Here is a 221,024-nt window from a genome sequence, read left to right on the forward strand (position 1 = left end):
CTCCAGTTCCGGCATGATCGCCGGGAGGCTGGACGTGTCGGCGACGATCCGGGCGTCGTCCGGGTCGTCGGCGTGCTCGATCTCGAACTCGGTCGCCGTCATGATGAGCCCCCACTCCTGACTGGAGAAACGGGAGGCCACCACGCGGTCGTTGAACTGGTTGTCGACGGTCATCCGCTCGCCGACGATCGCGTCGGTCCACTCGCTCATACGCGTCCGTTCGGCGGTGACTGATAAAAGCCGTTCCCACCGCCGTGGGATTCGCGAGGGGATTTATACCGCCCGTCACCTCCGTCCGGTATGAGCGACCGAACGCGCCGGGACGTACTCGCGTCCGTCGGCGCCGCGACCGCCGTCGCGCTCGCCGGGTGCGCAAGCGCCGGACTGCCGGGCGGCGATTCCGACGGGGAACGCGTCGATAGAACCGACGAAGAGACCGTTGACGTCGCCGTCGGCGCCGACGGCGGGTTCGCGTTCGAGCCCGCGCACGTCACGGTCGATGTCGGAACGACCGTCGTCTGGGAGTGGACCGGCGAGGGCGGCGGCCACAACGTCTACGAAGTCAACGAGCGGTTCGAGTCCGAGCTCACCGACGAGGCGGGGTTCACCTTCGAGCACACGTTCGACGAGCCGGGCACCTTCGAGTACGTCTGCACGCCGCACCAGACGCAGGGAATGGCCGGCAGCGTCGAGGTCGTCGAGTAGCGGAGCGGTCACCGCGGCAGCGAGTCGAACGCCTCGCCGGCGAGCCCGTCGGCCGTCGGGACCGCTATCGAGCCCGCGTCGACCGGACAGGGGTCGGCGACGAGGTCCCCGGCGAGCAGCGACCCGGTCGCGAGTCCACACGGCGCGATATCCGGTATCGCGGCCGCGACGTGGACCGCGGCGGTCCGCGCGACGACCGCGTCGATCGTCGTCGTGACGACGGGGTCGACGCCGGCCTCTCGGGCTCGCACCGCGGCCGCCAGCGCGCGGTCGGGCCCGCCGAGCGCCATCGGTTTCAACACCACGGCGTCGGCCGCGTCGGCCGCGAGGACCGACTCGAGACCGTGCTCTCCGAGCGACTCGTCCAACGCGATCGGAACCTCGTCGCCAGCGCGCTCTCGCAGCGCCGCGGCGCCGGCCAGATCCGCCGCGGGGAGCGGCTGTTCGAGGTACGCGAGATCCAGCGTCGCCAGTCGATCGACCGCGCTCTCGGCGGTCCGGCGGTCCCACGCACCGTTCGCGTCCGCCCGGATCGCGACGGCCGGACCGACGGCTCGGCGAACGGCGCGCAGTCGGTCGACGTCCTCGTCGAGGTCGCGGACGCCGACTTTCACCTTTACACAGTCGAACCCCGCCGCGGCGGCTCGCTCCGCCTCACTCGCGGTCGCCGCCGGAGGGCTGTCACCGATAGTCGCGTTGACCGGGACGGAGTCGGCAGGCGGGGGCAGGTCGTGCTCGGCGGCGAGCCACGTCGCGAGCGGTCGCTCGGCGTCGCGGGCCACGGCGTCCCCGAGCGCGAGCGCGAGGCCGTGCCGCGCCGCGGGGACCTCAGTCGGATCGAGGGTTCCGAGGGCGTCGAGGGCAGCGGTCGCTTCGGTGGCTCCGGCCGCTCCTGTCGCTCCGGTCTCCTCGTCGATCCTCGATCGAACCGTCTGCAGCGCCGATTCGCAGGCCGACAGCGACTCGGTCCAGCCGGGAAGCGGCGTCGCCTCGCCGACGCCCGGTGCGGGAACGCCGTCACCGTCACCGTCGTCAGCTGTCGGATCGACGGCGACGACAAACCCCTCTCGCCGATCGATCTCGCCGTTGGCTGTGCCGAGCGGAGCGCGCAGATCGAGCGCGAACGGGCGGACCCGCATCGGGATCAGAGCGCGAGTCCGACGGCGAACGCGACCGCGTACGCCGCGAGGAGCTTCCCGGTCGATTCGAGCGCCGGGTTGAGGGCGTCACCGGCCGTCTCGGTGAGGACGGTCCGGGCGACCGCGGCCGCGAGCGGGAGCGTGACGAGCGGGAGGAGGGCGGCGAGCCCGTAGCCGCGGGCGACGAACCAGAACGGGGTCAGGTACGCGAGCGCGAGCAGCCCGAGGTACTGCGCGCGCGAGAACCGGTACCCGAATCGGACCGCCAGGGTGCGCTTGCCCGTCTGAGCGTCCTCCTTCAGGTCTCGGACGTTGTTGACGACGAGGATGTTCGTCGAGAGCGCGGCGATCGGGAGGCTGGCGACGACGGCCGCCGGGGTGACCGTCCCGGGCGGGAGCCAGAGCGGGAAGACGCCGTCGACGAGCGCGGCCGCCTGCACGTAGTACGTGCCGGTGACGGCGATGACGCCGAAGAAAATGAACACGAATAGGTCGCCCAGTCCGTGGTAGCCGAGCGGGTAGGGGCCGCCGGTGTAGGCGATGCCCGCGGCGACGCTCGCGAGCCCGATCACGAGGATCGGCACCCCGCCGACGGCGACGAGGTAGGTGCCGACGAGGATCGCGGTCGCGAACGTGAGCCACATCGCCCGTTTGACCTCCGCGGGCTCGATGAGCCCGCTGGCGACGACGCGGGTGAATCCCTCGCGGTCGTCGGTGTCGGCCCCCTGGATGGCGTCGTAGTAGTCGTTCGCGAAGTTCGTCCCGATCTGGATCAGCGCCGCGCCCACGAGCGCCGCGAGGGCGGGTAGCGGGGCGAACGCACCGGCCTCGACGGCGAGGCCGACGCCGACGATCACTGGGGCGGCCGCCGCGGGCAGCGTTTGGGGTCGCGCGGCGATCACCCACGCCCGGCGCCGCGACACCTCGATACTCATTATCCGTGGTAGGACCGTGCCGTCCCTTAACCTTACCATCCGGATCGTCGCGCACGCCTCCGGGCGAGCGAGGTTCCTCGGCGAGCGCCGCTCCCGGTGAACGCTACCGAGGCACACAGACCTAACCGGTCGGAGAGAGATCGCCCGTCATGGCTCGCGTACCCTACGTCGAGGCGTCGGACGTACCGGACGAGTACGAGGATCTGCTGGAGTCGTCGCTGCAGGGGAAGCCTCTGCACGTCTATCAGTCCATCGGCAACAACCCCGCGGTGCTCGCGGGGATTCGCTCGTTCCTCGGATCGCTGTGGACCGACAGCGGGCTCTCGGACCGCGAGCGCGAACTCGTGATTCTCGCGATCGCTCGCGAAACGGGGAACCGCTACGAGTGGCACCAGCACGTCAACATCGCCCGCGGCGTCGGGATCGGCGACGACGTCATCGCCGCGATCGGAACCGACGACATCGGGGCGCTCGACGGCGACGAGACGGCCCTCATCGAGTACGCGCACGCGGTCGTCCGCGGGGAGGTCGACGCGATCGTCCACGACGAGATCGCCGCGAGATACGACGACGAGGCGATCGTCGGGATCGCCGCGGCCGCGCAGGGGTACGACGCGCTCGGCGGGCTGATCGCGGCGTTCGACCTCGAACTGGAGCCCGGGACCGAGTTCCACGGCTGGGACCCGCGGTGAGGGTGGGTCGGGGATGGTGGGTCCGCTGTCCCGCTGGCTCGCTGCCCCGCTGGCTCGCTGCCCCGCTGGCTCGCCGCCTCTCTGGTCCCGACCGCTAGAACCGATAGATACGACAGGGTCCGGTCCGTGCGATCGGTATGGGCGACACGACGGCGGAGGCGAACGGAATCGCCGCGCGCTACGAGGAGACGGCCGGCGAGCGGCGGCTCACGTTCTCGATGGAGGGCCGCGAGGCGACGGTCGCACAGAACGTCGACGGCTACGCCATGCTGAAGGTGCGAACCGGCCCGTCGGGCGACGAACTCGAGCGGTACTACGGCTTCGACATGGCGCTCGATCACGCCGCGGAGCTGCTCGGAGTCGGCGTCGGCGACCTCCCCGTGCCCGACGCCGCCGCCGACATGGGGATGTGAGCGGGGCAGCGGCCGCCGACCGTCCCGGCCGTGCCATGGGACGTTCCCCCGGTCGCCGAGCGCGCGCGAGCCGCGCGAGAAAGAAAACGTACGTCGATCCCCCTTATTAATCGGGTTCCGAAACCACATAACCGGTGGTGCGCCGGTGTGTATATAAGGAATATAAACACAACCCCACACGTTGCGGTCATGCGGTTTTCCCGACTCGCGTCGCATCGTCTCCGGAATTGGGCCGAGTCGTTTTTGCGAACGGCACAAGGGTTAAGTTCCCAACCGTATTGTCGTCAGTCGATGACAGACATCACGGAGGCTTCGTCGGACACCCCGGCGGATCGAGTTCTTCCAGGGCACGATAGCTTCTAACATCGAAATCGGTCCTGTACGGATCTTCGACACGACGTTACGAGACGGCGAACAGTCACCACGGACGTCGTTCAGCTACGACGAGAAACGCCGCATAGCGGCGACGCTGGACGACATGAACACCCACGTCATCGAGGCGGGGTTCCCGGTGAACTCCGACGCGGAGTTCGAGGCCGTGAGCGATATCGCCGCCGCGACGGACACCACCGTCTGCGGGCTCGCCCGGGTCGTCGAGGGCGACATCGACGCCGCCATCGACTCCGGCGTCGAGATGGTCCACGTGTTCGTCTCCACCAGCGACGTACAGCTGGAGGACTCGATGCACGCGACCCGCGAGGAGGCGAAAGAACGCGCCGTCGCCGCCGTCGAGCAGGTGAAAGACGCCGGCGTCGAGTGCATGTTCTCGCCGATGGACGCCACCCGGACCGACCCCGACTACCTGATCGACATCGTCGAGGCGGTCTCGGACGCCGGCACCGACTGGATCAACATCCCCGACACCTGCGGCGTCGGGATGCCGAGCAGCTTCGGCCAGACGGTGAAGGCCGTCGTCGACGCCACCGACGCGCGCGTCGACGTCCACACCCACGACGACTTCGGCATGGCCGCCGCGAACGCCATCATGGGGTTCGAGAACGGCGCCCACCAGGCGCAGGTGTCGGTCAACGGGATCGGCGAGCGCGCCGGCAACGCCGCCTACGAGGAGGTCGTGATGGCCGTCGAGTCGGTGTACGGCGTCGACACCGGCATCGACACGACCCAGATCACCAAGCTGGCCCGGATCGTCGAGGAGGCCTCGGACATCCCGGTACCGGCGAACAAACCCATCACGGGACGGAACGCCTTCGCCCACGAGTCGGGTATTCACGCGGCCGGCGTCATCGAAAACGCCGACACGTTCGAGACCGGCGTGATGACCCCGGAGATGGTCGGGGCCGAGCGCGAGTTCGTCCTCGGCAAACACACCGGCACCCACAGCGTGCGCAAGCACCTGGTGGAGGCCGGCTTCGACCCCACGGACAGCGAGGTCCGACGCATCACCAAGCGGGTCAAGGAGTACGGCGCCGGCAAGCGGCAGGTGACCGCCGGCGACGTCGAGCGCTTCGCGGAGGAGGCCGACATCGACCGCGAGGAGGAGGAGGTCCGGATCTGATGGCCGCCTCCCTGGACGGGGAGTCCGCCGAGCGACCGCTGCCGACGGCGACCGTCGGGGTCGCTCCGCGGCGACCGTCGACTCGGTCGCGCCGTCGCCCCGCGACGCCGCGAGCCGACGGCGCGTACTGCCCCCACCGGCGGGGGATCCGCACCTCCCGACAGGGATTTATACCGTGCCCGCATTGGTCCGAGCGAGATGCGACGGCACACCACGGACCCGACGACAGCCGACGTCGCCGGAGCCGTCGCGCCGATTATTGTAGGGGTATAACCCCCTACATCACCCCTTCCTCACCGATACGACGCATCGACGAATGCCAGCGGGCGAGCCGTGTCTCGTCCGACGCGTCGGCGTTCCGAGCGACCGAGTCTCACACCCGCGAGATGCCACACCGAACACCACCACGACAATGAGCGACACAGCAGCACAGCCACGAGAAGAAGAGGCAGACGGGGCGGACGATCCCGAACAGCCGGCGGACGACGCCGTCGACACCCCCGCCGCGGGACCGGTGTCCACCGGCGCGGAGTCGGTCGTCGCCGCGCTGGAAGCGGCCGGCGCCGAGACCGCCTTCGGCGTGCAGGGCGGCGCGATCATGCCCGTCTACGACGCGTTGTACAGTTCGTCCATCAACCACATCACCATGGCCCACGAGCAGGGCGCCGCCCACGCGGCCGACGCGTACGGCGTCGTCGCCGGCGAGCCCGGACTCTGTCTGGCGACCTCCGGCCCCGGGGCGACGAACCTCGTCACGGGGATCGCGGACGCCGACATGGACTCCGACGCGATGCTCGCGTTGACCGGGCAGGTCCCGACCGAGTTCGTCGGTAACGACGCGTTCCAGGAGACGGACACCGTCGGCGTCACTCGGCCGATCACGAAGCACAACTACTTCGCCGACGGCGCCGACACTGTGGGCGACACCGTCGGCGAGGCGTTCGAGCTGGCGCGGGCCGGTCGCCCCGGCCCGACGCTCGTCGATCTGCCGAAGGACGTGACCCAAGACGTGACGGACCGGACGCCCGGTCCCGCGTCCCCGCCGGCCGGGACGGACCCCGACCCGAACGCCGACACGGACGCGGTCGAGGAGGCGGCCCGCGCGATCGAACGGGCGGAACGGCCGCTGTGTCTGTTCGGCGGCGGCGTGATCAAGGCCGAGGCGAGCGACGCGGCGCGGACGTTCGCCCGGACGTACGAGATCCCGGTGACGACGACGATGCCGGGGATCGGATCGTTCCCCGAGGACGACGACCTGTGTCTCTCGTGGGCGGGAATGCACGGGACCGGCTACGCGAACATGGCGATCACGCACACCGACTGCCTGATCGCGGTCGGCACGCGGTTCGACGACCGGCTCACCGGCGGGATCGACACCTTCGCGCCCGAGGCGGAGGTCGTTCACGTCGACATCGACCCCGCGGAGATCTCGAAGAACGTCTACGCGGACTACCCGCTGATCGGTGACGCGAAGCGCGTCCTCGAACAGCTGACCGCGGCGGTCAACGAGGCGCCCGACGCCGAGGCGTGGCGCGACCAGTGCGGGGAGTGGAAAGAGACGTATCCGCTCACGTACGCGACTCCCGACGACGAGCCGCTGAAGCCGCAGTTCGTCGTCGAGGCGTTCGACGAGGCGACGGACGACGACACCATCGTGACGACCGGCGTCGGCCAACACCAGATGTGGGCCTCCCAGTTCTGGACGTACACCGAGCCCCGAACGTGGGTCTCCTCGCACGGGCTGGGCACGATGGGGTACGGCGTCCCCGCCGCGGTCGGCGCGCGCGTCGCGGCGAACGCGATGGGCGAGGCCGACCGCGACGTGATCTGTTTCGACGGCGACGGCTCGTTCTTGATGACGATGCAGGAGCTGTCGGTGGCCGTTCGCGAGGACCTCGATATCACGATCGCGGTGCTCAACAACGAGTACATCGGGATGGTGCGACAGTGGCAGGACGCCTTCTACGAGGGGCGCCACATGGCCTCCGACTACACGTGGATGCCGGAGTTCGACAAGCTCGCCGAGGCGTTCGGCGCCTTGGGACTCCGCGTCGACGACTACGACGAGGTCGCGCCAGCGATCGAGGAGGCGCTCGACTACGAGGGCCCGGCCGTGATCGACTTCCACGTCGATCCGGAAGAGAACGTGCTGCCGATGGTGCCGAGCGGCGGTGCGAACGGCCAGTTCGCCACCGCGGAGGACCAGCTATGAGCGGGGAGTCGTCGGCGTCCGCCCCCAACGCGGACGCAGCGGCAGACGATCGGCCCATGCCCAGCGAGCAGCCGGCCCCCGAGGAGCGTCCGCATCCCGAGGGGCGCCGTAACCTCGAAGGGATCCGGATCGACCCCGTCGTCGAGGCCGAACACGAGTCCCGACGCGCGGTCATCTCGGCGCTGGTCGAGGACGAGCCGGGCGTGCTCGCGCGCGTCTCCGGGCTCGTCTCTCGGCGCCAGTTCAACATCGAGAGTCTCACCGTCGGGCCGACGACGGTCGACGGCCACTCGCGGATCACGATGGTCGTCGAGGAGACCGACCCGGGGATCGACCAGATCGAAAAGCAGATGGCGAAGCTGAAGCCGGTGATCTCCGTCGGCGAGGTCGCCGGCGACGCGGTCACTTCGGAGCTCGTGCTCCTCAAGGTGCGCGGCGACGACCCGGCCGCGGTGCAGGCGGTCACGGAGATGTACGACGGGCGGACGGTCGACGCCGGCCCCGAGACGGTCACCGTCGAACTCACCGGCCACAAGTCCGCGATCGACAACGCGATCGGCGCCTTCGAGCGGTTCGGAATCGTCGAGATCGCGCGGACGGGACCGACCGCGCTCGCACGCGGGAACACCCCGACCGCGCCAGGAGAGAAACCCGGAACGGCCGGCGAACCGACCACACACGACAGCAGCTAATTTCACTACACATGACCGAAGACGACACTCAGACGTTCGATTCGACCGTATACTACGACGACGACGCCGACCGCGAGGCCATCACTCACAAGACCGTGGCCGTGCTCGGCTACGGCTCGCAGGGGCACGCGCACGCCCAGAACCTCCACGACAGCGGGGTCGACGTGGTCGTCGGCCTCCGCGAGGACAGTTCCTCGTGGGACGCCGCCGAGAGCGACGGGCTCCGCGTGGCGACCCCCGCCGACGCCGTCGCCGACGCCGACATCGTGAGCGTCCTCGTCCCCGACACCGTCCAGCCGGACGTCTACGAGAACGCCATCGAGCCGAACCTGGAGGCGGGCGACACGCTGCAGTTCGCGCACGGGTTCAACATCCACTACAACCAGATCCAGCCGCCCGAGGACGTCGACGTGACGATGGTCGCGCCGAAGTCGCCGGGCCACCTCGTCCGCCGGAACTACGAGAACGACGAGGGGACGCCGGGACTGCTAGCGATCTACCAGGACGCGACCGGCGACGCTCACGACGAGGGGCTCGCGTACGCGGCCGCGATCGGCTGTACCCGCGCCGGCGTCGTCGAGACGTCGTTCCGCGAGGAGACCGAGACCGACCTGTTCGGCGAGCAGGCCGTCCTCTGTGGCGGCGTCACCTCGCTGGTCAAGCAGGGCTACGAGACGCTCGTCGACGCCGGCTACTCGCCGGAGATGGCGTACTTCGAGTGTCTCAACGAGCTCAAGCNGAGATGTGTATAAGAGACAGGGTCAAGCAGGGCTACGAGACGCTCGTCGACGCCGGCTACTCGCCGGAGATGGCGTACTTCGAGTGTCTCAACGAGCTCAAGCTCATCGTCGACCTGATGTACGAAGACGGGCTCGGCGGCATGTGGGACTCCGTCTCCGACACCGCCGAGTACGGCGGACTCACGCAGGGCGACGTCGTCGTCGACGAGCACGCCCGCGAGAACATGGAGGAGGTCTTAGAGAAGGTCCAGAACGGGCAGTTCGCCCGCGAGTGGATCGCCGAGAATCAGGCCGGACGGCCCTCCTACACGCAGCTCCGGGCCGCCGAGAAGAACCACGAGATCGAGGCCGTCGGCGAGGAGCTGCGCGGGCTGTTCGCGTGGCAGGAGGAGGAAGACGACGAGGAGGAGTCGGCCGAGGTGACCGCCTGATGGGCGTAGACGGCGGCGGGGACGGATCACGAGCGACCGCACGGATCGCGGGTGACCCGCGATGAGCGAGGGGACCCTGTACGACAAGGTGTGGGACCGCCACACGGTGACGCGGCTCCCGACCGGACAGGACCAGCTGTTCGTCGGGCTCCACCTCGTCCACGAGGTCACCAGCCCGCAGGCGTTCGGGATGCTGAAAGAGCGCGATCAGGAGGTCGCGTTCCCCGAGCGCACGCACGCGACGGTCGACCACATCGTGCCGACCGGCAACCGCGACCGGCCCTACCGCGACGAGGCCGCAGAGGACATGATGGCGGAGCTCGAAGCGAACGTCCGCGGGTCCGGTATCGACTTCTCGGACCCCGACTCCGGCAATCAGGGGATCGTCCACGTCATCGGGCCGGAGCAGGGGCTCACCCAGCCCGGCATGACGATCGTCTGTGGCGACTCGCACACGTCGACGCACGGCGCGTTCGGCGCGCTGGCGTTCGGCATCGGCACCTCGCAGATCCGAGACGTGCTGGCGACGGGCTGTGTCGCCATGGAGAAACAGAACGTCCGCAAGATCGAGGTCACCGGCGAGCTCGGCGAGGGCGTCACCGCGAAAGACGTGATCTTGACGATCATCGGCGAGCTCGGCACCGACGGCGGCGTCGGCTACGTGTACGAGTACGCCGGCGAAGCCGTCGAGAAGCTGGGCATGGAGGGTCGGATGTCTATCTGTAACATGTCCATCGAGGGCGGCGCCCGTGCGGGCTACGTCAACCCCGACGAGACCACCTACGAGTGGCTGAAAGAGACGGACGCGTTCGAGGACGACCCCGAGGAGTTCGAGCGGCTGAAACCCTACTGGGAGTCGATCCGGACCGACGACGACGCCGAGTACGACGACGTCGTCACCATCGACGGCTCGGCGATCGAGCCGACGGTAACGTGGGGCACCACGCCCGGACAGACCGCGGGTATCACCGAACCGATCCCGGATCCCGAGGACCTCCCTCCGGAGGACCGAGACACCGCCCGCCGCGCCCAGAAACACATGCGCGTCGAGCCGGGCGACACGATGGAGGGGTACGAGATCGACGTGGCGTTCCTCGGTTCTTGTACGAACGCGCGCCTGAAAGACCTCCGCGAGGCCGCCGCGTTCGTCGAGGGCCGCGAGGTCGCGGACGGCGTGCGCGCGATGGTCGTTCCCGGCAGTCAGCGCGTCGAGCGCGCCGCCGAAGCGGAAGGGCTCGACGAGATATTCACCGAGGCGGGCTTCGACTGGCGCGAGCCCGGCTGTTCGATGTGTCTGGGGATGAACGACGATCAGCTGGAGGGCGACGAGGCGAGCGCGTCCTCCTCGAACCGGAACTTCGTGGGCCGGCAGGGATCGAAGGACGGCCGGACCGTGCTGATGAGTCCGATCATGGTCGCGGCCGCGGCGGTGACCGGCGAGGTCACTGACGTCCGCGAGCTCGAGGAGGTGGCGACCGTATGAGCGCACCCGAGTTCAGCGCCGGCGAGGCGCCGGCGGAGAAGGTCACCGAGGTCTCCGGAACGGGGATTCCGGTCCGGGGCAACGACATCGACACCGACCAGATCATCCCCGCCCGCTTCATGAAGGTCGTCACCTTCGACGGGCTGGGGCAGTTCGCCTTCTTCGACCAGCGGTTCGACGACGCGGACAACGAGAAGGACCACCCGTTCAACGAGGAGCGGTATCAGGGCGCGAACGTGCTCGTCGTCAACGCCAACTTCGGCTGCGGCTCCTCGCGCGAACACGCCCCGCAGGCGCTGATGCGCTGGGGGATCGACGCCGTCGTCGGCGAGTCGTTCGCGGAGATCTTCGCGGGCAACTGCCTCGCGCTCGGGGTTCCGACGGTCACCGCCGATCAGGAATCGATCGAGGCGCTCCAGGACTACGTCGAGGCCAACCCCGACGCCGACGTCGACATCGACGTGGCCGAGGAGACGATCACCTACGGCGACACCGTGATCGACGCGGAGGTTCACGACGCACAGCGGAAGGCGCTCGTCGAGGGCGTCTGGGACACCACGGCGCTGATGGGCGCGAACGCCGGCGCGGTCCGCGAGACCGCTCGGTCGCTGCCCTACGTCCCCGAGGAACACATCTCGGAGGACGAGGCGTGACCTACGAAGTCGTCGTCATCGAGGGCGACGGGATCGGTCAGGAAGTCGTTCCGGCCGCCGTTGCGGTGCTCGAATCGCTCGACATCGACTTCGAGTTCGCCACGGCTGACGCGGGCGACGCGACGAAGGAGGCGACCGGCGAGGCGCTCCCCGCAGCGACGTACGAGGCGGCCGCAAACGCCGACGCCACCCTGTTCGGTGCGGCCGGCGAGACGGCCGCCGACGTCATCCTCCCGCTTCGGGAGGCCGTCGGCTCGTTCGTCAACATCCGGCCCGCGAAGGCGTATCCCGGCGTGGACGCGGTCCGCCCCGAGACGGACGTCGTCTTCCTCCGCGAGAACACCGAGGGCGTCTACGCCGGCCACGAGGACCGGCTCAGCGAGGACCTCTCGACGCTGACGCGCGTGGTCACGTCCTCGGCGTCCCGCGAGCTCGCGGAGTACGCCTGCGAGTTCGTCGCGGACGGTCGCGGACCGGACCACCGCGACGGGTTTACCGTCGCGCACAAGGCCAACGTGATGCGCGAGACGGACGGTCGCTTCCGGAACGAGGTCCTCTCGGTCGCGGACGAACACGGCGTCGACGCCGACGAGGAACTGATGGACGCGTTCGCGACGAAGCTCCCGCTCGACCCGAGCCAGTACGGGGTCGTCGTCTGTCCGAACCTCGCGGGCGACGTGCTCTCAGATCTCGCCGCCGGACTCGTCGGCGGGCTCGGGCTGCTCCCGTCGGCGAACATTGGCCACGACAACGCGCTGTTCGAGCCGGTTCACGGTACCGCGCCCGACATCGCCGGTGAGGGGATCGCGAACCCGACGGCGGCCATCCTCTCGGCCGCGATGCTGGTGGAGTACCTCGGCCACGTCGAGGCGGGTCGGCGAGTGCGGGACGCCGTCGAGAGCGTGCTCTCGGACGGCCCCCGGACCGGCGACCTCGGCGGGAGCGCGACGACAGACGAGGTCACCGCAGCGGTCGTCGATCGCCTCTAGCGGGCCTCCCTCGCCGAATTTGACCGGCCGCGGCGGTCGCGGCCGAACCACAAGAAAGGAAACCCTGCGGCTCCTCGACTCGCGTATGAGCAACTACTCAGTCGCGATGGAAGCTGCCTGGTTGGTCCGTGACGTCGAGGAGACCGACGACGCTATCGGCGTCGCGGTCAGCGAAGCCGGCAAGCGACTCAACGAGACGGACAAGCAGTACGTCGAGGTCGAACCCGGCGTCACCGGCTGTCCCGCCTGCGGCGAGCCGTTCGACGCCGCGTTCCTCGCCGCGAACACGGCCTTGGTCGGCCTCCTCTTGGAGATCGACATCTTCAACGCCGACAGCGAGGAGCACGCAGAGCGGATCGCGAAAAGCGAGGTCGGCGGTGCGCTGCGTGACGTCCCGCTCGAAGTCATCGAGATCATCGAGACCGAGAGCGACGAGGACGACGACGAGTAACTCCCCGCCGCGCACACGGCGACGGCGCCCGCGCGATATCGGTCGACGCCGAAACCTTTTCTAATAACCTCGGGTTATTCCACGGTATGGAACTCCCGACGCCACAGGACCTCCGCGAGCGGCGGACGACGCTCGAACTCACCCAAAGCGAACTCGCGGACGCCGCGGACGTCTCGCAGCCGCTCATCGCGCGGATCGAAGGCGGCGACGTCGACCCGCGGCTCTCGACGCTGCGCCGGATCGTCAACGCCTTACAGGAGGCGGAAGGCGAGGTCGTTCGCGCGGCCGACCTGATGAACGAGACGGTGATCAGCGTCGCGCCCGACGACGCGGTTCGCGAGGCCGTCGCCCTGATGGAAGAGGAAGCGTACTCACAGCTCCCCGTCCTGCAAAACGGCGTCCCGGTCGGATCGATCAGCCAGGGCGACGTGATCCACGCCGGCGAGAACGTCGGCGATCACCCCGTGAGCGAGGTCATGAGCGAGTCGTTCCCGACGGTGGCCCCGAGCGCGACCGTCGACGAGGTGCGGAACCTGCTGGACCACTACAAGGCGGTGATGGTCACCGACGGCGGCGAGACGGTCGGAATCCTCACCGAAGCGGACATCGCCGCGCACCTGTCGTAGCGACGGAACCGCTGCGGCCGATCTCGACGCGGACGGACGGTGCGATCAGTCGTCGCGATTCTCCGAGAGGTGCTCCCAAATCTCCGTACATCCGGCTCCGTCTTGGATCTCGTCGAGGTGGCTTCCGCCGTCGCGCTCTTCGACCGGGCTCTCGCCGAGTTCGTCGGCGGGTGACTCCTCCGTGTCGTCCGCTGTTGCTTCCTCCGCCGGATCATCCTGAGCAGTCATCGGCCACTCAGCGGGTCTTCGAAGAGCTCGGGTGCGACGTCCGCGGACGCGTGCTGTCGGTTCGTCCCGTCGTCCGGGTCGGCGGCGCCACCGGCGGAACTGCCGGAATCGTCGAGCGTGTGATCGGTCATCGACGCTGAATACTCCCGTTTCGATCATAAGTGCGGCTACACGAGTAAATCGAACCACTACTCTCGAGTACCGGAATCAACGTCCGGTATCATTGACACCGTATTTCAGTTGAACCCGTTGCAGTCCGGCGGTTTACGTCTGTATCGGCGTTCCCAACCGCGTCGCCGTTTGCGAACACCGGCACCGTTTGATTCCCCGCGACCGAACGACGGGTGTGACCACTCGCTTGCGCGTCCTCGACGACGGGGCGTGGCTATCCATCGACGACACCCGCGAAGTGCGCGTCAGTGAACTGTGGCGTCTCGACGCGCCCGATTTCTGTGGCTGCGATCTCGCCGATCTGATCGTCGAGAACTTCCAGGCGGTCGGGATCGACGGCGCACGGATCGAGGCGCGCGTCCACGGGCAGTGCATCGCGTGCGGCACAACGGGAGTCACCGGATGGATCCCGGTCGGACGGGTACACGACGGTGAGTTCGCCGAATTCGACCGTTCGACGGTTCGGCGTTCTCGATAACGACTGAGTCAACAATATTTACCGATGAAATAAATCACCGGGGAAGGTTGACAGTACGCTGTCAGCTATGTTGGTGTCGGGTGTAGGACATCTCGATGCCAACGGACGTCGAAAACTGGAAATCGGAGGTGTACGGGCGCGAGATCCGCGAGCACCTGTTCGACTTCGCCGAACAGGGGTTCGATTCGATCCCGGACGACGAGCGGGACGCGTGGTTCGAGCGGTTCAAATGGTGGGGGTTGTATCATCAACGGAACGGCCAAGAGGGGTACTTCATGATGCGCATCGGGACGCCGAACGGCGTGCTCGAACCCGGCCAACTTCGCGTCGTCGGGGAGATCGCCGACGAGTATGCGCGGGGACCGGGGACGAACCCGATCTTCGGTGACGCGTACGCCGATTTCACCACCCGACAGTCGATACAGCTCCACTGGATCGAGCTCTCGGACGTGCCGGCGATCTTCGAGACGCTGGAGGCGAACGGCCTGTCCACCCAACAGGCCTGTGGCGACTCGTGGCGGAACATCGTCGGGAACCCGGTCGCCGGAAAAGACGGCCAGGAGGTCATCGACGCGTGGCCGGTCATCCGCGACCTCAACGAGACGTTCAAGGGGAACGATGACCACGCGAACCTCCCGCGGAAGTGGAAGGTGTCCGTGACTGGCTCCGCCGACGGCTCCGGGCAGGGTGACATCAACGACCTCGCCTTCGAGCCCGCGTACAAGGCTGTGGAGGGCGGCGACGGGAGCGAGGACGCCGTCGGCTTCAACGTCCGGGTCGGCGGTGGGCTCGCCCGCAACGAGCCGCGGTTCGCCCGCGACATCGACGTCTGGGTCCCGCCCGAACGGGTCTCCGACGTCGCCGGGGGGCTCTCCGCGCTGTTCCGTGATAACGGCGACCGCGAGGACCGCTACAACGCTCGGATCAAGTTCCTCGTCGACGAGTGGGGGGCGGAAGCCGTCCGCGAGACGCTCCAAGAGGAGTACGTCGACTTCGAGCTCAGGTCCGCCGGTCGCGACGTTCGCGAGGAGTACACCTACAACGCGGGCGGCGGCGAGCGAAACGACCTGATCGGCGTCCACGACCAGAAGGACGGGAGGAACTTCGTCGGCTTGAACGTGCTCGTCGGTCGGATGGGGGCCGAAGACGTCCTCGAACTCGCCGACCTCGCCGAGGAGTACGGCTCCGGTGAGGTGCGGCTCTCACAGCGGCAGAACGTCATCGTCACCGACGTGCCGGACGACGCCCTCGATTCGCTTCTCGGCGAGCCGCTGTTAGAACACTACTCCCCGGAGCCGTCGCCGTTCATGCGCGGCTCCGTCGCGTGTACCGGCACCGAGTACTGCTCGCTGTCCATCGTCGAGACGAAGAACCGACAGGTCCGCTTCGCGCGGTGGCTGAAGGCGAACGTCGACCTCCCGACCGACGTCGACGAGTTCCACATCCACCTCTCCGGCTGCACCGCGTCGTGCGCGCAGCCGCAGATCGCCGACGTGAGCCTCCGCGGGATGAAGACCCGCAAAGACGGCGAGCCGGTCGAGGCGCTCGACGTGGGGCTCGGCGGAGGTCTGGGCGAGAACCCGCAGTTCGCTCGGTGGGTCACTCAACGCGTCCCCGCCGACGAGGTGCCGGGAGCGATCGCGAACTTGGTCGAGAGCTTCGCCGCCGAGCGCCTCGAAGGCGAGTCGTTCCGGTCGTTCGTGGCCCGCCACGACGACGACGAACTCGACGCGTTCGTCGATCCGGAAGAGACCGACTACGACGATCCGATGCTGCACAACACGAAGCGCACGTGGTACCCGTACGCCGAGAACGACGGCTTAGACGAGGCGCCGCCGACGCCGGCGGACGACTGAGATGTCCGACCGACTGCTCCGCGTGAACGCCTACACGACGCTCGATCTGGTCGACGGGCGCGCTCGCGGCCACGAGTTCGAGGCCGACGCGCCCGGCGTGGTGAACGTCACCGCCCCTCGCGAAGACCCCGAGCACGTCACGCTGGCGGTCGAACTGGACGGGACGGCGATCGACCCGCTCCCCGCGCACGCCGACGAGATCGACCTCTCGCCCGCGCAGGCGCGGACCCTCGCCGACGCGTTGGCGTCGACGGCGGACCGCGTCGAGGCCGCGCAAAACAACGACGATGACGACGACTCCTTATAAACCTGTCTCTTATACACATCTCTGAGGGCGCGAGGGAGGCNGCGCCGGTCCGACGAGGCTGGGGAGGCGTGAGGCTGAGGCTTTGGGGGTGTGTGCACTGCGCCGTCAGTTACTCGTACCCGAGGAGCCCGGGCGTTCGCCGTATTCACCGCGCTGGCACCGATATCGATCCGAACGACGATCGCTTATAAATCCAGTCCGCGGATCGCGACGCTCCCACCGTCGTCGGCATCCTCTTCCACGCGGCCGATCACGCGCCCGCCAGTCTCGTCAGCCAGCGACTCGGCGGCGTCGGGGTCGACGGCGGCGACGAAGCCGGTTCCCATGTTGAACGTCCGGTGCATCTCCTCGTCGGAGACGTTCCCCTCGGCCTGCACGAACTCGAAGACCGGCTGGGGGTCGAAGGCGTCTTCGACCACGTACCGATTTGCACCGAGCCGCGTCAGGTTCGTCCAGCCGCCGCCGGTGACGTGGGCCGCACCCCAAACGCCGTGTTCGCGCATCGGGTCGAGCAGGTCCGTGTAGATCCGGGTCGGTTCGAGGAGCGCCTCGCCGACCGTGTCGTACCCGTCGAACGGGCAGTCGTCGGTGTACTCGTGGTTTCGCGTGGCCGCCTCGCGAGCGAGGGTGAGCCCGTTCGAGTGAACCCCCGAGGAGCGCCAGCCGACGAGCGCGTCGCCCGGCCGCGCCTTCCCGTCGAAGACGGCGTCCTTCGCGGCGAGCCCGGCGCAGGTGCCGGCCAGATCGAGCCCGCGGATGACGTCCGGCATCACCGCCGTCTCGCCGCCGACGAGTTCCATATCTGCCAGCTCCGCGCCGCGGGCGAGCCCGTCGCCGACCTGCTCTGCGAACCGCTCGTCCGGCTCGTCGACCGCGAGGTAGTCGACGAACGCGACGGGCCGAACGCCGGCGGCGACGAGGTCGTTGACGTTCATCGCGATGCAGTCGATGCCGACCGTCGAGTAGTCGCCGAGCGCCTCGGCGACGAGCAGTTTCGTCCCGACTCCGTCGGTCGCCAGCGCGAGGTATCGGTCGCCGATGTCGAGGAGCCCGGCGTAGTCGCCCTCGGTCTCCCCGACCGCCCCGATCAGCGCCGCGGTCGCCGCCTCGCTGGCGTCGATGTCGACGCCCGCGTCCGCGTACGTGAGTTCGTCTTCTTCGGCCGTCTCCCCGGTGTCGTCGTCCTCGCGGGTGGTGTCCGCGTCGTCGCCCTCGGTCATGTGTGTCGAGGGACGCCCGCGGAGCAAAAGCGCACCGTTCCCCGCGGGAGGCGCGCCGGAGTCAACGACGGGTCAGCGGTCAAAACGGCTCGGCGGTCAAAACGGCTCGGCGGTCAAAACGGCTCGGCGGTCAAACAAACCAACAATTAAACCGAACCCGCGTCAGCGACGGGCGCAGTCGGATTCAGCGGTCGACTCAGAACGGCCCGCCGAACCCGAGTCCGCCGACGATAACGAGGCCGACGGCGAGTAGCACGGAGGGAACGAATATCGCGGCCCACACCGGCTTGCTCCATCCGATAACGGTCTTCCCGTCGAGCGGCCCGTAGGGGATCAGGTTGAACGCCGCGAGGAAGACGTTGATCGCGATCCCTCGCGAGCCGATCAGCGTGATCACCTGGCTCCCGACGACGGGACCGACGAGAAGCGCCGGCAGGAAGACGAGCGTGAGAAGCAGGTTGACGACCGGCCCGGCGAGCGCGATGTGGCCGTGTTCTCGCTTCGTCAGCCGACCGCGGTGGTGAACCGCTCCGGGCGCGGCGAAGATGAACCCCAAGAGCGAGCTCATCACGGCGAGAAACAGCATGCTCGTGTCGGCGCGGAACTCGGCGACCTGGTCGTAGTGGACCGCGACGACCTTGTGTGCGATCTCGTGGAGGAGGAACGCGACGCCGGCGGTGAGCAGGCCGACGAGCAGCGGGAGGACGACGCCCGCGGCGAGCAGCCGATCGAAACCGGCGGTGCCGCCGACGAAGAAGAACGTGAACGCGACGCCGAGCGCGAGCCACGCGACGAGCAGGTCGCGGAGTTCGACGCCGCTGAAGTAGAGCCCGGCGATCCGTCGCCCGCGAGGGGTGGCGCCGCTCATGCCGCTCCCACCACCGCGTTTCGGATCAGCTCGGCGCCGGTGCGGGCGCCCTGGATCATCAGTCGACCCACTTCGTCGACGCCGCCCACGTCACCGAACATCGCGGGGATGACGTACACCGCGAAGAGGAAGCTCGCGACGATGCTGCCGACGTTCGTCATCGCGACGACGACGATGAGCTTGAACAGCGGCACGTCGAGCATCGCGGAGACGAGCTCCGAGGGCGACTGGGTCTCGTCGGACAGCAGGTCGTTGAGCATCCCGATGTCGCCGACGTTCACCGTGAGATGTCGGAGCTCCACGTAGCCGGTGAACCAGCCGGGCGCGAGCATCGGGTTGATCGACGTCATCCACGCGACCGCGCCCCCGACGCCCGCAGACGTCCACCGAGCGCCGGCGACCTTCGCGAACGCGAACGCGAAGACCCCGTTGATGAGGAACCACGCGCCGAACAGCCGGAACAGGAAGGCGTTCTCGACGCCCGCCAGCGCCAGCAGAACGAAGAACGCCACGAAGCCGACCGTGATCCCGTATCCGATCAGCTTCTTCCACGGGAGTCCGCGGCCCGACTCGCGTCCGACGAGCCCCTCCATCGGCGGGAGCGTCTCGGGGTTCGCGAGGTATCCCTCGATCCCCGCCCGGTGGCCGGCGCCGACGACCGCGACGACGTCGTGGCCGGCGTCCCGGAGCGCGACGAGTCGGTGGGCGATGAACGCGTCGCGCTCGTCGATGAGCGCCTCCGCACCGCCCGGCGAGAACTGGCGGAACTCCTCCATCATCATCGTCACCACGTCGGTGTCGGTCAGCTCCTCCATCCCCAGCTCTTCGATACCGCCGTGTTCGGGGTCGCCGCCGCGGCCGGCCAGTCCGAGGAGCAGCGCGACGACGACGCCGAACGTGAGGCCGAGCGAAATCCCGAGCCCGAGGCTCCCGATCGCCCGGATCGTGAACCCGCCGAGGTACGTCGAGACGAGCCCGTTAGCGGCGCCGAACGCCGCGACGACGATCCCGGCGCTCACGCCGAGCGTGGTCGCGGCGTAGAGCCGGGCGTCGGGAGACAGCCCGAGCTTCCCAGCTTGGTCGACGACCAGTGCGACCGCGATCGCCGAGAGCACGCCGCCGGTGACGCTCGTCAACAGCGCGGTGGTGACGCCGACGCTCCCGCCGAAGATACCGATCGCGGGGCCGGCGAGGATGCCGACGAACAGCCCGGCGACGATCCCGACGATACGGGAGTCGGTGACGCCGAACGCGAGGCCGCCGACCATCCGGAGCTTCTCGGTGATCGACATCCGCGCCCAGAACCGCTGGATCGTGGTCTGGATGTCCCGGTCGACGAGGGCGACGTCGATGCCGAGCCCCTCCGCCACGTCGATGGCGGCTTTCATGTCGGCGCCCGGCTCGATGTCGAACCGGTCGCCGAGCTGGGTCTGGACGTACGAGAGCATCCAGTACGCGAGAAACTGGAAGACGGTGTTTCCTTTCAGCAGGTCGCCGGCGTCGAGGTCGTCGGGCGTCTCGCCTTGCATCTGCCGGTACCGTCCCTCGTCGAGCTCGACGGCGACGACGTCGGGTCGTTCTCGCTCGATCGTCTCCTCGACCTCGTCGACCGAGTGCTCCGAGATGTGGGCGGTACCGACGACCGTGACCGAGCCGGGCTCGGCCGGCTCGGCGGCCGCGCCGGACGGACCGGACGTGCCGGGCCCGCCGGACGGAGCCGACGAAGCGGTGCCGTCATCGTCGGACGCCGCGGGATGATCGCTCGCCGTCGGGGGCGGGGACGCGCCATCCGCTCCCCCTGGCGTCTCTGTCATTGCCACGACGTACTTCGTCACCGCGTTTAGGGTTTGTGAGTCGGTATCGATGGCGGACGCGGGACCGAGAGCGCTCGATCCAACAAATTTGTATCCTCACGGGGTGGACGTGCTCGTATGTCCCGGCTGTTTCCCTCCCTGCCGGACGCGACGCCCGACGACCGGGAGCCGCGCGTCGTCGGCGTCGACGACGAAGACGCGGACGCGCTCATCGCGGCCCTCGGCTCCGAGACGGCCCGGCGGATCCTCACCGAGCTCCACGACGAGCCGGCGACGAAGTCCGAACTCGCGGCCGCCGTCGACACGTCGCTCCAGAACGTCCAGTATCACCTCTCGAGGCTCGACGACGCCGACCTCGTCGACGTCGTCGACACGGCCTATTCGGAGAAGGGCCGCGAGATGGACGTGTACGCCGCCGCCGACGAGCCGCTCGTGCTGTTCGCGGGAAGTTCGGAGGCGTCGCGCGGTATCAAATCGGCCCTGCTGCGCCTGCTCGGCGGGTACGGACTCATTGGACTGGCGGCCGTCGGCGCACAACGGCTCCTCTCGGTCGATCCGGTGACGACGTATCAGTCGGCCGGGGGCGGGGGCGACGCGGGTATCGCGAGCGACGATGCCGCCACTGAGGAGACGGCCGCGGACGGTTCCTCGGCCGACACGGCGGCCGACGCCGACGGCGGCGCCACCGGGGTCGACGGCGCGGTTGAGTTCGTCACCGATGTGCTCGCGGACCAGGCCGTCTCGCTGCTCGAACCCGGCGTCGTGTTCTTCCTCGGCGCCGCGCTCGTGTTCACGATCGCGTGGGCGTACTGGTACCGGGCCTCCAGCGGGCGGTAAGGCCGCGTCCCTGCCAAGCAGCGCGGTACCTCGCCGACTTCGGCACGCGATTTCGCTGCGGTTCCGGTGGGACAGCTATTCATGCCGCCGCCACGTCGAACGGGTATGGAACACGAAGCCGAGGTCGTCGGAGTCGGGGCGGGCTCTGCGCCCGGCGGCGACGTGCCGGCGGTCATCCTGTCCGTGCGCGACGAGTACGTCCCCATCTTCGTCAGCGCCGACCAGGCGCAGTCGATCGGGATGGCGCTGGAGGGCGAGCCGTTCGACCGCCCGCTCACGCACGACCTCCTCGTCGAGATACTCACCGAGTTCGGCGGCGCGATCGATCGGGTCCGAGTTGACGACCTCCGAGACGGGACGTTCTACGCGAAGGTCGACGCCGAGCGCTACGACGCCGGCGAGCCGGAGCGGTTCGTCTTCGACGCGCGACCGTCCGACGCGCTGGCGCTGGCCGTGCGGATCGACTGTCCGATCATCGTCTCCGACGCCGTGATCGACGAGGCGGGGCGCTCGCCGGACTCCGTCCGCTTCGACGACGGGACCCGAGACGACCCCTGACCGCTTCCGGTCTGGTTCCGTTGAAGTCCGCTTCTTCAAACGTAATACAGCACGAAACAGCCGTTCGCTGAAGGCTGCTTACTGAACGTGTGACCCGTCCACTCACTCACTTAATCAATAAAAATTAATTCTGGAAATAGAACGAGATTAACCGTCCTGATGGTCTATCGGTCGTATGGACACAACCAACTCTGAGATAGATCTGGACGAGATTCTTGTAGCTCTATGTGATAATCAACGGCGCAAACTACTCTCTTCACTTATCACTGATTCCCCGCCCAACGATGCCATGAACCCCGGTATACAGGTGGAGAACAGCATTATAATGCACCACACTCATCTCCCGAAATTAGCTGATTGCGGAGTCATCGATTGGAACAGAAAAAGAAACAGAGTCACGAAAGGCCCGAATTTTGAGGTGGCAGAAGAGGTTCTCAAGTTTCTTGCGAATAATGAGGAAATGGTCCAGCGGATAGAGGTCGAAGTATGACTGCGAAAGATGCTGACTCGGATGCTCCTAGGGGGATTACAGACGAAGATTTGGAACTGATTGAAGCATTTCTCAGGAAGTCACGATACGACCGCTCCGTCGACGATCTCTGCCCTTCGTCGAAGGAGTAAGCACACAGGCTGTACTGACCACACGGGTCGGAATCTCTCACTTACCGAGGATCTCGACGGAGCCTGCCTGATCGAACCCGACGTTCAAGTCATCGCGCCGCGGACCGGCGGTATGGACGAGACGGCGACGATCGCGGAGTCGTACACCGAGATGACCGAACTGCTGTTGCCGAACGACACGAACAACCTCGGGCGGGCGCTCGGGGGCGCGGTCCTCCACTGGATGGACATCTGCGGTGCGATCGCCGGGATGCGGTTTTCGAACCGGCAGGTAGTCACCGCCTCGATGGACCACGTCGATTTCATCGCCCCGATCGAGATGGGCGAAGTGGTCGTCGTCGAGGGCTACGTGTTCAACGTCGGGCGAACCAGCCTCGACGTGAAAGTCGACGTGCGCGCGGAGGACCCGAAGACCGACGAGCGGCGCCGCACGACGACCTCGTACTTCACGTTCGTCGCGCTCGACGACGACGGGACGCCGGCGTCGGTGCCGGAGCTCACCTGCCCGACCGCCGAGGAAGAAGCCATGCGCCGGGACGCGGTCGAGGGCCGCCGGGAACAGCTCCGCGAGGTCGTCGACCGGTACGATCTGTAGCGGAAATCGGTCTGTCGCGGGAGCCCGCCCTCATCGATCGCCGCGTTCCGATTTCGTGCCGGCGACGGTGTCGACGACCGGTCCGCCGTCGACATCGCCGTCGGCGAGGCCCCAGTCGGCCCCGTCGTCCGCGTCGGCCGCCGCCTCGTGTGCCTCCCGAACGCGGGCCGCGAACGCGTCGCGGGAATCGCCCGCGGCGAGGTGGCTCCGGCAGTCGCAGTCGGAGGCACCGAACCCGTCGATCGGCCCCGGTGGGAGCCGGTCGGCGACCGCGCACTCCACGTCGACGCCGACGCTTCGGACGACGCGGACGAGGTCGGTCTCGGGGTGACCCAACAGGTAGTCGATGTGCCAGTGGCGCACGTCGTGGTCGCCGCGGGCGACGCGCCGGTGTCTGTCCACGCGGGAGAAGCCGCCGGTGCCGAGCGCGCTCCCCGTGTACGCGTACGCACCCGCCGGCATCCGGCGCTCTCCGAGGGCACCGACCTCGATCGCGATCGGCGTCGGGACGTCGACGAGCAGCGTGTACGTTCCGCCCGCGGCCGACCGGTCGCGGGCGGCGGTCGCGTCCGCACCGGGGTTCTCACCGGGGCTCTCACCGAATTTCTCGCCGGGGTCCGAGTTCCGCACGATTACGCCGCCGGCTCGGGCGGTTCGCTGGCCGCCGGGCGGAGGCCGTCGAGGAGCGCCGCCGCCTCGTCGGTCAATTCGTACGTGTCGTGAAAGTCGGCCGGATCGCGGCCGCGGCCGGAGAGGGCGCCGACTGCGCTCGCGATCCGGTCGTAGTTGTCGCGAACGAGTCCGCCGACGATGCCGGGCGTCCCGGCCCGGTCGGCGAGCTCTTCGGCGGCGGATCGACCGGCGTACACCCGCCGCTCGTCGGGATCGACGAGCACCATCGCGAACGGTCGGGACCCGAACTGCGCGTCGAGGAACGGACCGACCGGGTCGGCCTCCCACGGCACCGCCTGCACCCCGTCGAGGCGACGGAGCGCGACCGCGGCCATCGAGCAGTACGGACAGTCGCCGTCGAAGATCAGCACCGGCGCGTCCGTCGAGGTATCCATGCAACCGGGTACGTCTCGGTGCGACTTAAGCGGCCGGCCGCGGCCGTGAAAAACGAGTGTCGTCGTCGATATCGCGGTCGGTTTTGCGGTCGGTTTCGCGATCGATGTTGCCCGCTCAGTGCGAGTGCCCGAGCGCGTCTTCGAGCGACTGCCCGAAGCGCTCTTCGAACAGCTCCGCGGCCGTGTCGTTCATCTCGGCGATGTCGTCGGGCACCTCGCCCTCGCTGTGGTGGGCGATGACGTGCGCCTGCTGGGCCATCGCCTGGACCACGACGTCGCTGATCACGCGGCTCGACGGCTCGCCCTGCTCGCTCAGGATGTCGACGAGGCCGGCGGGCAGTTCGAAGGACTCTTCGTCACCGTCGGGGCCGGTGACCGTGTAGGTTTCCGTGTCTCCCATATCGACACCCTCGCGGTCACGACATAAGGGTCTGTGGAAAGCGCGCGCCGCGCGCACACGAGCCCGTCGAACGGCGTTCGACGACCGCTACCCGTGCGCCGAAATCGCCTTCACCGAGAAGCCGGAGCCGACGATGGTCGCGAGGTAGATGGCGATCGCCGTGACGACGATGGAGCCGCCGGAGGGGAGCCCGAACCCGATCGAGACGGCGAAGCCGCCGATCACGGCGAGCTGTCCGAATATCACCGAGAGGTACGTCGTCTCGCGGAAGCTCCGGGCGATCTGCGAGGCCGCCGCGACGGGTACGACGAGCATCGCCGCGACGAGGATGACGCCGAGCACCTGCATAGCGCCGACGACGACCACGGCGGTCAACACGACGAGCAGCGTGTTGTAGCCCGTGACGTTCAACTGAGCGACCCGCGCGGCCTGCTCGTCGAAGGTGATAAACAGGAGCTGTTTATACGTGGCGAGGACGCCGACCACGACGATCATCGAGAGGACGCCCATCAGGCGCGCGCCCTCGGCGGTGACGACCGCGAGGTTCCCGAAGAGGTACCCCTCGATGTTGATCCCCGTGAGCCCGCGCCCGTAGCTGATGATCAGCGTACCGACCGCGAAGCTCCCGCTGAGCATGATCGCGATGGGCACGTCGCCGTAGGCGTCGGTGCGTTCGGTGAGCCACTGGACGACGAGCGCGCCGGCGATGCTGACGAGGAGCGCGACGAGCAGCAGCGACCCGTCCCAGCCGGTCGACGCGTTCACGAGGATGCCGATCGCGACGCCCGCGAACGCGGTGTGTGCGAGCGTCTCGCCGATCAGCGCCATCTCGCGATGGACGAGGAAGGACCCGACGAGCGGCGCGACGACGCCGACGAGTACGCCGGTCGCCATCGACTGCCACATGATCGGGTGTCGGAACACGTTCGTCCCGAACGCGGCGTCCATCCCGCGACCGACCGATCGGAACGCGGCGTACAGATCGCTCGCGATCGGGAGGTCCTGCGCCCAGTAGAGAAACACGAATCCGAGCATCACGGCCGCGACGACAGCTGTGACCGCGATCCCGGCGAGCTCGATCGTCCGACGAAGCCCTCGACTGGGGCGCGGTGCGCTCGCGACTGACGCCGGCGTCGTTCCGCCGTCCGCCGCGCCGCCGTCTGCGGCCGCCTCGCTTGCGTCGGCCCCGCCGTCGGCGTCCGTCCGACCGTCTCCCGCGGTGTCTCGGGTCATCAGTGGTGGTGGTGGAGGACTTGGCCGGTGGCGCCGTACGCCTCCGCGAGGGCGTCGCTCTCGACGAACGACTCGGTGTCCCCGTGGTGATACAGCTCCGTGTTGATACAGGCGATGCGACTCGCGCGGTCGGTGACGACACCGATGTCGTGCTCGATCAGGACGATCGTGATACCGTCGTCGTTCAGGTCGTCGAGGAGCGCGTAGAACGCGTCGCGCGACTCGGCGTCGACCCCGACGGTCGGCTCGTCGAGCGCGAGGAGGTCGGCGTCGCTCGCGAGCGCGCGGGCGATGTACGCCCGCTGTTTCTGCCCGCCCGACAGCTCGGTCACGAGGCGGTCGGCGAGGTCGCCGATCCCGACCGTCTCGATCGCGTCGGCGACGGTGGCGCGATCGGCGTCCGTGAGCCGACCGTGCCCGGCGTGGGCGAACCGCCCCATGGTGACGCACTCGCGGACGGTGACCGGCATCGCGCCGCCCCGGCTCGTCGCCTTCTGGGAGACGTAGCCGATCCGTCCGCCGTCGTCGAACGCCTCCACCGGTTGTCCGAACAGCTCGACCGTCCCCTCGTCGGGCGCGTGAAGGCCCAACATGAGGTGAAGCAGCGTGGTCTTCCCGGAGCCGTTCGGACCGACCAACCCGAGGAATTCGCCCGCTTCGACCGAGAGGGAGACGTCTCTCACGGCGACCGTGTCGCCGTAGGAGAACGTCACGTGGTCGAGATCGATTATCGAGGTCACGTCGCGTGCCGGATCTGCGTCGTCCGAACGTTTAGCTCTTTTAGTCCGGTCCCGGGTGACCGTCGTCTGTGCCGACCGCGTGAGTTGGGTCACTGCACGCCGAACGCCCGCTCGAACGCCGGGACGTTGATCTCGGTCATCTGTTCGAGGTAGCCGTACCCCGCGTCGTTCCACTCCTCGGTCGTTCCGCCCGCCGAGCTGACCGCTACCATCTCCGTGGCGTCGCTGTTCTCCACGATCGCCTCCGCGAGGGTCGACGACTCGAAGCGGTCATACAACACCACGTCGATCCCCTCCTCGTCGACGAGTTCGATCGTGTCCGCGATCTCGTTCTGACTGGGCTCGTTCTGCGGCGAGACGCCGACGGGCGAGTGGAGACGGAACCCGTACCGCTCCTCGAGGTACTGGAAGGAGTCGTGGCCGGCGATGACCGCCACGTCGCGATCGGCGCGCTCCGCGATCGACTCGAAGGCGGCGTCGACCGCATCGAGCTCTTCGGCGTACGCGGCGGCGTTGTCTGCGTAGTCGTCGGCGTTGTCGGGATCCGCGTCCGCGAGTCCGTCGGCGATGGTCTCGACGACCCCCGCCGCGAGCACCGGATCGACCCAGACGTGGGGATCGTACTGTCCCGTTTCGCCGTCGTCTTCGGCTTCGTCTTCGTGTCCGCCTTCGTCGTGCGTTTCCTCCTCCTCGTGCGTTTCCTCCTCCTCCTCGTGCGAGTGGTCCCAATCGAGGAGGTCGTCTTCGACGCCCGCGAGCCCGTCGATGACGGTCACGGAGTCGTAGTCGGCTTCCAGCGTCGCCGCGAGGTCTTGCGCCCACGCGAACTCCGGGCTATCGAGATAGACGAACGCGTCCGTCGACGCCACGTCGGCGGCGAGGGTTCCGTCGGGCTCCCAACCGTGCCCGAGTTGGCCGACCTCGACCGGGTCCCGGAACTCGGCGTGATCGCCCGCAACCTGGTTCGCCCAGTCGTTCAGGGTAAAAAACGCGGCGTAGCCGGAGTCGAACGACTCGGATCCGGCCCCGGCGTCGCCGGAGCACCCGGCGAGCGACGTCGCTGCGCCGACGGCCAACAGCCCTGCGCCCCGGGTCAGCACCGACCGGCGTGAGTGGCTCATACGAAGACAGTAGCCGGTTTAACAGAAAAAGGTTGTTATTTCATAACTCAGAATTAATAATACGGGGCGCCACAGCGGGGTACGGTTAACAATATTCGCCGATCGAAATCGGCTGAACCGACCGGCGTCGGTTCGATCCCGTCCTACTCGGTGAGATCGACGACGGTCGCGTCGGCGAGCGCCGCGAGCGTCTCGGGGTCGATCGCGAACACCGTACTCGGCGTCCCCGCGGCTCCGTACACCGTCTCGTACGCCGTCAGCGTCGGGTCGAAAACGGTCGGCAGCGCGGCATCGTGACAGAGCGGCGGAACCCCGCCGATGCTCCAGCCGACGGTGTCGCGTATCCGGCCGGGGTCGGCCATCGAGGCCGCCGACGCGTCGAAGTGGTCGGCGACGGCGTCGAGGTCCAGTCGGTTCGCCCCGCTCGTGATGGCGGCGACGAGCGTGTCACCGCTCCCAGAACTGTCGCCCGCGCCCGACAGAGAGACGACGATGGTCGACGCGATGGCCGCAGTCGCACAGCCGACGGCGTCGGCCGCCGCCGCGGCCGTCTCCGTCCCGGCGTCGAACTCCAACACGTCGATCTCGACATCGTATCGATCCCGCGCTCGTTCCGTGAACTCCGCCGCGCGCTCGTGCATGGGTGAGAGTACGGACGGGCGTGACGCACAATCAACCTCCCGAATGCGGTAGTATGCCGATCGGTCACAATCGGCTGCGCCCGCTCACCGCGTCCGCAACTCGTCTTTGTCTTTGATCACGCGGGCGTCGCCCTCGCCGGACGTGACCTCGTTGACGAGGTCGTACAGCTCGTTCTGGAGTCCCGCCGGGAAGGTGAGGACACCGACCCACGAGCCGTCGTTCTGCCACTCCTCGCGTTCGAGATCGCCGAACTCTCGCACCTGCGCCTGTCCGGATCCCGCGTAGTCCGCGGGGAGCTGGACGGCCATCGTGACCTCCTCGAAGCGGATAGGGATGACCGGACGGAGCGCCTCGAGCGCGTCGTCGACCTGGTTTTCGACCGGTTCCATCGGATCGAGTTGGAACCCCGCCTCCTCCAGCGCGCGTTCGATCCGCTCGGGCGGGTGCGGCGAGTCGTCCATCTGCGGGTTCACCGCGTTTCGGGTGATGGTGGTAACGAGCTGATTGTGTTTGCGCTCGAGCATCTCCTCGCGCTGCTCGGCGGTGATCTGGATCTCCCCGCGCTCGACGACTTCGGGGATGATCGCGAGCGGGTCGGTCGTCCCGAACACCGTCTCTAAGTCCTCTTCGGCCGGCCGATCGCCGCGCGACGCGTTCTCAAACACGTCCTCGGCGGCGATCACGTCCTCCAGCTCGCCGTCGAACTCGCCGCGTTTGATCGCGAGCGCGGCGTCCGGATCGATCAACACCTCGAACCGTTCGCCGTGCGACTCCAGTCGAGCGGTGACCGCTTCGTCGAGCGATATCATATCGCTTGCTACCACCCCCGCGGTGAAAAAGCCTCCCGCGCTCCGCCGCGCCGAGAAGCCCCGTCGGTCAGTCCCCGGCCGACGGGCGCTCGTCGGTCCAGTCGTCCCGGCAGTCCTGCGTGCAGAAGTGTCGGTGCCGGACCGCGTCGCCGTCGACCCAAGTGACCGTTCGGCGGCCGACACCCAGTGCCGGCCCCCCGCAGACCGCACAGCGCGGTGCGGACTCCTCGTCGACGTCCTCTTCGAGATCGGAAGTCGGATCTACCATACTCGTGGGTACGCCCGCGGATACTTGAACCCGCGAGGGTCGGCAGTTCTGGCCGGCGAGGCGCTTCTCGCGTCGGCCGAGCGGCTCCCTCCCGACGGCTACCACCCAGCGGTGGGATCGCTCTGCAGCGGCCGGGAGCGCGCCGGCGGTGCGTCCCGCCGGGACGGGTGGTCGATCTCGATCTCGGTCGACGCGCACACGTCCGCCAGCGTCCGTTCGCGCCCGTCCGGCCATCGAACGTCGACGCGGAGGGGATCCGCTTCGCCGAGCCCGAAGTGGGCCACCGGCTCGGTCTGACAGAGGCAGCCGCCGCCGGCGTCGATCGTCCGGCGCTGGACGCCCGCAGTCGTCTCGAGTCGCACGACCGCGCCGCGAGCGGGGGCGCCGTGTCGCGTCGTCGGCCGGATCCGGAGCCAGCCGGCGTCCGCCGCCGCGTCCGATTTATAAACGGTGACGGGTTGGGCGGCGACCTCGCCGTGGACGACGACGAGTTCGAGAACCCCGTCCTCGTCGAGATCGGCCGCGACTGCGCCGGTTCCGAACCCGTCCGGCTCGGCGGCGTCCCCCGGGTCGAAGCGGCGCCAGCGAGGGGCCGCGCCGACGGATGATCCGTCGGTGTCACCGGTGGCGGTGCCGGCGAGAGTGTTTCCGTCGGCACGCTCGGCGTCGCCGTCGACTCGCTTAAACAGCCGGTTCCGTTCGCCGAGCGCGTTGTAGAACAGCTCCTGCCGACCGTCGTTGTCGAAGTCGGCGGCGACCACGGTTCGGACGCGACCGGGCTCGCGCAGCGACCGGGGCGCGACGTCGGTGAACTCGCCGTCCGGCGCGCGTCGGAGCAGCCGGTTCGGCGCGTCCTCGTTGCCGACCGCGAGCGCGAAGGATCCGTCCTCGTCGACCAGCGCCGCGCCGCGGGTGTCCCCGGTCGGGTCGACGAGCTCCGGGGCACCGTCGGTCGGGTTGTAGTGGCCTCCCTCGTTGCGGAATAGCTGGTTCGGTCCCCGTTCGACGCCGGCGAACAGATCGACCTCGCCGGCGCAGGGCGGAACCGCGAGCAGCGACCGACAGCCGCCGGCCACTTCCAGTCCGACCGCGTCGGCCATGTCGGTGATCTCGCCGTCGTCGCCGAGTTCGTAGAAGGCGAGGGGAGCGGCGTAGCCCGAGACGGCGACCCCGTACCGGCCCGTACCGAGTCGGTCGAGCGCGGTGACCGAACGCCCGGCGCGGACGTCGAGCCGCCCGGCGTTCACGTCGAGCGCGAACACGTCGGTCCAGCGGTACCGGTCGGCTTCGAGCCGGTCCAACAGCAGGTCGGGGTCGCCGCCGCCGTCGACGCCGTTCGCGCAGTTGTGGACGTACACCTCCTCGCAGCCGTCGGCGTCGAGGTCGGCGGCGCAGACGCCCATGCCGTGCCGGGTGCCGTCCGCGACGATACCGCAGGCCGTGTCGACGAACCGGTCGCCGTCGCGGGCGTACAGCCGGTTCGGCTCGCCGTAGCCCGCGACGAACACGAGCGGCCCCTCCCGACCCGGCGTCACCGCGAGCCCGTACCCGCGAACCGGGTCGGCGTCGGCGAGGAGATCGGACCGCTCGGTAAACATAGCCGTCCGTCACCGCTCCGAGGATAAGAACGCACGGGTTGGGTTCAGTCCCGATCCGAGAAATGTAAACCCGACAACTGATCGTCGCCGTCGTTCGCAAGCGCTCCCGATTTATAAGTCCCCTCGCCGCTGCCGCGGGTTCCGCTGAGGCGCTTATAAAGGCCACCGCCGGTGGCGCAGCTCGCGCGTCATTAATACGTCTTCGCCGCCAACACGGAGGCATGTCCGAATCCCTCGAACTCGCGACGCTCGGCGGTGGGTGCTTCTGGTGTACCGAGGCGGCGCTCGAACAGCTCGTCGGCGTCGAATCGGTCACGTCCGGCTACGCCGGCGGCCACGTCGAGGACCCGACGTACAAAGCCGTTTGCTCCGGGGCCACCGGCCACGCCGAGGTCGTGCAGGTCGCGTTCGATCCCGACGTGATCGCCTACGACGAGGTGCTGGAGGCGTTCTTCGAGATCCACGACCCGACCCAACTGAACCGACAGGGACCCGACGTGGGCAGCCAGTACCGCTCGATCGTGTTGACCCACGACGACGCGCAGCGCGAGATCGCCGAGGCGTACGTCGAGGCGCTCGACGAGGAGTACGACGACGACGTCGTCACCGAGATCGAACCGCTGGAGACGTTCTACCGCGCCGAGGAGCACCACCAGGACTACTTCGCGAAGAACCCGGACGACGCCTACTGCAGCTTCCACGCGAAACCGAAGATGGAGAAGGTCCGCGAGAAGTTCGAGGCGAAGGTCGCGAAGTAGGGCGGGGACGACCGCGCAGGGTCGCTAGACCCTCGGTCTCGGTTCTCACGGATGGTGGCAGCGATGCGGTGAGCGCCGCCACCGCGCCTGCGGCTCATTGATACGCGGTCGTTGGCGGTGGAGCGAGGGCGAACCCCTCCAAAGCCTCACCCGACCGGACTTCCAGCCCCGCACCGCACAGCCTCACGCCTCCCCAGCCTCGTCGGCCGCCCTCCGCTCCGCTCCGGGCGACCGACTCCCTCGCGCTCTCGTCGCCGTCGCTTCGCGCCGGCGAGCGAGGAGCGCGCCACCGCAGTGTCTGTTTATAAGTAATATTCGCCCACCTTACCGCGGTTCTCGATCGCGTTCACCCGGCAACCCTGCGCTCGAACGGCAGACCTTTGACGCCGCCGGTGTGAGCGGGCGTATGGTCTCGCTGGGACTGGTGGTGGCGCGGTTCAACGACTCCGTCACGGAGCCGATGGCCGACGCCGCCCGTGAGGCGGCCGCCGACCGCGACGCCGTCATCGTCGACGAACTGTCAGTGCCGGGGGCGTACGACAGCCCGCTGGCCGCCGACCGGCTCGCGCGCCGGGACGAGGTCGACGCCGTCGCGGTCGTCGGCGCCATCGTCACCGGCGACACCGACCACGACCGCGTCATCGCGAGCGCGACCGCCGACAGGCTCACCGCGGTGAGCCTCGACCGCGACACCCCCGTCACGTTCGGCGTGAGCGGCCCGGGGATGTCCGGCGCGGAGGCGCGCGAGCGGATCGACAAGGGCGCGGAGGCGACCGACGCGGCGATCGACTTGGCGGAGGAACTCACATGACTGACGCATACGACTTTTCAGAGCGGATCGGACGCGTAGAGCCCAGCGCCACGCTGGCGATATCGAACCTCGCTGCGGAAAAGGAGGCGGAAGGGGCCGACATCGTCGACCTCTCCGTCGGCGAGCCCGACTTCGACACCCCCGAGAACGTCGTCGAGGCCGGCAAGGACGCGCTCGACGCGGGCCACACCGGCTACACCTCCTCGAACGGGATCCCCGAGCTCAAGGAGGCGATCGCGGCGAAGCTCCGCGGTACCGGCATCGACGCCGACGCCGACGAGGTCATCGTCACGCCCGGCGGCAAGCAGGCGCTGTACGAGACGTTCCAGACGCTGATCGACGACGGCGACGAGGTCGTCCTGCTGGACCCCGCGTGGGTCTCCTACGAGGCGATGGCGAAGCTCGCCGGCGGCGACCTCTCTCGCGTCGACTTGGCCCCGCACGGGTTCCAGCTCGAGCCCGCGCTCGACGAGCTCGCGGAGACGGTCTCCGACGACACGCAGCTGCTCGTCGTCAACTCCCCGTCGAACCCGACCGGCGCCGTCTTCTCCGAGGCGGCCTTGGAGGGCGTCCGCGACCTCGCCGTCGAACACGACATCGCCGTCATTTCCGACGAGATCTACGAGCAGATCGTCTACGACGCCGAGCACGTCTCGCTGGCGAGTCTCGACGGCATGGCCGACCGCACGATCACGATCAACGGCTTCTCGAAGGCGTACTCGATGACCGGCTGGCGGCTCGGCTACCTCCACGCGAAGGGCGACTTCGTCGGGCAGGCCGGCAAGCTCCACTCGCACTCCGTCTCCTGTGCGGTCAACTTCGTCCAGCGCGCGGGCGTCGAGGCCCTCGAGAACACCGACGAGTCGGTCGAGGAGATGCGGCAGGCGTTCGCGGCCCGCCGCGACCTCCTCGTCGATCTGTTCGACGAGCACGGCGTCGACGTCGACGTCGGCGACGGGGCCTTTTATATGATGATCCCCGTCGATGACGACGACCAGGCGTGGTGTGAGGCCGCGATCGAGGAGGCCTCGGTCGCCTGCGTGCCCGGTAGCGCGTTCAACGCGCCCGGCCACGCGCGCATCTCGTACGCCGCCAGCGAGGATCGACTCCGCGAGGCGGTCGACCGACTCGTCTCGAACGACCTTCTGTAAGTACGGCCGATCCCCCGACGTCCGCCGGCCGCACCCGTCCGACGAACGGATCCGCCGCGAGCGCGGACCTGCGGAGCGTTTTTACCGTTCCTTCCCGAAGTTTCAATTCGTTGGCAACATGTACGACACTATACTGTACCCGACGGACGGGAGCGCCGGGTCGGAGGCGGCGGCAACGCACGTTCGAGAGCTCGCGGCCGCGTTCGACGCGACCGTACACGTACTGCACGTCGTCGACACGCGCGAGGGCGGGCTGGGCGTGAGCGGGGCCTTCGTCGACGAGGAGCAGACGGGAATGAGCGGGGAGTCGGCCGAAGGGGGCTACCTCGGCGGACACGAGGAGCGGCCCGACGCCGACGACATCGACGACCGACTCACCGAGCACGTGGCGGAACTCATTGGGGCGTCGACCGAATCGTCCGACGGCATCGACGTGGTGACCGCCGTCGTGAGGGGGACGCCGCACTCGGAGATCCTCGAGTACGCCGACGAGCACGGCGTCGACCTGGTGGTGATGGGAACGCAGGGTCGGACCGGCGTCGAGCGCTACCTGCTCGGGAGCGTCGCGGAGAAGGTGGTACGGATGGCGGATGCGCCGGTGGTAACCGTCCGGGCCGACGAGGAGGAGTGACGCCGCGGGCCCTTTCACGCGGGTCCGTCGTGCCCGCCCCTGACGCTCGCCGGCCTGCGCCGGTGGGGTTTTATATATCCGTGTGAATAGTTGGCTCGACATCGACATGTACGACCACATTCTGTTTCCCACGGACGGAAGCGACGGTTCCGAGGCCGCGATAGCGCACGTACGAGAGATGGCCGAGGCGTTCGACGCGACTGTTCACGTGTTACACGTCGTCGACATGCGTCAGTTCACGCTCGGGATGGGCGGAAACTACATCTCTGGGCCCAAGGGCTACGCGAAAGACCGGCCGTCCGTGGACGACCGGAAGCGAGATCTCGAGGAGCGCGCCACGCCGTTCGTCGAGGAGCTCGCGGCCGATTTCGAGGGTATCAAAACGGTGTCGGCCGTCCGGGCGGGGAACCCGCACAAGGCCATCCTCGAGTACATCGACGAGAACGATATCGATCTCGTCGTGATGGGCACCGAGGGTCGCACCGGCGTGGAGCGCTACCTGCTCGGCAGCGTCTCCGAGAAGGTCGTGCGGCTCGCGAACCCACCGGTGGTGACCGTCCGAGCCGACGAGGACGAGTGACGTCGGGCGGCCGCCGCTCGGCGCCGGCCGGTCGGCGGTTCGATCCCGAACGGTCCGCCGTTCCGAAACCCTTACTCCCGGTCCGGAACACCTCGACGTATGAGCGATACGTCCGAGTCGACCGGTGACGCGGGGGCGGCGGAAGACGGCGGGGAGGGCGACTCCGCCGCGGCCGTCGATTCCGCCGCGGTCGCCGTCGACGCCGACGCGGTCCGACACGTCGCCGACCTGGCCCGAGTGCGCCTCGACGACGACGAGGTCGACGCGTTCACCGACCAGTTCGCGGAGATATTGGAGTACTTCGAGGCCCTCGACGAGGTGCCGGAGACGGAGCGCGACGAGGAACTCGTCAACGTGATGCGTCCCGACGAGGTCCGCGACGGGCTCTCACAGGAGGAGGCGCTGTCGAACGCGGCCGAGACGGAGGACGGCTTCTTCGTCGGACCCAAGGTGTCGTAGATGTCGACGGACTACAACGCGTTCATCACGGAGGCGACGATCGAGGGCGACGCCGACGCCGAGGGACCGCTCGCCGGCGCGCGGGTCGCGGTGAAAGACAACATCTCGACGGCGGGGGTTCGGACGACCTGCGGCTCCGAGATGCTCGCCGACTACGTTCCGCCGTACTCCGCGACGGTCGTTGACCGGCTGACGGAGGCCGGCGCGACGGTCGTCGGCAAAGCGAACATGGACGAGTTCGGGATGGGGACGACGACGGAGACCTCGGCGTTCGGCCCCACGAAGAACCCCGCGGACCCCGAGCGGGTCCCCGGCGGCTCCTCCGGCGGATCGGCGGCGGCGGTCGCCGCGGGCGAGGCCGACGTGGCGCTCGGCTCCGACACGGGCGGGTCCGTCCGCTGTCCGGCCGCCTTCTGCGGCGTCGTCGGGATCAAGCCGACCTACGGGCTCGTCTCGCGTTACGGGCTCGTCGCGTACGCGAACTCCCTCGAACAGATCGGTCCGATCGCCGGCACCGTCGAGGAGGCGGCCGCCGCGCTCGACGTGATCGCCGGACCGGACCCGCACGATGGCACGACGCGGGACCTCGCCGACGTGGAGGGCGCCGACTCCGACCCGAACTACGCCGCGGCCGCCGACGGCGACGTCGACGGGCTCGCGATCGGCGTTCCCACGGAGCTGTTCGAGGGCGCCGACGAGCGCGTGGTCGAGACGGTCGAGGCCGCGATCGCGGATCTTGAAGCCCGCGGCGCGGAGACGACCGAGATCTCGCTGCCGTCGGTCGAGCACGCGGTGCAGGCGTACTACGTGATCGCGATGGCGGAGGCGTCCTCGAACCTCGCGCGGTTCGACGGCGTCCGATACGGTGACCGCGCCGACTCCGACGGCAACTGGAACGAGTCGTTCGCGGAGACGCGCGAGCAGGGGTTCGGCGCGGAGGTCAAACGCCGGATCCTGCTTGGGACGTACGCGCTCTCGGCGGGATACCACGACAAGTACTACCAGAAGGCCCAGGACGCCCGCGCGTGGGTCCGTCAGGACTTCGAGGACGCCTTCGCGGACGTGGACGTGATCGCCTCGCCGACGATGCCGGTGCTCCCCTTCGAGCTGGGGGAAAGCCTCGACGACCCGCTGCGCATGTACCTCGCGGACGCGAACACGACGCCGGTCAACCTCGCGAACCTCCCCGCGATTTCGGTGCCCGCGGGCGAGGCCGACGGCCTCCCGGTCGGGCTCCAGTTCGTCGGACCGAAGTTCGGCGAGGAGACGGTGATCCGCGCGGCGAGCGCGGTCGAGGAGTGACTGTCGAGGCGTGGCGCGGCCGGCTCCGGCACCGACGAGCGTCTCACGCCAACTCCGCTTAATCCGGTCGAAAGGCGCGTTGAGCGTCTCGGTGACTTATTCTCTCGGCGCGGTTTCGCTCGGGTGCATCATGACCGAAGACGAATCCGCCGTATCGACGCGGTTCGATCACGAGACCGTTCGCTCCGCCAGCCGGGTCGCCATCGCGGCGCTCGCGCTGGTGGGCGTGTTGTACCTGTTCACGCTGTTGCCGGGGATGGACCGGCTGGTTCCGCGCACGCCGGTGACGTTCGCGGCCGTCGCCACCGCGGTTCTCTCGCTCGCCGTCGCTGCGCTGCTCGTCTACGCCGCGCCGCGGCTCGCCTCGCTGGCGCGGACGAGCCTGCACCGCGCCGAGGCGACCGACCACGTCGAGACGGTCGCGGAGAACGCCGGCGGCGTCGTCTATTGGCTCGTCGTGCTCCTCGCGGTGCTGGTCACGCACGCGGGGTCGAGCGCCGCGATCACGCCGGTTCTCGGCGGACTCGCGTGGACCTACGACGCCGCGTTCCTGCTCGCGTCGCTCGTTCCGCTCGTGTTCCTCGTCACCCGTCTGACCGTGACCGTCGACCCGCTGTCGACGATCGCCGCGGATCGGATCGCGGGGTCGCCGACGGACACCGACGCCCCGTCTGGGACGGACACCGATGCCCCGTCTGAGACGGACACCGATGCCCCGTCTGAGACGGACCGAGACCGGTAGCCGCGATCCGGAACGTCAATACGCCGGGGGCGGCACCGTCACGTATGGCGTTGACCGACGAGGAGCGGAGCCGGCTCGCCGACATCGTCCGGCTCCAGCCGACGAAGAACGGCGAGCTACAGGACGCGTGGGGGCTCGAAAGCGGCAGCGAGGTCCACCAGTACCTCGAGACCCACCTCAAGGAGTACTACTACCGCGACGACGACAGCCTGATCCGGTCGACGGCCGAGGCGAACGACCTCGTCGACGTCGAACCCGGGATCGAGGCCGACGCGGTCGCGAGGGGCGCCGCGCCGGAGACGATCCGCGTCCCGGAGCTGGAAGCGCAGGTGTTCGAGGTCGTGGCCGGGCCGGACGAGCGCTCGCAGTCGGTCGTCAGCGTGCTCAACGCGCTCCGCGAGGCGTACGACATCGACCCCGAGGTCGACGCGGTGCGGCGCGCGCTCCGGAGCCTCGAACGCAAGAACGTCGTCGAGGTCGTGTACCGAACCGTGCCGACGTTCAAACTCGCCGTCAAACGCGACTCGATCACGGTCGAAGTGACCGAGTGAGGCGGCGTCGACGGCGGACCGATCCGAGGTAGAACGTCCACCGCCGCGCTGCGGGCCGCCCGTGTTCTTATGCCGACCCTTCGCGTAGTGTTAGTCATGGAACACATCGACTACGCCTACACGCAGGGGATGGACGCCGCCGAGATCGAGGCGCGGCTCCAGTCGTCCGGCACCGGTGTGCTCTCGCTGTCGCGCGAGAACGACGCGTACGCGATCCCCCTGGCGCACTACTACGACGGCGACGAGCTCTACTTCCGATTCGGGAGCACGGAGGAGAGCACGAAGCGAGCGTTCTTCGAGACGACAGAGACGGCGTGTTACGTCGTCTACGGCACCGAGCCGACGGACGACCCGAACGAGATCGAGTCCTGGAGCGTGGTCGTCACCGGTCGGCTCACGGAACTCCCCGAAGACGAGTATAGCGCGTTCGACACCGCCGCGATCAACCGCCACTTCTCGCCGATCCGCGTGTTCGACGAGGCCATCGAGGACGTCGACGTCAAGATCGTCAGGTTCGAGATCGAGTCCATGACGGGGCGGTCAACGCCGATGGGCTGACCGACGTCGTCTCGCGGGGATCGGAGCGGTCTCCGCCTACATCGTGAACAGCTCCGTGTCGTCGGGGACGGCGAACAGCCCCATCCGAACGCCGGCGTCGAGCCATCCGTAGCCGTACGAGTACGACGCGAGCGCGTTGACGGGATCGTCGTCCTCGCGGAAGTGACGCCCGTCCGCGAGGTAGGACTCGGCCATCTCCGTCACGTCGGCCGCGGCCTCGCCGAGCGGGGTGTCGGCGGGCGGGCGCGGCTCCGCGACCGCCAGCGCGTCGGCGAGCATCCGCTCGTAGCGGTCCGTCTTCTCCTCCAGATCGGCGCTCATGCGCGTGTTTCCGCGGAGCGGCGCAAAAAGCCGTCGGGCTCGCGCCCGAGCCGCGGCCGTGATCGGCCACGTCGTCGAGGCGGCGACCGCACGGAACGGCGACCGCCCGAGAAGCGCAACGTCGATACCGGGGGAGCCGAAACGGGGTGACATGTACGAGGCCGTTCACGCACACCCCGACGGCGAGACGACCGTCGCCCGCCACGCGGCCACCGCGGCGCGCTACGGGTACGACGGGATCGTCGTCCGGACGCGGGACGCGCTCGACCCGGCCGGGAGGGTCGACGCGGCCGGCGGCGGCGCCGAGAGCGATGCCGGCGCGTCCCCCCGAGACGCGGCCGCGCTTCGCGAGGACTCCGGTATCGACGTCGTGGACGCCGTCGAGATCGACGTCGACGACGCCACGAGCGCCTCCGGATCGGTCGGCAACTACCGACCCGACCGCACCGTCGTCTGTCTGGTCGGCGGCGACGACGGACTCAACCGGTTCGCCGTCGAGGAGCCGCGGATCGACGTGCTCGCGCGGCCGATGCACGGGGGCGGCGATTTCAACCACGTCCTCGCGAAGGCCGCCCGCGACAACGGCGTGCACGTCGAGTTCGACTTCGGACCGCTCTTGCGCGCCACCGGCGGGAAGCGGGTTCGAGTCCTCGCCGATCTCCGGAAGCTCCGCGAGATCGTGACGTACTACGACGCCCCGCACGTCGTCAGCGCGAACGCGGACTCGCACCTCGAACTCCGGGCGCCCCGCGAGCTGGTCGCCGCGGGCGAGGCCGTCGGCTTCGACCCCGAGTGGGTCCGCGACGGGCTGCGCGCGTGGGGCGACATCGTCGCGCGGAACCGGGACCGACGCTCCGAGGCCTTCATAGAGCCGGGGGTCCGACGTGGACGGTATGAAACGGAGCGTTGAGGAGCACGCCGCGCGCTTCTCCGAGAAGGCGGACGCCTACGACGACTCGAAGAGCGACGCGTACCACGCGTGCGCCGACCTGGTGATCGGGCACGCCGATCCGCACCCCGACGACGTCGTTCTCGATCTGGGCGCCGGGACGGGCGCTATCGCCCTCGCGCTCGCGACCGACGCCGAACGCGTGCTCGCTCGCGACATCAGCGAGGGGATGATGGACGAGGGGCGTCGCAAGGCCGAGGCGGCCGGGATCGCGAACGTCGAGTTCGCGTACGGCGAGTTCCGGGCTCCCGAGGTCGACGCGGACCAGCGGGTCGACGTCGTCACCTCGAACTTCGCGCTCCACCACCTCGCGGACGACGAGAAGCGCGAGGCGATCGGCGTGATGGCGGACACCGGCGCCCGGCGGATCGTCCTCGGCGACGTGGCCTTCTTCGAGGAGCCGGACCCCGACGCGCCCTTCTACAGCCCCGCGGTCGACGACCCGGCGACCGTCGGCACCCTCGTCGAGGCGTTCACGGGCGAGGGGTTCGCGGTGACCGCAGTCGAGCGCGTCCACGACCAGGTGGCCGTGATCGTCGCCGAGCGGCTCGACGGAGAGGGGAGTCGATCGGACGCATGAAACACCTCCCCAAACACCTCCGGCCGCGGTGGCGGTACCTCGCGATCGGGATCGAGACGTGGCCCGATACCGACCTCGGGCGGCGGGCGTTCCAGCGCGCGCTGTGGTACGCCGCCGGCAACCTCGTCGGCGACGCCGGCAGCGCCGACGCCGACCTCACGCTGTTGCGATTCACTCACGGAGACGGAGTCGGTGAGGCCGTCGTCCGCGTCCGTCACGGCCACGTCGACGAGGCGAGAGCCGCCGTCGCGTGCGTGAGCGACGTCGACGGCGACCCGGTCGGAATCCGCGTTCGCGGGATTTCGGGGACGGTACGTGCCTGTGAGGAAAGATATATGGGTCGCGCGAGCGCTAATTCGACACAGCGAGACGTCGCGTTCGAAGGCGCCGAGCGACCCGCGGTTGTGCGCGAGGATGCGTACGACGTGCGAGTCGAGTCGGGGTACGTCGGCGCGGCGGCGTTCGACATCGAGTGATATCATGCAGGGCCAATCCCAACAACAGGCGTACGACCGAGGCATCACCATCTTCTCCCCCGACGGCCGGCTCTACCAGGTCGAGTACGCTCGGGAGGCAGTGAAACGCGGGACGGCGAGCGTCGGCGTGCGCGCCGAAGACGGCGTCGTCCTCGCGGCCGACAAGCGCGCCCGCTCCCGCCTGATGGAGCCGGCGAGCATCGAGAAGCTCCACAAGGCCGACGACCACGTCGGCGTCGCGAGCGCCGGCCACGTCGCCGACGCCCGCCAGCTCATCGACTTCGCCCGCCGACAGGCGCAGGTGAACCGCCTCCGCTACGGCGAGGCGATCGGCATCGAAACGCTGACGAAGACGATCACCGACCACATCCAGCAGTACACGCAGGTCGGCGGCGCGCGCCCCTTCGGGGTGGCGCTGATCGTCGGCGGCATCGAGAACGGCGAGCCGCGCCTGTTCGAGACCGACCCCTCCGGGACGCCCTACGAGTGGCAGGCGTTGTCGATCGGCTCCGACCGGAGCGACCTCCGCGATTACCTCGAAGCGGAGTACGAGGAGGGGCTCTCCACGGAGGCGGCGCTGGGCCTCGCGCTCGACACCCTCGCGCAGTCGAACGACGGCGAGCTCTCCCCCGAGGGCGTCGGCGTCGCCACGATCACCGTCGAGGACGGGTACACCGAGCGCTCGACCGACGAACTCGAAGCCATCCTCGACGACCGCGACCTGCTGGCGGTCGACGAGGACGAGGCGGCCGCAGAGGACGACGAGACGACGACGGACGACGACGCCGCGGACGCGGGCGACGAGGAGTAGCCGACCCGCCCACCGCACCGCTTTTTGTACGCCGCCGACGGTGACCGACCGCCGGCCGGGAGAGTTATGCCGACGGGGGCCGACCGACGACCCGTGCAGAAGACGGTACTCATCACCGGCTGTTCGTCGGGTATCGGTCGCGCCGCGGCGCACGCGTTCAACGACGAGGGATGGACGGTGTACGCGACCGCGAGGAACCCCGCCGACATCGAGACGCTCGGCGAGGCTGGCTGCGAGCTCGCGACGCTTGACGTGACGGACCAGGGCGACGTCGACCGCGTCGTCGACCGGATCCTCGACGAGGAGGGGGCTATCGACGCGCTGATCAACAACGCCGGCTACGGCCAGTTCGGTCCCGTGGAGGACGTGCCGACGGCGAAGGTCCACGAGCAGTTCGACGTGAACGTGTACGGCCCACACCGGCTCATCAAGGCCGTCCTGCCGGGGATGCGTCGCGAGCGCGACGGGACGATCGTCAACGTCTCGTCGGTCGCGGGGCGCGTCGCGTTCCCGGGCGGCGGAGTGTACAGCGGCTCGAAGTTCGCGATCGAGGCGATGTCCGACGCGCTCCGCAACGAGGTCGCGGAGCACGGCGTCGACGTGGTCGTCGTCGAGCCCGGGCCGGTGAAGACGAACTTCGCGACGCGCGCGGAACGGGAGGCCGCGCCGGCTCGGGGCGGCGACGGGGACGACGCCAGCGCGGCGGCCGACTCCGACGACGGACTCGACCGCTCCGGCGCCTACGAGCAGTTCTACGAGCTGTTCGAGGACACGCAGCTGATGGGAGGTGACGGCCCCGGGGCCGTCGAGCCAGAGGTCGTCGCCGGAGCGATCCTCAACGCGGCGAGCGCGACGCAGCCTCCGGCGCGGGTGCAACCCGGCACCGTCGCCCGCGTCGGCGTGCTCGCGCGGTTCCTCCCCGACGCGGTCCTCGACGCCGGATACGACCTCGTCCGGAAGTTCACGTCGTAGGCGCTGTCGGCGGTGTTCCTGTCGTCGCCCGTGTTACTCACCACCAGCCAGCGGTGGCGCTGTCGACAGTGACGTTGACGTTGACGGCGGTCAGACCGACCGTCGGCGATCGCCGCGACAAGACCGGTTCCGGCGATTGCCGCGATAAGACCGGTTCCGCCGGACGCCGGCGCCCTCGACGGCGTGGGCACTTTTTTTCATGATCTTCGCTTCTCTTTTTGTCACAGATTCATTATTCCTTATCTGATTCACCAAAGAAATAAGTAGTCTCTACTGTAGTAGAAAGTCATGTCAAATGATGGCATTCCGTTCAGCCGACGTGACGTACTGCTGACGACCGCCGGCGGATTGGGGGCGACCGGGTTCGCCGGCGGCGCCGCCGGGCGAGACCTCGTCGAGGTGAACGTCGGGGTCCGAAACGACGCGGGCCGAGACGCGGCGAACCGCGCGGCCGCGGAAGTGAAACGCGAGTTCTCGTTCGACGCGCTCACGATTCGGGTCGCGCCGGCGGCAGCGGACAACCTCGCGTCGAACCCGAACGTGCGGTACGTCGAAGAGAACGGGACGATGGTCGCGTTCGAGCAGACGACGCCGTACGGAATCGACCTCACTGACGCCGACGTGGCCATCGACGACGGCAACACGGGTGACGGCGTCGACGTCGCGGTGATCGACACCGGCATCGACGCGCAACACGAGACGCTCGAAGCGAACCTCGGTGACGGGTGGGCGGCCGTCGACGCCGCGTGTACGACGAACTGCGGCGGCGGCCCCAGCGGCGGCGGCAACGGTATCGAGGAGTGTCTGGCCGAGTGGGACGACGACAACGATCACGGCACCCACTGTGCGGGGACGGCGGCGGCCGCGGACGACGGGACCGGCGTGCTCGGTGTCGCTCCCGACGTGACCCTGCACGCGGTCAAGGTGCTCGCCTGCGACGGCTCGGGCACGTTCGACGACATCGCGGCGGGAATCGAGTGGTCCGCCGACCAGGGCCACGACGTCCAGAGCATGAGCCTCGGCGCCGACACGGACTCGTCGGTCGTCGCGGACGCGCTTCGGTACGCCGCCGACAGGGGCATCGTGATAGTCGCTGCCGCCGGTAACAGCGGCCCCTGTACCGACTGCGTCGGCTTCCCGGCGCGCGACGAACGCGTCATCGCGGTCTCCGCGACGGACCAGAGCGACGCCCTCGCCGACTTCTCTTCGACCGGTCCGGAGGTCGACCTGGCGGCGCCCGGCGTCGACACCCTCTCGACGGTTCCGCGCGACGGCTACGCAGAGTTCTCCGGCACGTCGATGGCGTGCCCGCACGTCGCCGGCGCGGCCGCGCAAGTGATCGCGAGCGGGGTCACCGGACGAGATGCGGTTCGGAACGCGCTGTTAGAGGCGGCTGACGACGTCGGACTCGCGGCGAACGAACAGGGGTCGGGACGGCTCAACGTCGCCGCCGCGCTCGACGGGGACGACGGTGGAGACAGCGAGAACGCCGCTCCGACCGTCGAGTCGCTCTCCGCGTCGCCGGCTTCGACGGACACCGCGGACGCGGCGTTCGACGTCGGCTGGACAGTGAGCGACGCGGACGGGAACCTCGACGCCGTCGAACTCTCCCTGACCGACGAGACGGACGGCGAACTGGAAGAGACGGTTTCAGCGGCCGTCGACGGCGAGCAAGCGGGCGACACGACGCGGCTCGTCGCCGCGGACGACGACGGCACCGGAAACGAGTACGCCGTCGAGCTGACGGTCACCGACGCCGACGGAGCGTCCGCGAGCGATTCGACGGTCGTTTCGGCCGAGGAGGACACAGCCGACGGCGGCGATACCGCCCCCGTGATCGACCGGTTCACCGTGACCGACGACAGCAATCCGAACTGGTCGCGTCACACCGTGGACTGGGCCGTCTCCGATGCGGATGGCGACCTCGCCGCGGTGACGAGCGAGCAGTCGGCGGGAGGCGACGTCGTCGACCGCGCGTCCACCACCGTTAGCGGGGACACCGCGTCCGGCGCTCACGACCTCGAAAGCCGCCGTACCTCGGTCACCGAGATCAGGCTCACAGTGGTCGACGGAGCCGGAAACGAGACCGTGGAGACGCGGTCGTTCTGAGCCGGTCAGAGCGCGCTCGCAGTTCGACACGCCGTCGACGGCGGACCGCTATCGGGGTTCGCGCCTCTCGACTGCGAACGGACTCTCTTCTTCCCGCCAGTCCCACCCGGGAAGCCGCGTCTGGAACCCCGCGGCGAGCGCCGCGTCGAGGTCGTCGGCGCCGGCGGTCCCCGCGCCTCGTTCCGTCCCCGCGGCGCCGTCCGCGCTCGCGTCCCCGTCCACGTGTACGTCGACGAAGTGGAACGTCGCCTGCGCGAGCAGCGAGAGCGGTCGGCCGCCGGCGATCGTCGCGGCGAGTTCGCGACCGAGCACCTCGTCGACGACGAACCCGGGGTAATCGCCCTCGACGTCGAGGTCCCGGAGCACGGCGACGTAACCGGCGACGTTGACGGCGACCTCCCCGTCCGCGAAGACGGCGTCGACCTCGCGCCGGTAGGCGTCAGGGGTCACCGGGTCGACCTCCGTCTCGAACAGCTCGCCGAGGCGGCGCCTGGCGTCGTTGATGATGGGAACGACGACCGGCGCTCGCTCGCGAACCCACGTGTGCTCCTCGCGGACCGAGTCGGGCGTAACGCGCATGCCCGTCGCTTGACCGGCAGGGGGTTTGCCCTTTGCGAAGGGTTTTATAACGGGCGGGGTATAGCATCAGCTAAGCGGGTTTTCGCTGGCTGTTCCCGCACGGAACCACCTACGGACAGTACTACCACTATGCCTATCCCGTCACGGTCGACCGCTCGGCAGCGGGCCGCGTCCCGACGCGCCGCGCGACTCGACGGCGACGGCGATTCCGACGATACGCGGTAAGATATGAGTCAAGTCGATAAGCAACTCGATACCCTGAAATCAGAGATCGAACAGGAGATTCCGAACGACATCACGGTCACCGACGTCAAGTACGAGGGACCGGAACTGGTCGTGTACACCCGCGACCCGAAGCGGTTCGCCGGCGACGGCGACCTCATCCGCCGGCTCGCCTCCAAGCTCCGGAAACGAATCACGGTTCGCCCCGACCCGAGCGCCCTCTCTCCGCCGGCACGCGCGGAGGAAGCCGTCCGCAAGGTCATTCCGGAAGAGGCCGGCGTCACGGACCTCGACTTCCACGAGGACACCGGTGAAGTCGTCATCGAGGCGCAGAAGCCGGGAATGGTGATCGGCCGTCGCGGCTCCACTCTCCGGGAGATCACCCAAGAAGTCGGCTGGACGCCCGAAGTCGTCCGCACGCCCCCGATCGAGTCTTCCACCGTCTCGAACGTGCGCGGCTTCCTGAAAAACGAACGCGAGGAGCGGCGCGACATCCTCGAACGCGTCGGCCGACAGATCCACCGCGAGGAGATGTCCGACGACGAGTGGGTCCGGATCACGACGCTCGGCTGCTGCCGCGAGGTCGGCCGCGCCGCCTTCATCCTCTCGACGCCGGAAACCCGCATCCTCATCGACTGCGGCGACAAGCCCGGCGCCGAAGGCGAGGTCCCCTACCTCCAAGTTCCCGAGGCGCTCGGCGCCGGCGCGGCGACGATAGACGCGGTCATCCTGACGCACGCCCACCTCGACCACTCGGCGCTGCTCCCGCTTCTATTTAAATACGGCTACGACGGCCCGATTTACACCACCGAGCCGACCCGCGACCTGATGGGGCTGCTCACGCTCGACTACCTCGACGTCGCCGCCAAAGACGGGCGAACGCCCCCGTACGAGTCGTCGCAGGTCCGCGAGGCGATCAAACACACCATCCCGCTGGAGTACGGCGACGTCACCGACATCGCTCCCGACGTGAAGCTCACCTTCCACAACGCGGGCCACATTCTCGGCAGCTCTGTCACCCACTTCCACATCGGCGACGGCCTCTACAACGTCGCGTTCTCCGGCGACATCCACTACGAGGACACTCGCCTGTTCAACGGCGCCGTCAACGACTTCCCGCGCGTCGAAACGCTCGTCTTGGAGTCGACGTACGGCGGCCGCGACGACTACCAGACCGACCAAGAGGACTCCGAGGAGGCGCTCAAGGAGGTCATCAACGAGACGTACGAGCAGGGCGGGAAGGTCCTCATCCCGGCGTTCGCCGTGGGTCGTTCCCAAGAGATCATGCTCGTCTTGGAGGAGGCGATGCGCGAAGGGGAGATCCCGCAGATGCCGGTCCACCTCGACGGGATGATCTGGGAGGCGACCGCGATTCACACGACGTACCCCGAGTACCTCCGCGACGACCTCCGCGATCGCATCTTCCACGACGACGAGAACCCGTTCCTCGCCGACCAGTTCAACCACATCGACGCCGGCGAGGACGAGCGGCAGGAGGTCGCCGACGGCGACCAGTGTATCATCATCTCCACCTCCGGGATGATCGAGGGCGGCCCGATCATGTCGTGGCTCCGCCACATCGGTCCCGACCCGGACTCGAACCTCGTGTTCGTCGGGTACCAGGCGCAGGGGACGCTCGGTCGCCGGATCCAGAACGGCTGGGACGAGATCCCGGTCGACGGCTGGGGCGGCGGCGGCCGCGGCGACACCCTCACTCTCCAGATGGGAACGGAAGTCGTGGACGGGTTCTCCGGGCACGCCGACCGACAGGGACTGGAGAACTTCGTGAAAACGATGAACCCGCGCCCCGAGAAGGTGCTGTGTGTCCACGGCGACGAGCGCTCCGTGCAGGACCTCTCGTCGGCGCTGTACCACGACTACAACATGCGGACGTTCGCGCCGAAGAACCTGGAGACGTTCCGGTTCAAGTAGTCGTCGGGAGCGACACTACTTCTGCCGTCTCGTCCCGTCATCGAATCGCCGTTGCGCCGACGCGAGTTTTTAAGCGGCGCCGCGGCAACGTCGCGACATGCGCCTCGCGCTCATCGCTCACGACGAGTTAAAAGACGAGATGGTCGAGTTCGTCACCGCTCACGCCGCCGCGTTCGCCGACTGCGAACTCGTCACGACGGGGACCACGGGAAAGCGGATCACTGACGAGACCGGACTCGCGGTGAACCGACAGGCCTCCGGCCCGTACGGCGGCGACCTCCAGATCGGAGGGATGATCGCCGACGACGCGATCGACGGCGTCGTCTTCCTCCGCGATCCCCTTACGGCGCAGGCTCACGAGCCGGACATCTCCGCGCTGTTGCGCGTGTGCGACGTGAAAGACGTGCCGCTCGCGACGAACGTCGCCTCCGCCGAGCTGCTCGTCGACGGACTCCTCGACGAGTCGTAGGCGGACCGAGCGACCGCGCGGCTATCAGATCGGATAGCGAGCACCGCGCCGTTTTATTACCCGCCCTCGTACCTCACGCCGATGGAACGCGCTCCGCGAACCCGAACGCTCGTCGCGACGATCGCGCTGCTGCTCGTCGCAGCGGCCGTTGTGACCGCCGCGACCGGCGCGGTCGCCGGTGGCGTCGCGGGCGTGACCGACTCCGTCGCCGATACTCCCGGATCGACCGACTCCGGCGAGTACGGGCCGGTCGCACAGACCGCGCCCGACGGTGACCGATCCGCCGCGGCGACGGGCTGTTTCGCCGGCGACGGGTACCCGATCTCGATCGGCGACGAGGGGGCGACGATCGACGCGCTCGTCCACCTCTCGGTGCTCACAGACCCCGCCGTCGGCAACGAGTTCGGGGTTGAGGCGGCTGGTGCGGTCGGCGACGATCGGATCGTCACGCTCGCCGCGGGCGTCCGGCTGACCGCCCGCGAGGCCATCGCCGACGGTCTCGACCCCTTCGAGGCGTTCGATATCCTGTACACCTACGAGCTCCGGCTGCCGATGTTCGACGGTACGATCGGCGATTCGGAGTACCGCGACGAGGGGTCACCGATCTCCTCGGCGGCGGGCGTCGATCCGTGCTAGCGCGGGCTCACTGGTCCGGCGAGCGGACCCCGCGGATCAGCCGGAGCAGTTCGCGACGGTCCGCGGCCGGCTCCTCCGAGAGGGGGTAGGCGCCGCCGCCGAGCAGGTACTCGCCTGCGTCCCACACCGCGAGCAGCGCCTCCACGGGGACGGTCCCGTCATCGGCGGCGGCGGTGTCGCCGTCTTCACCGGCGGAGCCGCAGTTTCCGGCGCCGCCGTCGGTCCGACACCGTCCCCGGAACGTCGAGAGCGTCGCCCGCGAGGCCGCCGGATCGTCGATCGCGATCGACCGGTCCTCGCGGTGGTCGATCGATCCGATACCGTGGTCCGCGAGTCGATCCCGAAAGCCCGCCGCCGCCTGTCGCTCGACGAGTCGCGTGAGCGCCGCGTTCGGCGCCGTCCGTGGGGTTATTCGGAGACGACTCGCGAAAAAGAAGGGCCGCGGCGGCGCCGTCGTCGTCCGCTCGTACCGAACCGTGCTCGCGTCGACGGAGACGGGCCCGACGGCGAACGGCCGGTCCGTCGTCTCCGCGACGCGCTGCCAGCCGTCGAGCCGGTCACGCGGGACGACGGGCGGGTCCATGGTCGCCGTTCACGGCCGAGCTAATTAAAAACGGGGCGCGGGATGCGCGGCGGGCGGCGCGAACTGGCGCGGAGTCAGTGGTCGTCTTCGCGCCACTTGTGCTCGCACTCGGTGCAGACGAAAAACCGAGTCTCGGACTCGTCGGCCGACCGGATCTGCTGCATGTACCAGTACGCCTGGTCGTTGCCACACTCCGGACAGTGGGCCGTCGTTTTGGGGAGTCCCTTGTCCTCGGCGTCGCTCACGTCGATAATCTCGGACTCGACCTGCGACTCGGTGGTCCACTCGGCGTCGTTCTCCTCGCGTCCGATCTCGTGGCCGCAGGAATCGCACACCCAGTGGTCTTCGCCCTCGCCGGATTTCATCATCGAACCGCACTCGTCGCAGAACTTCATGGCGGAACCAACCGCGGATCGTATATAAACGGCGGGATCGCCGGCGAACGGAGCGCGACGAGCGACGCCGACGGCGGGATCGTCGAGCGGCGCCGAGAGCGGGGTCAGTCTCCGCCGTCGTCGTCGACGTGCTCGGCGAGGACGAACCGAATCCGCTCCTCGTCGCTCCCCTTCGTCTCGCGACCGGTCACGACGATCTCGCCGATATCGGCGGTGTCGGCGACGTGAGTTCCGGCGCAGGCGGTTCGGTCGTACGGCGCGTCGGTCCGGGCGTCCGCGTCGGTCCGGGCGTCCGCGTCGACCGCGTCGTTCTCGTCGTTCGCGTCCCCGGCGGCGGCCCCGATCTCGACTATCCGCAGCTCCTCGATCGAATCGGGAAGGAGGTCGATCCGCGTTCGCTCGGTGTCGAGCGTCGCCTCCGCCTCGGCCCGGTCCATCGTGTAACTCGTCACCGGCCGGGCGTCCGCGACGAGTTCGTTCAGTCGCCGTTCGATCCGGGCGAGATCGTCTCCGTCGAATCGGTCGTACGCCGCGTCGAGGTGCGCGTGGTCGTGGTACAGCTGGTTCCCGGTCGTCTGCGCGTCGAACTCGTCGAGCAAGAAGGCCGACAGCAGGTGTTGGGCGGTGTGGTACCGAGAGTGCGCCGTGCGCCGGTCCGAGTCGATCTCGCAGGCAACGCGCGTCCCCGGCTCCGGCAACGGTCCCGCGTCCGAGTCGGGCTCCGTCGCTGGTTCGATCGTGTGATACACCGCATCCTTTCGTACCACGTCGACGACGCGCCACGTGGTCGCTGTCTCGTCGTCGACGACGCGGACCGTTCCCGTGTCGTGTGGCTGCCCGCCGCCGGTCGGGTAGAAATGCGTCCGGTCGAGAACGACCCGGTCGTCGAGCGTGCGTTCGACGGTCGCTTCGAAGGTCGTGACGGTGTCGTCCGCGAGATACAGTCGCTCAGTCATGCCGGAGAGAGTCGGCCGCGAGGAAATAAACGGTTCGAGCCGAACGTCGGGCGCTTCAGTACTCCTCGTACGCGAGGTTCATCATCCACTGCGAGAAGGCGTCGGCCTGCGCGTCGACTTCCTCCTCGCCGATGAACGGCGACAGCATGTCACCGGCCATCAGCAGCGAGAAATTGAGGTCGCGCGCCGCGGGCTCGAGGTAGTAGGTGTTGTGGCCGTTGTAGACGGTGTCGCTGCGCTGGATGAGTCCGGAGTCCTCTAACGCCTCCGCGATGCGGCTCCCCTTGCGCGAGGAAACGTCGAGTTCCTTCCAGAAGTCGCTCTGGTGGATGCCGCCGGTCTCGCGGATCAGTTCGAGGCCGGCGTGCTCGTCGTCCGACAGGTCGGCCTCGAGTTCGGAAACGCTCATGGGTTATCACCGCTCGCGACTCGCTTAAAACTGGCTTTCCGCGCCGTCGCCGGTGGAGGTGTCGTTATCGAGAGCCCCCGGATTCACCCGCTGTCGACGCCGCCGAGCCGAACTCCGGCGGGAGCGTCACCGGCTCCGCCGCGGTTTCACAGGGCGGCCCGTCGGCGTACGCGAACGCCGGCGTCTCGCCGGTGCGGATCCGCGTGAACGACCGCGTTCCGAACCCGTCGCCGTGGAGGCACGCGCCGTACTCGTGGTCCGCGAGCAGGCCGCTCGCCCGAGCGAGCCACGCGTCGCTCGTCTCGCCCGGCTCGGGAGCGATCGCGGCGGCGATCCGACGCGCGCTGTCCGCGCGCTCCGCGCCGAACTCCCGGCGTCGCTCCGGGATCGCGAACCGCTCCGTCCCGTTGACCACGCCGCCGACGTTGCCGACGACGTGGACACCGGGGTCGAGGCGGGTGATCGCGAGCCCGCCGTCGTACTCGAGGAGGAACGCCGCGGCCCCGTCGGCGAGCACGAGATTGAACCCGTCGTACGATCGGGCGTCGAGCTCGCGCTCGACCGATCGCACGGCCGCCTCGGCCGAGTCCGCCGTCAGACAGTCGCGGACGAGGAGCCCGCGCGAGCGGTCGCCGTCGCGGTCGGCGTCGAGCCAGCGGTTGGTGACGGCGACGACGAGCCCCGACGCGGAGAGGCCGATCCACGTGCCGCCGGCTGAGGCGTCGCGGGGTGCAACGTACGATCGCTCGCCGTCGTCGCGCGCTTCCCGGCCGCCGCGAACAGTCGGCGGCTCCGCCGCCCGATCGAGCGCCTCGTCGCGGTTCGCGGCGAGCGCGACCGGCGCGTCGCCGAACGTCCGCCACGCGAGCGTGAGGGTACACACGACTGCTGCTCCGGTCGGCCGGGAGGAAAATCCCGCGATCGGGCGGAGGGATTCTTTACTCACAATAAAAGAAATCTTTTGGTGACTGGCACCGATAGTCGATACATGAACGCGATTGCTGTGTACGAGGGTGCAGACGAGCCCGTCGTAACCGAAAAGCCGCGACCGGAGCCCGCGGCCGGGGAGGCGCTCGTCCGGACGCTGCGCGTGGGGGTCGACGGGACGGACCACGAGGTCATCGCCGGCGGCCACGGTGGCACGCCCGACGGCGAGGACCACCTCGTGTTAGGCCACGAGGCGGTCGGCGTGATCGAGGACCCGAACGACACGCCGTTCGACGTCGGCGACGTGGTCGTCCCGACGGTCAGACGGCCGCCAAACGGCGCCAACGAGTACTTCGCCCGCGGCGAGCCGGACATGGCCCCCGAAGGGAAGTACCACGAACGCGGTATCGTCGGCGCGCACGGGTTCATGGCGGAGTACTTCACGAGTCCCGCCGAGTTCCTCGTGGAGATTCCGCCCGAACTCGCCGAGTGGGGGTTCCTCGTCGAACCCCTGTCGATCGCGGAGAAGGCGATCGAACACGCCTACGCCAGTCGGTCCGCGTTCCACTGGGAGCCCGAATCCGCGCTGGTGCTCGGAAACGGCTCGCTCGGGCTGCTCACCGTCGCGATTCTCGACGCGTCGTTCGAGCGAGTCTATTGTCTGGGCCGGCGCGAGCGCCCCGACCCGACGATCGACATCATCGAGTCGCTCGGCGCGACCTACGTCAACTCGAACGAGACGCCCGTCTCGGGGGTGCCGGAGGCGCACGAGCCGATGGACTTCGTCTTCGAGGCGACCGGCTACGCCCCGCACGCCTTCGAGACGATCGATGCGCTCGCGCCCAACGGCGTCGGCGCGCTGCTCGGCGTCCCGGGCGACTGGGAGTTCGAAATCGACGGCGGGCGGCTCCACCGCGAGTTCGTCCTCCACAACAAGGCGCTCGTCGGCAGCGTCAACTCCGGCTACGAGCACTTCGAGGCCGCCGTCGACTCGCTGTCCGGCTTCTCGGAGACGTTCCTCGACGATCTCGTCACCGGCGTGTACGGGCTCGACGACTTCGAGGCCGCGTTCGCGGATGACGACACGACTATTAAAACGGCGGTCGAATTCGGCGCATATGAAGAACGTTGACGACCTGATAGACAGCGCGGCCGAGCTGGCAGAGCACGGCCTCTCGAAGGGAGAGATCGCTGACGAGCTGAACGTCTCGCGAGAGACGGCGAGCTGGCTCGTCGAGCGCGGCGGCGGGAACGACACCGTCGAGGCCGACATCTCGACGTCGACGGCCGACATCCACGTCGACTGGTCGGCGCTCGGCCGCGACTCGACGCGGCTCCAGTACGCGGCGAGCGCGATGGCCGACCTCCTGGCGAAGGAGGGCGAGGAAGTCGACCTGACGGTCGGCATCGAGAAGGCCGGCGCGCCGCTCGCGACCGCGGTCGCCAACCAGCTCGACACCGACCTCGGAACGTACGCGCCCGCGAAACACCAGTGGGAGGAAGGCGATATCGACGAGCAGGGCGGCGGGTTCTCGCGGAACTTCGCCGCGATCCGCAACCGCGACTGCTACGTGGTCGACGACATCATCACGTCGGGGACGACGATGCGCGAGTCGATAAACGCGATCCGCGAACAGGGCGGCGAACCGGTCGCCTGCGTCGTGCTCGTCGATAAGCGGGGCTACGACGAGATCGACGACGTGCCGGTGTACTCGCTCGTCGACGTGGTTCGCGTCGATCGCGAAGAGTAGGACTGCCTCGGTGGCTCCCTCGCGCCCCGGTGACCGCCCCGCGCCCCGGTGACCACCCCGCACGCCCCGCATGCCGCGAGCGGAGCGAGACCGGACGTGCGGAACCCATTTGCCTCGGCGGGGCGTACCCCCCGGCATGACGTTTCAACCCGGAGCCGACGTGGATCCCGACACGATCGAAACGCGAGTCGCGGAAGCGATCGCCGACAACGACGTGGTGCTGTTCATGAAGGGGAACCGCCTGATGCCGCAGTGCGGCTACTCCAAGCGCGCGATCGAACTCATCAGCCAGCACGTCGAGGAGTTCGAAACGGTCGACGTGCTGCCCGCGCTGCCGCACTACCGCGAGGCGCTCGAAGCCGAGAGCGGCTGGGAGACGATCCCGCAGACGTTCGTCGACGGCGAGTTTATCGGCGGAAGCGACGTGCTCGCCGAGCTCGACGAGCGCGGCGAACTGGCCGCCGAGCTCGGTGCCGAATAACGCGGGCTCGCCTGCGTCCGCTCGCCGATCCCGCCGCGCCACCGTGGGGCGCACGAACCGCCGACCCGGTCGACCTGATTCCGATCCTCGTGGGTCGAAGGGCAGGCCATATAAACCTACGGTGCCTACATCTGGTAGGTGCAGCCGTTCCGCTGCCGCCGTGCCGACCGGTTCGATCCCATCTCACCCAACCAACAATGACAGGCCGCGTGTTCAGACTTCATTCGACGCTCGAACTGCCCCTCGAAGACGTGGAAGCGTACTTCGAAGAAGACCCCGACCTCCCTCCGGAGATCGACGACATCGACATCACGCGTCGAAACAACACTCTCATTATCAAGGCCCTGTCCGACGACGAGAGCATCAGCAAGTACACTCCGACCGCCCAGCTGAAAGCCTCGGTCACGGAGACCCGCGTGTGGGAGGAAGAGCCCCCGCGAGCCGGCGGCCCGCAGTGGATGGACGACGAGGAAGAGGAGATCCCCTCCGAGTTGGTCGAGTTCGCCTGTTTCAAGGGCGACCGCGAAACCGTACTCCAGAACACCGCGCTCCAGTACCCGATGTTCCTCGTCCTCCGCGAGATCGCGATGCTCTCGGAGAAGGGGACGTTGACCGCGATCACCGAGGAGAACGACGAGCTGGAAGCCACTCGCATCGTCGAGGGCGAGTCGCGTCCCGCGAGCATCGAGGTCGTCGAGAGCCCGCAGGGGACCGGCGACGGCGACGGCGGTGTCAACTGGCGCGACAACGAATTCATTTCGGACTGAGCGCAACGGCGCTCCGACGCCGATCAGCGTTCGGTTGACGGCGGCTCCGCGCTGCGGGCCATCGCGTCGAAGCCGCGCTCCAGATCCGCGATCAGGTCGTCGATTCCTTCGATCCCCACCGAGACGCGGAGGAGCGTGTCCGAGATTCCGAGCGCCTCTCGTTCGGCCGGCGAGAGCGGCTCGTGGGTCATCGCCGCCGGCAGCTCGATCAGACTTTCGACGCCCCCGACGGAGACGGCGAGTGTGAACTCCGTCAGCGCCTCGACGAACCGCTTCGCGTCGTCGATATCCCCGTCGAGTTCGAACGAGAGGATCCCGCCGAACCCGGACATCTGCTCGCGTGCGAGCTCGTGGTCCGGGTGGTCCGGCAGCCCGGGATAGTACACGTCGGTCACCTCGGGCCGCGCGTCGAGGAACTCGGCGACGGCCGTCGCGTTCGCCTCGTGGCGGGCCATGCGAGCCGCGAGCGTCTTCGTGCCCCGAAGTACGAGATAGCTGTCGAACGGGCCGCTTACCGCGCCCACGCCGACCTGCTGCAGGAACCGGATCTCCTCGGCCAGCGCGTCGTCGTCGGTCACGACCGCGCCGGCGATGGCGTCGGAGTGCCCGTTGAGGTACTTCGTCGTGCTGTGGACGACGACGTCGGCACCTAACTCGAGGGGCCGCTGAAAGTACGGGCTCGCGAACGTGTTGTCGACGCCGAAGACCACCTCGCGGTCCGCGACGAGGTCGGCGATGCCGGCGATGTCACACAGCGCGAGCTTCGGGTTCGTCGGCGACTCCATCCACACGGCGGCGGTCTCCTCGCGAAGCGCGGCCGCCACGTTCGCCGTCTCCGTCGCGTCGACGTACGTGACGTCGACGCCGAGACGCGCCCGGAAGACGTCATCGAGCATACGGCGCGTGCCGGCGTACAGGTCCTCGAAGGCGACGATGTGGTCGCCGGGCCGCACGCTCGCGAGCAGCGTGGTGAAGATCGCCGCGGTGCCCGAGGCGAACGCCGCGCCGTGTGCACCGCCTTCGAGCGCGGCGAGCCGCGTCTCCAGCGCGTGGCGAGTCGGGTTCGACAGCCGGCCGTACACGAATTCGCCGGCGTCGGGGTCGACGTCTTCGAGTCGCATCTCGGCGTCGAGGCCGGGGAGCGCGAACGTCGACGAGAGGTGGACGGGCGAGACGACGTCGCCCGCTTCGCTCCCGCGCTCGAACGGGTCTTCTCCTTCGGTCACGGTGAGCGTGTCGAGCGTCGGAGCCGATTGGTCGTCCATACGCAATCTCCGACACACAGTCGCTAATATATTGTTATTTTTCATTAATGATTCGCTCGTTCCCGATAACTCACGGGGATATCGTCGTTCGCTTGACGAACCACGGTGTGCAGTTCGTATCTGTCGACGACCGTCGGTTCGGACCGCGGACGCTTTAGGCACCGCGCACCTCACCCCGCCAATGACTGGCGACTGGGTGAGCCTCTTTTCGGGCGGCAAAGACTCCTCGTGGGCGCTGTACCGGGCGCTGGAGGAGGGACTCGACGTCTCGCGGCTCCTGACCGTCCATCCCGCGGGCGACTCGTACATGTACCACACGCCGGCGACGGAGCTGGCCGGGCTCGCGGCCGAGAGCGTCGGAATCGATCTCGTGGAGGTCTCGCCGGACGACTTCGGCGCCGACGACGTCGACGACGCGGGCGCACAGGGCGACGCCGAACTGGTGCCGATGGAGGCGGCGCTTCGCGACATCGCCGCCGGCGACGACGTCGACCTCGCGGGCGTCACCGCCGGCGCGGTCGAGAGCGAGTTCCAGACGAGCCGGATTCAGGGGATGTGCGACCGACTGGGGATCGACCTGTTCGCGCCGCTGTGGCGGGAGGACCCGGTCGAACTGGCCGAGGCGATGTTCGACGCCGGCTTCGAAATTCGGATCGTGCAGGTCGCGGCGTACGGGCTCGACGAGTCGTGGCTCGGCCGTCGGTACGACGCCGACGCGCTGGCGGCGCTGCTCGACCTCCGCGAGGAGTACGGCGTCCACCCGCTCGGCGAGGGCGGAGAGTTCGAGACGTACGTCGTCGGCGGTCCACACATGGACCGGCGGATCGAGTTCGAGTACGACGCGGTGTGGGAGGGCGACCGCGGCCACGTCGCGGTCACGGACGCGTGGCTGGCGTAGGCGAACGTCGCTCCAGAAACGGTCGGTTCGGTCGGTTCGGTCGGTTCGATCGATACGACCGAATCAACCGCCAGATCGGTACGGCCGTTACGGCCAGTTCCCGGCTTGGTCGTAGGCATCGATGATCCGTTCGATGGCGACGACGTAGGCGGCGATCCGGAGGTTCCGGAGGTCGTGCGACTCGTAGGCGTCGACGATGTCCTCGAACGCCCCGGTGATGACGCGTTCGAGTTCCTCGTTGACGCGCGACTCTGTCCAGTGGAAGCGCTGTCGGTTCTGCACCCACTCGAAGTACGAGACGGTGACCCCGCCCGCGTTCGCGAAGATGTCGGGAACGACGTGGACGCCGCGGTCGGCGAGCACGTCGTCCGCGCCCGGCGTGAGCGGCCCGTTCGCCGCCTCGACGATCACGTCCGCCTCGACGGCGTCGGCGAGGTCGGCGTCGATCGCGTTCTCCAGCGCCGCCGGGACGAGCAGGTCGACGTCCAGCGTCAACAGCTCGTCGTTCGTGACGGCCGCCGCGTCGTCGTACTCGGTGACCGACCCGGTCTCGATCTTGTGGGCTTTCACCGCGCGGGGGTCGAATCCGTCGGGGTCGTGAACCCCGCCGGAGGAGTCGGAGACGGCGACGATATCGGCACCGAGGTCGTCGAGCAGCGCGGCGGCGACGGAGCCCGCGTTCCCGTACCCTTGTACCGCGACCGTCGCCCCCTCGATCTCCCGGCCGAGCCAGTCGAACGTCTCCCGGGCCGCGAGGGCGGTCGATCGCCCGGTCGCCTCCACGCGGCCCTCGCTCCCGCCCGAGTCGATCGCCTTCCCGGTGATGACGCCCGGCGCGGTCGTGTTCTCGAGGGTCTCGTAGGTGTCTTTGATCCAGTTCATCTCCCGCTGTCCGGTGTTGACGTCCGGCGCCGGGATGTCCCGGTCCTCGCCGATGAGCGGTCGGAGCTCCGTCGCGAACGCGCGGGTGAGCCGCTCCAGTTCGGTCTCCGAGTAGTCGTCGGGGTCGATCGCGATACCGCCTTTCCCGCCGCCGTACGGGATGTCGACGACGGCGCACTTGTACGCCATCCACCCCGACAGCGCCTTCACCTCGTCGCGGGTGACGCCGGGGTGATACCGGATCCCGCCCTTGTACGGGCCGCGGTCGCCATTGAACTGCGAGCGGTACGCGCGGACCGTCTCCAGCGACCCGTCGTCGAGTTCGAACGTCAGATTCGTTTCAAGAATACGCTCGGGATTCTTCAGTCGCGTGAGCACGCCCGCGTCGGCGTCGATCGACGCGGCGGCGTCGTCGACCTGTTCTTGTAAGCTCTCGAACGGGTTTGCCTGGTCAGCCATGCGTTGACCTCCCGCGGGGCCGAGGTTAATTGTGACGGACGGACCGGAATTTGTGACGAACGGTATCGCCGACCGCCGCTATCGATCGTCCGCAGCGGCGGCGCGGGCCGCGATGCGCTCCGCCTGCGCGATGAGCGGCGCGTCGATCATCTCGCCGTCGACCTGGAACACCGCCCGCCCCGCTTGCTCCGCCTCGTCGCGGGCGTCGAGGACGGCCTCGGCCCACTCGATCTCCTCCGGATCGGGCGTGAACGCCTCGTTTATCGGATCGACCTGTGCGGGGTGGATCGCGAGCTTCCCGTCGTAGCCGAGCGTGAGCGCGAACTCGGTGTCCTCGCGGAGCCCGTCGACGTCGGAAAAGTCCGTGTACACCGTGTCGATCGCGTCGACGTCGGCCGCGCTGGCCGCGAGCACGACGTGCTCGCGCGCGTAGAGGACTTCGGTCCCGGCCGCGGTCCGCGTCGCCCCGAGGTCGGCAGCGAGGTCTTCGGCGCCGAAGACGACCGCGTCGGTCGGGTCGGCACCGGCGATCGACCGCGCCGAGAGGACGCCGTCGGCGGTCTCGACTAGCGCGAACACGGCCGGATCGATCCCCCGCGCCGCACACAGGTCGGCGACGCGTTCGACGCGCTCCGCGGACGCCACCTTGGGGAGCATGATCGCGTCGAGACGGAGGTCGCGACCGCCGCTCGGTTCGTGGTTGCCGCTCGGTTCGTGCTCGCCGTCCGTCCCGGGTTCCCCGCCCGCGGCCGTCGGCCTCATCAGCGCGTCGAGGTCGACCGCCGCGGCCTCGGTCGTCAACCGAACGCACACCTCGGCGTCGGGGTCGAACGCCGGGTCCGAAAGCACCGCGCGGACGTGCTCGCGGGCCGCGGCCTTCCGATCGGGGGCGACGGCGTCCTCCAGATCGAAACAGATCACGTCGGCGCCCGCGTCGGGGGCCTTCCGCATGAGCTCCGGGCGATCGCCGGGCGAAAACAGGAGGCTTCGTCGGGCCATATCGGTCACTCCCGGCGCATCGATATTAAAAACGGCCGGACGCGGCGGAGCGATACCGCTTTGAAACGCCCGGGCGACGGTCGGACCATGTCAGGACGCTACTACGAGGAGTTCACGGTCGGCGAGACCATCGAGCACGCGACGCGGCGGACGATAAGCGAGGCCGACAACCAGCGCTTCTGTGACATGACGATGAATCAGCAGCCGCTCCACCTCGACGCCGACTTCGCCGCGGAGACGCAGTTCGGCGAGCGGCTCGTCAACGGGTTGTACACGATGTCGCTGGCGGTCGGGGTTTCGATCCCGGAGACGACGGACGGGACCATCGTCGCGAACCTCTCGTACGACGACGTCGATCACCCGAATCCGGTGTTCCACGGCGACACGATCCGAGCCCGATCGACGGTCACCGACAAGCGGGAGACGAGCGACGGCAACCGCGGCGTCGTCACGATGCACGTCGAGGCGTTCGCGGTCGGGGGGACGGACGGTGACGACCGTCTCGTCTGCGAGTTCGACCGGACCGTCCTCTCACGAAAGCGGCCGGACGAGCGCGACGGGCCCGAGGGGAGCGACGAGAGCGAGTAGTCTACGGAGACCGCTCCCCTTCGCTCTCGCCCTCGCCCGCTAACAGCAGCCCGAGGTACGACGTGCGGACCTGCGCGGACCCGTCGAGCCCGAGTCGATCGAGCGCGTCGAGCGCCTCGTCGCGGGTGGCCTCGATCGCGGCCGCCTCGGGGACTTCCCGCTCGATCTCGACGAACTCCCCGACGCCGTCGACGGCGTCGAGCGTGACGGTAAACCCGTCGTACGCCCAGAACTCCCGCCGCTTTTCGACGGTCGCGGCCGGCTCGAAGCCGAGTCCGGCGAACACCCCGGCGGCGGCGTCGCCGTCGGCCACGGCCGTCTCGTATTCGGTCCGGGTCTTCGACCCCTCGTCCAACAACGGTCCTTTATAGGTGATTTTCACCGTTTCGTCCTCGTCACGGTCGTCGTCGCCGTTTCCGTCATCCGTCCCGTCGACCGAGCCGATCCCGTCCGGGAGCGGAGCCTCGCGGCGCACTCGAAGGGCCTCATCGGTCTCGGCGAAGTCGCGGTGCGGGGCGTCGTAGTACACGTCTCGCTGGCGCCTGGCGTCGACGCGCTCGGCGCCGGCGGCCCGCAGCCGTTCGCGGACCGCGTCCACGTCGGCCGGGACCTTGATCTCGACCTCGTACATATCATCGCGTCCGGCGGGTGCGTTCTTAAAGAAGGCGGGACGTCGGCTCCGCGCTCGGCGGCGCGAGCGGCGGGTGCCCTCCCGCGCCGGGGCGAACCGTGCGCCTTAAGGGTATAACAGGTGACGTTCAGGGTATGAGCGATCAGGAGCAAGCGGACGCGGCCGAGGACGCCGAGACCGAAGCCGAGACCGAGAGCGCCGGACTGGAAGACGGCGACTTCGTTCGCGTCGCGTACACGATCCGAACCGCCGACGACGACCGCGTCATCGACACCACCGATGAAGCGGTCGCCGAAGAGGCCGAGATCGACACCGAGGAGCACGAGTTCGAGCCGCGCGTCATCGCGCTCGGCGCCGGGCACGTGTTCCCCTCGGTCGACGAGGCGTTCATCGGTGCGGAGGTCGGCGACGAGGGCGTCGTCGACGTCCCCGCCGAGGACGCGTTCGGCGCGTACGACGCCGACGAGGTCGAGACCGTCAAAGCCGACAAGATCCCCGAGGACAGCCGCTACCCCGGCGCGCAGATCCAGATCGACAACCGTCAGGGCTACCTCGAGACGATCATCGGCGGCCGCGCCCGCGTCGACTTCAACCACCCGCTCGCCGGTGAGGACCTCGAGTACGAGTACGAGATCCTCGAACTGATCGACGACCGCGAAGAGCAGGCCGCGGGCATGCTCGGGATGTACCTCCAGGACGCCCCCGAGGTCCGCATCGAAACGGTCACCGAGGAAGAAGAGACCGTCACCGAGGACGACGACGGCGAGGAGACCGTCGAGACCGAAGAAGTCGAGAAGGACGTCCTCTACGTCACGGCGACGCAGGCGATGCAGATGAACCAGCAGTGGATGTTCCAGAAACAGCAGATCGCGCAGGACCTCATGAGCCGGCTCGACCTCGACCGCGTGGTCGTCGAGGAGGTCATCGAGGGCGGCGGCATGGGCGGTCTCGGCGGCATGATGGGCGGCATGGGCGGCGCCGGCGACATCGAGGACGCGCTCGAAGACGTCGACGTCGACGCCGACGAGCTCGCCGACGAGCTCGACGGCGAACTCGACGAGGAGTAACCCCCGACCAACTCCGGCGGCGCCCGCGAGGGTGCGTCGGGGCACAACCGCGACGACGAATCGATCCTTTTTGTATCGCAGTCGATCACCACCAGTCATGGAAATCGAACGCGCACGCGAGGACGCGATCGTCGCCGCCAGCGCCGGTGGCACGACGATCGCGATCGCGCTGCTGTCGGGCGTGGTCGGCGTCGTCGACGTCGCCACGCTGCCGACGCTCGTCCCGCTCGCCGTCTACGCGGTGTACTTATTCTCGCGAAAAGGCGGTCCGTACGGCTCGTTTGACACCCCGCGGAACTGGGCGATCGCGGCGGTCATCGCCGGTGCGCTCGTGCTCGCTACCGCGACGCTGTCGTAGCGTCGCGGTCGGAACGGCGGCTCACGCGATGTCTCGACTCGTGTCGACCGACACGGTGTCGGTGAGCTTCAGCTTGAGCGGCTCTTCGAGGGCCGCACCGCCGCGGAACTTCGGCACGACGAGCCGGTTCACGATATCGGTTCCGGTCACCGTCGTTCGGAGGTCGAAGACGATGTCGGCGATCTGCTCGGTCACGAGTCGATTGGGCGCGTCGGCGTCGCCTTCGAGCGCGTGGAGCAGGACCATCGCGTCGGCAGCGGCCGCGTTCTGACGGAGTTCGTTGAGGAACCGCCGGTACCCCGCCCGGTCTCGATGCTCCAGCGGTTCGACGGAGTCGACGACGACGGTGCCGCGATCGGGGATGTCCGCGGCCAGATCGAGCACCTCGTCGAAGGAGTCGTCGTCGCCGACGCCGCGCACGTCCGTCCTGTCCGACTCGTCGGTGTCGAGCGTGAGCGTCTCTTCGACGGCGTCGGCCGGCCGGACGGTCGTCAGGTACAGGCAGTCGCGGACGCGAGAGAATCGGTCCAAAATGAGCTCCGACTGGCTCGCCGGGTCGGCCGTCAGCGCGACGACACTACCGCTCGGGAGCCCGCCGCCGAACTCCCTGTCCAGCACCGAAATCCCGGTCGGAAGCGTCTCCATACGATCGCTGCCGTCTCTGTGGTTTTGGCTCTGTCGGTGGGGGCCAATCCGCCGGGGCTCGCCGCTGCTCGGACTCGGTCTCATCGGGCGGCAGTGTCGTTACAAGCGGCGGTGCCGTCGATCACGAGACGCGCCACCGTTTCGAGCCGTATCGGGTGACGAGCGCGTCCGCGATCCCGTCGTACGCCGACCGGACCCCGGGATCGGACAGCGGTTCGGGCGCCGCGTCGGGGACGCGACCGAGCACCGGGCAGTCGAACAGCCCGGCAACCCCGTCCGGGACCGAGTCCGCGCGCGCGACGACGACGCCGAGCGGCGGGCAGTCGAGCCGTCTTGCGATCGCCGCCGTCTTCGCGGCGTCGCGGAGCGCGGCGCGGCGGAGCGGTGTCACGAGCAGACAGCGGTCGGCGACGCGGAGCGGCGCCGCGGCGTCCGGTGAGGCCCCCGCCGGACAGTCGAGTAGCGTCGGCGCGTCGGTCGGTACCGCGTCGTCGAGCGCCGCGAACGTCGGGCAGGCGTCGACGTCGCGAGGGGCCTTCGGCGCTCCGAGCACGGTCGGCGCCGAACGGGTCAACCGGATCTCCCCGCCAGCGTGAATCGCATCGACGAGGGTGGGATCGCTGTCCGGGGCGGTCATCGACGCGGCGCGGGTCTCGGCCGCGAGGCGGGCTAGGTTCGGGAGGTCCCAGTCGGCGTCCGCGGCAACCACCGGCGCGCCGCGCCGCGAGAGCGCGTCGGCGACCCCGAGGGTTGTGGTCGTCTTCCCGCTCCCGCCTTTTCCGCCGGCCACGGCTATCACGAGCGCGGGTGAGTCGGTATCGCATATAAATAACGGGACCGCCGCGGGGAAATAGCGTCGCGGGCGCGGTCAGTCCTGACAGCAGCCGCCGGCCTCGCCGCCGAAGTCGACGGCGAGCGGGTCCGAAATAGCCTGGTTGACGGCTTCGAGGGTGTCCGTCAGCTCGTCTTGCGCGTCGAGGAACTCGCTCATGACGGGCATCGCGTGAAGCTCGTCTTGTGCGTCCTGAACCGTGTGGAGGTCGGCGTTCGTCGCCTGTCCGCTCTGTCGGGCCTGCACGAACTCCGCGCGGAGCTGTTCGAACTCGTCGATCTTGGCTTGTACCGCCTCGTCGCGCTGGACGGCCTCTCGGGCGTCCTCGAAGCGCTCGTACTCCGGGGTTTCGGCGATCCGCTCGCCGAGTTCGCGACCGAGCTCCTCGATTGCGGGCCGTTCGTCGGGTGAGGCCTGTTCGACGCTCATACCGAATTCTTGGTCCGAACCCGTTTGAACCTGCCGGAGCCGGGCACGCGGGACGGCTCGGGCGGCGGCTCGCGCCCGCGGAGTGCCCGGCGTCAGACTCTCTGCGATTCGACGAAGGCGACAACGTCGGCCAGTTCCTCCTGGCCGATGCCGTGGCCGCCCGGGTAGCTCCCGCGGGTGACCGCCGCACCGATCTCGGCGAAGCGGTCCGCGGCGTCCAGCGACCGCGACTCCGGGATAACGCGATCGCCTGCTCCCGCGGCGACGAAGACCGGTTTTCCCTCGATCCCGTCCGGGTCGAGGTCGGCGTGTGAGTCGGCGAGGTACCCGTGGAGCGCGACGACCCACGCGTAGCGGTCCGGGTTCTCCAACACGAGCGAGAGACTCGTGATCGCCCCCTGACTGAAGCCGAGCAGCCCGATCCGGTCGGGGTCGAGCGAGTAGGCGTCGACCGCCGCGTCGACGCTCTCGGCGACGAGGTCGAGACTCCGTCGGAAGTCGGCCGCGTCCGGCTGGCTCGCTTCGAGCCCGCCCGCGGACAGGTCCAGATCGTACCACGTGTAGCCGCCGTGCAGCGGGTCCGGCGCGCGCAGACTGAACACGTGATGGTCGTCCGGGAGGTGTCGCGCGACGGGGAGCAGATCCTCCTCGTCGGCGCCGCGGCCGTGGAGGATGAACACGGCGGGGGCGGCCTCGGTGGCCTCCGCGGCGAGGTCGGTCTCGGATTCGGCGTCGGGCGCAACGTGGACGTGTTCGAGCGGAAGGTCGGCCATGTGCCCGCCGTTCGTCGGCTCGGCGGTTGTATCCGTCGGCCGCGGCAGGGTCAGCGGCCGAACTCGCGTCTGGGGACGCGCGTTGAGCGGGTACGCGCGCCGGACACGTGTGCGCCGTGCGCGCCGGGTGCGGGATGACCACGATCGATCGCCGACTGCGACCGTCGAACGCGCCGTTTAACCGTCCTGCCGCACAATTCGTTCGACATGAGCGGCTCCACGGAGGGTGACCTCACCAAGACGGGGATGGCCCTGAAACACGACCGCGAGTGGGACTACGAACTCGACCGGATCGTCGAGGCCATCGAGGAGCGCGACGCCTCGAAAGTCGGCCTCCAGTTCCCCGAGGGGCTCAAACGCCGCGGCCCGAAGGTCGCCGACGACCTCCGCGAGGCGGCGCCCGACGACGTGACGTTCATGCTGTCCGGACAGCCGTGTTACGGCGCCTGCGACCTCGACACCTACCTGATGCGCCGGACCGACGTGTTCGTCCACTTCGGCCACACGCCGATGAAGGAGTCCGACAGCATCGTCTACGTTCCCCTCTTCTCGAACGTCGACCCGTTCCCGATCATGGAGGACGCGCTGGAGGAGCTGGACGACCCGTCGGAGAACGCCGACGTCGGGCTCGTCACGACGGCTCAGCACATGAACCGGTTCGAAGAGATGACCGACTGGCTAGAGGAGCGCGACTACGAGGTCCACACCCGCCGCGGCGACGATCGCCTCACGAAGGAGGGACAGGTGCTCGGTTGCAACTACGCCTCCGCGGACATTCCGGCCGACCAGGTGCTGTACGTCGGCGGCGGGAAGTTCCACCCGGTCGGTCTCGCGATGGAACATCCCGAAAAGCGCGTCGTCATCGCCGATCCCGTCAACAACGCGGTCTCGATCGCCGAGCACGACCAGTTCCTCAAACAGCGCTACGCCTCGGTCCACAAGGCGATGGGCGCCGAGAAGTGGGGCGTCATCTTCTGTACGAAGATCGGGCAGGGCCGCTGGGAGAAGGCCCAAGAGATCGTCGACAACAACGAGAACGCCTACCTGATCACGATGGACGAAGTGACGCCGGACCGCCTGCGAAACTTCGACATGGACGCGTTCGTCAACACCGGCTGTCCCCGGATCACGACCGACGACGGCCCGCGCTTCCACAAGCCGATGCTGACGCCGGGCGAGTACGAGGCCGCGATCGGCGAGAAGCCGCTCGACTCGATCGAGTTCGACACGTTCCACGACACCTGGTGAGCGGCGCGGCGCGGAGCCGCTGACACCTCGGCCGCTGCGGACCCGGTCGGGTTCGCGCTCTTCGAATGGAGAAAGGGTTTCACTCGTGAGAGTGATCCACCCGCATGGTCCCGACACAGGTTGCGTCCCTCCTCTGGCGCGTCGTCGCCGCGACCGGTCCAACGCTCGATCGCCCGCCGCAGTGGACCGGCTTGGAAGTTCTCGGATCGGCGGCCGTCGAGTTCGTCGTGACCGCCGTTGGCGTCCTCCTCGTCAGCGTAGTCGTCTCGTCGGTTGCGCCCGATTTCACCGACGGCGGCGTTGAGTACCTCCGCGCGGAGCCCGGAGAGGCGTTTCTGTACGGCGTCGCGGCGTACGTGGCGATAGTCGTCGCGATGTTTCTGCTCGCGATAACCGTCATCGGTCTCCTCGTCGTCGTTCCCGCGGTGATCGCCATCGCGATCCTCAGCTTCGGCGGGACGGCAGTCTCCGTTATCGCCCTCGGAACGTGGATCCGATCGGCGCTCGGAGACGGCGCCGCGAACGGGCGCGAGACCGCGCTCGTCGTCGGCGCGGTAGCGTGGGCGGGGCTTGGACTCGTCCCCGTCCTCGGCGGGCTCGTGCGGTTCGTCGTCGGCGCGATGGGGTTCGGCTACCTCGCGCTCTGGCTCGCCAACGGACGGTTCGACCGCGATTACGGCTCCGTCGACGTCGGCGGGTACGGGGGATCCGGCGGGTCGACGCGCGGTCCGGCCGCTATCGACGAGGGTGCCCCTGACGAGAGCTCGGACGACGATCCCGACCGCTTCCGCAACATCGCGGCGGTGGACGCCGAACGGGAGGCGGAAGAGGACGCTCGGGACTCCGACGGGGGGACCGGGACGACCGATCGCGATCGGTAGTGCGAACGCCGGGAGACGGCCGACGGTCGTCAGCGGGCGCGAGCCGGGCTACGGTTCCCCGCCACAGACGGGCGAGCTCACCGCGTCGTCCCGACCTCCCGCTCGACGTAGTCGACGGCGTCCGCGGGCGAGGCTACCGTCTTCACGCCCTCGACGTCGTGCGTGTCGAGCCCGGCGACCGCCCGCCCGTGCGCCAAGGCCAGTCCGATCTCAGAGAGCGTTCCGTGCGATCCGGCGACCGCGATCGCGGCGTCGCCGTTCGACACGACGAGGGCGTTTCGCGCGTGGCCGAGCCCCGTGGCGATCGGCGTTTCGACCCACGGGTTCGCGTCCTCGCGGCGATCCGTGGGGAGGATACCGATCGTCTCGCCGCCGGCTTCGGCGGCGCCCCGACAGACGGCCTCCATCACGCCGCCGAGGCCCCCGCAGACGACCGTGTGTCCGCGAGTCGCGAGCGTTTCCCCGAGCGCTTCGGCGACCGCCGCCGTGTCGGGACCGATCGAACTGCCGCCGATGACGCTGACGCGCATGTCGCCCAGCGGGTGCCGGGAGTATATAAATAAGTCGCCGCAGACAGCACCCTGACGGCACTCTCGGGCGGATGTACTGTGGCGCTCACGAGTCACTCTGTCTGTCCTGTCGGTCTCTTGGTGAAACTCTTTTAAGTGCTGAGCGTCGACAGTCCCTATGACGTACGATACCGTCGTGTTCGACAACGACGGTGTCCTCGTGGGCCGCACGCGTTTCGACGTGCTCCGGGATGCAACCCGGGACGCGTTCGAAGAGTGCGGCGTCGAGGAGCCCGATCCGGACGACGTAGAGCGAATGACTATCGGTGCGACCCCCGGCAGCGTCGGGACCGTCTGCCAGACGTACGACCTCGATCCGGGGTCGTTCTGGCGGACTCGCGACGACGTGGTGTCGAAGGCGCAACAGCAAGAGGCTCGCGAGGGGCGAAAGACTCCGTACGACGACCTCGACGAGCTACAGGATCTCAACGTGGAGATGGGGATCGTCTCCTCGAACCAGCAGGCGACCGTCGACTTCCTCGTGAACCACTTCGACGGATTCGACCGATTCGGTGCGGCGTACGGCCGCGAGCCCACGATCCACTCGCTACAGCTTCGAAAGCCGAACCCGCACTACATCGAGCGCGCGCTCGGCGACCTCGACGCCGGCAACGCCCTGTTCGTCGGCGACAACGAGTCCGACGTGCGCGCGGCCGAGAACGCGGGCATCGACTCGGCGTTCATCCGGCGCCCGCACCGCCGCGACTGGGAGCTGAACGTCTGGCCGACCTGGGAGATCGACGAACTCAGCGATCTCCACGACATCGTCGGCTAGGATCGGACGATCGACCGCTTGCGGTGACAGCGGTGTACGCCGCGAGCGCTCCCTCTCAAGGTTTAACTCCGATCGGGAGCAACGCCGCCACAGTGACAGACGCCCCGCCGTGGACCGACATCTTCGGCCACCCCGAACCGTATCCGGAGCAGGCCGACGGCATCGACGCCGCCATCGACGCCGCCGAAGACGGCGGTTTCCTCGCGTTGGAGGGTGCGTGCGGGACCGGCAAGACGATGCTCGCGCTCACCGCCGGGCTCGACCGCGTCCGGGACCCCGACTCCGACTTCGAGCGCGTGTTCGTACTCACGAGCGTCAAACAGCAGCTGCGACAGTTCGAGACGGACCTGGAGAGTATCAACGGGAACCTCCCCGACGGGTACGACCCGGTCTCCGGACTCACCCTCGTCGGAAAGGCGGACGTCTGTCCGTACGCCCGGGAGAACAGCGGGGGAATCGACCGAGAGAACGTGTACGAGCGCTGCGAGGGACTCCGCGAGCGCACTCGCAACCTCGTCGGCGACGGCGGCGCGACGACGACTTCGAACCTCGTGAGCGAGGCGCGGAGCCAACAGGTCGGCCTCATGGACTCGGGGACCGCGGCCGGGGGCGCCGGTGGCGGACGCGCTGACGACCGGCGCACCTCCGGCGGCGCCGCCGACTACCTCTCCGTCGACGGAGAGCCCACCCCGTACCGGCCCGGCACCGAGGAGTTCGAAGGCACCGAGTTCTGCCCGTTCTACGCCGGCTTCCTCGACGATCTCCCGGAGGACGGCGACCCGGCCGAGGCCGTCCCGTTCGACGTCACGGAACTCGGCCACGTCGGCCCGACCGATCTGGTCCGGCTCGCCGCCGGGCACGGCACCTGCCCCCACTCGATCATGGGCGCGCTCGTGCCCGACGTCGAGGTCGTGATCGGGAACTACTACCACGCGTTCGATCCGGTGACGACCGGCACGTTCACCGGCGCGCTGTTAGACGACGCCACGTTCGTCGTCTGCGACGAGGCGCACATGCTCGAACCGCGCGTGCGCGACCTCGTGAGCGACGCCGTCGCCGACGCCAGCCTCCGCGACGCCGAAAACGAACTCACGCGGGTCGTCCAGCCGCTCGAGTTCGAGACGGCCGGCGCCGAGTCCGACGACGCCGCGCTCGTGCGCGGCGAACTGGAAGACGCCGACGTGACCACGGACGAGATCCAATCGGTCCGCGAGTTCTACGCGGACCTCCGCGGCGAGTTGGACCGGCGGGTGACCGCGCACCTCGACAGCGAGCACCCCGACTGGCGCGCGTCGATGCGGGCGCTCGACGACGCCGAACTGGCGCTTCGGGACCCGGAGGTGCCGGCCGAAGACGAGATCACGACGTGGGCGAACCAAGCGGGATACGACGGCCGCGTCTGGGCGCGGGCACAGCAGGTCGGCGCGGTCATCAAGCGCGTGCTCGACTCCCTCGAGGAGGAGGACAAACAGCGGGCCGCCCCCGGCGTGGGGCGGACCCTCAACGCGTGGTACCGCGAGGGCCACGAGGACTTCTTCCGCGCGATCGATCTGGAGCGGACGTGGGACGAGACCGCGCCCCCCGACTCGTGGCGGCGCGCGTACAACGCGAGCCTCGCGCTGTACAACTGCCTGCCGAGCGAGCCGATCGGCGAGCGGCTCGCGGAGTTCGGCGGCGGCGTGCTGATGAGCGCGACGCTGGAACCGATGGACGTGTTCCGCGAGGTGACCGGCCTCGATCACCTCGAAGAGCGGGGCCGACCGGTCGTCGAGCGGACCTACGGGCTCGGGTTTCCGCCCGAAAACCGCGCGAGCGTCGCCGTCGACGCGCCGAAGTTCACCCACCAGAACCGCGGCGCGCCCGGCGAGTCGAACCCGACCAGGCTCGCTCACCTCGACGCGACGGCGGCGGTCGCCGGTCGCGAAGGAAACGTGCTCGTCGGAATGCCGAGCTACGCGGAGGCGACTTGGATGGCCGAGTCGCTCGAAGGGCGACTCGACAAGCCGGTTCTACTCGACGAGTCCTCGGGCGACCGCGCCACCGAATCGCTGAAAGACGACTTCTTCGCCGGTGACGGGAAGGTGCTCGTGACGAGCCTCCGAGGCACGCTCACCGAGGGCGTCGACTATCGGGGCAACCGACTGACCGCCGCCGTCGTCTGCGGCGTCCCGATCATCAACACGGCGCGCCCCCGGACGCGCGCGGTGATCACGGCGTACGACCGTCGGTTCGAGTCCGGGTTCGAAACCGCGCTCACCGTCCCGGCGGTTCGGAAGGCGAGACAGGCCGTCGGGCGGGTGATCCGCGGGCCGGACGAGCGCGGTGTGCGAGTGCTGCTCGACGCCCGGTACGCCCGTGAGTCGTGGAACAGCGTTCGAGAGTACCTCCCCGAACACGAGCGCGCCGAGTACCAGCCCGTCAGCCCGGACATGCTGGGGCTCGCGCTGGACCGATTCGAGCGCGGTGCGAACGGAGAATGAGGTCGGCCGCCTCGACGACGGTGAACGGCCGGCGATCGCCGCTGATCGCCCGTGCCGCCATCCCCGGTCCACGGGTCTTACCAACCGTTTAACGACCCGTTTGACCGCGATAAGTGGCTCGTAACTAACCGGATGTGCGTCTCCCAGTAAGTATGGAATCTCCGAAGCTGGGGGGCCGGTACCACGTCGTCTGTCGGGAGTGCCCGGTCGAGCGCCTGGTCGACGCGGACGACGAGGCGGTCGAATTGGAACGGGAGCACGTCGCCGAAACCGGCCATCGAGTCGCTGTCGGCCGGATAGACTGATCCGACCGCCGTCGCGCGTCAGCCCGCCGCCCCGTCTCAGACCACGTTCGAGTCGATGTCTCGCGGGAAGTGCGTGAGCGTCTCCGTGCCCGACTCCGTGATAGCGACCGTATCGGAGTGGCGGTAGCCGTACTCGTCGGTGTACAGTCCCGGCTCGATGGTGTACACCTGTCCGGGAGCCATCTCGGCGTCGTCGCCGTCGTAGCGCTCGCCCCACCCGCGGTCGATGTAGGGCGGTTCGTGGGCGCCGAGTCCGATATTGTGACCGACGTGGTGTTGTGCCAGCTCCGTTACCCCCTGCTCTTCGAAGTACTGCCAGACGACCTCGTCGACCGCGGCGACGGGGACGCCCGGCCCCAGCGCGTCGATCGCGAGCGTCTGCGCTTCGAGCATGAGCTCGAAGTAGTGCTCCTGCTCGTCTGTGTAGTCGCCGACGAACATCGTTCGCTCTAGCTCGGAGCGGTAGCCGTCGACGTTCGCGGTCGCGCCCGTCACGAGCACGTCCCCCTCCGCGAGTCGTTCGTTCGGCGTGTGACCGTGCGGGAGCGCGGTCTCGTGTCCGGAAATGTAGCCGGCGTGGACGGGACCGTCGCCGCGGACGCGGACGCTGTAGGTGTCACCGAGCGTGTCGAGCATCGCACGGGAGGCCTCCGTCGACGCCCGCTGTGAGACGGTCGCCGGATGCGCGCCCGGCTCGGAGAAGTCGGCGAGGTAGCGGTGACCGAGATTCGCCCACTTCGCAGACTCGCGGATGAGATCGACTTCCGCCGGAGACTTCTCCCAGCGCATGCGGTCGACCCACGACTGCGTCTCGACGTCGACGAACTCCGACAGCGCGGGCCCCTCGTAGCCCATCACGCCCGGTGCGCCGTCGGCGTCGGTGGCGATCGCGTCGACGCCGAGCCCGTTCAGCACCTCGACGGCGACCGCGATCGGTTCGCCGCCGGGGTAATCGAAGTAGTGGTGGACCGCGTCGATCCGCGGGTTCGGTTCCACCCGTTCGACCTCCAGTCTGGGGACGACGATCTCGGTCCGATCGGCCGTCACCGCGAGGACGACGGGCCGCTCCGTCTGGATGTGGTGAAAGCCGGTGAGGTACTCGATCGCGGTCGCCCCGAACCACGTTGCGGCGTCGGCGTCGGTCGCCGCGAGTCGGTCGCGAACCGCCGCGAGTCGATCGTCGAAGGCGCTATCGGGGAGTCGTGTCGCCATGACGAACGATACGAGAACGCGCCGATAAACGGTCGGGTAGCGGAACGAGAGTATATAAAAGCGAGCGGACGCCGCGGTTCGCGTCTATTCAGTACAGGTCGGCTCCGTCCGGTTCAGTCGGGACCGGTCAGTGCCGTTTCGCTCTGTTCAGGTCGGGTCCGGTCAGTTCTCGCGGCGGGCGAACGCGAGGTTACCGGAGACGTTTTTGATGTACGCTTTGACGGTCTCGCCCTCCTGCGCGCCGGGAACGAAGACGGTGTACTCGCCGCGCTCGGCGACGCCGTCGCCCTTGCGGCCGGTGCCGACGATCTCGAGTTCGTACGTCTTGCCCGACTCGATGGCCTCCTCCTGGCGCTGGGTGTTCGAGGTGTTCTGCTTGGCGACCGGCCGGAACGCCCCGCAGGCCTCACAGCGGAGCATCGGTGTGCGGTTCTCGGTCTCCAGTCGGGTGTCGGGGAGGCCGCACTCCGAGCAGGTGACGTACGACTCGATGTACGAGTCGATGGCGGCCTGGAAGTCGCGCTCGCGGAAGTTCCCGTTGTAGCGGGCGCGGCCGGACTCGTACTGGCCCGCCGTCCCGAGCTCCTGTTGGATCTTCGAGTGAACGTGTTCGGGGTCGCGGCTCAGCGCGTCCGCGATCGCCGAGAGATTCGTCAATCGGGTGAACGCGCCGTCTTTCTGGGTCTCCGGCTCGGGGACCGACAGCCGCTCGTCGTCGCCGCCGAGGTCCGGAACCTCCTCCATCGCGCGGTCGAGGCTCGATTCGTAGTCCATACGCGTCAGAACGACAGGGCGACGGAAATCGCTTCCGGGTTCCGAAAGCGAGCGCTCGACTCGCCTGCGCTCGGAAAGCGGTCCGTCTGGGCCCGATCAGAGTCCGGCCCGGAGCGCGCCGGCGACGAGGAGGAGTCCAAGAACATACAACAACACGACGATCGCGTTTCGCTTCGGGGCGTGCAGCGCCATGCCGGGGAGCCACTCAGAAAGCGCTCGTCGCGCGTCGCCCGGAGGGTCGGAGGGCCCCGAAGGGTCGTTCGAGTCGGACATCGTATAGCGTCCGCTTCGCGGATCGAACAGTTAGGTATGCAGCGCGATACGGGCTTAAGACCAGCGTAACACACGCCGTCGGTGTCCGTTCGGCTCGCCGTGGACGGCTCTGAATCAGAACGTGCGGTGAGACCCGATCAGTCTCGACGGTCGGACCGCGATGAGACAGGACGGAACAGTCGATCGCTTAGACCGAATTGGAGTAACAGTAGCGGGAGGTAGATTTGAACTACCGATCTCCGGGTTATGAGCCCGGCGGAATCTCCTGGCTATCCCATCCCGCTATCATATCAAACTCGCGTGCGAGTGTTAAGGGTTCTGATCCCGTTGCCCGTGTGCGATCTGTCCACGTGTGGTTTATATATCGATTCCGGGCCAGACCACCGCGAGAGAACACCGATCGGCCGGTGGCTCACGCGTCGTCGCGGGCGGCGAGCGACCGCTGCCGAAGGCGGAGCGCAACGAGGCTCGCGACGGCGAATCCGACCGGCAACGCCGCGTCGGCGGGGTTCCCGGAGAGCGCGCGGCCGGCGGTCAGCCCCGCCATCAGCGCGAACAGGAGCGCTAGCAGTCCGGAGATGGGAACCACGTACCCCTCGGTGAACGTCGATCGGTCGGATCCGTCGCTCATGCGTTCACGGTCGGCTGGAAACGGGTAAAACCCCCACGTCGGCGACCGGCCGAACCGCGGTCGCGCCCCGTCGCCGTCGCCGATGCTCGCCTTGCGTCGGCCACAAACGCTTTTATCAACCATAAATAATGATGGATCGATGCGAAAACCGTTACTCACGACTGACTTTCTGGATCGGGCACGGCGTCATTACGGCGACGAGGAGGCCGTGCTCGCTACGGACGGCACTCGGTACACCTACGCCGAACTCGGCGACCGGGCGGACCGGTTCTCTGCGGCGCTGCAAGCGCGTGGGATCGAGAAGGGCGACCGCGTCGCGGTGCTGGACCCGAACACGCACTACCACCTCGAAGCCGCTTACGGGACGATGCAGATCGGTGCGGTTCACACCCCGCTGAACTACCGTCTCACGCCCGACAACTTCGCGTACATGCTCTCCGACGCCGGCGTCGACGCCATCTACGCCGACGCCGAGTACGCCGGGAACATCGAGGCGATTCGCGACGAGGTGCCGACCGAGACGTTCCTGACGAACGACACGGACGCGGTCGACGGCGACTGGGAGTCGTTCGACGAGGCGTTGGCGGACGCGGATCCGGACGCCTACGAGCGGCCGGAGATGGACGAAGACGAGGTGATCACGATCAACTACACCTCGGGGACGACGGGCGACCCGAAAGGCGTCTGCCGCACGCACCGCGCGGAGACGCTCCACGCGTACCTGATCACCATTCACCAAGAGATCACCGACGAGGACGTCTACCTGTGGACGCTACCGATGTTCCACGTCAACGGGTGGGGCCACATCTACGCGATCACGGGAATGGGCGCTCGGCACATCTGTACCCGCGGCGTCGACGTCGCCGAAGTGTTCGACCGCGTCCGGGGCGAGGGGGTCTCGTACTTCTGTGCCGCGCCGACCGTGCTCAACATGCTCGGTGACCACCACGCCGAACACGGCGGCGCGACGACCGGCGAGAACGACGTTCGGGTGGCCACCGCGGGGGCGGCGCCGCCGGAGGCGACGATCCGAACCGTCGAATCGGAGTTCGGCTGGGACCTCAAACACGTGTACGGCGCCACCGAGACCGGACCGCTCGTGACGACCTCCGACGCCAAGCGGCACTTCGAGGCCGACTCGGACGAGCGATTCGCGGTCAAAAAGACGCAGGGGATCGGCTACCTCGGCACCGACGTCCGCGTCGTCGACGAAAACGGCGAGGACGTCGCGGCCGACGGCGAGACCATCGGCGAGATCGTCGTCCGCGGGAACCAGGTGATGGACCGGTACTGGAACAAACCGGAGGCGACCGAGGAGGCGTTCTCCGAGCGACTCGACGGCTACTATCACATGGGCGACCTGGCCGTCGTCGACGAGGACGGGTTCGTTTCGATCCAAGACCGCAAAAAGGACATCATCATCTCCGGCGGCGAGAACATCTCCTCTATCGAGTTGGAAGACACGCTCTTCGAACACGACATCGTCTCCGACGTGGCCGTCATTCCCGCCCCCGACGAGCAGTGGGGCGAGACGCCGAAGGCCTTCGTCGTTCCCGAGAGCGGCGACCCCGACGACGCCGGTGCGACCTCGGAGGAGCTCCGTGCGTTCGTGCGCGAGCGCGTCGCGACGTACAAGACCCCCGGCGAGGTGGAGTTCGTCGCCGAACTCCCGACGACGGCGACCGGGAAGATCCAGAAGTACGAGCTCCGCAAGCGCGAGTGGGACGAGGAGGACCGGATGGTCGGCGAGGGATAGGGATCGCCCGTCGCAGTCGGTGACGGACCGAGACTCCCGTCGGTCAGTCCTCGCAGTCAACGTCTCCGACGAGTGAACCGACTCGATCACCGATCCGCTCGAGCGTCGCGTTCGAGAGCCCGTGTCCGTCGCCCGGATCGATCCGGAGATCGACCGCCGCGCCGGCCCGTCGGAACACCTCGGCGGTCGCGCGAACGCGGGAAGCCGGGACGTACGGGTCGTCCTCGCTGCTGTCGAGCGCGAGCGGCGTCCCCGCGAGCGGCTCGGCGCCGGCGGCGGCTACGCGTGCCGCCGGACCATCCAGGTCGTCGCCCGGGAGCGCCGCGGAGACGACGAACGCGCCGCCGTACCGCCGCGGGCGTCGGCGGAGGAACTCGCTCACGACGCAGCCGCCCTGCGAGACGCCGACCAGAACGGTCTCCGTCGGACCGACACCGACCTCCCGAGCGGCGTCGACGGTCGCCGCGACGCAGTCGACCGCCGACGTCAACGCCGGCTCGTTGGCGTCGATCGGCGCGTCGTGGCGGGCCGGAAACCACGTGGACCGAACGGCGCCCGGCGCAAGCAGCGCTGTCCCCTGCCGGTAGCACTCGTCGGCGAGGCGGAGCATCCCTTCGGGGGTCCCACCGCGGCCGTGAACGAGCACGAGCGCGACCCTGGCCGCCGCGGCGGGTGCGCCGCCGGTCTCAAGCGTCGCGTCCGCGTGTGGCCCCTCGACGTCCGCGAACGGCCGGCTCAACGGCCGTCACCGCGGTCGACGGATTCGTCGCCGATCCGGAACGCCGGGAGCTGGTCCTCGATCAACTCGCGGTCGTCCTCGAACCGCGGCGGCAGGTACAGTTCCGTCGCGTGTCCGTCGACGTCGGGCGGGGCGAGCCCGGGTCCGCGGGGTCCGATCGCCGCGTCGGGACCGTCGGGGGTCGTCGCCTCCGTCGCCAGCTCCACGAGGAGCCCACCGGGGCCGCGGACGTACAGCGAGTGGAAGAAGTGACGGTCCTTCACCCGGGAGACGTCGTAGCCGCGGTCGCGGAACAGCTCGTGCCAGTCGAGGAGAGCCTCTCGGTCGGCGACGCGCACCGCGGCGTGGTGGAGCGTTCCGGGACCCTCTCGGAGGTACGCGGCGTCCCGGTCGAGGATGTCGACGACGGTCGCGCGGTCGCCGGGCGCGCGGTACCGGATCCGGTCGTCGGTCTCCGCCTCGTACGCGAACCCCAGCGTGTCGAGCACGCTCGCCGTTCCGTACGGGTCCGCCGGGAGCGCGGTGACGCCGTCGAGTCCCCGGATCGCCGCCGATTTCGGGACCGCGTCGGCCGCGTTGCCGAGCCACGGATCGTCGTTCTCCGGGTCGGGCGGGCGCTCGACGAGTTCGACCCGCGTCCCGGACGGGTCCGCGAGGCGGAGCAGCCTGTCGCCGAAGCGTTCGACCGGTTCCGGTTCGATCCCCCGCTCCGCGAGCCGGCCACGCCAGTAGTCGAGTGAACCGGTCGGGACCGCGAAGGCGACCGCCTCGTAGCCGGGTTTTCCGGGGCGACCCGGATCGGCGGTGGGGTCCGGGAAGACCGTGAACACGGAGCCCGGTGAGCCGGTCGCGTCGCCGAAGTAGAGGTGGTACTGGAGGACGTCCTCGTAGTTCACCGTTCGCCGAAGCAGCCGGAGGCCGAGGACCTCCCCGTAGAACGCGGCGTGTGCCGCCGCGTCGCCGACGATCCCCGTCACGTGGTGGAGGCCGGGGGTGTCCGAGAGCATGGAGCGTACGTGAGACGCCCGGGCGCAAACCGGTGTCGGTCGGGGACGGGACAACGCGCTCCGGGACCGATCAGGATAGCCACAGCAGGCGGACGTTACTCGCCGTCAGATACGTCCCGACGAGCGTCAGCAGGACCGGCGGGAAGTAGTAGATCAGCGCGTCGCCGTCGCGAGCCCCCGTGACGCTGATCCAGAGCATCACGAGGTAGACGACGATCTTCAGGCCGACGAGTCCCCCGAGCCCGAACGTATCGAGCGCGAACACCACCACCGGGTTCGCCTCCTCGATCGTCGGGACGTACTGGAGGAACGCGATGGTGGAGACGATGTCGCCGACGCCGTAGGTGGCCGTCGCCGCGATCCACAGCCAGTAGAACTCCTGTGGACGGCGGCGATAGGCGGGGCGTCGACGGGTTCGGTCGCGGGAACGGACCACACGCAAAGGTGTCGAGACGGCGACGTGAATCTGCCGATTCGGGTCGGGGTGGGGTCGGGATGGGGTGGGGTGGGGTCGGGATGGGGTGGGGTGGAGTGGGATGGGATGGGGTGGGATGGGGTGTTCTCACGCTGGTGCCGGCCCCGACTCCCTCGACTCTCGCCGCCGGTTCCGGATCGTTCAATGTCGCCCGGGCGGACGGGCGCGTATGGGAACGCCACGCGATACGCGCGAAGCGCAGGTCGTCGAGGTCCTCGATCGGCTCTACGAGGAGTATCCCGACTCGACGATTTCGCTCAACTATTCGAACCGGCTGGAGCTGCTCATCGCGGTGATCCTCTCGGCGCAGTGTACGGACGAGCGGGTGAACAAGGTGTGTGCGGACCTCTTCGAGACGTACGAGACGCCCGAGGACTACGCGAACGCGCCCCAAGAGGAGCTCGCGGAGGCGATCAACTCGATCACCTACTACAACAACAAGGCGAAGTACATCCGCTCGGCGTGCGCGGACATCGCCGAGAAACACGACGGCGAAGTGCCGGACACGATGTCGGAGCTGACGGATCTCGCCGGCGTGGGCCGCAAGACCGCCAACGTCGTCCTCCAGCACGGCCACGACGTCGTCGAGGGGATCGTCGTCGACACCCACGTCCAGCGGCTCACTCGCCGGCTCGGAATCACCGAGGAGCAGAGTCCGAAGGCGATCGAACGGGATCTCCTCGACATCGTTCCCGAAGACGACTGGCAGCAGTTCACGCACTTGATGATCGACCACGGCCGCGCCACCTGCACCGCGATCAACCCGGACTGCGCCGACTGCGTGCTCGCGGACGTCTGTCCCTCTGAAAAGGGCGACGCCGAGGTCGACCTCGCGAGCGGCGAGGCGTGGTGAACGTCGTCCAGGTGCACGGGCGCGACCGGCGACGAGAGAACGGGCTGTAGCGGATCGCCGGCGTCGCGGCACCGCCAGTTCGTGGTATCGCGAAACCGATCGACCCGGGGCGCATGATCGTTCACGATGAACGTCCGAGGTGTTCACCCACCTATTTAAAGACCCAAACGAACGGGGGAATCGGCGAATTTGTTCTATGCGAAAGAGAACCTGCTTCCGGCTTTATGTGTACATCCAGTGTATCCGTAAGTGAGGAGAGACACAATGTCCACCAAAACGACAAACGAGTTCGGCGGAGAGTTCGGCGGCATCACCCTACTGGGGAAAGCGCACTCGCTGTCGGCGCTGTTCATCGTCCTGCTCCGAGCGAGCATCGGCGGGATGATCCTGTTCGCGGGCCTCGGGAAGATCTCGGAGTGGCCGTTCGACGCGGCCGGCTACCTCGCGAACGTCGGCTCGGCGAGTCCGGTCAGCGGTCTGTACGCCATGATGGCGTCGAGCCCGGCGCTGATGGAGTTCGTGAACGTGTTCGTCCCGGCCACGCAGGTGCTCATCGGCGTGGCGCTCATCGCCGGCGCGTTCGTGCGGCTGGCCGCCCTCGGCGGCGCGATGCAGATGATGCTGTTCTACCTCGGCGGGTGGAGCGGCGACGTGCTCGCGCTGTTCGACTCGACGCTCATCTACGCGGTCGTGTTCCTCACGGTCGCCGCGTTCGGTGCGGGTCGGATCCTCGGCCTCGACGCCTACATCGAGAAACTGGAGGTCGGCGGACAGGCGCTGACCGAGAAGTTCCCGGCGCTCCGCTACGTCCTCGGCTGAACGGGGACGTCCGCTTATAAACGGAACCGGGCGCGTACGCACGCGCCGCCGACTCGTTTTCGACGGCAGCGGCCGACGCGACTGCTTCGCTTTTCCGACCGATCGGTACGGGGTGAGCGACGGCGCCGCGACCGACTGCTCCGGACCGCTTCGATGAGGGGTGTGCCGGCGACGGCCCGATGGTCGCTGTTTATAAACCACCGACGCGGACGCCGCGTTCAGTTAAATACTCGTCCGCGACACCGGCGTTCCGTTTCGGGTTTCAATCGATATAAGAGCGCGCGGGCGGAACGGGGGGTAATGGATCTCGGTTCGCGGGACGCGTTCGCCCGAATGGGGACGCTCGGCATCGAAGAGGAGTTCTACATCGTGGATGCCGACGGCCGCCCGACCTCCGGGACCGACGAACTCGTGTACGGTCGCGGCCCGCCGGAAGCGATCCCCGAGGGCTTCGACCACGAGCTGTTCAAATGCACGATCGAGGCGCAGACGGAACTCATCGAGGACCCGGTCGACGCGGGCGACGCGCTCGCGACCGTCCGGGAGGCGCTCGTCGAACACGCCGCCGCCGACGGCTACCGGATCGCCGCCGCGGGGCTCCACCCGGCGGCGAAGTGGCGCGAACTGGACCACGTCGAGAAGCCGCGGTACCGGGCCCAACTCGACCGCATCCAGTACCCGCAACACCGAAACACGACGGCCGGGCTCCACGTGCACGTCGGCGTCGACGACGCGGACAAGGCCGTCTGGATCGCCAACCGCCTCCGGTGGCACTGTCCGGTGTTGCTCGCGCTGTCGGCGAATTCCCCGTTCTGGAACGGCTTCGACACCGGGCTCGCCTCGGCCCGCGCGAAGATATTCGAGAACCTGCCGAACACCGGGATTCCCTCGGCGTTCGACGACTTCGACGCCTTCCAGCGGTACGAGCGCCGGATGGTCGAACACGGCTCCATCGCGGACCGCGGCGAGCTCTGGTTCGACGTGCGCCCGCACACCGGCCACGGAACCGTCGAAGTACGAGCGCCGGACGCTCAGTGCGACCCCGCAGTCACCCTCGCGCTCGTCGAATACGTCCACGCGCTCGTCGTCGACTACGCCGAGCGCTACGACGACAACGAGATCCCGGATCGACTCCGCAGAGAGCTGTTAGACGAGAACAAGTGGCGGGCGATTCGCCACGGCCACGACGCCTCCTTCGTCACGCGCGACGGCGAAGGGACCGCCTCGCTCGGCGAAATTGTCGACGACGAGTGCGACCGGCTCGGAATCGGCGGGATTCGGGAGGTGTACGACGCCGAGAGCGGCAGCGATCGCCAGCGCCGGCTCCGCGAGGAATCGGGGCTCGACGCGCTGTGCGCGGACCTGTTCGTGTCGCCGTAGGCGGCGCGAGACGCGGGTGGTGCGGGCGGCGAAGGCGGCCCGGGTAGTCCGTCGCGACCACGACGCGCCGGGGGACCGAAGATTCCGAGCCGCCGAGCGTTTCGTCGGAACCAAAGCGACGAGAAACGCTTTTGGGCGCGCAGACCCCACTTTGCGGTATGACTACGGACGAACCCGTCGACAGGGACGCCGACGACGTCGACGCTGCCGAAGCCGGCTCAACGGACGAGTCACCGACCCAGCGGACTCGCGAGGAACTGCGCAAGACCAAAGAGCGACTCGGCGAGGGCGCCGACAAGGCCGTCAAGGGGTTCGACGACAACATCGTCGACCTGCTCTCGTGGCTGCTCGACACCGAGACCCGCGCGCGGATCTACGTCTACCTCCGGGACAACCCGCAGAGCACGAGCGACGAGGTCGCCGACGGGACCGGCCTCTACCCGAGCACGGTCCGCGAGGCGCTCGCGGAGCTCCACGACGAGGGAACCGTCGAGCGCGACAAGCGGGAGGCGAGCGGCGCCGGCAACAACCCCTACGAGTACGAGGCGATCGCACCGAGCGAACTGGTGCAGGGCGTCGTCGGCGACGTCCAGCGCGAGTTGAACGCCGTGTTCAACCTCGACCGCCGGCTGGGCGGCGAGTCGCCGGACGGCGACACCGAGCCCGTCCGCATCTCGGTCGGCGACGCGGACGAATCCAGCGCCGACGACGCGGACGCCGACGAGGGTGACGCGACCGCTGCTGACGACGATACCGACGGCGCCGCGTCCGACGACCGCTAGATCGTCGGCGATCGCGTCGCGTCCCGCGACCGTTCTCGGTTCGGGACACTTTAAGTTCCGCCCGCGCAACCGATACTCATGAACGTCGCGCTGGGTGGTACGTTCGATCCCGTTCACGACGGCCACCGGAAGCTGTTCGAACGGGCGTTCGAGCTGGGAGACGTGACGGTCGGGCTCACGTCCGACGAGCTCGCGCCGAAGACCCGACACGTCGAGCGGTACGTCCGCCCGTACGACCGCCGGAAGCGCGACCTCGAAGCCGAACTCGCCCCGCGCGCCGAGGCGCACGGCCGCGAGTTCGCGATCCGCGAGCTGACCGAGCCGACCGGCATCGCCGTCGAGCCCGAGTTCGACGCGCTCATCGTCTCCCCGGAGACGAGAGACGGCGGCGAACGCATCAACGAGATCCGGACCGCCCGGGGGCACGAACCGCTCGAAGTCGTCGTCGTCGAGCACGAGTCCGCCGAGGACGGTGAACGGATCTCCTCGACGCGGATCGTCGCCGGCGAGATAGACGAACACGGCAACCTCACGCCGGACCGCGAGGGTCGCGGCGCGACTCGCCCGGAATGAACGGGGAGACGTCTTCCCCCCGGCTCGCTCGAATCGCTATCGGCGAGACCGGTTTCGAGCGGGCGGCCGTCTGGAGCGCGGTCGGCTTCGCGTGCTCGTACGCCGCCTTCGACGCGGCCGGACTCGCCGGCCTCTCCCGGGCGTCGCCGGAACTCGCGGCGCCAGTCGCCGGCGCTCTCGCGGTCCTGACCGCGATTGGCGTCGTCGCGTTCGCCGCGACCGGTGCCGGCGTCCTCCCCGCTATCTTCCTCGCGTACGGGCCATTTGCGGCCATCCTACTCCGGACAACGGGCCCCGAGCCGTACGCGATCCCCTTCGGCGATCCGGTCCCGTTCGCGGTCGCGCTCGTTGAGCCGCTCGGCGTCGCGCTCGCCGGGGCCGCGGCGGTCGGGCTCGCCGGCTACGCGATCGGACGAGCCGTAAGCGACCGCGGTGCTGACGACGACTGATCCGGACCGTCCCGCCCTTCTCACTCCTCGAGCGTCCCGTTCAACACCTTCGCGGCGACGAGTACCGGGTCCCACACCGGGCTGAACGGCGGCGCGTACGCGAGATCCAGTCGCTCGACCTCAGGGACGGTCATGTCCGCCTCCAGCGCGGTCGCGAGCGTGTCGATCCGGATCGCGGCCCGATCGGGCCCGACGATGCTCCCGCCGATGAGGCGCCCGGAGTCGCGGTCGGCGACGAGCGTCACGTCCGTCGGCTCGGCGCCGGGGTAGTACCCCGATCGAGACCCGGCCGTCACCGTCTCGCGGACCGGATCGAAGCCGGCCGCGACTGCCGCCTCGTCCTCGACGAGCCCGACTCGGCCGGCCTCCATGTCGAACGCCTTCACGGCCGCGGTGCCGGCTATCTCGCCGACTGGCGAGCGGTCGCCCGCGACGGTGGCGCCGACGGCCCGTCCGGCGCGGTTGGCGGTGAGTCCCAGCGGCATCCACGCCTCCTCGCCGGTCACCGCGTGGATCGCGGTCGCGCAGTCGCCGGCGGCGTACACGTCCGGGAGGGTCGTCCGCCCGTACTCGTCGGTGCGGATCGCGCCGCCCTCGCCGAGGGCGACGTCGGTGCCCTCCAGTAGCTCCGTGTTCGGTCGGATTCCGACGCCGACGATCGCGAGGTCGACCGGGAGTCGGCCGCGGTCGTCACCGTTTGCGCCGAGATCGCCATCACCGCCTGTGCCGTCGGAGCCACCATCGACGTCGCCTGTGCCGCCGTCGCCGTCGGCGAACGCGACCGCCTCGATCCGATCGTCGCCGACGAGCGCCTCGACCGGCGTTCCCGTGTGAACCGTCACGCCCCGATCGGTGAGCTCCTCCGCGACGCGCTCGCCGACCGCCTCGCCGAACGGCGGCAGCAGACGATCGGACCGCTGGAAGAGGTGAACGTCGAGCCCGCGCCCGACGAGCGCCTCGGCCATCTCGACGCCGACGTACCCGCCGCCGACGATCGCGGCCGTCTCGGGGGCGGGGAGCGCGGCGTTGTAGTCGACGCGGTCTCGGTCGACCGCGTCGACGTCTGCGCGGGCCGGGTCGTACGCGGCCGGGTCGGCGATGTACGCGTCGATCGCGGCGGCGGCGTCCATGCTGTGGAGGGTGAACGCCCCGTCGAGCCCCCGAACGTCGAACGGACCGAGCGTCGCGCGGCCCCCGGTGGCGACGAGGAGGTCGCCGTACGGCTGCTCGAACGTCTCGCCGTCGGTGGTCTCGACGGTGACGCGCTTCGCGTCGGGGTCGACCGCGACGACCTTGTGACCCCGCCGAAGGTCGATCCCCCGCTCGTCGACGTCGCTCGGGGACAACGAGAGAAGGTTCGAGAGCCGCTCGATGCGTCCCTCGATGAAGTACGGCATCCCGCAGTACGCGTAGGAGATCCACCGTCCCATCTCGAAGACGATGACGTCGCGTTCGGGCGCCTCGCGGCGGAACTTGCTGGCCGCGCTCAGTCCGGCCGCGTCGGCGCCGACCACGACGAATGGGTCGCTCATACGAGACGAGTTGGCGGGCCGGAATAAAAATCCACGCCGGCGGTGCAGGTCTGGTGCGCCCCCGGTGCGGACCCGGTGTAGACCCGGTGTGAGGGCGGTACGAAGGTGGAGCCGCGTCGCCGAGTCGCCCGGCTTACGCGAGGTCGCGCCAGCTGCGGGTCGGCTCCCAGTCGAGCAGCGCCTTCGCCTTCGAGAGGTCGACGATCCCCTCGTGACCCTCGAAGGAGTCGCGGACGTCGGCGTCCGGGAAGAACGCCTCCACGACGGCGTCGGTGGGCGCGTCGGCGGTGGTGTCGCCGGCGACCGCCCAGAACGTCTCGTGGCCCTCGAAGTCGGCTTCGACGGCCTTGCGGGCGATACGGGCGCCGTCCTCGATCGCGAGGTACGAGAAGAGCACGTCCCGGCCGGTCGCGGGATGGACGTCCGCGAGCGCGGACAGCGAGCGGTCGGTCTCGACGAACGCCTCGCGCATCTCCTCGTCGGTCGTCACCCACGGGTACCGCAGGGAGGCGATCGTGAGGTCGGTGGAGGGGCGCCGCCCGAACCCGTCGGCGGTCACCTCCATGGCGTGTTTGGCGATCCCGTACGGGTCGTCGGGGGTTCGCGGGTGCGCCTCGTCGATCGGGAGGTAGTTCACCTCGGCCGGGCGCTCCTGGTGTTCGCTCCCCAGGGCGTTGATGCTGGAGGGGAGCACGACGGTCTCGAGCCCGAGCGAGTCGGCCGCTTCGAGCACGTGCGCCGCCGACATGACGTTGCTCTCGTAGGTCCGGAAGTCCGGTGTGCGGTACGGGTCCGGGATCGTCCCCATGTGGATCACGGCGTCGGCGTCGGTCTTCGCGAGGGCGCCGTACGTCTCGCCCGCGTCGAGCAGGTCGGTGGTGACGTAGCTGTCGGAGACCTCCTCGCGTCGCTTGCCGCGGGAGACGTTCGCCGTCTCGTAGCCGTGCTCGGAGAGGTGTTCGAGGATCGCTTCGCCGATCTTGCCGTTGCCGCCGGTGACGGCGATGGTGTCGAGCGTCATGCACGGACCCTCCGGGTCACTCCAGTAGCCCCTTGATGTAGCCGATCGCGAACAGCCGGCCCATGTCGGTGTAGCCCGCCATCGCGTCGTCGCGGTCCTGCTCGCCGACCATCCGCGGGACGTGGTCCGGGCGGATCGGCCCGTCGAAGCCGACCTCTTGGTACGCCTCGATGGCGGCTTTCATGTCCGTCGGGCCCTCGTCGTGCCACGTCTCAACGAAGTTGCGCTCGTCGCCTTCGACGTCCCGGAAGTGGACGAAGTGGATCCGGTCGCCGAACTCGCGGATCGCCTCGATCGTGTCGCCGGCCATCGCCGAGAAGTTACCCTGGCAGAACGTGACGCCGTGGCGCTCGCTGTCGTGCAGATCGAGAATCCGCCGGTAGTCGTCGTACGACTGGACGATCCGCGGCACGCCGCGAACGGGCGAGGTCGGCGGGTCGTCGGGGTGTAACGCGAGGTTGACGCCGTACTCCTCGGCGACCGGGACGACCTCGTCGAGGAAGTACTCGAGGTTTTCCCACAGCTCGTCCTCGGTGATGCCCGCGGCCTCGTGGTCCGGCGCGCGCTCCATCCACTCGTGGTCGTAGCCGATGCGCTGTGAGTCCCCGCGTCCGGGCAGTGAGTCGGAGGTGCGGATGACGCCGAGCGGGTTCTCGGTCCACACCCAGCAGTAGGTGTCGATACCGAGCCGACCCATGTTCTCGATCAGCGTTTTGACCGTCGCTATCTCCTCGTCGCGGCCGTCCTTCCCGAGGACGGTCTGCTCCATCGGCGGGCGGTCCTCGACGACGTCGAGCGAGAGGCCGTGGTCCGCGAAGCGAGTGACCGTCCGCTGGAGGGTGTCGTACTCCCACCAGTCGTCGACGCCCCAGAAGCGGACGACGGCGGTGTCCAAGCCGAGCTGTTTGGCGATCGTCCACCGGCGGTCCGGTCGCGGTGGCAGCATCACTGTCGGGTCCATCGTTGGCGGCGCTTGACCGTCGGGAGGTATCGGTGTTTCGGAGTGTCGACGGTTCTCAAAAAACGACGAACGGCGGCGACTACGGCCGGCGGCTACGAGTCGTCTGCCAGCCGGGAGAGCGTCTCTCTGGCGTTCTCGACCGCGGTCGATTTTTTGGCCGGGTACGCCTCCACCTTCGCGCGGACGGTGATCCCGGGGCCGAGCCGAACGTCCCCGCGGAACGCCGCCTGCTTGTCGATACGCATGAACAGGGCGCAGTTGTCGTCGACGCGCTGGTCGAGTTCGTCGATCACGCGGTCGACGTCGTCGAGGTCGGAGAGCGCGTCGAGGACGTGACGCATCCCGTCCGCGTTCTCGATCCGCGCGGAGAGCACGACGATGCGGTCGCCGTGGTGGCCGACGTTCTCGACGCGGTCGATCTCGGCGTCGTCCGGGAGGAACGTGCGGAGCGCGTCTTCGACTCGCTTCTCGTCTTCGGTCGCGTACGAGAACGCGCGGAGGTCGACGTAGTGAAAGGGGACTGTTGGCATGCGGGTCTGGGTGTCTGCGCTCGGAACGGGGAAGTTACTCGTCGCTGTCGTCGTCGTCGTTCTCGTCGCTGTCGTCGGCAGCGTCGAGAGAGTCCTCGGGAACGCCGGTCTCTTGGCCGTCGTCGAAGCTGACCGTGTAGGTCGCGTCGCCGAACATCGTCTCCATGACCTGCGTGATCGTTCCCGTCTCGCCGTCGTACTCGCTGTGTTTGTCGTGGAGGACGACTTCGTCTTCCTTCTCGAAGCTCATGCGCTCACGTTCCGCTGGGACGGTTAAAAGCGCGTGGATCCCGGGCGGCGACCTAGTCCGCCGGTCGCGTCGGTCGCGTCGGTCGCGTCGGTCGCATCAGTTCCGTCGGTCGCGCCGATCTGTCGATCGACGCCGTCGATCACCACACCGCCACCAGCGCGGCCGCCAGCGACACCACGAGCACGACCGCGACGGCGGCGGTGACGACGATGCTCTCGATCGCGACCGCGACGGCGATTCCAGCGGTGACGGCGACGAACGCCAATATCGCCGCCGGCAGCCCCCCTCGCTCGATCAGCCGCTCGACCGCGTTCGCGGCTTGCTGTCTGGGCGGGACCGGGGGCGGGCGTTCCGGGGGCTTCGAGAGCGTCTCGTCGACGGCGACCTCGTCGGCGGCGGCTTCCGGCGGGGGATCTATCTGCAGGTCGACGTACCGGGTGTTCGAGCCGTAACCGGTGACGATCTTCAGCTTCCCGCGGACGGGCTCCGTGATATCGCTGACGGAGACGTGGACCCGCCGCTTCGACTCGTCTTCGACGTAGTGGTTCGTTTCGCCGATCGAGACGGCCCGCCCCAGTTCGTCGTCGACGTTGAGGTGGACGTGCGTCGAACGGCCGAGGTTCTCGAACGCGATGGCGAACGGACCGGTGGTCGTGAACCGGTCAGGGGCTCGGATCGCGTGAACGGCGTCCCCGTTCAGTTCGACGGAGAGTGTCGGCACGTGTGAGCCGACGGTCTGACACTAAAAAAAGGTGTAGTACGGTTCGGGCTCGCCGTCGGCGGGTCGTCGCTCGGGCGGCGGCGCTTCTGCGGCTTCGACAGCGCCGGCGCTCGGGTTACGCCGCCGCCTCCTCGCGCATGTCCGGCGGGAGGAGGTTGGGGATCCCGTCTTCGATCGGGTACGTCTCGCCGCACTCCGTACAGGTGAGCGTCCCTTCGAGGATCTCGTTATCGTCGCGCTCGTCGACGTCCAACTCGAGGTCGGCCTTGTCGAGCGGGCAGCAGATCACGTCCATCAGGGATTCTTTCATACCGCGTCGTTCGCGTGGACCGTTAAAAAAGCGTGCGGGTTCGCGAGAGGGGACGCGTCGATCTCGGCTCGGTGCGGACGTTCGCCGTTGGCTCGATAGCAACGACTTTGCCGGTCGGACCCGCCGAACGAGACATGGGGATCCCGTCGGAACGCATCGATCGGCTGTCGACGCTCGCCCGAGAAGCGGTCGTCGACGACGAGTACGGCCGCGCCCGCGAGTACGTCGCGCTGGCGCGTCGGATCGCGGAGCGGAATCGCTGTGGCCTCCCGGGGACGTTCTCGCGGCGCACGTGCGACGACTGCGACGTGTACCTGCGACCGGGGCGGACGAGCCGGGTGCGGCTGCGGCCGGGCCGGGTCGTCGTGCGGTGTCTGGAGTGCGGGTCGACGGCGCGGTACCCGTTCGAGTCGTAACGTCTCGCCTCGAGAGCCGTCGAAGCCCGTCGGAGTCCTGACCGAAACGACGGCGAGCGACCGCTCATTCGTCGTCGCCGCGACGCGCTCGGAGATCGGCCAACACGCCGGCCGTCCCGTCCATGTACGACTCCGCGAGCACGACATCGGCAGCCTCGCGGGCGGCGGCGTCCGCGTTGGCGACCGCGTACGACTCGCCGGCGACGCCGAAGGTGGAGACGTCGTTCTCGCTGTCGCCGATCGCGACGAACGATCCGGGCTCGATCTCGAGGAGATCTGCGGCGCGCCGAAGCCCCCGACCCTTGCTCACGGCGGGCGATTTGACGTGGAAGGCGTAGCCGGTGTCGACGACCTCCACGTCGCCGCCCGCGGCCGCGGCCACCTCGCGCAACAGGGCTTCGTCGGCGTCGATCGACAGCGCGACCTCCGTCTCGCGCCAGCGGTTGACGGTGTCGCCGTCGCCCCACCCGATCTCGCCGCCGCGCTCGCGGAACGCCTCGACCACCGCCCACGCCGCGTCCGGGTCGCCGAGGATCGTCGTCTCCCCGGCGACGTGCGTGACGCCGCCGTTCTCGGCGATGACGTGCTCGTCGCGTCCGAGGAAGTGCGCCAGCGCGACGGGGTACGGGAACGCTTTGCCCGTCGCGAACACGATCGGCGCGTCCCACGCCGGCAACAGCTCGAAGACCCGCGGGTCGATCCGACCGGTCGACGTCGTCAGCGTCCCGTCGATGTCCAACGCGAGGGGCGGAACCATATCCGTGCCAGGAACGGCAAACGCAACTGTGTTCCGCTTGCCTGGGCGGTAAAAGTGAGACCGCGCAGCGTCAGGCCGACCACGCCGGTCGGTCGAACAGCTCTCGGAACACGAGCGTCGGGAACTTCGGGACCAGCCGGCTCGGCGGTCGGCCCTTCCCGTCGCTGCGCGCGACCGTGACGCGGTCCAACAGCCCGGCGTCGGCGAGCTCGTACAGCACCCGACGGACGGTGGACGCCGACAGGTCGACCGCCGGCCGCGAGGCGATCGTCTCCGTCGCGGCGCTCACGGACTCGCGTGCGGCCTCCGGGAGGCTCACCAGTTCGTACAGGAGCCGGCGGCGGCTCTCGGAGAGCGCGAGGACGCGCCCGAGAGCGACGCAGGGTTTCGGCACCGCGTCGATCCCCGCGTCGAGATCCGCCGGTCGAACCGTCGAGGCGCCGGCGCGCTCCGCGTTGATCGCCGCACCGGTGATCGCGGCGAGCGCGTCGTGGGCGTCGCCGTCGGCCCACTCGGCGAGTTCGCGGATCTGATCGTGGCTGAGCGCGTCCCGTCCGAGTCCCGTCGAACACCGGCTCGTCAGCAGTTCGACGAGGACGTGCCGCCGGTAGGGCTCGAACGCGACCGACGCGTCCGCGTCCCACTCGATCGCCTCCGGCGGGTCCCGACCGAGACAGACGGGAACGATGTGCCCGCTCACGTCGGTGAGCCACTCGACCACGGTCGCCGCGGCGGCCGTCTCCGGCTCGTTGGTGTGGTCGACCGCGACGACGATGTCGGGGCCGGTTCGCACCGCGGCGCGCAGGGCGGCCGCCAGTTCGTCGGTGCCGATGCCGTGTTCGGGAACGGGGTCGTCGCCGACCTCAGTGAGCGTCTCGTGGAAGAGGCGAAACCGCGTGGAGGCCCGCCGAGCGTCCACGTACACGAAGCCCGGGAGCGTCGGCTCGACGGCCCGCGTCGACGTCTGTATCGCGCGTCGCGGCCCGCTGTGCGCCGCGAGCCGGTCGAACAGCGCGGAGACGACGGCCGACTTGCCGCTGCCTTTCGGACCGTGGACGTAGACGCTCGGCGGGAGCGAGCCGGAAAAGGCGGGGCTGAACGCATCGAGAAGCCGCTCGAACGCCGGACCACGGCCGACCGGGGACTCAAGGTGTGACACCGGCGAAACGGCGTCCAGGTCGACGAGGACGCCGGCACCGGCGTCGTACCCGAGCCGTCGTTCGATCCGGTCGTCGATGTTCACGATCGACCCTCCGTGACAGGGCGATAAAACCGGCACGAAGCAGGAACAGTCCGGAGCTGACGTCCTCGGTTCCCCGTCGGACCGGTGTTCACCAGTAGTCGGGTTTGTATCGGTTGATCAGAACCGTCGAGACGACGAAGACGCCGGCGCTTATGATCCCGGCTATGCCGCCGGCGAGGATCCGTACGCCGACTGGACCCTCTGCGGTCGCCGCGATGATGACCGCGACGATAACCGCGACCACGAGCAGATTTCGTCCGTCGCGTCTCTCGAGACCCAGCGTGTTCATATCTCCCGATGGCCGTGGGGGTGGTTAAATCCACCTCAGCATGATCGGGCCGTCGTCGTCCGATCGCGTGGCCGAGTCTCTTTCGGGAGGCGCTCTCCGGGCCGCCCGCGGCGACCACACACTTAACCGACCCGACCGCTTCTCGGCGCGTATGCCGGAACAGCAGTTCCACGACTCGGTCGTTGCCGCCGACCGATGGAGCAAAGTCGCCGCGCTGGTCGTCGCGATCGCCGTCTTTCTGCTCGTCCGGGAGCCGGTCGGCGACGTGCAGTTCGCGTCGATCGTCGCGGCGATGACCGGAATCGGCACGCGGTTGTACATCCCCTTCCACGCGAGCGTTCGAGTCCCCGAAGCCGATCGGGTTCCCATCAGCAATCATCCGACTGCCGGGAGCTACAACCACGGCGCGGCGGGGCTCGGGCTGATAGTCGCCTCGATGGCCGCCCTTGGAACGTTTCTGGTTGGTCATGGCTTCCTCGCCGGAGTTGGAGTCGGGGGCATATCTGGAGTCGTCGGCTACGCAGTTTTTGTTAATATTCTTCCGTCAGAATAAAATTCAGTTTCCGTGGCCGATCAGACGGCGCCCGGAACCCAGACAGCGGATCCGAGGATACCGACGATCGACAGGAGCGCGATGAACGAGTGCGTGATCGCGATGGAAGCGGCCGGCGGGTCGACGTGCGTGTCGCCGTGCGCGTAGAACACGCGCTGGAACGCCTCGCCGACGACGGCACCGAGGACGCCGAACAGCCCGGCGATCAGTAGCGCGACGATCGGAGCGTAGCCCGTGCCCGCGGTGGCGAGGTACGCCGTCGCCGCCGGGAGCGTCATGTGATGGGTGACCGGGATCCGGTCCACGCCGAGGTTCAAGAACAGCAGCGTCGCCGCGCTGATACCGAACCCGAGGAACGGACTGCCGGTCTGGATCGCGGCGTAGGCCGCAGCGAGACCGGCGAACAGGCCGATCGCCACGACGTGTGACCACTGGTACATGTTCGGCAGCCACGGCTCGACCGCGAGCCGATCGGTCCCGTTCTTCTCGCCGTCACCGGGGACCTCACCGTCGTCACGCATCTCTCCGCGCTCGAACGGACCCATATCGAAGTAGCCGTTCGCTTTGGAGCTGACGACGCCGATGACCGAGTACCCGAACACCAGCCGGTGGACGAGTGCGCTCGCGACGACCGTGAAAGCGATCGGGTCCGTCGGGATCGCCAGGTTCCGGAGCGTCTGTTCGAGCACGATGCCGAAGACACCGAACGCCGCACCGACGGCCAGGATGTCCGGGCGGCTCCCGAGTGCGAACCCGATGTCCTTCGCGTTGTGGTAGTCGAATCCGGACTCCATGTCGCCGTTCTTGGCGGCGTACGCCGCCGCCGCCGCACCGCCGGCGAAGGAGATGTGGGGACCGAAGACCGGGCCGAAGCCGACGTCGACGCCGACGCCTTGAGCGGCCTCACCGCCCCAGACGCCGGCGATAACGAGGAATCCGGTGAAGATGAACGCCGGGAGGGCGCCGAGCGCGGCGCCGAACGCCCCGCCGGCCGCCGCACCGAGCCAGATCGTCGGATCGAGGAGAATTTCTAGGACCGCGTCGATGGAGCCGGCGCTCCACCCGCCCGCCTGTGCGATGACAGGGGCCGAAACGACGGAGTTCATCTATTCGTCCTCCTCGTCGTCCTGCGCCCAGTTCCGGGACCGCTCGACCGCGTCGTCCCAGCGGCTGTACAGCTTATCGACCTCCGCCTGTTCCTTCTCGGGCGTGAACTCGCGGTCGATCTGCCAGTTGTCGCGGAGTTCGTCGACGGTGTCCCAGTAGCCGACGGCGAGGCCGGCGGCGTACGCCGACCCGAGTGCCGTCGTCTCGTCGACTTCCGGCCGGGCGATCTCCGTCTGGAGGATGTCCGACTGGAGCTGACAGAGGAAGTTGTTCTTCACCGCGCCGCCGTCGACGCGGAGGCTCGTCGTCTCGACGCCGGAGTCCGCCTCCATCGCCTCGGCGACGTCGCGGGTCTGGTACGCGATGCTTTCGAGGGTCGCGCGGACGATGTGTTCCTTGCCGGTCCCGCGGGTCATCCCGACGATGGTCCCGCGAGCGCGACCGTCCCAGTGGGGCGCGCCGAGGCCCGTGAACGCCGGGACCATGTAGACGCCGTCGGTCGAATCGACGGATCGGGCCAGCTCGGCCGTCTGTGCGGCGTTGTTGATCAGGTCGACGTCTTCGAGCCACTCGATCGCGGCGCCGGTGATGAAGATGGACCCTTCGAGCGCGTACTGGACGGGCTCGCCGGACATCTGGAAGCCGATCGTCGTGAGGAGCCCGTGGTCGGACTTGACGGCGTCGGTCCCCGTGTTCATCAGGTAGAAGGAGCCGGTTCCGTACGTGTTCTTCGCGTCGCCCTCGTCGAAGCAGGTCTGCCCGAACAGGGCCGCCTGCTGGTCGCCGAGCGCGCCGGCGACGGGGACCTCCTCGCCGAGGAAGCCGTCCGCGTCGGTGTGTCCGTAGTAGTCCTCGTCGGAGGACGGTCGTACCTCGGGCACCATCTCCTTCGGCACGCCGAACTCGTCGAGGAGTTCGTCGTCCCACTCTAAGTCCCGGATGTTGTACAGCATCGTCCGGGACGCGTTGGTGACGTCCGTGATGTGGTTGCCCGTCAGGTTGTAGATGAGCCACGAGTCGATCGTCCCCATGACGAGTTCGCCTTCGCGGGCCCGGTCGCGGAGGTCGCCGCCGCGGGAGCTCTGCATCTTGAGGGGCTCCGCGTTATCGAGGATCCACTCGGTCTTCGTCGCGGAGAAGTACGCGTCGGCTTCGAGGCCGGTCTTGTCGCGGATCTCCTCGACCATGTCGGCCTCTTGGAGCTCCTCGACGCGGTCCGTCGTCCGCCGGTCCTGCCACACGAGCGCGTTGTGGACGGGGCGTCCCGAGTCCTTGTCCCACACGATCGTCGTCTCCCGCTGATTGGTGATGCCGATCGCGTCGAGCTGGCTCGCTTCCAGATCCGCGTCGGCGAGGCCGTCGAGGACGACCTGTTGCGTGTTCTCCCAGATCTCGATCGGGTCGTGTTCGACCCACCCCGGGTTGGGATAGATCTGTTCGTGCTGTTCGTAGGCGTTCGCGACGACCTGCCCCGCGTGGTCGAACACCATAAAGCGAGTTCCGGTCGTCCCCTGGTCTATCGCACCGACGTATTGTGTCATGTTTGGATCCCTCCTGTGGCGCTGGTCCGCCCGCGGCGACGCCACCGTCCGTGTCCCCCCGTTCCGCCGGGACCGGTTTCGTCAGCCACCATCGCTCCAGACGCCGTGTGCGGCTCGAATACCTGCACAGCGGTCCGGACGCGATCGGTGTCGTCGCCGTCGCCGCGGCATATCTTCACGGAAGCTACCACGCCATTCGTGAACATAATGTACTACCATAATAATCTTCCTGTTAAAATCCGCATTCAGCCGAGAGTGAAAAAGATAGCATATAAACAAATCGTCAGTGGCAACGCGTACACTATTTGAATGTCCCTGATAGTTATGATCGACTCGATAGAGGAGGTAAAGTAAAGTGGGCAGGGTCCCAGCGGATCGATATGGATCAACAGGTGGACGTCGTCGTCGTCGGCGGGGGGTCGACGGGTTGCGGCGTCGTCAGGGATCTGGCGCGACGGGGGCTCGATACGGTCCTCGTCGAGAAGGGAAACCTGACACACGGGACGACCGGACGCATGCACGGGCTGTTACACAGCGGGGGCCGATACGCCGTCTCCGACCAGAAGAGCGCCCGTGAGTGTATCGAAGAGAACCGCGTGCTCCGCGACATCGCGGGCCACTGCGTCGAGGAGACTGGCGGGATGTTCGTCAAGCGGCCGGAGGACTCCGAAGAGTACTTTCAAGAGAAACTCGAGGGGTGTCGCGCGTGCGACATCCCCGTTGAGGTGATCGACGGCGAGGAGGCTCGGCGGCGCGAACCGTACCTCGCGCGCGACATCGACAAAGCGATCGCGCTGCCCGACGGCGCGGTCGATCCGTTCCGACTCTGCGTGGCGAACGCGGCCGACGCGAGAGAACACGGCGCTCGGATCGAGACCCACGCGCCGGTCACCGACGTGCTCGTCGAGGACGGCGAGGTCGTCGGCGTCGAGGTCGAACACGCCTCCGGCCCCGGGAAACGGGTCCACCGCAAGCCCGGCACGACCGAGGAGATCCGCGCACGCCACGTCGTCAACGCGACCGGCGCGTGGGCCGGCCGCGTCGGTGAACTGGCCGGCGTCGACGTCGAGGTTCGCCCCTCGAAGGGCGTGATGACCGTGATGAACACCCGGCAGGTCGACACCGTTATCAACCGGTGCCGGCCGAAGGGCGACGCGGACATCGTCGTCCCCCACGAGACGGCCTGCATCCTCGGCACGACCGACGAAGAGGTCGACGACCCCGAGGACTACCCCGAGGAGGACTGGGAGGTCGACCTCATGATCGAGACGCTCTCGGAGCTGGTTCCCGCGCTGAAAGACGCCCGGACGCTGCGGTCGTTCTGGGGCGTTCGGCCGCTCTACGAGCCGCCGGGCACCGGCACCGAAGACCCGACGGACATCACCCGCGACTACTTCCTGTTGAACCACGACGAGCGCGACGACCTCCCCGGTATGACGACCATCGTCGGCGGGAAGCTCACCACCTACCGGATGATGGCCGAGTCGATCTCGGACCACGTCTGTGAGCTACTCGGCCACGAGGCGACCTGCGACACCGCCGACGCGCCGCTCCCCGGCTCCGAGAACCCCGCAAAACTCGATCAGTTGATGGACGAGTTCGGGCTCCGATCGCCGGTCGCCCGCCGATCGGGCCAGCGGCTCGGCTCGCGCGCGGAGGACGTGCTTTCCGGTGCCGATCCGAACCCGGTCGTCTGCGAGTGCGAGGGCGTCACCCGCGCGGAAGTGCGAGACGCGATCGGCGAGGCCGGCAGCGATCTCAACGCGGTCCGCCTGCGCACCCGCGCCTCGATGGGGAACTGCCAGGGCGGCTTCTGCACTCACCGGATCGCCGCCGAACTGGCTCAGGAGTACCCGGAGCCCGTCGTCCGCGACGCGGAAGACGAACTGTACCAGGAGCGCTGGAAGGGCCAACGGCACGCGCTGTGGGGTCGACAGCTCTCGCAGGCGATGTTGAACCACCTGCTGCACGCGACCACGATGAACCGCGACGGCGACCCCGCGTCGCTCGACGCCGAGGTCGACTTCGGAGCCTTCGACGCCGGAGCGGGCGCGGGCGGAACGGCCGGCCCCGGCGAAGGTGGCGATACCGGAACCGCGGCGACTGACGGCGGCCGCGCAGCTGACGACGCGGGTGTCGATGGCGGCCGCGCAGTTGACGACGCGGGCGTCGATGGGGGGATCGATGGCGATCGATAGCGAGGTCCTCGTCGTCGGCGGCGGGCTGGCGGCGATCACGGCGGCGATCTCGGCGTCCCGCGAGGGCGCCGACGTGCGGCTCGTCTCCCACAAGGCGAGCACGCTCCGGCAGGCGTCCGGGCTGATCGACGCGCTCGGCTACGTCCCCGCGACGGAGCCCGCGAAGCCGCTCCGCGAGGGGCCGCCGACCGCGGGTCGCGAACTCGACCGCGACGAGTGGCCGGATCCGGACGGACCGCTCTCGGACCCCTTCGAGGCGATCGATCGGCTCCCCGAGACGCACCCGTACCGGATCGTCGGCGCCGACGCGCTGCGGGAGGGGCTCGACCTGTTCGACGAGCTCGCGGGCGACGCGTACCGCGGCGGCCACACCGACCGCAACGCCCTCCTACCGACGTTCGGCGGGAGCGTGAAGCCGACCGCGCGGTATCCGGCGGCCGCGGAGGCGGGGCTCGCGAGCGACGACCGGCCGGCGCTCATCGTCGGCTTCCGGTCGCTCACCGACTACGACGCCCGGGCGTTCGCCGGGCGGTTGGAGGCGGCGGGCGTCCCGTTCGACGTCGCGGGCGCCGAGGTCGAGTTCGCGGAGGCGTTCCGCGCCGACGCGAAGATCACCCGGCTCGCGAAGGCGCTCGACCACGACGAGGAGATAGACGGGACGCCCGCGCGAGAGGCCCTCGCGAAGGCCGTCGCGCCGCACCTCCACGACGTCGTCGACGAGGAGGGCGGGGTCGACCGCGTCGAGCGCGTCGGGTTCCCGGCGTTCCTCGGCGATCAGGAGGGCGAGGCGGTTCGCGCCGAACTGGCCGACCGGCTCGGCGCCGACGTGTTCGAAATCCCGATGGGGCCGCCGAGCCTGCCGGGGCTCCGCTTAGAGGACCGGCTGTACGACGCGCTCGACGCCGAGGGCGTCCGATTCGAGACCGGCAATCCCGTCGTCGGGATCGACTCGGCGGCGGACGGAACGATCGAGGCGGTCTCGGTCGATCGAAAGGGCCGAGAGGTCCCGTACAGCGCCGACGCGTTCGTGCTGGCGACGGGTGGGCTCGTCGGGAAGGGGCTCGACTCCGACCGCGAGGGCGTCCGCGAGCCGGCGTTCGGCCTGCACGTCGAACAGCCCGCGGACCGCTACGAGTGGTTCGTCGACGACGCGTTCGGGGACCAGCCGTACGCGCGGTTCGGCGTGCGGCCCGACGAGCGCGGGCGACCGCTCGACGCGGACGGCGCGGTACAGTACGAGAACGTCTTCGCGGCCGGCGGGGTCGTCGGCGGCGCGGACGTGGCGAGAGAGAAATCCGCGAGCGGGGTGTCGCTCGCGACCGGCCTCGTGGCCGGACGACAGGCGGCGACGGAGGCGAACCAATGACACGACACACGGCGGACGACGACGAGCGCGGGGAGTCGAACGGCACGGGCGCGGCTGACCGGACGACGAGTGACGTCGACGGCAACGGGCCCGCCGAGCGCCCCGCCACGGACGGCGGCGTCGAGAGCGCGACCGGCGGGTCGGACTCGATGGAACTCGATCCGGACGCCTACGACCCGGTCGACGTGTTCCCCGGCGGCGACCTCGACCTGCGGGAGGGCGCCGACTCCTGTTACAAATGCACGAGCTGTGACACCTCGTGTCCGGTCGCCGAGGTCGACGACGAGTTCCCGGGCCCGAAGTTCCAGGGGCCCGAGCAGTGGCGGCTCAAGCGCAAGGACGACCACGACATCGACGAGTCGATCATGTCCTGTTCGAACTGCATGCGCTGTGACGACGCGTGCCCGTCGTCGGTCCCGCTCTCGCAGATGCACAACGAGGCGCGCGGGCAGTTCGTCGAAGAGCAGATGGAGAAGCTCTCCGTCGAGTACGTCCGCAACCGGATCTTAGCGAACTACCGCACCTCCGCGCGGCTGGCGAGCATGTTCCCGAAGACGGCCTCGTTCGCGATGAACTTCGGGCCGGTCCGCTGGGCGATGGAGAAGACGATGGGCATCCCCAAGGAGCGCGACTTCCCCGAGTTCGCGACCGAAACGTTCCGCGAGTGGTGGAAGGCCCGCGGCGGCGCGCAGGTCCAGAACCCCGACAAGCGCGTCGCGTACTTCCACGGCTGTTACTCCAACTACAACACGCCCGAGGTCGGCAAGGCGATGGTCCGCGTGTACGAGCACTTCGGCTACGAGGTGATGGTGCCGCCGCAGGGATGCTCCGGCACCCCGATGTTCGCGAACGGCATGCTGAAGGACGCGCGTCGGCACGCGGAGACGAACGTCGAGAACCTCGTCGAGGCCATCGGCGAGGGCGCAGACGTGATCGCTTCGTGTACGTCGTGTTCGATGTCGCTCCGGCAGGAGTACCCCGAGCTGTTCGACATCCACGGGATCGAGGACCTCTCGGAGCACACCTTCGAGGCGCTGGAGTACCTCCGGATCCACGAGGACCTCGACGGCGAACTGGCGGGGAGCAGCCTCGCCGACGAGCAGTCGTTCGCGTACCACGCGCCGTGTCACGCCCGCAACCAGGGCCTCGATCGGCAGGCCGTCGAGACGTTCCGGGACGTCGACGGTGTGAACATGGAGGACGTCGGCGACTCCTGTTCCGGCATCTCCGGGACCTACGGCTGGAAAGAAGAGAAGTACGAGAAATCGATGGCGATCGGCGAGGAGATGTTCGAACACATGGAGGCCGCCGAGGGCGACGTGGGGATGACCGAGTGTCCGACCTGCGCGATGCAGATGGAACACGGGACGGGCTACGAGATCAAACACCCGCTCCAGCTGCTCGAAGAGACGGTCGTCGCCTGAGGCACGACCCGCCGACCGGCGGACGGTATCGCGGGCCGGTGGCCGTTTTTCAAACCGGATAACCGCGAGCGAACGCTTATGCACGGAACCGGCCTGCGTCGGAGTACGTGACGCTCGAACAGCTCCTCGATCGCTTCGACGGTGTCGAACGGTCCATCGTCGTCGTCAACCGCACGGATCCCGAGCCCGTGTTGAACATGCTCGTCGATACGTTCGGGGACGACGCGGTGGACGTGATCGGCGAGAGCGTGACCGCCGCCGACCGAGGAGACGCGAACGGCCCCGTGATCGACGTCGACGCGCTTCGACGGAACGACGCCGTCCCGTTCGACGGCACCGATTCCGAAACCATCGAGAACCTCGTGTTGCTCGTCGAGGGCGACGAGGTGATCGCCGGGTCGACGCTCGGCGAACTGGGCGACGCGGTGCTGTTCGTCAACTCCGACCTGTACATCACCGGCACCCGGTCGCTCGACGACGTCGATCTGCCCGCGGTTATCACCGGTCTCGACGACACGGCGTTCACCCTGCGCGGCTACCCCGAATCGAACCGGCAGAAGCTCCTGCTCATCACCATCTCGCGGTTCATCGAGCGCGCCGCGTGGGTCGCCGGCGACGGGATCATCCGGTCGTCGTTCCAGCGGCTCTCGCGGATCGACGACGAGGTCGGCACCCGAGACGTGTACGAGCGGGTCGCCGCGGCGGGCGTTGACACGCACCTCTACGGAGAGCTGGACGATGTCCCGAGCGACCTCGACGCCGTGATCCACGGAGGCGATTCGCGGGACTTCACCGACAGCTGGTTCGTGGTGTATCGACCGCCCGGCGGGCCGCAGTCGGTCGGCACGAGCGCCCCGGACAACCTGAAACGCGGGCTCGAAGGCGGCGTCGGCCTCCTCGCCGTCGAAGCGAAGCCGCGAGTCTGGCGCGGGATCTGGACGTTCGACCCGGACCGCGTTCGGGCGATGAATCGGTACATCGAGCGGAATCTGTAGCGCGGTTGATCGTCCCCGGCTCCTCCCGTCTCATTTAATTCGCTGAGTCGCAGACACTCCCGTATGGACGAACTCGCGGACTTGACCGAGGAGCTGGTCGCGATCCCCTCCCACGAAGACGAGACCGCCGCCGGCGACGCCATCGAGGCGTGGCTTCGCGCGGAGACCGACGCCCGCGTCGAGCGGGACGCCGTCGGCAACGTGCTCGCTTATAAATACGACCCGACGGACGGTGCGGACGGTCCCGCCGACACCCTCGCGCTCGTCGGCCACCACGACGTGGTGCCGCCGGCCGACCGTCAGACGACGGGCGAAGGGATCACGGGCGAGTACGTCGTCGAGCGTCGTGACGGTCGGATATACGGACGCGGCGCGGCCGACATGAAGGGCGCTGTGGCGGCCTGCATGCTCGCCTTCCGGGACGCCGAGCCGCCGGCGGGTCGGGAGTTGGCGTTCGCCTCGTTCGTCGGCGAAGAGATCGGTGGGACCGGCGCGCGTCACGCGATCGACGAGGGGTTCGACCCGGACCGCGCGGTCGTCGCCGAGGGGTCGACCGGCTATTCGAAGCCGGGCGTCACCGACGTGGTCGTCGCGCACAAGGGCCGGCGCGCGTCGACGCTCGTCGCGCGCGGGGAGGCGGCACACGCCTCCGAGCCCGAACTGGGCGTGAACGCGATCTACCGCGCGAGCGACGCGATCGATATCGTCAGAGAACTCGACAAGCCGGAAGCGACCGTGTTCGGCGAGACCGTCTCGGGCTCGCTCGCCGTCACGATCGTCGAGGGCGGCGAGACGTGGAACGTGATCCCCGAGCGCTGCGAGGTGACGATCGACGAGCGGACGGTCCCGGGCGACCGAGCCGATCTCGGTCGCGTCGCCGAGGCGGTCGAGGGCGTCGAGTGGGAGGTCGAACAGGACCTCCCCCCGATGGGCTGTGAAGACGACGCGTTCGCGGAGGCCACCCTCACGGTCGCCCGCGCGGTCCACGACGAACTGGGGCTCGACGCGCCCGAGCACGTCATCAAGCCGCACGCGACCGACGCCGGGTGGCTCGCGGTGGCAGGCACGGAGTGTCTCGTCTGCGGTGCCTCCGAGTCCGGCGAGGCCCACACCGACACGGAGAGCGTCGGGATCGACGTGCTGGATCGGTGTTACCGGATTTATAAGGGCGTCGGCGAGCGCGCGTTCTGATCGCGCCGCGCCGCGCGTTAGCGGCGCCGCGAGCGACGCGGTATGGAAGGGGTTTTATGCGCCCCGCGGAAACTGTGGGCTACTATGGGAGACAAATCGAAGGCTCAAAAGAAGCGTCTGGCGAAGGCCGAGCGCCAGAACACCCGCGTCCCCGCGTGGGTCATGATGAAGACGGACATGAACGTGACGCGAAACCCCAAGCGGCGCAACTGGCGCCGGAACGACCTGGACGAATAAATGAGCACGAGTGATTTCGAGGAGCGCGTCGTCACCGTCCCGCTCCGCGACGCCAACGACAAGCCGGTACAGCAGCGCGCCGACTACGCGATGAAGATCGTTCGCGGTCACCTCGCGAAGCACTTCTCCGTCGACGAGGACGACGTCGTGCTCGACACCTCGGTCAACGAGGCCGTGTGGGCGAACGGTCGCCAGAACCCGCCGAGCAAGCTCCGCGTTCGGGCGGCCCGGTTCGTCGAGGACGGCGAGCCCGTCGTCGAAGCCGAGTACGCCGAATAACGTGTTACGGGCGACCTTCACCGGCTCGTCGTACGTGGGCGTGTTCGCCCGCGCGATCGACGACCTCGTGTTGGTGCGACCGGACGTCGACGAGGAGTTCGCCGAGGCGCTCGGCGAGGAGCTGGGCGCCGAGCCCCTCCTCACGACGATCGGTGGTTCCAACACCGTCGGCTCTCTCGCGACGGGCAACGAGAACGGCGTACTCGTCTCCGAGCGGGCGACCAAGCGGGAGAAATCGCGGATCGCCGAGGCCGCTGACTGCGAGGTCCGCGAACTTCCCGGCGAGATCAACGCGGCCGGGAACGTCGTCCTCGCGAACGATTACGGCGCGTACGTCCACCCGGACCTCCCGCGCGAGTCGATCGTGACGATCAGAGAGGCGCTGGGCGTGCCCGTGGTCCGCGGGGACCTCGGCAACGTCCGAACCGTCGGCACCGCCGCGGTCGCCAACAACACCGGCGTCCTCTGTCACCCCCAGTCGACCGAGTCGGAACTGCAGGACGTCGAGGAAGCGCTCGACGTCCGCGCCGACCTCGGGACGATCAACTACGGCGCGCCGCTGATCGGATCCGGGCTCGTCGCCACCGACGTGGGCTACGTCGTCGGTGAGGACACCACCGGCCCGGAGCTCGGGCGCATCGAGGAGACGCTCGGCTTCATCGACTGAGCCGGCCGCTCCTTCAGCGTCGCGTTCCCATTCTCGGCCGCCGCTCTCCCTCACACTCGTAGCGACAGTGGAGCTTCCGTGACGGCGCTCCGGACGCGGTCCACGAGCCTCGTTCTCACCCTTCGCCTCGATCGTTATCGGCACGATCCGACCGCGACGGCGGTGCTGCCGGCCGGATGGCCGATCGAGGATCGGCTCTACTTTTTAGGAAGATACTTCCCTGTCCCTACCGGATCGGTGAACATGAGTACCTACACAGTGAGTGGACAGTTCCAGAGTCGAGACGGCTTCCAGCCCTTCACGAAGGAGGTCGACGCGGAGAACGAGGACCTCGCCCGCGAGCGCATCTACACGACCGTCGGAAGCCAGCACAACCGGAAGCGCACCCAGATCGAGATCGAGGAGGTGACCGCGGCATGATGGGCGGCGGACAACAGCAGCTCCAGCAGCTCTCCCAGGAGCTGCAGGCGCTCGACGAGGAGATCGAGACGCTGGAGTCCGAGATCGACGGCCTCCGTGAGGAGCAGTCCGACATCGACGATGCGGTCGAGGCCATCGAGACGCTCGACACGGGCGCGACGGTGCAGGTCCCGCTCGGCGGTGGCGCCTACGTCCGCGCCGAGGTCCAGGACATCGACGAGATCATCGTCTCGCTCGGCGGCAACTACTCGGCCGAGCAGGAGCAGGACGACGCCATCGACGTGCTCCGCCGCAAGCAGGAGGCGCTCGACGAGCGCATCGAGGAGACGCAGGGCGAGATCGACGAGCTCGAGTCCGAGAGCCAAGAGCTCGAACAGCAGGCCCAGCAGATGCAACAGCAGATGCAGCAACAGCAGATGCAGCAGATGCAGCAGGCGCAGAGCGACGAGGAGTAACGACGAACCGTGTTCGACGGACTGAAAGACAAGCTCTCGGGGTTCCGCAAAGACGTCGAAGAGAGCACCGACGTCGAGGACGCCGAGGAGCCAGACGAGCCGGAGTCCGCGGGAACGACTGAGAGCGGCGCCGCCGAGCCGAACGCCGAGGCTCCGGCCGAGCCGAGCGAAACGGTCGACGCCGACACGCGCGACGAGGGTGACGGTACCGACGGCAGCGACGACAACGAGCCCAGCACCTTCCAGCGCGCGAAGGCGTTCGCGACCGGTCGGATCATCATCGAGGAGGAGGACTTAGAGGAGCCGCTGTGGAACCTCGAAATGGCCCTCCTCGAAAGCGACGTGGAGATGAGCGTCGCCGAGCGCATCCTCGACACCGTGCGCGAGAAGATGCTCGGGGAGTCGCGAAAGCAGGTCGAGACGACCGGGGAACTGGTCGAAGCGGCGCTCCACGACGCGCTCCTCGACGTCATCGCAGTCGGGCAGTTCGACTTCGAAGACCGGATCGCCGAGGCCGACAAGCCGGTCACCATCGTGTTCACCGGCGTCAACGGCGTCGGGAAGACGACGAGCATCGCGAAGCTCTCCGAGTGGCTCGCGGACCGCGGCTACTCGTCGGTGATGGCGAACGGCGACACCTACCGGGCGGGCGCGAACGAGCAGATCCGCGAGCACGCAGATCGGCTCGACCGTGAGCTGATCTCTCACGATCAAGGCGGCGACCCGGCGGCCGTCATCTACGACGGCGTGGAGTACGCGGAGGCCAACGACATCGACGTCGTCCTCGGCGACACGGCCGGGCGGCTCCACACGAGCGACGACCTGATGGCGCAGTTGGAGAAGATCGACCGCGTCGTCGACCCGGACATGACCCTGTTCGTCGACGAGGCCGTCGCGGGCCAGGACGCCGTGAACCGGGCGAAAGAGTTCAACGACGCCGCGGCGATCGACGGGGCCATTCTGACGAAGGCCGACGCCGATTCCTCCGGGGGCGCCGCGATCTCCGTGGCGTACGTCACCGGGAAGCCCATCCTCTTTCTGGGGACGGGACAGGGGTACGACGATCTCACCCTGTTCCAGCCCGAAGAGCTGGTGGCGAGCCTGCTCGGCGAAGACTGAGCCGACGCCGTCGGCCTCGCCGGTTCTCGCCGCGTTCTCACCGCTTTTTCGAACTCCGGACGGTCTCTGACGAACACGTTCGGGGAACGGCCCATCCGGACCGAGCCGCTACCGAACGGTGGAGATGTTCGACGACGTCGACACCGACCGGCGGCCGGTAGTGCTCATCTGGGAGGTGACCCAGGCGTGCGGACTCGCTTGCCGTCACTGCCGGGCCGACGCGAAGCCGGCGCGCCATCCCGACGAACTAACGACCGCGGCGGGGAAACGGCTCCTCGATGCCGCCGCCGAATTCGGCGACGGCCAACTCGTCGTGCTCTCCGGCGGCGACCCGCTCGCTCGAGGGGACCTGCCGGAGCTCGTCGCGTACGGCGACGAGTTGGGCCATCGAATGACGATCACGCCGAGCGGGACGGCGTCGCTCACCCCGGATCGGGTCGGCGAGCTCGTCGACGCCGGAATCGAGCGGATGGCGCTTAGTCTCGACGGCTCGACTCGCGACCGACACGATCGGTTCCGCGGCGAGGAGAGCTTCGAGAGCACGATGTCGGCGGCGGCGGCCGCCACCGAGGCCGGCGTGCCCGTCCAGATCAACACGACCGTTTGCGCCGAGACCGTCGATGATCTCCCGACGATCCGCGACCGCGTCCGGGAGCTCGGCGCCGTCCTCTGGAGCGTGTTCTTTCTCGTCCCGGTCGGCCGCGGGCGCGTCCTCGATCCGATCGCCCCGGACCGCGCCGAGGCGGTGATGGAGTGGCTCCACCGGGTTGCCGCCACGGAGTCATTCGGCGTGAAGACGACTGAGGCGCCGTTTTACCGGCGTGTGGGCCTCCAGTCGGACGCAGACGACCGAGCGGCCCGTCGGCGCGGCGGGATCACGGCGGGGCGCGGGTTCGCGTTCGTGAGCCACACGGGCGACACGTACCCGTCCGGGTTCCTCCCGCGCTCGGCCGGCAACGTCCGCGACCGATCGGTCGTCGATATCTACCGGAACGCCGATCTGTTCGCGTCGCTGCGCGATACTGACCGATTGAAGGGCAAATGCGGCGCCTGCGAGTTTCGACGGGTCTGCGGCGGAAGCCGATCCCGGGCGTACGCGGTGACGGGCGATCCGCTGGAGAGCGATCCGCTCTGTCCGTATATTCCAGACGGATACGAGGGCGAGCTACCGCCGGCGGTACGAGCGAACGAACGGCGCGGCGACGCCGCGGACTGACGCGGAAGGCGGTCGGGTGTCGTCGCCATCATCGGCGATGCGGGTGCCGAGACCGCCCACGAGACGGTGCTGGCTTGTGATCGCCTCCGTGACGCGATCGAGCGCTTCGCACACGGCATTGGATCGACGACCGAAGCCGCTCAACTGCAGCCGGTATTGCACAGAGTTCGACGCACGGCCGAACACGGGGGGAATATCGTCGAACTCGGCCACCAGCACGCGGTAATAGATTATTAGGCTAGGGCTGGACGTAGAACCGAACAATGAGTGAGCGAACTGAAACCGCGGAGGTCGTCGTCGTCGGCTGCGGCCCCGGTGGCGCGGTCCTCGCCTATCTCCTGGCCCGGAGCGGGGTTGACGTCGCACTCGTCGAGCGCGCCGCCACGTTCGATCGCGAGTACCGAGGGTTCGGCTGGAATCCCGGTGTGGTCCGTCTGTTCGACGAGATGGACCTCCTTGACGACGTTCTTGCACTGGCTCACGAAACCGTCACCACCGGCGCGCTCTCGCTGTACGGCGAGGAGATCACGGTTCTCGATTTCGACCTGCTCGATACCGACTATCCGTACGCGCTGATGATGGAGCAGCCGGCGCTGCTCGAACGCCTCGTGGACCGCGCCAGTTCTTACGACAACTTCACGTTTCACGCTGCGACCACCGTGAGGAACATCCGCACCAACACCGCAGATGGGAGTCGGGAGGTCGCAGCCCGCGACCGAGACGCCGACGAGGATGTCGCGTTCGAGACGCAGTGCGTTGTCGGCGCCGATGGTCGATACTCGACAGTTCGCACCAGCGTCGGCATCGATCCCGGACTGTTCGAATCGCCGATCGATCTCGTGTGGTTCAAACTCCCCCGTGGCACCATCGATGCACCCACACAGGGTCGAATCGACCGAGACGGTATCCTTCTGTACTTCGGTCTCGACGGCGGCGATATCCAAATTGGATACCTCGTCCGAAGCGGTGAGTGGCCCTCGATCAGGCACGCCGGGTTCGACGCATTCCGGAAGCGGATCGCCGAAGTAGACCCGCAAGTCGCCTCTGTCATGAACAGACAGTTAGACGGATTTCGTGGTACCAGTCTCCTTGACGTCGCCCCGGGTATCGCGGACACTTGGAGCACGGACGGAGTTCTTCTCATCGGTGACGCCGCACACACGGCAAGTCCCATCGGCGCACAGGGAAACCCGCTCGCCGTCGAAGACGCCGTCGTTGCTCACAGTCTCCTCGTCGAGGCACTCGCTGCCACGGACGGCGTTCTCGAACGCAAAGTCCTCCGTGAATTCGAGGCTCGACGACGTACACACGTCGAAGAGATCATTTCTCAGCAGCGACGCGCCGCGACCGCTCTCGCGTACTGGCTCGATTACGGCGGCGCCGTCCCCCCAAAGCTCGTTCGTGGGATGACGAAAACGGCCAGATCGCTACTCCCACGTTCGAGGTCGGCGCGGAGCGCGATCGAACGGTTCGCACTCGGGCATCGTTCGGTTTCGGTCGATCGGTCTCACTTCGTTGATTAATCTGCTGTCAAGTGACATCCTGCCCGCTGCAAACGGCGGGGTTCCCCTACGAGGGAATCCGGCTTGGAAGGTTTCAGCCCGACTGCGCCGAGAGCGTCATCCGTTCGAGTCTCGGACCCGACTCTCGGTTCGATCCCTCAGGAGAGGAGTTCATCGAACGGCCGTTCCGACCGCAAGGTCCGGTGAGAACTCTCAACAGTCAGCAGATTCCGGCATGGATCCGTAGGTACAGGTAAAACAGAGACCGGTCAGTGCGGACTCTGTAGAAATCGGCTCGAAATCTCGTTATCGATTCGGTCTGGCCGCTCCATTTTCGACGGACGTCAAGCGCATCCTGTAACGGCGCGTCCGCATCTTCGAGAAGGCCTGCCGCTGTGAGATTCAGAATCGCGCAGCCCCCGGTACATCGCGGGTCAGCGTGCGTGATCTGTAGTCATCTCAACCGAACCTAGAATCGGAATACAAATAGCCGAATGGTCGTAACGTAACATATCCAGATGGCAGAAAACAGCGGACCCAACCACCTGCCCAGTCAACCGGTTATTGTTCACGAGAACACGCATCAGAACGAGATTCCAGAGAATATCGACTCAGACCTGTACACGACCGATCGCCCGACTAACTCGTTCCACGAATTCAAAATCGAGCCTGACGATGAGCTCGTTGAAGCACTTCGCAACAACGGCTACACGGTAGAATTCAGAGAGCGATAACGAACGCGACCTGTCCTTTCAGCGACTAGCGATCGCGCTGAAGAATACCGGTTTTCCTGGGCGGACTACGAGCGCTCGCCGATTGATACGTACGACGCGTAGTTCCCGGTGAAGTCACCGGAGTCACGATCTTCGATTTGCTGGATACGTTACTCTCCCGGTTTCGTGGCTGTACGTAGATACTCTCGGTACTCAGCCCATGCTTGGTACATCTCCACCCGTTCCTCTTCCGTCATCGTATCGTGTTCGTCCGCATCGTAAAACGGGAGTTCCTCCTTTTCCGGCATCGTCATCACTTGCCCGAGCGGGTAGAGTTGCTCGTAGTAGTTCTCCAACACCCAGTCTTCGCCGTGTTCGTCGACGGCTTTCTGAATGTACGGGGCGGCTTCCGGGTACTCGTCAGCGAGTGACTCAATCATTGGATGGCAGGTGGTGGAAGGGATATGTCGGGTCCGCGCATCTACGGGTACTGGTCAGGCGTCGGCGAATTCAGCGAGCGAGTAGTTCCGGCTGTCACTGTTCCATTTCCCGACACCGATCACGCCTCCAGCGTGCGGTTGTCTGGGTCTACGCTTCTGTAGGCTGCGTATAGTAAAAGGCTCTCGTGGTGTCGCTCCCCCATGGCCGAACCACAGTACACTCGTCGTGGGACACTCCGAACGGTCGGGAGCGGGTTCGCGGTCGGCTCGCTCGCGACGCTCGGGACCGGGACGGGCGCGGCGACTCAAACTACCGCCGAAACCGTGATCGTCAACGTCGGATACGCCTCGGAGAGCGGCCGACGTGCCGCGCTCTCTCGCGCGTCAACGGTGGACCACGAGTTCGGCTTCGACGCGCTCACAGCCCGGATACCCGAGTCGGAGATCGACACGCTGGCGGCCCACCGCGACATCCGGTATGTCGAGGAGGACCGCACCCTCGGTGGCATCGTTACGCCGCAGATTCAGCCCCGCCAACAGGTCGGGGAACATCGAGTCCCGTACGGCGTCTCCGTGACGGGGGCCGACGCGGCCGCGGAACGCGGCTACACCGGTAGCGGAGCGGACGTCGCAGTGCTCGACACCGGCATCGACAGCACACACCCCGACCTCGCGACGAACCGGGGCAAGGGGACCGCGTTCGTTCCGGGCGTCAGCGATATCGAGGAGCTCGGCTTGCCCGCTGGCCAGGACGACGACGTCCGCGTCTCGCACGGCACGCACGTCGCCGGCGTGGTCGGCGCGAACGACAACGACACCGGCGTCGTCGGCGTCAGTCCCGCGGCGACGCTTCACGCCGTGAAAGTCCTCGTCGGCGTGCTCGGCGGCGGCTCGGCAGCAAGCATCGCGGCGGGCGTGGAGTTCGTGGCTGATCAGGGATGGGACGTCGCGAACCTCAGCTTAGGGAAGTCCGGACAGATCGACGTGCTTGCGGACGCGGTAACGGACGCTTACGAGCGCGGAGTCCTCTTGGTGGCGGCGGCGGGAAACGACGGTCTCCTCGAAAACGACCCGCCCGCGAGTGACGCGGAATCGACGGTCTCCTACCCGGCGGCCTTCGAGGAAGTTATCGCCGTTGGCGCGACCGACCGGAACGACGAACTCGCGGCGTTCTCCTCGGTTGGTCCGGAGGTCGAACTCGTCGCCCCCGGCACGGACGTGCTGTCCACGGCCCTGCCGATCAACATCTACTCGAACGCAGAGGAGCCGTTCAACCGCTACATCGAGCTATCCGGGACCTCTTTCGCGGCTCCACACGTCGCCGGCGCGGGCGCATTGCTGATGGGTGACGCCGACCTCTCGAACGTCGAAGCCCGCGAGCGCCTCCGAGAGACCGCGGCCGACGTGGGCCTGCGTGAGGTCCAACAGGGCCACGGCCGTCTCGATGTCGCGGCCGCGCTCGGCGTCGAGTAAGGTGAGCTTTCACAAGGAGGACGGGACGGCTCGTGCGTCGACACCGCCGTCGCCATCCACCGTAACACCGACTTGCAGTCCGTCCACCGGGAGCCGGCGACAACGGTCCCGGTGTGCTTCCGCGGAGGCAGTCGGTCGGCACGCAACTGCGCCCGCCACTTTTCGGGCGGATTCGCGATCTCGGCCGGACGACAGCCACAGTCGAGACGGTGGCCGTACCCGATCCGGCTGGTGGCGTTGGAGTAAACTCCAGTCAATAGACGGGACACCAGCACTCGCCGGGGGCATCTACAGCGAGATGACACTGCGCGTTTGAGCGATGGCCCATCTTCATCGCAGATCACCCCGAGTTGCGGGGTGAATCGCGCGACCGCGAGGGGAGGCCTTTCGGAGCGAATTGGTCGCCAGAAAATCGTGATTTTGAGACGCGCGAATCGGTCGAAGCCGGTCGGATCGATGGCGGCGTAGTCGGTGCGTTTCTCGGCGTGTTAGCCGAGAAATGCACGCCACGTCTTCGTCGGAATCCGCTCGAACCAGTTCCGTAATCACAACAGACCAAGGCGGATAGTTGCGAAACGCGTCTATCCGGTTCTGCTGGATACTTTCGGTGTTGATCGATAGCCGTCCTCAACGCTAGATACAGAGACACACTATTCCACGACCATCGAGTACTCCTCCGTTTCTGTCAGAGGTGCGTTGTGTATGTACGGGCGGTTTTCAATTCCAAAGGCTTTATCGGCCCTATATTGCTACTCGATAGCATGGTGTATAGTGGGAAGTCAATTTCTGTTTTATGTGTGGATGATGAACCCGGTCTCGCTGACCTGACGGCCACTTTTCTGGAACGCTTCGATGAGGACTTCTCCACGAGTACCGCCGAAAGCGCACAAGAGGGTCTGGACTACCTCGACGAGAATCACGTTGACTGCATTGTGAGTGATCACGATATGCCTCGGATAGATGGTCTTGAGTTTCTGCAAGCAGTCCGGGCAGCGAATCCCGAGCTTCCATTCATCTTGTTTACTGGCCGTGGATCCGAAGAAATCGCCAGTGACGCGATTTCGGCGGGAGTGAGCGATTACATGCAGAAAGAATCGGGAAACAACCAGTACGCCGTCCTTGGCAAGCGGATACGGAACGTCGTCAACAGATACCGGTCACGCCTTCAAAAGCAAGAAGTCGAAACGAGAGCCGAAACGATTCTGGAAGCCTCGCCCGACGCGATTCTGGTCAGCGTCAACAGCGAATTCGTCTATGCCAATACTGCTGCTGCTACCCTCTACGACGTTTCCGAGAGGTCTGACCTGCTTGGCCGGCAGGTTGGTGAATTCATCCATCCGGATTACCGCGACGATGTCGACCGACAATTGCAAGCGGTCGAATCCGGAGAACAGCCCACCGACCACATTCCACGGACACTGTTGACGCTCGAGGGCACAGAAATCCCCGTCCAAGTCACCGCTCGACACGTGATGTGGGACGGCGATCCCGGTGTCGTTGCAATCGTCCGCGACCTCTCACAGCAAGAGGAGTATATTCGCCAACAGGAAAGATACGAAGCGTCGTTCCACGGCGCCTTCGACGCGATGGTCGTTGCAGATGACGAGGGGCGGTATATCGAAGCGAATCAGGGTGCGTGTGAACTGTTCGGGTTGGAGAAAGAGGAACTTCTCGGCCGGTCGATAGACGAATTCATTCCCGAAGACTATGACTTCGCTGAAGCATGGCTGAATTTCGAAAAAAATGTCATAGATAGGGGGACGCTTGAGATAATCCGTGACGATGGCGAAACACGAATCATCGAATACGCCGCGACAGCGAATATCGTCACCGGGGAGCATCTCTCGGTGCTTCGTGACGTAACCGATCGGGACAATCGAGAGGACGTACTCAGAGAGATGTACAACATCATCTCGAACCGCAGCCAGCCGTTCGAGGAGCAGGTCGAGGCGCTGATCGAGTTAGGTCGACGGGAACTCGACGTCGCCTACGGTACGCTCTCAGAGATTCGAGGCGACGATTACATCTTCGAGATCGTGGCTGCTGACGACGATAGCATTCAGGCCGGCGATGTCGTTCCTGTGTCGGCGACGAACTGTGAGATCGCCGCGAATACCGAACGGACACTCGTCCTCGGTGACGTTGAACGAGACGCACCTGAGGAAACGGATCGCGCTGGGTACGCTGAATGGGGAATCTCCTGCTATCTGGGTGCGCCTGTCTTCACCGACGATGACGTGTACGGAACATTTTGTTTCTACGATACCGAACCACGTGGAGGACAGTTCTCCGAGTGGGAAGTGACGCTCGTCGATCTCATGAGTCGCTGGGTCAGCTATGAACTCCAACGCCAGCAAGCGAATGTTCGTCTCAAAGAGCAGAACGAAAAGCTAGAACAGTTCGCGTCGATCGTCTCGCATGACCTACGCAATCCCCTGAACGTGCTTGAGGGGTCACTCCAACTCGCCGAGGAAACCGGTGACAAAGAGAACTTCGAGCGGTGCTACCGTGCGAAGGAGCGGATGGAGACACTCATCGATGATCTCTTGTCGTTGGCTCGTGCGGGGGCGATGATCGACGAGAGGGAGTCAGTATCGCTCGCCTCACTCGTCGAAGAATGTTGGCAAGGAGTCGGGGTAGAGACTGGAACACTCCAGCTCGAATTCGATTCAGCAACAGAGGTTTATGCCGATAGAAGTCGACTTCAACAACTCTTTGAGAACCTCATTCGGAACGTGTTCGACCACGGAAGCGACGATAGCACTGTGATCGTGGGTGCGCTTGACGACGGGTTCTACGTCGAGGATGACGGCCCCGGGATCCCAGAGGACGACCGACCGAAGGTTTTCGAGGGTGGGTATTCGACGGCAGAGAACGGTACCGGGTTCGGTCTCGCGATTGTGAAAGAGATCGTCGATGCCCACGAGTGGGAAATTCACGTGACTGACTCGGAGACGGGTGGGGCTCGCTTCGAGATCACCGGCAGCGACATTAAGCGATGAATTCGCACGCTTCCACATCAACCAATCCGGCTACTCCACGGTACAACTGAAGAGCACCTATCGCAACCAAACTGTGTCTTGCTGACCGACGTTAGGAAGTGCGCTTGACAGTTTCGTCGGTAGGATCGACGAAAGACGGGTGTTCGAGGTCGTGTAGGAGCGCCCGAACGAAGATCTGACTTGTTCCTCTTTGGTGACAGTCTGATCGAGTTTTGTCCCATTAATCGCAAGAAGGAGGTGGGGTTAACCCGTCGCGGGTTGAAATCACCTCTCTAAAAACTGATCGTATTTATAAAGGCCCCCGCTCCGTACTGTGATTCTAAATCAACCCGAAGAAGGATGGGCGCTGCAGGCTTCTGTTCGACCGTCGAACGAGTCGACTTTCGAGGCGTGAGGCGGCTGAATTCGGACGACTCAGTATTTCCACTTCTGTCCGATATGCTGATACTACGGGAGTTTCAGTGCAAAATGCAGAGTGTGTTTCGGTATCAACCGTATCATTTCAGGCGTACGCTCCGCTATAACACGACGAGCGCAATTCCGACGCTCGCGCTACCGAGTAGTACCACAACAATCACTCGGGCAATCTGTTTCGCACCAGCTATCGACGTTACTGCAACGTATACAGATAGCTGTACCACCGTCGCTACCACGATTCCAATTCGGGTAGTGCTTGCTGAAAGAGATAGGTCAACGGAATTGACGAGGGCAAGAATGACCGCGACAAGGCCGCCGATCGCTAACGCTGATCGAATTCGAAACGGAGTATTCAATTCGCTCGTTGGTGGTTCACGATTTCGAGTACGAAACCAGAGACCCCCTGTTACGAGGAATCCTACCCCGGCCATCGCCACGAACGGAACCACGAGTGATTTGGCAAGTGCAGGGCTGACGATGGCCACGACGATGAAGTTACGTAAGAACAGCATCGTCGACGCGATTGCGGCTGCGACCGTGTAGGCAAGATCGAACTCCGGATGACGCCGATACTGTTCGGTGAGTGATGTGATCGTCATTCCGGGGGACACGGCGCCCCCCAGTGCTCCCGTGACGCCGATTGCAGTCCCCGGATCGACTACCTTGGATAGGAGGTACCCGAGAAAACTCAGTCCCGCGACGAACACCACGACCAACCAGACTTGTCGCGGGTTCACTCCGAACAGTACGTCGAGGCGCTCGTCAGGTAAAACCAGCAAGACGAGGAGAAGAGCGGAAAACTCAGCTGCCGCTCTGAGGTCTTCCGGGTCGATGCAGTCTCTCATCTCGTTCCAGCGAGTGCTCATCGCTTACTTTCAGAGTTGGAATCTCCCGTCGGTCGGTCCGTTCGGTCGAGCAACTCGACGGTTCCGCGCTCGCCGTCGATTCGAATTCGCTCGCCCGTTCGGATTTCGTCGGTCGCGTTCGCCACCGACACCACGGCCGGGATACCGTATTCACGTGCGACCAGTGCGCCGTGAGTCATCCGGCCACCAACCTCCATCACTAACCCGGCCGCATCCTGGAACAGCGGTGTCCATCCAACATCCGTAGAGGGGGCAACGAGAATCTCGCCCTTCGACATCGACTGTTCAGACGGATCGTGCATCACCTTGGCAACTCCTTCGACCACACCGGACGAGACTGGCGTTCCGGTAAATACGTGTTCCGAGGGTGAACCATCTCTCTTGCCTGTCGGTGTCTCTCCTTCGCTCGTGAGAATCGGTGGTGCCCTCATTGACGCATATCGCTGGTGAGTATCACGCCGTTCGGTGATGTCCACATCGAGTGTTGACTCACTATCGAGTGCATCCAACAACTCCCGTTTCCGGAGGAACCAGACGTCCTCTGGGTGTTCCAATACACCAGCCATAGCGAGTTCAGTACCCGCATCGGAGACACAGTCGTGTACGGCCGCGAGAAACCGCGCAGATCCGTGCTTGTGATGCTCTCGGAGCTGAATTCCCCCTCGGTATACGTGGATCAACTGCCCAACAATCGGCCGTTTCACGGGACCGAAGAGTCCTCGACTGGCGCGATTCTCAATTGTCTCGGCGGCTTCACCTGCGTCCTGTTTCAGTTGAGCCAAGTGTTTGCGGTGTTCCCCCTGATCGCTACTCCGAAGATTACTCCGGATCGTCTGGAAGAGTATCGAAGGGTCGTCTCGCCAGCGTGGTCGGCTCAGGTCTATCTCGTTACTCGCCCGGAAGCCAAAGTCGTCGAGGAACGTCTCGAATGCCGCCACAAATTGCTTACCGCCATCGATATCTTCGATCTCTGAGAGTGAGGATTCTTCTCGAATCGCCGCTTCAACGTCGGGATGTTTCCTAGCAGTGTCTGCGAGGTCGCCGAGCCGCTGATTGATTTCGGTGGCGATTTCGTCGTCGAATCCACGGCTGAGTGCCGTAAGTTCGTCGCCTGCGTCTGGGTATAGCCGTTCCAGTACATTACCCGCCACGACGCCGGCAAGGAGATACGGCATCGACTTGCTTCCTACCGAAGCGGCAAGGGTACCGAGGTCAGTTCCCTCAAACGCCACTCGAATACGCTCGCTCAAAGATTCGGGGTGGGAGACACGAGTCGCCATCTTTTCTCCCGCCCGTTCGACACCAGCACGGACGCGCTCGGCGTCGGGTGGCCCGAAAAGGAACGGCTTGAGGAGGCCGGCCAACAGGTGTGGTGCGTTTGAAACAGCGAGTGGGAGGAAGCGTCGGCTCATGCGACCGAGCTTTTGAAGCCTGTTCGTGAGCGTGTCGTGGGAAACTGTATCGTCGTGTCGGTCGAGGATATCTTCGAGTGCACGCGTCGCGGGTTCGCTCATCGAGTCGAGGACGCGAAGAGCGATCTTTCGTGTTACTTCTCCTCGTAGAAGCGGGGTGAGGTCCACATACACTCGGTGTCCGGCTTCGACTGCGAACGATGGCTCAGATTCGGCGGACTGGAACCGAGCAACAGATCTGTTTACTGTTTCCCGCATCCAATCGACGACCAGTGGTGGGAGTGCCTCGGCCATCGCTTGCTGGTGACCGATACTGAAGTAGATGTGCAGCTGGTCATCGGCTGGCGCTGGTGATGGGAGCGGATACAAAGAGGTGATCGGACGTGACTGGAGCAGCAAGAACTCGTCATCGACGAGTGCCCATTCGATGTCCTGTGGGCTGCCGAGTAGTTCTTCGACACCTCCCCCGAGCTCTACGAGCTTTCGTAGTTGGGGATCGGTCAACGCCCGGCTCTCGCGGCGTACCGTAGATACCTCTTCCAGCGATGGCTCGTCTCGGCCGTCCTTCCCCAAGCGGAGCGCGAGGTGTTTTTCGCCGACTTCGTATTCGAGTACTTCTCTAGTTCGCCGGTCAACACGTGCGTTGTCTGGGGATACGTCTCCGGCGACCACCGTATCGCCAAGTCCATAGTTAGCGTCAATCGATGCGATGTGGCGATTGCCGGACACAGGATCGGCGGTGAAGAGCACTCCGGCGACCTCCGGTTCGACCATCGTCTGCACGACGACCGCCATCCCTACCTCAGAGTGCGAGACACCGTTCCGGAGCCGGTATGACACTGCCCGCTCCGTGAAGAGGCTCGCTATGCACTCCTGAACGTATTCGGGAACGTTTTCCTGGTCGATTCCGAGGAACGTCTCGTGCATGCCGGCGAATGACGCCGTCGGCAAATCTTCGGCCGTCGCACTCGACCGAACGGCGTACGAATCGGCATCGAGCGTGTCTACTGCATTCAAGATAGCCCGTTGGACGTCCTCGGGAATCTCCCGCTCCCGGATCTTCGTCCTGAGTTCCTCACTCTTCGTAGCGATTTCGTCCGCACGCTCCGGGTCGAGTTCCGCTAACGATTCGATCTCTGCCCGGATGTCGAGCTCGTCGACGAGAACCTGATACGCGGCAGTCGTCACACACGCTCCAGCGGGGACTGGCATGCCCGCTTCGACTAAGCGAGCGAGATTTGCACCTTTACCGCCAGTGAGATCGATATTTTTCGCGTCTGCTTCGTCCAGCGAGATGACAAAGCGCGGGTCGCGTACCTCTGATAGTTCGGTCTCCGGCATCTAATTATCCCTCGTAATTACACGGTGTTGATCTGTAACGGAGCAGAGTTCCATAGCGCCCTATTGCCCAGGAGAGGTGTTAGACTGGTGCCTAGTACTAATGGCCGTTTATATATGAAATAGGGGGCTGCGTTGTTCGGGGGTCTCGGGCCGTGCTCAGAGTTCCAGTGCGCCGAATATTCTCGCTTCGATTTTCTGGAGGTGTTCGCTCACTGTCGGCACTGCGAGTTCGAGTTGTTCGGCGATGTCTCGGTGGGTCGCCCGCCGAGGAACGTCGTAGTACCCGCTGGCGAGTGCGACGTCTAGTACTTCTCGCTGTCGGTCGGTCAACAAATCTGTCATCGATTTCGGATCCTCGATGTACGGACCGATTCGTTCGACCGATATCTCGATCGCTGCCGGAATTTCGTCCAGTACTCCCGTGATTTCGCTGTTGGTTTCGCCGACTATGGTGAGCTTGAGCTGCCCCGCTTCTGTCGCCTCGATCGGGAAGTCGAAGAACACGCCCTGCTCTCGACGGAGTTCGAGAATCCGCCTGATGGACGACGGCGGTCGGGCGTGCACAAACACGAGTCCGACGTTCGCGTCCTGTTCGGAGATACTGAACCCGAGGACGTCCTGTTCAGCCGAGAGGATTTCGCGCGCGTGCGGTAGGTTGCCCCGAATCCGGCCGAGGAGAACGAACGTTCCATCTTTGAGGAGGGAGAGATTGAAGATTCGCTCCCGTCGCACTCTCGATTCACTGGTGAACAGATGGTCCACAGGATGATCCGTCGGGGGTGAGACGAGGACTGTCACCGATCTCATCGGCGTACCACCTGACCCAGGGGTTCACTGAATGGGTAGCCTCTCACTCTCAAACTCTGCATTTATACTACTATTGAAGCTAGGCGGTTGCTTAGCCTTCACTATCGCATTCGGAATTCAGCTTCTAGGTGGTGGCCTCCTTGAGTTACTCCCGTTCTGGTGCATTTTCGTCGTAGTATTTTACAAGGAGATCGAGATAAACCAGTTTACACGTGAGTGCGACACCCCCTCCAAGGGCCGCTATCCGCGGGTCGCGCTTGTAGGCTCCGTACAGTCCATAAAAATACGCAACGGCGTTCAAGACGTTGAGAACGCCAGGGAGACTCGTCTCGAACACCCCGTGGCCCTCCGCTAACCACAACTGCTCCCCGAGGACACTTCGACTAATCCACGCATCCTCCGTTTCCGGTTCGGGGAAGAGTACCGGATTGATGACCACATAGAGAAGAGTCAAGCCAACCATCCGCCAATCCCGACGATACAGTCCAAGGAGGAGTACTGGTCCCATTGGAAGTCGCGTATAGCCACTCCACGGATTCGTGTGCCGTGCCCAGAAGTCCTCACTCAGGACGTCTGTGAGAGCCATAACGTCACTTACGCGAAAGCCTCGTATCAATTTGCTGTATACACTCTCTATCGTCAGCACGCCTTTTCTGGCAACCCAAGAAAAAATCGATACCAAGGAATCCATTCCAGTGTGAGCAGGGACTGCTCGTCAATCGGCGATTGATTTTCCGAATCGCCACCCGTTTGGTTGTACGCGAATCCCAGTGGAACTCCCCTACCGTTCGATCATCGAACGAAAATATTGACACTGCGTTCGATTGGAGGATTATCCCGATGCTGTCGGGCGATTACACACTTCAAAAATATGGGCGCTGCAGGATTTGAACCACGTGAAGAGACTTGAAAATAACCTGCCGGCTGCGGCCTACGGCCGTTCCGGCAGTCGTTTTCAAGTCACTTCCCTGATTCGAGGTTCAGTCGCTCGCTGTGCTCGCTCCCTGCACCTCTCACCCGCGACATCTCGGGTCCTGCTCGCTACGCTGCGCGGGCTTCCGACTACCTCGAAGCCAGCGAGACGCGAGCCCCGGTGGGCTAAGCGGCCGGTTGTCGCTCCACCGTCGGTTGACCCGTTGACGAACAGCGTAATCGGCTCGATTTGCGGCCAAAGAGATGAAGCCAATACTCGAACCAATCGAACCGACCGACGCAGTCGATCTGTACCTCATGGAGAAAAAGTCAGAGGTCTCCCAGTGGACCCACTACAGCCACGGCTCCCGCCTGGGACACTTCCTTCGCTGGTGCGCCGAGCAAGGCGTCGACAACCTCAACGACATCACCGGACGTGACCTGAAGCGTTACAAGCTCTGGCGCCGAGACGACGGCGACATTAACAACGTGACGTTGAAAACCCAAATGGACACCCTCCGCGTGTTCATCCGGTGGTGCGAGTCTATCGACGCCGTCTCACCCGACCTATCGACAAAGGTCGAGTCACCCGATTTGGACTACGACGACAACGTCCGCACCGTGATGCTCGACTCTGAAGACGGAGAGGAGGTTCTCGCCTATCTTCGGAAGTACAAATATTGCTCGCTGCCGCACGTCGTCTTCGAGCTACTCTGGCACACGTCGCTCCGCCGTGGAGCGGCCGTCGCCCTGGACGTTGACGACTATGACCCACAGACACAACAACTCAACGTCCGGCATCGGCCCGACACGGGGACACCGATCAAGAACAAAGCGCGAGGCGAGCGTACCATCGCACTGCAAGGATCAGTCTGCCAAATACTCGACGACTGGATAGCTACCGGGCGACCCAAAACCACCGACGACTTCGGACGAGAGCCGCTACTGGCAACGAACCAGGGCCGAGCCCACGGGCAGACCATCCAGCGGTACGTCTACACCTACACGCGACCTTGCGTGTATGCTGGCGATTGCCCGATAGACCGCAATATCAAGACGTGTGAAGCGGCTGAGGCCGCTAATCAAGCGTCAAAGTGCCCCGAGAGTGTCAGCCCACACGCAGTTCGTCGCGGCAGCATCACCAACTACCTCAAAAAAGAGGTCCCTAAGCCTGTCCTGAGTGACCGGGCAAACGTCTCCATCGACGTGCTCGACATGCACTACAACGAAATGACGGAGTCAGAAAAGGCGGAACAACGTCGGCAGTTCTTCGAGTAGCCACGCTGCTCGCTTCTTTTGGACCGGATCTCGCAGGAAATTCGAACACCTAACGGCGGTGTGTTCGTTGTGCTCAACGCCACGACGACGTCGACGCCAGGGACCCAGAGCCATCGGTCAAGACGCCGATGGGCGCCCACGACGCGTCCGCCATGATGAGATGGCGACGAGATACCCGGTCCCAACTCTGGGTCTACGGGAACTGGTCACCTCGTGGGCGGGACGTGACTACCCGTAAGATACCCTCTTACCCCACCGTGATACCGAAATAGGTGGTGGCCTCGGCTGAAGTCACTCACCGAGGTGTCAGGAGTCACCTCCGTCCATGCGAACGCTGAGATCGGTGACCCGAATCGAAGCGAGTCGGTGTTTCAGTAACACCGCTTCGACGATGGTAGTAGTGACGCCGGGTGTCATCGGGTACGTCTCAGCGACTGACGCGGAACTAGGTTCCCCTGTGGCGGCTGTTGAACCGAAGCCATGAACAGGCCTGCTGCACGCATACGGTAGCGTCACGGACCCCCTATGGCCGAATGAGTCCCGAGTGGCCACTACCTATCGCTCAAGAACGCCATGTCGAACACCGTAGGTGACGGCTGTCGTCAGTCCGACAAGGCGGTATCGGGCGGGTCTCGTCCGTCCGAATCCTCCTGGTCGGCGGTCGAACTCCGAGCGTCGGCGTCGGTCGCGGTGGCTGGCGGTGCTGAATCGGCACGGACACCCAACTCGGGCATATAGTGTTCTATATGGGCGAGTTGGGGGTCGCGTTCTTCGCGCTCGGCGTCAGTGAGTGCCGGAAGGGACACCTGTCCGGCGTCATCGACGGTATGAACGCCGTCGTCGTACCAGACGTACCCACGCCCGCGCATCTCGCGGTCCAGCGCGCCGTCGTCGAACAGCCGCGTGAGCGTCTTGCGAACGTACTCCATGCTCACCGTATCTTTGTCGGGCATGGCGTCATACACGTTAGCAGTGGTGAACGACGCGCCCGTGTTGCCGGCGAGGTCGCGGACGGTCTCGACTATCGCTTTCCGCTTAGGAGCATGGCGGGGAACGGACCCGACGGCTTCGATTGGGAACCAGTCGGGGATCGCCGAGGTGTTGAACACGACGGTCGCACCCCGACCTTGTCGTCCGACACGGAGGGCGGCCTGTACCACTTCGGCCTCGCGCATTTGGTAGCGGATACGGTTCCCGAGTGGTCCGTAGGTCCGTTCGCCGTCATCGGTGCGCTCGGGGAACACGGCTTGCCCCAGGAACGCGGCCTGTTCTCGGACCCATGTATCTCCGTAGTGTGGTGAGCCGGAAACGACGGCGAGGCGTTCCTCGGCGTACCTGTTCGTCCCGCGAAGGGCGGCGAAGTGGTCGATGGTTTTCGCTGTGCCATCGTCCACGACCCCCGCCTCGTCGTATTTGCGCTCGACGCTGAGGGAGGTGAACACCACGGGCGGCGTCCCATCGCCGTACTGGTCGCGGACGGCCTCGAAGAGTCGACGATCTCGCTTGACCGTCGCAAATTCCCCGGAGGTGTAGGGCTTCGCGTGGTCAGCGACGCGCATACCGTTGATAGCGAGGGTGTCGCGGACGTACTCGGCGCGTTCCTCGTCAGTGAGGACGGATTGATGGGTGAGTCGGATCCCGAGGCGGTCGCGCCAGAGTTCGACCATGCCAGTGGCGTCGAGACCGAGGACGGTGTGGGCGTAGGTGAGCGACGGCGGCGTTTGTAGTTTCACCGCCTTCGGGTTGTGGCTGTCACCCCGGAAGTAGACGCCGGGGGTCTGCACGCCCGGGAGCGTGGTTCGCTCGAACGGATATGGCCCCATGCTCGAATCATCGGGGTCGTCGGACTCGGCGAGTTCGTTGCCTGTGAGGAGCGTATAGACCGCGTGTGGCGCGTAAGCGTGGTAGTCGTCGTTCCGAAAAACGCCTTGCACGTCCGGCTCGTCGAAGTCGAAGCCGTCGAACCAGTCAAGCGCGGCGTCACGGCGGTTAGTCTCGCGGCGGTTCTCGATGAGGTCATGCCAGTCGGCGAATGGTACGCCGGGTTCGCTGGCGAGGAACGTGTTGATGGCACGTTCAAGGCCGTCGCCTTCCAGCGTAGTGGTGAACGCGTCGCCGGGGAACTCATCGAAGGCGACGACGCGCCCGCTCGTCACGCCATTTGGGAGATGGGCGTGGGAGTAGTGGCCGATGAGGACCTCGTAGTCGTCGGGGGCGAAATCCCACCGTGTTTCGTAGGGACAGCGGTGGGTGGTGTCCCCGTCACTCTCGCGGCAGGGGCAAGCGTCGCCGTAGTGTTCATGAATCGCTTTCGGCGTCGCCCCACGGGCGTACAGTTCCTCGAACATCTGCCGCATAGGGCGGCCCTCGCTGAGGTTCATCGTCTTACAGTCCTTCGGGAACGACGGGAGCCGGTAGTGGGTAAGACCGAGGTCGTCGCAGATTTCGCTCGCCTGTTCGTAGAGATCGTGTCGCCCCGTGAGGTACGTCAGAGACGTCTCTTTCCGAGCGGCGGCCTCGAAGGTCGAACGGGTCTTGCCGCCGGACATGATTACTGTGAGAAGGCTGTTCTGGCGGCGGTCGATGGCGTCTTCGATGGTGGTTTGGGTCCGGTTCCACACATCGCGCTGGCTCAGGGTGCCGAGCGTGTCGGCGCAGGTGAAGTCCCACCCGAGCGAGACCGCCTGAGTCCCACGAGTCTCGGGGAGAATCGGGGTGTAGTCGAGTGACCCGCCGTCCGCTGGCCGGTCATACTCGGGTATGTTCGCACCGCGGCCGCGGGCGGCTTCGACGGCCTGCCAGAACTCCTCGCCGCGTAGGCGCTCACCGGGTGAGACAATCCCCTCTTCCCACGCGACGAGTGAGAGGGCAGTCCCACCGTAGTTGCCGTCGCGGTAGATGACAGATTTGCCATCAGCGGCGACGTATAACCGCGTACCGGACTTCGAGGCGGGTTCGCCGGGGATGTGTGGGTCCCAGTCCTCGGAGCCGTCGGCGCGGGTGTTCGTCGGCGACGAGGCGAGACGCATGTCGTGAACCGACAGGTGATCCACGGCGTCCAGCACATCGTCGATGTCGCCGGTGGTGTCGAGGGCGGCCACTTCGGCCTTCGACTTGCACGGCTCGCGTGCCGAACCCCCATCCTTCGAGTTGAGGAGGGGCCCATGTTCGTCCGTCGTCGGGGTTTCGCGGCGGGTTTCGTGTTCCTCGCACACGTCGGCGAGAGCGTCGGTGTTCACCTCGCGCACGTCGTCGGGCGTCCCAGTGACGTGTTTGCCGGTGAAAATGAACTGCCGCTTGCCATCGTAGATTTCGACGCACGGTGGTTCGTCGTTCGCGCCGATGGGTTCCTCGCGGAGTTGGAACGTTGCCGCTCGGTAGCCGTCGGGGAGTTCGCCGTAGAACGCGAGATGAGCGCCCGTCCCACTGGTGGATACGTCGGCGTATGTGATACCGAGGCGATCGGCGAGTGCGACGAACTCCGGGGCCATGTCGCCGGTCTCGGGGCACCGCACGTCGTCGCCGTCTACGAAGAGGAACGGGTCGGACTCGGCGGCGTAGGGTTCGCCCGGCTTCTGGCCGATGAACGTGAGGTCGTCGGCGAGTCGCGGGTGTTTCGTCGCCCATTCGTGGGCGGTGTCGTAATCAGCCCAATTCGGAGGGAACGCCCACCCGTAACGGGTATCCTCGGCGCTCCCGTCGTAGTCCGGGTGGTCCGCCTCAGCCCACGGTGCGAAGGGGAGTTTCTCGTCGGTCCGACACATGAACTGATCGTAGTCTTTGAGCGCGGGCGGCCACTGACGCTCACCGCCCCACGTCCACGCGTCGCCCGGATAGGCGCCGGTCTCGGTGTCAGCGTCGTCAGACACCACGACCACCCCCGGTGGGTCGGTCGCTCCGGATGGCGACGCTACAGGACCAATACACCTCGCGCCATGAGTAGTGCGCGTCGGCGGTCCGCAGCCCGGTATGCTGGCGGGATCGGGGCTCCCCGCTCATTGTGCCCCTTCTGCCCCCTTCCGCTCTCTTTCAACCCGACGGAGGCGCCGAACTGGTCCACCACGCGCGAGCCGAAACGCTGGACGATGCTCTCGGTGGTCGGGGAGAACCTGATACAGCGACCCGTTCGTCCCCTCGGCGAAGATGTGTGACCCGAATGTGGTCCGCACGACGACCAGCGGATCGTCACGTTCTCCCCAGAGCACCCGGTCTCCCTCCCACAGATCGGTGAGGTCCGAGATGGGTTCGTATCCACCGTCGGTAGCGAGGTATGGACTGTCGCTGTCACACTCGGGGCACACGTCCCGGGGGATGCCGCTGTAGGGTCGAGTCTTCCGGACGAGCCGCTCACCGCATCGATGGCAGAAGCGGGACCTCATCGCCCCCACCCCGGGAAACCATCAGCGCCGCTATGCATGAAGATAATTTTATATACAATAAGATGCTTACTACGCATGACGCATCACCTCCACGGTGTTCGTCGAGATACTGACTACTTTCACGGATTGGGCGCTGGAACGCCCACCCGCGGTCGATTCCTTTCTGTCGTCGCTTTCTACGCACATCGCACAAGATCCTGTTGGTCGGTGATGTGAGGGTCCCTGAGTTCACACCCCCTATTCCAGAAATAAACTAATTATATACGAATTGTAAATATATGCAATAGATGTTAATCGGAATTAATATTTAATAATTCGACTAGAGGGTGAAAATTGTACAAAACGCGCGCCATGTGCGCGCGAGAATCAAGGTACCGCGAAGGGTTCAATTCGGCAGGACGCTCGCTAAGCGGTGAGATTCGGACAATATTATATTCTAAAGGTCTGTCCTGTAGTAGAGTCTGTGTGCAATCGCGAACCCTGAAAGAGTCAGTGTACCAGCCGATGTTGATGACGGCCGCCTACTCGCCGACCGCGTCCTCGACGATCTCGATCTCCTCGTCGGTCAGCCCATACAGCTCGTAGACGGTCTCGTCGATCAGGTCGTCGGTGCGCTGGATCTTCTCGTCGAGTTCGTCGGCGCGCTCGTCGAGGAAGTACCCCGAGAAGAAGTCTGAGTTCCGATAGACGGTAGAGGAGAGGGTCGCCTGACTCATCGTGATTATAATCCACGGTGTCGGGAGGCGTAAGAATTTGCTGAATAATGTCTCTGCCGGCTCTGTTGAACTCCTATTCTTCAAACATATTACCGCCTGAAACAGCCGTTAGTTGAAGGGTGCTTTCTTGGCAGCTAATTCGGCTGCGAGATATTGAAAAATACAATCCTCGCCGAAATTCAGAGATTCCAGATTAGAACACAACCGATAACAGACACGTAAACAACCGGGAGAAGCGTGAATACGGTGAGGGTAACGTTAGGATCTGGTGCTAATAGAACCTGATTGCCCAATAGGTACAAAAATCCGAATAAACCAGCTATATCTGTAAAAATCAAAAGCGCAATGATGACTTGAACCGTTATAGATGAAGGCAGAAGATTCAAACTTGTTTCAAAAATATCGGCTATAAATTCAATTTTGCCTTTGTAACCACCCCTATTCATCCTGTTTCTTCTTCTTGTATTTGAGGTGTCCACAACGTTATCAAATACAGTCTTCACTTGTCTCATCGTTACGTAGGTCATTGATCCTGCGATCATCATTATAATCAAAATAATAAGATTAAGAGTCGTAGGTGAATTAGAATAGAAAATTACAGAGGCGACTGTAGGCCAAAACGCTGCTTCGGGTGTACCTCTTACAGCATCACTAAGCGCAATCATCAATCGAAACTCAAGTGATGTGATATAAAAATCATTGGTTCAAATATCCAAATACACTACCTCGATGGATAGTTTTCAAAATTCAAATACGAATCTGCTATGATTGAAAGGTAGTAGGTTTGGTTACCACCCAAACAGCCTTTCATAAGTTATGACTATCATAGCGCCCATTATTATCACAATCGCGGCAATTGGCCAAAGAGGACCATCTAAACTTAGCACCCACCAACTGAACAAAACCATCATTGCGATTGCTATGATTGCAACAACTCCAAACCTCAATGCAGATTCAACCGGACCTATATCCGTTGACATAATTGATCTTGTTCAGATTATTTATAAAAAGGTTTCCGTGTAATTGGTTACTCACATCGAGTCGAATGAATCTCCGCCAGAGTTCGTTCAATACATTCTCTGTACTGACCGCGACTGGGTCAGAATATATCACTTGCTGAGGATTTCAACAGAGCATCTCTGCCTGATATGTCCCCGGCCACGCGCGTTCAGTCAATTCTGCCCGCCTGTGCCTTACCAGCCCCAACCGCGTTCTCCGGGGGAGCGCTGTGGGTCATCCGTTCGAGGGTGACGAACTCTTGATCGCTCAACTGATCGGACACCTCGAACTGGTGGTGGGTCGAGTCGCTCTGTGTGAGCTTGTCCAGATCCTCGCGCAGGGCCAGCGAGCGCTCGACGTTGTCGTCGACATCGTTGAGCAGACGGCGTTCGAGTTCCTTCTCGTCGACGCTGCGTGCGGCCTGCACCATCTCCCATCGTCGCGTCCGCGTGCGTTGGAGATGGCGGAGGAGGCTTGTCGTCCGATTAGCGAGGTCGCCGTCGAGGTCGTCGAGCCAGTCGCCCATCTTCGAGATGTCGCGCTTGACCGTCGACTCCGAGCAGTCGAACTCCTGGGAGATGTGTTTGACGACATCGGAGTAGCGCTGATTCAGACCGTTCAGTAGCCACCACGTTCGCTCGCGTCGTTCTTTGAGTTCGGGGCGCATCTTCGTCTCTAACTATTGGTCGGTGATGTGAGGGTCCCCCCACAGCCCGCGGTGGGCCATCTTTCGCGGGTCGACCTTTGCTATTCTTCAGAAACTTCAATCATCCTAAATTTTATGTTGGTAGATATGAAGGTCATCGACAAGACGAGACAATGGGAGAGTATACTACCGAGGAAATAAATCAACGATTTGCACTGTTAGACCAGTACGAGCGACGGTGTATCATTCGTTTCCTGCAAGAATCTGAGACGGATCATGTCTCGATCAGTGACCTGGTCAGTCATCTGCAAAAGCAGGGGCCGACGCCAGACAGGTGTAGCAAAATCGTAATAACCCTACACCATAGCCACCTCCCCAAACTCGCCACGATTGATGCGGTTAATTTCGACTCCCGTTCTGAGACAGTCCGATACGACGGTGATGAACTCCTCGAAGCACTCCTCGAACCAATCTCGGAGACGCATGTTCCAAGCACCTGAAGAACAAGCTACTCTCGTGCATCTCTTGGGTCCACGGGGGAGATCATTGCGACGCTATCTGACGGTGCGGGCGTCGCGACCGGGGTCAACGACGATTCCCGGCCGATCGCGTTCCACTCGTGACGGGGAGACCGTCGACTTCTGTGGAGCTGACCTACGACTGCGGCTCGATGAGTAGATCACGAGCGGTATCTGCCATGCCGATGCTGGTGCTCCGCTACCCGGGGTGATCTGTGCAGGTTTGAGCTTCTCCCGGACCTACCGTCGTCGACTCGGATGCTGACCATTTAAACGGTCTCACAGTGCCGCCAAAGCGATCAGGTTCCCAGCAACGACCAAACCCAGTTGGATGGACAACGGGATCTTGGTCCGCAGTGTTTCGCTACAACGCGCGATGGCGACGAAGCTGACAGCAGCGAGACCCATGAGCGCCCCGCTGAGTGGACCAAGCATGAGTGGGGGTAGGACTGTCAAATTAAAATAAATCGCCCCCAGCACGCGTTTTCGCGTCTATTCGCCGACCGAGAGCAGCAAGAGCGAGGCTCGTGCTGAATGTCCTTGGACCGCTACCTACTTCGCGCTACAACGCGTATTGGCTCTTGCAAATCGACCGAAGACGTCGGGTGAAAGCAGTTGCGTGTTCAACTCAACCATCAGGATAGTGAGAGTATATATAAACACCTCTACGCCGTCTATTGGATTCGAAACGAGCCGCGAAGGAATGGGCGCTGCAGGATTTGAACCCGCGACAACTTGGTCCGAAGCCAAGCACTCTATCCAGACTGAGCTAAGCGCCCGTACACTGCGGTACTTCGGTGAGGATGTTAAGTCCCGCGATTTGAAATCGCCGATGCACGATCGACACGCAAATTTATCCCGGCGATCGATCCGACCGGTTGCGGTGGGATACGCCGGTCCGGCTGATAGTGGCTGTATTTCGTCATCCGATCGGTTCTGCGCGTCGATGTCACGTGTTTTGTCCAACCCGGGGATCACTCTCTAATTGTTACACGATCGGCCATTCGGCTGTCTCGGCAGCCCCACCGCGACGCCGGTGGGCGATCAAAAAGAATATTATTCGGACCGGGTATGTTTCTGCTAGTAGATGTGTCTTGGTCGCACGGCCTTACAGCCGAACGAGTGGCCCCAATCGGTGCTGTCGTCGCCGAGGTACGCCCATGTATGACCTGAGGCCACAGTTCGACGTGGAGGTCGAGCCCGGAACGAACCTCTTGCTCACCGGACCACCGCTCACCGGGAAGCGCGCACTCATGATGGACGTGTTGGCGGCCGGCACGAAACGCGGTGACGGCGCGATCGTCGTCACGACGAAGGACAGCGCCGATCGCGTGCTCAAAGATTACGCCAAGCGGACCGGGTACGAGGGACAACCGGTCGCCGTCGTCGACTGCGTCACTCGCCAGCAGGGCGTCAACGACGTCCGCGAGTCCGATCGGATCAAGTACGCCTCCTCTCCGGTGGACATGACCGGCATCGGGATCAAGCTCTCGGAGTTTCTGCAGGCGTTCGGCGATCGCGGGATCGAACGGAACCGCGTCATGGTTCACTCCCTGTCGACGCTGTTGATGTACTCGGACCTCCAGACGGTATTCCGGTTCCTCCACGTGTTCACCGGTCGGATCCAGAGCGTGAACGGCCTCGGGCTGTTCAGCATCGACTCGACGTCCCACGACGAGCAGGCGATGAACACGCTCAAACAGCTCTTCGACGGCGTCATCACCGTTCCCGAGGACGGCGAACCGACGATCCGGTTGGCCTGAGCCGCCCCCGGACGCGACCGCAACTGGTGGATTTAATCCGCGCCGCCGCGAACACTGAACCATGCCTATCACCGACGACGAGGGGGTCGACCGGTTGCTCGACGCCGAGACGATCGCCGTGGTCGGCTGCTCGACGACGCCCGGCAAGGCCGCCCACGACATTCCGGCGTACCTCCAGCGGGAGGGGTATCGCGTGATCCCGGTGAACCCCTTCGCCGACGAGATTCTCGGCGAGCCCGCCTACGATGCGCTCGCCGACGTCGACGAAGACGTGGACCTCGTGAACGTGTTCCGTCCCAGCGACGAGGTCCCGGAGATCCTCGATGCCGTGCGCGAGCGACACGCCGACCGCGGCGACGCCGGAGCGGCGTGGCTCCAACTCGGGATCAGCCACGACGACGCGGCGGCCGAAGCGGAGGCCGACGGGATCGAGGTCGTTCAAGACCGCTGTATGAAAGTCGAGCACCGGCGGCTGCGCGGATAGCGACCTCGGCGGGAGCGGCGGCGGAAGCGGTTGCGACGCCCGTTCGATTCGTTAGCTACCAGTCGGCTACCCTTCCCACTCCTCGAAGGAGCGATACACGCCCTTCGAGAGGTATCGCTCGGAGGAATCGGGGAACACCGTGACGACGGTGTCGTGTGGGGCGTCGATCGCGCCGTCGCGGATCCCGCGGGCGACCGCCTTCGCCGCGATCGCGTTCGCGGCGGCGGAGGAGGCGACGAGCTGACCCTCCTCGGCGGCGAGTCGCCCCATCTCTTCGTGGACCTCGCGGTCGGGGATCGGTCGGATGTCGTCGACGAGCGACGGGTCGAACAGCTCGTTGGTGTCGATGTCGTGCGTGCCGATCCCCTCCGTTTTGTACTCCTCGTGGGCGACCTCCTCGCCGAGGAACTCGCGGTACGCGGAGCCGGCGGGCTCGACGGCGACGACGTGAGTGTCGGCCGCTCGCTCGCGGAAGTACCGCGCCATCCCCATCAGCGTGCCGCCGGTGCCACAGCCGGCGACCACGGCCCCGACCTCGCCGCCGAGCGCCTCGTCGATCTCCGGGGCGGTCGTCTCGTAGTGGGCCTCGGCGTTGAGCGGGTTGGAGAACTGCTGAGGGACGATCGCGTCGTCGAGCTCGTCGGCGATCTCGCGGGCGCGGTCGATGGCGAACCCCATTCCGTCCTCGCTCGGCGTGTTGACCACCTCGGCGCCGAGCGCGCGCATGAGCTGTTGTTTCTCCACGGAGAAGCGCTCGGGGACGACGAAGACGGCGTTCAGCCCGAGCTGTTTCGCCGCGACGGCCAGCCCGATCCCGGTGTTGCCCGCGGTGGGCTCGACCACGGTGCCGCCGGGGCCGACGTCGCCGCGTTCGAGCATCCGTTCGAGCATGTACTTGCCGATGCGGTCTTTGATGCTCGCACCGGGGTTGAACGACTCGAGTTTCGCGTACACCGGCACCGCGTCCGGCGAGTCGTGCACCCGGACGAGCGGCGTCTCCCCGATCGTCTCGAGCACCGACGACAGGGGCTCCCGATGGGTCGTCATGCTCCCGCAAAGGTTGCCGGCTGTTTTGTGTGTTTCCATGACTGCGGCGGCCTCCCCTTGTCACCGGTGTCGGAGGCGCTTGCCACGATCGGACGCCCGGAAGCGGCGAGCGAGGCGGTTCCCGCGGCCGCCGCGGACTCGGAGACGAGCCAACGGGGATCGAACACACTTATGCCGCTCGTCCGGTTCCGGAAACGTATGAGCGAGACCGATGCGCAGGCCGACGTGACGGTCGTCCTTCCGGACGGATCAGAGCTGCACGTCCCGGCCGGATCGACAGTCGAAGACGTCGCCTACGAGATCGGCCCCGGGCTCGGTCGCGACACCGTCGCCGGGAAGATCGACGGCGAACTCGTGGAAAAGCACGCCACCGTTCACGACGGCGCGCGGATCGAGATCGTCACCGACCAGTCCGACGAGTTCCTGACGGTGCTGCGCCACTCCGCCGCCCACGTGTTCGCGCAGGCCCTCCAGCGGCTCCACCCCGAGGCCACCCTCACGATCGGCCCCCCGACGGACGAGGGGTTCTACTACGACGTGACCGACGTCGACCTCGACGAGGACGACCTCGCCGACATCGAAGCCGAGATGGACGAGATCATCGCGGCCGACTACGAGATCGAGCGGGTCGTCTGCTCTCGCGAGGACGCGATGGAGATCTACGCCGACAACGAGTACAAACGCCAGATCCTCGACGAGGAGGCAGACGACGAAGAGGTCACCTTCTACGTGCAGGACGGCTGGCAAGACCTCTGTCAGGGGCCGCACGTCGAGTCGACGGGCGAGATCGGCGCGGCCACGCTGCTCGAGGTCTCGGCCGCCTACTGGCGCGGCGACGAGGAGAACGACACGCTGACCCGAGTGTACGGGACGGCGTTCGCCTCCGAGTCTGACCTCGAAGAACACCTCGAGCTGCGCGAGCAGGCGCAGGAGCGAGACCACCGGAAGATCGGCCAGGAGATGAATCTCTTTTCGATCCCGACCGTGACCGGTCCCGGCCTCCCGCTGTACCACCCGCCGGGCAAGACCGTGCTCCGAGAGCTCTCGAACTTCGCGAACGAGCTCAACCGCGAGAACGGCTACGAGGAGGTCGAGACGCCCCACGTGTTCCGGACGGAGCTGTGGAAGCAGTCGGGCCACTACGAGAACTACAAAGACGACATGTTCCTCCTCGACGTCAACGACGAGGAGTACGGGCTCAAGCCGATGAACTGCCCGGGCCACGCGACCATCTTCGACCAGCAGTCGTGGTCGTACCGCGACCTCCCGCAGCGCTACTTCGAGAACGGGAAGGTGTACCGGAAAGAGCAGCGCGGCGAGCTCTCGGGGCTCTCGCGCGTCTGGTCGTTCACCATCGACGACGGCCACCTGTTCGTCCGGCCCGACCAGATCCGCGGGGAGATCGAGTCGGTCATCGAGATGATCTTCGAGGTCGTCGAGACGCTCGATCTGGAGGTCGACGTGTCGCTCGCGACCCGCCCCGACAAGTCCGTTGGCGGCGACGAGATCTGGGAGTCCGCTGAGGAACAGCTCCGTGACGTGCTCGAGTCCGGCGGCTACGAGTACGACGTCGAGCCCGGAGACGGCGCCTTCTACGGGCCGAAGATCGACTTCGGCTTCGAGGACGCGCTCGGGCGCGTCTGGGACGGCCCGACGGTCCAGCTCGACTTCAACATGCCCGAGCGGTTCGACCTGACGTACACGGGCGAGGACAACGAGGAGCACCAGCCGGTGATGATCCACCGCGCGCTGTACGGGAGCTACGAGCGCTTCTTCATGGTGCTCATCGAGCACTTCGACGGCAACTTCCCGCTGTGGCTCGCGCCCGAGCAGGTCCGGATCCTCCCGGTCTCGGACGAGACGCTCGGCTACGCCCACCGCGTCAAAAACGAGTTGGAAGACGCCGGGTTCCGCGTCGAAGTCGAGGACCGCGACTGGACGGTCGGACGCAAGATCCGCGCCGGCCACGACGACCGGCTCCCGTACATGGTCATCGTCGGCGACGACGAACAGGAGGCCGGAACCGTCTCGGTCCGGGACCGCTTCGAGAACCAGCGCGGCGACGTCGCGCTCGACGCGTTCGTCGAGCACCTCGTCGACGAGCGCGACGCCAAGCGGACGACGCCCGACTTCGTCGACGACGAGTAGCGACGGCCGGCTATCGGGTTCCGTCGTGTTTTTGAGGGTTCCGTCGGTAGGGCCGCCTATGAGCAACACTCCGGGGTTGACCGAGCGAGAGTCCGAAGCGCCCGACGTCGGCGAGCTGACGCCGCCGGACCGCACCCTGATGGGGCCGGGACCGAGCGACGTCCACCCGCGCGTACTGAAAGCGATGAGCACGCCGCTCGTCGGTCACCTCGACCCGTCGTTCGTCGAGATCATGGACGAGGTACAGGAGCTGCTCCGGTACACGTTCCGCACGGACAACCAGTGGACGATCCCGGTCTCGGGAACCGGGTCGGCGTCGATGGAGGCGGCCATCGGCAACCTCGTCGAGCCGGGCGACACGATGCTGGTGCCGACGAACGGCTACTTCGGCGGTCGGATGAAGTCGATGGCCGAGCGCGCCGGCGGGGAGGTCGTCGAAGTCGACGCCCCGTGGGGCGAGCCTCTCGATCCGGTCGACGTCGAGGCCGCGTTCGACGAGCATCAGCCGGACGTGTTCGGGTTCGTTCACGCCGAGACGTCGACCGGGGTGCTCCAGCCGAACGTCCCCGAGCTGACCGACATCGCCCACGAGCACGACGCGTACGTCATCGCCGACTGCGTCACCTCGCTCGGCGGCGTCGAGCTGCGCGTCGACGAGTGGGACATCGACGTCGCGTACTCGGGGCCCCAGAAGTGCCTCTCGTGTCCGCCGGGAGCGAGCCCGCTCACGCTCAACGACCGCGCGATGGACAAGGTGCTCGGTCGCGAGGAACAGCCCCGGTCGTGGTACCTCGACCTCTCGCTGCTCGAGGGGTACTGGGGCGACGACCGCTCGTATCACCACACCGCACCGATCACGAACGTCTACGCCATCCGCGAGGCGCTCCGGCTCGTCGCCGAGGAGGGAATCGAAGAGCGGTGGGCGCGCCACCGCGCCGTCGCCGGCGATCTGAAGGCGGGCCTGCAGGAGCTGGGCCTCGAAATGAACGCCCCCGACGAGTACTGGCTGCCGAGCCTGAACGCGGTGCAGGTCCCCGACGGCGTCGACGACGGGGCCGTCATCGACTACCTCTTAGAGGAGTACGACCTGGAAATCGCCTCCGGGCTCGGTGACTTGGAAGGCGACATCTGGCGGATCGGCTGTATGGGCTACTCCGCCCGGCCGAAGAACGTCGAGTACGTCCTCTCGGCGCTCGAAGACGCGCTCGCCGAACAGGGGTTCTGAGCGAGCGGAGACGCGCTGCTCCTGTCGCAGCCGTCGTTGGTCTGAGAGAACAACGGTTGAGCGGCCGTCTCACCGGCGTCTCGCGGCCCACGAGGTGACTGTATGTCTGCGTGACAAACACACGGGCTATTTTTCACGGTGAGCCGAGACGCTCGACGCATGACGGACGCCTTCGGCCGCGCTATCCGCGACCACTTCCGCGGCGAACGCGACGCGCCCCTCCTGCATCGAGACGGCGAAGAGACGGTCGAACACCCGATCGAGGCGTTCTACTTCACCGAGTTCGATCCGGCCGACGACGCGGCCCACGAGTGGCTGGCGTCCTGGCTCCAAGGGCCGCTCGTCGACCTCGGCGCGGGCACGGGGCGGCACGCGCTGTACTTCCAGGAGCGGTTCGAGACCGTCGCGCTCGAACCGAGTCCCGCGCTGGTCGAGACGATGCGGGAGCGCGGCGTCGACGACGCCCGCGAGGGCGACATGTTCGCGCTGCGCGAGCAGTTTCGGCGCGATCGGTTCGGCTCGGCGCTCGCGAACGGGACCCAGCTCGGGCTCGCGGGGTCGATGCGGGGGCTCACCGCGTTCCTCGGCGATCTCGCGCACGTGACGGTGCCCGACGCAACTGCGGTCGTCGACTGTTACGACCCGACCCACCCCGCGACGGCCGATCTCGTCGGCTACCGAGACGACCCGACGCCGGGGCTCGCACACCGCGTCATGTTCTTCGAGTACGAGGGGGAGACGAACCCGATCCTCCAGCTTCGGCTGTTCAGCCCCGCTCGGCTCCGCGAGGCCGCCGTCGGGACCGGCTGGGAAGTCGCTGACGTCGTCCGCGGCGACGAGGGAAACGAGTATCACTATCGCGCGGCGCTCCGAAAGCACGACGAAAAATAGTTCACCGCCGCTTCCAACTCCCCCGACTTGCCCCGCCGGGAGCGTGCCCTACCACGTGGGGAGCGCGCCCTACCACGTCGTCAGCGCCGCGCGCCCGTGGTCTCGCGCGAGGATCGCGAGGAAGGCGAGCACGCCCGTGATCGCGAACGCGCCGCCGACGTAGAACACCGACGCCATGCTCACCTCGACCATGAGGTAGCCGGCGATGAGGGGGCCCGCCACCGAGCCCGGCCGCCAGACCAGTTCGCGGATGCCGAAGCTGGAAGCGACGCCGCCTTCGTCAGTCCCTTCGTCCGCGAACAACGCCATACTGGCCGGTTCGCGGAAGGAGTCGGCGACGCCGAGCAGTCCCGACAGCGCCACGAGCGGGAGGTACGCCGGCGGAAGGTCGCCGAGGATCGGAAGCGCCACGTCAGCACCGACCGCCGCACCCCACGCCGGTGCGAACGGGATCAGGATTGCGATCACTCCATAGGCGCCGCCGCCGGCGAAGACAAACAACGACCGGCCGTACGCGTCCGATAGTCGACCGGTGAACAGCTGGCCAACCATGTTCGTCCCCTTCTGGGCGGCGACGGTGACCCCGATGGCGATGCCGGTGACACCGAGACCGCCGGCGGCCATCTCCGTGCTGACGTAGATCGGGACCCACGTCCGCACCATCGTCACGGCGAAGGCGTACTGGGCACGAAAGCTCGTTATCGTGAGGATCCGACGGTTCACGGCGAGGTCCGAGAAGGGGAACCCCTCGATACGGGTGTCGTCGTCATCGAGGACGAGCCACGTGATAACCCACGCGGCGCCCATCAGTACCGCAATAATCGTGAAGATGGGACCGAAGCCGACCGCGTCGTAGATCCCTCCGGCCGAGAGCGACCCGATGATCGAGGCCGCGAAAGAGGCGGCGTTCGCCTTCCCGATCTTGTCGGCGCGCGTCCCGATGTCGGCGATCTGTCCGACCAGCGAGAGCGTCATCAGTCCCGCGCCGGTGACGACGAGCCCTTGCAGGGCGCGGACGAGGATGAACGACCCGGAAGAGTCGACGAGTGGGAACAACGCGTAGACGCCCGTCCCGACCGCGAGCACACCTAGCAGTACGGTTCGCTTGTCGTACCGGTCACCGGCCCACGCGAGCGGGACGACGGCGACCGTCTGCGCGAGTGTGAATCCCGTGGTGTACATCCCGATGATGAACCCGGACGAGATAGTGATGCCGAGCACCGTCGCCGCCTGCGGGTCAAGCGTGTTAATGTACGTGCCCAATAGGGTGATGAGCGTGATGAAGCCGAATCCCTCGGCGAATCGGGTGACGTAGAGGGCCCAGAACTGCGACCGCCTGTCGGCGTTGCTCACACCGGATGGGTGCGCAGACGTTTAAAAGGAGTTTCGGTTCGAAAGGCCCTGCGGTCGGCGGCCGGCGGTCGGTTCACCGTCGATTTTTTGTCGCTCCGAGGGCTTCGCTCGGCTATGGGAGACGCCGCTTGCGACCGCCGGTTCTGTCCGGAGTGTGACCTCGCCGTCTCGCGCGCCGCCGACGTCTGTCCCGAGTGCGGGACACCGATACCCGAGTGACGGGGGCCGCCCGCGAAGTCACAGGTTCCCGGCGAACTTGTCCCGCCGGTATAAATCGATCTCCTGTGCGGACGAGCCCTCTCGGGTCGCCGCGAAGGCGATCGCCTCCGCGACCTCTCCGGGTTCGGTGACGCTCCCGGGTTCGAAGCGCTCCTCGAACGGCTCGCCGTCCTCGCTGCCGAACTCCGTGCGGACCTCCGAGGGATTCACCACCGAGACGGCGACGCCCTCGTCGCCGACCTGCGCGGCGACGCTGTGGGCGAACCCGCGCGCCCACCACTTCGTCGCGGCGTACACCGGGTTGAACGAGCGGGGGAACTGTCCCGCGAAGCTGCCGACGACGACGAGGGTTCCCTCGCTCGCTTCGAGGTGTGGGAGCGCCTCGCGCGTGAGAAAGAACGTGCCGTCGACGTTCGTCTCCTGCATCGTGAAGTACTCCTCGTCGGTCATCGACGCCACGTCGCTGCCGCGGCCGACGCCGGCGTTGGCGACGACGATGTCGAGCCCGCCGAAGCGATCGGTGGCGGCGTCGACCGCCGCTTCGGCGGTCGCCCGCTCGCGGACGTCTCCGTCGGCGACGACGGCCCGGGCGTCGTAGGCGGCCTCCAGTTCCTCGGCGAGCGCCTCCAGAGTCGCTCGGCGGCGCGCCACCAGCACGACGTTCGCCCCGCGCTCCGCGAGTTCGTGTGCCGTTGCCTCACCGATTCCCGAACTCGCGCCCGTTACCAGTGCCGTCGTCTCGTCGAGTGCACCCATGTGTGGGCCGTCGTCGACATCGAGTATAAAAGATCGCTCGAAGTGGCCCGAGACGACCGCTTCCACGGCTCAGTGTCTGGGCTAGGCGCGATTGCGAGCTACGAGAAGCCGATCGCTCGCGCTGCGACTTCGCTACCGCAAACCGCGAGCGACGCCTCGCTCGTCGCGAATTGGTCCTCGAAGAAGCGGGCCGGGCGCGATTCCACCAAAGCGGGTTGCTAGCCGTTTCACTGTGCCGTTGAACGTACATGGGTTGCGTTGTCATAGTGCTGTTGATCATGCTGCATCTAACCTCTCGACGTACTCACTGCGATTCTCCATCCGATCGCGGTAGCGCCGCCACCGCTGCTTCTCCGAAGCCCAATCATAGTGGTCCGCAATCGTCTTCACCGAGGCGTTCACGCGCTCCGCGACCACCTCCGGCGGGATTCCGATGTTCAACTGCCACGTGATCGAGCCCGTTCGAATCTGGTGTGGCGACCGCGACGACGGGCACTTGCTCGCTTGATGGTAGTCGACCCAGTCGCAGGTGTCCGGGTCCTTGCCGTGCGGACAGGTGCCGTGAAGACACGGAATCGTTGCGCGGTAGCTCCACGCTCTGATCGTCGCCTCCCCGGCCCGACCCCTCGAACTCGCGAGCAACGGCTGTCTGCCGCTGTCATCGTGGCTGTCGTAGCGATACTGACCGACATACTCGCTGAGAATGCGGGCGACTCTGTCGGGAATCCCGACCGGGCGTTCACCGCGGATCTTGTTCTTCAGCGGCGTCCCGGTCTCCGGTCGGTGGCGGAACTCCACCCAGCTCTGTTCATCGTCGCCGAGCCGGAGGTAGAGGTCGCGGACGTCGAGCCCGCGGAGCGCTCCCTGCCGAGCGCCGGTGTACCACGCGAGTTCGAGGAACGCGTGGCGACGCCGTGCGCGCTCGGCGTCTGAGTTGCGGTAGTACTCCAGCAAAGCGAGCGCCGGCTCTCTGTCAAGCGCGGTGTCGCTCGACCGCTCGTCGGGATCGAGATCGGGAATGCGCACCGACTCGTGGAGCCCGCTCTCGACGGCGTCGAGCTGCTCCAGGTACTCGACGAACATCCGGAGGGTCCACATCTCGCCCTCCAGCGTCACCGGCGCCACCGTACTCGCTCGGTACTCGTAGTAGTCGTCGAAGTCGTAGCCGCGGAGTTCGCTGACCGACTCGATTTGAGCCTCTTCGGCCCACTCGCGGAACAACTTGAGTCGGTACTTCCACGCTTCGACGCTCGACTCCGTGGAGTCCGCGCGCCGGCGGCGGAGATACCGAGCGATCCCGTCCCGGACCGAGAGTTCGGACGGGTCGCGAGCGTCCCGGCTCATGAGCCCACATCGTCGGGGCTGCCTCCGCAGTCCCGTCCGCACGACGGGCACGTGCAGCCGTTGACGAACCCGTCGACGAGCCGGTCACAGCGGTCGCAGCGCCAGAGCGTTCCGCTCACGCGACCACCTCACCCGTCTCGAAGCACTCGGGGGCGATCCCCGCTCGCTGGCGGGCGATGTCGACCGCGGCGTCGTCGGTCGCGACGACGCTCACATCGACCTCCTCTCGGAAGACGTGGTCCTCCGCGCGGAGTTCGACCTCGACGCACCGGCTCACGCGTCGGCCTCCGGGGCGTCGGCGTCGCCAAGCTCGTCGTAGTCGAGATCACGGAGCTCGTCGACGACCCAGTCCGCGTCACCCGGCAGGTTCCGGGCGAGCCGGTGGACGTCGTAGTCGGTGACGACCGCGCCGGGTGTCATCACCGCGTAGAGCAACTGCGGGGAGTGGTAGCCCGCGGGCTCCAACTCCGGATCGTCGTCGGGATCGAGGCGCTCGACGCCCACCGTGTACGCGGTCGCGGTCCCGTCCGCAATGCGCGTGAACCTCATTCGCCACCTCCGGCGACCCATCGATCGCGACGGTCGAGCGCGTCGCGGGCGGCGTCCGTGAGCGCGTAGTCGTTCGTTCGGCGGTCGCGCTCTCCCTTCTCGACGAACCCGTGGTCGACGAGCGTATCGAGGTTCGGGTAGAGTCGGCCGTGGTTCACGGCGATCCCGTAGTACGCCTCCAGTCGCGCCTTGATCGAAGTTCCCTTCTGGTGGTTCTCTTGATCGAGGATCCGCAAAATGTCTCGCTGGAACGCGGTCAGGTCGGCGACAGCGCCCGTCCCATTGACCTCGGGCGTCTCGCCGCGTGCCGCGCTACTCATCGCGCACCTCCCGCAGATCGCTCTGGAGTGCGCCGAACGCGTCCGCGCACTCCGCACAGAGCGCACCGCCGTAAGCGGCGTCGTAGCCGTCAGCGGAGGCTGGGCAGAGACCGCAGCCGCCGTCGTTGTTTCCGTTCGGTTCGCCGGTCGTCGCGCAGGGCTTAAGCCCCGCAGTTGCCTTCGTTGGCATGGTTCTGTGGTTTCAGCACAGAACCCGACCCGGTNGGTTCGCCGGTCGTCGCGCAGGGCTTAAGCCCCGCAGTTGCCTTCGTTGGCATGGTTCTGTGGTTTCAGCACAGAACCCGACCCGGTCGGGCGGTGCAACGCCGCGACCGGGATTCCTACATTTTCTCACACTGCCGAGAGTCTCTCACTCGGGCTCCGTGAGAGTACATCGTAGCGTTGAGAACTTATAGTTTACGCAGGTATCTATCATTACCTCTGGTGGGTATGAGGTCTTATCGTGCCTATTAGGGTCAGCAGCATTCATATGTGCCATATGAGACACTCGGGAGACTGGATGGCGCTAGTTGATGATCGAGTACTAGAGTACTTGGAGGAGCACGAATCGGGTTCTCCCGAAGAAATGCGACAGAAGGGACCAATCCACTATTCTCGACAATATATCGGGCGTCGGTGTAAGAAGCTCGCTGACAAAGGGCTGGTTAAACACCTCGGAAATGGTATTTATATAATAACTGACGACGGTGAGGCGTACCTCGGCGGTCGACTCGACACGCAGGAGTGGCGCTATATCGAAGACGACGCCGACGACGTGAGCATCGACAGCGCGACTGATCGCGAGCACGGAAACTCACCCGCGAACGGAGGGCCGATGTAATGCGTCTATCAGCCCCGTGGATGGAGCAGGTCGACGAGCGGATCCTCGAACGGCTTTCTGAGCGCGATCGCGACGCGTGGGAGCTGGCGATCGACCTCGACGGCGCCGTCTCCGCGGGCCGTGTTCGCGAGCGCCTCCACGTCCTCGCTGACGCCGAGTTTGTCGAGCCCTACGAGCGGCAGCTCACCGAGGATCGCTCCGAAAAGTACTGGTCGATCACGACGTGGGGGACACTCTACCTCGCCGGTGAGGTCGATCCGAACCTCGACGTGCCGGTACCGAGTCCGCGTCCGAGCTACGCGACGCGACCGGGCGGGTGGGCGGGGTTCTGAATATGCGGGAGGCACATACATTGGCTGTTTGTGAAAATGGACATACACATGTGTACAACAGACATGCGATAAGTAGTGAAACGGAATCCACTGGTACATTTGAAATAAAAACCGGCATAGTCATCGAGCCAGTTGCTGAATTCCCCGATTACTGTTCTGATTGCGGTGAGAAAGTGCTGAATCTATGTCCGGAATGCTCCCACCCTATAGAAGCAGCCAATCAGAAAACTGCAGGCGACGAAAGCGATCGTCCAAACTTTTGTTCCGGGTGCGGTGTTGACTTTCCGTGGACGTCTACGATTGAATCAGAGGTCTCACGCGACGGTTCGTTCATCGATATCGAAGAGACAGAGGTTGAGGGACAGTTCTATCCGGACCTGATATCTGAGATCAACCTCAGCTACCGTGTTCAGGCAGACCACGCTACACTGATACTCAATCGAAAACTGATCGAGAGCCTGCTAACGGATATTCTGAAAGCTGAGTTCGGTTATGAGAATGTGGATGTGTTCTTTGATGGAGAGCGCAGCCAATTTTACGGGCTCAAACAGTTGATTAAGCGGTTCAAGGAGAACGAGGCAGAATTGAGCAAACACAGCGGGTCCCTTGGCGAAGATCTGTATCGACAGATTCGAGTGCTAAAACACGATGGAGACGCCGCTGCACACGTTATCGAAGACACGATCCAAGAAGAGGAGTTGCAGGAGAAATCTGGGACTGCTACGCGGGTTGTGAAGGTTCTGCTCAGTATGCGTGAGTCCGCTTGGACAATGACTAATTGAACAATATTTCGGTTGGTGTTTGGATGTCAAGAGACCCATACATACATACAATGTTATCTCAAAATAACAGTCCATGAGCGATTATGGACGCCGAAAAAGAGATCCACGTGAGCTGGCGAGTGATTTAGCGGAGATTGGTCTTTTGTCAGAAAAACAATCTGCAGCATACATCTATTTCGAGGTGATTGACGACCCTGATAAACAACCGGAAGATCTCTTTCATATCTCAGAAGAGGAGTTGAGAAATGAAAGGGAGGATGCAGTTAATTTGGTCAAATCTGCAAAGAAAGTGAAAAGAATGGAGAATAGAGGCACCAATCAGACTGAAATGATGGACATTCTTGCCGGAACAGGACTTCTCAGTGGAGAGCAAGCAGAAGCGTACTCTACATATGGTAATATAAGTGATAATGCCGCCTCTGAGGAACTAGGTAGGTCAATCGACGACATACGCGATGATAGCGAGCAGGTAGAGACAATACTTGAACAATCTCGCCGTGTGTATGGATTCGTGGTCCAACACGCCGGGGTAGAGGCCTATTGAATTATCCTATTGATTCGGACGTAGCTCAATCTCCTCTTCAAGCAACCCGTACAGTTCGTAGACGGTCTCGTCGATAAGCTGGTCCGTCTGCTCGATTTTGGTGTCTAGTTCCTCGGCGCGCTCCTTCGTCTGCAGGTAGTTCTCCAGGCCATCGACCACGTCGTCGACATCGGGCAACTCGATCGCCTTTGTCGTTTTCGCGACGATCTACTCGATCATCGGCGGGATCGTGATCGGCGGGATCTTGATCGCGCTGCTCCTCGCCGTCTTCGGTCGTCGGGCGCTTCGGTAGGGGTGATCGTCGGCGGGCGTTTCGAGACTCACTGGTTGATCACGACGCGGGGCAAACTATTCCTGAGGGAAGACGTCGATTTGAGTTTCGATCTGGCGGTATTGAATCTACGGTCACCTCGCACACCTTGACCGATCCGCTAGGCTAGATTCCACTAAATATGCCACGAAATTCTAAAATCAGAGGGAAGTAGTGCTACTATTCCAAATCACCAAGGCTCTGCTGTAGCCCTATGCCGGGACTAGGTTCACGCCAATCATCATCCAATAGATCTATTAATTCATTAGTGGAAGAAAACCGGACAAATCCGAGGTCATCTAACTTCTCCGGTGACTGGCCATCGTCTTCTTCCGGGTCATAGAGGAACCGCGGACGAGACTGATTTTGTGCAAATTCTGCCTGTCGAATGGTTCCTCCTGTCTTGCCTGAGGCGCCAATAATTACTGAGATCGATAGACCCGACGTAATACGGTTCCGCTCTACAAATCGGCCTCGGTGGACACTCTGTTTGTCACTGACCTCCGCGATAAGGGCACCGTGATTAGGGATTTTTTCACCAAGTTCGCGATTACTAGCAGGACGAATTGTTTGGATACCACCAGGAAGAACAGCAGTAGTTTGACCATCAGCTTCAATCGCTCCTTCATGTGCTGCCGTATCAATACCATTCGCGAGACCACTCACAATCGGGTACCCCTCTTCTGCAAGTTTTCCAGCTAATTTCCTGACGTAGTCTTTTCTGTGGGACTTGGCTTCTCTGGTGCCAACGATTGCAATTCCTCCAAAGAGTGCTGAATTACTACCTTTGATGTATATGCCAAACGGGGGATCTTCAATCTGCCATAACTGCTGGGGATATATGACACTGTAAAAGGGCAAAAATCTAACACCATTTTCATTTATTTCTTCAAGATAGTCAATGTATTCAACAATTTCGACGTCATTTAAATGATCGATCGCTCCCTTACAGGCTCTTTGTTCTTTAGCGTCTCCACTTTCGACCTTTTCGTGAAGGAATTTAACTAGGCCATTTAAATCCGGTTCATTCATGTCTGAATTATCTATGAATTCAAATAGAATTCTGATTAGTGATCGACTTTTCAAGCTTTGTTTGTCATTTAGGGCTGAAATCACAGCCTTAAATTCGTCCATATATTATCCCTCCACTTCTGCTAGAATATTCGCAAACTCTAGACTCTGAATATCTTCATCCCGTGCAATCACCAGTCCACTCACGTCTGACACACCTGATTCAACTAGAGCTTGAGCCGTTGCAGAGACCGTGGCACAGCTAGTAGCGATATCATCAATGACAATGGCTTTGTCTGCCGCGATTGAATCCTCCGTACAGCCAATCCTTCCTTGTAAATTATCAAGTCTTTCCTCAAGTCCAAGTTCTTTCTGAGATGCATAATCTTCTCTCTTGTGGATTATATCGCGAAATGGAATCTCAACTCTATCGCTAACCTCCTTGGCTACCGCGATCATATGGTTATCTGTACTCGACTCTGCAGTTCCAGAAGGCGGGACTACTAATAACTCCGCATCGGCTATGGGGTAGTCCTCAAAACCCTGTTCAAGAATGTTCGCAAATTCTGAAATGTGTTCAAGATTGTCTTTCAGATCATATATCGCCTCTATAAATTCATTTTTTTCAACATCTGAGATATATGTTGTCATTGCGTATACTTCGTCAATATACTGCCCCACGGCTGTCAAATCATTATTACAATAGTAGCATTCGCCAGAGGTTTTTGTGTATGATTTTTTTATAGCCCTTGAGCATTTTTGACATCGATATTTAGGACGCCAGATAGCCTGTCCATGGAATTCACCGGACTCTTCCACGTTTTCTTCTATTACTTCGTAGGTTGTCATATGTGTATGAAACCAGACAAGGGTTATAAAATCACTCCCCGGGCGTAGTGGAAGTGAAACAGATACAACTCCTATTTGTACATGTATAATATTCAACCACAATTTCTCTGCCTGCTCAACCATTCCGATCTACTCTCCGGTCAGACTGTATAGTTCGTAGACAATTTGGTCAAGCAGCATTCTGTCTGCTCGATCTTGGCGTCGATCTCCTCGAGGGTGCTCCTTCGTCCGCAGGCAGTTCTCCAGATCGTCGGCCACATCGTCGACGTCGGGCAACTCGATCGCCTTCAGCCGATCGACGAGCGAGTTCGTCTTCGTCGCCGTCTTCGCGGCGGTTTACTCGATCGTCGGCTGGATTCGTGGGCGGGTCGGGTTGGGTATCCTGAATCCGACTAGATGAAGACTGACACTCAGGAGTGCTTATAGTGGGATTGCAACGTCCAATTGTAGGAAACCTACTGCTGCGAGAAATAGGGTGAGCCAAGTAAGGATGCGCGTCAAATCCTTGACTTCGCTCTGTAACTCGATGTTACTCGCAGCGGTTTTTGCGCTAACTGAGTCGTGGATGAACTGAGAGACTCTCTCTAATTTATCTCCAATCCGGTCCATATCTGCTCTTGCCACCTCAAAGAGACTCGCAAGATGGTCCTCATAATTTTGGTAGAGTGATACTGGTTCATGGGTGCGTGCTGGTGGCTGAAGGGGAATCTCGTGGGCAGGATCCGGTTCTTCCTCACTCTCTAGGGGCAGTCCTTCATCAAGATCGGCTAGTTCGTCGCGAATCAACGTGTACTGGTTAATCCACTGCTCACGAAGGCTCTCCAAGTCTTGCTCTACTGATTGATAGAAGTCTAGCTCGTTCCCATCTCTATCCTTGTCAAAAATACGGGCTGTACCGTGTGTCTGGTCGTCAATTTCACCGATCTTCCTCCGTCGGTGATTTAGCCAACAGTCGGCCCGATAGTACGGCTTAATAGCGTTTTCGACACGTCTGAGCCACAGTGGGCCCATCACATCTTTCTCTGTATCTTCGTGAGTCGCGCTCGTGTTCAGGATAGTCGCCTGCCGGATGTATCCAGGACCCATTGAGTGCGGGGCGAGGAGATCTTCACCCCCGACGAGCGAAATAGGTTGCCCGAGAAGAATTTTGATTCGTTGTAGTTGTTCCCGATGAGCTTCTAACCACGACGAGGTTACGTCTGTGTCGAGACCTTCCTCTTGCCGTCCAATGTCGAGTTTCTCCTCGGGTTCTACGTAGAGTATCGTCGGTAAGTCGTCTTGGTCTTCGGGAATCGTCGGGATATCGTTTGTAAACTCGTTCAACGCCTTCACTGGGCCTCTTACAACTGAACTAACACGATCGAGGTCAGCTGTCAATATCTTTTGGAGCGTCGATTGCTCTAATTTTCCAACTGTGACGGCATCATACACGTGGCGCTTATCGGGAGTGAGATACGTTCGAATATTTTCGAACTGGGATAGTTGCTCGGGGAGATCTTCGTTCTTGGAGAAGATTGTCCGTTTCCAGTGACCTCCGCTCATCATGATTGGCCCCCCGAATGTCTCACCGCTCTCACCATACAAGTCTTCGAAAGCGGATTCGATACGGTCAGAATCGTTCGACGAGTAGAACTCAAACTGGGCAACAGCGGCGAAATTTATCTCAAACGTATCTTCGGACATTGGAACGGTTTAGTCTGCGAGTGCCTCCTCGACGATCGCGATCTCCTCCTCAGTCAGCCCGTACAGTTCGTAGACGATCTCGTCGATCAGCGTGTCCGTCTGTTCGATCTTGGCGTCGAGCTCCTCGGCGCGCTCCTTCGTCCGCAGGTAGTTCTCCAGATCGTCGGCCACGTCGTCGACGTCGGGCAACTCGATCGCCTTCAGCCGATCGACGAGCGAGTTCGTCTTCGTCGCCGCTTCGTAGAAGTTCGCGAACCCGCCCGCCTCGTCGACGGCGACCGGAACGAAGTGCTCGATCAGGTCCGCCTCCGTCTCCGTGAGGTCCGTGATCCGGAACGCCGGCAGGTACTCCGTCTCTGTGTAGCCCCATCGGTCCGTCTCATAGGCGTCCTCGTCGTCGGGCTTGTAGCGAGCGGTGGCCTCGATCAGGACCGTGTTGGGGGACTCGCGATTGACGCGGGCGGTTCCGACACGGAGGTTAGGATACGTTTCTTTTGTCTTCTCTAAGTACGATCTGTCTTGGCGTGTCACAGGCTGAATAAGAGCAATATTCGCTAAATTGTTTGAATCATACTCACCAGAGATGTGGTCTGTGAGATCGAGATTTAGCACACGTTTTTGATTCGTATACTTTGTGATTTTCTTACATAAATCTGATAGCTTCTTGTTCTTGCTTTCCGGAGGGTTTGGAACTGGGAAGTTTTCTAGATGTACCGCTCTAAATTCGTAGTACCCACCTCTCAGTGTCGACAACTCGCTATCGAACCACAGATGAGCAGCTGATGAATTAAGTAACGAGACTAGATACCAATCGTTTTCAGGGATGATGAAGCACTTGTCATTAAGATAATATTTGTTGGTGTCTAAACAGAATCTGGGTTGATTCCCGATTACAGGATAACAGATCTTGTTCTCCTCGAAGCTTTCCCAGTAGTCAACGGTATCCTGAATCTCATACCACTCATAATCTCCGGGCTTGCGACCATTCCATGAGCCAGTATAATCCGCTGGTTTGGGTTCAAGATCCGCCTTATATTGCTGAAGATGTTCTTTTATTGCGGGATAATTCTCGATGTTGATCCCTCTTCGAGTGAATATTAGATATTGGTTGGTATCTTCGATATAATATGGACGTACGTTTTTTCCGGTTGCTAGAGGTTTTATGATTTCGCTGCTTCTTTCGTCCTTGGATATGAGTTCTTGCCTCTTTTCTTCCGAGATAAAAAAGGCTTCATTATATCCTGTTTTCACACCATAATTGATCTCTGAATCGATGTATTTCGAAAGAGTATTTTTTGAATTTTCTAATTTATTGAGTGCTTTCAGACGGTTCTTCGTTGCCAAGGTCCATTGTTCTCCTAGGAATGTTGACTGCTCAAGGCCGTAGATTTCATCAACGAGGTCTTGGCGTAGATCTGTGAATTCTAAGTCAGATAGCCTAGCAACATCTACTAACCCGTTTGATGATTTGTGCTTCTCAAACACAATAATAGACGGATAGGCACTAACATCGGGAAATACGGGGAGATCCCCGAAATCAATGATCGATTTTAGGTTGGTCTTCTCAACTAGATAGTCTCTCAGATTACCCCCATAATTCGACCGCATGAACTTGTTAGAGACAATCTGTCCGTATCTACCATTTGTGTGTAATAGATCTCGTCCCTTTTCGATAAAGTAGACATATAGATCTGCGACTCCATGATATGTTTCAAATGATCTCTCTAAATATGTCTTTGAGTTAGATAGCTGTTCTTGGCGAACATATGGCGGATTCCCCACGACCGCATCGAACCCCGCCTCAGACATCTTCTCGCCCTCGGCGTCGAAGAACACCTCAGGGAACTCCAACTCCCAGTGGAAGAAGTTCTGCTCGTCATCGGTCGCCTGCGCCGCCGTGAACCAATCCTCGCCGCGGATCGCCGTCCAGTCGTCTTCGTTCTCGATCGCCCCCGCCATCTGCTCGTAGGCGTCCTCGGGCACGTCGGCTCCGAACTCCTCGGCGGTGTGGACGTTTGCTAACTCGAAGAGCCGCGTGTACAGCGGGTCGTCGCGAATCTCGTCGTACAGTTCCTCCATCGACTTCACGCTCTCCAGCGAGTCGTTGTCGTACGCGAGCAGGTCCGCCATTAGTTCCATCACGTGTTCGAGCGTGTCCTGCCGAACGCGCGCGAACGCCTGCGTCAGCGTGAGCTGGCCGCCGCTCTCCTCGGTGTCGTCAGAGAGCACCTCCGTGATGTCGCTGCCGACCAGCGAGTTCCCGTCCTTCAGGTGGTGATCGAGGAACGCAAGCGGCTGGTCCGCCGCGAGTGTCTCCAACCACATCGAGAGCTTCGACAGTTCGACCGCCATCCCGTTCAGGTCGACCCCGTAGATCACCTCCTTGGAGATCTCCCGGCGGATCTCTTGCTCGTCGTACGACTGAATCTCCTGCTCGCGAACGACCTCCATCACCTGCTCGGTGAGGTACCCCGTCGCCTTTGTCAAGAAGTGGCCCGACCCCATCGCCGGGTCGAGCACGGTCAGGTCCTGAACGCGCTGGTAGAACTCCGCGAAGTACTCCCGGTCGCTCGGCTCCAGCCCCCGATCGCGGAGGTCCGTGTCGATCTCGTCGATCAGCGGGTCCACCGTCTCCTCGACGATGTACGTGACCACGTAGTCGGGCGTGTAGTACGCGCCCGTGGCTTTGCGCTCGCCCTCGTCGTTGACGACGTACAGCCCGCCCTCCTCGACGATCTCGACCGCCTCTGCTGCCGTGACCTCCGAGGCCGGCTTCCACACCTGTCCGCCGTCCTCCGAGACCGCCGCGACGCCCTCCGCGTCCGCGATCCGGAACTCGTGTTCGAGCAGTCCCTCGTAGATCGCCAACGTGGTACGAGTTCTGGATATAGTGACTGATGTTAATCAGTGCTAGTGTCTCACTGTCCGTGTCGTCTGCCGCCTCAACGACCTCATTGATTCGATCTTTGTAGAAGTTGTAGGCATCGAGCAACCGCCAATTCGAATCGTAGATCGGGGTATAGTTCGAAAACGACGACGTGTCAGCTTCTTCGATGAGCTGGTCGCTAATTCGGAATTCCTCAACAAGGTCCCAGATTCGCGTCGCATCACCACGACGACCGTCAACGTCTTCACGTTCGTCTGAACAGAGATACTCCAAACGAGCCTCGGATCCCAACATGAGCGCTTCAAAGAACCCTAAGTCCGCGTTGTCGTCATCATCGTGCTTGTTGAGCGATAGACGTGGCACATCTCCCTTGAGAGGGTTTTCGAAGCGGTAGAGGAGTGACTCAATTTGCTTGATACTCCCCTCCCGTAATCGATTGACTGTTTCCTGTTGAATCGACTCTTCATCAAGAGCACGGAGTTCCTCAAGGACAGAGAGTAAGAGAATATTGATCGATGTGAGTCGCTGCTGCCCGTCGATAATTTCGTGTGTGTTTCTGTCTTTGTCGACAGCGAAGTACATTGAACTGAAGAACACATCGGAGACATCTGAGTCCTCAACAAGATCTGCCTCTACGAACTGTTGGAGGTCAGACCAGAGCTGTCGGTGATGCTTCTCCTTCCACGAGAACAGTCGCTGGTATTCTGGGACATTAAATGTCCGATCTGAGAGAACCTCTTCCAGCGTCCTCTTTTCCATCTCGAAGTTTTCTCCCGCGATCTGCCGCATCGCCACGTGGTCTGCGACCGACGTGATATCGAGATCCACGTGATCGTAGTCGATATAGATATCGTAGAGTGTTGTATCATCAGCCATAATCGTCTGTCAAAGAGAAGTCACATAGTAGTATCGAGAATTCTTACGAGACTGGTCCTTTGATCGGCGTATTCAGCTCGGTTAAATTCACCACCGAATAATATGCTCGAACAGGGTTGGAGGATCGTCATCGGCCTAGAGAGCTGAAGTATTTTACACACGGCGTCCAAATATGTTGATATGCAGTCACTTCCTGCTTCAGAGCTTCGTGACCAATTCAATACGATTCCAGATCTGCTAGAGGCCGATGAAAACTTCGTAGAAGCAGATGGTCTTGAAGACAGGATCATCCGCCTCACCGAATACTCGTTTGAGGAGATGGTGGAGCTTGGTCGGTCACTCAACGTAAACACATTCTACGGAACATTGAAAACAGCAGATGATGGCACACCTCAGTGGGCTCAAATGTTCTTTTTGTATGATGGTGTCGGTCACGTGCAAACTATTGAATCAGCTGAGTTGGCACAAGTACGGGAGCACGAAGCTGATGAGCAATCCGAAGAACTGGAGCAAAAGAGAGACTTAGCAGACGAAATCTTGGAGCAGTACGCCGAATTCCTCGACGACGCCACTGAATATCGGCTGAACAACAACGTCGGAGAGGTGACGATAGAACGGTTGTTCCGGCTTCAAGATCGGCTTCAGGAAGAGAAAGAAGAGCAGAGGCGTGAGGAGCGGATTGACGAGGAGCTGGAGATGGAACTGGCGGAGGCAGTGTATAACGACGATCGGTACCACTCGCGATTCAATACAACTGACGTTGAGATGCTCCTCGAACAGCTAGATGTCGAATTTGACGAGGATAAAGTTCGAATCAACCGTATCGATACCAAAGCCAAATCTCTGCTCAAGCTAGAGGAGTAGCTTCTGACATCGAACATCACTCACTCTGCATCAACTTCGACGTGGTTGTCGCTCATATCCCGACATAAGAGGTGTGTTGGACCTCTACGCTCTACTCCGATACACGCGCATCTGTGCCACCCACCTCTATAGCCGATCACCCCCGCCGCACGATCGTTGAGACCGATCAGAACTGGTCCCGCGGCGCCTTCCTATTCGCCAGCCAGTGTGCGCCGATCAGGTCGGTCTCGATCTGCTCTCGCTTGTGCTTCGCGTCGCCCTCGTCGACGATCGCGTAGCTGAATACCAACTCTTCATCTCGATTTCGCCGGTGTCGATACAGCCGACTCTTCAGGTTCCCACTTTGGCCGATGTACTCCAGCGGTTCCGGCTCCTCACTGTTCCAGATCCGATACACACCGGGATCGGTCGGGAGACCGTACGCGTTCGCGAGCGGCTCCGGTGCGGTCCAGTTGAGCCCCATCCACGATTGACTGGTCGGCTCGTCGGCGTCGATCCACGGCAGCGGCCCGATGCCGGGTGCCGTGTTTAACTCGGTCTCGTCGTCGCCGAGTGTGCCACCAGTGAACCCGCCAGCGCGCTGGCTCGACCGCTTGTAGCCGTCAATGATTCGGCCGAAGTTCGCCGTCGTGTTCTCACCGGATTCTCGCCGGTATACGGCGATCAGCGCCTCCTCGATCGAGAGCCGTCGTTGTCGCTGTTCAACGTCGGCGGGCGAGGTGACCGACACCTGGAAGTCGGGCCCGTACTCCTGCCGTACGGCCCAGAGGCTCGGTGCCGCGACGTGCGGGTCCGTGTACGGCATTTCCTCCTTGTAACAGCCTGAGAGGGCGCGTACGCGACCGCGGAGACTGCGACCGGTCTGACCGATGTACGTCAGCCCGTCTCGATCGAGATGCCGAACGCGGTAGATGCCCGGGTTCATGGGAATGCGAGAGAGCTCACCGTCGGCCGGGTTCAGACTCAGCCACGGCGACCACTCGAACCCCATCCAGTCGGCGGCGTTGTAGTCGGACTCGTTGAGCGTCGTCACGTTGTGAGATATTCTCTGAGGACTGCTATTCAGTGTTGGCTGTCTCTTTAACGATTCCAATCTGAGATTTCAACGGGAAGATTCAGATTAAAATGTGATTTGGTAGATGGAATTCACCTCTGTCCAGAATTATTCGTGGTGCGGACACGATCCTGCTGGGTTCTGGCACAGTGTTTTTTTCGTGGTTTTTGCTCCACAAATGTCAAGATCGTCTTCTAACCATGCCTCAAACTCGCCAGGAGGGTAGGCTGGCACTTCACCACTGCTTGAACGGGTCAGAGTAGCCGCTCTGTGACACTCTTGGCAGAGTGTAGCAAGGTTTTGTACTTCGTCTTTCCCTCCCCGAGAATAGGGAATTATATGATGGACTTCTAGGATTTCAGTTGAGCCACACCGTCGACACTTGTTCCCATCCCGGTCAAGAACAGCATTACGTACTTGAGTCGATAGTGAATTTGTTCGGTACGCTTTTCGTTGTAAAACTACCGCTGCATCACCTCTTTTGTAAATTTCCTCGCGATAGTGCTGTGTCACTCCATAGGAACTCTCAGTGACATCATCACAAGCTCTGAAACGTTTGATATAATTTGTGGTTGTATTAACAACCTCTATCACTGCCAGCGCGTTTATTTTTTCTCCGAATATTTGCAGTAGTACGCAGATACGATCTTTTTTAGATTCCTCTTCCGGATTCTTGAATCTGTCTTCAAGCAAACTTTTGTAGAGGTCTATGAGCTCTTCACGAGTTTTTTCAGCATGCTCTTTCCGAAGTGAAGCTCGCTTATCTCTAGAAAGTTTGTCATCAACATCAATCCGTTGCCAGCTCATTATTTTAGAGTAATTTTAATTGCTACGACCGCGTTTTGATTCTGATCGTTTCGAACGGGTCATAACCAACCGGATCGGGAACCGTGCCGTCGGCGTTGCGAACGAGTTCCTGCATCTTCGTCATGCACCGATCGACACAGATCTTCTTCAAAAGTGTACTCAGAACCGGGACTGAAAGTGGAAGTGTATCATACGTCGACGCGCCTCTCCGCACGCCGGCGCGTGGCCTCGCGCACCCCCGGGGGACCCCTGTGCGCTACTCCGAAACACGCGCGCGTATCTGCGTCGTCGATCGCCGCGCCCGCTCGCCGCTTGGCCGCGAGATCGGCTGTCGTGGAGTCCTCGCTTCGAGCGCGCAGATACGGCCGTCCGCTGACTCGTGGGCTCGATCGCTCCACAACTGACAAGTATTGCATCCGTTCGCAGGACGAACGCACGGCGGTTTCGCCGCAGATCGTTGAATGTATGTCGTGTTATGTCGGCCAAAATAACGGCATATGAGAACATAATTGGCATTATGGGCAAAGACATCCGGATAGTTGCCGGTTTGCCCCTGTTCCGTACGTCACGCGTCTCGGAAGATGGTGTCGGGTGAGATAGAGGAATGACCCCCAGCCATGTACGTGTAGTCGACTGACGATTGATGCTTAACGCACGGTCCAGGTACGCCGCCGATTCGACCGGACCGGCGGGCGATCATCACGTCCGACTCACACACCATGAGAGACGAACACACTGACGGACGCGACGCATTGACCGGCCACTCCAGACGCGACCTCCTCAGGACGGCTTCGATCGGCGCCCTCGCTGCCGGGTTCTCCGGCTGTCTGGGCGGCGCGACTAGCGGCACCGACACGACCAGTAGTGGCGCCGGTGCCACAGCCCGCTGGGCCGGCACTCAGAACCCCGATACGACGTGCTGGGACTTCGACGAGAACCAGTCCGAAGAGTCGGAGGGCTGTGGACTCGTCTATCCCGTCTTCGAGCTCAAGCGCCGACTCGACTCGCGAGAAGATGCCCCGGACATGGCCCTCGTCGACAGCAAGGAACTCTGCAGCGAGCAGTCCTGCATGTCGAAGCTCGACTCGAAGGTGATTCAGTTGGGTAGCAGTTCGGTCGCCAACTCCGCGAAAATATGGCCGGAGAACGAAATCTGGAGCATCCCGTACACGTTCCCGGTCCACCAGCGGGCCTCCATCGGCTACAGTTTCGTCCACCCGACCACATGGGAGGACTACTGGGTGCCCTTCGCGAAGAAGTACAACGTCGTCCCGATCGGCTTCGATCCGCCGGGCTACCGCGCGCACCTCATCGGTACGGGCAGCGACCCCGGCACCCCGGTCACCTCGCCCGCCGACTTCGAGAATCGAAAGATCCGCACCACCCAGAGCGAGGTCATCTCAACGGCATTCGACGAACTCGGAATGAATCCGACCACCATTTCCTTCTCCGACACGCTCCAAGGGATGAAGTCGGGCGTCGTTGACGGCCTAGAGATCATCACACCCTACGCCGTCGCGGCCCAGATCACGTCGATCACCGCGCAGGTGACGCTGACCCAGTGGGCACCCGGTCTCGACCCCATCTGGTGTCGCGTCGACTTCCTCAAGGGCCTCTCGGAGGCCGAGCGGACGGCGTTCGCGGAGGTTACGGCCGACCTCGCCGAGCAGAGCATCCAGCGCACCGATCGGATGTACGAACGCTTCCAGGGGCTCAGCCCCGACGCACCGGTCGAGGGCTCGAACTTCCACACACAGGGCCCCGACGACGAACCGGTGCAGGTCAATTGGCTGAGCGAAGAGGAGCTCGACGCGTGGCGGGCACCCGTCAATCCGGCCGACAACCGCGACCTCTACGACGACGCGATCGGTCGGGTTCACGACGAGTTCACGGACGGGTTCTTCGACCAACTCCACGACATCTCCCGCGAGAGCGGCGTGCCCGACCAGTCGAGGAACTTCACCCTCGACGCCTGGTGGGACGACTATCTGGATCAAATCTAAGTCGCCGATGTCAACCACACTCTTCCGGTATCTCAGGGTTCTCCTCGACCCGGAACGGCTGCAGGAGACGCGTCTCGGTCCCGTCGAGCGCAACCTCGAACTCTACCTCGGCGGGACGCTTCTCGTCGCCTACGGGCTGGTGATCGGGTTCTCAGTCATCCAGCGCACCCTGACCGGCGAGCAGGCGCTGTGGGCACAGGAAAGCGCCATCGGGATGTTCGTCTGGGTCGCCTGGCTCTCCGTGGCGTACGTGATTCGCAACGAGGACCACTTGCGGTTCACGATGGTACTCGACGACCTATCGAACACTGGCCGGTACGTCGTCTACTGTGTCGAGTGGCTCTGCTGGCTCGCTTTCGCGGGCATCGTGTTCGTCTACTCCCTCCCCGTCTTCGGCGACTTCCTCAGCCGTGGCGGGACGATCACGGGCACGCCGGTCCCCGACGCAATCACGTATCTGGCGGTGACGGTCGGCGTCGCACTCGTGCTCTTTCGTGTCGCCGAGCAGATGCTCTGGGTGACGTACGCCTTTCGCCGCGGCGACGACATCACCTACGCGGACGGCGAGGTGGTGGGCGAGTGATCCCCCTACAGGCTGGTGTCGCCGGCCTCCCTCCGGGCGTCGCGCTCTCGGTTCTGACCCTCGTCGCCGTCGGCCTGTTCGTGGTCGGGGTACCGGTCCTATTGGTGTTCTCGACGTGGGCCATCGGCTTTACCCTCATCTTCCCCGTCTTCAGTCTGCGGAACGTGGCACTCGTCTCGTACTATCAGCTCTGGACGTTCCCGCTGACGGCCGTCCCGCTGTTCATTCTCGTCGGTGCCCTCGTCAACCAGTTACAGATCGCTCGCGACATCATCAACATGTCCCGCTCGCTTGCGGGGTGGCTTCCCGGTAGCTCGGCGAACACGGCGCTTGTCACCGCTGGCGTCTTCTCCGCCATCACGGGATCGAACGCCGCGACGACGGCCTCCGTGGGCGAGGCCTTCACCGACGAACTCAACGAGGAGGGGTACGACCCCGTGTTCAGCGCCGCCACGATCGCTGCTGGCGGCACTCTGGGCATCATCATCCCGCCGAGCGTCCTCTTTATCCTCTACGGCGTCACGTTCAACCTCTCTGTCTCGGAACTGTTCGTCGCCGGCATCCTGCCCGGTATTCTGATGCTCGTCGGACTCATCGTGACGGCGACACTCATCTCTCGGAAGCGCGACTACGGAGTGTCCGACTACTCGTTCAGCCTCACGTCCGTCTTCCGGTCGATGTTCCGGGCGCGGAACTCCCTGCTCACTATCGTCGTCCTGCTAGGTGGCATCTTCACCGGCCTGTTCACCCCCTCGGAATCGGCCTCCATCGCCATCCTCTTTGTCGTCACAGCTGAGTTTCTCTCCGGGAACATCGACGATTTTGAGTTTGTGACGGAGTCCGTCCAACTCACCGTCTACCTCGTCGGCATCATCATTCCGGTGTTGATCACGTCGATCATGATCCAGCAGAGCCTCTCCTTTCTCAGCCTGCAGGATCTGGTCTCGAACGCCATTCTGGCGCTAGATTCACCCGTTCTCGTCGGGGTCGCGTTGCTCGCCGTCATGCTCCTGAGCGGGTCGATTCTGGCATCGATTCCGAACATGATCCTCACCGCGCCGCTCTTGGCGCCGGCCGCTTTCTCCCTCGGCATCTCGCCGCTCATGTGGGGCGTGATCTTCATGATCAGCGACGCCATCGGCTTCATCACGCCACCATACGGTCTCAACCTCTACATCATGAGCAGTATCACCGACATCGACTACATCAAAATCGCCCGCGCCGCCTTCCCCTACTTCGTTGTGTTGACCTCGGTGCTCGTGCTGTTTTTCGTCTTCCCAGAGGCGAACGTGCTCGCCGCGGGCTGACCTTCCGCGGGGACCGGTCTTCGTCGTATGACGCGGCATATATGTAGCCGACCGGCCAACGGTGAGCCATGTTTCTGTTGCTGACCGCGGGCCCGGACGACACCGACGCGGCTCTCCCCTTCGTCGCCGCCAAGGGGGCACTGGCCAACGGCGACGACGTGTCCATCGTGGCGATGTCCGATGCCGTCCACCTCCTGACGACCGACACCGACCGCCACGCCATCGACGCGTCGGGGCTCCCCACCGTCGGGCAGACTGTCGAGCGACTCCGCGACGCCGACGCTCTCGCGGACGCCGTCGCCCTACGCGACTGTTGTGCCGCCCGCGACATCGACGAGGCTGACCTTGCCGACTGGGCGACGATGGACGACGAACGCGCTGTACCCCGACTCGCGGCCGCTCACGACACCACGCTCTCCTTCTAACCCGGCCGCGGCCACCACCTCCACAATCTAGACGCCTTCTAGATCGATTTTCGCGGAATTATGTCTGGAGATCGAGAAACATCCATTTCTCTTCCGGCACCGGTATCGGTCGGGGCGACACGCCCCTGATCGCTATGACAGCACCCCCGCCGACTCAACGAAGACTACTCCGTGCCGGGGCCGTACTCGACGTGGGAGGCACTGGCCTCGCCTTCGGCCGCCGCGCCCGCTCGCCGCTCGGCCGCGAGATCGTCGACGCCCAAGCGGTTGAACGAGCGCTCGATCCGTGCGTCGAAAGCCGATCTGGAGCAGTCGCGTTCTTGCTCGTTGATCTAATTGAATCCCAGCTCGTGTGCATCGCCCGCTGTGCTGAACACACAGCGCTTATCGATTTTCTATGTCGCGAAGTCTGGGGGGGAACACCTCGTGGAATCTCTCTCCCTGAGTGAGCATCCACTCGAAATACTCGCCCCAGGCGTCTCTGTCAGCAATATTCGCGTTGCGTGTCACGCCTAGGTCACTGCGCATCTTCCCTGCTCGCGTCTCGCGAAGTTCTCCCCACTCGATATCGTTCTGCAATTCCTCTTCGATGTCGTCGGCTTGGCGTCTTAACTCGTCATACGCGAATTTGCTGTCGTCAATTATCAGCTTGATCGCGAGTTCCTCTGAATCCTCGTCGAGGTTGAACGAAATGTGGTAGCCACCAACGCCGATCGGATTCGAGTAGTAGTGACGAGGTTGCGGTTTGCGTGACCTGAGCGGGGTGTTCGTTTCCTCAATACGGTCTCGAAATGTCGCCCAGAAATCTTCCCGCAATTTGTCTCGGTCCGATAATTCCCCCCGAGATCGCTGTGCTTTCTCCTTCCACTCACTTGGGCTTTCGAGTGCATTGAACCGGACGGCAGGCAGTGAGTCTCCGATTCGCCACACCTCTACTCGAACCGCGAAGAAGTTGACGTGTTCTCGACTGTTGGCGTTCAACCACTGGATAGCATCTAGATGCTCGTCGTTGAATTTTGGAGCGATCCAGACGATGATGTCAGCGTCGACGCCTGCTGCGTAGGCCATTGACTTTCCGAGATGGTCGTGGTCAGATTTTCCGAGTTGGTTCTCGATGATAACCGTGCGTCCGTCATCGACCACTTCGGCGTAGATGTCAACTCTGTAGTTGCCGACGGGTTTCTCGATTTCAATCACCTCCAAGTCGATACCGAGAGTGTTTTCGAGCTGAGAAGCACCATCTGCACCAATCTCCTCTGCAACCCACGGTGTGAATTCGTATTCTTCGTGATGCCAGTAGTCACGGACATCTTGAGGGTTGAGTGAGGCGAAATCCGGCATATACCTCCGTTCACCCGTTGGTAAGTTAATTCCTACCGAGTATTGATGTTGAACAGCACGTGAATTCCAGCCGATCACCCTGATTTACTCTCGAAAGTGCTACGGCACAACTGCCCCTCCCCCTCCCGTACCCATATATACGCCCGCGCGTGTGGGCAAATTCTCAGCAGGCAGCAGAAACTCCGAACCGGCCGATCTCAGAGATCGCCATATCGAGATATATGGAGATTGGGCTCTGTAGAAATCCTCAGAAACAGATGGGAATCGTTTGCTGAATACAGAGGGTGGATTCAGTAACCCGACCCTCTAATTGGACGTAAGGTCCGCGATGCCCGGATAGCTATGGTTAGCAATTACTCGTTGAGGGAGGAACCCCATGTTTATTGAAGTATCAGCCGTATCAGAATTCAAGATGAATGGTGATTCTCTGGTCTTCTCTGAAATCGATGATCTGGATATATTTCTGAGCGAGGGATTTCCCTCAAGCCGCACGTACATGATTCTAGACAGCGACGAGATTCACATTGAGAAATTTCTTGGCGACCTTCGCGGGGTCCTGACCGCGACGCCAACGTTGGAGAACGAAAGGTAAACCGTGAGCGACGAGGAGCCACCGTTCGCTGGGGAAGGGGTGCTTGGAACATCGACTGACAGTGACAAAATCCTACTGCTCGTCCAAGGCCAGCGCAACCAAGACCTGCTCGCAGACCTGCTCAATGACTACGAGGTGGCCGTGGCGGCCCCAGATGCCGACGAACCGCTTCCTGAGTTCGACCTCTGTATCGTCGGCGAAGAGAACTATCGTGCGTTCGCTGACACACTTCGGAGCGAAAAAGAGAACGCAGGGGAACGGTATCTGCCGGTACTCCTACTGGTTGGGGAGCGCGGTGGGCACGAGACCTCTCAGCGGTTACGTGGAGTGGCCGACGATACACTTCATATTCCAGCGCCAGAAGCCGTGGTTAGATCGCGTGTCGAGTCGCTCCTCCGGACCCGTCGCCAGTCACTACAACTTGCGCTGTACCGTCGGGCAATGGACGATTCGACGGCCGGTATCGCCATCGCAGACGCCGACAACGACCAGCCGCTAACCTACGTCAACGATGCGTTCGTGGAGATTTCCGGGTACAACCGCGAGGAGGTTCTCGGTCGAAACTGTCGATTCCTACAGGGCGAGGAAACCGATCCGGAGTCGGTTCAGCGACTCCACGATGCTATCGATGCGGGCGAGACCGTAAGCGTCGAACTTCGAAACTACCGGAAAGATGGTACCGAATTCTGGAATCACCTCGAAATCGCTCCCGTCTACGATCACACAGGGGAGCTCACCCACTACATCGGTTTTCAATCGGATGTCACGGCCCGGCGACAGGCGGAGGAGCGACTACGCGAGGAGACCGAGACGCTCGAACGATTGTTTGAGACGAGTCCCGTCGGCATCACTGTGCTCAATACCGACGGACAGGTTGTCCGGGCGAACGGGGCGGCGGAGGAGGTCCTCGGACTGGAGCGCTCAGACGTGGTCGGCCGCACGTTCGACGAGCCGAGCTGGGAGATCGTCGATGAGAACGGCGAATCGGTCGACAGCGAGGATCTCCCGTTCAGCCGGGTGATGGCAACCGGTGAGACCGTTCGAGGGTACGAACACGGTATCGCCGAGGGCGGCGAGACACGCTGGCTCTCTATCAACGCCGCCCCTCTGAACGACGAGTCGGGTGAGCGAATCAGCGTTATCACGACTATCGAGGACATCACCGAACGGCGAGCGCAGGAGCGTGAACTGGAAAGACTGATCGACCTCCTCGATCAGACGCAGGCTATCGGCGACATCGGCGGCTGGGAAATCGACACCGAGGATGGCAAGGCCGAGTTCACCAAAGGGCTCGCAGAACTGTTTGGTGTCTGGCCACAAACCAAGTTCGACCTTGATGAGGCATTCGGGTTCTACCACCCGGCGGACGAACCGAAGGTCCGTGACGTGTTCGAACGGCTGGTGGCGACCGGTGAGCCACAGGAGATCGACTGTCGGATCCAGACAGCGTCCGGTGAGACTCGTTGGACACACGTCCGAGGGAAACCGCACCAGTCTGAGCCCTCTGTCTACCGAGGTACCGTTCAGGACGTCACCGAGCGCAGGGAGCGCGAGCGGGAACTCAAAGAGACGAAGGAGCTGCTCCAGTCAGTGTTCGACGCCTCACCCATCGGGATACTCGCAGTAGATAAAGATGGCATCACACAGCTCTGGAGTGAGGGGTGTGAGCGCATCTTCGGCTGGTCCGACGAGGAGGCTATCGGTGAGCCGCTTCCGAACATTCAACCGGAGATGCGTGCGGAGTTCGACGAATTACGAAACGAGGTGATTGAGGGCAAAGACCCGGTCATTGGCTATGAAACGGTTCGTCAGCGGAGGGACGGTTCGCTCGTCGACGTGGCACTCACGACAGCTCCGATGCGGGACAGCGACGACGAGATCATCGGCGTGGTGGGTCTGCTTGAGGATATCACCGACAGAAAAGAGCGTCAACAAGAGCTCAAGCGGTACGAACGTATCGTCGAGACAACGAACGACCTGATATACACGCTTGACGAAAATCTGGCATTCACATCGTTCAACACAGCAATGGCTCAGTTTGTGGGACTGCCACAAGACGCCATCACTGGCGAACATCTCTCCACTGCGTTCGGCTATGAATATGCCGATGTGCTAGCGGACGCGGCGACCAAGATCCTCGCCGAAGAGACCACAGAGACGACGGTGGAGACGACGCTCGTTACCCACAGAGGTGAGAAGCGGAAATATCAGACCACAGTCTCCGTCGGTATGTCCGACCAGAAGGTCGAAGAATTGGTTTGTGTCGGGCGTGACATAACCGAGTTACAGGAGCGTGAGCGTCGACTATCCGTGTTCGATCGGGTGCTCCGGCACAACCTCCGGAACAAAATGAACGTCATCCAAGGATGGTCGGACCGGCTTATTGATGGCCCGACTCAGGAGGAGACAGCGGACATCGCCGCCAAGATCCAGGAAGCCAGCGATGAACTGCTCAACCTCTCCAGGCTTGTCAGAGAGTTCGATACTGTATCGGACCCCGCCGCATCCGAACTCATCAAGACCATGGATGTGGCGAGACATATCGAGGAGATCGCCTCGGAGGCGAAGTTGAGTTATCCGACCGCATCTATCTCGGTTGAGACACCGCCAATCGCAGAGGCGGAGGTCCACGAGGCGTTCGAACTAGCGGTGAACGAACTGGTCGACAATGCAGTGAAACACAGCGGGGAGCGGCCGTCGATCCACCTTTCGGTCACGATAGACGACGAGGCGGATGCTGTGGTTGTTCGAGTCGCTGATGACGGACCGGGGATTCCTGACCTCGAACGGCGGTCGATCACTGCTGGCAGGGAATCACCACTCGAGCACACCAACGGACTCGGACTGTGGTTCGTACGGTGGATGGCGACGAACAGCGGTGGCTCGATGCAGATCAAGGATAACGAACCGACGGGGGCAGTCGTTGAACTTCGGTTCTTGCGGCAGTGACGCAAACTCCGTACCACAAACGAATCGGCGGATTGAACTCACGCTGTACTCGCTTACAACTTCCTCGCTTGTCATCGACATCACTGCGTAGAGTTTGTTCCTTGCCAACTGGTTTTGTGGTCTTTATTATGTCACTCTGGGCGAAGACAGCATACGCGCTGTATATTCAGCAGGGCCTTGACAAACCATCCACAACAGAGGATTCCAGCAGAGCCGGAGATCTCGGTGCAGATTCAGGTCATACCCGGTCGATGTGGTCGTAGACGCGTTCGGTTGTTTGGATGCTCGCGTGTCTGAGCCGGTTCCGCACGTCGTAGAATGTGTTCCCATCCTCGACGTTGAGCATCCGATAGGCGACGCTGTGGCGCAGCGTGTGCGGCGTTACGTTTTCCGGGCCTCCACGGCCGGCGACGGTCATCGGACGCACGCCGGCGGCAACAGCGGCGTCTCGAACGACGTTCCGCACGGACTCGGTCGACATCCGGTCGGACTGTCGCGACGGCCACAGCGCGGGTGAGTCCTTCCACCTCCCGCCGAGATACATCCGGAGCGTCCGAACGGTCTCGTCGGCGAGTTCGATCTCGGTGTAGCTCGGAGAGCGGTCGGTTGGGTAGTCCTTCTGGAGTGCAGCTGGGAGCGCGATCACGCCGTCGTCGAGGTCGAGGTGATCGTCGACGTCGAGCGCGATCGCCTCGGCGACCCGCAAGCCAGTGTCGTACAGCGTCGCGATCAGCGCGTCGTTTCGAGCGGCCAGGTACGTCACGCTCGCCTCGACGGTCGCACTTCGCATCTTGTCGACCTGGTCCGGCTTCAACCAGACGGTCGCTTTCTCTTGAGTTTGGGAATCCATAGTTCGGGGTGTTTCGCAGTGTGTTGTTTATAAACGGTACAGCGGAAGGGTGGGGTCAGTTTGGGAGTCTATAGAAAGAATCCCAAACTCGTCTCAGGCGACTTTATTGAAATCCTCTTCTTCAGACACAAAGTAGGATGAAACAGCCGGTCGCTGAAGAGTGCAAGTGTATTGATCTGAGATTCAGTATTTCGGCGAGCCGTATACACCAAAATTTGAAGTATTGATAGGTTGACAACCGCCTATGCCCACCTCAAAAGAGATTCTCGAAAACAAACCTGCAAAGTATTATCAGTTCTTGGCTGAATGCATAAAAGTGGCCGAATATCAAGGAACTATTTCATATGAGGCTATTGGGAATGTCATTTCACAGCCCGCAATCAATACAAGACATTGGGCGGCTGCAGTCTCAAAAGATGTTTCAGAGGGAGGTCATCCTATGCTTAGCGCAGTAATAGTTGGAAAGAACAACGGCGTACCCGGTGATGGATTCTATCAGTTGGCCAGTAATCTTGATCACTTAGACCAAGATCCTGAGTCAATGTCTGAGGATGAAAAAATCAATTTTTGGGAAAACGAACTCAAAAAAGTGTACGAGACTTTCTCTAAATAATATAACTGTACTGAGCGATCCGCGGGTCCCTTGTATTGACCACAACCAAGCAGCACGTATCAGCTACTGAGGGTTTCAACAAGAGCAGCGCTATGTCTGTAGCGCCCTGCACGCGAATCCGGTATTAGGCTACGGAGACCGTTCAAGTAGCGAACCGCAACCGTCAGATGTCAAGATTTTCATGATCTGTCGTAGTCGCGGCGAAAATTGGCTACACAGTAGTAGACTTGTTGAACTCATCCGAGTTTGATAGAAACGGTGTACGAGATACAGAGGGTAAGTCGATCACAACGAATGGTCGCTTCAAACCGGCCGGGCTGGGGAACATACACATATTATCAGACGCTACACAGCGATCCAGCCGAGGTTGATACCCCGGTGGGGTCCGGAACTCGGTATTCTACCGGTATATCAAAAGCAAAAACATAATGACAGCACAACACTAATTATGTCAAATGGTGGTCTGGTTAGCGATTATTATCGTTGTAATTATACTTATTATTATTGCCGCTACAGTATTGTCAATACTATATCTCCCGCTCTTACCCCTTCTTCTTCAGGTATGGGTTCTTGAGATCTTCACAGAACTCAGCATGACAGGGGTACTACCTGCCGTTAACCTTTTTATTTTCAGCATTTTTATACTCCGATTTGATTTAAATTCAAAAGATAACATAAAATGGGGGGAAGCAGGTTGGTTAATGATCGGTCTTGTTATCATATTTTTAGGTGGAGTTATCTTTGGATCTGTCTGGGAAAAACTTCAGTTGGCGCAACAATATCATGTGGAGAATACTGCTGCTTTAATCGGTAGTTCATGTCGCAGAACTGTGACATCCTGCTTGGTCGGAGATGATATTTCCCCTTATTCTGGACAATTAATACCTGCGATTATAGGAGTCGGTTTCTGGTACTTTGGGGTGTGGACTATTCGGAGGGTGATTATTTCAGAGTAAGATCATCAGCAATACGTAATGGTGAAGTCTGAAAGAGCATCACACCACGAATCCGTACTGAAATCACTCTCTATATTCAGTAGAACGCTGAGAACATATCGCTTGCTGAGGATTTCAACAGAGCCATTTTTTTGTATCACCACAAAATGACAGACATGGACAAGAATGAACTGACAAAGAAGCTCTTAGAAGAATTTACTGACGCCAATCAATCTGAGGCAGAGCAGATCAGCGGTAAGGCAGCTAAATATGTTGATAAAAAAGGAGAATCTGAGTTTACAAAAAAGATGCGAGATCCGGAGTATGTCCCGGCAGTTCTACAAAATAACACTTCTCCCTCACTGCCTCTGATATCGCGGTGGAATCAGTGGATTGGCCAATTCACAGGGGAGTATTCGTATCAAATCGATTGATACCCATACTGAATACGCGCTGTGTATTCGGCACGTCCGTGAAAACGCATCACATTGTTAAAGTACTAACAGAACCGCTCTCGGCCATCTTTTCGCGCTCAACATACCAGTCATGGCGGTCAAGTACATTCTGTACTGTCCCGAGCGGGACCTCAACTGCTTCCGCGATCTCCCGTCGACTCTTTCCGTTTCGATCGTGGCGGAATATCTCGAGGACTGTGTTGAAGTCATCGCCAGGCACTTGGTAGTGCCCGGCGTCGTCGTAGGTCATCCCGAACCGTGGTCGGCCGTGGTCGTATCCTTGCTCTTTCCGCCGATCGATCGCTCTCCGAGACTTCTCGATCTCCTCTTCTTTTGTATCGCGTTCGATCCGACGCTTCAGATCGAACGTGAGATCATCTTCGTTGACGTCGCCGACGTAGACGATCTCAGCGTCACCCTGCGTGGCGGCGTACTGAATCACAGAAAAGTACTCGTCGCGGCAGATACGGCGGTCGTCCCACGCCACGAGATGCGAGTACTCGCCGGCTTCGAGTTCGCCGACGCGCTCCTGAACGCGCTCGTTCTGGTCAAGGAGGCCCGCCGGATCGTCCCGGGTCATCGTCGAGAAGCCAGTATGGATCCCAAGGTCGAGGACCTCAACCTCGCCGGCGACCTCCTCTGCGAGACCTCGGACGAGTTCACGTTGCTCTGCGAGCCCGATGTCCTCATCATCACCCTTCGACTTCCGGATCCACGCAAGTGCTCTACTCATCGACGACTGTCACCTCCAAGGAGCTCCCGGATTTGACCTTCCAGTCGAGCCTCTTTCCGTCGAGGTCCATCGCCTCGGCGAGCCCCTTCGGTACGGTGACCTTGTACTGCCCGTTCGCCCCCTGACTGACTCTCGTTTTCGCCATCTCTGTATAGGTCTATAGTTAGGCCTAAACTTAGGTCTAATGCAAGTGTTCAGATAACCCCCGTTTCTTGAACGCCAAGCTAATTCCTACTGAGTTCAGGTTTGGCAAGAGTACCAGAACTAGTGGAACGAGCCCAAACGCTCTGGGCGTTCATCGGCCGCTGTGCTGTCACCGTCCATTTCAATATCAAGCTCGTTTCTCAGGTGGTCGAATATGTTCCTGCTCCGATTTACAACATCATTTACTACTGTGCGATACTCTTTGAGAGAGAAGCCATCTTCGTATGGATATATTGGTTCGTGCACAGCGACTCCATCAAACAACTCCACCTGCCCGGATTCATACGTTAGCAGACTTGCCCTTCCGTCGAAATTGAAAAAATCGTCAAAGTCTCTTGCAACCTCCTCCGCATCTTCTATGTGGGGTAAACCAGCCTCATCAAACTGATCTAAGTTCTGATGTCTCCGTTCAACGACTACAGATAAGTATTCTGTAGAAGTAGGTGCGGCTATAACTACGTAGTCGACGCCGTTCTGAATAGTAATCGAGATCTCGCCGTTGTTCTCAATTTCATTTACAGAGTGGATGATCGAATCCCCATTGGCAATTGCCGCGGCACAGACACTCCCAAATGCCTCGTAGTGTTCGCGCATTGACTCAAGATACGCTCTTTACTGACTTAAATCCGAATCCAAAAGTCAGTAGATTATATTTTACTTCTCAAACGCTATATCGGTACATCGTCGTCGCGGATCTTCTCGATGTCATGCTCGTCGAGGAACGCGCGGTACGGCCGTTTTCGCGTGCTATCGAGATCTTGGAGGTTGCTCCGGTGTTCGCGTTTGACGTGGAACTTGAACGCCTTCGGCGTCGACTCCACGTCAGCCGAGATCTCTGCTCCGCAATCAGTACACGTGAACGTTCGATCGTCGCTCATATCTAGAATTTATTCTCAAATGCCACCGATCTCAAGTGTCGGATCCGTCGCTCTGTAGTACGTCTCTCCATCCTGTTCATACGACTCGACGAGCCCCATTCGGATCAGATCCTCTAGTGCTTGCTCAAACTCGTCCTCTGACAGTTTCTCAGACTCCATATGTGAGGACTTCTCGACAACAACTTAGGATCGAGCCATACCCGTAGCGAAAGTAAAAATAGATCCCGTCTGTGACTCCTCCCCGACTGTATCACCCCACGCCTAGATGAACCCCGTCGGTGTGTTACTCACCCGTCATCGTGTTCTCCTGAGATATCTGTGAACTGTGCTATGCGCTCGGCAGCGATCCCACAGAGCAACCCGATCAACGCCGTCGTCGAGACGACACCCGGATGCTCTGGATAGATCACCAGCGGGACGATCGCTCCTGACGCCATGAACGCAACGCCGACCCACGTCGCCGGGTGCGTGAGCTGTCGGTAGGCTACCGAGCGTTCACTCGCCATCGTAGACCTCCGGCTCTAGACGCTTTCGTACGTCACACAGGCGCTGCCAGGCGGCGACCGAGATCTCTGCTCCCCGGAAGAGCCCGTACATCAACCCGGCTGTTCCGATGTAGAACGTCGCGATGAACGGATACACCGCGAGCAGCGGCGTGAGCCGAACTCGACCGTAGGCCGTCCGCTGCCGCCACTCGCTCCGCAAGTGCGCGACATCGCAGCCTACGCCGTCCACGATGGCGGCAAACGCGTTCCAGAGCTCCTCACTCGCCACCTGGATCACCTCCATCGGTGAAGGCTGCGAGGTTGGTTTCGTTCTCATCGAGGAGCCGCTCCGGCTCGTTGACGGTGATACCGACGCGGCGCTGCGCGAGAGCCACGTAGTCCGGGTTTAGATCGATCCCTACGAACCGGCGCCCCATGCGCTTCGCGACGAGTGCAGTTGTCCCGGCGCCGGCAAACGGATCGAGCACGATCCCCGGCTCGGTGTAGTCGCCGACGGTCGGGCAGTCACAAGCCTGTTTCCAACCGGTTCGCTCTCGGGCGCCGGTCGAGAACTCCCTCGTATACGCGCCAAGAACTTCACGTGCCTCCCGGGTGAGTTCAGCTTTCTCCTCGTCTACCTTCCCGTATCCCCCGTCAGAGTGGTGATTTGAAACGTACTCATCGTGAAGGCCGACATCGCGGGCCGCCTCCAGGTGTTTGAGGTCGAGGTCGGACTGTTCGTAGAGTTCAAGCGCACGAGCCTTTTTGTCCCGGTTGTTCGGGTTGGCGAGGAGATCAGGCTCGCTCACAGTGTGGTCGTACGGCGTCCCGCACACGGCGCAGACCTTCGGCGGGCACGACGACTTGAGAGGTATCTCACACAGCTCTGGCGGGTAGACTGCGAAATGCGCCTCAGGGAACGATTTGATCGGCACTTCAAGAACATCACCCGGATTCTTCCCGTTCGGATGAAGGAACTGATCCGGATTTAGAGTCTGGTCGTTTCCGGGGAACGGCCGCTCCGTGTTGTCGTTTCGACCAGTCCGGTTAAGCGAACTGTCGGCATGTGACTCTCGGATCGTGTCGAGATCGAACCAGTAGTCGCGTTGGGGCGTTAGTTGAAAGACGAACTCCTTGTGCTCGTGGAGCCGATCTTTTACCGGGTGAGGCATCGGATTCGGTTTCGACCAGACGGCATCCGATCGGACGATCCAGCCAGCATTCTGAAGTTCGATCGCGACCCGATGCGGGGCGAGCGTCTTCTGTTTCTGGATAAACGAGTCGCCGAGATTCAGCCACCAGCTTCCATCCTCTCGGAGAACGCGCCGGAGTTCGCCGCCGACGGCGACGAGCGTCTCGACGAATTCCTCTAGGGAATCTTCGAGCCCGATCTGCCCGTCAACACCGTAGTCGCGGAGCCCGTAGTAGGGCGGCGAGGTCATCACACAGTGAACCGACGACTCCGGCATCTCGCGGAGCGTCTCGACTACGTCGCCCTGGTGGATGTCGTTGACCCACCGATCGATTCCTCCGTCGCATTGATCGTTGGCGTCGCGATCCGCGTTACTCATGCTCTCACCTGCTTTTTCCAGCCAGCACCGGCGCTGCCTGTTCCGTCGTGCCCACAGTCGGGGCATTCGTCGGGGAGCTTCCGGCTCACTCCGTAGAACGTCCGATGACAGCTGTAGCAGGCAACGAGTTCACTCATTGTGATCCCCCATCTTCTCGATCTGCTCAGCAACTGGTTTGAACTCCCAGCTGCCGATCGACCCGCCGTACAGGTCCCCGTACGAATCCGCCACCGAGGTCGCCGTCGCCCGCTCCGACCGGCCCGTATGGTCCGGATCGTGACGCTGTCGACAGCGCTCGCGTTCCCGGTCCTGCACCAACTGCAGGAGTAGCGCGTTCTGTAGCTCGATCGCTTCCGCGATCCGTTCTAGATTCTCGTCGTTCATTGGTGACCCCGCTCAGACCTCGATCGGCTCTCCGTCGCACTCTTGTCTCGCACACTCCAGGCACCGCTCGCCGGCGAACCCCGATGACGTCGCGAGTAGCTCTGCCGGTTCTCCACACCCGGAACAGGCGTCGCCGTCCGTGACGCCGCCTGTGTGCTGTCGGCGCTCGCGCTTCTCGTCTTCCGCCCACGCTCGCACCTGCTGCTGGGTGATCGACGCATGTTCACCGTGGTCGACCGGCTCGATGTTCTCCGCTCGGTTGTCCCACTTGATCCCGTTGCGGTGGTGCACGTCCTTCCCGCCGAGATCGTCAAGCACCGACTCGATCGGCTCGTCGAGCGAGTAGCACTCGACGACCGCGAGCAACCGGTGGTGCGCGACGTACACGTCTTCGCGACCGGCCGTCGCCGTGTGTGGCCGGTGCTCCGTCGACCGCCACCGCTCGTAGCCCGCTCCGCTTCCGTCGCCGGGCTTCGCGTGTTCGAACCGAGCGAACGGCTGTACGCGGTTCTCACCGAGGTGGTAGTTTCGCACACCGTCATCACCTCTTCTGAATCCGGGGCGCCAGCAGTACCGTCACGTGGCCGAAGCCGTCCGCGAACTCGTAGTGCATCTGGATGGGGTGTTCCTCGGAGAACTCAACCTGAAGGTCCGTGTCCGCGCTCAGCGGCTTCAGCAGCCCCTTGTACTTGGTCCCCTTCTTCGAGCCGCCGACTAGATACGCGAGCGAGTACATCGACGTAGCGTCTGAGTCGAAGTTCGCCTCAGGCAGCTCGTCGGGACCGAGGACCGTCTCGATCTTGTCGGTGTCTCCGTTACCGCTCACGACCAGCTCCTTGTCGTCGACGGCCGCCTCGAACTCGACGTGGTCGCTGACAAGTTCCGCGTTCTCGACGGAGTCTCTGAACACCCCGGCATTGACCGTGAAATCTACGCTGTGGTCGAGATCCGGAATGTCGGGCTCGTCGCGGATCGCGTCGGGATCGATCCCGGCCATCTCCACCTCGACGTTCGTGTGTTCGATGGAGATCGACCGCGTCTCCGGCTGGTACGACAGCGTCACCGGGTCCGCCCCGCTCGCACCGTCGATATAGTCGTCGAGCCGCTGCAGGTTCAGCCCAATCGGGAACATCCCGTCGCCGACCGATTCGAACGCTCCGGGCTCGACCTCCAGCTCGACCATGCCGACGTTCGCCGGGTCGACCGCCGCGACCGCCAGCCCGTCGTAGCCGATCCGGAAGATCGCCTCGTCGACGACCGTCAGCATCTGGTCGATCACCTGCTGGAGCACTTCCGCGCGGACGATCACCGTCATCCCCTCCACCGTTTCTGTTACCGCGCTTTCGTCCTCCCCAGCTTCCGTGTCCGCGGCTGCCATTACGCACCACCCCCGACGCCGTCAGCCGTGTCGTCGAAGTCGGTACCGTCGTCGATTTCGGTGGTGTCGTCACTCATGGTCGTCGCAGTCGCGAACCGCTCGGTCGTTCTCTCGATGCTCTTCGGCACGCCGCTCAGCGTCTGCTCCAGCTCCTCGGCGGAGATCCCCGCCGGCGCCTCCACGACGATCNGGTCGTTCTCTCGATGCTCTTCGGCACGCCGCTCAGCGTCTGCTCCAGCTCCTCGGCGGAGATCCCCGCCGGCGCCTCCACGACGATCGAAACGTCACCGCGCTCAACACTCGCCAGCGCACGATCGCCAACGACGTCGACGTCAAGCACCGTCGGATGCTCTGTCGCCGCTGTCTCCGGCGTCTTTCTCGTGGCAGCCCCGCCGTCCGTTGCGACCCGCTCCAGACCCGTCTCGACAAGTCTGTGAGGTGGACAGCGATTCTCTGCTCCTGTGCGGTGACGATCAGTCATCGGCCACCCCCAGAGAGAATCCGCCTTCGCTGCCGGGCTTGTGGATCGTCGCCNATTCTCTGCTCCTGTGCGGTGACGATCAGTCATCGGCCACCCCCAGAGAGAATCCGCCTTCGCTGCCGGGCTTGTGGATCGTCGCCTTGTCGTCGCCCTCGCCAGCGGTGAACAGGAGGTTGTCTCCGTGTTCTACCCCCCACTCCATCGCCAACGCCTTGGGAATCGTTACGGTGAAGCTGCCATCACCCTCCTGGATCTGCCGCCCTTGGGCGAGGAACCCGGTAATTCCGCCATCCTTGTAGCCGTGTGACTTACTCATAGTCACTCACCCCCGCAGAGCGATTTTTCGGTGGTACAGCCGTTGTAGCGACACTTTGCACAGAACCGGAGCCCGCCGTTGCTTCCATCGCACGTAGGGCACTCGCAGTCGCGTGATGCGTGCCGCCCGCGGGAGTCCTGTCGACTGCCGTCGGTAGCGTCTGAACCGGTGCTCGTAGCCGCAGGAGCCGATGTCGCTCGACTCATGCTTCCCTCCAGTACTCGACCTCGTGGCTCGCGTTCATCGCGTCGTGATCCCACGGCGAGTCGTCGCCGACCTCCAGCAGCAGCGTCTCCGTCTCCTTGCACGTGATACATGTGCAGTACAGCACTCGACGCTCGTCGACGTCGACCTCGTAGGGCTCGGGCTCGGAGGAACCGCGCTTATCGACGTTCTCAGCGGCGCCGACGACGCGCTCGCTACTCATTACGAGTCACCTCCGTACCGGCTGCAGCCAGTTCATCGAGACGCTCGCGCGCCTCCCCGCCGTCCGTCGCGGCCTTCCGCGCCGGCGCGTCGGGCTCGGTGTCGACGCTGATCGGCTCGCCGTCGAGCGCGCCGACGATGATCCACACGTCGTGGATCCCCTGGTGGAGTCGGATCACGTCTGCCGCCTTCAGCGGCTTCACCACCATCCGCCGAATCGCGCCGGTCTGAATGTTCAGGTGGTTCGCGAGCACCGACTCCGCCGTCTCCAGTTCGATCCGCCCGCCGATGCCCGTCCACTCGACGAGCTTCCGATGCCCTTCGCGGGCCTTCAGCGGGATCTCGCCGTCGGCGCTCTCGCTCGCGTCGTCGCCGTTGACGTACGCCTCCGAGACCGCGAAGCGAATCGCGTCCGCCAGCGACCCGTGCTCCTCTTCGGCTTCGGCAAGCGCTTTGAGCCGCGCGTCGTCGCGGATCGTCGCCTTCGCGACTCGCGAGTCACTCATCGAGCATCACCTCCTTCGCCTCGCGAACGCGGCTCAACTCTTCCTCCGAACCTCCGTGGTCGGGGTGAACCTCCATCAACCGCTCGCGGTAAGCGACCCGGATCTCTCCTTCTGAGGCATCGGACGTGACGCCGAGCACCTTGTAGGCCGGTTCTGCCGCGCTACTCGTCGCGACGGCGTCTCCGCCGGTCTCGTCTCCCGGTGGGAGACGCGCAGCCGCGAACTCCGTATCACCCGTCTCAACGGGGCGCTGGCTCCGCATCCGCGTCTCGTGGACCCACTTCAGGACGTACCGGACGTTGTCGCGGAGCCGCGGCGACGCGTCGCACGCCACCGCGAACTGCTCCTCGTCGTCGGTCCACCGCAACACGAAGCCCGGATCGTCCGGATTCGCGTTGTGCAGCGGCAGCCCGTTCGACTTCGTGTGAGCGTTCCCGATCTCGCCGCGCCAGTGGTCGACACCCATCCGGTCCATCTCGGTCGCAAGCTCGGACGTCGTCGATCCAAGCGTCGCCTCGAAGCTCCGGTTTCGCTCGCGCTCCGGCTCCGGCGTCCGCTCGAAGCCCGCCGGCCAGTCGAGACGGCTCATGCCGCCACCCCGCTACGCCTGCGAGCACGGCCACGGTCGCATAATGCGCGGCAGCGCGCGCGCCGCCTGCTGTTCGCGCTCACACACTCGGGTGCGTCACGTGGACACCGATTCTTGGACACCCCCGTACCTTCGTACGACTTCGCAGATTCGGAACGAGAGCGGTCAGAAGCACCGATAACCGCCGAATCGGTGTCGTACGACGGGGTTGCTGATCCGTACGACTTGTACACTCCACCTGTTCCACGCGAAACAGTCGAAACAGAGGTCATCGTTCGACACCTCCGTCAGCCGCGACGGGCTGGTCGGGTTCGACGTCGACGCGATCTCGTTCGACGTCGTCGACCGAGAGCCACCACGGTGGCGAAGTGTGGACCCGACTCGCGTCGAGGTCGGTCACGGCCAGATTGTCACGGCTCCATTTCCACCAGAGCAGTGCGACGTGAGCGCACCAGCCGCGGAATCGGTAGCCGTCGCACTCGCACTCGGCGACGAGCTCGCCCTCGTAGAGCGCGAACAGCACACGGTGCTTCGAGAGGCTGTCTTCATCGACGTAGCTGAGCAGCACGTCGAACTCGGCCGGATTCACCGGGCCGACCGCCGACGGCGCTGCCTGTGCGCGCTGCCAGCTGGAGGACATAGTCCACCCGCTCGGGAACTGAAGGCGATCTGGCTCTCCGAGCCGGTTCGCGATCTGCTTGCGGTGTTCCTCGACGGAAGTCTCGGCGCTCATGGCGGCGAGCACCTCCGAACGAACCGCCCCGATCGACCCGCTTCCGGGTCCTCGATGTGCGTCTCGACGGCGTCACGCACCGCCTGCTCACCGCACCGAATCTTCTCGATCCACTCGTCTTCATCGAACCGGGTGTTCACCGAGTAGTAGTGCGACTCACTGTCGACGGTCTCGCGGACGTATCCGCTCCAGCCGGCCGTGTCCTGCCAGAGTCGCAGCTCACCGTCGTCGTTGAACAGGTCGTCGATCTCCAGAGTCCGCTTCTCAACGACGGTCGCGACCGCGCGGTTGTCGTCGAGGTCGACCTCCAGATCGGTCTGGCGATCGACGCTCATGCCGCCACCTCCGAGCTAATCGCTGATCGGCCGAAAAATACAAATAGAGGGTCTCTATCCTTTATTAACGGAGCGGGCCGGGCGCGATTTGAACACGCGACCGACGGATTAAGAGTCCGTCGCTCTCCCTAACTGAGCTACCGGCCCTCACTGAGTCGTACCGCTGTCCCCCTAAAAGACCTTTTCATTCGACGGCGCGAAAACGCGCGGTGCACCGGTAACGTCTCGACGGAAACGAGAGACGGGGCGCCCAGGTGGGGGTGCTGCTCGACAGCATGGGAAACCGTTAATAACTCACGCAGAGAACCACGTGTCGTATGTCAGACAAGCAAATCAGCGACCGTCTCGACCGCCGGACGCTCCTCCGGGGAGCAGCCGCCGCCGGCGTCGTCGGGATCGCAGGTTGTTCAGACAACGGTGGAAACGGCGGAGACGACGGGTCCGGCGACGACGGATCGGGTGACGACGGGTCCGGCGACGACGGCTCCGGCGACGACGGGAGCAACGGCGGCGAAGAGGACATCATCCGCTGGCACGCGGGCGGGACCGGCGGGACCTACTTCCCGCTCTCCGGCGAGTTCGAGGGCATTATCGAGAACAACACGGACTTCCCCGTTGAGGTCTCCTCAACCGGCGCATCCGTCGAGAACGTCGGCAGTCTCGGCAGCGGCGACGCCGACTTCGCGATGATACAGAACGACATCGCCTATTTCGCCGCCAACGGCGAGGGGCTCGAGGCCTTCGAGGGGTCCCCCATCGAGAACCTCCGCGGCGTCGCCACCCTCTACCCCGAGACGATCCACGTACTCCTCAATCCCGACGCCGACGTGAGCTCGCTTTCTGACTTGGAGGGCATGCGTGTCAACACCGGTGACCTCGGCAGCGGGACGCAGGTCAACGCCCTCCAGATCCTCGAATCCGCCGGTGGACTCACCACCGACGACTTCGACGAGCAGAACACGGACTTCACGCAGGCGGCCAACCAGCTCAGCGACGGCGACGTCGACGCGGCGTTCGTCGTCGGCGGCTGGCCGGTCGGTGCGATCGAGGAACTCGCGACGTCCACCGACATCGAGATCCTCAACATGTCCGACGAGGAACGTCAGGCCGCCCGCGACGACGCATCCTGGTTCGCGGACGACACGATCCCCGCAGGCACCTACGGGGGAATCGAGGAGGACGTCAACACGGTCTCCGTCCAGGCGATGATCGCGACCCGCGAGGAGTTCTCTGCCGACACCGTTGAGGCGGTCACCGAGGCCATCTTCGACAACCTCGACCAGTTGAGCATCAAGACGGACTTCATCACCGTCGACTCCGCGCAGGACGGGATGTCCATCGATCTGCACGAAGGCGCGGCCCGCTACTTCGAATAACGTGACCCTTCGGTCGCGAGGTCGACGTATCCGCGGCGGAGTCGCCCTCGTTGCCGCCCTCGCAGTCTTGATTTCGATCGCTTTCGCGGTCGGCGCTGCCGACACGGTTGCCGGCGAGCAAACGCTCGTCGTGACCGACGAAAACGGCACGGAGCTGTTGACGACTCCTGTCAGCGACGAGACGGAGATCGTCATCGAGTACACACACAGCGTCGAGAAGACGCTCGTCCGCGACGTGTACGTCCCCGACGGCGAGGTGTTGGTTATGACGCGGATGGAGTTCAGCTCGTTTGGCGCCGGCCTCCCCGCGAGAGCAGAGGTGACGGTCAGCGACGGTCGGTACGTATATGAGCCTCCATCCGATGAGTATTCGACACTGCATCTCAAGACTGGCGACGTCGCCGACCACGACCTGATCGTCGGCGGCGAGCGGTACGACATCGCGGCGATGAGCGACAACGGCGCGGTCGAGTTGACGGTCGAGCGGCGGTTGCGAACGCGGCTGTAACGACTCGCCGCCGACCGAACCACGACGGTATACATCGGAGGATGACACAACTGTGACGACGAACACACCAGACGCCGACGAACCGGACGCAGAGAGCGACGTATCCGACCAAGTGTTCGAGGAAATCGACAACCGACGATCGCTGACGGGCTGGCCGCTCGTCGCCGTCGCGGCCGTCGGGATCACCTTCTCAGCGTTCCAGCTATGGCTCGGCGCGCGTGGCTTCGTCTTTGAGTTCACTATCCCCGGCGTCGACACGATCCGACTCGGATCGCTGTCGTCGCTACAGATCCGTGCGATCCACGTTAACTTCGCGCTCGTAATGGCGTTCCTGTTGTTCCCCGGTTCGTCTGGCACGGGTACGATCACCGGACGGATCGCGGCCGCTCCGCAGACGTTTCGGGACCGGATCGGTGAGTCACCGCTGACGCGGGTCGCCGAGGGGCTCCGCCGCGGGGTATGGTGGTTCTTCGTCGACGAGGACTCCACGCGCATCGCACCGTCCGATCTCGTGTTGATTTTGCTGTCGACGTTCCCCACGATCTACTACCTCACCCGCTTCGACGAGGTCACCAACGTGATCCGGGTGCTCGGACTCAACGGCGCCGGGACTCTCGGCGAGGTCTACCCGTGGCTCGCACCGCTAGAGGTCGGGCCGCTCGCGGAGTACACGTTCGCGTACCTGATGGGGGTGCTCGCGATCCTCCTCGTGTTGGAGGCGACCCGGCGGGCGCTCGGGCTGCTTCTCACCCTGCTCGTGAGCCTCTTTCTGTTGTACGCGAAGTACGGCTACCTCCTCCCGCGCGACCTCCCGGTCGCACGGACCTTCGCCACGTCACAGCTCCGTTGGGGACAGATCGTCCAGAACCTCTGGTATACCGTCGAGGGGATTCTCGGCGTGCCGGTAGGCGTCTCCGTCCGATTCATCTACATTTTCATCCTCTTCGGCGCGTTCCTCGAAATGTCGGGCGCGGGCAAGTGGTTCATCGACCTCGCGTACTCGATCACCGGGACTCGAAAGGGGGGTCCGGCGAAGGCGAGCGTCGTCGCCTCCGGATTCATGGGCATGCTGTCCGGCTCGTCGGTCGCGAACACCGTCACCACGGGCGCGCTGACGATCCCGCTGATGAAACGCTCCGGCTACTCGCCGGAGTTCTCGGGCGCGGTGGAGTCGTCGGTCTCCTCGGGCGGGCAGATCCTCCCGCCGGTGATGGGCGCGGCCGCGTTCCTCATCGTCGAGTACACCGGGACGCCGTTCGCGGACGTCGTCATCGCCGCGACGCTCCCCGCCATCGCCTTCTTCTTCGGGATGTGGGTGATGGTTCACTTCGAGGCCGCAAAGCGCGGCATCGGGGGGTTGGACCGTTCTGAACTGCTCGACATGGGGCCGCACATGCGGCGCGGTTGGTTCTACCTCGTCCCGCTCGGGCTCCTCTTGTACTACCTCGTGATCGCGCGGCTGTCGGTCGGTCGGGCCGGGTGGCTCACGATCGCCGCGACGGTGGCGCTCATCGCGGCGGTGGCGGCGTACAACGAGCGAACCGGACCGTACCTCGTCGGCGCGATCAGCGCGGGGTACGCGCTCTTTGCCGTCTCGCAGTTCACTGTGGGTGCAACACCGATCGAACTTCTGTACGGCGCCGAAGCCGCCGATGTCGGCGCTCTCGGATCCCTTCGTCAAGCGGCCGCCTCGCTTCCCACCATCGTGACCGCGATCAGCGTCGCCTTCCTACTCGCGGACCCGAGCGGCGACGCCCCGCTCCTCGATCTCGACGACGACGTCAAAAGCGCAGCCGTGTGGTTCGACCAACGAGCCGGCAGCGAGATCGCGTCGTCGCGGGCGGGACAGTTCGGGGCGTTCATCCTCAAGGCGATGGACGGCGGTGCGAGGACCGCGACGATCGTCGTCGTCGCCGTCGCCGCGGCCGGGATCATCCCGGGGGTTATCGGTATCACCGGGCTCGGCGGTAGCCTCAGGGCGCTCATCATCAGCGTGAGCGGTGGGTCGCTCGTGCTGCTTCTCATCTTGGCTGGTCTCGCGGCCGTGATCGTCGGGATGGGCATGCCGACGACGGTGATGTACATCATCATCGTCGTCCTGCTCGGCCCGGTGCTTCCGGAGTTCGGTATCGCGATCCTCGCGGTCCACCTGTTCGTGTTGTACCTCGGGCTGATGGCCGACGTGACGCCGCCGGTGATGGTCGCGGCGTACGCGGCGGCCGGGATCGCCAAGTCGGACCCGTTCGACACCGGTAAGCAGGCGTTCCTGCTCTCGCTGAACAAGATCCTCGTCCCGTTCGCGTTCGTGTTCTCGCCCGGGATCCTCCTGATCCGCACGCGAGACGGGGAAGGGTCGATCTTGACGGCCGCCGACGCCGCCGACCTGGGCTACTTCCTTCCTGAGGTGATCGCACCGATCGTCGCGACGTTCCTGGGCGTGTACGGGCTCGGGGTCGCGATAATCGGGTACTACCACACGGACGTCTCACCGGTCTCGCGGGGGTCCCTGATCGCCGCCGCCATCCTGCTTTCGGTGCCCGGGATGGTGCTGTTACCGCTCGGGACGGCGCTCGGGTTCGTCGGCATCGACGTGCTGTTGTACACGATCTCGAACGAACTGATCGCCCGCGGAATCGGCGCGGCGATGCTGCTCGTCGGGCTGGTTCGGAATCGCCGGAGGGCGAGCACCGAGCCGACCGCGGCGCCGGCCGATACCACGGGTACGGCGAGCGACTCCGACGCGAGCACGCAGTAGCTCGTCGTTCCCGCGGTTCCGCTCTCGCTGTGCTGTTTCTCCCGTTCCGTTCTTCGGTACCTCGTCGGACGCCGAGAGCGCACCCGTTAAGTGGCGTCCCGCGGAAATCAGGGTCAATGAGTAGTGGGGCATCCGGATCCGCACGGACGCGATATGCGATCCTCGGCTGCGGCAGCGTGGGACACGCCGTCGCTGAGGAGTTGACGGGTCGCGGCAAGGACGTGCTCATCCTCGACCGCGACGAGAGCCGCGTGGAGGCACTCCGCGATCAGGACCTCAACGCCCGCGTCCAGGACATCGCCGAACCGGACGTCGTCGACGAACTCGTCGATCGAGACATCGTGTTGATCCTCGCGAGCGACGTCGAAGCGAACAAGGCGGCCGTCTCGGCGGTGCGCGACACCGGCGGCGACCACTACGTCGTCGTTCGCGCGTCGGACCCCGTCAGCGAGGACGAACTCCGCGACCGCGGGGCCGACGTCGTGATCAATCCCTCGACGGTGATCGCCGACAGCGCGCTCCAGTCGCTCGAAACCGGCGAGCTGGAGTACATGGCGCGCCAGCTCGCGGAGATCATCGAGCAGGGAGGCGGTCGGATGGCGATCCTGACCCACGACAATCCGGAGCCCGACTCCATCGCGTCGGCGACGGCGTTGCAGGCGATCGCGGACGCGTTCGGCGTCGAGGCCGATATCCTCTACTCCGGTGACGTGGGCCATCAGGAGAACCGCGCGTTCGTCAACCTGCTCGGCATCGATCTGCTCTCGCGGGCGGACGCGCCGGCGCTCTCGGAGTACCAGACGGTCGCGGCCGTCGACCTCGCGAAGTCCGCCGAGGACGGCTTCGACTTCGACGTCGAGATCGATATCTACATTGACCACTTGGAGGCGGACGTTCCGTTCGACGCGCGGTTCGTCGACGTGCGGACCAACGTCTCCTCGACGTCGACGATCCTGACGAAGTATCTCCAGGAGTTCGACCAGTCGCCGACGGAGGCGGTCGCGACCGCGCTCTTGTACGGGATCCGCGCCGAGACGCTCGATTTCAAACGCGATACGACGCCAGCGGACCTGACGGCGGCCGCGTACCTCCATCCATTCGCGAACCACGACACCCTCGAACAGGTGGAGTCGCCGTCGATGAGCCCGGAGACCCTCGACGTGCTCGCGGAGGCGATCCAGAACCGCGAGGTACAGGGGAGTCACCTCTTCTCGACGGCCGGGTTCATCCGTGACCGCGAGGCGCTCGCGCAGGCGGCCCAGCACCTGCTCAACTTGGAGGGGATCACGACGACCGCGGTGTTAGGAATCGCCGACGACACGATCTACCTCGCGGCCCGCTCGAAAGACATCCGGCTGAACATCGGCAACGTCCTCCACGAGGCGTTCTCGGAGATGGGCGACGCGGCCGGCCACTCGACGCAGGGGTCGCTGGAGATTCCGCTCGGCATCTTCACCGGGATCGAAGCGAGCGGCGACAACCGCGACACGCTGTTGCACCTCACGGAGGAAGCCGTTCGCCGGAAGCTGTTCGACGCGCTCGGCGTCGAAGGCGGGACGAGCGAGAGCGGAAACGGGTCGTAGCGACACCGACCGCGCGGGAAGCCACCGACCGCCGGATCGATTTTACCCGTCCGACCCCTGACCGCGATACGCGCGCCGGCGCGCATCGCATGTACGTTCCAGCCGATCCCCCGGAAGCCTGTCCCGCCTGCGGCGCCCCCTACGAGTCGGTATCCCGTCACGCCGACGGGTTCGTCGTCAACCTCCTCGACAACGACCGGTACCGCCGAGTGTGTTTCGTCCCTGCGGGCGACGGCGACGAGCCCGCGCTCGACTGCTACCACCATATGCACCGACAGGTCTCGGGAGGGACCGACGGCTCGGCGGACGAAGCGGTCGAACGGGGACGGCGAGGGCGAGCGGGAACGACGAGGGTGAGCGGGAACGACGAGGGTGAGTGGGAACGACGAGGGTGAGCGGGAACGACGCGGCTGAAAGGCGTGCCGGCGTGAAACGCGAGTAGCCGAGTTAGAACTCGTCGCCCTCGGTGATCGAGGTGTAGGAACCGATCAGCGCACCGGACAGGTCGACGCCGCCCAGGGTGACTCCCTCGTCGATCACGGAGTTACGGATCTCCGAGTCGGAGATCGTCGCGTTCGGGAAGACGACGGTCCGTTCGAGCGTCGAGTCGGTGACCGTCGCGCCCGACATGACGTGGACCACGTCGCCCAGCTTGGAGTTCTCGACCGTCGCGTCGTCAGCGACGAGCGTGCCGCCGTCGAGGGCGTACTCGACCGCGTCGAGGTAGCTCTCGGCGGTGCCGATGTCGAACCACGCGCCGTCGAACGTGAACGCGTGGACCGCTCCGCGCTGTTGGAGCCACTGGAGGAACCAGCCGGGCTCGTCCGGGTTGTTCCCGTCCGAGAGGTAGGTTTCGAGGTCAGGGAGCGTCTCCGCCGGGAACGCGTAACACGCGATGGAGACGAGCGTGGTCTTCGGGTCGTCGGGCTTCTCTTGGAAGTCGATGACTTCGTCGCCGTCGAGGTCGACGAGCCCGTAGGACTTGGCGCGCTCGCGGTCGCCGACGTCGTAGGCCGCCAGCGTGGGCGTCCCCTTCGCCTCGAAGAAGTCGGCGAACTCGCTCAGATCGAAGCTGATCAGGTTGTCGCCGGCGACGACGATGAGGTCGTCGTCGACACCCTCGCGCTCGACGAGTTGGGCGAGCGCGCCGACGACGCCGAACTTCTCGTCTTCCTCGACGGTCTCTTCGACCGACAGGGTCGGTTTCTCGAACTCGCTCTCGGCGAGGTAGTCGGCGAACGTCTCGGCGAAGCGCTCGTTCGTCGAGACGAACACCTCGTCGACGCGGTCGTCCGCCTCGAAGTCCTCGAAGATCTCGTCGATGACGGTGTTCTCGCCGACCGGGAGAAACATCTTCGGTCGGGTTTCGGTGATCGGCCAGAGTCTGGTCGCGTAGCCACCCGCGAGTACGACGGCTTTCATATGCGTCTCGTCTCGTGCCGGTGTGATACCTCTTGTGCTCGTGTCAACGCTCGAAAGCGGAATCGGGGGCGTGGTCGGTCACTCGCTCAGCCGGTCGGTGTCGATACTGACTCCGGGCGGGACCACGACGAGAAAGCCGCGGAAGTGCATCAGCTCGCCGCCCATGTCTTTGACCTCGCGGGCGAATCCCGCGGCGAGCTCGTTGAGATCGCCGTCGATGGACAACACGAGCGTGTTGCCGTAGTCGACGCTGCGGATCCACTCTTCCGGCTCGGTCGTCCCGTCGAGGACGCCGAGGACGACGTCGCCGGCGGCCGCGAACGCCTCGTCCATCTGCGCTTCGGCGTCCCGCAGGTCGAGGTCCCAGTCGCTCATACCTCACGGTCGCGAGGCGACGGCAAAAACGTTCGGTCGGCGCGACGGTCGGTCGAGTTCCGTCGCGGCCGTCGCGGTGTCGTTAAGTGCGTTCCCGACGGATCCCGCGCATGGAGCACACGCGACGGTCCCTGCTCGCGGGCGCGGCTGCCGCCGGCGTCGTCGGCGCGGCCGGCTGTCTCGGCGGCGGAAGCGGCGACGGAAACGGCGACGGAAACGGCGCCGAAACGCAACTCGACACGGGCGAGTACGACTGCGACCTCGAGGAGCCGACCGACGCCGACCTCGACTACCGGCCCGTCATCGGCGATCCCGAGGCCGACGTCGTCGTCCGCGCGTTCGAAGACTTCACCTGCGGACACTGCGCGACGTACAAGCTCGACCACTTCCCGACGATCCGCGAGGAGTACATCGACACCGGTGCCGTGCGGTACGAGCACTGGGACTTCCCGATTCCGGTCAACGAGACGTGGGCCGTCCCCGTCGCCAGCGCGGCACGCGGCGTCGGGGCGCGCGAGGGCGACGAGGCCTTCTTCGAGTTCGCGTCGGCCGCCTACGAGTCGCAGGGCAGCTACGGCGGCGAGGCGATCGGTGCCGCCGCGGAGGCGGCCGGTGCCGACCCCTGTGCCGCGATCGCCGACGCGCAGTTCGCGGCCTACGAGGAGGCGTCGATGAGCGACAGGAGCGAGGGCGAGTCGATGGGGGTCTCCGGGACGCCGACGATATTCGTGGACGGCAGCCCCGTCGAGGAGGGGTACGCCGCGGAGTCGGTCATGGCCGCGATCGACGAAGCCTTATAAACGATCGTCGAGAGCGCCGGGGCTGGGCCGTCTGTCGCCTTCCGACGGACCCGAGCGTCGGCCTTTTGTTCGTCCGGACCGATTTATAAGTAATGACGGACGACGACCGCGGGGACCGTCGGCGGCTCGGCGCCGTCGTGCTCGCGGTGTTGATCTCGCAGGTGCTGTTGTACCCGGGGGTCCCGAGCCTCGTCGTCGCGCTCGGGGCGCCGGCCGGCATCGACGCCGGAATGTGGTTCCTCGTCGCGGAGTTCGGTGCGTTCGTCTCCTTCGCGGTCGTCTGGGGCGCCGCCAGCGACGCGCTCGGGCGGCGCGTCCCGCTGATCGTCGTCGGGGCGCTCGGCGGGGCGGCGTCCTACGTCGCGCTCGCCGCCGTGCCCGCGCTCGGGTTCGGGTTTGAGGCCGCGCTCCTCGTCCGCGTCGTCGGCGGGGCGCTCACCATCGGCGCGTTCTCGCTCGCGATCACTCTTCTGATGGACCTCCGCGGCGGGAACGGCCGTAACATGGGAGCCGCCGGCGTGGCGATCGGGCTCGGCGCCGCGGTCGGCTCCGTCGTCGGCGGCGTCCTCGCCGACGCCAACACGTTCTACCCGGTGTACGCCGGCGCGGCGGCGCTCGCCGTCGCCGGAGCGCTCGCGGCGACGGTCGACGATCGGGCGGGCGGTCCCGACGCTCGCACCGAGAATGCCGACGGAGTCGATACCGATCCGGCCGTCGGCGTCCGCGAGGTGCTCGCGCGAACGCGGGAGACCCCCGAACTCCTCGTCCCGTTCGCGTTCGGGTTCGTCGACCGGCTCACGGCCGGATTCTTCGCGTTGGTCGGGGTGTACTACTTTCAGGACCCGGCGACGTTCGGCCTCTCCGCGGCGGGGGCGGGAGCGACGCTCGCGCTGTTTTTCGTTCCGTTCGCGCTGTTGCAGGCTCCGTTCGGGGCGCTGTCAGACCGGATCGGCCGGTTCTATCCCGTCGTCGTCGGCTCGCTCGCGTACGGCGTCGTCACGATCGGTGTCGGCGTCGCGCCGATATATCCGATCGCGGCCGGACTGATGGTGCTCGTCGGCGTCTGTGGCGCGCTGATGGCACCGGCGACGATGGCGCTCGTCACGGACCTCGTCGACCCGACGGCCCGCGGCGCGGCGATGGGGCTGTTCAACGTCTTCGGCTCGCTCGGCTTCCTGACGGGATTCCTCGTCGGAGGCACCGCCACCGGATCGTTCGGCTACGCCGCCGCGTTCCTCGTCGTCGGCGGCCTCGAACTCGCCATCGCGCTCGCGCTGCTGCCGGCGGTGCGATCGCTGTCGCCCGGCGAGGGGCTGTTCGGCCGGTCGACCGTCGGCGGCTGACCCGGGGACCGTCGGCGGCTGACCCGGGGACCGTCGGCGGCTGACCCGGGGACCGTCGACAGCTGATCCGGTGCCCGACGGCCGATTCGAGCCCTTTTAACGGCCGCGAGCCGTCGGTTCCGACAACCGATGGATCTACTCGTCGTGGGTGCGGGCGAGATCGGCCGGTGGATCGCCGACACGGTGACGGCCGCGGAGTCACCGGTCGACGCGACCGTGACGTTCACCGACCGCGACCCCACCGTCGCTGAGGACGCAGCGGCCTCGCGAGCCGCGGCCGAGTTCCGGCCGGTCGACGCCGACACGACGCACGACGCCGTCTGCCTCGCGGTCCCGATGTCGGCGGTGCCCGCGGCGGTCGAGCAGTACGCCCCCCGGGCCGAGAGGGCGGTCGTCGACGTCTCCGGCGAGATGACCGCGTCGATCGCGGCGATGCGCGAGCACGCGCCCGACCTCGAACGCGCGAGCTACCACCCCCTGTTCGCGCCGCCGCGGGTCCCCGGCAACGTCGCCTGCGTCGTCGACGCCGGCGGCCCGATCGTCGAGGCCCTCTCGGCGGCGGTCGAGGCCGGTGGCAACGACGTCTTCGAGACGACCGCCGACGAACACGACGCGGCGATGGAGACGGTACAGGCCGGCGCGCACGCGGCGGTGCTCGCGTGGCGGCTCGCTGGCGACGACGTCCGTGAGGAGTTCCACACCCCCGTCTCGGCCGCGCTCGACGAGGTCGCCGACACCGTCACCGAGGGGTCGCCGGCCGTCTACGCCGAGATTCAGGACGCCTTCGACGGCGCCGACGCGGTCGCCGAGGCGGCCCGCGAGATCGCCGACGCCGACCCGGCGGCGTTCGCCGCGCTGTACGAGGCGGCCCGCGGCGACCGCGAGACGCGCGATCGACACGAGTGAATACGCTATGATCGACAGAGACGCCGTCCGAAACAACGCCAACTACCTGCGTAACGTTCGACCGATCGACCCCGAGGAGATCGCCGAGTACATCGAGGGGACGCCCCATCCGGCGGTCGTCCGCGAAGCCCTCCGCGAGGAGGCGTTCGACCTCCGACTCCGCGAGCGCGAGGACGGCTGCTTCGAGCCGGTGGCGGAGTCGCCGGCGCCCGATCCAGACTGGGATCCCGACCGGCTCCCGGACGACTACTCGTTCGCGCTCGAAGACCTCCTCGTCGGCGAGTTCGGGGCCAACTGGCACCGCGGCGAGTCCGGGGAGACGCTGCGCGAGGCGGTTCGACGGCTGAAAACGGATTACCTCTACGAGAACGACGTGGAGTACGACCGGGTCGCGGCGCTGGGGTACGCGATCTACCACCTCCCGGCGTACTACGCGACGATCGGCTACGTCCTCGACGACCTCGTCGAGAACGGGCTGATCGACCGGACCCTCCGCGTCCTCGACGTGGGCGCCGGCGTCGGCGGCCCGGCGCTGGGGCTCCACGACTACCTCCCCGACGACGCGGTCGTCGAGTACCACGCGGTCGAGCCCAGCGCGGCGACGGGCGTGCTCGATCGGATGCTCGACGAGACGGGGCGCAACTTCCGGACGACGATCCACGAGGAGACGGCCGAGGCGTTCTTCGGACTCGACGCGGGCGTAGAGCCCACTGATTCCCCTACTCAGCCGTTCGACATCGTCGTGTTCGGCAACGTCCTCTCGGAGCTGGCCGACCCGGTCGCGGTCGTCGAGGCCGCGCTCGACCGGCTCGCCGACGACGGGAGCGTCGTCGCGTTCGAGCCCGCCGACCGCAACACCGCCATGGGGCTCCGCGAGATCGAGCGCGCGGTGGTCACTCCGACGAGCGGCGTCGAGACGTACTCGCCGACGCTCCGGCTGTGGCCCGACGCGACGCCTTCGGACGGCGGCTGGTCGTTCGACGTCGCCGACGACCTCGCGATACCCCCGTTCCAGCGGCGGCTCGACGAGGCCGCCGCGCGGGGCTCGTCGGACGAGCCCGGGGAGTTCGTCAACGTCGACGTGCAGTTCGCGTACGCCGTCCTCCGTCCCGACGGGAAGCGACGAGTCGACGTCACGGCGACCGACGGGCGCTGCGCGCGGATGGCGGACTCGGAGGACCACGTCACGGACCGCATCAACCTGCTCGCGGTGAAGCTCAGTCACGACCTCAGCGCCGGCGACAACGCCCTCTACCGCGTCGGCGACGGCTCCCAGACCGTCGACCACTACCTCGTGTGCACTCGCGAGACGATGCTCAACCGCGACCTCCGGACGGCCGATTACGGGTCCGTCGTCTTCGTGGAGAACGGCCTCGTCCTCTGGAACGACGACGAGGAGGCGTACAACGTGGTCGTCGACGACGAGACCGTCGTCGACCTCGTCGCGCCCTGAATCGGCGGCACCGCTCGGTTCGCGCCGTCCGCGTTCAGTCGGCGCCGACCGGCTCGATCAGCTCCGGTGCATCGACGCTCGGCGAGTTCACCCGCGTGGAGACGGGATAGGCGGTCATTTCGGCGGCCGGATACGGGTCCAACAGCGCGGCGGCCTCGTCGGGATCGCCCCGGAGCCACGTCTCCTCCTCGGACGGAGCGAGTATCACCGCCATCCGATGGTGGAGGTCGGCGACGAGGTCGTTCGGCGCGGTCGTGACGATCGTGAACGTCTCCACGGGACCGACACTCCCATCACCATCACTCCCGCCACCGTCGCTCCCTCTGTCCGACCCGCCGCCGAACGCCCCGAGCCCCGTCTGTGTCGTCTCGGGCTCGGGCGGTTCCCACCGCTCGTAGAGCCCCGCCATCGCGAACGGGCGGTCGTCCTCGAAGGCGACCCGGTAGGGGGTCTTGCCGGTGGTGCCGCGTGTCTCGCCGCCGTCGGGACCGCCGCTCTCGGGACCACCGCCCTCGACCCACTCGTAGAACCCGTCTGCGGGGACGAGACACCGTCGGCGCTCGAAGGCGTCGGCGAAGCTCCGCTTCTCGCGGACCGTTTCCGCGCGAGCGTTGATCAGGCCGAACGATTCGTCGGCCCACGACGGCGTGAGTCCCCACTCCATCCGGGTCGCAGCGGTCGGGTCCGCGTCGGCGATCACCGGGAGGTCCTGTCCGGGTGCGCAGTTGTAGCTCGGCTCGACGCCGCCGAAGTCGGCGCCGAATCGAGATTCGAGGTCAGCCGCGGGGGTGAAGAGGGTGTACCGGCCGCACATGCGTGTCTTCGCCTTCGGTCTGCGGCGGCATAAATCGCGCCGCCGCCTCCCGTCGGGTTTTTGGCCGCGCGTCGCCGCGGTCGAGTATGCGCATCGAGAACAGCTTCATCCCGGTCGACGGCGTCGGCGAGTCCACGGAGCGCCGGCTCTGGGCCGAGGGCGTCACCACGTGGGACGCGTTCGACCCCGCAGTCGACGTGCGGGGCGTCGGTTCGACGACCGCCGACCGGATCGAGTCGTTCATCGCCGAGGCGCTGACGCACCTCGACGACGGCGACGCGACCTACTTCGACCGCGCGTTCCCGAGCGGGGAGCGCTGGCGGCTCTACGAGAACTTCCGCGCGGAGACCTGCTTTTTCGACATCGAGACCACCGGGCTCGACGAACACCGCGACCGCGTGACGACCGTGAGCTTCCATCAGGACGGCGAGACGACGACGCTGGTCGCCGGCGACGACCTCACCGCTGACCGCCTGCGCGAGCAGTTCGCCGACGCGAGCCTGTTGGCGTCGTTCAACGGCGCGCGGTTCGACGTGCCGTTTCTGGAGACCGCCTTCGGAATCGACGTCGACACGCCGCACCTCGATCTCATGTACCCCTGCAAGCGGGTCGGGCTCTCGGGCGGACTCAAGCCGATCGAAACACAGCTCGGAATCGACCGCGACCGCCCCGACCTGTCGGGGCGGGACGCCGTCAGACTGTGGCGCGAGTACGAGCGCGGCGACGACGACGCGCTCGACACGCTCGTCTCGTACAACCGCGAGGACACCGAAAACCTCCGGACGCTCGCGGACGTCGTCACCGAAACGCTCCACGAGGACGTGTTCGTCGGCTCGGCTGTCGAGCCGTAGCCCGACGCAGATTTATAAGTGAATCCGGTCTACGTCGCTTCCGCGTCGGCCGACTCCGACGATTCGGTCGACTCCGACGATTCGGTCGACTCCGACGATTCGGTCGACTCCGACGATTCGGCCGGTTCTGACGACTCCGCCGACTCCGTCGAAGACGACGACTTCGCTGAAGACGACGACTTCGGTGCCGTCTCAGACGCCGATTCGGCTTCGGGATCGCCTTCCGCCTCGGTTTCTGCGTCCCGATCGCCGTCGTCGTTCGAGTTCGAATCTCCCGTCTCCTCGTCGCCCGTGTCCTCACCGTTGTCCGCCTCCTTGCCGTCGTCCGCCTCCCCGCCGTCTGCCTCCTCACCGCCGTCCGCCGCCTCGCTGTTTACCTCCTTGCCGTCGCCCGCTTCCTCGCCGTCGTCCGCCTCGCTCCCGGTCTCTTGGACGAGCCGCATCTCGCCGCGGGCGCGGAGCGAGCCGTCTATCTCGGCGCCGTCGTGGACCACGAGGTCGCCGGCGGAGACGTCGCCGAGCACCCGTGCGCCGGCCTCGACGGTGACCGTACCGCCGCGGGTGGTGACGTCGCCGTGGATCACCGTCTCGGCTCCGACCGTGATCCCCTCGCGGGCGCGGAGCGAGCCGAACACCTCGTTGCGCTCGCCGACGTGAATCGACTCGGCGCGGATGTTCCCGTGGAGCCGGCAGTCGTCGCCGACGGTCGCGGGCGTAGAGACGCGCCACGCGTCGTCGGAGATCTCGGCGCCTCGGGGGATCAGGAGGGGCTCGCGAACGTCCTCGCCGTCGGCGAGCGCCTCCGCGAGCTCGTCGGCCGCGTCGGTCTCGCCGACGCGCAACAGCTGGGAGAGCACGATGAAGTAGAAGACGAGCGTGGGGACGGGGTTCCGGATGACGATCCAGCCGTTCGCCTCGAAGCCCTCCTCGATCGACACGTCGTCGCCGATGTCGAGGTCGCCCGAGACCATCAGCCGACCGGTGACGGTCACTCGCTCGCCGAGGTACGCGTCCTCGCCGACGAGGACGTTGCCGTCGACGGAACACCACGTGTCGAGCCGGCAGTCGCCCTCGGCCTCGATGTCGTTGTCGACGCTCACGCGTTCCCCGACGGCGACGTTGCGACCGCGGAGTCCGAACTCCACCGTCGACTGGCCGCCGACGAGCACGTCGCCGTCCGTGACGAGGTCGTGCTCCTCGACGGTCGTCCCGGACGGGACCGCGAGCTCCTCTATCGGACCGTCTCCTCGCAGCGACACACCGGGAGAACTCTCTCCGCGCCTATAAACCGTGTGGGGCCGTCGGACGTGCGTCGGACGCGAGCGCGGGTCGAGTGCGTGTTGATCCCTGTCGGAGCGCGACGGGGTCACTACCCTTTTGAGTCCGGCGCGGGAGGATTCGGTATGGGATTCGGATCGTACGACGAGAGCGAGCAGAAGGACCAGGACGTTGACACCGACGACGACGCCGCCGTGAACGTACACGAGAACGATCACGACGGCGAGGTCTCCATCGAGGGGGGCGCCTCCACCGACGATCTCGTCGGGCGCCTCTCCGAGATGAAAGACGACACCGACGACGAGTAGCCGACGACGACGACGAACGCGGCGCCCCCGCGAGCGCGACCGTTCACGCACCTTTTATCCGATCGACGACTACGACGCGCCATGAGCACGGAACTATCGTTCAGCAGGGACGGCGTCGACGTCGTCTACGAGGGCACCGAGTTCGAACTGGAGAAGGACCTGATAGAGGAGGCCACGGGGAAGCAGTACCGCGACGTCACGGACCACGACGTGTTACAGATCGTGGCCGAGGCACCCGACATCGACGGGGAGCCGGTTCGGATCGGCGACGTGTTGTAAGTCGGGAGTGCGCCGGAAGTAAACTGGGAAGAAGCCCGAAGTAAGCCGGCTTCGCGAAGCGGTACGATTTTACGAGACTGTCCGGTTGTGCGCGTATGAATCTGCGCGCGGTCGCTTCGGCGGCCCTGAGCACGAAGGGCAGAATCGCACTCGTCGGCCTGCTCCTCGTGGGCGGGACCGTCGGGGGCGCGTTCGCCGCCGGGCTGCTCGGCGTCCCGAGCGTCGCGGCCATGAACAACACGTTCGGCGAGGTGACCAACGAGACGACGACGATCGAGACGGATCTCGTCGTCTCGAACCCGAATCCGGTCGGGATCGGACTGGACGACGTCTCGGTCAACTACACGGTGTCGATGAACGACATCGAGATGGCACAGGGCGGTCGGGAGGGCGTGCGGGTCGGAACCGGCAACTCCACGCTCGGTCTGGAGACCGAGATGCGAAACGAGGCGATCCCGCCGTGGTGGGTGAGCCACGTGCGCAACGGCGAGCGAACGACGATCGACATCGACGCCACCGTCACCTCGGAGCGCCTCGGGCGGAGCGTCGACTTCAGCCGGACCCGCGAGATCGACACCGACCTGCTCGGGGCGTTCAACTCCGACGAGACGCGCCCGGTGAACGCCGACAGCGCATTTACCGACGACCCGATCCTCTACGTCAACGAGACGCGCGGCGAGTGGGGCTCTGTCAGCGAGTCGGAGACGCCGATCGACATGGCGTTTACCGTGCACAACCCGAACCTCGAGCCGTATGTCGTCTCCGAGATCGGCTACGACGTCACGATGAACGGCGTCGAGATGGCCTCGGGACAGACCGACGAGGGGTACGTGATCCCGTCGCGCAGCTCGGAGACGATCGAGTTCACGACGGCGCTGCAGAACCGCCACCTCGACGAGTGGTGGGTGACGCATCTCGACGAGGAGGTTCGCGGTCACCAGGCGAGCGACCTCCGGATCGAGTTTTACGCCGTGATCGAACTTCCGAGCGGCACCGAACTCACCGTGCCGCTCGACGAGTTGACCTACGAGGAGACGATCGAGACGGACATCTTCGACGAGGGCGACGCGGTGCGCGACTCGGACGAGACGGGGGCGGACGGGTCGACGGAGGACGACGGGTCGAGCGACGGGACAGACGACGGGTCGAGCAACGGGACAGACGGCGGGTCGAGCAACGAAACGGACGGGTCGACGGACGACGGATCGGCCGGCGACGACACCGACGACACCAACGGCGACTCGGAGAACGAAACCGACGGCTCAGACGATGACTCCGACTCGGACGACGACGGGATCCTCCCGCTGTAGGACCGCCCGGCCGCACCCGAATCCTACGAGCCGTACCCGTCTCCGTCGACCGGACCGGCGAAGGTGCGGTACAGGAAGACGAAGTACCACAGCACGAGCAGGAGGACGGGAAGCCCGAGGACGGTGGTCACGTTGAGCGCGAGCGGCGAGACGACGACGGCACCGATCGCGAGCCCGCTCGCGGGATATATCGTCGGATACAACAACACGGCAACGAGGCCGACGAGCGCGAACGACAGCCCGAGGCTCGTAGCGAACCAGAGGCGGTGTCGCCCCCGTCGAGCGGCGGTGATCCCACCGGCACCGAAGGCGACGCTGGCGACGATCGCCGTGACCGCCGGAAGCGTCGTCAGCACCGACCCCGCGTTCGCCGGATCGGCGACGGAGACGACCGCCAGCAGGACCACGACGGCGACGAGGTAGACCCCCGTCGACACCGTCCCGTACCGCGTCATCTCGTCCGCCAACGAGCCGCTCGTCTTCGCGGCCAGGAAGGACGCCCCGCCGGTCACACAGAGCGCGACCAGCGCGACCCCGGTCAACAGGCTCGGGAGGGTGAACACGTCGGTCCCGAAGACCCAGCTCCCGACGAGGGTGCCGAGCAGGAGCGGCGTGATCGCGCTTCCGAACACGAACAGCCGGTCACACGAGCGCTGCCAGTCGCGATCGTCTCGTTGCTCGCGGAGCTCGGGGGCGACGCCGCGAACGAGCAGTCCCATCACGATGGCGATCGCCACCAGGTAGTGCTCGCTCAGCAGTCGGGAGTAGACCGGCGGAAACGCGGCGAGGAGCGTGGTGCCGAACGCGACCAACCAGACCTCGTTGGCGTCCCAGATCGGTCCGAACGCCGCCAGCAGCGTCTCCCGATCGTGCTCGTCTCTGGTGGCGAACAGCATCCCGATGCCGAAGTCCATCCCGTCGAGCGCGACGTACATCGCCAGCGTGAACATGACGACGCCGAACCAGACGCTCGGCAACGAGTCGACCAGATACCGATCGACGGGGATCAACAGGGGGTCAGTCATCGTCGCTCACCCACGGGAGTTGCGGCCGTCCGGCTTCGTCCGGATCTCTGACGCCCATCCGTTCGAGTTCGCTCGCGATCAGCCACTTGAGAACGTACCCGAAGGCGGTCAACAGAGCGATGTACAACAGGACGAAGGCGACGAGCGTCCCGGTGGCCTCGGCGGCGGTGAGACTCTGTGACACCGCGTCGCTCGTTTTGAGCACGTCTTGGACCACCCACGGTTGCCGGCCGATCTCGGTGACATACCACCCGGTCAGCAGCGCGACGTACCCCAACGGACTGGCGAGCATCATCGCCTGCAGATAGCGCGTGCGGTCGGCGACCGCGCCCTTGCGGAGCAGGTTCCCGCCCCACAGCGCCAGTCCGATAAAGAGGAAGCCGAGCCCGACCATGAGTCGGAACGACCAGAAGACGAGCGCGACGGGCGGGTTGTCGTCGTACTCGTGTAAGCCGACGACCTCGGCCGAGAAATCACCCCCGCTGGCGAGGAACGACCCGACGGCCGGCAGGCTGATCGTGTAGAGGTTGTCCGTCCGCGGGTCGGTCATCGCGTCGAGGCTCGTCGGGATCGCGATCAGGTGCAGGTCGGCCTGCCCGGTGTCGTAGTGAGCCTCCATCGCGGCGAACTTCTGTTCTTGCGTGTCGGCGACGTGCCGACCGTAGGCGTCCCCGTGAATCGCCTGGAGCGGCGCCGTGATCAACAACAGGACGATCGCCATCCGGAGCGCGGTGTTCCACGCCTTCGAGTCCCGCTTTCGCCAGACGAAGTACGCCGAAATCCCGGCGACGACCAACGTCACCGAGATCACCGAGGCGTTCATCATGTGGACGTACATCCACGGCAACCGAGGCGTCAGAAAGGCGGCGACGGGATCGGTGAGTTGGGCGACCTCCATCCCGTTTCGCTCGACGAGTTCGAACCCCCGCGGAGTCTGCATCCACGCGTTGACGACCAGGATCCAGAACCCGGAGAGCCACGCGCCGACGCCGGTCAACACCGACGAGAGGACGTACGTGCGATCGGAGACGCGTTCGCGGCCGAACAGGAGGACCCCGAGGAAGACGGCTTCGAGGAAGAACGCCATCTTGGCTTCGAAGGCCAGTGGACCGCCGATCAGCTCGCCGCTGACTTCCGAAAACACCGGGAAGTTCGTGCCGAACTGGAAGCTCATCGGGATTCCCGTGACGGTGCCCATCACGAACCCGACGGCGAACACCTTGATCCAGAACTCCCGGAGGCGAGTGTACGCCGGCTCGTCGTGTCGGACGTCCTTCCACGTGAAGTAGATAATAAACGGAGCGAGTCCGATCGAGAGCGCCGCAAAGAGGATGTGGACGGTGATCGTCCAGCCGAACTGCATCCTGCTCGCGAGTTCGGGTGCCAAGAGACTCGCGTGTTGCGCGACGAAAACGGCACTCCCGAGTCCGAGTTCAAGTGCGGGGGGCATCGATAATCTCTCCGGTGGGGTATAGCCCGATCGCGAATATAACGGTCACACCTGTTATCAAATTCTCAGAAGAGATTCGCACAAAAGTAGTACAATCATCGAACAAAGTGATTGTATATGATAAATACGCCCACACATCGTCCAATAATGATCAAATTGTAGTGTCACACTCGTCGGGACACACTTAGAGGGACGTGTTCTGAGCGCGGCCCGTCGCGGTGTCCACCTCTCACGGGAGGCCGCGGGTAACAGCCGTCGATACGTGCGGTCGGAGACGTCGGCCGTCCCACGCCGACCGTCGACTCTCCGGGAGCGGCAGTCCGGGACGGTCAAACGCAATCCCCGCACCGACGTCCAAAACAAAACGAGACGTGGTCACTCGGCGACGAGGCGGGTTTCGACCGGAACCTCGTTCGCGATCACGTCCATGAGCGGTGAGGTCGCCTCGACGTGCTCGCGCAGTTCGGCCAGCTCGGCCTCGGAGGCGTCGGCGTCCACGTAGACCGTACAGGTGATCGACTCGTAGCCGGGACGAACGTCCTCGGAGATACCGAGGAAGCCACGGAGGTCGACGTCGCCCTCCATCTCGAAGCGGAGATCGTCGAGTTCGATCCCCATGTGAGCCGCGCTCGCCGCGTAGCCGACGCTCAGGCACGATCCGAGCGCGCCGAGCAGGAGTTCGACGGCGTTCGGCGCCGTGCGCTCACCGAGGATCTGTTCCGGCTCGTCGCCCCGGAGCGTGAACTCACGCGTGTGGATGGTCTCGCCGGCCTGGTCGAATTCGTCGATCGTCGTCACAGACTTGAGCGCGTCCTCCCACTCGGTCTCGGCCCGAAACGTGAACATTCCCGCATCGGGCTCCTTGCTGATCGTTTCGACCGCGGTTTCAAGCGCCGCGACGTCGACACCGTTCACTGCCTGTCGTTCGGTGGTTGCCATTTCGAATCACCGCCAGCTGTTGGTTGGATGAAAGAATAAAAACATATTGACGAATGCTATTGAGTTGCATACCGATCGGTGATAGAGATGTGCTCCGTTTTCAGCACGACCGCCGAAAATCGACCCTCCGTGAGCGTTGCGGGTTCCTACGACGTATTCAGGAAAATCGGCCCGGAGACAGGTACGACCGCAGCGTCGGATCGGCGGCGCCGGTCGTGAGTTCTGCGGCGAGGTACTCGCCCACGGCCGGCGCCAGGGTCACGCCGAGGCCGTTCATGCCCGCCGCGACGAAGTACCCACCCACCTCGGTTTCGCCGACGATCGGCGCGCCGTCCGGGGTGAGCGTCCGGACGCCGACCCACTCATTCACGAGTTCGGCATCGTCGAGCCGCGGTATCGCTTCCCGGACGCGGTCGTCGATTTCGAGGTAGAAGTCGTGGTCGACCGAACGGGCGGCCGACGGGTCCAGCACGCCCGCGTCCTCGTAGCTCGCGCCGAACGAACCGGCGAACGCCTGCCGGTGCCCCTCGCCGCGGAAGTAGAGGCCGTCCCCGAACTGCACGAACGGGAGCGAGAACGAATCGTCCTTCTGGAGCACCACGACGGGCCCGCGGTTGTGCCGGAGCGGCAGGGAGACCCCGACCATCTCGTTCACGGCCGGGGCCCACGGACCGGCCGCGTTCACCACGGCCGCCGCCGGTTGGGTGCCACTCTCGGTCTCGACGCCGGTCACGGCCCCGTCGCGGGTACGGATATCCGTGACCGCGGTTTTCGTCTCGACCGTGACGCCGGCCGACGTCGCCTCGCGGACGTCGTGCTGGATGATCTCCGAGGGATCGAGGTACCCGTCGTCCGGCGTCGCCATCGCGCCACGGACCGCTTCGGGGTTCAGGCCGTGCTCGGAGAGCGCCTCCGGGTCGAGGAACGAGGCCTCGGCGCCGAACTCCCGGAGCGTCGTCGTGAGCTCCCGCAACGCCTCGGCCTCGGCCTCGGTCCGGGCGACGTCCAGCGTTCCGATCTGTTCGAAGCTGAAGGTCCCGTCCCGTATTCGCGGTTCGTAGTGCTCCCACGAGCGCGTCCGGAGTTCGTGACTCACCCGAGCCGGCGTCGACTGGTGCCAGACGAAGAGCGCGACGGAGTCGCCGGACGCACCGGCGCCGAGCGTGTCCCGTTCGTACAGGACGACCGGTCGGGCGTGGTCGCGTAGTTGAGAGGCGAGGGTGGCGCCGATAATCCCCCCGCCGATAATGACTATCGGGTCCATTCTCAACTCGGTACTCGCAGTCTCATAAATAGCTTTTCACGACGTCGTGGTAGCTGTTCAGATGGCAGACGCCGTCGTTCGGATCGGTCCGCCCCCTGCTGGCGGTGACGTACACGCTTCGAAGTACCAACTGAAGACGAACGTATTCCGTCTGGGTCCGTTAGTGGAGCGCAGCCGGGTTGACACTAACCAGAATAAAACTACTCGATTTATTTATAAATAGTGCGAAGACGGAGACACGTTCTCGCCGTTCACGACGATGCGACGGGAAAGAATGGGGCCGGAGGGACGAACCAAACTCGCGATTACCCCTATGTCGGTACTCTGAGACATCCGTATTCGGCGCCGTTGTCATGAGTTGTCCTCGTCGTCGCCGATTCCGGCGATATCCAGGTCCGCAGTGTACTCCTCTCGACGTTCTGCCATTTTTCGGTGTCTGTCCGCCTTGTCGTAGTACCGCTTGATCGTGTCCGGGTCCGCGTCGACGCGCTCTGAGATCACCTCGATCGGGAGCCCGCGATCGCAGTGCCACGTGAGCGAGCCCGTGCGGATGTGGTGGGGCGCCCGCGAGGAGGGACACTTCGAGGCGTGCGAGCGCTCCGTGAACTTACAGCTCCGCCGACGTCGCCCGTGTGGGCACTCCATGTAGAGACAGGGCTGTGTGCCCTGATACGTCCACGAACGGATCGTCGTGTCCGTGACGCGCCCTTGACGCCCCGAGAACAGCGGCTCCCGGCCGTGTTCGTCGCGCTTGTCCGACCGCTCCCGAGCGACGTACGTGTCAAGGGCGTCGACGACCGGCTTCGAGATGCGCACCACACGCTCGCCCTGCTCGTTGTTCTTGAGGGGCGTCCCTGACTCCGGTCGGTGGTTGAAGTCGAGGTAGCCGTTCTCCGGGTCGTAGTCGCCGAGGTCGAGCCCGACGACGGCGCCGAGCCGGCAGCCCGTGTTCCAGAACACTTCGAGGACCGCGTGCGGCGGGGTGCCGAAGTGCGCCGGGCTATTCCGATAGAATCCGAGCAGTTCCTTCGCGTCGTCCGTGTCGAGCATCGTGTCGCTCGTCTCCTGTGCCCGGGTGAGCTTCGGGACGTGGACCTTCTCGGGGAGGTCCTCGTCGACGGCCTCGATCGTCGCGAGGTACTGCACCACCTGCGAGACGGCAGTCATCTTCCCCTTCACCGTCGCTGGGGCGTTCTCCTCGGCGCGGAGGTGGCGTTCATACTCGTCGAACAACCACCCGGAGAGGTCACCGACACGCTCGACGCCGCGCTCCTCGCACCAGTGGACCCACCGGGTGAGTCGGTTGTCGTAGCTCCGGATCGTCTTCGCCGAGTTCTCCATCGACCGCTTTTCGAGGAATCGGTCGCGCGCCTGCCGCGGGGATAGGTCGGAGGGGTTTGTCGGTGGTGAGGACCCCTTTCGGCTCATTGCGAATCCTCCCCGTTCAGGTTCTGCCGAACGCGTTCCTCGACGTTCTCACCGATGCAGTCGGCAAGCGATTCGGGAACGTACGTGAATTCCGCTATCTGGTCCATCGTCTCCTGGCGAACGGTTTCCGGTGTCACAGCGCCGTGGTTCAGCCGAACGGTATCAGCGTCGACGCTAACCTCCTCCAGGAGATCGTTGAGTCCGCTGTAGAGGGCGGTCTTCACGCCACGAGTTGGATCGTCTCCATCCGCGACATAGAACGTGTGGAAGCCGATCGTTCCCTCAAGGAGTACCTCCAAGTCGTCGTGTTCCTCCTCAAATTGGCTCGCTGCCCCGAGGAGAGTCTGCATCCAGTTCTTTTCGGACTCTGAGCCACCATCTGTCACGACGCGGGGCTTCTTGACGCTCTCGTCGCGGTCTGGATTGTGCAAGACATGCTCGGTCTCCGTGAGAAGGTGCTGGAAGACCGCCTCGCAGACCAGGCACATCACGTTGTGTTCGTCCTGCTGTTCCAGGTGCCCTCCACAATCTGGGCATTCCTCACCAGTCCAGAAGAAGCGGCTCTCGTCTTCGCACAGGCCGGTCCCGCCGTCAGTCACGAGCTCGTGTTCGCCGGCGTGGTACCGGAGGTCCTCGACAAGCGCGATCGCGCGGTTCGGATCAAGATCGCGCCGGAACCGGTCCCGGAGGTCGAGTTGATCGACGGTTCGGGCGTCCTCGCGGATCGCAAGGCTCGCCACGATCTCGCCGTCCGCCCCGTGTCGGCGGTCGACCAGGTCGTAGAGCGACTGCAACACGGCCCGGTGGTCTGCGAGCAGGCGGGCCGCGCGGTCGCGGTCGGCGTACGCGAGGACCGAACCGTGGCGGTTTCGTCGGACTTCGACCTCGACGGTCGGGTTCACGCGCCGTCACCTCCGGCGTGAAGGGCGACGTCGATCACGTCGCGGCGCCCCGCGAGCAGTTCGCGGCCGCGATCGGTGATGCGGTAGGCGTTGGTCCGGCCGTCGAACTCCTCCGTCTCGATCAGGCCCTCGTCTTCGAGGTCGCCAAGGTTGCTGTACAGCCGGCCGTGGTTGATCGGGTCGGAGTAGCGGTCTTCGAGGCGGTCCATCAGGGTGAGGCCCTTCGGCAGCTCCTCGCCGTCGACCTCGGCGGCGACCAGGAGGAGGTCGCGCTGGAACCCGAGGAGGTCGTACCAGGTGGTCTCGTTGCTGTGCGGCTCGTCCGTCGGCTGGGTGTGTGCGTCGCTCATGGTGGTGTCGTCAGTCGTCATCGATCAGTCGTCGCGCGGTGCTGGTCGCGCCGTCGTGGACGGGCATACGTCGGGGTCGCTCCGACGCACGGTTTAGTGTGCCCCGGCCGGTTCCGAACGGTTCCGGATGGTCGCATCCCCGGCGCCGTGTCCGGGTTTCGCTAGTTCCGAATGGTGTTCCGGACGGGGTGGCCGTCGCGTCGCTCATCGGCCTTCGGGGTACAGATCCACCTCGCCGCGGAACTCGCGGAGCGTCGTTTGCGCGACATCGTGGATCGCGCGGTCGGCCCGTATCAGCGTCGCGAGCGCTGGCGGGTACTCGTCAGTCAGCGTCGATGCCGTGTCTCGGACGGGAGTTTCAAGCCCCCGCGTCGAATCGGTGTGCATGGGTCTCGTGCGTGTACACGGAACCCCACACGGGCCGGCTGTTCTAGCAGCGCGGCCCGCGTCCTTTTCAGGCCCGGCGCGTGTTCGACGACGGCCGAGTGGGTCCGTGATTGTAGCGTGTGGGTTCGGGGGTATTAAAGATTAGCCTATACAAGCTAATTTATGGCCCAGATAAGCTCCTCAAAGGACACACCCCGTATAACTAACAGAGTTCCCATACGAGATAGCGAAAATGCGGCCTATTCCGGGGTGGATGACGATGACTGACCTGGTCATCTTGGAGTTCCTCAACGACCACAACCTAGAACTCTCCCCGAAGCCTCTCTACCGGAATTTAAATCGACACGGCCACGATATCGGATATTCTACAGTGCGGGGACGGCTACCAGAACTGGCCGAGAAGGGGCTCTTAGCGAAGGATAGTGACGGATACTACCAGCTGACTGACCTCGGTGGAGACTACCTCGCAGGTGAGATAGACGCCGACGAGCTGGAAGACGCCTAAAAGTCGACCTCGATATTCACGTGCCGATCGTCGCTGTCGCCGCGTTCAGCTCCACCACCTGGTAGTTCTACCGCTCTTCGGGTTTTGACCGCGGCCAGCCGTCGTCGACCTGCTCGATCAACTCAGTCACTGGTAGGTCCTGTTCGTCAGCGATCTCGTCGACGAGTTCCCACGCCCGTGACTCACGCTCGTCGAGTGCCCGCGGATCGCCCGCGTACGCAGTAAGTGCTTCCGCCACGAGCAACCAATCCTGAGGGTGCCAGTCGTCCATCGAGGTGAGTTGGCCGCGCTTTCCGGTTTAAAACTGAGTGTGGGGATACGTCACTAGTGATAGCCAAGGCCACTAACAAATCTCGGACCCTCGTCAGCCGTCGACTTTCAGATATTACTGATTACGGGATTTTGTTTACTTTATTTGATGTCCAAATAATATATTAACTAGGTCCTCAAAGGGGCATTCAATGAGTACAGATTCGCAGTCAGATAGTTCAAGGTCCTCATCTGATTCAGGTGAGGATAGTGATTCAGCGGAGGAATTCGATATTATAACACATACACATTTGGAATCCAAATTGCAAAACCAGTCTGACCATCAAATAGGGGGTGATTCCCAAGAGGTTCTAGAAGAGAAGTTGGAGCGACTTTGTGAAGAGATCTGGTCGAATGCAACTGATATTGCAGACCGAGATGACCGCAGTAGAGTACAGCCGAGAGACGTGGATAACGCCTATCAACAGTTACTCAAGCCCCATAATATGATACATCAAACAATCTCTAAAGTTGATAAAATAAAGTGGGAGTTGGAAGACGTAGCAGATCAATCACCGTTCTCTAGTGAAGATGACTGAGAATCAGTTCTTCTTTCGGGAAGACTATACTCTTGAGGAGATGGAATCTCGTATCCGCGCGGGTGAGTTTACTATCGATAATGCACCGGTATACGAGATACTTGATGATACACAGTTAACGCCAGACGAAGCAGAGGATGCTGGAAAAGAAGAGATTCTGAATATTCTCGGTGATGACCTATCAAGTGAGGACTACTATGATTTTATTGAAGAAATGTTTGAGAAATATGGACATGAGGGGGATCGATTTAATCAACAACTGTTCAAACTTCCTCCAAACCACGATTTGAACAATCTTAGAGACTCCTTAGAGAGATTTGAAGGGGGGCCACTTGGACAGCCCTTCGATAGTATTCTTAGTCAACCTCTTTATCTAAATGAAATAAAGGAAGAAGGTTCGAAGATCGATCTTCGGTTTAATACTTCAGTTGATATGGAGGAGTACGAGTCAGAAGAGGAGATTCCAATTCAAGTAATAGACGAGGAGGGCAACCGAGTGGATGAGATATCAGAAGACAATGCAGTTAGAATTCCTACGAGAAGCCGAATTGAGGCCCGAATATATCCTAACCAAAAGATGATCTCCATCTCAAATTCTGAGATTCCAGTCCGTCTTCAAAAAGAAATATTCACAGTAGTGCTCTCAATTATCACGGATAGTTCGACTGATACTGAGGACCTGATTGAGGTGGACGATGAGTAGCAAAATGCCCCCAAATTTGTCTCTCAATCTTGAGGGAATGGAGCTCCTCACCATCCAGTATATGCTTGATGGTAAAAACACAGAGTATGGTTACAAATTCAAGTTGCTTGGTCTAGATAAAGCCAGTTTCTCTGGGTCGCGGGATGAAGATATGCTTGATACGAGTCTGGTCCAAACGGCTGAAGAGGCAGGAGACCTGCGAAAAGTGAAGTTTTACATCCACCATGTTGAGTCGCCAGAGAAATCCAGAGCGGTAAAACTCAATTTCTACGAGGATGGACACATAACCTCTGGGAGTGAGATAACACCCGAAGAATTCGATAAGATTGTGGAGGCGATCTCGGCCACTAAGACCTACTCAAGATATCTCAATTCGCTAGACGACTTGATTGATGATTATATTACTGAGATCAATTTGAAAGGAGAACGTGAGAAGTACCGGAATCGAGTTTCTCACGCCTTCGAAGAGTTGTCCTCTAATGAACTTAATGTCTCTTCAGATCATGTTGTTGACTCATACATACACAGTATGGTTTTAGCGAATATTGGAATTGGATTGTATAAAAAATCAATATCTGGATCTGACTTAGACTATGACCCCAGCATGGTTCCTACCGACTGGAACCCGTATATCTCGAAATTCTTTGAAAATTATGCTCAGTATCAGATGGAGGGTATCCCAGAGGAAGCACACAATTTTGTAGTGTCGAATATAAACAAACTGTTAGACGCTGTTGATCCAACTGAAGAGGGTTATAGTGCCATAACACTCCTCGAAGAGGCTCAACAACAATATGATCTCTAGAGACCATGAGAAGGTCATTGACCACTGCATTACGGGGTCATCACTAGGGATCAGTTTGGCAAAAAGATACTTTTTGAAGGAAGAGATTCTGGAAATAGCATCGGAGGCGGGGATCGATTCATTCGAATTTACTTCATTTAAATCCTTTCTGAATACTAAATCAAAGGGGTGGTGTGAGCAATGTGATGAGATGTTTACCGACTGTGATCACCCCTCTAGTGTACGATACTCAAAAACAGTCTATACACTGGATTTGGAAGCGATTGCGCGCGCTACTATAGAAACAGCAGCAACAAGTGGTCCACTATCGGATCACACATCACAATCAGCTTCATGGGGACTATATCGAGCGAAATCAGAGTTTGGACAGAGGACAGTGTGGTTTGAGTTCTTCGAGGATCAGGAGCGGTTGGAGCTTGCAGACCTCGATCCACTCAATCTTGAGTTTCCTGTTCTACTGAGAGATTTTGCCAGTTCATCATACGAGGACTACCGATTTACTTGGAGAGAATTGCTTTCCAGCGACTTTGGTGGCAAACTCTCTAGTCAGGTCTCAAAAATCAAAAATAAGACTACTGCCGTATTCGCGGAGTACGATGAGCCATTTGTGTCGGAACATAGGACAGAAATCAAGACTAGTATCGAGGATTATTTTGAAAAGTCAGGATACACCGTCTCAACAGAAATCGCGAAACATTGCTCAGAGATTGAAAAGTATGGTATCAGTTCAGAGCCAGCGGATTTTATTTGTATAAATGACAAGCATTCTCAGGAAAAAATTCTGATTAGCCATGGAGATCTTCGTGACAGTGGTTGGTACGTTCATAAATTCAAAAATGGTGAGCTCATCTCCATTGAAGACGATTCCGTATTTGAGGATTTGTCGGAACAACTAGCCAGCAAAATATCATATCGGAAATCGATATCTGAACAACTTACGAGTACTTCAAAATATGTTCAGATACTTACTGCAGTTCTCGTAGTGGTTACTAGTTATATTATGGTAATCAATGTGGAGCAAGTCCGAGGCCTTCTCACAGAATACGTGTCGGTAGGGCCATCCGAGCCAATAATTACAGGAGGGATATTTGTACTTCAGATACTCGTTGCAGTCTCATTATTTATACTGTTGTCAATGCCGTATCTCAAACAAATGGTCTTCTCTTGGGAAATGTATCCTACAGGAGAGAATCGACCGAACTGGGATATATTACAGCACTCAAAAATTAGGCATGGTCAATAATTAAACCACTCTAAAATAGGAATTCAATTTCTGTACGATTACCACTGTGGCATCCTCAGACAAAATACGATCTTTATTGGTAATATCCCAAGAAGTATATCAAGACTTCGCAGAGACGATTTGCAACCACTCGAAGGACATCACTGAGAAGAGTTCTCCAAAGGCTGGACCCGGAAGCAACGAGCTCGTGTTTCCTAATCTCTGACAACATAGGGATTAAGATCCTACAAGTCATTTAGTTGAATACTGAACGGATGCCAAGAGACCAGCAACACAGTGATGAGAAGCTCCTGAATGACGTGAGGAGAGTTGCTAAGCTTTGTAGCCGTGAGCCGCCGCGCAAAAAGGACTACACTGAGCACGGCGAACATGCGCCAAGAACTGTAACACTTCGATTTGGCGGGTGGAACGAGGCAATGAAGGAAGCAGGCTTCGAGCCACGGTCCGCAATTAAGGAGACGCGGGACCGGCCGTCAACATGCCCACTCTGTGAAGAGGTCGACGAGGGCTTAGACTTCCACCACTGGAAGTATGGTGAAAATGAGATGGGATGCTATCTTTGTCGAGAATGCCACGATCTCGTTCACGAGGGTGATGGAAAGGCAAAGCAACCGGGGTGGCTTCCAGCAGCAATCGAGAATCTCGTCACCCATCACCTCAAAAAACATGATAAGAGGGATGTTGACAAAATCATCGAGAGATACAACCTACCGGACGTTGACGATCTCGTCCGGCGAGAGTTATGACTCTAGTGAAACATATGGATACGTGGTTCCGCCACTCGCATCTAGCACCCCACCAAGGCGGATCAATCAACTAGAACTAACTTGGACGTGCTTCAACCACCAGTATGGACGTAGAACTCGAACGCTTAATAGATGGTCTCCTCACCGACATAGCTTGCCCCAACTGCGGAAATGAGTTTGTCATCCGAGCAAACAGACTCTCCAAAGAGGACGACAATCTGTACACCACCCCACACTCCTGCCCCGGATGCGAAGCGGAGTACGAAATCACTGTGGAAAACGACGGGCAATTCGTCAGCTACGAAGCTAACCGATTTGACGAAGATGAGGATCACCCGAGTATGTTCTCCAGCGCACGGAAGGAATCACTTCACAGACAGACGCATCCCATCAGAGAACTCGTAGAGGGCTTCGCTGAACTAAATGCGGCACTTGATATCCTTCAGGAGAACAGAGAGCGCATCCACGACGCTTGTGACATCTTTAGAGACGAGGGATTAGACGACCAAGGAGCAGAGTTTGACCGCCGGGTCAACACTGACGTCCATAACTACTTGGCGAGCGCCTACACTTTCAACCAAATCCTCCAAACAATCGAACCAAACATCCCGACTGACGGCCCCGTGGAGGAAGCGAAGGAAGAATTTGAGGACGAAGAACGAGTGATAATGGGGCTTAGAGTATACGCGCAGCACAACCTCTCACTTCCCTTCGGCTACGCCCAATTCATCGACGAGAATACGGCTAGGAGAGAAATGACGTTAAGCGTCGACTTGGAGGAAGTGAACGTCATCGAATCCGATATCGACACTTACGGGCCCGACGGGTACAGAGAAGGCGCAGATCACCACTACGAGAAAGTCGAAGGCGACACAATCAACATCGAACGCCGCATCAATTTGCACTACGAGGCCGCCAAAGAACTTGTTGACGCCATCGGTGAACACGCCGAGGCAGAACACGGTAACGAGTTAGAAGACTACCGCGAGTCAGTGACCTACGACACAGAACGCTGATGTGACCTCCGAGTCAAACGACTCATCATCGGTCACAATTAGATTTGAAGAAACAATTCACTTTGTGAAAAGACGGAGAATACAATCATAGCGAATCCTAACCCACGAACACGTTGGATTCGCACCTGTCTCATACGATTGATTCTATCTGTTATCCAAGTATCGATAATAAAGATCGATTCAATCTTTTGTGAGTGATCATCTAGAATAGAATTACCTGGATCAGCCGCGTCATCCCAGACTGAATAGACAATAGTGCCCTGAGTGAATGCCTCATCTCCGTTTTCATTCGTATATCCGATTAATGGGACACGAAAAGCCTGAGATTCACCACTGAGTGTTTGGTCCCAATTTTTTGATACGGTTTCGCGTACTAGCTCGAAGCCGTCCGTATTCGTAGTTATTATTCCTTCTTTTGATAGTTCTTTACGACTGTTTTGCAACTTGTCGATCTTTGTTTGGTCGACTATCAGCCGCTCAATACTGGGAAGTGTAGGAAGGATCACGAATGCAGGACCCAAAACGCCAGACAATATACCGGCTATTGTAACCAGACCGACTCCCATTATGGTTAATTCTGTCATGGAACCCTCTCGTCGAACTGAAACACATTAGAGAGTCGGCAAATAAGTGCCGGAGACTGAGTGCCGCACCAGTTGACCGAATTAGTTCGAAACAGTACTAAGGGGCTGGCCGGGTTGAAACCCCCTAATTCAAGCATATTCTCCGTCCGAATCAACCAACCGTTGAGTGGTCTATATTGGTTCCGAAAATTTTCACCGACGTTTTATCAGGTGTCAAATTACAGTTCAAAAGAGACATGAGCGAATTTAATATTGATCGAGACCGACTAATCGCGGTCGTTCGATATCCACAACAGGGTGACCCTCTTGCTGTATCGTACGCTATTGCCGAAGCTGAAGCTGGTAATGAAACGCAAATTACTGTGTTCGACCCCTTTTCACGAGAGATAGAGGAGTCATACCAAATACCGCTTGCGCCGGGGATTATTCTCTCGGCCCTTGAGGAGGGCAACGTTGAACCATCCGATGTGAAATCGATGGAAGGAGTTGAATTATACAACGGATACGACGCCGAACAACCTGACCGCTCTGACTACCTACCGGACGACATCGTGGAGAATGACAACGATCTCGGTGCAACATTCACTACCGCAAACAATATTGATGATAACGATGACAGTTATTCTGAAAATTCCAGATAGACCACTGTGTTGACTTTCTTCACAAGTATCGGCCGCAAATGGTTTGTGATGATCTTAACAGAGATCCAGTGGGCTATAACTCCGTGACTACTTTCGACCCGCTCACACCCCTTCCGGATCGAAGTTCATCACGAGCCGCTCTTTCGCGTCCTTCGACGACCCGCGTTTCCCGTTGTTGATGAACCGCTTCTCGTCGCGATCGAGCACGTACACGTCCTCGAAGCCCCCTGGTAGGTCCTCGTACGAGCAGATCCAGTCGCCCTCCAACCCCGTGAGTCCGTCGACGAGCGCCTCGTGGTCGATCGTGTTCACGAGGTAGTAGTCCTCGTACCCCACGTACGGCGGGTCGCAGTAGAACACAGTGTCCGCGCTGTCGTACTTCTCGAAGACCTCGGACCAGTCGAGGTTCTCGAGGACCACATCCGCGAACCGGTCGGCGAACTCGTCGAGACGATCGACCTTGTTCGCATACGACTGGGCCTGACTCCGGACCTTCGAGGTCCCGAACCCAGCTCGCGAGTCGTACGTCCCACCCCACTGCGTGTACCGGAGGTAGAAGAACTGCCCGGCGCGCTCGATCGGGTCGGCGGGCCGGTAGCCGTGGAAGAACTTGTGCGCCCACTCGTCGTAGATCTCGCGCGAGTACGGCGTCCGGTCGAGCCACTCGACCAGCTCCTCGCAGCGGTCGCGGAGGACCTCGAAGAACTGCACGAGGTCGCCGTCGCGGTCGTTGTACACCTCGACGTCGCTCGTGTCCGAGTCCTTGTTCGCGAGGACGCCGGCTGCACCGCCGAACACTTCCACGAAGCAGGTGTGCTCAGGCGTCTGACCGAGGATCCACGACGCGAAGCGGCTCTTCCCGCCGGGGTAGGGAAAGACGGCGTCCGGCATCACCGATCACCCTCGAGGCGCTCACCGACGACGCCGGCGACGCGCTCGACCCAGTCCGGGACGTCGGCGCCGTGGACGCTGTCGCCCTCGCAGAAGATGCGGCTGATGTCGAGCGAGCCGCCGATAATCCGCGCGTCGAGCTGCCAGTCGTACTGGTTCGCCGCCTCGATCTCGATGCGAAGTGACCCGTTCGCGTCGACGCTGACGACCGCGAGGGCGTAGTAGGGACCGCGGTAGCCGCGGGAACTGCGAATCCCTTCGGCGACGAGGTCGACGTCGAACTCTTTTGTCTGTGCGCTGCCGCCGTGGACCGGTTGCTTAGAAGCCATACTGACGGCTGGTCGCCATCAACGGTTTAGCCTGACCCGTGAGGTTCCGAACGGTTCCGGATGGTCGCGAAGTGGGAGCCGTCCCCGAGTTAAGCGAGTTCCGAACGGTGTTCCGAATGATCGACGCCAACGAGACTGTACCGCTTCGTCCCCCGATCCCACTCGACGTCGACAAGGTTGTAGTGCTCTAGTTTCGGCAGGTGATTTTCTCGGAGGTACCGCAGCGTCACCGGGTCGGGATGTGCCTCCTCGTAGCGGGCGTACAGCTCCTTCTGGATGAGCCCGTCCTCTTCAGCGAGAACCTCGTACAGCACGCGCTGGTGATCGTTCAGTTTCGAGATGGTCTTCTGGCGAACCTCGCGCTCGGCGTTCGCGACGGCGTCCTCGACGAGCCGCGCCGGAATCGCCGACAGCCCCTCGCGGCTGGCCATGCGTGCACCGACCCGCAGCGCCGCGATCGCCTGCCGCGCGTCTCCTTCGGAGAGGCGCGCGATCCGTGCGAGCACGTCCTCACCGACGGCGTTGGGACCGAGCCCCGCACGGGCACGGCGAGAGAGGATCTTCGCGATCGTGTCATCGTTGTAGGTGTCGAAGTGGACGCGGTAGGCGACGCTGATCCGGGAAGTGATTCGGTCGTCGAGGTCTGCGAGGAGATCGACCTCCCGATTCGCGATCCCGATCCAGGAGAGCCCGCGGATATCGTGGAGATCGTAGAGCACCTCGGTCCCACGCAGTTGGTCCGCTTCATCAAGGATGACGACGCCCGGCCCGTGGAGGTTGTTCTTGATCAGGTCGATCAGCCGGCCGGTCGAAGACGATCGCGGCAGCGCTGCGCCGACCAAGTCTCGGGCAAGTTGCTCGAGGACTGCGTTCCGGGTGTAGTCCTGCCAGCAGTTCACGTAGGCGTGGGGGACGTCGAGGACCTCCTGCCGAAGTTCGCGAACGGCAGCCCTCGCGACAGTAGTCTTCCCGACACCGGAGGGGCCGAACAGGAAGCAGTTCTCGGCACGAAAGCCGTCTTCGATCGGCGCGAGCGCGTCCGTCACCTCGTTCATGTGGCGGTTCCGACCGACGATCGAGGTGGGGAGGTGATCGTCGTCGAACACCGTTCCATCGCGTATCACGTTTCAGTCGGTCACGGTGCGAGAATATAAGCCGACCCCCCAGTGTTCCGAACGGTTCCGGATGGAGCAGATAGAATCGGTGTACTGAATACAATGAATGAGTCCGTCACACCCGTGAAAGCCCATTTTCACGGGGCAATTTACAATATTTGAAAATGGCACCGGTGACTACTTGACACATAAAATTGATTTACACACACTATGTCAGGCTATCCAATTGCACATAGAATCAATGCCGGACAAAATGGCTATTTCGCCAAAGATTGGTACACTCGACAGCAAATTAGCGTCGGGCATGACCTCGGCGATCACAGAAAGCAAACAGAAGAGAACATCCATGAGAAAGATGATACACAACACAACTACGTCTCTCGATTCCTTGGATGTCACCCAGATGAAGAAAAGAACCTCCATATTGGAGAGAATATCATTGCCTACGCACCAAATCAAGACATCCTCTTAGGAATTGGTTCAATCCTCAGCGAACCCTACTATGAGCAAAATCCCCGAACCCTTACCACCCAGGACATACACCATTATTGGCGAGATATCGTCTGGCTACCTTGGAGCAAACCAGTCGATCGGGACGAGATTGGAGCTATTTCTCCCCGGTTCAACGAAAATGGAAAACACCGAGCCTATCCCACCAGTACATTAGAGCGGTACAATGGTGACTTCACTGGATTAAAAGAAACAATCGAGAAATGCGAACAAGTGGATCTCAACCGACTGTAGGGTCTTCTTCTGAATAAGATCATACCGTTCCTGTTTTCATGATCGATTAGAATCCCCCACTGCCGACTTGTTATTCGTCTAGTCTCGTTGGCGCCACTAATCGGTGACATCCCTTATTGCCAGTGTGAACACAACGGTCGAATTACTCGGTCAAGCAGCGGTAATTTATCCTGTTACCTCCCACATGGTTTCACAGAATGCCCGACTCGCCTTGGCAGGACAAAGACCGGCTATACAAGCTGTACGTAGAAGGCGGTCTCTCGGCTGCTGCTATTGGTGAGGAGTTGGGTTGCTCCGATGTCACCGTCTTAGACTGGCTAAGCAGGCACGAGATCCCCACGAGAAATCCGGACCCGCCACGGATGACAGGAGAGGATCATCCCCGCTCAGTATCGAAGGAAGATATTCTAGCTGATTACAAACGAGTTGCAGAGGAACTCAGCAAAACGCCCACCCAATCTGAATATGATGAGCTCGGAGAGTACTCTTCTCAATCAATACAATCTCATTACAGCACTATGGGCGCTATACAGGACGCTGCCTCTCTTGAGCGCCTCAGAAAGGGGCGAGTTATCCTCAAGTGCGAAGCCTGCGGCGACGAGTACAGTGTGAAACACGCAGAGAAGGACAAAAGTCGGTTCTGTAGCCGCGACTGCCTCGGTCAGTGGATGTCTGAGAATATGACCGGGGAAAACAATCGCTACGACTACAATCAGACTGAGTTCACCTGTGAGTGGTGCGACGAGACGTATTTCAGAGCTGCGAATAGGGAGGGGAAGACCCGTTTTTGCTCTCAAGAGTGCCTCGTCGAATGGCGATCTCGTGAATACTCTGGCGAGAATCATCCTCGGTGGAAGGATAACGGGGACTACTATCGCGGTCCAAATTGGCACGGTCAACGGGCCAAAGCACGTGAGCGCGATAACCACGAGTGCCAAAACTGTGGCAGAGACTATTCAGACCTCGACGTTCACCATATCATCCCGTTTAGCGAGTTTGACGACTACGAGCGGGCGAATCGGCTTCAAAATCTCATAACGCTATGCGATAGCTGCCATTCAAACGTTGAATGGGGAAATATTACTGTACAGTCGAAGCTCGGGACGTTCAGCGAGTAATTCATTCTCTGTATTCCGCAAGATCTTCAAACAGTCGGCGGTTCAGAATTCCAACAGGGCCCTCTCTGCCTGTTATACTTCCAGTTTCACTCTGTGCCCATGGCTCACATCCTTTACGTTGACTACTAGTGCTACAGATATGGCAACGAAGAACTCGGGAGAGAGAATTCGGCGCCGCGACGTATTCGTGAACCTCGCTGAAGAGCTACAACTTCGACGATCGGGTGTCCACAGTGCGAAAATGGCAGAGAATCTATTCAGGTTCGAGGAGGGTCGAGACCTCGTCGGGATCGGGCACGAGGCTGAGCGAGCGATCTACTATGAGACCGCTTCACGATCGCTTGTCGCAGTTCAATTCGACAAGCACGGGGTGTACGCCGGTGAGCAGGAACTTCTCCAGCGTGAGCTCGACGAGCCAACAGCATGGGTCGAGGCGTCCGGTAGCGAACTTGTGTGGGTCCACCCGCGGTATCGGTGATGCGCTTTCGTGTCGAAGCGAGAAAACCTAGATCTGATCCGATATCATGATCTGATGATCTTCGGATCCTCGGATCCTCGCAGGAAACGCCCTTTCTCCTGCTATGAATTAATATACTATCCGCTCAAGCTATTCTCGCAAACATGGGACTTGGAAAGTATATCGACCAGATGGCGTGGAACGAGGAGCACCCAGCGATAAAAGATACGCTAGATCAGATGTTCGACGAACAGTATCCTGCGACCCTGATACAGGAAGAACTAGCTGAACAGTTGGATGGAGTCTCTATCGACGTCGAATCATATGAACACCTCCCATACACACCCTACGAGTACGATAAGACTCCGAAGCTGGCTCGAAAGTGGGAAGCAATGCTTACTGAGTACATGCTTTGTGAACACTCCCGCCCCGACAAACGATACCAGCAGTCCGCTGCGAGAGCAACTGAACATCTCGATTGCTCTGCTGCCGAGTCAGTGAAAAGCGGGCTCACGAGGGAGACGTTCTACGAACCGTTCAAGGTGAGTCCGGACGGGTCTGAGGAAATCATCTCTATCTCTGCTCCATCTGCTGAGTTGATCCGCGGTATCCTCAAAGAGGCGGAACGGATCCTAAGACAAGAGCCGGATATCATCGAACAGATCCAAGCTCACCACCGTTCCTGAACGAACGATACCTTTGCGGGTTCAGTCGTACGTGGTGGATATAGACGGCAGATTATACAATCAGAAAATACTCACACCCGCTCTCGAGTACCGAGCACATACCCGAGGAACACGATCGCCGCGGTGCCGGCGAAGGTTTCAATCCCCGCAACGACGCTCGTGAGTCCTGGCGGTGGAGTCTCCGGTGGCGACGTTGTAAACGTCACGACGCTGTAGTACAGACTCCGCCCGATCGACATCTCTCCCACAAAATGGTATACGGCGGCAGACACCAGATAGAGGACCGCCATCACACCTGTAATCCAGGTAAGCTGTACCCCGTATCCAGTGAACACCTTGGATAAGATCGAGCCGAACCAGGCGGCAATTCCTCTTACCCCTCCCTCAGCGAACGCTTCCTTACGCCGGGCGCGGCGTTCTCGAACGCGAGCGCTTCGAGCGCGGCCAATCAATCCGTTCATGCTGTAGGCAGTTCGGAGTTCGTGATTCGTGCGAGCAATAATTTCGTATGGTCGCTTCTCAGATACGTAATCAAATTCGCTGAGTTCATTCATTATTCTCCTATCAGGCACACCGATCCGCGTGTCTCGAGCGAGTATTACGCCAGTCAAATCAGTATCACCAAGGTTCGCGTCGGTAAGATCGGCACCTCTGAGATCCGCGTCGGTGACGGCGGCGCCGAAAAGATCCGCGTCAGAGAAGTTGGCACCTCTGAGGTCCGCGCTATGGAGATCGGCTCTGGTGAGGTGTGCTTCGGTGAAGCCCACACCTCTGAGGTCCGCGCTACGGAGGTTGGCCTTGTCGAGGAGTGCACCAGTGAGATCGGCACCCGATAGGTTAGCGCTATAGAGGTTGGCCTTGGTAAGGAGTGCATCGGTGAGGTTGGCACTCGAGAGGTCCGCGCCAGTAATGTTGGCACCTCTGAGATTCGCGCCGGTGAGGTCGGCCCCATCAAGATTCACGTCGGTGAGGTTGGTGTTTTCGAGGTTTCCGTAGGTGAGGTCAGCATATTGGAGGTTTGCCTCAGACAGGTTGACGCCAGCGAGGTCGGCGTTTGGCTCAATATCTCCTGAGGTAACATCTGTGTCGTTGGGAATTCCATACTCGGAATCTGGCATATTAATCCATTAACACAATGGCTGATAATTGTCTGGACTAGAATCCTCGATGACCAATATTCTCGCTTTGTTATACACCACGTTTTGGTAAACCTATCAATCGGAGACATGTTTCAGCAGTCTTGCTCAATACAAGGAGCGAATCGGCTATCAGTCGGTCGTCACCCTGCCTTTACTGAGTGCTAAATACAAGAGAATATTTATGTAATATTCCATACTACTCGTCTGCATGTCTGAGGATGACAGAGACAGTGACGAGTATGTTATTCTTTCAAGAAAGCCAGTGGATAGAGGGGAAATAGACTCCGAAAAACCTGTGGTTGTTTCAGGCTTAGCCCTCATAGTATTCACTCTTATTTATATGGGTTTAATAATTATCCTGCCGCTTGGTATTATTCTAGAGGCAATATCCAACTACGTTCTTGATCCTCGAGGTCTGGGAGTCGGATTTGCTGATCGACCGTTTGGTCTCAGCGAGTTGACTGCGATATACTGTGCTGGACTGTTTCTCATTCTATCTGATGTTCTCCGAGCAGGGTCGAAGATGCTGTCTCAATATGTGCCAGAAAACAGACTCGATCATATAATGAAATCGCATCCTCGAATATGGGGTAATTTATTAATATTCGTAATTATCATCCCAGTCGTCGTTGTCGTGGTAACAACTCTTGCAGCGTCACAGCTTTCTAACCCAGAAGATCTGTGGGAAATAATGATGTCAGGATATACTGGGGCAATTATCGGTGCTTACAGACAAATTGCGACGCATATTTTGCCAGAATATTAAGAAGTGTTACTTCTAATAAAGAAATCCAATCTAGCGATTCAAAATTGGACGACAGGTTGAGTAATAAATCAACTCTCTATTCATCATAGCGACCTACCCGAATTCTAATAATAATTGCTGTGTGAGGATTGCCGACTTCTTATACAAGTCGTCAACGAACCCCCAAATCAGTCCTGATCACGCCGAGGACCTCGTCGGTTCTGCCGTACTAAGTGCTATCTTCTTTTGGAAGTTCACATGCGCTTAGAGGCAACCGGCAAGCCGGATCAGTACAAAGTGTGGCTCACGGACAGCGAGATCGAGGAACTCCGCCGCGCTGCGGGGAGCATCCGCGACGACCTCGTGATACAGCTCGGCGGGTTCGTCGGGCTCCGCGCCTTCGAGATCCCGCAGGTCGCGCCGAAACACGTCAAACGCACCCCGGACGGCGACCACTTCCGCCTCCGCGTGCCGGAGGGGAAGGACACGACGGGGAGTGGCGGGAAGCCTCGCGACGCCTACCTCCCGCGGGAGGTTGAAGGCGACATCCACCGGTACGTTCGTTCGGAAGACGTTGGCCGCCACGAACCGATCGTCGACCTCTCAGAGAGCGGCGTCCGGGCAGTGGTCAAACGTACGGCCGATCGTGCGGCCGAGGCGACCGGTGACGAGGACTTTCACCACGTGTCAAGCCACGATCTCCGGCGCCGATTCGCGCAGCGACTCCTCGTCGATAAGCAGGTGAACCCTCGTGTCGTCATGCAAGTCGGCGGGTGGGACTCCTTCCAGGCGATCGAGCCCTACCTCAACGCGCCGACACCGGAGATTGTGAACGAGGCTTTCGAGGAGGCGGGGTTCGCGTAAAATGAGGATCTGTTGAGGACATCTGCTATTGAAGCAGATAGTATGCGGAGTATCGTCGGTGGATTTATTAATGAACCCTATTAATTACTAATTACGCAAGCGCCTGCCGCGCGGGACCATAGTGCGTTCCGTACACCGGTGCATGCGCAAATACGCCCTCACCCACGCCGGAGGCAAAGCGTCCTCTGGAGAGGTGGCGTGAACGACCAGATGGAAGCACACCAACTCACCCGGGAACGGGTACGACACGTTGTATCGGAGGATCAGTCCGGCTTTTATCGGCTGGGATACGTCCTCAACGGACGGTTCCACACTACCTACGTTGGACGCAGTGACACCTGTCTTCAGCGCCGGCTCCTCGTCCACGTACGGGAGAGCTGGCAGGAAGCGTTCGTAGCGCGGCCAGCCGAAAACAAGGCAGAGGCCTACCGAATGGAGTGTCTGTTCTACCACCTAGAACAGCCTGACCTTGGAAACAAGATCCATCCCGGAAAGCCGGACGGGGTGTCGGCCGAGTGTCCCTACTGCCTGCAGGAAGCCGCTATCGCCAACAGCTCAACCACTACCACCACTATCACCAATGCCGACTGAATCACGCGACTTCGCACACGGAGCATCGTTCATCAAAGGCGCCCGCGACATGGGAATCGAGACGCTGGCGGCCATCTACGAGCTCGTCGACAACTCCATTGACGCAGACGCTGAGAACATCCACATCCACGTGGAGGAGAACGAGGTGGATGGTGAGACGTACATCCGCATCGCTGTTGAGGACGACGGGCACGGTATCTCGGAAACGATCACAGCCGAGGGTACCGAGTACGACGGGATCACCTACGTCCTGGCGTTCGGTGACAGCTACGCACGGGGCAACGACAAAATCGGGAAGTTCGGTTGGGGTCTCTCGGCGTCCGCCACATGTACTTCGCTCCGAACGGAGGTGTACACTCGCACGGCGGATGACGACGACTGGCGATACACCTACATCGACCTCGACGAGATGGACGACAGCAACGACACGAAACCGCCGACTGCGGTGAAGAAGGACCCCGACCATCTGGACCTAGAGAACCCAGATACTGACACGGGGACCGTAGTGTCGTTCGAGAAGTGCGACGGCACGGACCCGAAGACTGTTCGAGGCCTCGTAAGCAACCTGACCAGCGAAATCCCTCGCGTCTACCGGGACTACCTGGACGGTGCTGTCAACATCACGGTGAACGGCAAGGAGCTCGAACCAACGGACCCGCTGTTCATGATGGAGAGCGCCCACAATGTGGGTGAACTCCCCGACAAGGTTCCGCGAGTTGAGGAGCCCTACCACACCGCAACTGTCGAACTCGAAGAGGAAGACGGTGACGAGACCTATGATGTCGAAATTACCGTCGTTATGCTCGATGTCGAAGCCATCCGCTCACACGATGAGTGGAGTTCGGATTGGATGAGTAAGCAGGGGCTGATAGAGCGAAACCAGGGGTTCAGTGTCGTCCGTAACGGACGGGAGATCCGCAATGGACTCACGCTGGGTGGAATCTACAACAAGCACGGCAGCAAGAACTACGTTCGGGCCGAGATCCGGTTCCCGTCTGAGCTCGATGATCGGTTCGGCATCCAGACGAACAAGAGTAGGCTCAGCGTCAAGCAATCGGTGAAGGACAAGGTCGACGAGGCGCTCGCGAACGCCCCCAACCAAATTGCGCGCAAGACGGAGAAGATCCGCAAACAGATCATCGCCGAGGAGAACAAGCAATCCTCTGACACCGACCCGTCGCCGAGCGAGAAGGCTGCTGAGGAGGCCGCACGGTTCCTCAAGAACGTACGCGAACAGACTGCAGAGGAACAGGAGCAGACGAAAGAGTCGGTGGAGGAGCAAAAGGAGGAGGAGATCTCAGAGATTGAGGCCGACGAGGATCTCGATGAAGACGAGGCAGAGAAAAAGAAAAAGCAAGTCGAAAAGAAGTACGAGCGACAGAAGAACTCCAACTCCCACAACGTGACGACTGATACCGTGGGGACGGGCCACTTCTACGAGGCAGAGTTCAGGGGTAACCAGGTCAACGCGATCGTCAACGACTCGCACCGCTTCTACGAGGCCTACGAACAGCTCCGTGCAGGGACGCATCGGGGCGACCCCGTCTCGACGGACGGCGGACCCGAGACCGACACAACGCAAACGGAGGAGAGTATGCTCATCGATCATCTCCTCCTCGCGGCCGCTCGTGCCGAGCTCATGATGGAAGAACGCCACGAGGGGCTCGACGATGAAGTCGTTAGTGAAGTGCTGTATCAGTACCGCAGTGAGTGGTCTGAGGCACTCCGTGGCTTCCTGAAGTTCATGGGTGACGGCTCAGACAGCGGAGGACCGTCGCGCCGCAACTGAGCAGGCGACCAGAGCGGCACGCTATCTTTTTCAAGATACTCCGATCAGCCTGGCGACCTAACTCGTCCACAGCGAAAGGGATCCACTTCTGTTACGTACCAATGGTGTTCCTACTTTGAAGATTCCCCTGGACGACGGATCTCTGCTGTATCAGACCCCTCCTCCGCGAAGAACGGGATCTGATCTCCTTGCTCAATCTCCCACTCCTCTGCGAGTGGTCGCGGGATCGTCACCGTGACGCTGCCGTCTCCTTCCTGTGCAGTGCGACAGTCTGCGAACCGGTCCTGAATGCCCATATTGGCTCTCCCAGCCGTCGAAACATAAAGCGGTAGAACCCACCAAAATATCTTAGATCATCCGCGAAACCTCCCAAATTTCTGTGACTTAGGCGTCGGCGTCGCGACGTGTGCGTGTCGAGCCGACGGATCGGTTCGGCTGTCGAAGACATGAACGAGGACGACACAGGCTCGGAAACAGAGCCTGACGACGGCGGGAAACGATGGACTGACTGGTCGAACTACGGAGGGGGCGCGTGACCTCTACTCGTACCTGGAGGGCCGACGAGTGAGCTGTGTCGCCAACGGGATCGTAGTCTCGGAGGCGTTCGCCGCCTACCTCGAGGAGTTCCGCGAGCGATATCCGCCCGATGCCGAACTGGCGAATAAATACGGTCTATCCACCGGTAACGGATGTTTTCGCAGATCAATGACTCAGACAGCAAGCGGTAGCTACGGAGGGACAGTATGAATGTCAAGAAGGTCGGCTTCAGCGCGCTGATCGCGCTGCTCGTGGTGTCGTCGATGGTGGCGACGCCAGCGATGGCGGCCGGCGGGATCGGCTGGAGCGGCGACTCGAAGGCGCCGAACCCGACGGTCAACTCCGAGGTAACGATCGACGAGTGGAACGCGGCGGATTTCTCGGGGCCGCTGCAGTACTACGACGACTCGGGTGACGCGGCACAGTTGCCCGCGTCGGTGAACGAGTCGAACGACAACCCGATCACCGTCACGGCGACGGACATCGCGTACGACGATCGCGACGATTTCCCGCGCAAGAGCGAGGAGGACGGTGAGAACACCGCCTCGGCGCTCGATGCGGACGAGTGGACGACGAGCGGCGCGACGGTCGGATCGACGACCACGGCGCCGAGCGTCGACGCGCTCAACTACGCCGGGACCGCCGCCAGCGACTCGGCGACGTACTCGAACTTCTCCGTCGACGACGGCGAGAAGAGCTACCTGACGATCGCGGCGGACATCAACTCGGCTGCCGGGACGCCGACGCTCCAGGTGACCGACTCCGACGGCGACTACGTCGAAGTCACCCTGTACGACTCGACGGCCGACGCGAGCAACGACACCGTCGTCGCCAACTCGACCGGCGAGGGCATGGTGCTCCAGCAGCAGCTCGGCGACCTGCCTGTCGAAGGCTCCGGCGACGGCACCCTCGACAGCGCCGAGGAGATCACGATCACCGGTGAGGCGGACGCGGACATCTCCGTGCTCGACGCCGAGCGGACGCGAGCGCTCGACTTCGGTGAGAAACTCGTCGAGAACGACGACGGCGAACTCGAAACGGTGACGATCACCGAGCCGCACGGAGCGTACTCGGTCGCCACCATGGACGGGTTCGACGACGTGATGTCGGATGCGACGTTCTATGGCGTGACCGTCGACGCGATGTTCCAGGCGTCGGACCTGCAGGACGACGGGGACGTTTCCGCGGAGTTCTCTGAGAGCAACAATTACCCGCAGTGGGACGCTCTCGGGCAGTTCGATTACCGACTTCAGCTGCCGACGGCGTTCGACCTGTCGTACTCCAACACGGAGTTCGTCGACGATCCGGAGCTGCCGGGTGAGCGGTACAAGACGGTCGAGGTTGCTGAGGCGACCGGCGATACCGACTTCGCGGACATCGACTCGTGGAACGACGTGACCGATTCGTACGGTTCGAGCGAGGTCACGCTCGACTCGACGGTGAGTTCGGGCACGGTCTACGTGGTCAGCTACGACGTGGTCCTCACGAACGGCGAGGTCGACGCGATCGAGAGTGCTGTCGGCGGCGGTGCGGGACCGATGGACTCGGGTAACGGCGGCATCTGGTCGCTCATCACGTCGATCCCAGGCATGATTGTCTCTGCTGCCGTCACCGTGTTCGGCGGCATCAAGATCTTCGGAGGATCGTAATGTCTGGAGCCGCCGACAAACTCCCGAGCGGGGACGACCCCGCCCCGAACTCGGTGCTCACCGGGACCATCGGGTTTCTGAACGCCGGCGGCACGCTTGGGACGCTGCTTCAGGGCGCGATCTTCGGAACGCTCGTCTCGGTGTTCACGGAGGGCGTCAACGTCATCCAGAGCTTCGGGAACCTGGTCGTCTCGCCCATCGACGCGACAGCGGAGGCGACGATCGCGACGATCAGCGCGACGATCATCGAGCCGCTCGGTATCGTCGAGACGAGTGCCGCAGCGTCGGCGACATCGATCGGCGACCAGTTCGGGCCGTTCGCGTTCATCGTCGGTATCGTGGTCCTTCTGGCGGGGTTCTGGATTATCATTCAGTTCCTCGAGGAGGACGAAACGTCGGACACGTTCATCGTGCCCGGCTTCCCTGACCTTCCGTTCGTCGGTGTCGACGAGGAGAACGACGAGGGCTGACGATGCGTGATCCATCGCAACCCTGCCACGCGTTCGCGGGGGTGGAGAGCGGTGGCTGACGACGACCAGAGGACCCTCAGCGACGACGAACAGTCGTTCCTGCTCACGGGGACCGACTCGCTCGACGGGGTCAGTTTCCGGTCGGCGACCGGAATCGACGCCGGCAACCTCGGCCGGTCGATCGTCGGCACGATCGGCTTTGCGCTGGCCGCTGTGGTCGGAACGTTTGTTCAGGGCGTCGGGGAGGCGTGGACGAGGGTGCTCGACGGCATCGCGGGCTTCCTCGGCGGCACGCGAGAACAGGTCTTCGGCGCCGCGAGCAACCTCGCACCGGGCGCCGTCTATCGAGATGTTCCCGGACTGATCGGGACGCTCGCGGAGAGTTGGACGTCGGCGATGCGCGGTGCCTGGAGCGGCGCCGTGCCGGATGCAGGCGCCGCAACGTGGCTGTTCGCGCTCGGAATCGTACTGATAACGTTCTACGCCGCGGCGCGCGGCTTCGACGGGATCCGCGAGGTGCTGTGATGTCGGTCGATTACGGCGGCACCGGTGGAGACGGAGATAACGTCGACAATCCGTACGACGACGACAGCGATGGGGGCGGCGGCAGCAGTTCCGGCGGCTCCAGCGGGGGTATCGGAACGGTGCTGAGCACGTTCGCGGATAACCCGCGCGGGTTTATTCTCGGCGCGGTGCTGACGACCGTCCTCGAGGCGGTGACCGGTGTGGTGACGACCGCTATCGGCCAGCTGGTGCTGTTGGTCGGCGGGTCGCAGCCGACACGGTTCGATGCACCGGACGAAACGCTCGGACTGGCCGACCTACCGGTGGCGATCGCGTCGACGGTGACCAGTGCCGGTGGCTTCGGCGGCCGGGCGCTCATCCAGGGCATCGACGCGTTCAACGGAACGCTGTTCGACGCCGCGGCGGCCGCAGGGCCGTTCGCCCCCCTTATCGTGATCACTATCGCATCGGTCGAGGCGATTCTCGTCGTGCTGTTGCTGCGACGGCTCGTGTACGTGGCGGCCGACCTGCTCCAACTTGGAGGACTGACAGAATGACAATCAAAGTGGCACTCAAGAGCCCGCTAGCGAAGGTGAGCGCGGGTATCACCGGGATACTCGCGGTTCTCAACCCGGACGTGTGGTTCGTCGCGCTCGATGCGTTGCTGGTGTCGGGGCCACAGCTGTTCAGCGTGGCCTCGGTCGGCGCGCTGACGCTGCCGCGTGTGTTCCCGCCCGACAGTACGGCCGACTGGGTCGTCGTCGCGGCGGGCGTGCTGTTCGTGGCGTACTCGCTGCGGGCTGTTCATCGGAATTTCGAGGTAAGAGGACTATGAGAGACACAGATACAGACGGTACGGTGTCGAATCGTGCAGCAACCAGAGGTGAGCCCCAGTGATCGCTCCGGCGACGCTAGGGCTCGGCGTGGCCGCAATCGGCGCGCTCGTGTACGCGATCGGCGTCGAGCGGAGCCGGGCGGCGGCGTCGAAGGCGGGATCGGGCGTGAAACGCGGCGCCACATCGAGCGTAGCGGCAGGAGCGGCTGGCGCCGGTCTCGGCCTGCAGTTCGGGGGCGATCTCGTCAACGCAATCCTCGCAGAGCCCGGCTTCACGCTTGCAGCAGTGACGGGGATCTTCGGATCGCTCGGGACGGGTGGTCTCCTCGGTGACGTCACCGGTGGGCAGTTCCTCCTCGCCGGACTGATCGCGTTCCTCGTGATCTACTCGGTCTTCGGAGGTGACGACTGATGCAGTCTGTCGGCTTCGACGTTCTTCCAGAGCGTCCGAACCGCGGCTCGTGGCTTGCGTTCGTGCTACTCGGACTCATAGGGGTCTACCTCGCAGCGAGCACGTTCGCAGTCACTGTTGGACCGGTTGAGGCTGTCTTGCTGCCGCTCGGCATCCTCGCTGGGGTCGTCGGTTTCGTTGAGGCGTACATCGATGCGAAGCGGCTTGACGAGATGGAGGCGAGCCGATGAAGCTCACTACGCGTCGCACGATCCGCAGCTGGCTTCTCGACGCACCGGGTGGAACGCTCTACGCGCTCGGCGGGGCGGCCGTCGGCCTGCTGCTACTCGGGATCGTCGTCGAATCCGACACAGTCGCTGTGATCGGAATACTCGCTGCGGTGAGCCTCGTGTTCATCCACGGCCGAGTAGCGTTGGACGCATGTCCGAACTGTGGATCGAGCGTCCGAGTGATGGACGAACGGTACTGTTCGACGTGCGGGACTCGCCTCGACGATGTCGAAGCAGCGCCGCCGATCGACGAGCGCGTCGACGAGCGGTTCCGACCGGTCGGGCTGAACGAGATCGAGCGGTCACCACCGGTAGCAACGATCGCCGATGGTGGCGAGATGGGCGAGGCTGATCAGGACGAGGTGCGTGGATGACTCGCGGCGCCGCGGTCGCCGCGGTATGTCTCGCTGTCCTCCTCGTTGCGACGATGGCGACACCCGCTTTGGCGGCCGTGGCGCCGACCGAGGACAGCCCGACGCCGCAGGTAGCAAACGAGAGCGACATCGAGAACGCGGGACCGTTCTCGCTTGACGACCTTCGGCGCGGTGGGACGCAGCCGTCGGCAGCACCGCCGAGCGTGCGATACGTCGGCGATCCAGAGGTTGACGGCGCGGTCGCGATCCGGTATCGGCCCGCTGATCCGCTGTCGAACGAGCCGGTGTATCTCGAA

Annotated in this window: 248 protein-coding genes, 3 tRNA genes and 8 pseudogenes (2 of these 259 running past the window's edge); 136 read left to right on the forward strand and 123 right to left on the reverse strand. The window is 63.9% G+C overall.

What is annotated here, in order from left to right:
• Positions 1–210 carry the 5' end (the start) of a DUF5799 family protein gene (locus C461_RS03520; protein ID WP_007998726.1) on the reverse strand. Its footprint begins 258 nt before the window's first position, so only the first 210 of its 468 coding nucleotides appear in the window; it begins with the start codon at positions 208–210; its stop codon lies off the left edge, out of view.
• 90 nt (positions 211–300) lie between these two features.
• On the opposite strand from C461_RS03520, the gene C461_RS03525 reads away from it, so the two are divergent.
• Entirely contained in the window at positions 301–705 is a 405-nt protein-coding gene (locus C461_RS03525) for a halocyanin domain-containing protein (RefSeq protein ID WP_007998729.1), read from the forward strand.
• Between the two features lie 8 nt (positions 706–713).
• On the opposite strand, the gene C461_RS03530 is transcribed toward C461_RS03525, so the two are convergent.
• A complete protein-coding gene (locus C461_RS03530; protein ID WP_007998731.1) occupies positions 714–1,844 on the reverse strand; it encodes a mandelate racemase/muconate lactonizing enzyme family protein in 1,131 nt (376 codons plus the stop codon).
• A gap of 5 nt (positions 1,845–1,849) precedes the next feature.
• Positions 1,850–2,779 (reverse strand): 1,4-dihydroxy-2-naphthoate polyprenyltransferase, encoded by a 930-nt coding sequence (locus C461_RS03535; protein WP_007998733.1) that lies wholly within the window; start codon positions 2,777–2,779, stop codon positions 1,850–1,852.
• 149 nt (positions 2,780–2,928) lie between these two features.
• On the opposite strand from C461_RS03535, the gene C461_RS03540 reads away from it, so the two are divergent.
• The 12 genes and pseudogenes from C461_RS03540 to C461_RS03595 all read left to right on the forward strand — a co-directional run bounded on the left by C461_RS03540 (position 2,929) and on the right by C461_RS03595 (position 13,677).
• Positions 2,929–3,471, forward strand: a complete 543-nt coding sequence (locus C461_RS03540) for a carboxymuconolactone decarboxylase family protein (RefSeq protein WP_007998734.1) — start codon at positions 2,929–2,931, stop codon at positions 3,469–3,471.
• Between the two features lie 137 nt (positions 3,472–3,608).
• Positions 3,609–3,884, forward strand: coding sequence for a DUF7111 family protein (locus tag C461_RS03545; RefSeq protein ID WP_007998736.1), 276 nt, complete (start codon positions 3,609–3,611; stop codon positions 3,882–3,884).
• Positions 3,885–4,215: 331 nt separating this feature from the next.
• On the forward strand, positions 4,216–5,400 hold the full coding sequence (locus tag C461_RS03550; protein ID WP_449271974.1) for a LeuA family protein: 1,185 nt from the start codon (positions 4,216–4,218) through the stop codon (positions 5,398–5,400).
• Positions 5,401–5,812: 412 nt separating this feature from the next.
• On the forward strand, positions 5,813–7,612 hold the full coding sequence (ilvB, locus tag C461_RS03555; RefSeq protein ID WP_007998739.1) for a biosynthetic-type acetolactate synthase large subunit: 1,800 nt from the start codon (positions 5,813–5,815) through the stop codon (positions 7,610–7,612).
• Positions 7,609–8,304 (forward strand): acetolactate synthase small subunit, encoded by a 696-nt coding sequence (gene ilvN / locus C461_RS03560; RefSeq protein WP_049906271.1) that lies wholly within the window; start codon positions 7,609–7,611, stop codon positions 8,302–8,304. The genes ilvB and ilvN overlap by 4 nt, the downstream gene beginning before the upstream one ends.
• Before the next feature lie 11 nt (positions 8,305–8,315).
• Positions 8,316–9,029: pseudogene (gene ilvC / locus C461_RS16150) on the forward strand (ketol-acid reductoisomerase); the annotation flags it as partial.
• 17 nt (positions 9,030–9,046) lie between these two features.
• Positions 9,047–9,475 carry a hypothetical protein gene (locus C461_RS16155; RefSeq protein WP_080506243.1) on the forward strand — a complete coding sequence of 143 codons (429 nt, stop codon included), beginning with the start codon at positions 9,047–9,049 and terminating at the stop codon, positions 9,473–9,475.
• A gap of 61 nt (positions 9,476–9,536) precedes the next feature.
• The gene (leuC, locus tag C461_RS03575; RefSeq protein ID WP_007998742.1) at positions 9,537–10,958 is read left to right on the forward strand and encodes a 3-isopropylmalate dehydratase large subunit; all 1,422 of its coding nucleotides are present in this window, start codon (positions 9,537–9,539) and stop codon (positions 10,956–10,958) included.
• Positions 10,955–11,611 (forward strand): 3-isopropylmalate dehydratase small subunit, encoded by a 657-nt coding sequence (gene leuD / locus C461_RS03580; protein ID WP_007998743.1) that lies wholly within the window; start codon positions 10,955–10,957, stop codon positions 11,609–11,611. Before leuC ends, leuD begins: the two co-directional genes overlap by 4 nt.
• Positions 11,608–12,600 (forward strand): isocitrate/isopropylmalate family dehydrogenase, encoded by a 993-nt coding sequence (locus C461_RS03585; RefSeq protein ID WP_007998744.1) that lies wholly within the window; start codon positions 11,608–11,610, stop codon positions 12,598–12,600. The genes leuD and C461_RS03585 overlap by 4 nt, the downstream gene beginning before the upstream one ends.
• An 85-nt stretch (positions 12,601–12,685) precedes the next feature.
• Positions 12,686–13,051 (forward strand): DUF555 domain-containing protein, encoded by a 366-nt coding sequence (locus C461_RS03590; protein WP_007998745.1) that lies wholly within the window; start codon positions 12,686–12,688, stop codon positions 13,049–13,051.
• 86 nt (positions 13,052–13,137) lie between these two features.
• A complete protein-coding gene (locus tag C461_RS03595; protein ID WP_007998746.1) occupies positions 13,138–13,677 on the forward strand; it encodes a CBS domain-containing protein in 540 nt (179 codons plus the stop codon).
• Positions 13,678–13,722: 45 nt separating this feature from the next.
• Here the strand turns inward: C461_RS03595 and C461_RS03600 are convergent, their stop codons facing one another.
• Both C461_RS03600 and C461_RS16160 read right to left on the reverse strand, forming a co-directional pair.
• The gene (locus C461_RS03600) at positions 13,723–13,905 is read right to left on the reverse strand and encodes a hypothetical protein (protein WP_007998747.1); all 183 of its coding nucleotides are present in this window, start codon (positions 13,903–13,905) and stop codon (positions 13,723–13,725) included.
• The gene (locus tag C461_RS16160) at positions 13,902–14,036 is read right to left on the reverse strand and encodes a hypothetical protein (RefSeq protein WP_275039107.1); all 135 of its coding nucleotides are present in this window, start codon (positions 14,034–14,036) and stop codon (positions 13,902–13,904) included. Before C461_RS16160 ends, C461_RS03600 begins: the two co-directional genes overlap by 4 nt.
• A 215-nt stretch (positions 14,037–14,251) precedes the next feature.
• Between C461_RS16160 and C461_RS03605 the strand changes: the two genes are divergently transcribed.
• The 3 genes from C461_RS03605 (at position 14,252) to C461_RS03615 (ending at position 16,717) form a co-directional block, all read left to right on the forward strand.
• Complete coding sequence (locus C461_RS03605; protein ID WP_007998748.1) at positions 14,252–14,554, forward strand: hypothetical protein; 303 nt, start codon at positions 14,252–14,254, stop codon at positions 14,552–14,554.
• Between the two features lie 95 nt (positions 14,555–14,649).
• On the forward strand, positions 14,650–16,410 hold the full coding sequence (locus tag C461_RS03610) for a nitrite/sulfite reductase (protein WP_007998749.1): 1,761 nt from the start codon (positions 14,650–14,652) through the stop codon (positions 16,408–16,410).
• Position 16,411: 1 nt separating this feature from the next.
• Complete coding sequence (locus C461_RS03615; RefSeq protein WP_007998750.1) at positions 16,412–16,717, forward strand: DUF6360 family protein; 306 nt, start codon at positions 16,412–16,414, stop codon at positions 16,715–16,717.
• 185 nt (positions 16,718–16,902) lie between these two features.
• Here C461_RS03615 and purM read toward each other — a convergent pair whose 3' ends face one another.
• The 3 genes from purM to C461_RS03630 form a co-directional block, all read right to left on the reverse strand.
• Entirely contained in the window at positions 16,903–17,937 is a 1,035-nt protein-coding gene (gene purM, locus C461_RS03620; protein WP_007998752.1) for a phosphoribosylformylglycinamidine cyclo-ligase, read from the reverse strand.
• A gap of 196 nt (positions 17,938–18,133) precedes the next feature.
• Entirely contained in the window at positions 18,134–18,805 is a 672-nt protein-coding gene (locus C461_RS03625) for a hypothetical protein (protein ID WP_007998754.1), read from the reverse strand.
• The gene (locus C461_RS03630) at positions 18,802–20,619 is read right to left on the reverse strand and encodes a TraB/GumN family protein (protein WP_049906337.1); all 1,818 of its coding nucleotides are present in this window, start codon (positions 20,617–20,619) and stop codon (positions 18,802–18,804) included. The genes C461_RS03625 and C461_RS03630 overlap by 4 nt, the downstream gene beginning before the upstream one ends.
• Before the next feature lie 117 nt (positions 20,620–20,736).
• Between C461_RS03630 and C461_RS03635 the strand changes: the two genes are divergently transcribed.
• The 4 genes from C461_RS03635 to C461_RS03645 all read left to right on the forward strand — a co-directional run bounded on the left by C461_RS03635 (position 20,737) and on the right by C461_RS03645 (position 23,230).
• Positions 20,737–21,456, forward strand: coding sequence for an ArsR/SmtB family transcription factor (locus C461_RS03635; RefSeq protein WP_007998757.1), 720 nt, complete (start codon positions 20,737–20,739; stop codon positions 21,454–21,456).
• Between the two features lie 105 nt (positions 21,457–21,561).
• A complete protein-coding gene (locus tag C461_RS03640) occupies positions 21,562–22,014 on the forward strand; it encodes a bifunctional nuclease family protein (RefSeq protein WP_007998759.1) in 453 nt (150 codons plus the stop codon).
• A 175-nt stretch (positions 22,015–22,189) separates the two neighbouring features.
• Positions 22,190–22,504 (forward strand): hypothetical protein, encoded by a 315-nt coding sequence (locus C461_RS15285; RefSeq protein WP_152418306.1) that lies wholly within the window; start codon positions 22,190–22,192, stop codon positions 22,502–22,504.
• Positions 22,505–22,747: 243 nt separating this feature from the next.
• Positions 22,748–23,230, forward strand: a complete 483-nt coding sequence (locus tag C461_RS03645) for an acyl-CoA thioesterase (protein ID WP_007998761.1) — start codon at positions 22,748–22,750, stop codon at positions 23,228–23,230.
• A 30-nt stretch (positions 23,231–23,260) separates the two neighbouring features.
• Here the strand turns inward: C461_RS03645 and C461_RS03650 are convergent, their stop codons facing one another.
• From C461_RS03650 to C461_RS03695, 10 genes are all read right to left on the reverse strand, one after another.
• Positions 23,261–23,752 carry a GIY-YIG nuclease family protein gene (locus tag C461_RS03650; RefSeq protein ID WP_239639090.1) on the reverse strand — a complete coding sequence of 164 codons (492 nt, stop codon included), beginning with the start codon at positions 23,750–23,752 and terminating at the stop codon, positions 23,261–23,263.
• A 110-nt stretch (positions 23,753–23,862) separates the two neighbouring features.
• A complete protein-coding gene (locus C461_RS03655; protein ID WP_007998763.1) occupies positions 23,863–24,297 on the reverse strand; it encodes a hypothetical protein in 435 nt (144 codons plus the stop codon).
• A gap of 115 nt (positions 24,298–24,412) precedes the next feature.
• The gene (locus tag C461_RS03660) at positions 24,413–24,697 is read right to left on the reverse strand and encodes a DUF7545 family protein (protein ID WP_007998764.1); all 285 of its coding nucleotides are present in this window, start codon (positions 24,695–24,697) and stop codon (positions 24,413–24,415) included.
• An 87-nt stretch (positions 24,698–24,784) separates the two neighbouring features.
• On the reverse strand, positions 24,785–25,930 hold the full coding sequence (locus tag C461_RS03665) for a metal ABC transporter permease (protein ID WP_007998765.1): 1,146 nt from the start codon (positions 25,928–25,930) through the stop codon (positions 24,785–24,787).
• On the reverse strand, positions 25,930–26,670 hold the full coding sequence (locus tag C461_RS03670; RefSeq protein ID WP_007998766.1) for a metal ABC transporter ATP-binding protein: 741 nt from the start codon (positions 26,668–26,670) through the stop codon (positions 25,930–25,932). Before C461_RS03670 ends, C461_RS03665 begins: the two co-directional genes overlap by 1 nt.
• An 89-nt stretch (positions 26,671–26,759) precedes the next feature.
• Entirely contained in the window at positions 26,760–27,791 is a 1,032-nt protein-coding gene (locus C461_RS03675; RefSeq protein ID WP_007998767.1) for a metal ABC transporter substrate-binding protein, read from the reverse strand.
• Positions 27,792–27,934: 143 nt separating this feature from the next.
• Entirely contained in the window at positions 27,935–28,432 is a 498-nt protein-coding gene (locus tag C461_RS03680) for an aminoacyl-tRNA deacylase (protein ID WP_007998768.1), read from the reverse strand.
• An 84-nt stretch (positions 28,433–28,516) separates the two neighbouring features.
• Entirely contained in the window at positions 28,517–29,242 is a 726-nt protein-coding gene (locus tag C461_RS03685) for a ribosome assembly factor SBDS (RefSeq protein ID WP_007998769.1), read from the reverse strand.
• 67 nt (positions 29,243–29,309) lie between these two features.
• Entirely contained in the window at positions 29,310–29,510 is a 201-nt protein-coding gene (locus C461_RS03690) for a DUF7576 family protein (protein ID WP_007998771.1), read from the reverse strand.
• 98 nt (positions 29,511–29,608) lie between these two features.
• The gene (locus C461_RS03695) at positions 29,609–31,108 is read right to left on the reverse strand and encodes a CRTAC1 family protein (protein ID WP_007998773.1); all 1,500 of its coding nucleotides are present in this window, start codon (positions 31,106–31,108) and stop codon (positions 29,609–29,611) included.
• A gap of 221 nt (positions 31,109–31,329) precedes the next feature.
• Here C461_RS03695 and msrA point away from each other — a divergent pair, with 221 nt between their 5' ends.
• The 10 genes from msrA (at position 31,330) to C461_RS03745 (ending at position 38,651) form a co-directional block, all read left to right on the forward strand.
• Positions 31,330–31,866 (forward strand): peptide-methionine (S)-S-oxide reductase MsrA, encoded by a 537-nt coding sequence (gene msrA / locus C461_RS03700; protein ID WP_007998775.1) that lies wholly within the window; start codon positions 31,330–31,332, stop codon positions 31,864–31,866.
• 406 nt (positions 31,867–32,272) lie between these two features.
• A complete protein-coding gene (ribH, locus tag C461_RS03705; protein ID WP_007998777.1) occupies positions 32,273–32,677 on the forward strand; it encodes a 6,7-dimethyl-8-ribityllumazine synthase in 405 nt (134 codons plus the stop codon).
• Positions 32,674–33,828: a pyridoxal phosphate-dependent aminotransferase gene (locus C461_RS03710; protein WP_007998779.1), complete on the forward strand. Its 1,155-nt coding sequence runs from the start codon at positions 32,674–32,676 to the stop codon at positions 33,826–33,828. The genes ribH and C461_RS03710 overlap by 4 nt, the downstream gene beginning before the upstream one ends.
• A gap of 118 nt (positions 33,829–33,946) precedes the next feature.
• A complete protein-coding gene (locus C461_RS03715) occupies positions 33,947–34,459 on the forward strand; it encodes a universal stress protein (protein WP_007998782.1) in 513 nt (170 codons plus the stop codon).
• Between the two features lie 106 nt (positions 34,460–34,565).
• The gene (locus tag C461_RS03720; protein WP_007998784.1) at positions 34,566–35,039 is read left to right on the forward strand and encodes a universal stress protein; all 474 of its coding nucleotides are present in this window, start codon (positions 34,566–34,568) and stop codon (positions 35,037–35,039) included.
• A gap of 99 nt (positions 35,040–35,138) precedes the next feature.
• A complete protein-coding gene (gene gatC / locus C461_RS03725; protein WP_007998785.1) occupies positions 35,139–35,498 on the forward strand; it encodes an Asp-tRNA(Asn)/Glu-tRNA(Gln) amidotransferase subunit GatC in 360 nt (119 codons plus the stop codon).
• Complete coding sequence (gatA, locus tag C461_RS03730) at positions 35,499–36,800, forward strand: Asp-tRNA(Asn)/Glu-tRNA(Gln) amidotransferase subunit GatA (RefSeq protein WP_007998787.1); 1,302 nt, start codon at positions 35,499–35,501, stop codon at positions 36,798–36,800.
• A gap of 130 nt (positions 36,801–36,930) precedes the next feature.
• A complete protein-coding gene (locus C461_RS03735) occupies positions 36,931–37,542 on the forward strand; it encodes a hypothetical protein (protein ID WP_007998788.1) in 612 nt (203 codons plus the stop codon).
• Positions 37,543–37,586: 44 nt separating this feature from the next.
• A complete protein-coding gene (locus tag C461_RS03740; RefSeq protein WP_007998789.1) occupies positions 37,587–38,093 on the forward strand; it encodes a DUF5797 family protein in 507 nt (168 codons plus the stop codon).
• 96 nt (positions 38,094–38,189) lie between these two features.
• Positions 38,190–38,651 carry a pyridoxamine 5'-phosphate oxidase family protein gene (locus C461_RS03745; RefSeq protein ID WP_007998790.1) on the forward strand — a complete coding sequence of 154 codons (462 nt, stop codon included), beginning with the start codon at positions 38,190–38,192 and terminating at the stop codon, positions 38,649–38,651.
• A 36-nt stretch (positions 38,652–38,687) separates the two neighbouring features.
• On the opposite strand, the gene C461_RS03750 is transcribed toward C461_RS03745, so the two are convergent.
• Positions 38,688–38,972: a DUF357 domain-containing protein gene (locus C461_RS03750; RefSeq protein WP_007998791.1), complete on the reverse strand. Its 285-nt coding sequence runs from the start codon at positions 38,970–38,972 to the stop codon at positions 38,688–38,690.
• Positions 38,973–39,123: 151 nt separating this feature from the next.
• Between C461_RS03750 and C461_RS03755 the strand changes: the two genes are divergently transcribed.
• The 6 genes from C461_RS03755 (at position 39,124) to C461_RS03780 (ending at position 44,869) form a co-directional block, all read left to right on the forward strand.
• Positions 39,124–39,882, forward strand: a complete 759-nt coding sequence (locus C461_RS03755) for an RNase P subunit p30 family protein (protein ID WP_007998792.1) — start codon at positions 39,124–39,126, stop codon at positions 39,880–39,882.
• Positions 39,866–40,501 (forward strand): class I SAM-dependent methyltransferase, encoded by a 636-nt coding sequence (locus C461_RS03760; protein ID WP_007998793.1) that lies wholly within the window; start codon positions 39,866–39,868, stop codon positions 40,499–40,501. The genes C461_RS03755 and C461_RS03760 overlap by 17 nt, the downstream gene beginning before the upstream one ends.
• Positions 40,498–40,977, forward strand: a complete 480-nt coding sequence (locus C461_RS03765; RefSeq protein WP_007998795.1) for an Rpp14/Pop5 family protein — start codon at positions 40,498–40,500, stop codon at positions 40,975–40,977. The genes C461_RS03760 and C461_RS03765 overlap by 4 nt, the downstream gene beginning before the upstream one ends.
• A gap of 4 nt (positions 40,978–40,981) precedes the next feature.
• Complete coding sequence (gene psmA, locus C461_RS03770; protein WP_007998797.1) at positions 40,982–41,788, forward strand: archaeal proteasome endopeptidase complex subunit alpha; 807 nt, start codon at positions 40,982–40,984, stop codon at positions 41,786–41,788.
• A gap of 66 nt (positions 41,789–41,854) precedes the next feature.
• Positions 41,855–42,760, forward strand: a complete 906-nt coding sequence (locus C461_RS03775; protein WP_007998799.1) for an SDR family oxidoreductase — start codon at positions 41,855–41,857, stop codon at positions 42,758–42,760.
• A 288-nt stretch (positions 42,761–43,048) separates the two neighbouring features.
• Complete coding sequence (locus C461_RS03780; RefSeq protein WP_049906274.1) at positions 43,049–44,869, forward strand: S8 family peptidase; 1,821 nt, start codon at positions 43,049–43,051, stop codon at positions 44,867–44,869.
• Positions 44,870–44,917: 48 nt separating this feature from the next.
• On the opposite strand, the gene C461_RS03785 is transcribed toward C461_RS03780, so the two are convergent.
• Positions 44,918–45,448, reverse strand: coding sequence for a hypothetical protein (locus C461_RS03785; RefSeq protein ID WP_007998802.1), 531 nt, complete (start codon positions 45,446–45,448; stop codon positions 44,918–44,920).
• 228 nt (positions 45,449–45,676) lie between these two features.
• Between C461_RS03785 and C461_RS03790 the strand changes: the two genes are divergently transcribed.
• The 3 genes from C461_RS03790 (at position 45,677) to C461_RS03800 (ending at position 48,707) form a co-directional block, all read left to right on the forward strand.
• Positions 45,677–47,602, forward strand: a complete 1,926-nt coding sequence (locus tag C461_RS03790) for a beta-CASP ribonuclease aCPSF1 (protein ID WP_007998803.1) — start codon at positions 45,677–45,679, stop codon at positions 47,600–47,602.
• Between the two features lie 97 nt (positions 47,603–47,699).
• Entirely contained in the window at positions 47,700–48,071 is a 372-nt protein-coding gene (locus C461_RS03795; RefSeq protein WP_007998804.1) for a methylglyoxal synthase, read from the forward strand.
• Positions 48,072–48,152: 81 nt separating this feature from the next.
• Entirely contained in the window at positions 48,153–48,707 is a 555-nt protein-coding gene (locus tag C461_RS03800) for a DUF7332 family protein (protein WP_007998805.1), read from the forward strand.
• Between the two features lie 7 nt (positions 48,708–48,714).
• On the opposite strand, the gene C461_RS03805 is transcribed toward C461_RS03800, so the two are convergent.
• The 5 genes from C461_RS03805 to C461_RS03825 all read right to left on the reverse strand — a co-directional run bounded on the left by C461_RS03805 (position 48,715) and on the right by C461_RS03825 (position 51,933).
• Positions 48,715–49,290, reverse strand: coding sequence for a hypothetical protein (locus C461_RS03805; RefSeq protein WP_007998806.1), 576 nt, complete (start codon positions 49,288–49,290; stop codon positions 48,715–48,717).
• 74 nt (positions 49,291–49,364) lie between these two features.
• Complete coding sequence (locus C461_RS03810; protein WP_007998807.1) at positions 49,365–49,685, reverse strand: transcription factor S; 321 nt, start codon at positions 49,683–49,685, stop codon at positions 49,365–49,367.
• A gap of 104 nt (positions 49,686–49,789) precedes the next feature.
• Positions 49,790–50,641 carry an alanyl-tRNA editing protein gene (locus tag C461_RS03815; RefSeq protein WP_007998808.1) on the reverse strand — a complete coding sequence of 284 codons (852 nt, stop codon included), beginning with the start codon at positions 50,639–50,641 and terminating at the stop codon, positions 49,790–49,792.
• A gap of 55 nt (positions 50,642–50,696) precedes the next feature.
• Positions 50,697–51,050 (reverse strand): helix-turn-helix transcriptional regulator, encoded by a 354-nt coding sequence (locus tag C461_RS03820; protein ID WP_007998809.1) that lies wholly within the window; start codon positions 51,048–51,050, stop codon positions 50,697–50,699.
• Positions 51,051–51,114: 64 nt separating this feature from the next.
• A complete protein-coding gene (locus tag C461_RS03825) occupies positions 51,115–51,933 on the reverse strand; it encodes an NRDE family protein (protein ID WP_007998810.1) in 819 nt (272 codons plus the stop codon).
• 105 nt (positions 51,934–52,038) lie between these two features.
• Here C461_RS03825 and C461_RS03830 point away from each other — a divergent pair, with 105 nt between their 5' ends.
• From C461_RS03830 to C461_RS03845, 4 genes are all read left to right on the forward strand, one after another.
• The gene (locus tag C461_RS03830) at positions 52,039–53,109 is read left to right on the forward strand and encodes a glucose 1-dehydrogenase (RefSeq protein ID WP_007998811.1); all 1,071 of its coding nucleotides are present in this window, start codon (positions 52,039–52,041) and stop codon (positions 53,107–53,109) included.
• A complete protein-coding gene (gene gfcR, locus C461_RS03835) occupies positions 53,096–53,728 on the forward strand; it encodes a transcriptional regulator GfcR (protein WP_007998813.1) in 633 nt (210 codons plus the stop codon). Before C461_RS03830 ends, gfcR begins: the two co-directional genes overlap by 14 nt.
• Before the next feature lie 136 nt (positions 53,729–53,864).
• Positions 53,865–54,209 (forward strand): glutaredoxin family protein, encoded by a 345-nt coding sequence (locus C461_RS03840; protein ID WP_007998815.1) that lies wholly within the window; start codon positions 53,865–53,867, stop codon positions 54,207–54,209.
• 197 nt (positions 54,210–54,406) lie between these two features.
• The gene (locus C461_RS03845; protein WP_007998817.1) at positions 54,407–54,976 is read left to right on the forward strand and encodes a DUF7110 family protein; all 570 of its coding nucleotides are present in this window, start codon (positions 54,407–54,409) and stop codon (positions 54,974–54,976) included.
• A gap of 23 nt (positions 54,977–54,999) precedes the next feature.
• On the opposite strand, the gene C461_RS03850 is transcribed toward C461_RS03845, so the two are convergent.
• Entirely contained in the window at positions 55,000–56,241 is a 1,242-nt protein-coding gene (locus tag C461_RS03850; RefSeq protein ID WP_007998818.1) for a trans-sulfuration enzyme family protein, read from the reverse strand.
• Positions 56,242–56,422: 181 nt separating this feature from the next.
• Between C461_RS03850 and C461_RS03855 the strand changes: the two genes are divergently transcribed.
• A complete protein-coding gene (locus tag C461_RS03855; protein ID WP_007998820.1) occupies positions 56,423–57,139 on the forward strand; it encodes a diphthine--ammonia ligase in 717 nt (238 codons plus the stop codon).
• 87 nt (positions 57,140–57,226) lie between these two features.
• On the opposite strand, the gene C461_RS03860 is transcribed toward C461_RS03855, so the two are convergent.
• Both C461_RS03860 and C461_RS03865 read right to left on the reverse strand, forming a co-directional pair.
• Positions 57,227–58,480: a Glu/Leu/Phe/Val family dehydrogenase gene (locus C461_RS03860; RefSeq protein ID WP_007998822.1), complete on the reverse strand. Its 1,254-nt coding sequence runs from the start codon at positions 58,478–58,480 to the stop codon at positions 57,227–57,229.
• A 78-nt stretch (positions 58,481–58,558) separates the two neighbouring features.
• Positions 58,559–59,479, reverse strand: a complete 921-nt coding sequence (locus tag C461_RS03865; protein WP_007998824.1) for an HpcH/HpaI aldolase/citrate lyase family protein — start codon at positions 59,477–59,479, stop codon at positions 58,559–58,561.
• A gap of 87 nt (positions 59,480–59,566) precedes the next feature.
• Between C461_RS03865 and C461_RS03870 the strand changes: the two genes are divergently transcribed.
• Complete coding sequence (locus tag C461_RS03870; protein ID WP_007998826.1) at positions 59,567–60,067, forward strand: MaoC family dehydratase; 501 nt, start codon at positions 59,567–59,569, stop codon at positions 60,065–60,067.
• 1 nt (position 60,068) lies between these two features.
• On the opposite strand, the gene cyaB is transcribed toward C461_RS03870, so the two are convergent.
• The gene (cyaB, locus tag C461_RS03875; RefSeq protein ID WP_007998828.1) at positions 60,069–60,698 is read right to left on the reverse strand and encodes a class IV adenylate cyclase; all 630 of its coding nucleotides are present in this window, start codon (positions 60,696–60,698) and stop codon (positions 60,069–60,071) included.
• A 134-nt stretch (positions 60,699–60,832) separates the two neighbouring features.
• Between cyaB and C461_RS03880 the strand changes: the two genes are divergently transcribed.
• Both C461_RS03880 and C461_RS03885 read left to right on the forward strand, forming a co-directional pair.
• Positions 60,833–61,765: an FKBP-type peptidyl-prolyl cis-trans isomerase gene (locus C461_RS03880; RefSeq protein ID WP_007998830.1), complete on the forward strand. Its 933-nt coding sequence runs from the start codon at positions 60,833–60,835 to the stop codon at positions 61,763–61,765.
• A gap of 97 nt (positions 61,766–61,862) precedes the next feature.
• Positions 61,863–62,123 (forward strand): hypothetical protein, encoded by a 261-nt coding sequence (locus C461_RS03885; RefSeq protein ID WP_007998831.1) that lies wholly within the window; start codon positions 61,863–61,865, stop codon positions 62,121–62,123.
• A gap of 21 nt (positions 62,124–62,144) precedes the next feature.
• Here C461_RS03885 and C461_RS03890 read toward each other — a convergent pair whose 3' ends face one another.
• From C461_RS03890 to C461_RS03905, 4 genes are all read right to left on the reverse strand, one after another.
• Positions 62,145–62,768, reverse strand: a complete 624-nt coding sequence (locus tag C461_RS03890) for an RAD55 family ATPase (protein WP_007998833.1) — start codon at positions 62,766–62,768, stop codon at positions 62,145–62,147.
• Positions 62,769–62,889: 121 nt separating this feature from the next.
• Positions 62,890–63,567: a MinD/ParA family ATP-binding protein gene (locus tag C461_RS03895; RefSeq protein WP_007998836.1), complete on the reverse strand. Its 678-nt coding sequence runs from the start codon at positions 63,565–63,567 to the stop codon at positions 62,890–62,892.
• 69 nt (positions 63,568–63,636) lie between these two features.
• On the reverse strand, positions 63,637–64,029 hold the full coding sequence (locus C461_RS03900; RefSeq protein ID WP_007998838.1) for a YlbF family regulator: 393 nt from the start codon (positions 64,027–64,029) through the stop codon (positions 63,637–63,639).
• Positions 64,030–64,121: 92 nt separating this feature from the next.
• Positions 64,122–64,802, reverse strand: coding sequence for an alpha/beta hydrolase (locus C461_RS03905; protein WP_007998839.1), 681 nt, complete (start codon positions 64,800–64,802; stop codon positions 64,122–64,124).
• 207 nt (positions 64,803–65,009) lie between these two features.
• Between C461_RS03905 and dph2 the strand changes: the two genes are divergently transcribed.
• Together dph2 and C461_RS03915 are read left to right on the forward strand one after the other, a co-directional pair.
• Positions 65,010–66,050, forward strand: a complete 1,041-nt coding sequence (dph2, locus tag C461_RS03910; RefSeq protein WP_007998840.1) for a diphthamide biosynthesis enzyme Dph2 — start codon at positions 65,010–65,012, stop codon at positions 66,048–66,050.
• A 104-nt stretch (positions 66,051–66,154) separates the two neighbouring features.
• Positions 66,155–66,931 (forward strand): hypothetical protein, encoded by a 777-nt coding sequence (locus tag C461_RS03915; RefSeq protein WP_007998841.1) that lies wholly within the window; start codon positions 66,155–66,157, stop codon positions 66,929–66,931.
• 77 nt (positions 66,932–67,008) lie between these two features.
• Here C461_RS03915 and C461_RS03920 read toward each other — a convergent pair whose 3' ends face one another.
• A complete protein-coding gene (locus tag C461_RS03920) occupies positions 67,009–67,461 on the reverse strand; it encodes a TIGR00725 family protein (protein WP_007998842.1) in 453 nt (150 codons plus the stop codon).
• Between the two features lie 157 nt (positions 67,462–67,618).
• Here C461_RS03920 and C461_RS03925 point away from each other — a divergent pair, with 157 nt between their 5' ends.
• The 3 genes from C461_RS03925 (at position 67,619) to C461_RS15780 (ending at position 71,060) form a co-directional block, all read left to right on the forward strand.
• Positions 67,619–68,275: an HAD family hydrolase gene (locus C461_RS03925; RefSeq protein ID WP_007998843.1), complete on the forward strand. Its 657-nt coding sequence runs from the start codon at positions 67,619–67,621 to the stop codon at positions 68,273–68,275.
• Positions 68,276–68,367: 92 nt separating this feature from the next.
• The gene (locus C461_RS03930) at positions 68,368–70,755 is read left to right on the forward strand and encodes an ATP-dependent DNA helicase (RefSeq protein WP_007998844.1); all 2,388 of its coding nucleotides are present in this window, start codon (positions 68,368–68,370) and stop codon (positions 70,753–70,755) included.
• A 152-nt stretch (positions 70,756–70,907) separates the two neighbouring features.
• Positions 70,908–71,060 (forward strand): hypothetical protein, encoded by a 153-nt coding sequence (locus C461_RS15780; protein WP_007998845.1) that lies wholly within the window; start codon positions 70,908–70,910, stop codon positions 71,058–71,060.
• Between the two features lie 36 nt (positions 71,061–71,096).
• Here C461_RS15780 and C461_RS03935 read toward each other — a convergent pair whose 3' ends face one another.
• The 5 genes from C461_RS03935 to C461_RS03950 all read right to left on the reverse strand — a co-directional run bounded on the left by C461_RS03935 (position 71,097) and on the right by C461_RS03950 (position 73,950).
• A complete protein-coding gene (locus tag C461_RS03935; protein ID WP_007998846.1) occupies positions 71,097–72,272 on the reverse strand; it encodes a M24 family metallopeptidase in 1,176 nt (391 codons plus the stop codon).
• Positions 72,273–72,434: 162 nt separating this feature from the next.
• The gene (locus C461_RS03940; RefSeq protein WP_007998848.1) at positions 72,435–73,046 is read right to left on the reverse strand and encodes a translation initiation factor IF-2 subunit beta; all 612 of its coding nucleotides are present in this window, start codon (positions 73,044–73,046) and stop codon (positions 72,435–72,437) included.
• Between the two features lie 96 nt (positions 73,047–73,142).
• A complete protein-coding gene (locus tag C461_RS15645) occupies positions 73,143–73,319 on the reverse strand; it encodes a hypothetical protein (protein ID WP_156062186.1) in 177 nt (58 codons plus the stop codon).
• Between the two features lie 209 nt (positions 73,320–73,528).
• Positions 73,529–73,603 (reverse strand) — tRNA-Met (locus C461_RS03945).
• 128 nt (positions 73,604–73,731) lie between these two features.
• The gene (locus C461_RS03950) at positions 73,732–73,950 is read right to left on the reverse strand and encodes a hypothetical protein (protein WP_049906276.1); all 219 of its coding nucleotides are present in this window, start codon (positions 73,948–73,950) and stop codon (positions 73,732–73,734) included.
• Between the two features lie 139 nt (positions 73,951–74,089).
• Between C461_RS03950 and C461_RS03955 the strand changes: the two genes are divergently transcribed.
• The gene (locus C461_RS03955) at positions 74,090–75,706 is read left to right on the forward strand and encodes a long-chain-fatty-acid--CoA ligase (RefSeq protein WP_007998852.1); all 1,617 of its coding nucleotides are present in this window, start codon (positions 74,090–74,092) and stop codon (positions 75,704–75,706) included.
• Positions 75,707–75,749: 43 nt separating this feature from the next.
• Here C461_RS03955 and C461_RS03960 read toward each other — a convergent pair whose 3' ends face one another.
• The 3 genes from C461_RS03960 to C461_RS03970 form a co-directional block, all read right to left on the reverse strand.
• Positions 75,750–76,445 (reverse strand): alpha/beta hydrolase, encoded by a 696-nt coding sequence (locus tag C461_RS03960; RefSeq protein WP_007998853.1) that lies wholly within the window; start codon positions 76,443–76,445, stop codon positions 75,750–75,752.
• On the reverse strand, positions 76,442–77,452 hold the full coding sequence (locus tag C461_RS03965) for a VOC family protein (RefSeq protein ID WP_007998858.1): 1,011 nt from the start codon (positions 77,450–77,452) through the stop codon (positions 76,442–76,444). Before C461_RS03965 ends, C461_RS03960 begins: the two co-directional genes overlap by 4 nt.
• 70 nt (positions 77,453–77,522) lie before the next feature.
• On the reverse strand, positions 77,523–77,888 hold the full coding sequence (locus C461_RS03970; protein WP_007998860.1) for a hypothetical protein: 366 nt from the start codon (positions 77,886–77,888) through the stop codon (positions 77,523–77,525).
• 208 nt (positions 77,889–78,096) lie between these two features.
• On the opposite strand from C461_RS03970, the gene nth reads away from it, so the two are divergent.
• The 6 genes from nth to C461_RS04000 all read left to right on the forward strand — a co-directional run bounded on the left by nth (position 78,097) and on the right by C461_RS04000 (position 82,783).
• Positions 78,097–78,780, forward strand: a complete 684-nt coding sequence (gene nth / locus C461_RS03975; RefSeq protein WP_007998862.1) for an endonuclease III — start codon at positions 78,097–78,099, stop codon at positions 78,778–78,780.
• 264 nt (positions 78,781–79,044) lie between these two features.
• Positions 79,045–79,599 (forward strand): DoxX family protein, encoded by a 555-nt coding sequence (locus C461_RS03980; RefSeq protein ID WP_007998864.1) that lies wholly within the window; start codon positions 79,045–79,047, stop codon positions 79,597–79,599.
• 300 nt (positions 79,600–79,899) lie between these two features.
• The gene (locus C461_RS03985) at positions 79,900–80,979 is read left to right on the forward strand and encodes a glutamate--cysteine ligase (RefSeq protein WP_007998866.1); all 1,080 of its coding nucleotides are present in this window, start codon (positions 79,900–79,902) and stop codon (positions 80,977–80,979) included.
• Between the two features lie 158 nt (positions 80,980–81,137).
• Positions 81,138–81,761 carry a winged helix-turn-helix domain-containing protein gene (locus C461_RS03990; RefSeq protein WP_007998868.1) on the forward strand — a complete coding sequence of 208 codons (624 nt, stop codon included), beginning with the start codon at positions 81,138–81,140 and terminating at the stop codon, positions 81,759–81,761.
• Positions 81,762–81,839: 78 nt separating this feature from the next.
• Entirely contained in the window at positions 81,840–82,334 is a 495-nt protein-coding gene (locus tag C461_RS03995; RefSeq protein WP_007998870.1) for a phosphopantetheine adenylyltransferase, read from the forward strand.
• On the forward strand, positions 82,331–82,783 hold the full coding sequence (locus C461_RS04000) for a hypothetical protein (RefSeq protein WP_007998871.1): 453 nt from the start codon (positions 82,331–82,333) through the stop codon (positions 82,781–82,783). Before C461_RS03995 ends, C461_RS04000 begins: the two co-directional genes overlap by 4 nt.
• A gap of 20 nt (positions 82,784–82,803) precedes the next feature.
• On the opposite strand, the gene C461_RS04005 is transcribed toward C461_RS04000, so the two are convergent.
• The 7 genes from C461_RS04005 to C461_RS04035 form a co-directional block, all read right to left on the reverse strand.
• The gene (locus tag C461_RS04005; RefSeq protein WP_007998873.1) at positions 82,804–84,315 is read right to left on the reverse strand and encodes an FAD-dependent oxidoreductase; all 1,512 of its coding nucleotides are present in this window, start codon (positions 84,313–84,315) and stop codon (positions 82,804–82,806) included.
• 133 nt (positions 84,316–84,448) lie between these two features.
• On the reverse strand, positions 84,449–85,336 hold the full coding sequence (locus C461_RS04010; RefSeq protein ID WP_007998875.1) for an NAD-dependent epimerase/dehydratase family protein: 888 nt from the start codon (positions 85,334–85,336) through the stop codon (positions 84,449–84,451).
• Between the two features lie 16 nt (positions 85,337–85,352).
• Positions 85,353–86,297, reverse strand: a complete 945-nt coding sequence (locus tag C461_RS04015) for a mannonate dehydratase (protein WP_193365800.1) — start codon at positions 86,295–86,297, stop codon at positions 85,353–85,355.
• 92 nt (positions 86,298–86,389) lie between these two features.
• Positions 86,390–86,827, reverse strand: coding sequence for an RNA-binding protein (locus C461_RS04020; RefSeq protein ID WP_007998879.1), 438 nt, complete (start codon positions 86,825–86,827; stop codon positions 86,390–86,392).
• Positions 86,828–86,861: 34 nt separating this feature from the next.
• A complete protein-coding gene (locus tag C461_RS04025; RefSeq protein WP_007998881.1) occupies positions 86,862–87,077 on the reverse strand; it encodes a hypothetical protein in 216 nt (71 codons plus the stop codon).
• A 139-nt stretch (positions 87,078–87,216) separates the two neighbouring features.
• Complete coding sequence (locus C461_RS04030; RefSeq protein ID WP_007998883.1) at positions 87,217–87,798, reverse strand: DUF7524 family protein; 582 nt, start codon at positions 87,796–87,798, stop codon at positions 87,217–87,219.
• 115 nt (positions 87,799–87,913) lie between these two features.
• Entirely contained in the window at positions 87,914–88,108 is a 195-nt protein-coding gene (locus C461_RS04035) for a methytransferase partner Trm112 (protein ID WP_193365801.1), read from the reverse strand.
• 134 nt (positions 88,109–88,242) lie between these two features.
• Between C461_RS04035 and C461_RS04040 the strand changes: the two genes are divergently transcribed.
• Entirely contained in the window at positions 88,243–88,524 is a 282-nt protein-coding gene (locus tag C461_RS04040) for a ribonuclease P protein component 4 (protein WP_007998887.1), read from the forward strand.
• A gap of 64 nt (positions 88,525–88,588) precedes the next feature.
• On the opposite strand, the gene C461_RS04045 is transcribed toward C461_RS04040, so the two are convergent.
• The 3 genes from C461_RS04045 to C461_RS04055 all read right to left on the reverse strand — a co-directional run bounded on the left by C461_RS04045 (position 88,589) and on the right by C461_RS04055 (position 90,813).
• The gene (locus tag C461_RS04045; protein WP_007998889.1) at positions 88,589–89,281 is read right to left on the reverse strand and encodes an HAD-IIB family hydrolase; all 693 of its coding nucleotides are present in this window, start codon (positions 89,279–89,281) and stop codon (positions 88,589–88,591) included.
• 70 nt (positions 89,282–89,351) lie between these two features.
• On the reverse strand, positions 89,352–90,524 hold the full coding sequence (locus tag C461_RS04050) for a Cdc6/Cdc18 family protein (RefSeq protein WP_007998891.1): 1,173 nt from the start codon (positions 90,522–90,524) through the stop codon (positions 89,352–89,354).
• Positions 90,525–90,612: 88 nt separating this feature from the next.
• Positions 90,613–90,813 (reverse strand): hypothetical protein, encoded by a 201-nt coding sequence (locus C461_RS04055; RefSeq protein ID WP_007998893.1) that lies wholly within the window; start codon positions 90,811–90,813, stop codon positions 90,613–90,615.
• 151 nt (positions 90,814–90,964) lie between these two features.
• Here C461_RS04055 and C461_RS04060 point away from each other — a divergent pair, with 151 nt between their 5' ends.
• Positions 90,965–91,366, forward strand: a complete 402-nt coding sequence (locus C461_RS04060) for a hypothetical protein (protein WP_007998895.1) — start codon at positions 90,965–90,967, stop codon at positions 91,364–91,366.
• A gap of 20 nt (positions 91,367–91,386) precedes the next feature.
• Here C461_RS04060 and C461_RS04065 read toward each other — a convergent pair whose 3' ends face one another.
• Positions 91,387–92,472 carry a hypothetical protein gene (locus tag C461_RS04065; RefSeq protein WP_007998897.1) on the reverse strand — a complete coding sequence of 362 codons (1,086 nt, stop codon included), beginning with the start codon at positions 92,470–92,472 and terminating at the stop codon, positions 91,387–91,389.
• On the reverse strand, positions 92,473–94,014 hold the full coding sequence (glpK, locus tag C461_RS04070; RefSeq protein ID WP_049906279.1) for a glycerol kinase GlpK: 1,542 nt from the start codon (positions 94,012–94,014) through the stop codon (positions 92,473–92,475). It abuts the gene before it with no gap.
• A 380-nt stretch (positions 94,015–94,394) separates the two neighbouring features.
• Between glpK and glpA the strand changes: the two genes are divergently transcribed.
• From glpA to C461_RS04135, 13 genes are all read left to right on the forward strand, one after another.
• Complete coding sequence (gene glpA, locus C461_RS04075; RefSeq protein WP_007998899.1) at positions 94,395–96,212, forward strand: anaerobic glycerol-3-phosphate dehydrogenase subunit GlpA; 1,818 nt, start codon at positions 94,395–94,397, stop codon at positions 96,210–96,212.
• Positions 96,199–97,578: a glycerol-3-phosphate dehydrogenase subunit GlpB gene (gene glpB, locus C461_RS04080; protein WP_049906340.1), complete on the forward strand. Its 1,380-nt coding sequence runs from the start codon at positions 96,199–96,201 to the stop codon at positions 97,576–97,578. Before glpA ends, glpB begins: the two co-directional genes overlap by 14 nt.
• Positions 97,575–99,002 (forward strand): anaerobic glycerol-3-phosphate dehydrogenase subunit C, encoded by a 1,428-nt coding sequence (locus C461_RS04085; RefSeq protein ID WP_007998901.1) that lies wholly within the window; start codon positions 97,575–97,577, stop codon positions 99,000–99,002. Before glpB ends, C461_RS04085 begins: the two co-directional genes overlap by 4 nt.
• Before the next feature lie 107 nt (positions 99,003–99,109).
• Positions 99,110–99,997 carry a hypothetical protein gene (locus C461_RS04090; protein WP_007998902.1) on the forward strand — a complete coding sequence of 296 codons (888 nt, stop codon included), beginning with the start codon at positions 99,110–99,112 and terminating at the stop codon, positions 99,995–99,997.
• Between the two features lie 63 nt (positions 99,998–100,060).
• Positions 100,061–101,188, forward strand: coding sequence for a M20 family metallopeptidase (locus C461_RS04095; protein ID WP_007998903.1), 1,128 nt, complete (start codon positions 100,061–100,063; stop codon positions 101,186–101,188).
• A gap of 84 nt (positions 101,189–101,272) precedes the next feature.
• The gene (locus tag C461_RS04100; protein WP_004050128.1) at positions 101,273–101,425 is read left to right on the forward strand and encodes a 50S ribosomal protein L39e; all 153 of its coding nucleotides are present in this window, start codon (positions 101,273–101,275) and stop codon (positions 101,423–101,425) included.
• Positions 101,426–101,704 carry a 50S ribosomal protein L31e gene (locus C461_RS04105; protein ID WP_007998904.1) on the forward strand — a complete coding sequence of 93 codons (279 nt, stop codon included), beginning with the start codon at positions 101,426–101,428 and terminating at the stop codon, positions 101,702–101,704.
• 1 nt (position 101,705) lies between these two features.
• Entirely contained in the window at positions 101,706–102,371 is a 666-nt protein-coding gene (locus C461_RS04110; RefSeq protein WP_007998905.1) for a translation initiation factor IF-6, read from the forward strand.
• Between the two features lie 243 nt (positions 102,372–102,614).
• Positions 102,615–102,791 carry a 50S ribosomal protein L18Ae gene (gene rpl18a, locus C461_RS04115; RefSeq protein ID WP_049906342.1) on the forward strand — a complete coding sequence of 59 codons (177 nt, stop codon included), beginning with the start codon at positions 102,615–102,617 and terminating at the stop codon, positions 102,789–102,791.
• A complete protein-coding gene (pfdA, locus tag C461_RS04120) occupies positions 102,791–103,246 on the forward strand; it encodes a prefoldin subunit alpha (RefSeq protein WP_007998909.1) in 456 nt (151 codons plus the stop codon). Before rpl18a ends, pfdA begins: the two co-directional genes overlap by 1 nt.
• Positions 103,247–103,255: 9 nt before the next feature.
• The gene (gene ftsY / locus C461_RS04125) at positions 103,256–104,365 is read left to right on the forward strand and encodes a signal recognition particle-docking protein FtsY (protein ID WP_007998910.1); all 1,110 of its coding nucleotides are present in this window, start codon (positions 103,256–103,258) and stop codon (positions 104,363–104,365) included.
• Positions 104,366–104,489: 124 nt separating this feature from the next.
• On the forward strand, positions 104,490–105,581 hold the full coding sequence (locus C461_RS04130) for a radical SAM protein (RefSeq protein ID WP_007998912.1): 1,092 nt from the start codon (positions 104,490–104,492) through the stop codon (positions 105,579–105,581).
• A gap of 263 nt (positions 105,582–105,844) precedes the next feature.
• The gene (locus C461_RS04135; protein ID WP_007998914.1) at positions 105,845–107,104 is read left to right on the forward strand and encodes an FAD-dependent monooxygenase; all 1,260 of its coding nucleotides are present in this window, start codon (positions 105,845–105,847) and stop codon (positions 107,102–107,104) included.
• A 322-nt stretch (positions 107,105–107,426) separates the two neighbouring features.
• On the opposite strand, the pseudogene C461_RS16040 reads toward C461_RS04135, so the two are convergent.
• Positions 107,427–107,534: pseudogene (locus tag C461_RS16040) on the reverse strand (ADP-ribosylglycohydrolase family protein); the annotation flags it as partial.
• 67 nt (positions 107,535–107,601) lie between these two features.
• On the opposite strand from C461_RS16040, the gene C461_RS16045 reads away from it, so the two are divergent.
• Positions 107,602–107,817 carry a hypothetical protein gene (locus tag C461_RS16045; RefSeq protein WP_080506244.1) on the forward strand — a complete coding sequence of 72 codons (216 nt, stop codon included), beginning with the start codon at positions 107,602–107,604 and terminating at the stop codon, positions 107,815–107,817.
• Positions 107,818–107,966: 149 nt separating this feature from the next.
• Here C461_RS16045 and C461_RS04140 read toward each other — a convergent pair whose 3' ends face one another.
• Positions 107,967–108,236 (reverse strand): hypothetical protein, encoded by a 270-nt coding sequence (locus tag C461_RS04140; RefSeq protein WP_007998916.1) that lies wholly within the window; start codon positions 108,234–108,236, stop codon positions 107,967–107,969.
• A gap of 201 nt (positions 108,237–108,437) precedes the next feature.
• Here C461_RS04140 and C461_RS04145 point away from each other — a divergent pair, with 201 nt between their 5' ends.
• A complete protein-coding gene (locus C461_RS04145) occupies positions 108,438–109,709 on the forward strand; it encodes a S8 family peptidase (protein ID WP_007998918.1) in 1,272 nt (423 codons plus the stop codon).
• Positions 109,710–110,143: 434 nt separating this feature from the next.
• On the opposite strand, the pseudogene C461_RS15295 reads toward C461_RS04145, so the two are convergent.
• A pseudogene (locus C461_RS15295) lies at positions 110,144–110,254 on the reverse strand (IS5/IS1182 family transposase); the annotation flags it as partial.
• Between the two features lie 216 nt (positions 110,255–110,470).
• On the opposite strand from C461_RS15295, the gene C461_RS04150 reads away from it, so the two are divergent.
• Positions 110,471–112,711, forward strand: a complete 2,241-nt coding sequence (locus tag C461_RS04150; RefSeq protein WP_049906281.1) for a PAS domain S-box protein — start codon at positions 110,471–110,473, stop codon at positions 112,709–112,711.
• A 518-nt stretch (positions 112,712–113,229) separates the two neighbouring features.
• Here the strand turns inward: C461_RS04150 and C461_RS14990 are convergent.
• The 4 genes from C461_RS14990 to C461_RS04165 all read right to left on the reverse strand — a co-directional run bounded on the left by C461_RS14990 (position 113,230) and on the right by C461_RS04165 (position 118,140).
• On the reverse strand, positions 113,230–113,973 hold the full coding sequence (locus C461_RS14990) for a DUF4010 domain-containing protein (RefSeq protein WP_007998922.1): 744 nt from the start codon (positions 113,971–113,973) through the stop codon (positions 113,230–113,232).
• Positions 113,974–113,990: 17 nt separating this feature from the next.
• On the reverse strand, positions 113,991–116,747 hold the full coding sequence (locus C461_RS04155; protein ID WP_049906283.1) for a PEP/pyruvate-binding domain-containing protein: 2,757 nt from the start codon (positions 116,745–116,747) through the stop codon (positions 113,991–113,993).
• 156 nt (positions 116,748–116,903) lie between these two features.
• The gene (locus tag C461_RS04160) at positions 116,904–117,554 is read right to left on the reverse strand and encodes a helix-turn-helix domain-containing protein (RefSeq protein ID WP_080506246.1); all 651 of its coding nucleotides are present in this window, start codon (positions 117,552–117,554) and stop codon (positions 116,904–116,906) included.
• Between the two features lie 145 nt (positions 117,555–117,699).
• Positions 117,700–118,140 (reverse strand): DUF6653 family protein, encoded by a 441-nt coding sequence (locus C461_RS04165; RefSeq protein ID WP_152418307.1) that lies wholly within the window; start codon positions 118,138–118,140, stop codon positions 117,700–117,702.
• 590 nt (positions 118,141–118,730) lie between these two features.
• Between C461_RS04165 and C461_RS04170 the strand changes: the two genes are divergently transcribed.
• Positions 118,731–119,744 (forward strand): tyrosine-type recombinase/integrase, encoded by a 1,014-nt coding sequence (locus C461_RS04170; protein ID WP_007998929.1) that lies wholly within the window; start codon positions 118,731–118,733, stop codon positions 119,742–119,744.
• Between the two features lie 602 nt (positions 119,745–120,346).
• Here the strand turns inward: C461_RS04170 and C461_RS04175 are convergent.
• From C461_RS04175 to C461_RS04185, 5 genes and pseudogenes are all read right to left on the reverse strand, one after another.
• Positions 120,347–123,508: a hypothetical protein gene (locus tag C461_RS04175; RefSeq protein WP_152418308.1), complete on the reverse strand. Its 3,162-nt coding sequence runs from the start codon at positions 123,506–123,508 to the stop codon at positions 120,347–120,349.
• A gap of 1,136 nt (positions 123,509–124,644) precedes the next feature.
• Positions 124,645–124,770: pseudogene (locus C461_RS16270) on the reverse strand (restriction endonuclease); the annotation flags it as partial.
• 248 nt (positions 124,771–125,018) lie between these two features.
• Positions 125,019–125,504 (reverse strand): hypothetical protein, encoded by a 486-nt coding sequence (locus C461_RS15300; protein ID WP_152418309.1) that lies wholly within the window; start codon positions 125,502–125,504, stop codon positions 125,019–125,021.
• A 123-nt stretch (positions 125,505–125,627) separates the two neighbouring features.
• Complete coding sequence (locus C461_RS15305) at positions 125,628–125,819, reverse strand: hypothetical protein (protein ID WP_152418310.1); 192 nt, start codon at positions 125,817–125,819, stop codon at positions 125,628–125,630.
• A gap of 188 nt (positions 125,820–126,007) precedes the next feature.
• Positions 126,008–126,505, reverse strand: a complete 498-nt coding sequence (locus tag C461_RS04185; RefSeq protein WP_007998932.1) for a hypothetical protein — start codon at positions 126,503–126,505, stop codon at positions 126,008–126,010.
• Positions 126,506–126,657: 152 nt separating this feature from the next.
• Here C461_RS04185 and C461_RS16325 point away from each other — a divergent pair, with 152 nt between their 5' ends.
• Positions 126,658–126,984, forward strand: coding sequence for a DUF7344 domain-containing protein (locus C461_RS16325; RefSeq protein ID WP_449271973.1), 327 nt, complete (start codon positions 126,658–126,660; stop codon positions 126,982–126,984).
• Between the two features lie 722 nt (positions 126,985–127,706).
• Here C461_RS16325 and C461_RS04190 read toward each other — a convergent pair.
• A tRNA-Arg gene (locus C461_RS04190) sits at positions 127,707–127,781 on the reverse strand.
• A gap of 381 nt (positions 127,782–128,162) precedes the next feature.
• On the opposite strand from C461_RS04190, the gene C461_RS04195 reads away from it, so the two are divergent.
• Positions 128,163–128,765, forward strand: coding sequence for an RAD55 family ATPase (locus C461_RS04195; protein ID WP_049906285.1), 603 nt, complete (start codon positions 128,163–128,165; stop codon positions 128,763–128,765).
• A gap of 61 nt (positions 128,766–128,826) precedes the next feature.
• On the forward strand, positions 128,827–129,249 hold the full coding sequence (locus tag C461_RS04200; protein ID WP_007998935.1) for a CoA-binding protein: 423 nt from the start codon (positions 128,827–128,829) through the stop codon (positions 129,247–129,249).
• Positions 129,250–129,315: 66 nt separating this feature from the next.
• On the opposite strand, the gene C461_RS04205 is transcribed toward C461_RS04200, so the two are convergent.
• Positions 129,316–130,296 carry a PLP-dependent cysteine synthase family protein gene (locus C461_RS04205; protein ID WP_007998937.1) on the reverse strand — a complete coding sequence of 327 codons (981 nt, stop codon included), beginning with the start codon at positions 130,294–130,296 and terminating at the stop codon, positions 129,316–129,318.
• Positions 130,297–130,467: 171 nt separating this feature from the next.
• Here C461_RS04205 and thrS point away from each other — a divergent pair, with 171 nt between their 5' ends.
• The 3 genes from thrS (at position 130,468) to C461_RS04220 (ending at position 134,560) form a co-directional block, all read left to right on the forward strand.
• Positions 130,468–132,444 (forward strand): threonine--tRNA ligase, encoded by a 1,977-nt coding sequence (thrS, locus tag C461_RS04210; RefSeq protein WP_007998939.1) that lies wholly within the window; start codon positions 130,468–130,470, stop codon positions 132,442–132,444.
• A 58-nt stretch (positions 132,445–132,502) separates the two neighbouring features.
• On the forward strand, positions 132,503–133,669 hold the full coding sequence (locus C461_RS04215; RefSeq protein WP_007998941.1) for a pyridoxal-phosphate-dependent aminotransferase family protein: 1,167 nt from the start codon (positions 132,503–132,505) through the stop codon (positions 133,667–133,669).
• A gap of 159 nt (positions 133,670–133,828) precedes the next feature.
• Positions 133,829–134,560 (forward strand): class I SAM-dependent methyltransferase, encoded by a 732-nt coding sequence (locus C461_RS04220; RefSeq protein WP_007998943.1) that lies wholly within the window; start codon positions 133,829–133,831, stop codon positions 134,558–134,560.
• A 69-nt stretch (positions 134,561–134,629) separates the two neighbouring features.
• On the opposite strand, the gene C461_RS04225 is transcribed toward C461_RS04220, so the two are convergent.
• The 7 genes from C461_RS04225 to C461_RS15310 form a co-directional block, all read right to left on the reverse strand.
• Positions 134,630–135,913 carry an MFS transporter gene (locus C461_RS04225; RefSeq protein ID WP_007998945.1) on the reverse strand — a complete coding sequence of 428 codons (1,284 nt, stop codon included), beginning with the start codon at positions 135,911–135,913 and terminating at the stop codon, positions 134,630–134,632.
• A 237-nt stretch (positions 135,914–136,150) separates the two neighbouring features.
• The gene (locus C461_RS04230) at positions 136,151–136,888 is read right to left on the reverse strand and encodes an SDR family oxidoreductase (protein WP_049906287.1); all 738 of its coding nucleotides are present in this window, start codon (positions 136,886–136,888) and stop codon (positions 136,151–136,153) included.
• Positions 136,889–137,164: 276 nt separating this feature from the next.
• Positions 137,165–138,232: a tyrosine-type recombinase/integrase gene (locus C461_RS04235; protein ID WP_007998950.1), complete on the reverse strand. Its 1,068-nt coding sequence runs from the start codon at positions 138,230–138,232 to the stop codon at positions 137,165–137,167.
• Positions 138,233–138,347: 115 nt separating this feature from the next.
• On the reverse strand, positions 138,348–138,509 hold the full coding sequence (locus tag C461_RS15650; RefSeq protein ID WP_156062188.1) for a hypothetical protein: 162 nt from the start codon (positions 138,507–138,509) through the stop codon (positions 138,348–138,350).
• Complete coding sequence (locus C461_RS04240; protein WP_007998952.1) at positions 138,506–138,781, reverse strand: hypothetical protein; 276 nt, start codon at positions 138,779–138,781, stop codon at positions 138,506–138,508. The genes C461_RS15650 and C461_RS04240 overlap by 4 nt, the downstream gene beginning before the upstream one ends.
• Positions 138,778–139,101 carry a PadR family transcriptional regulator gene (locus tag C461_RS04245; protein ID WP_007998954.1) on the reverse strand — a complete coding sequence of 108 codons (324 nt, stop codon included), beginning with the start codon at positions 139,099–139,101 and terminating at the stop codon, positions 138,778–138,780. Before C461_RS04245 ends, C461_RS04240 begins: the two co-directional genes overlap by 4 nt.
• Positions 139,094–139,291 carry a hypothetical protein gene (locus C461_RS15310; protein WP_152418311.1) on the reverse strand — a complete coding sequence of 66 codons (198 nt, stop codon included), beginning with the start codon at positions 139,289–139,291 and terminating at the stop codon, positions 139,094–139,096. The genes C461_RS04245 and C461_RS15310 overlap by 8 nt, the downstream gene beginning before the upstream one ends.
• 309 nt (positions 139,292–139,600) lie before the next feature.
• Here C461_RS15310 and C461_RS04250 point away from each other — a divergent pair, with 309 nt between their 5' ends.
• From C461_RS04250 to C461_RS15315, 4 genes are all read left to right on the forward strand, one after another.
• A complete protein-coding gene (locus tag C461_RS04250; protein ID WP_049906288.1) occupies positions 139,601–139,942 on the forward strand; it encodes a MarR family transcriptional regulator in 342 nt (113 codons plus the stop codon).
• Positions 139,942–140,274: a hypothetical protein gene (locus C461_RS04255; RefSeq protein WP_049906289.1), complete on the forward strand. Its 333-nt coding sequence runs from the start codon at positions 139,942–139,944 to the stop codon at positions 140,272–140,274. Before C461_RS04250 ends, C461_RS04255 begins: the two co-directional genes overlap by 1 nt.
• 50 nt (positions 140,275–140,324) lie before the next feature.
• Positions 140,325–141,056, forward strand: coding sequence for a DUF2321 domain-containing protein (locus C461_RS14995; RefSeq protein ID WP_162138517.1), 732 nt, complete (start codon positions 140,325–140,327; stop codon positions 141,054–141,056).
• 73 nt (positions 141,057–141,129) lie between these two features.
• Positions 141,130–141,600 (forward strand): hypothetical protein, encoded by a 471-nt coding sequence (locus tag C461_RS15315; protein ID WP_152418312.1) that lies wholly within the window; start codon positions 141,130–141,132, stop codon positions 141,598–141,600.
• Positions 141,601–141,606: 6 nt separating this feature from the next.
• Here C461_RS15315 and C461_RS04265 read toward each other — a convergent pair whose 3' ends face one another.
• From C461_RS04265 to C461_RS16275, 6 genes and pseudogenes are all read right to left on the reverse strand, one after another.
• Positions 141,607–141,777 carry a hypothetical protein gene (locus C461_RS04265; protein ID WP_007998962.1) on the reverse strand — a complete coding sequence of 57 codons (171 nt, stop codon included), beginning with the start codon at positions 141,775–141,777 and terminating at the stop codon, positions 141,607–141,609.
• Positions 141,778–142,090: 313 nt separating this feature from the next.
• Positions 142,091–143,044 carry a DNA-processing protein DprA gene (locus C461_RS15000; RefSeq protein WP_080506248.1) on the reverse strand — a complete coding sequence of 318 codons (954 nt, stop codon included), beginning with the start codon at positions 143,042–143,044 and terminating at the stop codon, positions 142,091–142,093.
• A 3-nt stretch (positions 143,045–143,047) separates the two neighbouring features.
• Positions 143,048–143,770 (reverse strand): ComF family protein, encoded by a 723-nt coding sequence (locus C461_RS15320; protein ID WP_152418314.1) that lies wholly within the window; start codon positions 143,768–143,770, stop codon positions 143,048–143,050.
• Between the two features lie 420 nt (positions 143,771–144,190).
• Positions 144,191–145,453, reverse strand: coding sequence for a hypothetical protein (locus C461_RS04270; RefSeq protein WP_007998968.1), 1,263 nt, complete (start codon positions 145,451–145,453; stop codon positions 144,191–144,193).
• Between the two features lie 9 nt (positions 145,454–145,462).
• Positions 145,463–148,333, reverse strand: a pseudogene (locus C461_RS04275) (Eco57I restriction-modification methylase domain-containing protein); the annotation flags it as partial.
• A gap of 394 nt (positions 148,334–148,727) precedes the next feature.
• Positions 148,728–149,216, reverse strand: a pseudogene (locus tag C461_RS16275) (DUF262 domain-containing protein); the annotation flags it as partial.
• A 180-nt stretch (positions 149,217–149,396) separates the two neighbouring features.
• Here C461_RS16275 and C461_RS04280 point away from each other — a divergent pair.
• Complete coding sequence (locus tag C461_RS04280) at positions 149,397–150,080, forward strand: hypothetical protein (RefSeq protein WP_007998971.1); 684 nt, start codon at positions 149,397–149,399, stop codon at positions 150,078–150,080.
• A 166-nt stretch (positions 150,081–150,246) separates the two neighbouring features.
• Here C461_RS04280 and C461_RS04285 read toward each other — a convergent pair whose 3' ends face one another.
• The gene (locus tag C461_RS04285; RefSeq protein WP_007998972.1) at positions 150,247–151,113 is read right to left on the reverse strand and encodes a hypothetical protein; all 867 of its coding nucleotides are present in this window, start codon (positions 151,111–151,113) and stop codon (positions 150,247–150,249) included.
• Positions 151,114–151,242: 129 nt separating this feature from the next.
• Positions 151,243–151,941 (reverse strand): HNH endonuclease, encoded by a 699-nt coding sequence (locus C461_RS15010; protein WP_080506249.1) that lies wholly within the window; start codon positions 151,939–151,941, stop codon positions 151,243–151,245.
• A gap of 719 nt (positions 151,942–152,660) precedes the next feature.
• Between C461_RS15010 and C461_RS04290 the strand changes: the two genes are divergently transcribed.
• From C461_RS04290 to C461_RS04305, 4 genes are all read left to right on the forward strand, one after another.
• Complete coding sequence (locus C461_RS04290; protein ID WP_007998974.1) at positions 152,661–153,944, forward strand: TRAP transporter substrate-binding protein; 1,284 nt, start codon at positions 152,661–152,663, stop codon at positions 153,942–153,944.
• Positions 153,945–153,951: 7 nt separating this feature from the next.
• On the forward strand, positions 153,952–154,527 hold the full coding sequence (locus C461_RS04295; protein ID WP_007998975.1) for a TRAP transporter small permease: 576 nt from the start codon (positions 153,952–153,954) through the stop codon (positions 154,525–154,527).
• Complete coding sequence (locus C461_RS04300; RefSeq protein WP_007998976.1) at positions 154,524–155,834, forward strand: TRAP transporter large permease; 1,311 nt, start codon at positions 154,524–154,526, stop codon at positions 155,832–155,834. Before C461_RS04295 ends, C461_RS04300 begins: the two co-directional genes overlap by 4 nt.
• Positions 155,835–155,902: 68 nt before the next feature.
• A complete protein-coding gene (locus C461_RS04305) occupies positions 155,903–156,259 on the forward strand; it encodes a DsrE family protein (protein WP_007998977.1) in 357 nt (118 codons plus the stop codon).
• A gap of 384 nt (positions 156,260–156,643) precedes the next feature.
• Here the strand turns inward: C461_RS04305 and C461_RS04310 are convergent, their stop codons facing one another.
• Positions 156,644–157,600: a DUF4268 domain-containing protein gene (locus tag C461_RS04310; RefSeq protein WP_007998978.1), complete on the reverse strand. Its 957-nt coding sequence runs from the start codon at positions 157,598–157,600 to the stop codon at positions 156,644–156,646.
• A gap of 376 nt (positions 157,601–157,976) precedes the next feature.
• On the opposite strand from C461_RS04310, the gene C461_RS04315 reads away from it, so the two are divergent.
• Positions 157,977–158,192: a hypothetical protein gene (locus C461_RS04315; RefSeq protein ID WP_152418315.1), complete on the forward strand. Its 216-nt coding sequence runs from the start codon at positions 157,977–157,979 to the stop codon at positions 158,190–158,192.
• A 3-nt stretch (positions 158,193–158,195) separates the two neighbouring features.
• A complete protein-coding gene (locus C461_RS04320; protein ID WP_007998980.1) occupies positions 158,196–161,141 on the forward strand; it encodes a PAS domain S-box protein in 2,946 nt (981 codons plus the stop codon).
• A 238-nt stretch (positions 161,142–161,379) separates the two neighbouring features.
• On the opposite strand, the gene C461_RS04325 is transcribed toward C461_RS04320, so the two are convergent.
• Positions 161,380–161,991 (reverse strand): tyrosine-type recombinase/integrase, encoded by a 612-nt coding sequence (locus C461_RS04325; RefSeq protein ID WP_007998981.1) that lies wholly within the window; start codon positions 161,989–161,991, stop codon positions 161,380–161,382.
• Between the two features lie 244 nt (positions 161,992–162,235).
• Between C461_RS04325 and C461_RS15330 the strand changes: the two genes are divergently transcribed.
• The 3 genes from C461_RS15330 (at position 162,236) to C461_RS15340 (ending at position 163,973) form a co-directional block, all read left to right on the forward strand.
• Entirely contained in the window at positions 162,236–162,604 is a 369-nt protein-coding gene (locus C461_RS15330; RefSeq protein ID WP_152418316.1) for a hypothetical protein, read from the forward strand.
• A gap of 455 nt (positions 162,605–163,059) precedes the next feature.
• Positions 163,060–163,560 (forward strand): hypothetical protein, encoded by a 501-nt coding sequence (locus C461_RS15335; protein ID WP_152418317.1) that lies wholly within the window; start codon positions 163,060–163,062, stop codon positions 163,558–163,560.
• Positions 163,561–163,715: 155 nt separating this feature from the next.
• Positions 163,716–163,973 (forward strand): hypothetical protein, encoded by a 258-nt coding sequence (locus C461_RS15340; RefSeq protein WP_152418318.1) that lies wholly within the window; start codon positions 163,716–163,718, stop codon positions 163,971–163,973.
• Between the two features lie 49 nt (positions 163,974–164,022).
• Here C461_RS15340 and C461_RS04330 read toward each other — a convergent pair whose 3' ends face one another.
• The 19 genes from C461_RS04330 to C461_RS04410 form a co-directional block, all read right to left on the reverse strand.
• The gene (locus C461_RS04330; RefSeq protein ID WP_007998982.1) at positions 164,023–164,727 is read right to left on the reverse strand and encodes a recombinase family protein; all 705 of its coding nucleotides are present in this window, start codon (positions 164,725–164,727) and stop codon (positions 164,023–164,025) included.
• Positions 164,720–164,872, reverse strand: coding sequence for a hypothetical protein (locus C461_RS15785; RefSeq protein ID WP_007998983.1), 153 nt, complete (start codon positions 164,870–164,872; stop codon positions 164,720–164,722). The genes C461_RS04330 and C461_RS15785 overlap by 8 nt, the downstream gene beginning before the upstream one ends.
• A 119-nt stretch (positions 164,873–164,991) precedes the next feature.
• Complete coding sequence (locus C461_RS15345; protein WP_152418319.1) at positions 164,992–165,525, reverse strand: hypothetical protein; 534 nt, start codon at positions 165,523–165,525, stop codon at positions 164,992–164,994.
• Between the two features lie 74 nt (positions 165,526–165,599).
• Positions 165,600–165,809 (reverse strand): hypothetical protein, encoded by a 210-nt coding sequence (locus C461_RS04340; protein WP_007998984.1) that lies wholly within the window; start codon positions 165,807–165,809, stop codon positions 165,600–165,602.
• A gap of 15 nt (positions 165,810–165,824) precedes the next feature.
• Complete coding sequence (locus C461_RS15790; protein WP_007998985.1) at positions 165,825–165,968, reverse strand: hypothetical protein; 144 nt, start codon at positions 165,966–165,968, stop codon at positions 165,825–165,827.
• Between the two features lie 128 nt (positions 165,969–166,096).
• A complete protein-coding gene (locus tag C461_RS04345) occupies positions 166,097–166,315 on the reverse strand; it encodes a hypothetical protein (RefSeq protein WP_007998986.1) in 219 nt (72 codons plus the stop codon).
• The gene (locus tag C461_RS04350) at positions 166,305–166,583 is read right to left on the reverse strand and encodes a hypothetical protein (RefSeq protein ID WP_239639085.1); all 279 of its coding nucleotides are present in this window, start codon (positions 166,581–166,583) and stop codon (positions 166,305–166,307) included. The genes C461_RS04345 and C461_RS04350 overlap by 11 nt, the downstream gene beginning before the upstream one ends.
• Positions 166,573–167,865: a DNA-methyltransferase gene (locus C461_RS04355; RefSeq protein ID WP_007998988.1), complete on the reverse strand. Its 1,293-nt coding sequence runs from the start codon at positions 167,863–167,865 to the stop codon at positions 166,573–166,575. Before C461_RS04355 ends, C461_RS04350 begins: the two co-directional genes overlap by 11 nt.
• 129 nt (positions 167,866–167,994) lie before the next feature.
• A complete protein-coding gene (locus tag C461_RS04360; RefSeq protein WP_007998991.1) occupies positions 167,995–168,249 on the reverse strand; it encodes a hypothetical protein in 255 nt (84 codons plus the stop codon).
• Between the two features lie 12 nt (positions 168,250–168,261).
• A complete protein-coding gene (locus C461_RS04365; RefSeq protein ID WP_007998992.1) occupies positions 168,262–168,783 on the reverse strand; it encodes an HNH endonuclease in 522 nt (173 codons plus the stop codon).
• Positions 168,784–168,790: 7 nt separating this feature from the next.
• Positions 168,791–169,627: a DNA polymerase gene (locus C461_RS04370; protein ID WP_049906295.1), complete on the reverse strand. Its 837-nt coding sequence runs from the start codon at positions 169,625–169,627 to the stop codon at positions 168,791–168,793.
• Complete coding sequence (locus tag C461_RS04375; protein ID WP_007998994.1) at positions 169,627–169,809, reverse strand: hypothetical protein; 183 nt, start codon at positions 169,807–169,809, stop codon at positions 169,627–169,629. The genes C461_RS04370 and C461_RS04375 overlap by 1 nt, the downstream gene beginning before the upstream one ends.
• A gap of 378 nt (positions 169,810–170,187) precedes the next feature.
• Entirely contained in the window at positions 170,188–170,424 is a 237-nt protein-coding gene (locus C461_RS04380; RefSeq protein ID WP_007998995.1) for an AbrB/MazE/SpoVT family DNA-binding domain-containing protein, read from the reverse strand.
• Positions 170,425–170,626: 202 nt separating this feature from the next.
• The gene (locus C461_RS04385; protein WP_007998996.1) at positions 170,627–170,851 is read right to left on the reverse strand and encodes a hypothetical protein; all 225 of its coding nucleotides are present in this window, start codon (positions 170,849–170,851) and stop codon (positions 170,627–170,629) included.
• Entirely contained in the window at positions 170,844–171,356 is a 513-nt protein-coding gene (locus C461_RS04390; RefSeq protein WP_007998997.1) for a hypothetical protein, read from the reverse strand. The genes C461_RS04385 and C461_RS04390 overlap by 8 nt, the downstream gene beginning before the upstream one ends.
• On the reverse strand, positions 171,349–171,945 hold the full coding sequence (locus tag C461_RS04395; RefSeq protein WP_007998998.1) for a J domain-containing protein: 597 nt from the start codon (positions 171,943–171,945) through the stop codon (positions 171,349–171,351). Before C461_RS04395 ends, C461_RS04390 begins: the two co-directional genes overlap by 8 nt.
• A gap of 268 nt (positions 171,946–172,213) precedes the next feature.
• Positions 172,214–172,678 carry a hypothetical protein gene (locus C461_RS04400; RefSeq protein ID WP_239639086.1) on the reverse strand — a complete coding sequence of 155 codons (465 nt, stop codon included), beginning with the start codon at positions 172,676–172,678 and terminating at the stop codon, positions 172,214–172,216.
• Positions 172,675–173,013 carry a hypothetical protein gene (locus C461_RS04405; RefSeq protein WP_007999001.1) on the reverse strand — a complete coding sequence of 113 codons (339 nt, stop codon included), beginning with the start codon at positions 173,011–173,013 and terminating at the stop codon, positions 172,675–172,677. Before C461_RS04405 ends, C461_RS04400 begins: the two co-directional genes overlap by 4 nt.
• Before the next feature lie 73 nt (positions 173,014–173,086).
• A tRNA-Lys gene (locus tag C461_RS04410) sits at positions 173,087–173,160 on the reverse strand.
• Positions 173,161–173,330: 170 nt separating this feature from the next.
• On the opposite strand from C461_RS04410, the gene C461_RS04415 reads away from it, so the two are divergent.
• From C461_RS04415 to C461_RS04435, 5 genes and pseudogenes are all read left to right on the forward strand, one after another.
• The gene (locus tag C461_RS04415) at positions 173,331–174,389 is read left to right on the forward strand and encodes a TAXI family TRAP transporter solute-binding subunit (RefSeq protein ID WP_007999003.1); all 1,059 of its coding nucleotides are present in this window, start codon (positions 173,331–173,333) and stop codon (positions 174,387–174,389) included.
• Between the two features lie 28 nt (positions 174,390–174,417).
• Positions 174,418–174,897, forward strand: a complete 480-nt coding sequence (locus C461_RS04420; protein WP_152418349.1) for a DUF1850 domain-containing protein — start codon at positions 174,418–174,420, stop codon at positions 174,895–174,897.
• Positions 174,898–174,949: 52 nt separating this feature from the next.
• Positions 174,950–177,652 carry a TRAP transporter permease gene (locus tag C461_RS04425; RefSeq protein WP_007999005.1) on the forward strand — a complete coding sequence of 901 codons (2,703 nt, stop codon included), beginning with the start codon at positions 174,950–174,952 and terminating at the stop codon, positions 177,650–177,652.
• A gap of 116 nt (positions 177,653–177,768) precedes the next feature.
• Complete coding sequence (locus C461_RS04430; RefSeq protein ID WP_007999006.1) at positions 177,769–179,235, forward strand: DHH family phosphoesterase; 1,467 nt, start codon at positions 177,769–177,771, stop codon at positions 179,233–179,235.
• An 89-nt stretch (positions 179,236–179,324) separates the two neighbouring features.
• Positions 179,325–179,531: pseudogene (locus C461_RS04435) on the forward strand (hypothetical protein); the annotation flags it as partial.
• 151 nt (positions 179,532–179,682) lie between these two features.
• Here C461_RS04435 and C461_RS04440 read toward each other — a convergent pair.
• Both C461_RS04440 and C461_RS04445 read right to left on the reverse strand, forming a co-directional pair.
• A complete protein-coding gene (locus C461_RS04440; RefSeq protein WP_007999008.1) occupies positions 179,683–180,657 on the reverse strand; it encodes a sugar phosphate nucleotidyltransferase in 975 nt (324 codons plus the stop codon).
• 81 nt (positions 180,658–180,738) lie between these two features.
• Positions 180,739–181,032 (reverse strand): annotated as a pseudogene (locus C461_RS04445) (DUF5779 family protein); the annotation flags it as partial.
• Positions 181,033–181,142: 110 nt separating this feature from the next.
• Between C461_RS04445 and C461_RS04450 the strand changes: the two are divergent.
• The 4 genes from C461_RS04450 to C461_RS04465 all read left to right on the forward strand — a co-directional run bounded on the left by C461_RS04450 (position 181,143) and on the right by C461_RS04465 (position 185,534).
• Positions 181,143–181,832, forward strand: a complete 690-nt coding sequence (locus C461_RS04450) for a thioredoxin domain-containing protein (RefSeq protein ID WP_007999011.1) — start codon at positions 181,143–181,145, stop codon at positions 181,830–181,832.
• Positions 181,833–181,924: 92 nt separating this feature from the next.
• Positions 181,925–183,175 (forward strand): MFS transporter, encoded by a 1,251-nt coding sequence (locus C461_RS04455; RefSeq protein WP_007999013.1) that lies wholly within the window; start codon positions 181,925–181,927, stop codon positions 183,173–183,175.
• 129 nt (positions 183,176–183,304) lie between these two features.
• Positions 183,305–184,081, forward strand: a complete 777-nt coding sequence (locus C461_RS04460) for an NAD(P)-binding domain-containing protein (RefSeq protein WP_007999015.1) — start codon at positions 183,305–183,307, stop codon at positions 184,079–184,081.
• 7 nt (positions 184,082–184,088) lie between these two features.
• On the forward strand, positions 184,089–185,534 hold the full coding sequence (locus C461_RS04465; protein WP_007999017.1) for a small ribosomal subunit Rsm22 family protein: 1,446 nt from the start codon (positions 184,089–184,091) through the stop codon (positions 185,532–185,534).
• A gap of 34 nt (positions 185,535–185,568) precedes the next feature.
• Here C461_RS04465 and C461_RS04470 read toward each other — a convergent pair whose 3' ends face one another.
• The gene (locus C461_RS04470) at positions 185,569–186,348 is read right to left on the reverse strand and encodes an SOS response-associated peptidase (RefSeq protein ID WP_007999019.1); all 780 of its coding nucleotides are present in this window, start codon (positions 186,346–186,348) and stop codon (positions 185,569–185,571) included.
• Positions 186,349–186,434: 86 nt separating this feature from the next.
• Between C461_RS04470 and C461_RS04475 the strand changes: the two genes are divergently transcribed.
• On the forward strand, positions 186,435–187,199 hold the full coding sequence (locus tag C461_RS04475) for a ribonuclease H-like domain-containing protein (RefSeq protein ID WP_007999021.1): 765 nt from the start codon (positions 186,435–186,437) through the stop codon (positions 187,197–187,199).
• Between the two features lie 29 nt (positions 187,200–187,228).
• On the opposite strand, the gene C461_RS04480 is transcribed toward C461_RS04475, so the two are convergent.
• Positions 187,229–188,458 (reverse strand): polymer-forming cytoskeletal protein, encoded by a 1,230-nt coding sequence (locus tag C461_RS04480; RefSeq protein WP_007999024.1) that lies wholly within the window; start codon positions 188,456–188,458, stop codon positions 187,229–187,231.
• Between the two features lie 144 nt (positions 188,459–188,602).
• On the opposite strand from C461_RS04480, the gene C461_RS04485 reads away from it, so the two are divergent.
• The 3 genes from C461_RS04485 to C461_RS04495 all read left to right on the forward strand — a co-directional run bounded on the left by C461_RS04485 (position 188,603) and on the right by C461_RS04495 (position 190,374).
• Complete coding sequence (locus tag C461_RS04485; protein WP_007999026.1) at positions 188,603–188,785, forward strand: DUF5786 family protein; 183 nt, start codon at positions 188,603–188,605, stop codon at positions 188,783–188,785.
• A gap of 81 nt (positions 188,786–188,866) precedes the next feature.
• Positions 188,867–189,064 carry a DUF5800 family protein gene (locus C461_RS04490; RefSeq protein ID WP_007999028.1) on the forward strand — a complete coding sequence of 66 codons (198 nt, stop codon included), beginning with the start codon at positions 188,867–188,869 and terminating at the stop codon, positions 189,062–189,064.
• Between the two features lie 95 nt (positions 189,065–189,159).
• A complete protein-coding gene (locus C461_RS04495; protein ID WP_007999031.1) occupies positions 189,160–190,374 on the forward strand; it encodes an LEA type 2 family protein in 1,215 nt (404 codons plus the stop codon).
• Positions 190,375–190,397: 23 nt separating this feature from the next.
• Here the strand turns inward: C461_RS04495 and C461_RS04500 are convergent, their stop codons facing one another.
• The 8 genes from C461_RS04500 to C461_RS04535 all read right to left on the reverse strand — a co-directional run bounded on the left by C461_RS04500 (position 190,398) and on the right by C461_RS04535 (position 198,119).
• Positions 190,398–191,399 carry a cytochrome d ubiquinol oxidase subunit II gene (locus tag C461_RS04500; RefSeq protein WP_007999033.1) on the reverse strand — a complete coding sequence of 334 codons (1,002 nt, stop codon included), beginning with the start codon at positions 191,397–191,399 and terminating at the stop codon, positions 190,398–190,400.
• Positions 191,392–192,849, reverse strand: coding sequence for a cytochrome ubiquinol oxidase subunit I (locus C461_RS04505; RefSeq protein ID WP_080506250.1), 1,458 nt, complete (start codon positions 192,847–192,849; stop codon positions 191,392–191,394). Before C461_RS04505 ends, C461_RS04500 begins: the two co-directional genes overlap by 8 nt.
• 375 nt (positions 192,850–193,224) lie before the next feature.
• Positions 193,225–193,788, reverse strand: coding sequence for an OsmC family protein (locus tag C461_RS04510; protein WP_049906299.1), 564 nt, complete (start codon positions 193,786–193,788; stop codon positions 193,225–193,227).
• 157 nt (positions 193,789–193,945) lie between these two features.
• Positions 193,946–195,052, reverse strand: coding sequence for an NAD(P)/FAD-dependent oxidoreductase (locus C461_RS04515; protein WP_007999038.1), 1,107 nt, complete (start codon positions 195,050–195,052; stop codon positions 193,946–193,948).
• Between the two features lie 351 nt (positions 195,053–195,403).
• A complete protein-coding gene (locus C461_RS04520; RefSeq protein WP_049906300.1) occupies positions 195,404–196,480 on the reverse strand; it encodes a tyrosine-type recombinase/integrase in 1,077 nt (358 codons plus the stop codon).
• A complete protein-coding gene (locus C461_RS04525) occupies positions 196,477–197,382 on the reverse strand; it encodes a hypothetical protein (protein WP_007999043.1) in 906 nt (301 codons plus the stop codon). The genes C461_RS04520 and C461_RS04525 overlap by 4 nt, the downstream gene beginning before the upstream one ends.
• On the reverse strand, positions 197,379–197,753 hold the full coding sequence (locus C461_RS04530) for a helix-turn-helix transcriptional regulator (protein WP_007999044.1): 375 nt from the start codon (positions 197,751–197,753) through the stop codon (positions 197,379–197,381). Before C461_RS04530 ends, C461_RS04525 begins: the two co-directional genes overlap by 4 nt.
• A gap of 183 nt (positions 197,754–197,936) precedes the next feature.
• Positions 197,937–198,119, reverse strand: coding sequence for a hypothetical protein (locus C461_RS04535; RefSeq protein ID WP_007999046.1), 183 nt, complete (start codon positions 198,117–198,119; stop codon positions 197,937–197,939).
• A 253-nt stretch (positions 198,120–198,372) separates the two neighbouring features.
• On the opposite strand from C461_RS04535, the gene C461_RS04540 reads away from it, so the two are divergent.
• Positions 198,373–198,624 carry a winged-helix domain-containing protein gene (locus C461_RS04540; protein WP_049906348.1) on the forward strand — a complete coding sequence of 84 codons (252 nt, stop codon included), beginning with the start codon at positions 198,373–198,375 and terminating at the stop codon, positions 198,622–198,624.
• 67 nt (positions 198,625–198,691) lie between these two features.
• On the opposite strand, the gene C461_RS04545 is transcribed toward C461_RS04540, so the two are convergent.
• The gene (locus C461_RS04545) at positions 198,692–198,895 is read right to left on the reverse strand and encodes a hypothetical protein (RefSeq protein WP_007999049.1); all 204 of its coding nucleotides are present in this window, start codon (positions 198,893–198,895) and stop codon (positions 198,692–198,694) included.
• A gap of 190 nt (positions 198,896–199,085) precedes the next feature.
• On the opposite strand from C461_RS04545, the gene C461_RS15355 reads away from it, so the two are divergent.
• From C461_RS15355 to C461_RS04555, 6 genes are all read left to right on the forward strand, one after another.
• The gene (locus C461_RS15355; protein ID WP_152418321.1) at positions 199,086–199,472 is read left to right on the forward strand and encodes a hypothetical protein; all 387 of its coding nucleotides are present in this window, start codon (positions 199,086–199,088) and stop codon (positions 199,470–199,472) included.
• On the forward strand, positions 199,465–200,175 hold the full coding sequence (locus C461_RS15360; RefSeq protein ID WP_152418322.1) for a hypothetical protein: 711 nt from the start codon (positions 199,465–199,467) through the stop codon (positions 200,173–200,175). The genes C461_RS15355 and C461_RS15360 overlap by 8 nt, the downstream gene beginning before the upstream one ends.
• A complete protein-coding gene (locus C461_RS15365) occupies positions 200,168–200,980 on the forward strand; it encodes a hypothetical protein (RefSeq protein ID WP_152418323.1) in 813 nt (270 codons plus the stop codon). Before C461_RS15360 ends, C461_RS15365 begins: the two co-directional genes overlap by 8 nt.
• Entirely contained in the window at positions 200,970–202,223 is a 1,254-nt protein-coding gene (locus C461_RS15370; RefSeq protein WP_152418324.1) for a hypothetical protein, read from the forward strand. The genes C461_RS15365 and C461_RS15370 overlap by 11 nt, the downstream gene beginning before the upstream one ends.
• A 254-nt stretch (positions 202,224–202,477) precedes the next feature.
• Positions 202,478–202,969 (forward strand): homing endonuclease associated repeat-containing protein, encoded by a 492-nt coding sequence (locus tag C461_RS15375; protein WP_152418325.1) that lies wholly within the window; start codon positions 202,478–202,480, stop codon positions 202,967–202,969.
• 104 nt (positions 202,970–203,073) lie between these two features.
• A complete protein-coding gene (locus tag C461_RS04555; protein ID WP_007999050.1) occupies positions 203,074–203,985 on the forward strand; it encodes a hypothetical protein in 912 nt (303 codons plus the stop codon).
• 38 nt (positions 203,986–204,023) lie between these two features.
• Here the strand turns inward: C461_RS04555 and C461_RS15380 are convergent, their stop codons facing one another.
• A complete protein-coding gene (locus tag C461_RS15380; RefSeq protein ID WP_152418326.1) occupies positions 204,024–204,569 on the reverse strand; it encodes a hypothetical protein in 546 nt (181 codons plus the stop codon).
• A gap of 236 nt (positions 204,570–204,805) precedes the next feature.
• Between C461_RS15380 and C461_RS15385 the strand changes: the two genes are divergently transcribed.
• A complete protein-coding gene (locus C461_RS15385; RefSeq protein WP_152418327.1) occupies positions 204,806–205,210 on the forward strand; it encodes a hypothetical protein in 405 nt (134 codons plus the stop codon).
• 102 nt (positions 205,211–205,312) lie between these two features.
• On the opposite strand, the gene C461_RS04560 is transcribed toward C461_RS15385, so the two are convergent.
• The 3 genes from C461_RS04560 to C461_RS04570 all read right to left on the reverse strand — a co-directional run bounded on the left by C461_RS04560 (position 205,313) and on the right by C461_RS04570 (position 207,485).
• Positions 205,313–206,101, reverse strand: coding sequence for a DNA adenine methylase (locus C461_RS04560; RefSeq protein WP_007999051.1), 789 nt, complete (start codon positions 206,099–206,101; stop codon positions 205,313–205,315).
• Complete coding sequence (locus tag C461_RS04565; protein WP_007999052.1) at positions 206,101–206,430, reverse strand: hypothetical protein; 330 nt, start codon at positions 206,428–206,430, stop codon at positions 206,101–206,103. The genes C461_RS04560 and C461_RS04565 overlap by 1 nt, the downstream gene beginning before the upstream one ends.
• 89 nt (positions 206,431–206,519) lie before the next feature.
• Positions 206,520–207,485, reverse strand: a complete 966-nt coding sequence (locus C461_RS04570; RefSeq protein WP_049906349.1) for a Cdc6/Cdc18 family protein — start codon at positions 207,483–207,485, stop codon at positions 206,520–206,522.
• 270 nt (positions 207,486–207,755) lie between these two features.
• Here C461_RS04570 and C461_RS15390 point away from each other — a divergent pair, with 270 nt between their 5' ends.
• The 4 genes from C461_RS15390 to C461_RS04585 all read left to right on the forward strand — a co-directional run bounded on the left by C461_RS15390 (position 207,756) and on the right by C461_RS04585 (position 210,550).
• Entirely contained in the window at positions 207,756–208,289 is a 534-nt protein-coding gene (locus C461_RS15390; protein WP_152418329.1) for a hypothetical protein, read from the forward strand.
• Positions 208,290–208,486: 197 nt separating this feature from the next.
• The gene (locus C461_RS15015) at positions 208,487–209,407 is read left to right on the forward strand and encodes an HNH endonuclease (RefSeq protein WP_080506251.1); all 921 of its coding nucleotides are present in this window, start codon (positions 208,487–208,489) and stop codon (positions 209,405–209,407) included.
• A 139-nt stretch (positions 209,408–209,546) separates the two neighbouring features.
• Positions 209,547–209,885: a hypothetical protein gene (locus C461_RS04580; RefSeq protein WP_239639087.1), complete on the forward strand. Its 339-nt coding sequence runs from the start codon at positions 209,547–209,549 to the stop codon at positions 209,883–209,885.
• A gap of 143 nt (positions 209,886–210,028) precedes the next feature.
• On the forward strand, positions 210,029–210,550 hold the full coding sequence (locus C461_RS04585; protein WP_007999056.1) for a hypothetical protein: 522 nt from the start codon (positions 210,029–210,031) through the stop codon (positions 210,548–210,550).
• Positions 210,551–210,621: 71 nt separating this feature from the next.
• On the opposite strand, the gene C461_RS04590 is transcribed toward C461_RS04585, so the two are convergent.
• Complete coding sequence (locus C461_RS04590) at positions 210,622–211,668, reverse strand: pentapeptide repeat-containing protein (RefSeq protein ID WP_007999057.1); 1,047 nt, start codon at positions 211,666–211,668, stop codon at positions 210,622–210,624.
• A gap of 229 nt (positions 211,669–211,897) precedes the next feature.
• On the opposite strand from C461_RS04590, the gene C461_RS15395 reads away from it, so the two are divergent.
• From C461_RS15395 to C461_RS04600, 4 genes are all read left to right on the forward strand, one after another.
• A complete protein-coding gene (locus C461_RS15395; protein ID WP_152418330.1) occupies positions 211,898–212,455 on the forward strand; it encodes a hypothetical protein in 558 nt (185 codons plus the stop codon).
• A gap of 237 nt (positions 212,456–212,692) precedes the next feature.
• The gene (locus C461_RS04595) at positions 212,693–213,298 is read left to right on the forward strand and encodes a site-specific integrase (protein WP_049906305.1); all 606 of its coding nucleotides are present in this window, start codon (positions 212,693–212,695) and stop codon (positions 213,296–213,298) included.
• A 198-nt stretch (positions 213,299–213,496) separates the two neighbouring features.
• Positions 213,497–213,889: a hypothetical protein gene (locus tag C461_RS15400; RefSeq protein ID WP_152418331.1), complete on the forward strand. Its 393-nt coding sequence runs from the start codon at positions 213,497–213,499 to the stop codon at positions 213,887–213,889.
• Positions 213,879–215,678, forward strand: coding sequence for an ATP-binding protein (locus tag C461_RS04600; protein ID WP_049906306.1), 1,800 nt, complete (start codon positions 213,879–213,881; stop codon positions 215,676–215,678). The genes C461_RS15400 and C461_RS04600 overlap by 11 nt, the downstream gene beginning before the upstream one ends.
• A gap of 110 nt (positions 215,679–215,788) precedes the next feature.
• Here the strand turns inward: C461_RS04600 and C461_RS04605 are convergent, their stop codons facing one another.
• Positions 215,789–215,974, reverse strand: a complete 186-nt coding sequence (locus C461_RS04605; protein ID WP_049906307.1) for an AbrB/MazE/SpoVT family DNA-binding domain-containing protein — start codon at positions 215,972–215,974, stop codon at positions 215,789–215,791.
• Between the two features lie 447 nt (positions 215,975–216,421).
• On the opposite strand from C461_RS04605, the gene C461_RS04610 reads away from it, so the two are divergent.
• The 9 genes in view from C461_RS04610 to C461_RS04650 are tightly spaced (at most 58 nt apart) and all read left to right on the forward strand, a layout consistent with a single transcriptional unit that may run on beyond the window.
• On the forward strand, positions 216,422–217,864 hold the full coding sequence (locus tag C461_RS04610; protein ID WP_007999061.1) for a hypothetical protein: 1,443 nt from the start codon (positions 216,422–216,424) through the stop codon (positions 217,862–217,864).
• Positions 217,864–218,334 (forward strand): hypothetical protein, encoded by a 471-nt coding sequence (locus tag C461_RS04615; RefSeq protein ID WP_007999063.1) that lies wholly within the window; start codon positions 217,864–217,866, stop codon positions 218,332–218,334. Before C461_RS04610 ends, C461_RS04615 begins: the two co-directional genes overlap by 1 nt.
• A gap of 51 nt (positions 218,335–218,385) precedes the next feature.
• Positions 218,386–218,859, forward strand: a complete 474-nt coding sequence (locus C461_RS04620; RefSeq protein WP_007999065.1) for a hypothetical protein — start codon at positions 218,386–218,388, stop codon at positions 218,857–218,859.
• Entirely contained in the window at positions 218,859–219,395 is a 537-nt protein-coding gene (locus C461_RS04625; protein ID WP_007999067.1) for a hypothetical protein, read from the forward strand. Before C461_RS04620 ends, C461_RS04625 begins: the two co-directional genes overlap by 1 nt.
• Positions 219,392–219,673 (forward strand): hypothetical protein, encoded by a 282-nt coding sequence (locus C461_RS04630; protein WP_007999069.1) that lies wholly within the window; start codon positions 219,392–219,394, stop codon positions 219,671–219,673. Before C461_RS04625 ends, C461_RS04630 begins: the two co-directional genes overlap by 4 nt.
• A gap of 58 nt (positions 219,674–219,731) precedes the next feature.
• Entirely contained in the window at positions 219,732–220,085 is a 354-nt protein-coding gene (locus C461_RS04635; RefSeq protein WP_007999070.1) for a hypothetical protein, read from the forward strand.
• Positions 220,085–220,315, forward strand: a complete 231-nt coding sequence (locus C461_RS04640; protein ID WP_007999072.1) for a hypothetical protein — start codon at positions 220,085–220,087, stop codon at positions 220,313–220,315. The genes C461_RS04635 and C461_RS04640 overlap by 1 nt, the downstream gene beginning before the upstream one ends.
• Positions 220,312–220,728 (forward strand): zinc ribbon domain-containing protein, encoded by a 417-nt coding sequence (locus C461_RS04645; RefSeq protein WP_007999074.1) that lies wholly within the window; start codon positions 220,312–220,314, stop codon positions 220,726–220,728. Before C461_RS04640 ends, C461_RS04645 begins: the two co-directional genes overlap by 4 nt.
• Positions 220,725–221,024: the beginning of a hypothetical protein gene (locus tag C461_RS04650; protein ID WP_007999076.1), read on the forward strand. The gene runs 1,563 nt beyond the window's last position; only the first 300 of its 1,863 coding nucleotides appear in the window; it begins with the start codon at positions 220,725–220,727; the stop codon falls past the right edge of the window. Before C461_RS04645 ends, C461_RS04650 begins: the two co-directional genes overlap by 4 nt.

The organism is Halorubrum aidingense JCM 13560 (assembly GCF_000336995.1).
In the GTDB taxonomy this organism is placed as follows: Archaea; Halobacteriota; Halobacteria; order Halobacteriales; family Haloferacaceae; genus Halorubrum; species Halorubrum aidingense.

What these genes read in the sequence shown, in the direction of transcription:
- C461_RS03935 (WP_007998846.1), bottom strand. Translation starts at nt 72,272, where the DNA reads ATGGCGACACGACTCCCCGATAGCGCCTTCGACGATCGACTCGCGGCG.
- C461_RS15780 (WP_007998845.1), top strand. Translation starts at nt 70,908, where the DNA reads ATGGAATCTCCGAAGCTGGGGGGCCGGTACCACGTCGTCTGTCGGGAG.
- C461_RS04555 (WP_007999050.1), top strand. Translation starts at nt 203,074, where the DNA reads ATGGACGTAGAACTCGAACGCTTAATAGATGGTCTCCTCACCGACATA.
- C461_RS04385 (WP_007998996.1), bottom strand. Translation starts at nt 170,851, where the DNA reads ATGAGTAGCGAGCGCGTCGTCGGCGCCGCTGAGAACGTCGATAAGCGC.
- C461_RS15390 (WP_152418329.1), top strand. Translation starts at nt 207,756, where the DNA reads ATGTCAGGCTATCCAATTGCACATAGAATCAATGCCGGACAAAATGGC.
- C461_RS04530 (WP_007999044.1), bottom strand. Translation starts at nt 197,753, where the DNA reads ATGACGACTGACGACACCACCATGAGCGACGCACACACCCAGCCGACG.
- C461_RS04175 (WP_152418308.1), bottom strand. Translation starts at nt 123,508, where the DNA reads ATGTGTCGGACCGACGAGAAACTCCCCTTCGCACCGTGGGCTGAGGCG.
- C461_RS04485 (WP_007999026.1), top strand. Translation starts at nt 188,603, where the DNA reads ATGGGATTCGGATCGTACGACGAGAGCGAGCAGAAGGACCAGGACGTT.
- C461_RS04160 (WP_080506246.1), bottom strand. Translation starts at nt 117,554, where the DNA reads ATGAGATCGGTGACAGTCCTCGTCTCACCCCCGACGGATCATCCTGTG.
- C461_RS04640 (WP_007999072.1), top strand. Translation starts at nt 220,085, where the DNA reads ATGCAGTCTGTCGGCTTCGACGTTCTTCCAGAGCGTCCGAACCGCGGC.
- C461_RS03595 (WP_007998746.1), top strand. Translation starts at nt 13,138, where the DNA reads ATGGAACTCCCGACGCCACAGGACCTCCGCGAGCGGCGGACGACGCTC.
- C461_RS04045 (WP_007998889.1), bottom strand. Translation starts at nt 89,281, where the DNA reads ATGGTTCCGCCCCTCGCGTTGGACATCGACGGGACGCTGACGACGTCG.
- C461_RS04610 (WP_007999061.1), top strand. Translation starts at nt 216,422, where the DNA reads ATGAATGTCAAGAAGGTCGGCTTCAGCGCGCTGATCGCGCTGCTCGTG.
- C461_RS04415 (WP_007999003.1), top strand. Translation starts at nt 173,331, where the DNA reads ATGTCAGACAAGCAAATCAGCGACCGTCTCGACCGCCGGACGCTCCTC.
- C461_RS03780 (WP_049906274.1), top strand. Translation starts at nt 43,049, where the DNA reads ATGTCAAATGATGGCATTCCGTTCAGCCGACGTGACGTACTGCTGACG.
- C461_RS03615 (WP_007998750.1), top strand. Translation starts at nt 16,412, where the DNA reads ATGTCCGACCGACTGCTCCGCGTGAACGCCTACACGACGCTCGATCTG.
- C461_RS03685 (WP_007998769.1), bottom strand. Translation starts at nt 29,242, where the DNA reads ATGATATCGCTCGACGAAGCGGTCACCGCTCGACTGGAGTCGCACGGC.
- C461_RS04345 (WP_007998986.1), bottom strand. Translation starts at nt 166,315, where the DNA reads ATGGCGAGTGAACGCTCGGTAGCCTACCGACAGCTCACGCACCCGGCG.
- purM (WP_007998752.1), bottom strand. Translation starts at nt 17,937, where the DNA reads ATGACCGAGGGCGACGACGCGGACACCACCCGCGAGGACGACGACACC.
- leuD (WP_007998743.1), top strand. Translation starts at nt 10,955, where the DNA reads ATGAGCGCACCCGAGTTCAGCGCCGGCGAGGCGCCGGCGGAGAAGGTC.
- C461_RS04215 (WP_007998941.1), top strand. Translation starts at nt 132,503, where the DNA reads ATGAGCAACACTCCGGGGTTGACCGAGCGAGAGTCCGAAGCGCCCGAC.
- C461_RS03720 (WP_007998784.1), top strand. Translation starts at nt 34,566, where the DNA reads ATGTACGACCACATTCTGTTTCCCACGGACGGAAGCGACGGTTCCGAG.
- C461_RS04440 (WP_007999008.1), bottom strand. Translation starts at nt 180,657, where the DNA reads ATGAAAGCCGTCGTACTCGCGGGTGGCTACGCGACCAGACTCTGGCCG.
- C461_RS15330 (WP_152418316.1), top strand. Translation starts at nt 162,236, where the DNA reads ATGCCCACCTCAAAAGAGATTCTCGAAAACAAACCTGCAAAGTATTAT.
- C461_RS03810 (WP_007998807.1), bottom strand. Translation starts at nt 49,685, where the DNA reads ATGAAGTTCTGCGACGAGTGCGGTTCGATGATGAAATCCGGCGAGGGC.
- C461_RS03745 (WP_007998790.1), top strand. Translation starts at nt 38,190, where the DNA reads ATGGAACACATCGACTACGCCTACACGCAGGGGATGGACGCCGCCGAG.
- C461_RS04540 (WP_049906348.1), top strand. Translation starts at nt 198,373, where the DNA reads ATGACGATGACTGACCTGGTCATCTTGGAGTTCCTCAACGACCACAAC.
- C461_RS04600 (WP_049906306.1), top strand. Translation starts at nt 213,879, where the DNA reads ATGCCGACTGAATCACGCGACTTCGCACACGGAGCATCGTTCATCAAA.
- C461_RS04520 (WP_049906300.1), bottom strand. Translation starts at nt 196,480, where the DNA reads ATGAGCCGAAAGGGGTCCTCACCACCGACAAACCCCTCCGACCTATCC.
- C461_RS03660 (WP_007998764.1), bottom strand. Translation starts at nt 24,697, where the DNA reads ATGGGAGACACGGAAACCTACACGGTCACCGGCCCCGACGGTGACGAA.
- C461_RS03795 (WP_007998804.1), top strand. Translation starts at nt 47,700, where the DNA reads ATGCGCCTCGCGCTCATCGCTCACGACGAGTTAAAAGACGAGATGGTC.
- C461_RS03675 (WP_007998767.1), bottom strand. Translation starts at nt 27,791, where the DNA reads ATGAGCCACTCACGCCGGTCGGTGCTGACCCGGGGCGCAGGGCTGTTG.
- C461_RS04205 (WP_007998937.1), bottom strand. Translation starts at nt 130,296, where the DNA reads ATGACGACCCATCGGGAGCCCCTGTCGTCGGTGCTCGAGACGATCGGG.
- C461_RS04390 (WP_007998997.1), bottom strand. Translation starts at nt 171,356, where the DNA reads ATGAGTGACTCGCGAGTCGCGAAGGCGACGATCCGCGACGACGCGCGG.
- gatA (WP_007998787.1), top strand. Translation starts at nt 35,499, where the DNA reads ATGTCGACGGACTACAACGCGTTCATCACGGAGGCGACGATCGAGGGC.
- C461_RS04605 (WP_049906307.1), bottom strand. Translation starts at nt 215,974, where the DNA reads ATGGGCATTCAGGACCGGTTCGCAGACTGTCGCACTGCACAGGAAGGA.
- C461_RS04040 (WP_007998887.1), top strand. Translation starts at nt 88,243, where the DNA reads ATGGGGATCCCGTCGGAACGCATCGATCGGCTGTCGACGCTCGCCCGA.
- C461_RS03820 (WP_007998809.1), bottom strand. Translation starts at nt 51,050, where the DNA reads ATGAGCGTTTCCGAACTCGAGGCCGACCTGTCGGACGACGAGCACGCC.
- C461_RS04405 (WP_007999001.1), bottom strand. Translation starts at nt 173,013, where the DNA reads ATGAGCGTCGATCGCCAGACCGATCTGGAGGTCGACCTCGACGACAAC.
- C461_RS15340 (WP_152418318.1), top strand. Translation starts at nt 163,716, where the DNA reads ATGGACAAGAATGAACTGACAAAGAAGCTCTTAGAAGAATTTACTGAC.
- C461_RS04490 (WP_007999028.1), top strand. Translation starts at nt 188,867, where the DNA reads ATGAGCACGGAACTATCGTTCAGCAGGGACGGCGTCGACGTCGTCTAC.
- nth (WP_007998862.1), top strand. Translation starts at nt 78,097, where the DNA reads ATGGGAACGCCACGCGATACGCGCGAAGCGCAGGTCGTCGAGGTCCTC.
- C461_RS04500 (WP_007999033.1), bottom strand. Translation starts at nt 191,399, where the DNA reads ATGACTGACCCCCTGTTGATCCCCGTCGATCGGTATCTGGTCGACTCG.
- C461_RS03625 (WP_007998754.1), bottom strand. Translation starts at nt 18,805, where the DNA reads ATGAGCGGCGCCACCCCTCGCGGGCGACGGATCGCCGGGCTCTACTTC.
- C461_RS04455 (WP_007999013.1), top strand. Translation starts at nt 181,925, where the DNA reads ATGACGGACGACGACCGCGGGGACCGTCGGCGGCTCGGCGCCGTCGTG.
- C461_RS03915 (WP_007998841.1), top strand. Translation starts at nt 66,155, where the DNA reads ATGGTCCCGACACAGGTTGCGTCCCTCCTCTGGCGCGTCGTCGCCGCG.
- C461_RS03600 (WP_007998747.1), bottom strand. Translation starts at nt 13,905, where the DNA reads ATGACTGCTCAGGATGATCCGGCGGAGGAAGCAACAGCGGACGACACG.
- C461_RS04025 (WP_007998881.1), bottom strand. Translation starts at nt 87,077, where the DNA reads ATGAGCTTCGAGAAGGAAGACGAAGTCGTCCTCCACGACAAACACAGC.
- C461_RS04340 (WP_007998984.1), bottom strand. Translation starts at nt 165,809, where the DNA reads ATGAGCGACGATCGAACGTTCACGTGTACTGATTGCGGAGCAGAGATC.
- C461_RS03735 (WP_007998788.1), top strand. Translation starts at nt 36,931, where the DNA reads ATGACCGAAGACGAATCCGCCGTATCGACGCGGTTCGATCACGAGACC.
- C461_RS03765 (WP_007998795.1), top strand. Translation starts at nt 40,498, where the DNA reads ATGAAACACCTCCCCAAACACCTCCGGCCGCGGTGGCGGTACCTCGCG.
- C461_RS03775 (WP_007998799.1), top strand. Translation starts at nt 41,855, where the DNA reads ATGCCGACGGGGGCCGACCGACGACCCGTGCAGAAGACGGTACTCATC.
- C461_RS03855 (WP_007998820.1), top strand. Translation starts at nt 56,423, where the DNA reads ATGACTGGCGACTGGGTGAGCCTCTTTTCGGGCGGCAAAGACTCCTCG.
- C461_RS03885 (WP_007998831.1), top strand. Translation starts at nt 61,863, where the DNA reads ATGGAAATCGAACGCGCACGCGAGGACGCGATCGTCGCCGCCAGCGCC.
- C461_RS04330 (WP_007998982.1), bottom strand. Translation starts at nt 164,727, where the DNA reads ATGAGTAGAGCACTTGCGTGGATCCGGAAGTCGAAGGGTGATGATGAG.
- cyaB (WP_007998828.1), bottom strand. Translation starts at nt 60,698, where the DNA reads ATGTACGAGGTCGAGATCAAGGTCCCGGCCGACGTGGACGCGGTCCGC.
- C461_RS03865 (WP_007998824.1), bottom strand. Translation starts at nt 59,479, where the DNA reads ATGGCCCGACGAAGCCTCCTGTTTTCGCCCGGCGATCGCCCGGAGCTC.
- C461_RS04295 (WP_007998975.1), top strand. Translation starts at nt 153,952, where the DNA reads ATGTCAACCACACTCTTCCGGTATCTCAGGGTTCTCCTCGACCCGGAA.
- C461_RS04240 (WP_007998952.1), bottom strand. Translation starts at nt 138,781, where the DNA reads ATGAGGTTCACGCGCATTGCGGACGGGACCGCGACCGCGTACACGGTG.
- C461_RS03785 (WP_007998802.1), bottom strand. Translation starts at nt 45,448, where the DNA reads ATGCGCGTTACGCCCGACTCGGTCCGCGAGGAGCACACGTGGGTTCGC.
- glpB (WP_049906340.1), top strand. Translation starts at nt 96,199, where the DNA reads ATGGCGATCGATAGCGAGGTCCTCGTCGTCGGCGGCGGGCTGGCGGCG.
- C461_RS03545 (WP_007998736.1), top strand. Translation starts at nt 3,609, where the DNA reads ATGGGCGACACGACGGCGGAGGCGAACGGAATCGCCGCGCGCTACGAG.
- glpA (WP_007998899.1), top strand. Translation starts at nt 94,395, where the DNA reads ATGGATCAACAGGTGGACGTCGTCGTCGTCGGCGGGGGGTCGACGGGT.
- C461_RS04590 (WP_007999057.1), bottom strand. Translation starts at nt 211,668, where the DNA reads ATGCCAGATTCCGAGTATGGAATTCCCAACGACACAGATGTTACCTCA.
- C461_RS15000 (WP_080506248.1), bottom strand. Translation starts at nt 143,044, where the DNA reads ATGGACGAATTTAAGGCTGTGATTTCAGCCCTAAATGACAAACAAAGC.
- C461_RS04155 (WP_049906283.1), bottom strand. Translation starts at nt 116,747, where the DNA reads ATGCCGGAGACCGAACTATCAGAGGTACGCGACCCGCGCTTTGTCATC.
- C461_RS04185 (WP_007998932.1), bottom strand. Translation starts at nt 126,505, where the DNA reads ATGCGCCCCGAACTCAAAGAACGACGCGAGCGAACGTGGTGGCTACTG.
- C461_RS03995 (WP_007998870.1), top strand. Translation starts at nt 81,840, where the DNA reads ATGAACGTCGCGCTGGGTGGTACGTTCGATCCCGTTCACGACGGCCAC.
- C461_RS04430 (WP_007999006.1), top strand. Translation starts at nt 177,769, where the DNA reads ATGAGTAGTGGGGCATCCGGATCCGCACGGACGCGATATGCGATCCTC.
- C461_RS03760 (WP_007998793.1), top strand. Translation starts at nt 39,866, where the DNA reads ATGAAACGGAGCGTTGAGGAGCACGCCGCGCGCTTCTCCGAGAAGGCG.
- C461_RS04035 (WP_193365801.1), bottom strand. Translation starts at nt 88,108, where the DNA reads ATGAAAGAATCCCTGATGGACGTGATCTGCTGCCCGCTCGACAAGGCC.
- C461_RS04625 (WP_007999067.1), top strand. Translation starts at nt 218,859, where the DNA reads ATGTCGGTCGATTACGGCGGCACCGGTGGAGACGGAGATAACGTCGAC.
- C461_RS03590 (WP_007998745.1), top strand. Translation starts at nt 12,686, where the DNA reads ATGAGCAACTACTCAGTCGCGATGGAAGCTGCCTGGTTGGTCCGTGAC.
- C461_RS04510 (WP_049906299.1), bottom strand. Translation starts at nt 193,788, where the DNA reads ATGGCAACCACCGAACGACAGGCAGTGAACGGTGTCGACGTCGCGGCG.
- C461_RS04310 (WP_007998978.1), bottom strand. Translation starts at nt 157,600, where the DNA reads ATGCCGGATTTCGCCTCACTCAACCCTCAAGATGTCCGTGACTACTGG.
- C461_RS03830 (WP_007998811.1), top strand. Translation starts at nt 52,039, where the DNA reads ATGAACGCGATTGCTGTGTACGAGGGTGCAGACGAGCCCGTCGTAACC.
- C461_RS04505 (WP_080506250.1), bottom strand. Translation starts at nt 192,849, where the DNA reads ATGCCCCCCGCACTTGAACTCGGACTCGGGAGTGCCGTTTTCGTCGCG.
- C461_RS04465 (WP_007999017.1), top strand. Translation starts at nt 184,089, where the DNA reads ATGATCGACAGAGACGCCGTCCGAAACAACGCCAACTACCTGCGTAAC.
- C461_RS03920 (WP_007998842.1), bottom strand. Translation starts at nt 67,461, where the DNA reads ATGCGCGTCAGCGTCATCGGCGGCAGTTCGATCGGTCCCGACACGGCG.
- C461_RS03695 (WP_007998773.1), bottom strand. Translation starts at nt 31,108, where the DNA reads ATGTTTACCGAGCGGTCCGATCTCCTCGCCGACGCCGACCCGGTTCGC.
- dph2 (WP_007998840.1), top strand. Translation starts at nt 65,010, where the DNA reads ATGAGCGGCTCCACGGAGGGTGACCTCACCAAGACGGGGATGGCCCTG.
- C461_RS16160 (WP_275039107.1), bottom strand. Translation starts at nt 14,036, where the DNA reads ATGACCGATCACACGCTCGACGATTCCGGCAGTTCCGCCGGTGGCGCC.
- C461_RS03640 (WP_007998759.1), top strand. Translation starts at nt 21,562, where the DNA reads ATGGAACACGAAGCCGAGGTCGTCGGAGTCGGGGCGGGCTCTGCGCCC.
- C461_RS04060 (WP_007998895.1), top strand. Translation starts at nt 90,965, where the DNA reads ATGCCGGAACAGCAGTTCCACGACTCGGTCGTTGCCGCCGACCGATGG.
- C461_RS03690 (WP_007998771.1), bottom strand. Translation starts at nt 29,510, where the DNA reads ATGGTAGATCCGACTTCCGATCTCGAAGAGGACGTCGACGAGGAGTCC.
- C461_RS15395 (WP_152418330.1), top strand. Translation starts at nt 211,898, where the DNA reads ATGTCTGAGGATGACAGAGACAGTGACGAGTATGTTATTCTTTCAAGA.
- C461_RS03860 (WP_007998822.1), bottom strand. Translation starts at nt 58,480, where the DNA reads ATGGCTGACCAGGCAAACCCGTTCGAGAGCTTACAAGAACAGGTCGAC.
- C461_RS03535 (WP_007998733.1), bottom strand. Translation starts at nt 2,779, where the DNA reads ATGAGTATCGAGGTGTCGCGGCGCCGGGCGTGGGTGATCGCCGCGCGA.
- C461_RS03845 (WP_007998817.1), top strand. Translation starts at nt 54,407, where the DNA reads ATGACAGGCCGCGTGTTCAGACTTCATTCGACGCTCGAACTGCCCCTC.
- C461_RS04200 (WP_007998935.1), top strand. Translation starts at nt 128,827, where the DNA reads ATGCCTATCACCGACGACGAGGGGGTCGACCGGTTGCTCGACGCCGAG.
- C461_RS04395 (WP_007998998.1), bottom strand. Translation starts at nt 171,945, where the DNA reads ATGAGCCGTCTCGACTGGCCGGCGGGCTTCGAGCGGACGCCGGAGCCG.
- C461_RS03665 (WP_007998765.1), bottom strand. Translation starts at nt 25,930, where the DNA reads ATGACCCGAGACACCGCGGGAGACGGTCGGACGGACGCCGACGGCGGG.
- C461_RS03715 (WP_007998782.1), top strand. Translation starts at nt 33,947, where the DNA reads ATGTACGACACTATACTGTACCCGACGGACGGGAGCGCCGGGTCGGAG.
- C461_RS15785 (WP_007998983.1), bottom strand. Translation starts at nt 164,872, where the DNA reads ATGGCGAAAACGAGAGTCAGTCAGGGGGCGAACGGGCAGTACAAGGTC.
- C461_RS04140 (WP_007998916.1), bottom strand. Translation starts at nt 108,236, where the DNA reads ATGATTGAGTCACTCGCTGACGAGTACCCGGAAGCCGCCCCGTACATT.
- C461_RS03635 (WP_007998757.1), top strand. Translation starts at nt 20,737, where the DNA reads ATGTCCCGGCTGTTTCCCTCCCTGCCGGACGCGACGCCCGACGACCGG.
- C461_RS03525 (WP_007998729.1), top strand. Translation starts at nt 301, where the DNA reads ATGAGCGACCGAACGCGCCGGGACGTACTCGCGTCCGTCGGCGCCGCG.
- C461_RS04150 (WP_049906281.1), top strand. Translation starts at nt 110,471, where the DNA reads ATGGTGTATAGTGGGAAGTCAATTTCTGTTTTATGTGTGGATGATGAA.
- C461_RS03710 (WP_007998779.1), top strand. Translation starts at nt 32,674, where the DNA reads ATGACTGACGCATACGACTTTTCAGAGCGGATCGGACGCGTAGAGCCC.
- C461_RS04380 (WP_007998995.1), bottom strand. Translation starts at nt 170,424, where the DNA reads ATGAGTAAGTCACACGGCTACAAGGATGGCGGAATTACCGGGTTCCTC.
- C461_RS04560 (WP_007999051.1), bottom strand. Translation starts at nt 206,101, where the DNA reads ATGCCGGACGCCGTCTTTCCCTACCCCGGCGGGAAGAGCCGCTTCGCG.
- C461_RS03840 (WP_007998815.1), top strand. Translation starts at nt 53,865, where the DNA reads ATGACGTTTCAACCCGGAGCCGACGTGGATCCCGACACGATCGAAACG.
- psmA (WP_007998797.1), top strand. Translation starts at nt 40,982, where the DNA reads ATGCAGGGCCAATCCCAACAACAGGCGTACGACCGAGGCATCACCATC.
- C461_RS03850 (WP_007998818.1), bottom strand. Translation starts at nt 56,241, where the DNA reads ATGGACGACCAATCGGCTCCGACGCTCGACACGCTCACCGTGACCGAA.
- C461_RS03805 (WP_007998806.1), bottom strand. Translation starts at nt 49,290, where the DNA reads ATGGACCCGCCCGTCGTCCCGCGTGACCGGCTCGACGGCTGGCAGCGC.
- C461_RS04630 (WP_007999069.1), top strand. Translation starts at nt 219,392, where the DNA reads ATGACAATCAAAGTGGCACTCAAGAGCCCGCTAGCGAAGGTGAGCGCG.
- C461_RS03870 (WP_007998826.1), top strand. Translation starts at nt 59,567, where the DNA reads ATGTCAGGACGCTACTACGAGGAGTTCACGGTCGGCGAGACCATCGAG.
- C461_RS04270 (WP_007998968.1), bottom strand. Translation starts at nt 145,453, where the DNA reads ATGTCCGAAGATACGTTTGAGATAAATTTCGCCGCTGTTGCCCAGTTT.
- C461_RS04000 (WP_007998871.1), top strand. Translation starts at nt 82,331, where the DNA reads ATGAACGGGGAGACGTCTTCCCCCCGGCTCGCTCGAATCGCTATCGGC.
- C461_RS04470 (WP_007999019.1), bottom strand. Translation starts at nt 186,348, where the DNA reads ATGTGCGGCCGGTACACCCTCTTCACCCCCGCGGCTGACCTCGAATCT.
- C461_RS04460 (WP_007999015.1), top strand. Translation starts at nt 183,305, where the DNA reads ATGGATCTACTCGTCGTGGGTGCGGGCGAGATCGGCCGGTGGATCGCC.
- C461_RS04280 (WP_007998971.1), top strand. Translation starts at nt 149,397, where the DNA reads ATGCAGTCACTTCCTGCTTCAGAGCTTCGTGACCAATTCAATACGATT.
- C461_RS04055 (WP_007998893.1), bottom strand. Translation starts at nt 90,813, where the DNA reads ATGAACACGCTGGGTCTCGAGAGACGCGACGGACGAAATCTGCTCGTG.
- C461_RS04165 (WP_152418307.1), bottom strand. Translation starts at nt 118,140, where the DNA reads ATGGCTCTCACAGACGTCCTGAGTGAGGACTTCTGGGCACGGCACACG.
- C461_RS04010 (WP_007998875.1), bottom strand. Translation starts at nt 85,336, where the DNA reads ATGACGCTCGACACCATCGCCGTCACCGGCGGCAACGGCAAGATCGGC.
- C461_RS04065 (WP_007998897.1), bottom strand. Translation starts at nt 92,472, where the DNA reads ATGAACTCCGTCGTTTCGGCCCCTGTCATCGCACAGGCGGGCGGGTGG.
- C461_RS03740 (WP_007998789.1), top strand. Translation starts at nt 37,587, where the DNA reads ATGGCGTTGACCGACGAGGAGCGGAGCCGGCTCGCCGACATCGTCCGG.
- C461_RS03750 (WP_007998791.1), bottom strand. Translation starts at nt 38,972, where the DNA reads ATGAGCGCCGATCTGGAGGAGAAGACGGACCGCTACGAGCGGATGCTC.
- C461_RS03940 (WP_007998848.1), bottom strand. Translation starts at nt 73,046, where the DNA reads ATGGACTACGAATCGAGCCTCGACCGCGCGATGGAGGAGGTTCCGGAC.
- C461_RS04170 (WP_007998929.1), top strand. Translation starts at nt 118,731, where the DNA reads ATGAAGCCAATACTCGAACCAATCGAACCGACCGACGCAGTCGATCTG.
- C461_RS15335 (WP_152418317.1), top strand. Translation starts at nt 163,060, where the DNA reads ATGGTGGTCTGGTTAGCGATTATTATCGTTGTAATTATACTTATTATT.
- ilvB (WP_007998739.1), top strand. Translation starts at nt 5,813, where the DNA reads ATGAGCGACACAGCAGCACAGCCACGAGAAGAAGAGGCAGACGGGGCG.
- C461_RS15315 (WP_152418312.1), top strand. Translation starts at nt 141,130, where the DNA reads ATGAGCGATTATGGACGCCGAAAAAGAGATCCACGTGAGCTGGCGAGT.
- C461_RS04290 (WP_007998974.1), top strand. Translation starts at nt 152,661, where the DNA reads ATGAGAGACGAACACACTGACGGACGCGACGCATTGACCGGCCACTCC.
- C461_RS15310 (WP_152418311.1), bottom strand. Translation starts at nt 139,291, where the DNA reads ATGCCAACGAAGGCAACTGCGGGGCTTAAGCCCTGCGCGACGACCGGC.
- C461_RS15305 (WP_152418310.1), bottom strand. Translation starts at nt 125,819, where the DNA reads ATGTCAACGGATATAGGTCCGGTTGAATCTGCATTGAGGTTTGGAGTT.
- C461_RS15015 (WP_080506251.1), top strand. Translation starts at nt 208,487, where the DNA reads ATGCCCGACTCGCCTTGGCAGGACAAAGACCGGCTATACAAGCTGTAC.
- C461_RS04355 (WP_007998988.1), bottom strand. Translation starts at nt 167,865, where the DNA reads ATGAGTAACGCGGATCGCGACGCCAACGATCAATGCGACGGAGGAATC.
- C461_RS04255 (WP_049906289.1), top strand. Translation starts at nt 139,942, where the DNA reads ATGCGTCTATCAGCCCCGTGGATGGAGCAGGTCGACGAGCGGATCCTC.
- ribH (WP_007998777.1), top strand. Translation starts at nt 32,273, where the DNA reads ATGGTCTCGCTGGGACTGGTGGTGGCGCGGTTCAACGACTCCGTCACG.
- C461_RS16045 (WP_080506244.1), top strand. Translation starts at nt 107,602, where the DNA reads ATGGCAGAAAACAGCGGACCCAACCACCTGCCCAGTCAACCGGTTATT.
- ilvN (WP_049906271.1), top strand. Translation starts at nt 7,609, where the DNA reads ATGAGCGGGGAGTCGTCGGCGTCCGCCCCCAACGCGGACGCAGCGGCA.
- C461_RS04020 (WP_007998879.1), bottom strand. Translation starts at nt 86,827, where the DNA reads ATGCCAACAGTCCCCTTTCACTACGTCGACCTCCGCGCGTTCTCGTAC.
- C461_RS15790 (WP_007998985.1), bottom strand. Translation starts at nt 165,968, where the DNA reads ATGGAGTCTGAGAAACTGTCAGAGGACGAGTTTGAGCAAGCACTAGAG.
- C461_RS04495 (WP_007999031.1), top strand. Translation starts at nt 189,160, where the DNA reads ATGAATCTGCGCGCGGTCGCTTCGGCGGCCCTGAGCACGAAGGGCAGA.
- C461_RS04370 (WP_049906295.1), bottom strand. Translation starts at nt 169,627, where the DNA reads ATGGCAGCCGCGGACACGGAAGCTGGGGAGGACGAAAGCGCGGTAACA.
- C461_RS15345 (WP_152418319.1), bottom strand. Translation starts at nt 165,525, where the DNA reads ATGCGCGAACACTACGAGGCATTTGGGAGTGTCTGTGCCGCGGCAATT.
- C461_RS03610 (WP_007998749.1), top strand. Translation starts at nt 14,650, where the DNA reads ATGCCAACGGACGTCGAAAACTGGAAATCGGAGGTGTACGGGCGCGAG.
- C461_RS04580 (WP_239639087.1), top strand. Translation starts at nt 209,547, where the DNA reads ATGGCAACGAAGAACTCGGGAGAGAGAATTCGGCGCCGCGACGTATTC.
- pfdA (WP_007998909.1), top strand. Translation starts at nt 102,791, where the DNA reads ATGGGCGGCGGACAACAGCAGCTCCAGCAGCTCTCCCAGGAGCTGCAG.
- C461_RS15370 (WP_152418324.1), top strand. Translation starts at nt 200,970, where the DNA reads ATGATCTCTAGAGACCATGAGAAGGTCATTGACCACTGCATTACGGGG.
- C461_RS15645 (WP_156062186.1), bottom strand. Translation starts at nt 73,319, where the DNA reads ATGTCCGACTCGAACGACCCTTCGGGGCCCTCCGACCCTCCGGGCGAC.
- C461_RS04105 (WP_007998904.1), top strand. Translation starts at nt 101,426, where the DNA reads ATGAGCACGAGTGATTTCGAGGAGCGCGTCGTCACCGTCCCGCTCCGC.
- C461_RS03890 (WP_007998833.1), bottom strand. Translation starts at nt 62,768, where the DNA reads ATGGAGACGCTTCCGACCGGGATTTCGGTGCTGGACAGGGAGTTCGGC.
- C461_RS04145 (WP_007998918.1), top strand. Translation starts at nt 108,438, where the DNA reads ATGGCCGAACCACAGTACACTCGTCGTGGGACACTCCGAACGGTCGGG.
- C461_RS04325 (WP_007998981.1), bottom strand. Translation starts at nt 161,991, where the DNA reads ATGGATTCCCAAACTCAAGAGAAAGCGACCGTCTGGTTGAAGCCGGAC.
- C461_RS03630 (WP_049906337.1), bottom strand. Translation starts at nt 20,619, where the DNA reads ATGACAGAGACGCCAGGGGGAGCGGATGGCGCGTCCCCGCCCCCGACG.
- C461_RS04545 (WP_007999049.1), bottom strand. Translation starts at nt 198,895, where the DNA reads ATGGACGACTGGCACCCTCAGGATTGGTTGCTCGTGGCGGAAGCACTT.
- C461_RS03645 (WP_007998761.1), top strand. Translation starts at nt 22,748, where the DNA reads ATGGACGAGACGGCGACGATCGCGGAGTCGTACACCGAGATGACCGAA.
- C461_RS03880 (WP_007998830.1), top strand. Translation starts at nt 60,833, where the DNA reads ATGAGCGATCAGGAGCAAGCGGACGCGGCCGAGGACGCCGAGACCGAA.
- C461_RS04585 (WP_007999056.1), top strand. Translation starts at nt 210,029, where the DNA reads ATGGGACTTGGAAAGTATATCGACCAGATGGCGTGGAACGAGGAGCAC.
- C461_RS03755 (WP_007998792.1), top strand. Translation starts at nt 39,124, where the DNA reads ATGTACGAGGCCGTTCACGCACACCCCGACGGCGAGACGACCGTCGCC.
- C461_RS04645 (WP_007999074.1), top strand. Translation starts at nt 220,312, where the DNA reads ATGAAGCTCACTACGCGTCGCACGATCCGCAGCTGGCTTCTCGACGCA.
- C461_RS15320 (WP_152418314.1), bottom strand. Translation starts at nt 143,770, where the DNA reads ATGACAACCTACGAAGTAATAGAAGAAAACGTGGAAGAGTCCGGTGAA.
- C461_RS04015 (WP_193365800.1), bottom strand. Translation starts at nt 86,297, where the DNA reads ATGGACCCGACAGTGATGCTGCCACCGCGACCGGACCGCCGGTGGACG.
- C461_RS15375 (WP_152418325.1), top strand. Translation starts at nt 202,478, where the DNA reads ATGCCAAGAGACCAGCAACACAGTGATGAGAAGCTCCTGAATGACGTG.
- leuC (WP_007998742.1), top strand. Translation starts at nt 9,537, where the DNA reads ATGAGCGAGGGGACCCTGTACGACAAGGTGTGGGACCGCCACACGGTG.
- C461_RS15380 (WP_152418326.1), bottom strand. Translation starts at nt 204,569, where the DNA reads ATGACAGAATTAACCATAATGGGAGTCGGTCTGGTTACAATAGCCGGT.
- C461_RS03925 (WP_007998843.1), top strand. Translation starts at nt 67,619, where the DNA reads ATGACGTACGATACCGTCGTGTTCGACAACGACGGTGTCCTCGTGGGC.
- C461_RS15010 (WP_080506249.1), bottom strand. Translation starts at nt 151,941, where the DNA reads ATGAGCTGGCAACGGATTGATGTTGATGACAAACTTTCTAGAGATAAG.
- C461_RS03965 (WP_007998858.1), bottom strand. Translation starts at nt 77,452, where the DNA reads ATGCTCTCGGACACCCCCGGCCTCCACCACGTGACGGGGATCGTCGGC.
- C461_RS03530 (WP_007998731.1), bottom strand. Translation starts at nt 1,844, where the DNA reads ATGCGGGTCCGCCCGTTCGCGCTCGATCTGCGCGCTCCGCTCGGCACA.
- C461_RS04130 (WP_007998912.1), top strand. Translation starts at nt 104,490, where the DNA reads ATGTTCGACGACGTCGACACCGACCGGCGGCCGGTAGTGCTCATCTGG.
- gfcR (WP_007998813.1), top strand. Translation starts at nt 53,096, where the DNA reads ATGAAGAACGTTGACGACCTGATAGACAGCGCGGCCGAGCTGGCAGAG.
- C461_RS03655 (WP_007998763.1), bottom strand. Translation starts at nt 24,297, where the DNA reads ATGGATACCTCGACGGACGCGCCGGTGCTGATCTTCGACGGCGACTGT.
- C461_RS15300 (WP_152418309.1), bottom strand. Translation starts at nt 125,504, where the DNA reads ATGATTGCGCTTAGTGATGCTGTAAGAGGTACACCCGAAGCAGCGTTT.
- C461_RS03790 (WP_007998803.1), top strand. Translation starts at nt 45,677, where the DNA reads ATGAGTCAAGTCGATAAGCAACTCGATACCCTGAAATCAGAGATCGAA.
- C461_RS04360 (WP_007998991.1), bottom strand. Translation starts at nt 168,249, where the DNA reads ATGAACGACGAGAATCTAGAACGGATCGCGGAAGCGATCGAGCTACAG.
- C461_RS04475 (WP_007999021.1), top strand. Translation starts at nt 186,435, where the DNA reads ATGCGCATCGAGAACAGCTTCATCCCGGTCGACGGCGTCGGCGAGTCC.
- rpl18a (WP_049906342.1), top strand. Translation starts at nt 102,615, where the DNA reads ATGAGTACCTACACAGTGAGTGGACAGTTCCAGAGTCGAGACGGCTTC.
- C461_RS04450 (WP_007999011.1), top strand. Translation starts at nt 181,143, where the DNA reads ATGGAGCACACGCGACGGTCCCTGCTCGCGGGCGCGGCTGCCGCCGGC.
- C461_RS03985 (WP_007998866.1), top strand. Translation starts at nt 79,900, where the DNA reads ATGGATCTCGGTTCGCGGGACGCGTTCGCCCGAATGGGGACGCTCGGC.
- thrS (WP_007998939.1), top strand. Translation starts at nt 130,468, where the DNA reads ATGCCGCTCGTCCGGTTCCGGAAACGTATGAGCGAGACCGATGCGCAG.
- C461_RS04570 (WP_049906349.1), bottom strand. Translation starts at nt 207,485, where the DNA reads ATGAACGAGGTGACGGACGCGCTCGCGCCGATCGAAGACGGCTTTCGT.
- C461_RS04005 (WP_007998873.1), bottom strand. Translation starts at nt 84,315, where the DNA reads ATGAGCGACCCATTCGTCGTGGTCGGCGCCGACGCGGCCGGACTGAGC.
- C461_RS03990 (WP_007998868.1), top strand. Translation starts at nt 81,138, where the DNA reads ATGACTACGGACGAACCCGTCGACAGGGACGCCGACGACGTCGACGCT.
- C461_RS04565 (WP_007999052.1), bottom strand. Translation starts at nt 206,430, where the DNA reads ATGGCTTCTAAGCAACCGGTCCACGGCGGCAGCGCACAGACAAAAGAG.
- C461_RS04595 (WP_049906305.1), top strand. Translation starts at nt 212,693, where the DNA reads ATGCGCTTAGAGGCAACCGGCAAGCCGGATCAGTACAAAGTGTGGCTC.
- C461_RS04195 (WP_049906285.1), top strand. Translation starts at nt 128,163, where the DNA reads ATGTATGACCTGAGGCCACAGTTCGACGTGGAGGTCGAGCCCGGAACG.
- C461_RS04315 (WP_152418315.1), top strand. Translation starts at nt 157,977, where the DNA reads ATGTTTATTGAAGTATCAGCCGTATCAGAATTCAAGATGAATGGTGAT.
- C461_RS04100 (WP_004050128.1), top strand. Translation starts at nt 101,273, where the DNA reads ATGGGAGACAAATCGAAGGCTCAAAAGAAGCGTCTGGCGAAGGCCGAG.
- C461_RS16325 (WP_449271973.1), top strand. Translation starts at nt 126,658, where the DNA reads ATGGGAGAGTATACTACCGAGGAAATAAATCAACGATTTGCACTGTTA.
- gatC (WP_007998785.1), top strand. Translation starts at nt 35,139, where the DNA reads ATGAGCGATACGTCCGAGTCGACCGGTGACGCGGGGGCGGCGGAAGAC.
- C461_RS15355 (WP_152418321.1), top strand. Translation starts at nt 199,086, where the DNA reads ATGAGTACAGATTCGCAGTCAGATAGTTCAAGGTCCTCATCTGATTCA.
- C461_RS03815 (WP_007998808.1), bottom strand. Translation starts at nt 50,641, where the DNA reads ATGACTGAGCGACTGTATCTCGCGGACGACACCGTCACGACCTTCGAA.
- C461_RS04615 (WP_007999063.1), top strand. Translation starts at nt 217,864, where the DNA reads ATGTCTGGAGCCGCCGACAAACTCCCGAGCGGGGACGACCCCGCCCCG.
- C461_RS15365 (WP_152418323.1), top strand. Translation starts at nt 200,168, where the DNA reads ATGAGTAGCAAAATGCCCCCAAATTTGTCTCTCAATCTTGAGGGAATG.
- C461_RS04220 (WP_007998943.1), top strand. Translation starts at nt 133,829, where the DNA reads ATGACGGACGCCTTCGGCCGCGCTATCCGCGACCACTTCCGCGGCGAA.
- C461_RS04245 (WP_007998954.1), bottom strand. Translation starts at nt 139,101, where the DNA reads ATGAGTAGCGCGGCACGCGGCGAGACGCCCGAGGTCAATGGGACGGGC.
- C461_RS04250 (WP_049906288.1), top strand. Translation starts at nt 139,601, where the DNA reads ATGAGACACTCGGGAGACTGGATGGCGCTAGTTGATGATCGAGTACTA.
- C461_RS15385 (WP_152418327.1), top strand. Translation starts at nt 204,806, where the DNA reads ATGAGCGAATTTAATATTGATCGAGACCGACTAATCGCGGTCGTTCGA.
- C461_RS14990 (WP_007998922.1), bottom strand. Translation starts at nt 113,973, where the DNA reads ATGAGAGACTGCATCGACCCGGAAGACCTCAGAGCGGCAGCTGAGTTT.
- C461_RS04305 (WP_007998977.1), top strand. Translation starts at nt 155,903, where the DNA reads ATGTTTCTGTTGCTGACCGCGGGCCCGGACGACACCGACGCGGCTCTC.
- C461_RS15285 (WP_152418306.1), top strand. Translation starts at nt 22,190, where the DNA reads ATGGACACAACCAACTCTGAGATAGATCTGGACGAGATTCTTGTAGCT.
- C461_RS04230 (WP_049906287.1), bottom strand. Translation starts at nt 136,888, where the DNA reads ATGGGTGCACTCGACGAGACGACGGCACTGGTAACGGGCGCGAGTTCG.
- msrA (WP_007998775.1), top strand. Translation starts at nt 31,330, where the DNA reads ATGTCCGAATCCCTCGAACTCGCGACGCTCGGCGGTGGGTGCTTCTGG.
- C461_RS03540 (WP_007998734.1), top strand. Translation starts at nt 2,929, where the DNA reads ATGGCTCGCGTACCCTACGTCGAGGCGTCGGACGTACCGGACGAGTAC.
- C461_RS03680 (WP_007998768.1), bottom strand. Translation starts at nt 28,432, where the DNA reads ATGCACGAGCGCGCGGCGGAGTTCACGGAACGAGCGCGGGATCGATAC.
- C461_RS03950 (WP_049906276.1), bottom strand. Translation starts at nt 73,950, where the DNA reads ATGAGCGACGGATCCGACCGATCGACGTTCACCGAGGGGTACGTGGTT.
- C461_RS04235 (WP_007998950.1), bottom strand. Translation starts at nt 138,232, where the DNA reads ATGAGCCGGGACGCTCGCGACCCGTCCGAACTCTCGGTCCGGGACGGG.
- C461_RS04135 (WP_007998914.1), top strand. Translation starts at nt 105,845, where the DNA reads ATGAGTGAGCGAACTGAAACCGCGGAGGTCGTCGTCGTCGGCTGCGGC.
- C461_RS04515 (WP_007999038.1), bottom strand. Translation starts at nt 195,052, where the DNA reads ATGGACCCGATAGTCATTATCGGCGGGGGGATTATCGGCGCCACCCTC.
- C461_RS04535 (WP_007999046.1), bottom strand. Translation starts at nt 198,119, where the DNA reads ATGCACACCGATTCGACGCGGGGGCTTGAAACTCCCGTCCGAGACACG.
- C461_RS15360 (WP_152418322.1), top strand. Translation starts at nt 199,465, where the DNA reads ATGACTGAGAATCAGTTCTTCTTTCGGGAAGACTATACTCTTGAGGAG.
- C461_RS16155 (WP_080506243.1), top strand. Translation starts at nt 9,047, where the DNA reads ATGTGTATAAGAGACAGGGTCAAGCAGGGCTACGAGACGCTCGTCGAC.
- C461_RS03980 (WP_007998864.1), top strand. Translation starts at nt 79,045, where the DNA reads ATGTCCACCAAAACGACAAACGAGTTCGGCGGAGAGTTCGGCGGCATC.
- C461_RS03900 (WP_007998838.1), bottom strand. Translation starts at nt 64,029, where the DNA reads ATGAGCGTCGAACAGGCCTCACCCGACGAACGGCCCGCAATCGAGGAG.
- C461_RS03800 (WP_007998805.1), top strand. Translation starts at nt 48,153, where the DNA reads ATGGAACGCGCTCCGCGAACCCGAACGCTCGTCGCGACGATCGCGCTG.
- C461_RS04400 (WP_239639086.1), bottom strand. Translation starts at nt 172,678, where the DNA reads ATGAGCGCCGAGACTTCCGTCGAGGAACACCGCAAGCAGATCGCGAAC.
- glpK (WP_049906279.1), bottom strand. Translation starts at nt 94,014, where the DNA reads ATGACACAATACGTCGGTGCGATAGACCAGGGGACGACCGGAACTCGC.
- C461_RS04095 (WP_007998903.1), top strand. Translation starts at nt 100,061, where the DNA reads ATGGACGAACTCGCGGACTTGACCGAGGAGCTGGTCGCGATCCCCTCC.
- C461_RS03955 (WP_007998852.1), top strand. Translation starts at nt 74,090, where the DNA reads ATGCGAAAACCGTTACTCACGACTGACTTTCTGGATCGGGCACGGCGT.
- C461_RS03905 (WP_007998839.1), bottom strand. Translation starts at nt 64,802, where the DNA reads ATGGCCGACCTTCCGCTCGAACACGTCCACGTTGCGCCCGACGCCGAA.
- C461_RS04085 (WP_007998901.1), top strand. Translation starts at nt 97,575, where the DNA reads ATGACACGACACACGGCGGACGACGACGAGCGCGGGGAGTCGAACGGC.